Here is a 229,916-nt window from a genome sequence, read left to right as displayed (position 1 = left end):
GTGCTGGATCTGCACGAAGCCTTCGGACAGGAAGCGGTGGCCGAGCGTGGTGTCGTCGGCGTCGATGCCGAGCACGCTGACCGGCACGACCTCTTCGCCGTGCAGCGTGGTCAGTCGATGCACCGGGCGCACGAACTGCACGCTCGAACCGTCCGGGCGCTGATACGTCATCGGCTTTGCGATCGGCAGCTTCGCGAGCGTTTCGTCGAGCGCGCCTTGCAGGCCGTCGGCGAGCGTCGCGCCCGGCGCCGCGTAGCGCAGGAAGAACGCTTCGGCTTTACCGTCCTGGGCGCGTTCGAGATCGTTCACCGTGAAGTCGGGGAAGCCGAGCGCGGCGAGTTTCTTCGCGAGCGGCGCGGTGGGCTGGCCGTCTTTATCGAGCGCGACGGAAACCGGCAGCACTTTTTCGCGCACGTGTTTTTCCGGCGCGAGCGCGCGCACGTTGTGAATCGTCACCGCGAGACGACGCGGCGTGGCAAAGCGTTCGAACGACGGCTCGCCGTCGATCAGGTCGCGCGCCGCGAGGCGCTGCGCAATACCTTCGGCGAAGGCGTCGCCGAGACGGGCGAGCGCCTTCGGCGGCAGTTCTTCGGTCAGCAGCTCGACGAGCAGGGTAGCGTGTTGAGATTGAGTCATTGGTTGAAGTTCTCGTCAGTCCTGGTCGATCTTGCGTTCGACTTTCAGCGGCGGCGCCCACGCGGGCATCGCGGCTTCCTGCTCGTCGGTGGTGAGGCCGGGCACGCCGTGCACCGGATTGCCGAGCATCGGGAAGCCGAGCTTTTCGCGCGAGTCGTAGTAGGCCTGCGCGACCAGACGCGACAGCGCGCGAATCCGGCCGATGTACGCCGCGCGTTCCGTGACCGAAATCGCGCCGCGCGCGTCGAGCAGGTTGAACGTGTGGCCGGCCTTCAGCACGAGCTCATAGGCGGGCAGCGCGATCTGCGCATCGATCATGCGCTTCGCTTCCGCTTCGTAGCTGTTGAAGAAAGTGAACAGCAGATCGACGTTCGCGTGCTCGAAGTTGTAGGTGGACTGCTCGACCTCGTTCTGGTGATACACGTCGCCGTAGGTCAGGCGGCGCAGTTCGGGGCCGTTCGGGCCTTGTTCTTCCCACTCGGTCCAGACGAGGTCGTAGACGTTCTCGACCTTCTGCAGATACATCGCGAGGCGCTCGAGACCGTAGGTGATTTCGCCGAGCACCGGCTTGCAGTCTAGACCGCCGACCTGCTGGAAGTACGTGAACTGCGTCACTTCCATGCCGTTCAGCCACACTTCCCAGCCCAGCCCCCATGCGCCGAGCGTCGGGTTTTCCCAGTCGTCCTCGACGAAACGCACGTCGTTCTGCTTCAGGTCGAAGCCGAGCGCTTCGAGCGAGCCGAGGTACAGGTCGAGAATGTTTTCCGGCGCGGGCTTGAGCACCACCTGATACTGGTAGTAGTGCTGCAGACGGTTCGGGTTCTCGCCGTAGCGGCCATCTTTCGGGCGGCGCGACGGCTGCACGTAGGCGGCGCGCCACGGCTCGGGGCCGATCGCGCGCAGGAACGTATGGACGTGGGACGTGCCCGCGCCGACTTCCATGTCGATCGGCTGGAGCAACGCGCAGCCCTGCTTGTCCCAGTAGGACTGCAAGGTCAGGATGATTTGCTGAAACGTGAGCATGAAGTGCCTTTCGGGCATGGGGCCATGCCGCGCGCGCCTAAGCGCGCGAGGGGGTCGTGGAGCGAAGTGCTAAACCGGAGATTTTAACGGAAAGGAAGGGGGGCGGCCCGTTTTGCGGGGTCGGACGGGCCGCGATGCGGTTTTTGGGCGACAGGCGACGCGGCAAGGGCCGCGCGCACGTTCAGCTCGCCGCCAGCTCCGCCTTCGGCGAGAACGAATCGCTTTGCGCGATCGGCCAGTACGTCTCGAACAGGGTATAGCGATAGTTGCCGTTGAGCAGGTCGTTCGGTTCGAGATATTTGAGCAGATCCGACATCAGCCGCACCTCATGCGAGGACACGCGCCGCACGATGTGATGCGCGCGCAACTCAGCCGGGTGCCGGAGCCCGGCGGCCTGGATGATTTCCTGCAACGCGTGCAGCGTGTTGTGGTGGAAGTTGAACACGCGATCGGCCTTGTCCGGCACCACCAGCGCACGCTGGCGCACCGGGTCCTGGGTCGCGACGCCGGTCGGGCAGCGGCCGGTATGGCAGGTCTGCGCCTGGATGCAGCCGACCGCGAACATGAAGCCGCGCGCCGCGTTGACCCAGTCCGCGCCGATCGCGAGCGTCTTCGCGATATCGAACGCGGTGATCATCTTGCCGCTCGCGCCGATGCGGATGCGTTGCCGCAGACCGATGCCGACCAGCGTGTTGTGCACGAGCAGCAGCCCCTCCTGCAACGGCACGCCGACGTGATCGGTGAATTCGAGCGGTGCCGCGCCGGTGCCGCCTTCCGCGCCGTCCACGACGATGAAGTCCGGCAGAATGCCCGTTTCCAGCATCGCCTTCGCGATACCGAAGAATTCCCACGGATGCCCGATGCACAGCTTGAAGCCGGTCGGCTTGCCGCCCGACAGCGTGCGCAGCCGCTCGACGAATTCGAGCAGCTCGCGCGGCGTCGAGAACTCGGAGTGCGTCGCCGGCGAGATGCAGTCGCGGCCCATCGGCACGCCGCGCGTCTCGGCGATTTCGGGCGTGATCTTCGCGCCCGGCAGCACGCCGCCGTGACCGGGCTTCGCGCCTTGCGACAGCTTCACCTCGATCATCTTCACCTGCGGTTCGGCGGCCTGCTTCGCGAACTTCTCCGCGTTGAAGGTGCCGTCGTCGTTACGGCATCCAAAATAGCCGGACGCGATTTCCCAGATGATGTCGCCGCCATGTTCGCGATGATATTTCGACATCGAACCTTCGCCGGTGTCGTGCGCGAAGTTGCCTTTCTTCGCGCCGAGGTTCAGCGCCATGATCGCATTGGCCGATAGCGAGCCGAAGCTCATCGCCGACACGTTGAAGATCGACATCGAATACGGCTGCCCGCGATCGGGGCCGACGACGATGCGAAAGTCGTGACCGTCGAGCGTGGTCGGTGCGAGCGAGTGGCTGATCCATTCGTGCGCGACCGCCTTCACGTCGATCCGCGTGCCGTATGGGCGGCTGTCGACATCGTTCTTCGAGCGCTGATAGACGATGCTGCGTTGCGCGCGCGAGAACGGCTTCTCGTCGGTATCGTCTTCGACGAAATACTGACGGATCTCCGGGCGGATGGATTCGAAAATGAAACGCAGGTGGCCCCACAGCGGGTAATTGCGCAGGATTGCATGGCGCTGTTGGCTCAGGTCGAACACGCCGAGCGCGACGAGCGCGGCCGGCACGAGGATCCAGAACCATGACAGGTGATGCGTCGCGGCGAGCGCGGCACATACCGCGGTGAGGGCGATTGCGCACCACATGGCCAGATAGCGTTGAGAAAACATGGGGACTCCAGTGCAGTGAAGATCATTGCGGCGGCATCGTCCGCACGGGAGCGCGGGCGGTATCGGTCGCGAAGGAAAACTGGCGGTTGCGGGTCACGGTGCGACGCGGACCGGCGAAGCCCGAAGATAAGGCCTGCGAATGGAAGCCAAGCGTCGCACGCGAAGGTGAAGTGTGTGTGAATGCGCGCCAGGCGGGGCAAACATGGTGAACGGCGCGAACCTGCCGGAATGGTACGACCCGCCGCGCCCGCCGTTATGCATCGCTCAACGCGCGCCGAGCAGAGCCGCTTTTTGCCGCGGGGTTTGCGGCTCGTCCTGCGCCTGGCCTTGCGGCTGCTTTGGCTTGTGCGCCTGCTTGCGACGCTGCGCGCGGGTTTGCTTCGGCGCCTGATCCTGCGGCAGCTCGGCCGGTTGCCCGGTCATCGCGCGTTCGATGATGCCGCCGCCGAGGCACACGTCGCCGTCATACAGCACCGCCGATTGGCCCGGCGTGACGGCCCATTGCGCGGCGTCGAAGGTCAGTTCGAAGAGGCCTTCGCCCGAACCGCCTCCCGCCGAGGCGTTGAACGTGCACGCCGCGTCGGCCTGCCGGTAGCGCGTCTTCGCGCCGCACGCGAAGCCGTCGGCCGGCGGCTCGCCCGCGACCCAGCTCGTGTTGCCCGCCGACAGCGTATGGCACAGCAGCCACGGATGGTCGTGTCCCTGCGCGACGTACAGCGTATTCGTCGGAATATCCTTGCCGGCGGCGAACCAGGGCTCGCCGCTGCCGTCCTTGCTGCCGCCGAGACCGATGCCCTTGCGCTGGCCGAACGTGTAGAACGCGAGGCCGATGTGCTCGCCGACGATCTTGCCGTCGGTGGTCTTCATCGGGCCCGGCCTGGTCGGCAGATAGCGGTTCAGGAAGTCGCGGAAAGGCCGCTCGCCGATGAAGCAGATGCCGGTCGAATCCTTCTTCTTCGCGTTCGGCAGGCCGATCTGCGCGGCGATCTCGCGGACCTTCGTCTTGGGAATTTCGCCGAGCGGGAACAGTGTTTTCGACAGCTGCGCCTGGTTGAGCCGATGCAGGAAGTACGACTGGTCCTTCGTTTGGTCGAGCGCCTTCAGCAACTCGAAGCGGCCATCGTTCTCGCGCACGCGCGCGTAGTGGCCGGTCGCGATCGTTTCCGCGCCGAGCGACATCGCGTGATCGAGGAAGGCCTTGAACTTGATCTCGGCGTTGCACAGCACGTCCGGGTTCGGCGTGCGGCCGGCCGAATACTCGCGCAGGAATTCGGCGAACACGCGGTCCTTGTACTCGGCCGCGAAGTTGACCGCCTCGACGTCGATGCCGATCAGGTCCGCCACCGACACCACGTCGATCCAGTCCTGGCGCGTCGAGCAGTATTCGCTGTCGTCGTCGTCTTCCCAGTTCTTCATGAACAGGCCGACCACGTCGTAGCCCTGTTCCTTTAGCAGCCACGCGGTGACCGACGAATCGACGCCGCCCGACATGCCTACTACGACTTTACGCTTGCTCATAAGGTACTCACTGGGTGCTGCATGACTGCATGGATCTATGGGGCCGCTCGTGACGGCCCTATTGCTTCGGCCCAACCGAATGCGTATGGACGAAGTCGAGCGGGAAACGCCGGCCGGCCAGGTAATCGTCGATGCACCGCATCACGAGCGGCGTGCGATGCCGCTCGGGGCACGCGCGCAACTCATCGGCGCTCATCCACAGCGTGCGGACGATGTCGGGATCGAGCGAACTCGCCGGGTCCGGTTCGCCGCCCGCGCCGCAATAGGTGAAGCGCAGGTACGTGGTGCCCGCGCGGTCCGGCCGCTCGAAGTGGGTCATGTACATGCCGACGAGCGCCTCGGGCGCGAACGGATGCGCGGTTTCCTCGAACGTTTCGCGGATCACCGCTTCCAGCAGCGTTTCGCCCGCCTCGAGGTGGCCGGCGGGCTGGTTCAGGCGCAGGCCGGCGGCAGTGTGTTCCTCGACTAGCAGGAAGCGCCCGTCACGCTCGACGATCGCCGCGACGGTCACGTGCGGCCGCCAGGTTTCCGGTTTCATGGGTGCGCATTTTACCGGTTATGCGCGCCGGCTGCCTGGTGACCGCTGGCAGCCGGTTCGCAGCGTGTTCGAGGTGGCATCGCGACCGATCCGTACCAGTTTGGCGGTCTGCCGCGCATTCGCATCGACCCCGATATTTGTGATGTGGCGGTTTCCGGTTAAAGTGGGGCCTGCGTTAGCCGTTGCATGTGCAAGCCGGCGAGCCTCGTCGGCAGGTCTGTCGTCAAACAGGAAGTCGAGGAGGAACAACGATGCACATCGGAGTGCCAGCCGAGACGCGCGCGCATGAAACCCGCGTTGCCGCGACGCCCGAGACGGTCAAGAAGTACGTGGCGCAAGGCCACCGGGTCACGCTCCAGAGCGGCGCCGGCGCCGGCGCGAGCTTTCCCGATGACGCCTATACGGCCGTGGGCGCGGAAATCGTCGATGCCGCCACTGCATTCGGCGCAGATCTCGTCCTCAAAGTCCAATCCCCCGCCGATTCCGAACTGCCGCTGCTCAAGCGCGGCGCGACGCTGGTCGGCATGCTCGATCCGTTCAACGCCGACAACGCGGGCAAGCTCGCCGCGGCCGGCGTCACCGCGTTCGCGCTCGAAGCCGCGCCTCGCACCACGCGCGCGCAAAGCCTCGACGTGCTGTCGTCGCAGGCGAACATCGCCGGCTACAAGGCGGTGCTGCTCGCGGCGACGCTCTATCCGCGCTTCATGCCGATGCTGATGACCGCGGCCGGCACCGTGAAGGCCGCGCGCGTGCTGATTCTCGGCGCGGGCGTGGCTGGCCTGCAGGCGATCGCCACCGCGAAGCGCCTCGGCGCCGTGCTGGAGGCGTCCGACGTGCGCCCGGCCGTCAAGGAGCAGATCGAGTCGCTCGGCGCGAAGTTCCTCGACGTGCCCTACGAGACCGACGAGGAGCGCGAGGCCGCGCAAGGTGTGGGCGGCTATGCACGGCCGATGCCGCCGTCGTGGCTCACGCGCCAGTCGGCGCTGGTGCACGAGCGCGCAAAGCAGGCCGACATCGTCATTTCGACCGCGCTGATTCCAGGCCGCCCCGCGCCGACGCTGCTGTCGGTCGAAACCGTGCAGGCGATGAAACCGGGCTCGGTGCTCGTCGACCTCGCGGCCGGCCGCGGCCCCGAAGTCGACGGCCGGCGCGGCGGCAATTGTCCGCTGACCGAGGCGGACCAGGTGGTGGTGCGCTATGGCGTGCAGATCGTCGGCTACACGAATCTCGCCGCGATGGTGCCCGCCGACGCGTCGTCGCTGTACGCGCGCAACGTGCTCGACTTCCTGAAGCTGATTATCGCCAAGGAAGGCACGCTGAACATCGATCTCGCGGACGACATCGTCGCGGCCACGCTGCTGGCTCGCGACGGCCAGGTCACGCGCAACGCATAGGGGGAAGCCGAAGATGGAAGTCATCAATCACACGGTGATCAACCTGATCATCTTCGTGCTGGCGATCTACGTCGGCTATCACGTGGTCTGGAACGTCACGCCCGCGCTGCATACGCCGCTGATGGCGGTGACCAATGCGATCTCGGCGATCGTGATCGTCGGCGCGATGCTCGCGGCGGGTCTCACCGTCGGCAGCGCCGGCAAGTTCTTCGGCACGATCGCGGTCGCGCTCGCGGCCGTCAACGTGTTCGGCGGATTCCTCGTCACACGGCGAATGCTCGAGATGTTCAAGAAGAAAGAACCCAGGAAACTACCGGCTGGCGGCAAGGAGGGTACGTAAATGAGCCTGAACGTCGTCACGCTGCTGTATCTGGTCGCGTCGGTCTGCTTCATCCAGGCGCTCAAGGGGCTGTCGAATCCGAAGACCGCGCGCGTCGGCAATACCTTCGGCATGGTCGGCATGGCGATCGCGATTCTGACGACCATCGCGCTGATCTCGCGGCAGGCCGAAGTACTTGGCTCCAATCTCGGTCTCGGGCTCGGCCTGCTGCTGTTCGGGCTCGTGATCGGCGGCGCGATCGGCGCGTTCGTCGCCGCGCGCGTCGAGATGACCAAGATGCCTGAACTGGTCGCGGCGATGCACTCGCTGATCGGTCTCGCGGCCGTGTGCATCGCGTATGGGGTGGTGTCGGAGCCCGCCGCGTTCGGCCTTGTCGATCCCGACGTGCCGATCGAGGGCTTCCTGCCTTACGGCAACCGCATCGAACTGTTCATCGGCACGTTCGTCGGCGCGATTACTTTTAGCGGCTCGGTGATCGCGTTCGGCAAGCTGTCGGGCAAGTACAAGTTCCGGTTGTTTCAGGGTGCGCCGGTCGTCTACGGCGGCCAGCATCTGATCAATCTGATGCTCGCGCTCGCGATGCTCGGCTTCGGCGTCCTCTTCTTCCTCACGCAGTCGTGGCTGCCGTTCATCATCATGACGATCATCGCGTTCGTGCTCGGCGTGCTGATCATCATTCCGATCGGCGGCGCGGACATGCCGGTCGTCGTGTCGATGCTGAACTCGTACTCGGGCTGGGCGGCGGCGGGCATCGGCTTTTCGCTGAACAATCCGATGCTGATCATCGCCGGGTCGCTGGTGGGGTCGTCGGGTGCGATCCTGTCGTACATCATGTGCCGCGCGATGAACCGCTCGTTCTTCAACGTGATCCTCGGTGGCTTCGGCAACGAGCCGGGCGCGGCCGCGGGCGGCGCGGCGGAGCAGCGTCCGGTGAAATCGGGTTCGGCCGATGACGCGTCGTTCATGATGGGCAACGCGGAAACGGTCGTGATCGTGCCGGGCTACGGGCTGGCCGTCGCGCGCGCGCAGCATGCGTTGAAGGAGTTGACCGACAAGCTGGTCGAGAAGGGCATCGAGGTGAAGTACGCCATTCACCCGGTGGCCGGCCGCATGCCGGGTCACATGAACGTGCTGCTCGCCGAGGCCGAAGTGCCGTACGACATGGTGTACGAGATGGAGGACATCAACGGCGAGTTCGGCCAGGTCGACGTGGTGCTCGTGCTCGGCGCGAACGACGTGGTGAATCCGGCCGCGAAGAACGATCCGAAGTCGCCGATCGCGGGCATGCCGATTATCGAGGCGTACAAGGCGCGCACCGTGATCGTCAACAAGCGCTCGATGGCCGCGGGCTACGCCGGGCTCGACAACGACCTGTTCTACATGGATAAGACGATGATGGTGTTCGGCGACGCGAAGAAGGTGATCGAGGATATGGTGAAGGCGGTCGACTAGATCGCTAGCGGTGAACGACGCTTTACACGCTTTTCACTGAGCAAGTGAAGAAATTGGATACGCTCCAGTTCTTGCGACTCGAGCTGGAGGACCACCTTGCGTTGCTCGCTCTCGATAAGGAGAGCGAGCATAAGTGAGCCGCTGTCGGGGGATTTTTCGCGGACGCGAAAAATTTCGCGTCGGGTCAATGCCGGTAACTGGACTTACCGGAATGCGTTTTACCTGCGATAACCGCGTGGATCGCCAGGCCCCCGGCCGTAAGCCTGATGCGGCGGGCTTTCATAGGGAGCTTGACCCAATGACCATCAACGCATCTACATGGACAAGACGATGATGGTGTTCGGCGACGCGAAGAAGGTGATCGAGGATATGGTGAAGTCGGTCGAGTAGCTCGTTAGCGGTAAACAGACCCTGAGATCGCGGTGCGTCGCGCCGCGATCCTTTTCATATTTTCGGCCTCGCGTTTACGTGCCGCAGCAGATCCGCGAGCCGCCTGCCTTCCTGATCCGGATACGTCTCGAGCACTTCGAGATCGCGCATCTTCTCCAGTCCGAAGTTGCGGAAATCAGCACGCAGCTCGCACCATGCGCCGAGCGTCCAGCGCGCGCCCCAGTACGCGAGCGCGAGCGGCCAGACGCGGCGCTCGGTGTCGGCGCCGTTGGCGTCGGTGTACGCGAAGCGCACCACCTGGCGCGCATCGATCGCGCGATGCAGCGAGTCGAGCTGCGTCGAAAAATCCCCCTTGATGTGAAACGACGGCGCGAAGATCGCGAGCCGTTCGAGCGTCGCGCGCTTGTCGGCGGGCATCGCCGATGCGATTTTGGCCAGCGCGCCCCGCGCGCCGCTCGCGAAGCCCGCGCCACCCCATGATTCGAGCATGCGCGCGCCGGCGGCGAGCGCGGCGAGTTCGTCGGCGGTGAAGGTCAGCGGCGGCAGACTTGCCGAGCGCGACAGTCGATAACCGATGCCCGCTTCGCCTTCGATCGGCACCCCTGACAATTGCAGATCGCGCACGTCGCGATAGACCGTGCGCGGCGAGATGTTCAGCCAGTCGGCTAGTTGCTGCGCGGTGGTCAGGCGCCGGCCGCGCAGCAACTCGGCGATCTGGAACAGGCGGTCGGCGCGGCGCGTCATCGTGGGCGTCGGGTAGAGGAGGAAGGGGACGGTCCCGCGATGATAGCGCCGCATGGCGGCCTTCGGTCGGGGCGCGGCGACTTCAGGTGCGCGCTTAGCCGTTGGTGCGCGAATGCAGGCCGAGGCGGTTGCCTTCGGTATCGGTGAAGAACGCGATATAGCCGATGTCCTGCGGCAGCTTGATCACCGGGCCGTCGGTCTTGCCGCCCGCCCGTTCGATGCGCGCAAGCGCCGCGTCGACGGTGGGCAGCGCGTTCAGGTAGACGGTGACGCCGTCGACGCCGGGTGTCATCGACGGATTGTGGACGATCGCGCCGCCGGTCGCGGGCTCCTCGTAGCTGAACACGGCGATCGGCTGGCCGCCGATCTCCTGTCGATTCAACGGGGCGTCGAGCGCGGCTTCGTAAAAGCGCACCGCGCGATCGAAATCGACCGACGGGATTTCGAACCAGGCAACGAGTTTGGGCAATGCGGACATGACACTCTCCTTCGGTTGGCAGTAGGCCGTTCAAGCGCCGGATGGCGTGAGAAGGAGTGTGCGGGGGTGCTGCTGACAGCGTGGTGGCAGTAGGGTGGGGAAAGGCGGCAGCCTCACTCCACCGGCAACTGAAACATCCCCACCACATCGCTCATGCGCGTGGCCTGCTTTTCGAGCGACGCGATGACGACAGGGCGACGACAGCGCGCCGCCCGACCGACGCAGCCTCAGCCCGCCTGCGTATCGCCCTGCGGACGCTGCCGCACGCTGCCCGCGATCAGATCGAAGCGGAACAGCCGGCATTCGAGCGCACCGTTGAACAGCGGCGTCTTCGTCGATTCGCGCAGCCGCAGTTGCCCCGGAAGCTTGCGATCCGATGTCAGGATGAACGCATGCCATCCGGCAAAGCGCTGCTTCAGCGCATTGCCGAGCAACTGGAAAAACTCGCTGTCCGGCGCTTCTTCCTGAATGCGGCGGAAGCCGTCGTCGTCGCGATTGCCGCGGCCTTCGCGAAGCTCGCCGCGCGCATTGCGGCCGCGCACTTCGATCCGCTCGCCATACGGCGGATTCGCGACGAGGATGCCCGGCGCCGAGCCAGGCGGCGTCATGTCGCGCGCATCGAGCTGCTTGAGCGAAATGGGCGGCAAGCCGGCGCGCTCGAAGTTCGCGCGCGCTTTTTCGAGCATGTCGCCGGAGATGTCGCTGCCGAAAATCTCCAGATCCGCGCCGCGCGAGCCGCGCGCCGCATTTTTCGCCTCGAGCGCGGCGCCCTTCAGCGCTTGCCAGCTCCGCGCGTCGAACTGTTTGAGCTTCTCGAAGCCGAAGCGCCGCTCGACGCCCGGCGCGATGTTCAACGCGACCTGCGCCGCTTCCGCGAGGAACGTGCCGCTGCCGCACATCGGATCGTAGAGCGGCGTGTCGGCCTGCCAGCCAGTCAGACGCAAAATGCCAGCCGCGAGGTTTTCGCGCAGCGGCGCCGCGCCCTTGTCGAGACGCCAGCCGCGCTTGAATAGCGGATCGCCGGAAGTGTCGAGGTACAGCGTGCAGTCGGTCGCGCTCAGGAACGCGAACACGCGCACGTCGGGCATCGCGGTGTCGACGCTCGGCCGCGCGCCGCTTTTTTCGCGCAGACGATCGCAGATCGCGTCCTTCACGCGCAGCGTCGTGAACTCGAGACTGCGCAGCGGCGACTTGATCGCGGTGACGTCGACGCGCAGCGTCTCGTGCGCGGAGAACCACTGCTCCCAGCGCTGCTCGAGCGCGAGCGCGTAGATGTCCTGCTCGCCGCGGTAGGGCCGCTCCGCGATTTTCAGCAGCACGCGGCTCGCGAGACGCGAGTGCAGATTGGCGGCCATGCCGGCGGCCCAGCCGCCGCGAAAATGCACGCCGCCCGGTACCTGGGCGCCGGCCGTGAAGGCGGCGCCGTTCAGATGTTTGACGGCAATTTCGGCGAGTTCGGCCGCGAGCGGAGCTTCGAGCCCGCGCGGGCAAGGAAGGAAGAAATCGAAGGACATTGAGGTTGCCGCAAGGCGTTGGATAAGGCGCTATTGTACGCGGTCGAGATCGACGGGCCGGCACGATCGGCGCGCCGGGCCGTCGTCTGTCGTCGCGTCATCTCGCCTCGCGTCCCGCTTTGGCCGGCGACGCCCGCCGGCATGCGGACACCGTTGAGCTCGCCGCGCCAGCCGGGCCTGTCAGGCGCCGGCTCCCGCGGCCGTTCCCGCCGAAGGACAGGGCGGCACGGCCGGCGCCGCGGCGGGTCTGGCCGAAGACGAAGGCCGGCCCGTCGTGTTCGTGGAAGCGACGGCAGTTGCCGCCATCGCGCGCACGCCCATCGCGATCTGTGTCGACACTTCCGCGAGCGCGCGCCGATGTCCATCGACGAGCGCGTCGTACCCGCCGCCAACCGTCTCGCTGACCACGCTGCGACAGGTCATCACCGCATTGCTGCGCACGGCCCGCACGCTCCACACCGCATCGATCAACGCATGCGAGCCGGGCCACGACTCGAAGCGCTGCACGTTCATGGCGATCCGGTACACGGCCGCGTCGTCGGGGTGCGCGGTGCCGAACGTATCGATGGTGCCGAGCTGCTGGGTCAGATTCGTCGACAGCGCGCGGCGGATTTCATCGCCGGGCAGCGACGCCCAACGCTCCTGTTCGAGCAACTGCACCTGAGTCGGCCCGGTCTGCACGACCAGCTGATTTCTCGCCACCTGCGGCGGCACGTTGACCGGCGCGACTTCGATCAGCCAGGCAGGCGCGGCGCTCGTGCGCGCGACGGCCGGCGCGGCGCCGTTCGCGGCGGTGCTTGCGCTATCCGCGCCACCCAGCGTATAGAAACGGCTCGACGGCGACGAGCACGCCGCGATGGCGAGAGCCGCAGCCAGTGCGGTGCCGTACGCGACGCCGCGCACGAGCGCGCGCGGCGGACGGGGGAGCCGGGCAAACATCATGGTTTATCTCCTGATTTACCGCGCAACAGCGATTCGGGATGACGCTCGAGGTAGTCCGACAGCGCGTTCAGCGACTGCAACGTGCGCGTCAGTTCCTGCAACGCCTGATGAACATCGGACTGCATCGGCGAATCCTGCTGCAAGGTTGCCTGGGCCGAACTGAAGGTCTGCTTCGCGGCCGTCAGCGTGTCGCGCGCCTGCGGCACGACTTCCTTGTCGAGACGCGAGAACAGCTGGTCGGCGTTCTTCAGCGCGGTGTTCAGATTCGCGCCGATCTGGTCGAACGGCACCTTGTCGAGCTTCTTCGCGATGTCGGCGACCTGCAGCTGCAATTCGTCGAGCGTGTTCGGAATGGTCGGCAGCTCGAGCGGATCGGTCGTCACGTCGACCTTGGCCGGCGGCGCTTTCGGGAAGATATCGAGCGCCACGTACAGCTGGCTCGTGATCAGGTTGCCGGTGCGCAACTGGCCGCGCAGGCCGTGCCTGACGAGTTCCTGCATCAGGTTCTCGCCGGCGAGCGTGCCCGGCTGCGGCGAGCTCTCGCGGAAGCGCTTGCCGAGGCGGTCCGGGTACACGTTCATCGTGACCGGCATCGTGAAGCTCTGCGTCTTCGGATCGTAGTCAATGCCGATATTGGTCACCTGGCCGAGCACGATGCCGCGGAAATCGACCGGTGCGCCGATCGACAGCCCGCGCAGCGACTGGTTGAAGTTCATCACGACGCGCAAGGGCACGCCGTCTGGTTCGCGCATCGCGTCCGCTTCGTCCGAGCCGAGGCGGAAGGTCTGGTTGTTCGGCGCCTGCGGGCCCATGTTCTGACCGGGCGGCGACTGGAACGACAGACCGCCGACGATCACCGTCGCGAGCGACTGCGTGTTCAGCTTGAAGCCGCTCGAATCGAGCCGCAGATCGACGCCGCTCGCATGCCACCAGCGCGTGTTGGTGCCGACGTACTGGTCGAACGGCGCCGACACGAACACCCGCATCGTCACGCCGGTGCCGTCCCTGTCGAGCGAGAAGCCGACCACCTGACCGACCTGCACGCGCCGGTAGAAGATCGGCGAGCCGATGTCGATCGAGCCGAGCGAATCGCCGTGCAGCGTGTACTGGTGGCCTTTCTGGTCGCCGGTGATGGGCGGCGGCGTTTCGAGGCCGACGAAGTTGCTCTCGCTTTCGGTCGAGCGGCCCGCGTCGGCGCCGATGTACGAGCCCGACAGCAGCGTGGTCAGACCCGACACGCCGCTCGCGCCGATGCGCGGACGCACCACCCAGAAGCGCGAGTCCTTGACCGCGAACTTTCCGCCTTCCTTGGTGAGCTGCACCTGCACGAGCACGTGCGACAGATCCGGCGACAGCGTGATCGTCTTCACCGCGCCCACGTCGACGTCCTTGTACTTGACCTTGGTCTTGCCCGGCTCGAGGCCTTCCGCGCTGATGAAGCTGATCGTGATCACGGGTCCGCGCTCGGTCACCGACCTGATCACGAGCGCGATGCCGATCAGCGCGGCGATCAGCGGAATCACCCAGACGAGCGACGGCAGCCAGCGGCTGCGTGGCTCGATCTCGGGGTCGGGCAGTTGGGGCGGCAGTCTGGGTCCGTTCGAATCGTTGCGCGGCGCGTCATCGGAGGCGGGCGTCGGTCCTTGCGGGCTAGTCATGGTCGAGATCCTGAGGTGTTGGGGTACGGCTTTCCACGGGGTCCCAGATGAGGCGTGGATCGAATTGCATGGAGGCCAGCATCGTCAGGATCACGACCGAGCCGAACGCGATCGCGCCCGGCCCGGCCGTGATCTCGGCCAACGATTTGAAACGCACGAGCGCCACGGTGAGCGTGACGACGAACACGTCGAGCATCGACCAGCGGCCGATCCGCTCGACCATCCGGTACAGCGTCGTGCGCTGTTGCGGACGCCAGCGCGAGCGGCGCTGCGCGGTGGCGGTGAGCAGCACGAGCACCGAGAGCTTCAGCATCGGCACCAGGATGCTGGCGATGAATACGATCATCGCGAGCGGCCAGTCGCCGGAGGTCCAGAAATAGACGACGCCGCTCATGATGGTGTCGTCCTCGGAGCCGAGCAGCGACGACGTGTGCATCACCGGCAGCAGGTTCGCCGGGATATACAGCAGCGCCGCGGCGATCAGCAGTGCCCATGTGCGCATCAGGCTGTCGGGGTTGCGCGAGTGCAGATGCGCGCCGCAGCGGCCGCAGTGCTGCGGCGTGACCGAGCGGATGCACGGTTCGACGCGCCCGCACGAATGGCAGGACAGCAGGCCCGCGCGTTTCGCGGTGACGTATTTCATCGCGGGCTCATCCTTCGCGCGGCGTGGGCGGCAAGCCGGGCGGGGTGCCGTCCGCCGTGCTGTTGGTTGCGCCACCAGCGCTGCCGCTGGTCGAGCCCGCGACGCGCGCGGACGGCGACGGCGGACCGGCGAGCGAGCCGACCGCGACCGCCGCGCTGTCGGCCGACGTGCGCGGCAAACGGCCGCTCGCCGCTCGCGTCGATCTCGTCGGCGACATCCCACAGCACGCGCGGATCGAATGTGACGACGACCGCGAACATCAGCGTCAGCGCGCCGAACGCGAACAGCGCCGCCTCGGGAATCACGCGCGCGAGGCTCACCATCTTCACGATCGTGATCAGCACGCCGAGCATGAACACTTCGATCATGCCCCACGGCCGCACGAACTGGATCGCGCGCAGCACGCGATTGAAGTGCGCGGGCACGTAGCCGGCGCGTAGCGGCACCAGCACGTACAGCAGCGCGACGAGTTCGGTGAACGGAAAGAGGATCGTCGAGCAGAACACCATCACGGCGACGATCTGCATGTTCTCGCCCCACAGCGCGACGAGCGCGCCGAAGAGCGTAGTCTGTGATGTGATGCCGTTGGTTTCGAGTTCGACGATCGGAAAGCCCTGCGCGATCACGAACGTGATCAGCGCGGCGAGCGTCAGTGCGCAGATCGCGTCGAGCTTGCGCGAGACGCCGCGATAGAGCGTCGCGCCGCAGCGCGGACAACGCGCGGCGACGCGCCCGACAAGCCGTGGCTTGCGGAACAGCGTATCGCATTCATGGCACGCGATCAGGTTGTCATGTTCCATGCGGCAGATGGGCTAACGACGTAGTAGCGGCGTGCAAGGCCTGCTCGTTACGAGGGGTCGGGCGGCGGTGAGCAGCAATAGTACCAAACGCGGCCTCGCGACCGACGCGAGCCGCGCGCGGCGCGGGGCGTGGCGCCGTCCCCGCCGCGCGCTGGTCCGGGCCTGAGATGGCGTCGCTTCGGGGCTTTCCGTCCCCGAATCGTTCAACGCAAGGGCGGTGACGCGGCGCCCTGGGGCCATTGCAGCGCAAAATTCGGGCCTGTTCCGCCGACGCGCTCCAGCCAGCTTTTCGCGCTTGGGGTAGCATGGCGCCCGTGGCATGCCCGGCGGCCTTTTGTGGCGATGATGTCCGCCGCATCGGCCGCGCACGCCGCGCCGATGCGCGGCGGCGATCGCGGAATAGCTGGCCGCGGCGCGCCGTTAACTTCTATTAGCCTGCGTTGATCTGTCATGACACTCAATCCATCGTTCGGTACCCGGGAGTCGTACACGCGGACCGCCATCGCGTTTCACTGGCTGATCGCACTGCTGATCGTCTGCGGCTTTGCGCTCGGCTGGGTGATGACCGACATCCCGGGCTTCACGCCCACCAAGCTGCGCTATTTCTCGTGGCACAAATGGATCGGCGTGACCGTGTTCGCGCTCGCGATCGTGCGCATCCTGTGGCGCGCGACCCACGCCTCGCCGCCGATGCCGCGCCGCATGCCCACCTGGCAGCGTGGCGCCGCGCATCTCACACATCTGTTGCTGTACGTGCTGATGATCGTGATTCCCGTGTCCGGCTATCTGTATAGCTCGGCGGCGAACGTGCCGGTCGTCTACCTCGGGCTGATTCCGCTGCCGCGGATCATCGCGCCCGATCCGCACCTGAAGGAAGTGCTGAAGAACCTGCACATCGCGTTGAATTACACGTTGCTCGTGCTGGTCGCGCTACACACCGCGGCGGCGCTCAAGCATCAATGGCTCGATCGCGACGGCCTGCTGTCGCGCATGCTCCCTTTCCTCAAATAAGGACAACCATGAAGGGTTCGTTTTATCGCTACATGCTGGCCGCGTTCGCAGCGGCGTCGCTGAGCGCCGCGGGCGCGGCGCTCGCGCAGGTCGACGTCGCGAAGAGTTCGGTGACGGCTACCTCGAAGCAGATGAACGTGCCGGTCGAAGGCAAGTTCAACAAGTTTACGGCGCAGGTCAGCTTCGATCCGGCCAAACCGACGGCCGGCAGCGCGCAGCTCAACATCGACGTCGCCAGCTACGATCTCGGCGACGAGAGCTACAACGAGCAGGTGCGCGGCAAGGAATGGTTCGACGCGAAGACCTTTCCGAGCGCGACGTTCGTGTCGAGCGCGATCGCGCCGGCCGGCGGCAGCCAGTTCAAGGTGACCGGTAAGCTGACCATCAAGGGCAAGTCGGAGACGGTCGTGGTGCCGGTCACCGTCGGCCAGCAGGGCGCGATGCAGACCTTCGACGGCGCGCTGCCGATCAAGCGCTCGCAGTTCGACATCGGCACCGGCGAATGGAAGGACACATCGGTCGTCGCCGACGAGGTCGTGATCAAGTTTCATATCGTCGCCGCGCGCAAGTAACGCGCACGGCGCTCGCGAGGTCCGCCGCGCCACGTGGGGCGCGGCCGCTTTCCCACCGCAGGTTGCACCGCGATTTTCAACGCAAAACAGGAGCACGAATTGAAAACGTCCATATTGATCGCTATTGGCGCGCTGGCTTCGTCGCTGTCGCTCGGCGCCTTCGCCGCCGATACCTATCTGCTTGATCCGATGCATACGTTTCCGAGCTTCGAGGCCGACCACTTTGGCGGTCTGTCGATCTGGCGCGGCAAATTCACGAAGACCACGGGAACGGTGACGCTCGATCGCGCGGCCAAAACCGGCACCGTCGACGTCACCGTCGATCCCGCTTCGGTTCAGACCGGTAACCCGAAGCTCGACGATCACCTGAGGGCCGCCGAGTTCTTCGACGTCGAGAAGTATCCGACCGTGACCTACAAGGGCACCGAGATCAAGTTCGACGGCGACAAGCCCGTCGAGGTGATCGGCACGCTGACGATTCGCGGCATCACGAAGCCGGTGAATCTGAAGATCGATTCGTTCAAGTGCATGCAGCACCCGGTCCTCAAGCGCGAAGTCTGCGGCGTCGAGGCGAGCACCGAATTCAATCGCGCCGATTACGGCATGGACTTCGGCGCGAAGTACGGCTTCAGCATGCAGACGCGCCTGCATATCCAGTCGGAAGGTATTAAGCAGCAGTAGGCGCGCCGCTGTTGCGATTCGATCCGCGCTGCGCTGCAATACGAAAACCGCTTTGGTCGTTCACCGACGAAGCGGTTTTTTGTCGCCCGTTGCAAACGCCTCGGCCATGGTGGCGCGCCTCGGCCATTTGTCGCTCGCATCGCCTTTATTTTTTCAGTTAAATAGAGCGCAAGCAGTCATGCCGGTGCTGCGCGTTGCCGGGATGGCCTGGGCGGACGTTATGCGTTCGTGTCGATAAATATTTCGCGCAGTACAGGAGATCTGGATGAATGCAACGACAGCAGCAAGCGTCGCGGGAGGCCGGCAGAATTCGTGGCGCGCGGTGGTGGCCGCCTCGATCGGCAACGCGCTCGAATGGTTCGATCTCGTGGTGTACGGCTTTTTCGCCGTGACCATCTCCAAGCTGTTTTTTCCGGTCGGCAACGAGACCGTATCGCTGCTGCTCACGCTCGGCACGTTCGGCGTGTCATTCTTCATGCGGCCGCTCGGCGCGATCGTGATCGGCGCGTACTCGGACCGCGCCGGGCGCAAGGGGGCGCTCACGCTTTCCATCCTGCTGATGATGAGCGGCACGCTGATCATCGCAATTTTGCCGACCTACCAGAGCATCGGTCTCGCCGCGCCGCTGATCCTCGTGCTCGCGCGGCTGATGCAAGGCTTCTCGGCCGGCGGCGAATTCGGCAGCGCGACTGCGTTTCTCGCCGAGCACGTGCCCGGCCGGCGCGGCTTCTACGCGAGCTGGCAGATGGCGAGCCAGGGTCTGACGACGCTGCTCGCGGCCGGTTTCGGCGCGTTGCTGACCGGCCAGCTGTCGCCGCAACAGATGGCATCGTGGGGCTGGCGCGTGCCGTTCTTCTTCGGTCTGCTGATCGGGCCCGTTGCGTTCTACATCCGCACCAGGCTCGACGAGACGCCCGAATTCCTCGCCGCCGAAACGACGCAGACGCCGCTGCGCGATACGTTCGCGACGCAGAAGCTGCGGCTCGTGATCGCGATGGGCGTGGTGATCCTCGGGACCGTGTCCGCGTATCTGATGCTGTTCATGCCGACCTATGGCGTGCGGCAACTGGGGCTCGCGCCGTCGGTCGCGTTCTCGGCGATCGCGGTGACGGGTCTGATCCAGATGGTGTTCTCGCCGGTGGCCGGGCATTGGTCGGACCTGCATGGACGCACACGCATCATGCTGGGCGCGGCCGTGCTGCTGTTCGTGCTCGTCTATCCGGCGTTCGCGTTCCTGATCGCGCATCCGAGCTTCGGCACGCTGATCGTCTGGCAGATCGTGTTCGGTTTTCTCGTCAGCGGCTACTTCGGCGCGACGCCGGGACTGCTGTCGGAGATATTCCCGGTGCAGACGCGCACGACCGGCATGTCGCTCGCGTATAACATCGCGGTGACGATCTTCGGCGGCTTCGGGCCGTTCATCATCGCGTGGCTGATCAGCGCGACCGGTTCGAAGGCAGCGCCGAGCTACTACGTGATGTTTGCCGCGCTGCTGAGCATCGCGGCGCTGATCGGCGCACGGCGCAAGCTGGGGTTCCGCTAGGAACGAGGCGGTAACGACGGCGTCCGCAAACGCAAAAGGCCGGTTCGACAGAACCGGCCTTTTTTATTGTGCGCATCCTCAGCGGTTACGCGCGCATCAAACCTGGGCGCCCGCGTTCGGATCGTCCGGATCGACGCGTTCCTTCTTGTCCTTGATCAGGTCTTCGCGCTTGACGCCGAACCACATGGCAAGAGCCGCGGCGACGAACACCGACGAGTAGATACCGAACAGAATACCGACCGTCAGCGCGAGCGCGAAGTAGTGCAGCGTCGGGCCGCCGAACAGGAACATCGACAGCACCATCATCTGCGTACAGCCGTGCGTGATGACGGTTCGCGACATCGTGCTGGTGATTGCGTGGTTGATCACTTCGATCACGGTCATCTTGCGTTCGCGGCGGAAGGTTTCGCGAATCCGGTCGAAGATAACGACCGACTCGTTGACCGAATAGCCGAGCACCGCGAGCACCGCGGCCAGCACCGACAGCGAGAACTCCCACTGGAAGAACGCGAAGAAGCCGAGAATGATGACGACGTCGTGCAGGTTGGCGATCACGCCGGCGATCGCGTACTTCCATTCGAAGCGGAACGACAGGTAGATCACGATGCCGGCCACCACGCAGGCGAGTGCAAGCAGACCGTCGGTGGCGAGCTCCTTGCCGACCTGCGGACCGACGAACTCGACGCGCTGCAACTGCACTTCCGGCGTGTCGGCCTTCAGCGCGCCCATCACCTGGTCGCTCTGCTGCGCGGACGTGTAGCCCGTCTTCAGCGGCAGACGGATCAGTACGTCGCGCGAGGTGCCGAAGTTCTGCACCTGCGCGTCGGCATAGCCGAGCTTGCCGAGCGTGTTACGCACCGGGTCGAGCGGCACCGCGCCCGGATACTGCACCTCGATCACGGTACCGCCGGTGAATTCCACCGACAGATGCAGCCCGCGATGCACGAGGAAGAACACGGCGGCGAGGAAGGTGATCAGCGAGATCGCGTTGAAGATCAACGCGCGCTGCATGAACGGAATGTCTTTACGGAAACGGAAAAATTCCATGGTCTTGTTCTCCGGGACTCAGCGGGATGAACCCGGTTTTTGCCGCGTCGAGTCATTCGACGTCGGCGTGCCCGGCGCATTGCGGCGACGCACGGTCGGTTTCGAGCGACCCTGCGCGCCGGCCGCGGCCGGTGCCTTCGAGCTTGCCTTCGCTTTCGCCTTCGCCTTCGCCGTGGCGATGGCCTGCGCGGTGTCGGTCGCGGCGTCGCTGCCGCCGAGGGTGTTGCCGGCATACGCGGCCGAGCCTGCCGCCGCCGTTTGCGGACGCCACACCTGGCCGATCGACAGCGACTTCAGCTTCTTCTTGCCGCCGTACCAGAAGTTGACCAGGCCGCGCGAGAAGAACACCGCCGAGAACATCGACGTCAGAATGCCGATACAGTGGACGATCGCGAAGCCGCGCACCGGACCGGAGCCGAACGCGAGCAGCGCGAGGCCGGCGATCAGCGTGGTCACGTTCGAGTCGAGAATCGTCGCCCATGCATGCGCGTAGCCGTTCTGGATGGCCAGTTGCGGCGGCGCGCCGTGGCGCAGTTCCTCGCGCACGCGCTCGTTGATCAGCACGTTCGCGTCGATCGCCATACCGAGCGCGAGCGCGATAGCGGCGATACCCGGCAGCGTGAGCGTGGCCTGCAGCATCGACAGGACCGCGACCAGCAGCAGCAGGTTCACGGAAAGGCCGATCATCGAGATCACGCCGAACAGCATGTAGTACGCGCTCATGAATACGGCGATGGCCGCGAAGCCCCACACGACCGAGTGGAAGCCCTTCTTGATGTTGTCGGCGCCGAGGCTCGGGCCGATCGTGCGTTCCTCGATGATTTCCATCGGCGCGGCGAGCGAACCGGCGCGCAGCAGCAGCGCGAGGTCGGCGGCCGCTTGCGGGGTCGGCTGGCCGGTGATCTGGAAGCGGTCGCCCAGTTCCGACTGAATCGTCGCGACGGTCAGCACTTCGCCCTTGCCGTGCTCGAACAGCACCATCGCCATTGGCTTGCCGATGTTGTCACGCGATACCGCGCGCACCGCGCGGCCGCCGGCCGAGTCGAGACGGATATTGACCGTCGGACGCTGATGCTCGTCGAAGCCCGCCGACGCGTCGATGATGCGGTCGCCGGTGAAGATCACCTGCTTGCGCAGCAGCACCGGCGTCTGGTTGCCTTGCGTGAAGAGTTCATCGCCCGGCGGCACCGGCTCGTTCGGGTTCGGATGCGTGTTGACCGGATCGGCGAGGCGCGCTTCGAGCGTCGCCGTACGGCCGATGATGTCCTTCGCCTTCGCGGTGTCCTGCACGCCCGGCAGCTCGACGACGATGCGGTCCGTGCCCTGTTGCTGGATCACCGGCTCGGCCACGCCGAGTTCGTTCACGCGGTTATGCAGCGTCGTGATGTTCTGCTTGAGCGCGGCCTCCTGCACCTCGCGCTGCACGGCCGGCGTAAAGGTGCCGACGAGCTGCACGCCGCCGTCCGCCCCGGTGTTCGGCTGCGACGCCCACTGAAGTTCGCTGACGCTGCGGCTGAGCAGCTTGAGTGCCGCGTCCGCCGTGGCCTGGTCGGCCAGATTCACCACCACCGACTGGTTCACGCGATTCACGCCGCCGTCGCGCACGTTGTTGTCGCGCAGGAGCGTGCGCACGTCCGAGGCGTCCGAGTCGAGCTTCTTGTTCAGCGCGCCGGCCATGTCGACCTGCAGCAGGAAGTGCACACCGCCGCGCAGGTCGAGACCGAGGTACATCGGCAGCGCGCGCAGCGCGGTCATCCAGGTCGGCGACGCGCTTTGCAGGTTCAGTGCGACGACGTACTGCGGATCGTTCGGGTCGCTATTGAGCGACTTCTGCAGCAGGTCTTTCACGCGCAACTGCGTGTCCGTGTTCGTCAGGCGCACGCGGATGTTCGCGTTGTTCTGCGAGTTGTCGAACGTGATTGCGGTCGGCTTGATGTGATTGGCCGCGAGCGCGGCTTCGATCGACGCTAGCGTGGCGGCGTCGAGTCTGACCGTGGCCTTGCCGCTCGACACCTGCACCGCCGGCGCTTCGCCGTACAGATTGGGCAGCGTGTACACGAGGCCGATGACCAGAGCCACCAGCATCACGGCGTATTTCCAGAGGGGGTAGCGATTCATGAGTGGTCCAACGGGAAGGTTGGCTTGGATGCGATGCGTCCGGCGATGAGCGCGGGCCGTTCAGCGAACTGCCTGAACCGCCGGCGAGGCCGCACCGGACGCGGGGAGTGCAGGCCTTACAGCGACTTGATCGTGCCCTTCGGGAGAATTGTCGTGACCGACGCCTTTTGCACGGTGACTTCCGTGCCTTCCGAGATTTCGATGCCGACGTAGGCTTCGCCCACCTTCGTCACCTTGCCGACGATACCGCCGTTCGTCACGACTTCATCGCCCCTGGCCATCGCTGCGAGCATGTTGCGATGTTCCTTCTGACGCTTCATTTGCGGGCGAATCATGATGAAGTACAGTACGCCGAACATCAGGATCAGCGGCAGGAAGCTCATCAGGTTCGATTCGATACCACCTGCTGCTGCGCCTTGCGCGAAGGCATTGGAAATGAACGACACGTTGGTCTCTCCGTTATCAGTCAAACGATCAAAAAAATCAGCCGATTATTCTACCACCGGCCACACGCGCGCCGGCGCGGCGAATTGGCTTTGCGATCAACCGTTTAAAGGTCCGATTCGGGGCAAATTCAGCGGCCGGCGAAAGTAAATTGTAAGTTGTCCGCGTGCGGCATGCGCAATCCATGTGGCGGGCCGTCAGGACGACGGTTCGACGCCGCGCGCGCGGTCTTCGTGGAAACGCTTGCGGAATGTCTCGAACAGTTTCGCCTCGATCGCATCGCGCATTTCCTGCATCAGTTCCAGGTAGTAATGCAGGTTGTGGATCGTGTTCAGCTGCGCGCCGAGAATTTCGCCGACGCGATGCAGGTGGTGCAGATAGCCGCGCGTGAAGTTGCGGCAGGTGTAGCAGCCGCATTGCTCGTCGAGCGGGCGCAGCGAGTTCCTGTGCGTCGCGTTGCGGATCTTGATGTCGCCGAAACGCGTGAAGAGCCAGCCGTTGCGCGCGTTGCGCGTGGGCATCACGCAGTCGAACATGTCGACGCCGGCCGCGACGCCGGCCACCAGGTCTTCCGGCGTGCCGACGCCCATCAGGTAGTGCGGCTTGTCGGCCGGCAGCTTCGGGCCGATGTGGTTCAGGATCCGCATCATGTCTTCCTTCGGCTCGCCAACCGACAGACCGCCGATCGCGAGGCCGTGGAAGTTCTTCTGCGCGAGGCCGGCGAGCGACTCGTCGCGCAGATCCTCGAACATGCCGCCCTGCACGATGCCGAACAGCGCATTCGGATTGCCGAGGCGCTCGAATTCGTCGATCGAGCGTTGCGCCCAGCGCATCGACATGCGCATCGATTCGGCGGCTTCCTTGTGCGAGGTCGGGATGTTGTTGGTCGCGTACGGCGTGCATTCGTCGAACTGCATCACGATGTCCGAGTTCAGCACCTTCTGGATCTGCATCGACACTTCCGGCGACAGGAACAGCCGGTCGCCGTTGATCGGCGACGCGAACGTGACGCCGTCCTCGGTGATCTTGCGCAGATCGCCGAGCGAGAACACCTGGAAGCCGCCCGAGTCGGTCAGGATCGGCTTCTTCCAGCCCATGAAGCCGTGCAGGCCGCCGTGCGCCTCGATGGTTTCGAGGCCGGGTCGCAGCCACAGGTGAAACGTATTGCCGAGGATGATCTGCGCGTGCATTTCGTCGAGCTCGCGCGGCTGGACCGCCTTCACGGTGCCGTAGGTGCCGACCGGCATGAAGATCGGCGTCTCCACCACGCCGTGATTGAGCGTGACGCGGCCGCGGCGCGCGAGGCCGTCGGTGCCGAGCAGTTCGAATCTGAGGCCGTTCTGCGGGCGCTCATGGGCAGGCTGTTGCAAGGGATGACCAAGGGTCATGGGGATCACTCCTGGGCGACCGGAAAACAGTCCGGCGCAATCAATGAAAACCGCCACGAGGGATCGCGGCGGCTAGAAAAACTGCCAATACGCTGAAGCAGTGCTCGAACCGGCTCATGCATCGCGCCGCGTGAGCAGCATCGCGTCACCGTAGCTGAAAAAACGATAGCGCTCGTCGATCGCATGACGGTACGCGGCGCGAATCGTCTCGACGCCCGCGAACGCCGACACCAGCATCAGCAGCGTAGATTTCGGCAAATGGAAGTTCGTGACCAGCCGGTCGACCACGCGGAACCGGTAGCCCGGCGTGATGAAGATGTCGGTTTCCGCGCTCGCCGCGCCGAGCGGATGGCCGGCGGCTTCGGCGTCGCGCGCGGCGGCTTCGAGCGCGCGCAGCGAGGTCGTGCCGACCGCGATCACCCGGTTGCCGCGCGCTTTGGTCGCGGCGATCTTGTCCGCGAGCGCTTGCGGCAGGTGATACCACTCGCTGTGCATCTTGTGCTCGGCGATGTTTTCGACGCGCACCGGCTGAAACGTGCCCGCGCCGACGTGCAGCGTCAGCGTCGCGCGGTCGATGCCGAGGGCGTCGAGGCGGGCGAGCAGCGTGTCGTCGAAGTGCAGGCCGGCGGTCGGCGCGGCGACCGCGCCCGGGTTCTGCGCGAATACGGTCTGATAGCGGGTTTCGTCGGTCGCGTCGGGGTCGTGCTCGATGTACGGCGGCAGCGGCAGACGGCCGTACTGCTCGATCATCGTCAGACAGTCGTCGGGGAAATGCAGCGTGTAGAACTGATCGACGCGCTCGCCGACGGTGACGTCGAACGCATCCGCGAGACGGATCGTCGTGCCCGCCTGCGGGCTCTTGCTCGCCCGGATCTGCGCGAGCGCGCTGCGCTCGCCGGTCAGGCGCTCGACCAGCACTTCGATCTTGCCGCCGCTCGACTTCTGGCCGAAGAAGCGCGCCTTCAGCACTTTGGTATCGTTGAAGACGAGCAGATCGCCCGGCGCGAGGCACTCGGGCAGTTCGGTGAAGCGGCGGTCGATCAGGCGCGCGGCGCCGTCGGCGGCGCCTGCGGCGTCCACGTCGAGCAGACGGCTTGCGCTGCGCTCGGGCAGCGCGACTTGCGCGATCAGCTCGGGCGGCAGATCGAAATCGAAATCGGAAAGCGTAAACATGCGAACGACTGGAAGCGGGTTGGGACTGATTTGGGACTGAATTGAGCCGAAGCCGGAGCCGGGCGGCTATGATGGCGGGACGCCGAAGCGGCCCGCGCGCTTTGTGCCGCATCCTGCCTACGCAGGACGCGCGAAGGGCGGCACGACTTCTTTTCGACAGCACCCGATATTGTACTTGCGAAGCAGCCTATGCCTTTGTCCGACCGCCGATCGTCCGTTGCCACCCTCGAAGCGGGCGCTGAACCGCGGCGCCGCGGTGCGCGGGCGGAGGCGGGGGAGCGAGATGCGGCGCAAGCGGGCGCACAAGGCGGCATGATGGCCGCTGGCCACGATCTCGGGCGCGACGGCGACAAGCCCGGCGGCCACGCGGGCGACCCGCCGGATCAATTCGCCGCCGACCACGCGAGCGACGACAAACCCGCCGCCAAAACCAAAGGCGCGGCAAAAGCCGCCGCCAAAGCCCCGGTCAAAACCGCCGACAAGCTCGCCAAACTCGGCCTCACACGCGACATCGACCTCGTGCTGCATCTGCCGATGCGCTACGAAGACGAAACCACGCTGACGCCGATCGGTCACTTGCTGCCCGGCGGCATCGCGCAAACCGAAGGCGTCGTGTTCGACAATGAGATCGCCTATCGCCCGCGCCGGCAGCTGCTCGTGAAGCTGCGCGACGCCGACGGCGACGAACTCGTGCTGCGCTTTCTGAATTTCTACGGCTCGCAGGTCAAGCAGATGGCGCCCGGCGCGCGCCTGCGCGTGCGCGGCGACGTGCGGGGCGGCTTCTTCGGCATGGAGATGGTGCATCCGACCGTGCGCGTCGTCGACGAAGACACGCCGCTGCCGCAGGCGCTGACGCCGGTCTATCCGAGCACCGCGGGCGTGTCGCAGGCGTATCTGCGCAAGGCGATCGACAACGCGCTCGCGCGCACGTCGCTGCCGGAGTTGCTGCCCGCGCCGGTCGCGCGCGCGTTTCTCGAACCGCTCGGCGTGCCGGCGCTGATGGACGCGGTGCGCACGCTGCATCATCCGGGCCCGCAGTCGGACGAAACGGCGCTGATCGACGGCACGCATCCGGCCTGGGTGCGCATCAAGTTCGAGGAGCTGCTCGCGCAGCAGATGTCGCTGAAGCGCGCGCACGACGAGCGGCGCACGCGCGCCGCGCCGGCCATGCCGCGCCGCAAGCTCGGCGACGAATCGGCGCTGGTCGCGCGGCTGCTGAAGGCGCTGCCATTTACACTGACGGCCGCGCAGCAGCGCGTCGGCGGCGAGATCGCGCTCGACCTGACGCAGCCGCATCCGATGCAGCGGCTGTTGCAGGGCGACGTCGGCAGCGGCAAGACGATCGTCGCGGCGCTCGCCGCCGCGCAGGCGATCGACGCCGGCTACCAGGCCGCGCTGATGGCGCCGACCGAAATTCTCGCCGAGCAGCACGCGCGCAAATTGCGCGGCTGGCTCGAGCCGCTCGGCGTGAGTGTCGCGTGGCTCGCGGGCAGTCTGAAGACGAAGGAGAAGCGCGCCGCGATCGAAGCGGCCGCGCTCGGCACCGCGCAACTCGTGATCGGCACGCACGCGATCATTCAGGACGCGGTCGAGTTCGCGCGCCTCGGACTCGTGATCGTCGACGAGCAGCATCGCTTCGGCGTCGCGCAACGGCTCGCGTTGCGCGCGAAGGCGCAGGGCGCCGCCGACGGCGCGGCCGACTTCCAGCCGCATCAACTCATGATGTCCGCGACGCCGATTCCGCGCACGCTCGCCATGACCTACTACGCGGACCTCGACGTCTCCACGATCGACGAACTGCCGCCCGGCCGCACCCCGATCCTCACGAAGCTCGTGTCCGACGCGCGCCGCGAAGAGGTGATCGGCCGCGTGCGCGAGGCGGCGTTGACGGGGCGCCAGGTGTACTGGGTGTGTCCGCTGATCGAGGAAAGCGAGACCCTGCAGTTGCAAACCGCGGTCGAGACCTACGAGACACTGGTGGCCGCGCTGCCCGAGCTGAAGGTCGGGCTGGTGCACGGGCGCCTCGCGCCCGCTGAAAAGGCCACGGTGATGGACGCGTTCTCGCGCAACGAGATCCAGCTGCTGGTCGCGACCACGGTGATCGAAGTCGGCGTCGACGTGCCGAACGCATCGTTGATGGTGATCGAGCATGCGGAGCGCTTCGGTCTCGCGCAGCTGCATCAGTTGCGCGGACGCGTGGGGCGCGGCAGCGCCGCGTCGGTCTGCGTGCTGCTCTACACCGGACCGCTGTCGATGACCGCCCGCGCGCGCCTGCAAACGATGCGCGAAACCACCGACGGCTTCGAGATCGCCCGCCGCGACCTCGAAATCCGCGGGCCTGGCGAGTTCCTCGGCGCGCGGCAGTCAGGCGCCGCGATGCTGCGTTTCGCCGACCTGCAGAACGATCAGCACCTCATCGAGCCGGCGCGCGAAGCCGCCGCGACGCTGCTCGACCAATATCCGGACGTGGTCATTCAGCATCTGGCGCGCTGGCTCGGCGCGCGCGAGCAGTATCTGAAGGCCTGAGCGCCGTCCCCGCCGCAAGCACAACGGCTAAAAAGTTGGCGAACCGACCCTATAGGTGTATAACTAGAACCTATCGAATCCATCAGACTGATTGATCCCCGAATGACGCTCACCGAATTGAAATACATCGTGGCGGTGGCCCGCGAGCGGCACTTCGGCCGTGCCGCCGAAGCGTGTTTCGTCAGCCAGCCCACGCTGTCCGTCGCCATCAAGAAGCTCGAAGACGAGCTGAACGTGCAGATTTTCGAGCGCGGAACCAGCGAGGTCAGCGTGACGCCGATCGGCGAACAGATCGTTACGCAGGCGCAACGCGTGCTCGAGCAGACGCTCGCGATCAAGGAAATCGCCAAGCAGGGCAAGGACCCGCTGCTCGGTCCGCTGCGCCTCGGCGTGATCTACACCATCGGACCGTACCTGCTGCCGACGCTCGTCAAGCAGATGATCCGGCGCGTGCCGCAAATGCCGCTGATGCTGCAGGAAAACTACACGCTGAAGCTGATCGAGCTGCTCAAGCAGGGCGAAATCGACGTGGCGATCATGGCGCTGCCGTTTCCCGAAACCGGGCTGATGCTGCGTCCGCTGTACGACGAGCCGTTCGTCGTCGCGCTGCCGTCCGGCCACGCATGGGAAAGCCGCCCGAAGATCGACCCCGACGACCTGAAGCAGGAAACCATGCTGCTGCTCGGCAGCGGGCACTGCTTCCGCGATCACGTGCTCGGCGTGTGTCCCGAGCTGATGCGCTTTTCGCAGAACGCCGACGGCATCCAGAAGACCTTCGAGGGCTCGTCGCTCGAAACGATTCGTCATATGGTCGCCAGCGGCGTCGGCATTACCGTGCTGCCGCGCATGTCGGTGTACGAGGTCAAGCCACATGCGGGCGGTATCGACGCGGGCCTGCTCAGCTATGTCGCGTTCGACGAGCCGGTGCCCGATCGCCGCGTCGTGCTGGCATGGCGCAAGAGCTTCACGCGCATGCCCGCGATCGACGCGATCTGTGACGCAATCGCCGCGTGCGACCTGCCGGGCGTCAAAAAGCTCGATCTGCCCGCCGCCGTCAACTGACTCGCCAGCATCCGCAGCCGCGCCGGACACCGGTGCGGCCTGCCGCAAAAAGGGCGCAAGCCCTATCGAATAGATTAAATTAATCAAATACGAATATTCGATAGGTGTTGCTATAGTTTCCTCCACGGATCGCCCGATCCCTTTATTCGATAAGGCTTAGCGCCCGGACTCCGAGTCGGGGCGCGAGACAAGCCAGGAGGAAAACACCATGCACGCGCTTTCACAGCCCATCCACGCTTTTCCCGCGCAACCGGCCACGTCGCCGTGTCGTTGCTGGCCGACCGGGTGCTGGCCGCCTGACGTGCCTACCCGTGACGGCGTCCGTCGCGCACGGATGCCGCATGCTTTTCCAGGAGTGCCCATGTCCGAACGTAAGCTCACCAATGCCGCCGGCGCGCCCGTCGCCGATAACCAGAACTCGATGACCGCCGGCCTGCGTGGCCCCGTGGTGCTGCAGGACGTCTGGCTGCTCGAAAAGCTCGCGCACTTCGATCGCGAAGTGATTCCCGAGCGGCGCGTTCACGCGAAGGGTTCGGGCGCGTTCGGCACGCTGACGGTGACGCACGACATTTCGCGCTACACGAAGGCGAAGGTATTCGCGCAGGTCGGCCAGGAAACGCCGCTGTTCATGCGCTTTTCGACGGTGGCCGGCGAGCGTGGCGCGGCCGACGCCGAGCGCGACGTGCGCGGCTTCTCGATCAAGTTCTACACCGAAGAAGGCAACTGGGACGTGGTCGGCAACAACACGCCGGTGTTCTTCATTCGCGATCCGCTCAAGGTTCCGGACTTCATTCATACGCAGAAGCGTGATCCGTACACGAATCTGCGCAGCAACGTCGCCGCGTGGGACTTCTGGTCGAGTCATCCGGAGTCGCTGCATCAGGTGACGATTCTGATGAGCGATCGCGGCATTCCGAAGAACTACCGGCAGATGCACGGCTTCGGCTCGCACACGTACTCGTTCATCAACGCGAGCAACGAGCGTTTCTGGGTCAAGTTCCACTTCAAGTCGCTGCAAGGCATCGAGAACTTCACCGACGCCGATGCCGCGCAGGTAGTCGCCAATGACCGCGAAAGCGCGCAGCGCGATCTGGTGAACAGCATCGACGCGGGCAACTTTCCGAAGTGGCGCTTCGCAATTCAGGTGATGCCGGAAGCGGATGCGGCGAACTACCGCTCCAATCCGTTCGACATCACGAAGGTGTGGTCGCAGAAGGACTATCCGTTGATCGACGTCGGCACGCTCGAACTGAATCGCAACGCTGCGAACTATTTCGCGGACGTCGAGCAGGCGGCGTTCACGCCGGCGAACGTGGTGCCGGGCATCGGATTTTCGCCGGACCGTCTGTTGCAGGGGCGGCTGTTCTCGTACGGCGATACGCAGCGTTACCGGCTCGGCATCAATCATCACCAGATCCCGGTGAATGCGCCGCGCGTGCCGAACCCGCATTCGTTTCATCGCGATGGCGCGATGCGCACCGACGGCAATCGCGGCGGCAATGTGAATTACGAGCCGAATCGCTTCGGCGACTTCGTGCAGGACGCGAACGCGTCCGAGCCGCCGCTCGCGGCGGGCGCGGTCGCGCGTTACGAGCATCGCGAGGACGACGACTACTACACGCAGCCGCGCATGTTGTTCGCGCTGTTCGACGACGCGCAACGTGAGCGTCTGTTCGGCAATATCGCGCGACATATCGACGGCGTGCCGCAGGAGATCGTTGCGCGTCAGATCGAGCATTTCCGCCGCGCCGATCCGGCTTACGCGGAGGGTGTGATCGCGGCGCTCGCCGCGTTGCGGGAAGGCAGGAACCGCTAGGCGTCATAGACGCGGCGGATGGTAAAGCAGTGGCAAAGCATTGGCAAAGTCATCGACGGCGCGGCGCATTGCTGCGGTCCGTCACGAGACGAACCCGGAGTACGATCATGATTCGGATGATGATGGCGAGCATTGGCGGTCGGGCCGCCGCGCCGAGCATGCAGGCGCAATGGCAGGCGTTGATGTTTCGCAAGGCGCTGGGCTTTGCGATCGTCGCGAGCGGCTTTGCGGTAATCGCCGCGCAGGCGTTGCAACACGCGCTGGGCGGCTGAGCGCCGTACCGCCAGAATGGCTGCGCAGCAAGGCTCTCGGGCACGCGTTGCGGAAACCTTGCGGCATTCACGCTACACTGTCGAACGTTTTATTCGTGTTTTCGCTGACCGTCATCTGCCGACCGGTTCGTATCACTCTTCAAAGGAGTCATCATGGCCAAGAAAGAAGCCGCCGCAGCAGTACAGCACGTCAACATCGGGATCAGCGACAAAGATCGCAAGAAGATCGCCGAAGGGCTGTCGCGTCTGCTCGCCGACACCTACACGCTGTACCTGAAGACCCACAACTTCCACTGGAACGTCACGGGTCCGATGTTCAATACACTGCACCTGATGTTCGAAACGCAGTACAACGAACTCGCGCTCGCGGTCGACTCGATCGCCGAACGCATCCGTGCATTGGGCGTGCATGCGCCGGGCAGCTACAAGGATTTCGCGAAGCTGTCGTCGATCCCCGAAGCGGACGGCGTGCCGGCCGCGGAAGACATGATCCGTCAGCTGGTCGAAGGTCAGGAAGCCGTGGTGCGCACCGCGCGCGCGATTTTCCCGTCGACGGAAGCCGCCAACGACGAGCCGACCGCCGACCTGCTCACGCAACGCATGCAGACACACGAAAAGACCGCATGGATGCTGCGCTCGCTGCTCGCCTGATTTGGCGCAGCTGAGCCGGTCGAGTCGAGTCCGATGCCGGCGCCGGCATCGCGCGCGCCGTGCTAAAAACGCACAAGCCTCCCTGCACGGGAGGCTTTGTTTTTTGCGCCGCTGCCGCACGACGCACAGATTCGAGCGCGTGGCACTTCGATACGCGGCCGCGCGAATCCTGGGCCGCCGTGCGCTTCCCGTAAAATAGGCGCACCGTGTTCGCACTTCACCGAATTCGTCCCATGTTCGCCCGACTTCCCCTGTATCTGCGCCTCGTGCGCATGGACAAGCCGATCGGCAGCCTGCTGCTGCTGTGGCCGACGCTCAACGCACTGTGGATCGCGTCCGGCGGTCATCCGTCGTGGCAATTGCTGGTGATCTTCACGCTCGGCACGGTGCTGATGCGCTCGGCCGGCTGCGCGATCAACGACTACGCGGACCGCGATTTCGACCGTCACGTGAAGCGCACCGAGAACCGGCCGATCACGTCCGGCAAGATCAATGCGTGGGAAGCGGTCGTGTTGGCAACCGTGCTGTCGCTGGTCGCGTTTCTACTGATTCAGCCGCTCAATGCATTGACCAGGGAGTTGTCGGTGGTCGCGCTGTTCGTCGCGGGCACGTATCCGTTCGTGAAGCGCTTCTTCGCGATTCCGCAGGCGTATCTGGGCATCGCGTTCGGCTTCGGTATTCCGATGGCGTTCGCCGCTGTGCAGGATCACGTGCCGCTGCTCGCGTGGGCGATGCTGGTCGCGAATATCTTCTGGGCCGTTGCGTACGACACCGAATACGCGATGGTCGATCGCGACGACGACATCAAGATCGGCATCCGGACGTCGGCGCTGACGTTCGGCCGTTTCGACGTGGCCGCGGTCATGCTGTGCTATGCGGTGACGCTCGGGATTTACGTCGGCATCGGCGTGACGCTCGGGTTTGGTCCGCTGTACTGGCTCGGCTGGGCGGTCGCGGTGGGTTGCGCGATCTATCACTACACGCTGATCCGCCATCGCGAGCGCATGCCGTGCTTTGCCGCGTTCCGTCACAACAACTGGCTCGGCGGCGCGTTGTTCGCGGGGATCGCCGCGCATTATGTGGTGGCTTCGTTTTAATTCGCGTCCGCGCTTTTCTGGCTTCAGACCGCTGCGTTTCTACACGCCGTAGGCGCCTGCCCTGATGAGAAGAAGGACAGTCGCGCTACGGCGTGTCTGTTTCCGCTGTTTCTTTTCGACGCCGGTTCGCGTTACTGCTTGCCGAACTCGTCGCCCATCTCGCGCGCCCGCGCGTCAGCGGCCAGTGCGCCGCGCACGATCGCGTCCTTGATGCCGCTCGCTTCGAACGAGGCGAGCGCTGCCGCGGTCGTGCCGCCTTTGGATGTCACGCGCTCGCGCAGCACGCTCGGCGGCTCGTCGGAATTGGCCGCGAGTTGCGCGGCGCCCGTGAAGGTCGCGACCGCCAGCGCGCGGCCCTGCGCTTCGTCCATACCGAGCTGGCGCGCGGCTTCCTGCAGCGCTTCGATGAAATAGAACACGTAGGCCGGCCCGCTGCCCGAGATCGCGGTGACCGCGTCGATCTTCGCTTCGTCGTCGAACCAGACGGTTTCGCCGACCGCGCCGAGCACCTGCGAGGCGAGCGCGCGGCCCGCTTCGTCGACGCTGCCGCTGGCGACGAGACCCGTGACGCCCCTGCCGATCAGCGCCGGCGTATTCGGCATCACGCGCACGATGCGGTTGTGGCCAGCGAGCCAGCGCGACATGTCGCCGATCCGAATGCCCGCGACGATGCTGACGACGAGTTGCGACGCGCGCAGATGCGGCGCCAGCGTCCCGGCGACGCTCTTCAGGATCTGCGGCTTCACCGCGAGCACGACCGCGTCGTAGTCGGCGAGCGTGACGTCGGCGGCCGCGCCGGTGCGGATGCCGAATTGCTGCTCGTTGCGCTGGCGCGCGTCTTCGTTCGGATCGACCGCGTACAGGTCCGCGGGCGCGACGCCCCGCTTGATGAGGCCGCCGATCAACGCCGCGGCCATGTTGCCGCCGCCGATAAACGCAATTTTCATGATGGTCCGGGTAGGTTCAGATGAGATGCGGTGAGGGCTTCGCGCAGCCAGGTTCGCGCAAGGCCCGTGGAAATGCTCAGCGCGAATAATTGCGTGCGCCGAAGATCGCGGTGCCGACGCGCACGATCGTCGCGCCTTCGAGCACGGCTGCTTCGAGATCGGCCGACATGCCCATCGACAGCGTATCGAGCGCGAGCCGGTCGTTACGCAAGCGCTCGAATAGCTCGCGCAATTGGCGATGCGGCGCGCGTTGTTCTGCGAGATCGCCGCCCGGTTCGGGAATCGACATCAGTCCGCGCAGCTTCAGCTTCGGCAGCGCGGCGATCTGCTGCGCGATAGCGGCCGCCTCGGCGATGGCGACGCCACTCTTCGACGCTTCACCGCTGACGTTGACCTGCAGGCACACGTTGAGCGGCGGCAGGTGGTCCGGGCGCTGCTCCGACAGCCGTTGCGCGATCTTCAGCCGATCGACCGAATGTACCCAGTCGAAATGCTCGGCGACGGGCCGCGTCTTGTTCGATTGCAGCGGCCCGATGAAATGCCATTCGAGCGACGCGCGCAGATCGGCAAGTGCCTGGATCTTGTCGATCGCTTCCTGCACGTAGTTCTCGCCGAATGCGCGCTGACCGGCCGCATGAGCGGCGCGCACGGCATCGGCGGGAAACGTTTTGGAGACCGCGAGCAGCGTCACGGACTGCGCGACGCGGTGGGCCGCTTGCGCGGCCCTGGCGATGCGCTCGTGCACGTCGGCGAGATTGTGAGGCAGATCGGACATGGAACGAACCAGTGTTCAGCGAAGACGATGCCCCGATTATACGGACAGCATGTGCTCGACCAGCTCGATCCAGTGCGCGACCGGCGTCGACGTGCCGCTTTGCAGATGCGCGATGCAACCGACGTTCGCCGACACGATCACCTGCGGCTCCTGCGCCTGCAAACGCTCGAGCTTCTGGTCGCGCAGCGCGTACGACATGCGCGGCTGCAGCAGCGAGTAGGTGCCGGCCGAGCCGCAGCACAGATGGCTGTCGGCGGGCAGGCGCACTTCGACGCCGAGCGCGCCGAGCAGTTGCTCGACCTTGCCGCGGATCTGCTGGCCATGCTGCAGCGTGCAGGGTGGATGAAACGCGACCGTGTGTACCGAGCGGCGGCGCGTGATGGCGACGAGCTGTTCCTCGAACTCGGGCAGGATCTCGGAGACGTCGCGCGTCAATTCGACGATGCGGCGCGCCTTCTCGGCATAGTTCGGATCGAGGCGCAGCAGGTGCGCGTATTCCTTGACCGTCGCGCCGCAGCCCGACGCGTTCATCACGATCGCTTCAACGCCCTGTTCGACGTAGGGCCACCATGCGTCGATGTTCGCGCGCAGGTCGTCGAGCGCTTCGTCGTGGTAGCCGAGGTGCAGGCGGATCGCGCCGCAGCAGCCGGCGTCGGGCGCGATCAGCGTTTCGATGCCGAGCGCGTCGAACACGCGCGCGGTCGCGATGTTGACGTTCGGCATCATCGACGGTTGCACGCAGCCCGCCAGCATCAGCACCTTGCGTTCGTGTTTTGCGCTCGGCCATTCGAGCGGGTGCTGGCGCGCGGGCACCTTGTCGCGCAGCTTCTTCGGCAGCAGGCCGCGCACGTGCTGACCCAGCCGCATCGCCGGCGTGAAGATCGCGCTGTTCGGCAGCACGCTCGCGAGCAGGCGCCGCATCAGCCGCTGATTGAGCGGACGCGTGACTTTCTCTTCGGTGAGCTTGCGGCCGATTTCGACGAGCCGCCCATATTGCACGCCCGACGGGCAGGTCGATTCGCAATTGCGGCAGGTCAGGCAGCGATCGAGGTGAACCTGCGTGCTGCGCGTGACCGGCGCGCCTTCGACCATCTGCTTGATCAGATAGATGCGCCCGCGCGGGCCGTCGAGCTCGTCGCCAAGCAGTTGGTAGGTTGGGCAGGTGGCGGTGCAAAAACCGCAATGCACGCATTTGCGCAGGATGGCGTCCGCTTCGTTGCCATCGGGCGTATTACGAATGAAGTCCGCGAGGTTGGTTTGCATCGCGTCGCTCAGAAGTCGGAGTAGAGACGGCCGCGGTTGAAGATGCGGGCCGGGTCGAATGCATGTTTGAGGCCGCGATGGATTTTCATCAGCGGCGCGGGCAGCGGTGTGAATACGCCGGCGCCACGGTCGTAGCCGTGGCCGCTGCGGAAGATGGTCGCGTGGCCGCCGGCCTGTTTCGCGCTGATGCGCACGGTTTGCGCGTCGGTGTCGGTGATCCACCAGCGCTGGCCGCCGCCCCATTCCATCAGTTGCGCGCCGGGCAGCTGCAGCGGCTCGGTGATCGACGGTAGCGCGAGACGCCACAGCGCGGCCTTCGGTGGAATGCCCGCGAAAAACGAATCGGTCTGTTCGCGCAGGCCGGCCCAGAAGCGTTCAGCTTCGACCGCATCGACGACTTCGCCGCCGAGCCCGGTGCGCGCTGCCTTGACCGCGGCTTCCGCGCCGCCCAGGCGCACCGCGAGCGTGCCGTTGCGCCATGCGCTCGCGGTGATCGGCAGGGGCCGGCCGCCCCATTCGTTGAGCTTGCGTACCGCGTCGGTGCCGTTCATGTCGAACTTCAGCGTGGCTTCGACCTGCGGCCGCGGCAGCACTTTGACCGACAGCTCGAGGATCAGCCCGAGCGTGCCGAGCGAGCCCGCGAGCAGCCGCGACACGTCGTAACCCGCGACGTTCTTGACGACCTGGCCGCCGAAGTGCAGCACCTGCCCCTGGCCGTTCATCACGACGGCGCCGAGCACGAAGTCGCGCGCGGCGCCGACGGCCGGCCTGCGCGGCCCCGAAATGCCAGCGGCGATGCAGCCGCCGAAGGTGGCCTGCGGCCCGAAGTGCGGCGGCTCGAACGGTAGCATCTGGTTGTGCTCGGCGAGCGCGGCTTCGATTTCCAGCAGCGGTGTCCCCGCGCGCGCGGTGATCACGAGCTCGGCCGGATCGTACGCGATGATGCCGCGATAAGCGCGCGTGTCGAGGATCTCACCTTCCAGTGTCTGGCCATACCAGTCTTTGGTGCCGCCGCCGCGGATGCGCAGCGCGCGTCCCTCGGCGCTGGCCGAACGCACGCGTTCGGACCATACGGCGACGATGTCGTCCTCTTCCATGGTGGCCTGCTCGTTGTGTTTCGTTTGATTGTACCGGGCGGCGGCTCGCTGGCAAGCCGGAGCGCACCCGCATGACGGGGCGCGGCATCGGTCTGGAGGGGAGGGCGCAAAGCGCCGCGCAGGCCGCGCCAGCATCAGCGCGGGCGGGGCCAACGGTGGATGCGCGCTGCAAACGCCAGCCGCTAGAAGCGCGGCAGCTCGGGATGAGGCAGCAGGCCGCCGCGCACGTGCATCTTGCCGTATTCGGCACAGCGCGCCCGCGTCGGGATGCCCTTGTCGGGGTTCAATAGGCCGGGCGCGTCGAATGCTCGCTTGACCGCGTGGAACGTGTCGCGCTCTTCGGGCGAGAACTGCACGCACATCGAATTGATCTTCTCGATGCCGACGCCATGCTCGCCCGTCACCGTGCCGCCCAGCTCGACGCAAGCTTCGAGGATGTCGCAACCGAACAACTCGGCGCGATGCCACTCGTCCTGGTCGTTGCCGTTGAACAGGATCAGCGGGTGCATGTTGCCGTCGCCGGCATGGAATACGTTGATGCAGCGCAACTGGTAGGTCTTCTCCATCTCCTCGATGCGCGCGAGCAGCGGCCCGATACTGCGGCGCGGCACGGTACCGTCCATGCAGTAGTAGTCCGGCGAAATGCGGCCGGCGGCCGGAAACGCGTTCTTGCGCCCGGACCAGAAGCGCAGGCGCTCGGCTTCCGTGCGTGAAATCTGGATACGGGTCGCGCCGTGCTCGCGCAGCACCGCGGTCATGCGCACGATCTCGGCCGCGACTTCCTCGGGCGTGCCGTCCGATTCGCACAGCAGGATCGCCGCCGCGTCGAGGTCGTAGCCGGCGTTGACGAACTCCTCGACCGCGCGCGTGGCGGGCTTGTCCATCATCTCGAGGCCGGCCGGAATGATGCCCGCCGCGATGATGCCCGCAACGGCGTCGCCGCCTTTGACGACGTCGTCGAAGCTGGCCATGATGACCTGCGCGGTTTGCGGCTTCGGGATCAGCTTGACGGTGACCTCGGTGACGATCGCGAACATGCCCTCGCTGCCAATCAGCACCGCGAGCAGATCGAGCCCCGGCGCGTCGGGCGCGAGCGAGCCGAATTCGACGATCTCGCCTTCCATCGTGACCGCGCGCACGCGCAGCACGTTGTGCACGGTGAGGCCGTACTTCAGGCAATGCACGCCGCCCGAATTCTCCGACACGTTGCCGCCGATCGTGCAGGCAATCTGCGACGACGGATCCGGCGCATAGTAAAGACCATACGGCGCCGCGGCTTCGGAGATCGCCAGATTGCGCACGCCCGGCTGCACGGTCGCGATGCGCGCGTACGAGTCGACTTCGACGATCTTGCGAAAGCGCGCGAGCGATACCACCACGCCGTGCCGAATCGGCATCGCGCCGCCGGACAGCCCGGTGCCCGCGCCGCGCGGCACGATGGGCACCTCGAGGCGATGGCAGATCTGCACGATGCGCTGCACCTGCGATTCGGTTTCCGGCAACACGACCGCGAGCGGCAGACGCCGGTACGCGGCGAGCCCGTCGCATTCGTACGCGACGGTGTCTTCTTCGCGATACAGCAGACAGTGGGTCGGCAACACGGCCATCAGCGCCTGCACGACTTCGCGCTGACGCTGCGCGAGGACTTCGGCCGACAGTTCAGCGGGTGCGTTCATGTGAGTTGTCTCCTCGTGGCTTGCGCCGGTCCGGCTTGCTGGTTCGAGCCGGCTGTTTCGTGCTGCCTGCTTCGAATCACTTGCGTGTTCAGCTTGGCGCGGTTGCCGCCGGGCGCGTCAGCGGTTTGTCGCGGCCGGCATGCGCAATGTCGATCAGGCCGCCGCCCAGGCGAAAATCTTGCCCGGGTTCATCAGATTGCGAGGGTCTAGCGCGTGCTTGATGGAGCGCATCGTGTCGACCGCGACGTCGCCGTGCTCCTCGAGCAGAAAGCCCATCTTGTGCAGGCCGATGCCATGCTCGCCGGTGCAGGTGCCGTCCATCCGCAGCGCGCGCTGCACGATGCGGTGGTTCAGGCGCTCGGCTTCCTCGAGCTCTTCGGGCTTGTCGGGATCGATCAGGATCGCGACGTGGAAGTTTCCGTCGCCGACATGGCCGACGATCGGGCAGGGCAGCGGCGAGGCCAATAGGTCCTGCTCCGTTTCGACCACACACTCCGCGAGACGCGAGATCGGCACGCAGACGTCGGTGGTGACCGCGCGCGAGCCGGGCTTCAGTTGCAGCATCGCGAAATAGGCGTTGTGACGCGCGTTCCACAGACGGCTGCGGTCTTCGGGGCGCGTCGCCCATTCGAAGCCTTCACCGGCATTCTGTGCGGCGATTTCCTGCACGAGTTCGGCCTGTTCCTTGACGCCGGCCTCGGTGCCGTGAAATTCGAAGAACAATGTGGGCGCTTCGCGCAGTGTCAGATTCGAATGGCGATTGATCGAGCGGATCGCAAGTGCATCGACGAACTCGACACGCGCGATCGGCACGCCGATCTGAATCGTCTCGATGACCGCGCGCACCGCATCGCCCATCGACGGGAACGTGCATACCGCGGCCGACACCGCCTCCGGCTGCGGATAGAGGCGCAGCGTGATTTCCGTTATCACGCCGAGCGTGCCTTCCGAGCCGACGAACAGGCGCGTGAGGTCGTACCCCGCCGACGATTTGCGCGCGCGCGAGCCGGTCTTGATCACGCGGCCATCGGCGAGCACGACCGTCAGGCCGAGCACGTTCTCGCGCATCGTGCCGTAGCGCACGGCGTTAGTACCCGACGCGCGGGTTGCCGACATGCCGCCGATGCTCGCGTCCGCGCCGGGGTCGATCGGGAAGAACAGGCCGGTGTCGCGCAGCGCTTCGTTCAGTTGCTTGCGCGAGATGCCGGGCTCGACGGTGACGGTCAGGTCTTCGGCGTTGATCGACAACACCCGGTTCATTTCCGACAGATCGATCGACACGCCGCCTTGCACGGCAAGCAGATGTCCTTCGAGCGACGAGCCATTGCCGTACGGAATGATCGGCACGTCGTACTGGCCGCACAGCTTGACGGCGGTTTGCACGTCTTCGCTTGTACGCGCGAACACGACGGCGTCAGGCAGTTGCGGATCGAACGGTGATTCGTCGCGGCCGTGGTGCGCACGCACGGCTTCGGCAACGGAAACGCGATTGCCGAAAGCGGCTTTTAGCTGGTTCAGCAATTCGGCTGGAAACGGCCGGCGTAGCGGCGCCGGCGGCACGGGATGGTTCACGCATGTCTCCTGTGTCGACCGGAGTTAGCGCTACAGCGCTTACTCCGGTCCCATGCTTTAGCTCGATCGGAGTTGGCGCTTCAACGCTTGCTCCGGTCCCATGAAAGTTTCTTTAAATAACGGTCTGTTTGCAGCAAGTGTTTCATTTTACGCCGTTCGCCCGCCAGGCAGCGCTGGGTCGGCTTCCGCTCATATAATGGCGGCGATTTCGCGATGCGTGCAATATGGACAAACCAGCTGGCAGCATCGTCACTAATACATGGGAGACGTCATGGGCAATCGCCTCAGCAAGATCGCCACTCGCACCGGCGACGACGGCACCACCGGTCTCGGCGACGGTCGCCGCGTGCGCAAGGACAGCGCGCGTATCGCCGCGATTGGCGACGTCGACGAACTCAATTCGAATCTCGGCGTGCTGTTGTGCGAGAACCTGCCCGAGAACGTACGCGCGGCGCTGGTCGCAATCCAGCACGACCTGTTCGATCTGGGCGGCGAGCTGTGCATTCCCGGTCACACGATGATTACCGAACAGCATCTCGCGCAGCTCGACGGCTGGCTCGCCGACTACAACGCCACGCTGCCGCCGCTGAAGGAATTCATTCTGCCGGGCGGTTCGCGCGCGGCCGCGCTCGCGCATGTGTGCCGTACCGTTTGCCGCCGCGCGGAGCGGGCGATCGTCGCGCTTGGCGAACACGAGGCGCTGAACGCGGCGCCACGTCAGTACGTGAACCGGCTGTCCGATCTGCTGTTCGTGCTGGCGCGCGTGCTCAATCGCGCGGACGGCGGCACCGACGTGCTGTGGCAGCACGATCGCGGCGCGCCTTGAATGGCGACGCACATGTGCGCATGGACACGCACGGTGCTTCGCACGAGCCGACGCTCAACCGACGGCGAGCGTGACCGGCTTGCCGATGCGGCTCAGCATTTCCACGAGCGTGTCGATCGTGAACTTGGTGGTTTTCTTGTTGACGACGTCGGACACGCGCGGGCGCGACACCATCAGGATTTCGGCCGCCTCGGCCTGCTTCAGATGATGCTGTTCGATCCACGTGGACAGCTCGGTCATCAGCTGTTCCTTGAGCAGCCGCGTGTCGTTGATCTGCTTTTGCGACGCCGCGTGAAGGCGCTTCGCTTCATCGGCGGAAAAACCGAGTTCGAGCAACACGTTCGCGCCGGCTCGCGTTACGTGACGAATGTTGGTGTCGATCGTCATGGCTGGGTGGTCCTGTAATGGGTGATGGCGCGGTAGCGCGTTTCGGCAATTCTTCTGTCGTGCGGTCCGAGCCTCTGCGTTTTCTTCTGAAAGCAATGCAGCACGTACAGCGCTTCGGCGTATTTGGCGACGTACATCACGCGCAAAATGCCGTCCTCGTCTCTGATGCGAATTTCGCGCGTTCCGGCGCCGATAGACTCGAACGGTTTCCAGTCGTCAGGGTCGAGTCCTGACTGAATCTTGTGAAGCTGAAACCCTGCGAGACGACGCGCTTCGTTGGGAAAAGCGAGCAAATCACGGTAGCTGGAGCCTAACCAGCGAATTTCTTTTTCCTGCTCCATCGCCACCTCATGTATAAAATCTTATACGCATTCTCCGGCCTGGTCAAGCGTGTAAGCGACCAGGCAACGAGCTATGACGATATCGAGGCAGCAGGCTGAGTACCATTCGTCCGAATGGCCAATAAAAAAACCCGGTTCGATATTGAACCGGGTTTCTTCTACGGACTGCCGACAAGCCCCCGCAGTGGCGGCGGGGCAGGTGTTCAGTTGCCGCTGCCGCGCGCGACGCGGCGCTGCCTGACCGCTTCGGCAAGGCCTTCGAGCACCGCGACGCTTTCGTCCCAGCCGATACACGCATCGGTAATGCTCTGGCCGTACGTGAGCTCGCAGCCTTCCTGCAGATCCTGGCGACCCGCGACGAGGTGCGACTCCACCATCACGCCGACGATCCGCTCGTCACCCGCGGCGATCTGACGGCCGATGTCCGCGCACACCGGAATCTGGTTCTCGTGCTTCTTCGAACTGTTCGCGTGGCTCGCATCGATCATCAGACGCGCGGCGAGACCCGCCTTGCCGATGTCCGCGCAGGCCGCGTTGACGTTGTCGGCGTCGTAGTTCGGCGTTTTGCCGCCGCGCAGAATCACGTGGCAGTCCTCGTTGCCCGCGGTCGATACGATCGCCGAGTGGCCGCCCTTGGTGACCGACAGGAAATGGTGCGGCTGCGAGGCGGCCTTGATCGCGTCGACGGCGATCTTCACGTTGCCGTCCGTGCCGTTCTTGAAGCCGACCGGGCACGACAGTCCCGAAGCCAGCTCCCGGTGCACCTGCGATTCGGTCGTGCGCGCGCCGATGGCACCCCAGGAGATCAGATCCGCGATGTACTGCGGGCTGATCATGTCGAGGTACTCGGTGCCGGCCGGCAGGCCGAGTTCGTTGATGCGCAGAAGCAGTTCGCGCGCGGTGCGCAGACCTTCGTTGATCTTGAAGCTGTTGTCCATATGCGGGTCGTTGATGAGACCCTTCCAGCCCACCGTCGTACGCGGCTTTTCGAAGTACACGCGCATCACGACTTCGAGTTCGCCGGCAAAGCGCTTGCGCTGCTCGATCAGACGCCCCGCGTATTCGATCGCGGCCTTCGGATCGTGAATCGAGCACGGGCCGATCACGACGATCAGACGATCGTCCATGCCGTGCAGAATGCGATGCATCGCGGTGCGCGAGTCGTAGATCACGTTGGAAACCGTCTCGTCGCAGGCAAATTCGCGGATCAGGTGAGCGGGCGGCGTGAGTTCCTTCAATTCGCGAATGCGGACATCATCGGTATTGTGCGGGGGCATGTTGTTCTCCTGAATCGGTTCGTAGCGTGTTCGCGCGGGCAACGGGGGCGATCAGTCAGTGATCAAACAGCGAGGCCAGAGCGGACGACGATCAAAAAATGGTCAACGACAAAATGTCAGTCAGGTATCGAAAAGCGTGCGACGAAAAAAAACCGCCAGGCTAGCTGGCGGTTTTTCGGGAATTCTCGGTGTCCTGCGTGCACTAACACCCCTCTCGATCCGCCAGCGGTCTGAGATACCAAAAAAAGTAAAAATAAAACTTGGCGGACATGGCGAAGTGAATGCGTCGCTGGTCAAAAAGGGTGAGTGAGTTTATAACCCGGTACAGGCTCGGCTGACAAGCTGGGGCGTCGAAAAATGCGGAAAACCCGCACGCTTCGCGCCGTGCGTGCGCGAAGCGTGCATCCGTGACGAAATCAGGCCGTGCCGCCGACCGTCATCCGCTCGATGCGCAGCGTCGGTTGACCGACGCCCACCGGCACGCTCTGGCCTTCCTTGCCGCACACGCCCACGCCCGAATCGAGCTTCATGTCGTTGCCGATCATCGTGACGTACTTCAGCGATTCCGGTCCGCTGCCGATCAGCGTCGCGCCCTTGACCGGATACGTGATCTTGCCGTTCTCGATCATGTACGCCTCGGAGGCCGAGAACACGAATTTGCCGTTCGTGATGTCGACCTGACCGCCACCGAAGTTCACCGCATACAGGCCGTTCTTCACGGACGCGAGGATTTCTTGCGGGTCCTTGTCGCCGTTCAGCATGTACGTGTTGGTCATGCGCGGCATCGGCAGCGCCGCGTACGATTCGCGCCGTGCGTTGCCGGTGACCGGCATCTTCATCAGACGCGCGTTCAGGGTGTCCTGGATGTAGCCCTTCAGGATGCCGTCCTCGATCAGCGTCGTGCACTGGGTCGGATTACCTTCGTCGTCGATATTGAGCGAGCCGCGACGATTCGGCAGCGTGCCGTCGTCGACCACGGTGACGCCCTTCGCGGCGACCTGCTCGCCGATGCGTCCCGCGAATGCCGACGACCCTTTGCGGTTGAAGTCGCCCTCGAGCCCATGGCCGATCGCCTCGTGCAGCAGCACGCCGGGCCAGCCCGGCCCGAGCACGACGGTCATCGCGCCGGCCGGCGCCGGACGCGCGTCGAGATTGACGAGAGCGGCGTGCACCGCGTCGTCGACATAGCGCGACAGCACTTCATCGGTGAAATAGCCGTAGTCGAAACGCCCGCCGCCGCCGCCGCTGCCGATTTCGCGGCGGCCGTTCTGCTCGGCGATCACCGTCACCGAGACACGCACGAGCGGCCGGATGTCGGCCGCGAAGCCGCCGTCGCTGCGCGCGACCAGCACCACGTCGTATTCACCGGCGAGGCCCGCCATCACCTGCTGGATGCGCGGGTCGCGGCCGCGCGCCATCTGCTCGATGCGCTCGAGCAGTTTGACCTTGGCGGTGGCGTCGAGCGAATGCAGCGGGTCGGACGGCAGGTACAGATCGCGCCCGGCGATGCCGGTCAGCGACGACGCCACCTGGATCTTCTGTTTGCCGCCGCCTGCCTTGGCGATCGCGCGCGTGGCGATGGCCGCCTGGCGGATCGCTTCGGGCGACAGATCGTCCGAGTAGGCGAATGCGGTGCGCTCGCCCGACACGGCGCGCACGCCGACACCCTGATCGATGCTGAAGCTGCCCGACTTCACGATGCCTTCCTCGAGACTCCACGCTTCGCTGCGGGTGGTCTGGAAGTACAGGTCCGCGTAGTCGACGCGGTGCGTGAAGATTTCGGCGAGCGTGCGCGTGAGCAGCGATTCGTCGAGACCATAGGGCGTGAGGAGGATGTCCTTGGCGGCGGCGAGATTACGGATACCGGGTTCGATGATGTTCATGCGAAGTATGTTCTGCTCGATACGAAGGGGTCGGGGAGCGCCTGCGTCGCTATATGCGTGGCAGGCGCCGCAGTTTCAATGTCGGTTTCAGGTCAGCACGCGATGACGCCATGCCGGCAGGCTCTGCCGCACTTCGTCGATGCGCGCGCGTTCGAGGTTGCCCGCGACCACGCCGGCGCCCTCGTCGCGCACCGCGACGATCTCGCCCCACGGGTCGATCAGCATGCTGTGGCCCCAGGTGCGGCGGCCGTTTTCATGTTTGCCGCCTTGCGCCGCGGCGAGCACATAGCACTGGTTTTCGATCGCGCGAGTGCGCAGCAGCAGCTCCCAATGCGCGCGGCCGGTCGTGTAGGTAAACGCCGACGGCACCACGATCAGCGCGCAGTCGCCCATGCGCCGGTACAGCTCGGGAAAGCGCAGATCGTAGCAGACCGACAGGCCGACCCGGCCGAATGGCGCCTCGAAGCTTTGCACCGAGGTGCCGGGTCGAATCGTGCGCGCTTCGTCGAACGATTCTTCGCCCTTTTCGAAGTTGAACAGGTGGATCTTGTCGTAGCGCGCGGCCTCGTTGCCGTTCGGGTCGAACACCAGCGTCGTGTTCAGTACGCGCGACGGCTCCGGTGCGTTCAGCGGCAGGGTGCCGCCGATCACCCAGATCTGGTGGCGGCGCGCGGCGTCGGCGAGAAAGCGTTGGATCGGGCCGTCCTGATGTGGCTCGCGCACGGCGAGCTTGTCGGTGTCCTTGAAGCCCATGAAACAGAAATACTCGGGGAGCAGCACGAGTTGCGCGCCGTCGGCGGCGGCTTCGGCGATCAGGCGCTCTGCGTCGGCGAGATTGCGATCGCGATCCGGCGAACTGACCATCTGCAGCGCGGCGACCCGGAAGGGGCTGGCTACAAGGCCGCTGGAGGTTGCGGCGGATGCGGATGAAGTGACGTGTGTTTCGCTCATGAGCGTGTCGAAAGACTCCCGGCGGGCGGCGGTGTGAAGCGCGGGCGCCGCATGCATGGTTCTGGGCTGGCTCGGCCCCGTTGGCGCATTGAGTCGATAGAGCGGCACGAGCGGCCGCGTGGTTCGAGACGGCGGCGCCAGGGAAACCGGAGCTCAGTGCGCTTGCACGGTCGAAGCCGGAGCGTCAATCTTACCCCGTTCGCCCGTCACCCGCTCGACGTGCGGTTTCGACCACGAGCCGGTGATCGCGTAGTCGCGCGCGAATACGTGCGACACCCCATGCGTGAACGCGATATCGGCGATCAGTGCGCCGAGGCCGATCAGCGGATTGATGACCGTCGCGGCGATCACCGCGGAGCCGGCGCTGACGGTCGGCACTACGTGCAGGTGCAGGTCCTGGCTCTTCTGCGCGATGTCGACCGAGCCCACCATCTCGGCGCGGGCCGGCGCGGTCACCATCCTGAAGTTGTCGGTGCGGGCGATGCCGTCATGAATCTGCGCGGTACCCGTCACGCTCGAGAACGGCAGGCCCTCGCCGATCACATCGTGGAAATTGAGTGTGGCGATGCGCGCGAGGCTTTGCAGGCTCAGCACGCCGAGCAGTGTCGCGACGCCCGGATCGACCTTCAGGATCTGACCGTGGCGTAGATCCAGCGCGAGGTTGCCGTTCAGCGTCGAATAGTCGATCGTGGTCGGGCCGCCCTGCCACACGGCCTTGCCCTGAATCGAGCCGGTGCCGCCCCTGAGCGTCCTCGGCAGACCGAAGCGCTCGAGCATCGCGCCGGCGTCCTTGATGTCGAGCTTGAAATCGAACACGGTGCGGCGCGGCATGGCTTCGTCGGCCGAGATGGGCAGTTCGGTCGAGGTGCGCCAGTTCGCGGTCGCGCTCAGCGTCGCGGTGGGGTTCGTCACGTCGAGCTTGTCGAGCTGCCAGACCGGCACGCCGTTTTCTTCGAAGTTGTGCGCGTCGACCTCGAGCCGGCCGACGTTGCGATCGTGCACGATCAGTTCGTCGACGACCAGATCGATCGACGGCATGTTCAGCGCGGGCGCCGACATCGCTGGACCGAGCAGGTCCTTGTCCGCGACCGACGGAATCACGACGCGCGCGAAGCGCGCCTGCAGTTCGCCCGGCGATTCGCGGGTCGCTCCCGGCAGCCACGACACGTGCCCTGACACCTGATTCGACGCGATGTTCGCCTGCCACGTACGGTCCGCGTGCGACGCGCCGACGATCACGTTGTCCCAGTGACGCTTGAGCAGCGTAAGCATGTCGATGTGCAGCGCGAAGCGGTTCGGCAGGAACTGCGTGAGCATGGGATTCGGCACGGCCGCGAGTGTGGCCGCGCTGCTGGCGGTATTGCCGCCGTTCGCAGCGCCGTTCACGCCATTCGCCCCGCCCGCGCGCAGCTGCGCGGCGAGCGCGCGCCAGGCGTCGGCATCGATCTCCTTGATGTCCGCCGCGGCGACCACGCCCTCGGACGGCAGGTCGACCGGCCGGTTCACGCCGATCGCGCCGCGCACGACGGTCGGTGACGTACGCGGCTGCGCGTTCGGCCGATAGCGCAGCAGATACGCGGCGGCGACCGGCCCCAACGTCAGGTCGGCGCGTTCGAGGCCGGCTTCGCCCGGCAGCGTCGACGGATTGACCGAGAAGTGCAGCGGCATCGGCGTGCCGGCAGTCTTTTTGAACGGCGCTGGAAAATCGAGCCCGAGGCCGCTCAGATCAGAGTTGGCGCTGACCTCCGGCAGGCGGCCCTTCGCGCCGGTGACGCGCAATGCATAAGGCGCGCTGCCGCTCATATGCGTGAGCACCTGTGCGGCCGGGCCATGCAGATGCAGTTCGCGCGCGGCATCGACGGCGATGTGGCCGTTGAGCGCGAGCGCGTACGTGCCGTCTTGCCGCAAGCCGCCGTTCGCATGCACGTCACCGCCGAGGAACTGGCCGGAGAGCCGCTCGACCTCGGCCGTTCGTTCGGTGAAGCGCACCCGGCCGTTCAGCTGCGACAGCGACGGCGCATTGCTCACGCTCAGGCGATTGTTCTGGAAGCCGAGCGCACCTTCCACGCCGATATGCGGCTTCGGCGTACGCGGGATCGTCAGCTTCAGCGCGAGCGACGCGGGCCCTTCCGCGCGAATCTTTTCGGTCTGGTGCCGCGCCATGATGCCGAGCGAGCTGCCGTTCACGTAGTCGAGCATATCGGCGAGCGGGCCGCGGCCGTTGCCCTCTATGGTGAGGTTCGAGCCTTTGGTGCCGAGGTCGTCGATGCGGCCGTTCACGCCGGTCAGCGCGACGCGCTTGTAACGGCCGCGGTCGATGTCGAAGCGCAGCACGTTCTGCTTGAGCTCGAACACGCCGTCGATGCCGTCGAGCGGCGGCCAAACGTTTGGCGTGCCGTTGCGCATGTTGCGCGGCGGGAACGGTGTCGGATCGAACTTGCCGCCGGTGAACGGCGCGACGATGTGGAAGATGCCGGCGTCGGGGTCGCGCGCGTAGGGGAACTTGGTCAGGTCGCCGTGCACTTCGATCGTGCCGCCACGCGACACGCCAGCCTGCAAGCCGTGGCCGAGGTAAATGCGCAGCTTTTCGCTGACCGCGGTCGGCAGATAGCGGGCGATGTGCGTCACCTGCGCGCGCTGGAAGTCGGCTTTCAGGTCGAGCGAGCCGCGGCCGTGGCCGGGATTGCTGTAGCTCGCAGTCGCGCTCGCCTCGACGTCAGGGTTCGATACGCTGAAATCGTTGAGCTTGACCGCGAACGCGGGACGCGTGTCGCCCGGTGCCTTCGTGCCCATCGTCCAGTCGGCGCGGCCGTGCAGACGCGCAAGCGTGAGACGCGGATCGTCGAACACGCCCGGCAGCGTGATCGCCACGTTGGTCGTATCGAAGTTCGCGTGGCCGCCTTTTTCATCGGCGTCGACGTTGCCCCACAGGTTTTCGATGCCGGGAACGCCGGCGCGCGGGTGGCCGCGCGGCGTCAGGCCCGGCCCCGGCTCCTGGGCGGCAAAGCTGATGCCCTGCAAATCGCCCTTGAAGCGATAACGCTCGATCGGTTCAACACCCGTCGGCCGACGGTCGCTGCCCACTTCTCCGGATTCCGGCTTGCCGCGCTCGAGGTCGATCACGTAGTTCGCGACGAGCCCGCGCGGATTGATGCGCACGAGTTCATTGAGAAAATGCCGCGGCAGCGGCAGCGCGCGGCTGAATTCGGCGAGGATGCCGAGATCGACGCGATCGCCGCTGACGCTCAAAAGCTGCCCATGCTGCTGCGACGCCATCCGGTAGCGGCTGTCGAGGGTCCGGAAGCGCAGGATGCGCGTGAGCGGCGTGCCGTCTTCGAGCGGCGGCTGGCCGAGCTCGGCACGCAGGTCCGACAGCTGCAGCCGGTACTCGCCTTCGTTTGCCTCGACGCGCCACAGAAAGTGGGTGATCGGCACGAGCAGCCTTGGCTGGGTCGGGCGCACGCGCATCGCGACGTCGTAACCGCTCAACTGGCCGGTCGCCTGGGTCATGCGGCCTTCGCTGAAGTCGATCCAGATTGCATTGTCGATGCGGCCGGCGAACGTCTCGATCGGGAACTGGATGTAGCGCGCGAGCGTCGGCAGATCGACCGGGCCCGTCGACATGTACACCTGCCCGCTCCAGTTGATCGGCTTGCCGAGCGCCGAGAGCGGCGCGTGGCGGAAGTGCGTGCGGAAGTCGAGCGGGCCTTTCAGCACCTGGCCGTCGGGTGGCGCCTGCAGCGCCATGCGGTGGTCGCGGCCGTCATTGAGGATCGCGATGCGGATGTCGCGCAGCGCCAGTTCGGGTTCGTTGCGCGTCGCGTCGCGCCAGCGCAGCACGCCGCCGCGCACGACGATCGCCTGCTGACGCAACAACCAGGTGGACAGCGCGTCGTTGCCGCTGTGGCGCGTCGGCACCGGCACGCCTGCGACCGACAGCACGCCGTCCTCGCTGCGCGACACCAGCACGTCCGGCTGATCGACGATCAGGCTCGACAGCGCCAGATGAAACTCCCACAGCGAGCGCCAGGACACCGACGCGGTGGCGTGCGGAATCGTCAGCGCGGGTTGGCCGTCGTGATCGCGGATGACGAGATTCGTGACATCGAGCCCTGGCTGGAAGCCGCTCCAGTGCGGCGCGAGCCGGCCGATCGTGAATTGGGTGCGCAGCTTGTCGGAGACCGCGGCTTCGATGCGCGGCCGGAACATGTCGGCGCGCGGCAGCACCACGTAGCGCAAACCCAGAAACAGTCCGCCCGCGATGAAATAGAGGACGAGCGCGAGCGCGGCGAGCACGCGCAACGTCCGACGCAGCACGATGTGGTCGCTTCCGCTCACATGCCGGACCTGCGGTGGGGTTTGCGGGTCGGCGGATTCGTTTCGCTCGGACATGCTGCGGCGGCTGGGCGTATGGTAGTTTTGCGTGTTAACGACGAAATGTATCACACGGGAAAGCGTCGGCGGACCTCCTGCAAACCCTGTCCGACGGCCCGTGACGGCGATTGGCGAGGCCGTCCGGCACGGGGGCCGGCACGCTTGTCGCCGCATGCCGATGGCACGACGGAACGACACGACAACGACCCCGGAACGACACCCGGACACCGTCAGAATACCGCCGGACAAATCCGATCAAGCAACGAGCGAGCCAGATTTTTGATGACTGACGCCACCCTCCTGAGTTCCAGCTATTCGCACTATGCCGCGCGCGCCGCCGCGGCCCGCCCGCAACTGGTCGCGCATGTCGGCGCGCTGGCCGACGAACCGCTGACGCGCGAGCGCATCGACGCGCGTCTCGACGAACTGTGCGCCGAGGCGGCGGGCCCAGCCGGTGCGCCGGTCGACGAAGATGCGCTGAAGCGCGCGCTGCGCCAGCTGCGCACCGAAGTATTCTGCGCGGTGATGGAGCGCGACCTGGCCGGCGAGGCCGATATCGCCGAAGTCACCGGCGCGATGACCGATCTCGCGGAAACGACGATCCAGCGCGCGCTGACGGTGCTGAGCGCCGAGCTCGAAGCGCTGTATGGCGAGCCGCGCGACCAGCAGGGCGAACGGCTCACGCTTGGCGTGGTCGGTATGGGCAAGCTCGGCGGGCGCGAGCTGAACGTGTCGTCGGATATCGACCTGATCTTCGTCTATGAGGACGACGGCGAGACCGCCGGCGGCCAGCGCTCGCCGCTCGCGACCCAGGAGTTCTTCACGCGGCTCGGCAAGCGGCTGATCGGCGCGCTCGCCGAAGTCACCGCCGACGGCTACGTGTTTCGCGTCGATATGCGTCTGCGGCCGAACGGCGATTCGGGGCCGCTCGTATGCAGCCTCGGCATGCTCGAAGAGTATTTCTATGTGCAGGGCCGCGAGTGGGAGCGCTACGCGTGGATCAAGGGCCGGCTCGTGTCCGAGGGCGCGAGCGCCTCGGCGCAGCGGCTGCAGAAGCAGCTCGGGGCGATCGTCACGCCGTTCGTCTATCGACGCTATCTGGATTTCGGCGTGATCAGCGCGATTCGCGCGCTGCATCTGCAGATCCGCCAGGAGGCGCAGCGCCGCGCGTCGATGCGCCCCGACAAGGCCGACGACATCAAGCTCGGCCGTGGCGGCATCCGTGAAATCGAATTCAGCGCGCAGGTGTTCCAGCTGATCCGCGGCGGCCAGGACGCCGGCTTTCGCGTGCGGCCGACGCTCGCCGTGCTGCGCCACGCGGCCACGAATGGTTTGATGGATCCGTCGGTGTGCGTGAAGCTGTCGCAGGCGTATCGCTTTCTGCGGGAGCTCGAGCATCGTTTGCAATATCGCAACGACGCGCAGACCCACGCGATGCCCGTCGATGCCGAAGACCGCATGGCGCTCGCGCGCGTGATGGGCTGCGACGAATACCCGCAATTGATGATGAAGCTCGACGCGCATCGCGAGTTCGTCGAACAGCAGTTCGACCAGATTTTCGCCGACAAGGTGGGCGGCCGCGACGGTTGCGGCGCGCCCGAGGACGGCGCGGCCGCGTGGGTGTGGAGCAGCGCGCTCGCCGACGATAGCGCCGACGACGCACTGCGCGCGCGCCTCGTCGAACTGGGGGTGGCCGAGCCCGGTGAGCTGCTCGCCCGGCTGCAGGCGGTGTGGCGCTCGTCGCGCTACACGGGCCTGAACGAGCGCAGCCGGCAGCGTTTCGACATCGTCGCGCAGCGCGCGCTCGAAGCCGCGCGCACGCTGGAGCCGGCCGGGCGGCGCGGCGATACGGTCGCGCGCCTGTTTGATCTGCTCGAAGCGGTGAGCCGGCGCGGCGCGTATCTGGCGCTTCTGACCGAGTATCCGCAGGCGCTGCACCAGGTGCTGTCGGTGCTGGGCGGCTCGCGCTGGGCGGCCGGCTATCTGATCCGCCATCCGCAGCTGCTCGACGAGCTGCTCGACGTCGAGGCGATCAACAGTCCGTTCGACTGGGCTGAATTCAAGCGTACGTTGCGTTTGCGGCTCGCCGCCGCCGATGGCGTCGAGCAGCAGATGGATCTGCTGCGTCACGCGCATCAGGCCGAGGTGTTCCGCATTCTGCTGATCGATCTTGCCGGCAAGCTGTCCGTCGAGCACGTCAGCGACCGGCTGTCCGAGCTCGCCGACGCAGTGCTCGACGTGACGATCGAAGCCGTGTGGAAGCAGTTGGCCAAACGTCATCGCGACGTGCCGCGCTTCGCGGTGATCGCCTACGGCAAGCTCGGCGGCAAGGAGCTCGGCTACGCGTCGGACCTCGACGTGATCTTCCTGTACGACGATCCCGGCGATGCCGCCGCCGACGTCTACGCAACCTACACACGGCGTCTGATCACATGGCTGACCACCGCGACCGGCGCCGGCACATTGTTCGACATCGACCTGCGGCTGCGGCCCAACGGCGAGTCGGGCCTGCTCGTCACCGACCTCGATGCGTTCCGTCGCTACCAGCTGCGCGAGGGCGACGCGGCGAATACCGCGTGGGTGTGGGAGCATCAGGCGCTGACGCGTGCGCGCTACTGCGCGGGCGATCCGGAGATCGGCGCGAAGTTCGAGGCGATCCGCGAACAGGTGCTGACGACGCCGCGCGAAGCGGCGCCGCTCGCGAAAGAGATCGTCGAGATGCGCGTGCGTGTCGAGGCGGGACACCCGAACCATACGCCGGCGCTGTTCGACCTGAAGCACGACCGCGGCGGCATGGTCGATATCGAGTTCACCGTGCAGTACTGGGTGCTGCTGCATGCGGCGCGCGATCCCGAGCTGATCCGCAATACCGGCAATATCGCGCTGCTGCGTGAGGTGTCGCGTTTCGGGCTGATGAGCGAAGCGGAAGCGGAGACGGTCGGCGCCGCCTATCGGCGCTATCGCAAGCTGCAGCACACGCTGCGGCTCGATGGGATGGAGAAGGCGCGGGTCGATCCGGCGCTGGTCGCGGCCGAGCGCGAGGCGGTGCTGGCGTTGTGGAAGAGGGTGTTTGGGTAAGGGCGCTCACGCACTTCGCGTAGCGCATCATGCGCGGCCGGGATCGGTGTGACGTCCCGGCCAAGCCGACTCAGCCGTGTGCGGCCGCCTATGCGCGGCGCAATTTCAGGCGGCCAGCATTTCCTTCGCGTGCTTGCGCGTGGTCGCCGTGATTTCGAGGCCGCCGAGCATGCGCGCGACTTCCTCGATGCGGCTCGCCTTGTCGAGCGAGCTCACGCTGCTGAGCGTGCCGCCGGTGCCGTTGCTCATCTTTGCGACCTGGAAATGATGATCGCCGCGCGCGGCGACCTGCGGCAAATGGGTCACGCACAGCACCTGGCGCGCCTCGCCGAGCTGATGCAATAGCCGTCCGACCACTTCGGCCACGCCGCCGCCGATGCCCGTATCCACTTCGTCGAAGATCAGGGTCGGTGTCGGGCTGGCCGCGCTCGCGATCACTGCGAGCGCGAGACTGATACGCGCGAGTTCGCCGCCTGACGCAACCTTCGCGAGCGGCCGCAGCGGCACGCCGGCATGACCGGCGACGCGGAACTCGATCTGCTCGAGCCCGTGCGCGCCACCTTCGGGCAGCGGCACCAGCGCGACCTCGAAGCTGCCGCCTTTCATCGACAGTTCCTGCATGCCGGTCGTGACCGCCTCGCCGAGCGCCTTGCCTGCTTTCGCGCGTGCCTTCGACAGCTTTTTCGCCTCGGCGACGAACACTTCCTTCGCTTGCGCCTCGGCGGCGCGCAGACCGTCGAGGTCGGCGGCGGCGTCGAGCGCGGCCAGTTGCTTGCGCCGCTCTGCGTGTTCTTCCGGCAGCGTCTCGGGCCGCAGGCGGAACTTGCGCGCGGCCGAGTGCAGCGCGTCGAGGCGCTTTTCGACCTGCGCGAGCCGCTCCGGATCGAGCTCGAGCTTCTGCGCGTAGTGGCTCAGCGAATACGCGGCTTCCTGCAACTGGATTTCGGCCGGTTCGAGCGCGGCGAGCACGTCGTTCAGCGCGGGGTCGATCTCCGCGAGGTCGCGCACCTTCGACACGATCGAGCCGAGATGCGTGATCATCGCGTCGTCCGATTCGGACAGCGCGCCGAGCGCTCCCTGCACGCCGTCGATCAGATTCGCGGAATGCGACAGCCGCCGATGCTCGGTGTTGACTTCTTCCCATTCGCCCGGCTGTGGCGCGAGCTTGTCGAGTTCGGTGAGTTGCCACGCGAGTCGCTCGCGTTCGAGTTGCAGCTCGCGATCGCGCGTTTGCGCGTGCTCGACGGCCTGCGCCTTGTCGCGCCACGTGCGCCACGCGCGCGTGACGGCGGCGGCCAGGTCGGACAGGCCCGCGTGCGTGTCGAACAGCTCGCGCTGCGCGTCGGGGCGCATCAGCAACTGGTGCGCGTGCTGGCCGTGAATATCGACGAGCATCTCGCCGACCTCGCGCAGCTGCGCGAGCGTGGCGGCCGTACCGTTGATGAACGCGCGCGAGCGGCCGTTCGCGTCGACCACCCGCCGCAGCATCACGGTGCCGCCGTGCTGGCCGTCGTCGGCCGCGCCGAGCGCCTGCGTGTCGAGCCATTGATCGACCTGTGCGTGCGTCTCGAACTCCGCGGTGATGTCGGCGCGGCTCTCGCCGGTGCGCACGACGCTCGCCTCGGCGCGCGCGCCTAGTGCCAGCGCGAGCGCGTCGATCAGGATCGATTTGCCGGCGCCGGTCTCGCCCGAGAAAACGGTAAAGCCGCTGTCGAATTCGAGGTCGAGCGCGGCGACGATGACGAAGTCGCGTATCGAGAGGTGGCGAAGCATGGAGGTGGTCGGGTGAGCTTGGGATTCGGGTGGCGGCCGCGGCGGCGTGCGAAATCAAAGTGCCGCTTACGGCCTCGGGTCTTCTTCGTGCGACGGGTACTCGTGCCAGTGCAGCTTCTGGCGTAACGTCGCATAGTAGCTGTAGCCGACCGGATGCAGCATCGGCACCGTGTGGCGCGAACGGCGCACCTCGATCGTGTCGCCGAGCTCCAGCGACGTGAACGACTGCATGTCGAAATTGACGTTCACCTCGCGCCCGGAAACGATCTGGATGCTGACCTTCGATTCGTCCGGCAGCACGATCGGCCGGTTCGACAGCGCGTGCGGCGCGATCGGCACGAGCACGATGCCCTGTAGCTGCGGATGCAGGATCGGCCCCTGCGAGGACAGCGCGTACGCGGTCGAGCCGGTCGGCGTCGCGACGATCAGGCCGTCCGAGCGCTGGTTGTACATGAAGCGTCCGTCGACCGACACGCGCAACTCCGCCATGCCCGAGAAGCCGCTGCGGTTGACCACCACGTCGTTGAACGCGAGCGCGTGGTAGATCGGCGTGCCGTCGCGCACGATGCGCGCTTCGAGCAGCACGCGCTCCTCGCGCTCGAAATTGCCGGACAGCATCTGCGGCACGATCTCGCGCATGTCGGAGATCGGAATGTCCGTGATGAAGCCGAGCCGCCCGTGGTTGATGCCGATCAAGGGCGTGCGATACGGCGCGAGCTGGCGGCCGATGCCGAGCATCGTGCCGTCGCCGCCGAGCACCACGGCGACGTCGGCGCGCGCGCCGATCTCGGCGAGACGCAGCGCCGGATAGTCGGTCACGCCGATTTCGGCGGCGGTGTCTGCTTCGAACACGACTTCCAGGCCGAGCTTCGCGATGCAGGCGGCGAGCGCGGTCAGCGGCTCGCCGATGCCTGGCGTATTGCTGCGCCCGACGAGCGCGACGGTCTTGAACTGGCTGGTCACTTGCATGCCGGCATTACACCATAGGTAGGGCCTGAAAAGAACCGCAGACCAACCCGGTTGTGGGGCGGCGCACGCAGGGCGTCTGCGTATGTCGCGATTATCGTTAGAATGGTGAAGACCCGATGACATGCGAGCCCGCCGACGGCGGTGCATTCGCCGGGAGCGGGCGCCGCGGGCGCTCTCGGCTGCGATGCCAATGAGCTAAAATTTTTCGTCATGCTAGATCCTCGCGCACAAACCCTCCTCAAAACGCTGATTGAGCGCTACATCGCCGAAGGTCAGCCGGTCGGCTCGCGCACGCTGTCACGTTATTCGGGCCTCGAACTGAGTCCGGCCACGATCCGCAACGTGATGTCGGACCTCGAGGATCTGGGGCTCGTGATCAGTCCGCATACGTCGGCAGGGCGCATTCCGACGCCACGCGGCTACCGCCTGTTCGTCGACACGATGCTGACCGTCGAATCCGCCGCCGACGAGGAGGCGGTGACGCGCACCGTCAAGACCACGCTGCAGGTGGGCGAGCCGCAGAAGATTGTCGCCGCGGCGGCGAGCGTGCTGTCAAATCTGTCGCAGTTCGCCGGCGTCGTGCTCACGCCGCGTCGCAGCCACGTGTTCAAGCAGATCGAATTCATGCGCCTGTCCGACCAGCGCATTCTGCTGATTATCGTGACGCCCGAAGGCGACGTGCAAAACCGCATCCTCGCCACCCAGCGCGACTTTTCGCCTTCGCAACTGGTGGAAGCCTCCAATTACATCAACGCGCACTTCGCGGGCCTCTCGTTCGACGAGGTGCGCCGCCGCCTGCGCGAGGAAATCGACGAGCTGCGTGGCGACATGACCTCGCTGATGCACGCGGCCGTCACCGCCAGCACCGACGAATCCGACACCGGCGAGACCGTGTTGATCTCGGGCGAGCGCAATCTGCTCGAAGTCGCCGATCTTTCGTCGGACATGGCGCGCCTGCGCAAGCTGTTCGATGTGTTCGACCAGAAGACCAGCCTCCTTCAGTTGCTCGACGTGTCGAGTCACGCGGCGGGCGTGCAAATATTCATTGGCGGCGAATCGAATCTGGTACCGATCGAGGAAATGAGCGTCGTCACCGCGCCGTACGAGGTGAACGGCAAGATCGTCGGCACGCTCGGTGTGATCGGACCGACCCGCATGGCCTACAACCGCGTGATTCCGATCGTGGACATAACCGCGCGGCTGTTGTCCATGACGCTCAGCCAGCAGTAGTCCTCGGGCTCCGCGGAACTGGCGTCATCGCAGTCCGTGGCGATCATGATGCGCGAACGCGCGGTGTCTGCCAATCGTCCGAATGGCCAGGGGTCTCTGGCGGCGCCGGGCAGAACCCGCGCCGCTATAATGAATCTCCATTGAATCGACTCGCCGCAAAATGCGGTGATTTCTGCTACCTATGCGCTTCGACCTCGAGCGGCCTTCACAGAACGCCACGTCGCATCGCGTCGCCGTGTTGCTGATCAATCTCGGCACGCCCGACGCGCCGACGCCGCGCGCGGTGCGCCGCTACCTCGCGCAGTTCCTGTCCGATCCTCGCGTGGTCGAAATTCCGGCGCTGCTGTGGCAGCTCATTCTGCGTCTGCTGATTCTGCCGTTGCGCGGCCGCAGCTCTGCGAAGAAGTATGCGGCGGTGTGGATGCCCGAGGGCTCACCGCTGCGCGTCCACACCGAAAAGCAGGTCGAGGGCCTGCGCCATCTGCTGCAACTGAACGACTACACGGTGCTGGTCGACTACGCGATGCGCTACGGCACGCCCGGCATTCCGGCAATGCTGAACCAACTGAAGCTCGCGGGCGCCGAGCGCGTGTTGCTGATGCCGATGTATCCGCAGTATTCGGCGTCGACCACTGCGACCGCGTTCGACGAAGCCTTTTCCGCGCTCAAGCGCATGCGCAACCAGCCGGAAGTCCGCACCGTGCGCCAGTACGCCGATCACCCGGCGTACATCGCGGCGCTCGCCGCACAGGTGCACCACTACTGGCATCTGCACGGCCGCCCCGATTTCGCGGCGGGCGACAAGCTCGTGCTCAGTTTCCACGGCGTGCCCAAGCGCACGCTCGACCTCGGCGACCCGTACCACGAGCAATGCCAGCAGACCGGCGCGCTGCTGATGCAGGCGCTCGATTTGACGTCGGTCGAATGCCGCATCACGTTCCAGTCGCGCTTCGGCAAGGCCGAATGGCTGCAGCCCTACACGGCGCCGACGTTGAAGGAGCTCGGCGCGGCAGGCGTGCGGCGTGCAGACGTGTTTTGCCCGGGTTTCACCGCCGACTGCCTCGAAACGATCGAGGAAATCGGCATGGAAGGGCGCGGCGAATTTCTGCAGGCGGGTGGCAAGGAGTTTCACCGGATCGCCTGTCTGAACGCGTCGCAGCCGTGGGTTGCCGCGCTTGGCGAAATCGTTGCGCAGCATCTGCAGGGCTGGCCCGTGCAGGCGGTGCCGGTGCCGCACACGACAGGAGCTTGAATACGCAGATGAACTACCGCATTTCAACCGAACCGGGCGCGAAATTGCGCATCGACAAATGGCTGTGGGCCGCGCGCTTCTTCAAGACGCGTTCGCTGGCCGCGGAGGCGGTCGACAAGGGGCGGGTGCGTATCGGCGGCGTCGCCGTGAAGCCGGCGAAGGACGTGCGTGTCGGCGATCTGGTCGAAATCGAGATCGAGCGCTACGTGTGGCAGGTGGAGGTGCTGGGCGTATGCGACGTACGCGGTCCGGCGAGCGTCGCGCAGACGCTTTATGTGGAAACCGCGCAGAGCAAGGCGAAGCGGCAGGTCGAGCAGGAACGGCGCAAGGTCTACCACGAGCCGGCCGCCGCGCTGCACGGCCGACCGACCAAACGCGACCGGCGCACTATCGACAGATTTTCAGGTGGGGATTGAGAAACTGCTCCACGGTGGCGTGTGCGCCGCCGTACTCGGTGGTGTGGTCGTTGACCGCACCGGACATGCAGATGGTCGTGGTGCCCGCGATCAGTACCAGTGCGACCACGCCGATTGCAAAGGTCAGTTTCACGGTACTCCCCTTGATGGGCTGAAACAGGCTATCGGAACGACTGTCAGGTGTCGGTAACGCTTACGTCAGATTAGGGTTAACGTGGCGTTGCTGCTCCATGACTGGAGAATAGGTCAGTTGCGGGCTGCACTCAATCTCTATCTGATTGCGCCACGGTGAGGCTTGTTACGGCGCATTTCGCCTGCACGTCGGTGGTGCGAAAAAACCCTCGACCCGCTTGAAACGGCTTTTTCAGGCCCCATCTGGGGTCCGGTCTGGCGGATCGGCGCGAAGACGCGTGTCGCGATTTTGCAAAGCATGAATCGTACTGTGTCGGAACGGCTTGCACCGCCTTTGGCTTTTACTTTTTAACGACTTTCAGCGACATGGAAAACACGCAAGAGAACCCGACGAGCCAGAATCCCACGCCCGCCGACGAAGCCGCGCGCCAGGCCGCCGAGGCGGCTGGGGCCGCTGCTCAACAGCCGGACACCGGCGCCCCCGCGGAACCGGCCCAGGGTGCCGCCGAGCAGGCGCTGGCCGACGCTCAGGCGAAGATCGCCGAGTTGCAGGAAAGCTTCCTGCGCGCGAAGGCCGAAACCGAAAACGTGCGCCGTCGCGCTCAGGAAGACGTCGCCAAGGCGCACAAGTTTGCGATCGAGAGCTTCGCCGAGCATCTGCTGCCGGTGGTCGACAGTCTCGAGGCGGCCGTCGCCCATTCGTCCGACGACTTGCAGAAGGTCCGCGAAGGCGTCGAGCTCACGCTGCGGCAGTTGAACGGCGCGCTCGAGAAGGGGCGCGTCGTGGCGATCAATCCGGTCGGCGAAAAGTTCGATCCGCATCGCCATCAGGCCATTTCGATGGTGCCGGCCGACCAGGAGCCGAACACCGTCGTCGCGGTGCTGCAAAAGGGCTTTGTGATCGCGGATCGCGTACTGCGTCCCGCGCTCGTGACCGTCGCGGCGCCGAAGTAATCACGTCGACACTCGCTCCGGGCGTTTGCGCCGGTGGCGTCTGCTGCGTCGCTTCGCATCGCTATGTGCCGCAAAGATCCATCGATTCAGGCACTTCCGGCGAACCACGCCGGGGGCGCCGCGCAGACTGACGGAGCGGGCTCGCAGCGAAGATTCAGGCGCCTCGCCCCGTGATTGAAAAAAATTAAAGACCGCATCGCAAAAGAGGTCTTGAAAACGATGTGGCCGCACTTATTTTGAGTGCAGGTATGAATTGAGAGCGGATCGTCCCGCCGCCAGATGGGTCAACCGGGCGCTTTCCGCAGCGATCAAAGTCAGGAGATTTGTAAAAATGGGCAAAATCATCGGTATCGACCTCGGCACGACCAACTCGTGCGTGGCGATCATGGAAGGCAACTCGGTCAAGGTCATCGAGAACTCGGAAGGCGCGCGCACCACGCCGTCGATCATCGCTTACATGGATGACAGCGAGATCCTGGTCGGCGCGCCGGCCAAGCGTCAGTCGGTCACGAACCCGAAGAACACGCTGTTCGCGGTCAAGCGCCTGATCGGCCGACGCTTCGAAGAGAAGGAAGTGCAGAAGGACATCGGCCTGATGCCCTACAAGATCATCAAGGCCGACAACGGTGACGCGTGGGTCGAAGTGCGCGACCAGAAGCTCGCGCCGCCGCAAATCTCCGCCGAAGTCCTGCGCAAGATGAAGAAGACCGCTGAGGACTACCTTGGCGAGACCGTCACGGAAGCCGTGATCACGGTGCCGGCGTACTTCAACGACAGCCAGCGTCAGGCAACCAAGGACGCCGGCCGCATCGCCGGTCTGGAAGTCAAGCGGATCATCAACGAACCGACCGCCGCGGCTCTCGCGTTCGGTCTGGACAAAGCTGAAAAGGGCGATCGCAAGATCGCGGTGTACGACCTGGGCGGCGGTACGTTCGACGTGTCGATCATCGAAATCGCGGACGTCGACGGTGAAATGCAGTTCGAAGTGCTGTCCACGAACGGCGATACGTTCCTCGGCGGCGAAGACTTCGACCAGCGCATCATCGACTACATCATCGGCGAGTTCAAGAAGGAGCAGGGCGTCGATCTGTCGAAAGACGTGCTCGCGCTGCAGCGCCTGAAGGAATCGGCTGAAAAGGCCAAGATCGAGCTGTCGTCGAGCCAGCAGACCGAAATCAACCTGCCGTACATCACGGCGGACGCATCGGGTCCGAAGCACCTGAACCTGAAGATCACGCGCGCCAAGCTGGAAGCGCTGGTCGAAGACCTGATCGAACGCACCATCGAGCCGTGCCGCGTCGCGATCAAGGACGCGGGCGTGAAGGTCGGCGAAGTCGACGACGTGATCCTGGTCGGCGGTATGACCCGTATGCCGAAGGTGCAGGAAAAGGTGAAGGAGTTCTTCGGCAAGGATCCGCGCCGTGACGTGAACCCGGACGAAGCCGTGGCCGTTGGTGCCGCGATCCAGGGCCAGGTTCTGTCGGGCGACCGCAAGGACGTGCTGCTGCTCGACGTGACCCCGTTGTCGCTCGGCATCGAAACGCTCGGCGGCGTGATGACGAAGATGATCAACAAGAACACGACGATCCCGACCAAGCACGCGCAGGTCTACTCGACGGCTGATGATAATCAAGGCGCCGTGACGATCAAGGTGTTCCAGGGCGAACGCGAAATGGCAGCGGGCAACAAGTTGCTCGGCGAGTTCAACCTCGAAGGCATTCCGCCGGCACCGCGCGGCGTGCCGCAGATCGAAGTGAGCTTCGACATCGACGCGAACGGCATTCTGCACGTCGGCGCGAAGGACAAGGCGACCGGCAAGGAGAACCGCATCACGATCAAGGCGAACTCGGGTCTGTCCGAAGCCGAAATCGAGAAGATGGTGAAGGACGCCGAAGCGAACGCGGAAGAAGATCACAAGCTGCGTGAGCTGGCCGACGCCCGCAACCAGGGTGACGCGCTCGTCCACAGCACGAAGAAGGCGCTGACCGAGTACGGCGACAAGCTCGAAGCTGGCGAGAAGGACAAGATCGAAGCCGCGTTGAAGGACCTCGAAGACACGCTGAAGAGCAACTCGAGCGACAAAGCCGCGATCGAAGCGAAGATCGAAGCGGTGGCCACGGCCTCGCAGAAGATGGGCGAGAAGATGTACGCCGACATGCAGGCTGCGCAAGGTGCCGAAGCGGCGGCGGGCGCGGCGGGCGGCGGTGCCGGTGCATCGGCGGGTGCGAGCCAGCAGGCCGACGATGTGGTCGACGCTGAGTTCAAGGAAGTGAAGAAAGACTAAAGCCAGGTCGGCATCCGACCGTAAAGCCGTGCACAGCGATGTGCACGGCCCGGCTGCACGAGAACGGCGCCCCCGGGGCGCCCAAAGTGCAAGAGCGGTTTTCGCGCCTGGCGAGCCTTTTTGGGGCTCTCCGGGCACGTTCGTTTTATGGAGGGCGTTGTTTTGAACCGTGCCCTGGCGCGGCGCAGACAGCGGCCGGACGAGTCGTGAGACTCCACAGCATTCACAAGGAGCTACCGCGTCGCTTTGCGCGGCGGCGTTGAACCGATATGGCGAAACGGGATTACTACGAGGTTCTGGGCGTCGCAAAGAACGCGAGCGACGACGAAATCAAGAAGGCTTATCGCAAGCTCGCGATGAAGCACCACCCCGACCGCAATCCGGGTCACAAGGATGCGGAAGAGCATTTCAAGGAAGTGAAGGAAGCCTATGAAATGCTGTCGGATTCGCAAAAGCGCGCCGCGTACGATCAGTACGGTCACGCGGGCGTCGATCCGAACATGGGTGGGGCCGGCGCGCAAGGTTTCGGCGGCTTTGCCGATGCATTCGGCGACATCTTCGGCGACATCTTCGGCCAGGCGGCCGGCGGCGGCGCACGCGGAGGCGGCCGCGCGGGCCCGCAGGTGTATCGCGGCGCCGATCTGCGCTACAGCATGGAAATCACGCTCGAGCAGGCCGCGCACGGCTACGACACGCAGATTCGCGTGCCGAGCTGGGTTTCGTGCGAAGTCTGCCATGGCTCGGGCGCGAAACCGGGCACCAAGCCGGAAACCTGCCCGACCTGTAGCGGCTCGGGTTCGGTGCGCATGTCGCAGGGCTTCTTCAGCATCCAGCAGACTTGCCCGAAGTGCCACGGCACCGGCACCTACATCCCCGAGCCGTGCAATCACTGCCACGGCGCGGGTAAGGTGAAGGAAACCAAGACGCTCGAAGTGAAGATCCCGGCCGGTATCGACGACGGCATGCGCATCCGCTCGGCCGGCAACGGCGAGCCGGGCATCAACGGCGGTCCGTCGGGCGATCTGTACGTCGAGATTCATATCAAGCAGCACTCGGTGTTCGAGCGTGACGGCGACGATCTGCATTGCCAGATGCCGATCCCGTTCACTACCGCGGCGCTCGGCGGCGATATCGAGGTGCCGACGCTCGCCGGTCGCGCCAGCTTCACGGTGCCGGAAGGCACGCAGTCCGGCAAGACGTTCCGTTTGCGCGGCAAGGGCATCAAGGGGCTGCGTTCGAGCATCGCCGGCGATCTGTACGTACACGTGCAGGTTGAAACGCCGGTCAAGCTCACCGAAGCGCAGCGCGATCTGCTCAAGCAGTTCGAAAAGGCGCTCGTGGAAGGCGGTTCGCGGCATAGTCCGCAAAGCAAGAGCTGGTTCGATCGCGTAAAGAGCTTTTTCGATTGATTTGATTCGGCGGTCAGTATGACGGTGGTCAGTCGCGGCGCGGCGTTCGCGCTGCTCGACGATTGCGGTGCAACGGCGGCGCTTCCGTCGAGCCGCTTGTACACGGGTTTCGTGCGCGAGCGGGTCTGCACGGAGGCGGCGCGGCTCGAAGCCGTGTGCGACAGCGTCGCGGCGGATACCCGGAGCGGTTTGCACGCCGTCGTGCTCGCCGATTATGAATTTGGCCGCGCGCTGATGGGTTTCGATGCGCGCCGGTCTTCTGAAACGCAGCGTGGCAATGCCACGCTGCGTTTTTTATTGTTCGAACGTTGTGCGAAGCTTTCGCGCGACGAGGTCGACGCGTGGCTGACGGCGCGGGACAACGGCGCTTTCGAGCCGTCGGTCGCGGGCACCGCGAACGTGCGCGAGAGCGTCGATCGCGCCGAGTTCGACGCGGCGATCGACGCGATTCACGCCGCCCTGCGCGCGGGCGATTCCTATCAGGTCAACTACACGTACCGCCTCGGCTTCGACGTGTTCGGCTCGCCGCTCGCGTTCTATCGGCGGTTGCGCGCGCGCCAGCCCGTGTCGTTCGGCGCGCTGATCGCGTTGCCGGACGATGCGTGGGTGCTGTCGTGTTCGCCCGAACTATTCGTCGAAAAGCACGGCCCGACGTTGCGCGCGCGGCCGATGAAGGGCACGGCGCCGCGCTCGCAAGATCCTGCCGTCGACCGGGGTAACGCCGAGTTCCTCGCGACCGATCCGAAGAACCGCGCCGAGAATGTCATGATCGTCGATCTGTTGCGCAACGATCTGTCGCGAGTCGCGCGGATCGGCTCGGTCAGCGTGCCGGCGTTGTTTTCGGTCGAGCCGTATGCGTCGGTGTGGCAGATGACGTCGACTGTCGAGGCGACGTTGCTCGACGGCACCTCGTTCGCGACGATCCTGCGCGCGCTGTTTCCCTGCGGCTCGATTACCGGTGCGCCGAAGCATCGCACGATGCAGTTGATCGACGAACTGGAAAGCACGCCGCGCGGGCTCTATACCGGCGCGATCGGCTGGCTCGATGCGCCGGGCGATGATCACGATTGCGGCGACTTTTGCATGTCGGTCGCGATTCGCACGTTGACGTTGACTGCGTCATCGGCATCAGACGGTGGCACGAACGGTGTGCGCGGCAGCATGGGCATCGGCGCGGGCATCGTGCTCGACAGCGTGGCCGCCGACGAGCACGAGGAGTGTCGATTGAAAGCACGTTTTCTGATGGGCGCCGAGCCGGGTTTCGAACTGTTCGAAACGATGTACGCGACGCGGGAAGACGGCGTGCGGCACGTCGAGCGGCATCTGCGGCGCTTGTCGTCGAGCGCCGCGACGCTTGGCTTCGGGTTCGACGAAGCGCGCATTCGTGGGGAGATTTCAGCGCGGTGCGCCACGCTCCCGGCGCAGATGCCGCATCGAATGCGGCTTGCTTTGAGCAAGAGCGGGGTGACCCAGCTCTCGGCCGCGATACTTGCGCCGTTGGCGGATGCGATCGTTGGTGTTCTGCTCGGCCCCGAAGCGCAGTTCGCGCCGACCCACGCCGCCGATCCGCTGCTGCGCCACAAGACCACGCGCCGGGCAGACTACGACCGCGGCTGGCGCGAAGCCGAAGCGAAGGGCGCCTTCGATACGCTGTTTTTCAACGAACGGGGCGAACTGACCGAAGGCGGCAGGTCGAACGTGTTCGTGAAGCTCGCGGGACAATGGTGGACGCCGCCGCTCGCGTCAGGCGTGCTGCCGGGTGTAATGCGAAGCGTGTTGCTCGACGACGCGTCGGGCTTGCGGGCAGGTGAAAAAGTGCTGACGCGGTCGGATGTGCTGAACGCCGAAGCGCTGCTCGTGTGCAACGCGTTGCGCGGCGCGGTGCCGGCACGGCTTGTTGGTTAGACCACTGAAAAATACGGGAATGCCGCGCGCTCGCGCGGCAATGAAGCCTCAGAACGTGTGCTCGGCGCCGGGAAACGTGCCGTCCTTTACCGCCCGCACATACGCCTCGACGGCCGCCTGAATATTCGGCTGTCCCTGCATGAAATCCTTCACGAAGCGCGGTCGCTTGCCAGGAAAAATCCCGAGCATGTCGTGCAGCACCAGCACCTGACCCGAGCAGCCGAGGCCCGCGCCGATACCAATCGTCGGAATGCGCAGCTGCTGCGTGACCTCGCCCGCGAGTTGCGACGGGATCGCTTCCATCACGATCAATTGCGCGCCGGCTTCCTGCACGGCGAGCGAATCGCGCAGCAGCTGGCTCGCGCCCGCTTCGGTCTTGGCCTGCACCTTGAAGCCGCCGAACGCATGCACCGACTGCGGCGTGAGACCCACATGCGCGCACACCGGAATCGAGCGCTCGACCAGAAACCGCACCGTGTCGGCGAGCCATTCGCCGCCTTCGAGCTTGACCATCTGCGCGCCCGCGCGCATCAGTTCGACCGAGCTCCTGAATGCGTCTTCGCGCGTGCCGTAGGTGCCGAACGGCAGGTCCGCGACGATCAGCGCCGACGGCCGCGCCCGCGCGACGCTCGCCGTGTGATACGCGATGTCGGCAAGCGACACCGGCAGTGTGGTCGCCTGGCCTTGCAGGACGTTGCCGAGCGAGTCGCCGATCAGCAGCACGTCGACGCCCGCGCGATCGAGCAGCGCGGCGAAGCTCGCGTCGTAACAGGTGAGCATGGCGATCTTTTCGCCAGCGTCGCGCATTGCCTGCAGTTTCGGCACGGTGATCGCGCTCCGGCTCGCTTCCTGCAAATAAGTCATGGTCAATCCAGTGAAGAAAATGAACTAGCCGCGCCGCTTACAGCGATGTGGCTTTGACAAAGAATTCCTTGCGGCCGCGCATCGTCTCGATGCGTTCGGCGAGCAGCGCAAGGTCCGCGTCGGAGTCGAGCGGATTCAGGTGTTCGGCGTTGACCGTCAGCACGGGCGTGCGGTCGTAGTGGTAGAAGAATTCGTTGTACGCGTCGCACAGCGCGCGCAGATAGGCATCGGAAATCTGCAGCTCCATCGGCACCGCGCGCTTCTGGATGCGCGCGAACAGCACCTCTGGGCTCGCCTGCAGATAAACGACGAAGTCCGGCTCCGGCGCGCTGACGTCGAGCCGCACGGCAAGCGCGCGGTACAACTGCCACTCGTCTTCCTGCAAGGTCAGACGCGCGAAGATGTCGTTTCGCTGCGTGATGAAGTCGGCGATCAGTGGCGTGCCGCTCGCCTGTGCGGCGCTGACTTCCTGCGCCTGCTGCGCGCGTTGCAGCGCGAAGTGCAACTGCACCGGTAGCGCGTAGCGCGTGGTGTCGCGATAGAAGCGTTCAAGAAACGGATTGTCTTGCGAGCGTTCGAACAGTTCGTGCATCGACCAGCGTTGCGCGAGGCGCCGCGCGAGTGAGGTTTTGCCGACGCCGATCGGCCCTTCGATCGCGATATAGCCGAACGGCGGGCGCAGCTGCGGCGCGGTGACCGTGAGCGGCGGCGAACTCATTCGCAACGGCCTTTCTCGGCGGAATTGCCGGTCAGCGCGTTGAGCATCGGGCACTGGCAGGGCGACTTTACTTTCTCGATGCGCTGATCGCTCACGCTGTCGAGCAACGCGGCGGCCCGGCCATGCAGCGGAATGACGATCGCCGCGTCGATCTCGACGAGCGGCACCAGCGCAAACGCGCGCTCGACGAGGCGTGGGTGCGGCACGATCAGATCGGCTTCGTCGATCGATTGATCGCCATACAGCAGGATGTCGAGATCGAGCGTGCGCGGCGCATTGCGGAACGGCCGCTCACGGCCGAACTGATGCTCGATCTTGTGGCACAGCGCGAGCAGATGCCGCACGGGGAGCGTCGTTTCCAGCTTCACGACGCAGTTGAAATAGTCGTCGCCGCCCGCGTCGATCGGGGCAGTACGATACAGGCTCGATTTGGCGAGCACGGTGATGGTGTGCTGTTGTGCGAGGCACACCACCGCGTCTTTCAGGGTCTGGCGCGCGTCCCCGAGATTCGCGCCGAGGCCGAGATAAGCAACCGTCATGGCATAACTTCCTGCAGCTATCGTTGTGACGGCTTTTCCGCGAACGCCGCGTCAGTCTTCGTGCGAGCCTTCGAGGCCCGCGTCGTTGTCCGTGCGTTCGGCGGACGAGCCGCCCTCCACTCCGTCACCTGATTTGCGGCTTCTGGCGCCACCGCGCCGCCGTCGTTTTCTTGGGCTCCGGTCCTTCCCGCCTTGCGTGAGCAATGTCTCGCGCGCGGCGACGTCTCCTTCGATGAACTCCGTCCACCATGCACCGACCGACTCGTCGAGTTCGCCCGATGCGCAGCGCAACAGGAGGAAATCATACCCCGCTCTAAATCTTTGGTGTTCGAGCAGCTTCAGCGCGCTGCGCCCCGAGCGTTTTTCGAGGCGTAGCTGCAGGCCCCAGATCTCGCGCATGTCGGCCGAGAAGCGCTTGTGGATCGCGAGCTTTTCGGTCTGCATGTCGAGCACTTCGTCCATCGCGCGATGCAACGCGGGCACCGGATACTCGCCTTCGGCCTCGAACTTCTGCCAGCGCTGCTGCACGTCGTGCCACAACAGCGTCGCGAACAGGAAGCCCGGCGACACCGGCTTGCCGGCGAGCACGCGTGCATCTGTGTTAGAGAGTGCCAGAGAAATGAATTTTTCGCCGGTCGGCTGCTCGAGCACGACGTCGAGCAGCGGCAACAGCCCGTGATGCAGGCCTTCCTGACGCAGCCACTTCAGGCACGCGAGCGCGTGACCCGACAGCATCAGCTTCAGCATTTCGTCGAACAGACGCGCGGCGGGCACGTTGTTGATCAAATCGGCCATCTTCTCGATCGGCGCGCGCGTGGCGTCGTCGATGTCGAAGTCGAGCTTGGCGGCGAAGCGCACGACGCGCAGCATGCGCACCGGATCCTCGCGATAGCGCGTGGCCGGGTCGCCGATCATGCGCAACAGGCGCGCGCGCATGTCGGCCATGCCGTTGTGGTAGTCCAGCACGGTTTGCGTGGCCGGATCGTAGTACATCGCGTTGATCGTGAAGTCGCGGCGCGTGGCGTCCTCGTGCTGCTCGCCCCACACGTTGTCGCGCAGCACGCGGCCGCTCGCATCGACCGCGTGGGTGCGGCGGTCGAGCTCGTCGCGCTTCAGACGCTTCGGCGGCGGCGCGTCGGCCGCGGGCGGATCGACCAGCGCGCGGAACGTCGAGGTCTCGATGATTTCCTGGCCGAACTGCACGTGCACGATCTGGAAGCGCCGGCCGATGATGCGCGCGCGGCGGAACAGCTTCTGCACCTGTTCGGGGGTCGCGTCGGTCGCGACGTCGAAGTCTTTCGGCTTGACGCCGAGCAGCAGGTCGCGCACCGCGCCGCCGACGATGAACGCACGGAAGCCCGCCTGTTGCAGGCCCTCGGTCACGCGGATCGCATTGCGCGAGATCAGCGTGGGGTCGATGCCGTGCACGTCGTGCGGAATGATGACGGGTACGTCCGGCTCGCGCGGCGCTTGCGCGGCAGCAGCGGCACCTGCGGACTTGCGGCGCGGCCGCGCGGCCGTGCCGGAAGCGGTCGTGCCGGATACGGACTTGCCGCGCGCCGGCGGCTTGCCATTGGCATTGCCGTCGACGCTGGCGGCGGCGGAGAGCGTGTCGTCAGCGGTCGCCGTGTCCTGGCCGAATAGCTTGCGGATGAGTTTCTTGATCACGAGGGTTGGAAGAGTTCGAGGATGCGCCAGCCTTTGGCCTGCGCATGGGCGCGCAACGTGTCGTCCGGATTGGTCGCGATGGGATCGGTGACTTTTTCGAGCAGCGGGATGTCGTTGTGCGAATCGCTATAGAAATAGCTGTGCTCGAAGTCGCTCCAGCTCTTGCCGAGCGACGCGAGCCACATTTCGGTGCGCACGATCTTGCCTTCCTTGTAGCTCGGCGTGCCGGTGGGGCGACCGGTGTAGGCGCCGTGCGGCTCCCCGCCGACGGTCTCCGCCTCGCACGCGATCAGCGTGTCGACGCCGAACGCCTGCGCGATCGGCCGCGTGATGAACTCGTTGGTCGCGGTGACGACGCAGCACAGGTCGCCCGCTTCACGATGCTGTTTCACGAGTTCGAGCGCCACCGGCTGGATGGCCGGCGAGATGACCTCGTGCATGTACTGCGCGTGAAAGTCAGCGAGCTGCGCGCGTGTGTACTTCGCGAGCGGCGTCAGCATGGCGATCAGATAAGCGTGAATGTCGAGCTTGCCGGCCTTGTAGTCGGCGTAAAAGCGATCGTTTTCACGGGCGAAATTTTCGGCGTCGACCATGCCTTTTTTCACCATGAAGCGGCCCCATTCGTGGTCGCTGTCGGTGGGAATGAGCGTGTGGTCGAGATCGAAGAGTGCAAGGTTAGCCATGGGCGCCTATTTTACTTGAAGCGGGAAGAGCGGCGTGTGAACCCGGCGCGGCGGCGGGGTCGGGCGACGCGAGCATCGTTCGCAACAGCGGCAGCGTGACCGCGCGTTTCTGTTCGAGCGAGAAGCGGTCGAGCGCGTCGAGCAGCGCCATCAGGCTCGGCATGTCGCGGCGAAAGTGCGTGAGCAGGTAGGCCGGTACGTCGTCGGCGAGCATGATGCCGCGCTCGCGCGCCGCGCGTTTCAACACCGCGGCCTTCGCGTCGTCGGGCAACGGCGCAAGGTGAAACACCAGTCCCCAGCCGAGGCGCGTGCGCAAATCTTCGCGCACAGTCATGCCGATCGGCGCCGCGTTGCCCGCGGCGACAAGCGCGCTGGTCGGATGCGCGCGCACTTCGTTGAACAGGTTGAACACGGCGATCTGCTGCGCGGCCGACAGCGCGTCGCAGTCGTCGATCGCATAGAGCGCGACGCGCGGATCGAAGCCGAAGGCGGCGAGGCTGCTTTGCGGCCCGGCGAAGCGCGCATGCCCCGGCGGCGCTTCGTGCACGAGCGCCTGCAGCAGGTGCGTGCGGCCGCTGCCGGCTTCGCCCCAGATGTAGAAGGTGCGATCGGCGACCGGTCCGGAGGCGAGCGCGTCGTCGAGCTCACGCAGGCGCGTGACCAGCTCGGCGTTCGCGCCGGCGAAGAAATTGTCGAATGTCGATGGCGGCGGGGTGCCGAGATCGAGCGTCAGTTGACGAAGCACAGTAGGTTAATGCCGAAAATGAGGCTCAGGCCGCGAGTGGCCCGGACCTCGGGGCCTGGAAGATTGCCAGGCGCTCAGTTGTCGTGAAGCGTGCTCGCCGGGTCGTGAGGCCGCGCGTCGCGAAGCACGGCTGGCGCAATTGCGCGGGTCGGCGGCGCCGGAATCGGGGTGTCGTGTTGCAATGTCGTTTCCAGGATATCGTCGGAACGCGTGAATTCCAGTCAGGCGACCAGCATCGGGTAAAATCGCATTTTACCGACCTTCGAGCTTTTCCCCATGAATCAACCGAAATCCGCCGAGCATTCAACCGATTCGGCCCAAGGTTTGTCGTACCGCGACGCCGGCGTGGACATCGATGCGGGTGACGCCCTCGTCGACGCCATCAAGCCCTTTGCCAAGAAGACCCTGCGCGACGGCGTGCTGGGCGGCATCGGTGGATTCGGCGCGTTGTTCGAAGTGCCGAAGAAGTACAAGGAACCGGTGCTCGTGTCCGGCACCGACGGCGTCGGCACCAAGCTGCGTCTCGCGTTCCAGCTGAACAAGCACGACACGGTCGGCCAGGATCTGGTCGCGATGAGCGTCAACGACATCCTCGTGCAGGGCGCCGAGCCGCTGTTCTTCCTCGACTATTTCGCCTGCGGCAAGCTCGACGTCGGCACGGCGGCGACCGTCGTGAAGGGCATTGCGCACGGCTGCGAGCTGTCGGGTTGCGCGTTGATCGGCGGCGAAACCGCGGAAATGCCGGGCATGTACCCGGACGGCGAATACGACCTGGCTGGTTTCGCGGTCGGCGCGGTGGAAAAGAGCAAGATCATCGACGGCAGCAAGATCGCGTCGGGCGACGTGGTGCTCGGGCTCGCGTCGAGCGGCATCCATTCGAACGGCTTTTCGCTGGTGCGCAAGATCATCGAGCGTGCCAATCCCGATCTGAACGCGGACTTCGACGGCCGCACGCTCGCCGACGCGCTGATGGCGCCGACGCGCATCTACGTGAAGCCGCTGCTCGCGCTGATGCAGCAGATCGAGGTCAAGGGTATGGCGCACATCACGGGCGGCGGCCTCGTCGAGAACATTCCGCGCGTGCTGCGCGAAGGCCTGACGGCCGAGCTCGACCATCGCGCATGGCCGCTGCCGCCGCTGTTCACGTGGCTGCAGAAGCACGGCGGCGTCGCCGATGCGGAAATGCACCGCGTGTTCAACTGCGGTATCGGTATGGCGGTGATCGTGTCGGCCGCGGATGCCGAAGCGGCGATCGGTCTGCTGTCCGCGGCGGGCGAGCAGGTCTGGAAGATCGGCACGGTCCGTGAAAGCGCAGCGGGTGAAGCGCAGACGGTCGTGGTCTAAAGATTGACGAGGGCTCGCGTGGCGTGCCGCAATGGTGCGCCACGCGGGCTTCGAATCCTTTGCTTCACATTTCCCGCTTCAAATTCCCGCTTAACGTCCCTCCGATTCCACCACGCTGATCGGCGCCTCAAACCAGCGTTTCGATCAACTCCACCACCCGCGCCGTCGCGTGCGGATCGCAGCAATCCACCACCTGTCTTTCCGGCATGCTGCGCAGCCACGTGAGTTGCCGCTTGCAGAGTTGCCGCGTCGCGAAGACGCTCTTGTCGCGCATGGTCCGATAGTCGACCGCGCCATCGAGGTATTCCCACACCTGCCGATACCCGACGCAGCGCATCGACGGCATCTCGGGCAGCAGGTCGCCGCGCGCGCGCAGCTTCACCACTTCATCGACGAAACCGTGCGCGAGCATCGAATCGAAGCGCTGCTCGATGCGCGCGTGCAGCTCGCCACGCTCGGACGGCTCCAGCGCGACCGGCACGAAGCGTGCCGATGCGGCGTCGTCGGTGCGCGCGGGCGCGGCGAGCAGCGTCGACATCGGCTGGCCGGTCAGCATGAACACTTCCAGCGCGCGCTGGATGCGCTGCGAATCGTTCGGCGCGAGACGCGCGGCCGTGACCGGATCGAGCGCGGCGAGCCGCGCGTGAAGCGCTGGCCAGCCGTCGCGGGCGGCGTCGGCGTCGAGTCTCGCGCGTACTTCGGCATCGGCGGCGGGCAGGTCGTTGAGCCCCTGCGTGAGCGCCTTGTAGTAAAGCATCGTGCCGCCGACCAGCAGCGGCAGCCGCCCGCGCGCATGAATTTCTCCGACGAGCCGCAGCGTATCGGCGCGAAACTGCGCGGCCGAGTACGAGTCGGCCGGATCGACGATATCGATCAGATGATGCGGCGCGACCGCGCGTTCTTCCGCGGTCGGCTTCGCGGTGCCGATGTCCATCTCGCGATAGACGAGCGCCGAGTCGACGCTGATGATTTCGACCGGCCGCCGCGCGGCGAGCGCGAGCGCGGCGGCGGTCTTGCCGGACGCGGTCGGACCGAGCAGGCACGGGATGGGGGTAGGGTGTGACGTCATGGGCAAGCGGGCGCGCGGCGCAACGGTGTGATCGAAACGCAGCGCCGTTACTGCCCGCGCATGAACAGCCGATCGAGATCGGCCAGCGTCAGCTGATACCAGGTTGGACGCCCGTGGTTGCACTGATCGGCGCGCTCGGTCGCTTCCATCTGGCGCAACAGCGCGTTCATTTCGTCGAGCGTCAGACGCCGGTTCGCGCGCACCGCGTGATGGCACGCGAGCGTGCCGAGCAGTTCGTGCTGACGCTCGGTCAGCACGCGCGAGCCGCCGAATGCATGCAGGTCGGACAGCACCGCTCGCGCCAGCGCTTGCAGGTCGGCGTCTTTCAGAAGCGCGGGGACCGCGCGGATCGCGAGCGTGGTCGGCGACAGCACCGCGAGGTCGAAGCCGAGCGCATCGAGCGTATCGCGCTCTTCCTCGACCGTGCCGATTTCGACCGGATCGGCCTGCATCGTCTGCGGGATCAGCAGCGGCTGCACGGCGATCGCGCGGTCGGCGAGCGCGCTCTTGAACTGCTCGTACAGGATGCGCTCGTGTGCCGCATGCATGTCGACGATTACGAGCCCTTGGCGGTTCTGCGCGAGCACGTAGATGCCGTGGATCTGGCCGAGCGCGAAGCCGAGCGGCTGGTCGTCGGTGGCGTCGAATGCGGGGGAAGCCGGGCGCGGCGCGAACGGCGCTGCGTCGTATGGCGACGTCGTGTCGGTTGCGGAGTCGCGCGCTTCGAACAGCGACGCGCCTTCGACCCGGCCGGCAAGCGGATCCTTGCGGCCGAACAGCGCGTCGTAACCGGCGAGCGGTTGCGCGACCGGCAGCGTGCCTTGCGTCATGCGTGCCTGGCGCATCCACGTGTTGCCAGGCTGCGAGGCGCCCGGGGCGCCGAAGCTGCTGAAGCCGCTGCCGCCGCCAAGGACGCCGCGGTTTCCCGCGCCGAAGCCCGCGCCGCTCGAAAGACCGGCGCCCGCGCCAATGCCGTCGGCTACGCCGCTTGTGACACCCGGCGGCGTCGAACCAGATGAAGCCGGTCCGCCGGCCGACGGTTCCAGGTGCGCCGCATGCCCGCCCGCCGTCGTTTCAGGCGACGCGCCCGCGTGCCGAGCGAGCGCGCGCTGCACCGCATGGAACACGAACTGGTGGATCGAGCGCGAATCGCGGAAACGCACCTCGATTTTCGACGGATGTACGTTCACGTCGACGCCTTCGGGCGGCAAATCGAGGAACAGCACGTACGACGGATAACGCTCACCGTGCAGCACGTCTTCATACGCGGCGCGCACCGCGTGCGTGAGCAGCTTGTCACGCACGAAGCGGCCGTTGACGAAGAAATACTGTTGATCGGCGCGACCGCGGCTCGCGGTCGGCAGACCGGCGCAGCCGTAGATCGCAAGCGGACCGGCGGATTCGCCGAGCGGCAGATGGGCGGTCGCGAACGTCTCGCCGAGAATCTTCGCAACCCGCGCGGGCGGCTCGCTCGCGTTCCAGTGCTCGACAGCCTTGCCGTTGTGCAGCACCGAGATCGCGACGTCCGGCCGCGCGAGCGCAGCGCGGCGGATCTGTTCAAGACAGTGGCCGAGTTCGGTCTGTTCGCTTTTCAGGAATTTGCGGCGTGCCGGGGTGTTGAAGTACAGCTCGCGGACTTCGATCGTCGTGCCCTGGGTGCCGGCGGCGGGACTCAGCACGCCGGTTTCCGCGTCGATGCGCACCGCGTGCGGCACATCTGCGGTGCGGCTCGTGATGCTCATCTGCGCGACCGACGCGATCGACGCCAGCGCTTCGCCGCGGAACCCGAGCGTCGCGACCGCTTCGAGCTCGGCAAGCGAGCGGATCTTGCTGGTCGCATGGCGCGTCAAGGCGAGCACGAGTTCGTTCTCGGGGATGCCGCAGCCGTCGTCGGTGATCGAGATGCGTTTGACGCCGCCTTCGTCGAGCAGGATGCGCAGCGTCTGCGCGCCCGCGTCGAGCGCATTCTCGAGCAGCTCCTTGACTACCGACGCCGGCCGCTCGACCACTTCGCCTGCGGCGATCTGGCTGATCAATTGATCGGGGAGCGGCTGGATGGCGCGCAACGGACGCGGCACGGGCGCCGCGCGGGAGGCGTCGGAAGGTGCGGCCGTGGCCGCGGTGCCCGCAGGCGTTTCGGAGAATTCGGACATGGCGAAATTATAGCGACTCGGCGTACGCCGCCCGAGCAGACGCCGAACCAGCAGATTTTCATTCGACCCGAGGCACTTTCGGTATCATGTCGCGGTCAATTCGCAGCGGTCGGCCCGCCGCTCGCTGCGCCTGTTGCAGGGTCGCGCGGTGGCCGTTTTCCCTCTACGCATACACTGGTTTAAAAGGACGTTCCTTGGATACGCTGCTACATTTCGCCAATCTTGTCCTGCACATCGACAAGTTTCTCGGAGACTTCATTCAGGTGTACGGCGCCTGGGTCTACGCGGTACTGTTCGCGATCGTGTTCGCTGAAACGGGGCTCGTGGTGCTGCCGTTTCTGCCGGGCGATTCGCTGCTGTTCATCGGCGGCGCGTTCTGCGCAACCGGGCAGATGCATCTCGGACTGCTGATCCTGTTGCTGCTGGTGGCGGCGGTCTCGGGCAATACGACCAACTATCTGATCGGCCGCGCGATCGGACCGCGCGTGTTCAATACGCACATTCCGGTGCTCGAGCGCTTTCTCGATCGCGCCGCGCTGCAGAAGACGCACAACTTCTATGAGAAACACGGCGGCAAGACGATCGTGCTCGCGCGTTTCATCCCTGTCGTGCGGACGTTTGCGCCATTCGTCGCGGGCGCGTCGTCGATGACGTGGAGCCGCTTCCAGATGTTCAACGTCGTCGGCGCGCTGTTGTGGGTGCTGCTGCTGACACTGCTCGGCTATTTCTTCGGCAACATCCCGTTCATCCGTCAGTATCTGAACGTGATCGTGCTGGTCGGTATCGGCGCGGCGATCGTACCGATCGTGCTCGGCGCGCTGTGGAAGATGCTGCGCAAGAATGGCGCGAACGCGAGTACGCGTTGATGACGAGTTGTTTGCGGTATTTCGGGCCTTGAAAACACGAAAGGCGTCGCGAATCTCGCGACGCCTTTTTTCATGCCGCCATGCCGACGCCCCGTGTCGGGTGCGCGCGGAGGTTCGATCAGATCAAATCGCGCGTGATCGCGCGCGGTGCGAGTGGCGTTTCCGGCGTCGGATAGCCGGCTTCCTTGAAGGTCTGAACGATCGCGCGATTGGTGTCGAAGTAGACCTGCCAGTAGTTCTGGTTGGACGAGTAAGGGCGCACGCACAGCAGCGGTCCTTCTGGCGTGAAGCTCAAGACCTCGATATCGGGCGCGGGGTTTTCGGCCACGTTCGGAATCTTCGCGACGGCGGCTTTCAAACGCGCGATCGCATCGGTCGGATCGACGCCATTGGCGATCTTCGCGGTCAGCTCGACGCGCCGGAACGGCAGCACGCTGTAGTTCGAGATCGTGTCGGAGAAGATCTTGTTGTTGCCGATGATGGTCGTCACGTTGTCCGGCGTCACGATCGTGGTGCCGAACAGGCCCAACTCCGTGACGGTGCCGGTGACGCCCGCGGCCATGACGAAATCGCCGACCTTGAACGGCCGCAGCACCTGCATGAACACGCCGGCCGCGAAATGCGCGAGCAGGCCGCCCCACGCAGTACCGATCGCGAGGCCGAGGCCGGCGAGCAACGCGGCGAACGACGTCGTCTGCACACCGAAGATTTCCAGGATCGCGAGGACGAGCAGCAGGTTCAGCAACCCGGCGAGAATCGACGCGAGGTAGTGGGCGAGTGTCGGGTCGACCCGGCCGTTGCGTGCGAGCAGCTTGCGCGACAGGTTGGAGATCAGCCCGATGATCCAGCGGCCGACGAGCCACAGCACGATTGCGCCGATGACCTTGGTGCCGATGTCGATGCCACGGGTCATGACGAATGCACGTACGGTTTCGATATCCAAGATGTTTCCTCGTTATAGGTTGCCATCAACGGATTGAACGACGGTGGTGCCATGACCCACAACGCGCGGTCTTCGGGAGTTATAGCCGACGGCGCCCGCATGCGCAAGGACCGTTCCTGCCCTGCTCGCGGCGGCAATACAGAGATGAAACATGGCGGGGCGTACATGAAAAGCCGGTCGGGGCGTGCCGGGCTCACATGCGCAGCCGCGATTCGGAGTACGGTGACGTCTGGATGACAACCGCGTTGTCCGGGTCGCTTTTCACGGCGCGCCGGCGCCTCGACATCCGATGCCACGAGAACGCGATCACGATCGCGAGCGCATACGCGCCAGCACGCTGAAGAAACGACGTCGGCAGGGCGAATTGTCCATAGCGGTTCTGCGCGTCGGCGAACACGACAAACGTCAACAAGCCGTCGAGCACGCATGCGGTCAGCGCGATCACGATGAAAATCGCAGGGCCGCTCAGCGCGGCACCCGACCCAAACCGGTTATACAGTCGACAGGCCATCGATACGATGGCGAACAAGGCGAGGTTCGACAGCAGATCGAACAGAAAGGTGGTCATTATCGGTTCAATGAAAAAGCAATGGGCCGTGGGGTTGCCGGAACGTATGCTGGCGCAAGGTTCAGACATGCTCCGCTGATTCGGCGGCGATCATTGCATATCTTTTCATCTCGATAAATAACCAGAAAAAGCGAAGGTCGTATCGCGCTTTCTTTCGTTTGTTTTTTTATGCAATCGGAATGTGAAAAGTCCTTCGCAAATTTATAGTACTGCGACGGTTTCCGTGCGCTGCGCCTCAGAAGCGATAAGAAATGCCGATCTGCAACGTCGGATACCATCGATAAGGCGAGACCTTATCGCGCAGTTGCTGCAATCCGGTGTCGATGATCTGCTGACTCATCTCCGCTCCCGCGGCCTGCGACAGTGCCGGCGACAGTGTGTACGAGGTCTTCGGAATGCCGTAGGCGACACCGAGATCCACCACGAGCCCCCAGCCTTTGGCTCCCGGGTGCAGGCCATAGCCGATGCCAAGGTAGGGCATCGCGGTCGGGTATCGGGCGGTCGCCGTCGCGTACTCGCCAGGAAAGGCCGGCGAGGCTTTGCCCTCGAATACGTACATGCCGTTGGTCGGAACCGAGTTGCCGCTGACTTCGTTGTCGGTCAGACGCAGGCCTGCTGTCGCGCGAAAGCCGGTGCCGGCCCACGGAAAGAAATCGCCGTAGAGACCGCCCTGACGCAGCCGTATGCCGTCTTCGTAGCGATTGCCGCCAACCTCGAAGTTGTGCGACAAATTGATCGCGTTGAAGTCCGCGTGCACGCCGAACCACGACGTGACGCTCCACGCCGCGCCAACCCCGATGCCCAGCGTGCCGCCTTGCAGATAGACCTCCTGCGCATGCGACGTTTCGATCAGACACGGCAAAGCCACTACCCAGATTACCTTTCCAGCTTTCATGGGTACCCCCGGAGCGGCGGGGCAACCCGATCGTTGCGGGACGCGCTCGCCGTTTTGTCGTCTCTTCTTTATTGCTCTGTTTGTCGCGAACGCTCGAAGGCGTCGTGAAGCGATCATGCGAGCAGAGGGCGTAGACGGTCTGTGAGGTGGCGAACCATACGGTCAATGAATGGGGTTGGAGTGCGCGACGATGTCGCCGCGTCGCCATTCAGTTCGAGCGACGGCAGATGTCAATCGCGGGGCCTTGGCGAGGAGCGCCGCCTCGCTTTGGGTGGGGCCGGTCGGTAAGGAAGCTTAGGGAACTGCGCATCGCCGATGACGCTTGCCCACGCCTTCATCCAGCAGGTGGCGAGTGTCTTTTCAGCTTCCGACTCAGCGCGCATAAGGCGGCTCGTGGCAAGACGCAAACGAGCCAACGCATATTCCTTGCGTGTGGATTCCCGACGCAAAAGCGAATGATTCTTCTGCATGGCCGGCCACCGAAAAATCAGCGAGAAGCGTCGCAAATTAAATCGGGCCGCATTGCATCGTACCCGACGAACGACCGCGCGGCGCAAGCGACGGACTGCTGTCGAGTAAGGATTCGCTGGGGCGTCGCGTCGCAACACCTGCCACTGTGGTGAAAACGTCAAATCAACCTTGTTTAATTTTGACAAGTCGCGCCGTGCGTTTATCCGTGCGACGATGAAATCGTCAATGGTCCTGACATGAAGATCCAGTTACGGGGGCTCTATGAGTAGCATTCCGCTTATCTGGGCAGCGGTGCCGCATAACAGCGACGGTGTTGTCTTTCAGATCCGGCTTGGCCGCGGACTTCAGCGTTTTCATGTGTCGCGGCGCGTGCTCGAGGATGTGTTCGAGCTCCAACGAAAAGCGTCCGACGCGCGCCAACTCGAATTCTTCTATGTGCACGAGCAGCGCATCCTCGCGCGCGCCAGCGCAAAGCGTGCGACGGCCTGCTCGGCCACCGTTTCACTACGGGCCGCCGATTTCGGCGTGTCGAACGACAGCGAGCGCTGGGCGATACCGAGCGGCGTCGCGCACGGCCTCATCTAGGCGAACCGATGTTTGACGCGCCGCCGCGATCAACGGGCGGCCGTGCGTCGATGCCGCGCGTCAGCGTGCCTTGAGCTGCGCCTCGAGCACTTCGAACGTACCGGGGATGACCGTCGCGCGCGGATGAGAATTGGCAGCCGTGGCCGGGTCGGCCGCGCCGAACTTCGACGATACCAGATAGATCCGGTGCTGCTGTTCATCGAGCGCCATCGTTTTCGCGCCTTCCAGCGTTGGCATGTTCTGCGCGACCGTGTAATGGTCCGCATCGTCTTCATGCACGATCGTCAGCGTGCCGTCCGCGCCGTTCGAACTGAACGCGAGCTTCAAGGCCGGATCGAAAGCCGCCGCGTCGGGGTGACCCCCTATCAGCACCTCGGCCACGCGACGGCCCGACGTCGCATCGACGATCATCATGCGGTGATTGGCGCAAACCGAAAACAGGCGCTCGCTCGCCGGATCGATCGCGAGTCCGGTCGGCGACTCGCACCGTGCGAGTGGCCAATGCGCCAGCACCGTCGCGGACCGACCGTCCATCTCGACGATCCCGGCGCGATCTTCCACATTGACGAACACGTGCCCGTGGCTGTCCGCCGCGAGCGCCTCCGGCTTGCCGCCCACGCTCATCGTGGCGACCACCTTGCGCGTCGCGACGTCGATCGCGCTGACGCTGCCGTCGTGGCCATTGCTCACGAAGATGCGCCGCAAGGCCGGCACGTAGAGGATGCCGTCCGGGTCGGGGCCCGCGGCCTTGATGCTGTCGACGACCTTGAGTGTGTCGAGATCGACGACGCTCACCGTATTGGCGCGGCCGTTGGTGACGAAGCCGAGCTTGAGGTCCTCCACGAACGCGAAGCCGTGCACGCCGTCGGTGTTGGCGATCTCGCCGACCGGTTTGCCGGTGCGCGTATCGATCACCTGCACGTGCGTGTCGCGGCTGATGAAGAGGTGCTGGCGAACAGCGTCGTACGCCACGTAATCCCAACGCTCGCCGCCTTCGAGGCCATAGCGTTTCGCGATTTCGAATTGATCGGCGTTGGCGCCCGTCGCCGCATGGACGTTCGACGGCGCGAGCAGGGAAGCGACGCCGCCGGCGATCAAGGCGGACAGGATATTTTTCAGTTTCACGTTGAGTAGATTCTTACTGGTACTGCGGATGGATTGGGAACAGGGACGCCACTCCGGTGGGCGGATGACGTCCCTCGTGCGGTTGGGCGTTAGCGGATCATCATTCGTGGTCGTCGAGTTTGAAGTCGACCCACAATTGCTCCGAGAGCGTTTTGCCCACGAATGCGGACTCGGGTTTCGGATAAGCGGCGTCGCGCACGGCTGCGAGCGCTGCGCGGTCCAGCAGTCCGATACCGCTCGACACCACGACGCTGAGGTCGGACACGACGCCGTCGCGATACCGGAACGCGACGCGTGTGCGGCCCGTCATGCCAGCCATGCGGGCCGACTCGGGATAGCGCAGCGCGGCCTGAATCGCCGCGCGCAGCGCACCCTCGAAGCTTGGCGTAGGCGCGGCAGCAACCGGCGCCGCAGCGGGTGCGGGCGGTTGCCGCGCGGGCTCGGCTGGCGGTTGCGGCGCGGGCGCGGATGGCGGCTCGGTCGGTGTCGCCGCGGGCTGCACCGGCACCGGAGTCGGCACGCGCTTCGGCACCGCGGCCGTCACGGGCTTCGCGGGCGTGTGCGCAGCATGGCGCACGGGTACGACCGGCCGCGCGGGAGGCGGCACGGGCTTCGCAGGCGGCTGCGGCGGTTGCGGCGCGGGAGCCGGTGCCGCCAGCGTCAGCAGTGTTGGGGGCGCTTCATGCGACACGGAAGACACCCGGGTCGTATGCGTGAGCAGCGCAATCGTCGCGCCGAGCACCAGCGCTTCCGCGACGAGCGCGATGGCGGCGGCCGGCAATAGGCGCGTTCGTTCCTGCACGATCCCGCAGGCGGGTACGGTTGCCATATCAGTTCGCCACGGGCTGCGCGGCGAGCGCGATTTGCGATACGCCAGCGGCGCGGCACGCGTCCATCACCGAGACGAGGTGCTGGATCTGCGCCTGCTTCGAGCCGGCAATCGTCACGACCGTATGCGCGACGTCCGTGCGGGCGGCGAGCAGGGTGGTCAATTGCGCAAGGCTCAGCGTGCGGCCGTCGACCGACAGACTGCCGTCGGTCGCGAGCGTTACCGTGACCTGCGGCGGCGGCAGCGCTTGCGCCGTGGCGCTCGACGGCAGCTGCGAGCGCAGCCCCGCGTTCGGGATCATGTGCAGCGTGATCATGATGAAGAACACCAGTAGAAAGAACATGATGTCGATCATCGGGATGATCTCGATGCGCGCCTTTCGCGCCTCGAAATACTTCATCGTCAGACTCCCTGCGAGGCGAATTTGCCGACCACCGGGCGCGGCACTTCATGCACCGGCTTGACCGACTCATGCGCTCTGGCCGCAAGCCGGTTCACGAGCACCGCCTTCACGGTTTCGAGCTGATGGACGACGCCTCTTACGCGGTTGTGCAGGCCGTTGAAGAACACGAGGCCGATCATCGCGACGAACAGACCCGACGCCGTCGCGATGAGTGCCTCGGCCACGCCGCCCGTAACCTGGGTCGGTGCGTTGCCCGGATTCGACAGCACCTGGAACGCGTTGAACATACCGACGATCGTGCCGAACAGACCGAGCAACGGCGCGAGCGTGACGATCGTGTCGAGCACCCACAGGAAGCGGTCGATGTTCGGTGCTTCGCGCATGATCGCTTCGTCGAGACACGCATCGAGCTCATCGCGCGACGTCTGACCGGCAAGCCGGCCGGCGACCTTCAGCAGGCTCGCCATCGGCAGCGCCTGAAACTGTTCGGCGCATGCCGTCAGCGAGGCGGCGTTCAGTTGTTCGAGGCGGTCGACCTGGTCGAGCACCGCGCGGCTGCCGCTCGATGCGCGCTGCAGGAACCACGAGCGCTCGATGATGATCGTCAGGGCAACGAACAGCATGGCGGCAATCACATACAACACGCCACCGGAATTGTTCGCGAGGTGCAGCAGGTTATCGACAGTCATGAAAGAAGCTCCGTTCAGAAATCGGTGGACAGCGTCGCGACGAACGCGCGGCCCGGGATGGTCCAGTAAAGCGGTGTGTTGTCCGCGGCGGTGTAGCCGGCCAGCGCATTGATGCTGGTGCGGTTGAAAAGGTTGTCGATCTGGAAGCCGAGGCGCGTGTCATGCGTCCACGGTGCGAGTCGGGCAAACGTGTACGAACTGGCGAAGTTGGTGATCGCATAGCCGCCGATCGGCTGGGTGTTGCCGGTATCGCCATACTGATGGCCGACGAACTTCATCAGCAACGAACCGTTGAGCGGCCCGCGTTCGTAGAGCACGCCGGCGGCGGCCGTCGATTGCGGCGCGTTGGGCATCCACGTATTGGTGCTCTTCTGTTTTGCCGAATTGAAGGTCAGATTGCCGTACAGGCTGAAGCCGTCGCCGACCGACAAGGTCGCTTCGGTTTCGACGCCCTTGTAGGTCGCACCACCCGCATTCGAGAAGATCACGTTGTTGCCGACCGTGCGGCTCGTCACCGCGTTGCGGAAGTTGATGTAGTACAGATCGGCGGCGACGGTCAGACGCCCCGTTTTGTACGTCGTGCCGATCTGGTAGTTGTCGGTCTGTTCCGGATCGGGTTGTCCCGAAACGGCCGGATCGTTGACATAGAACACATTCAGGTTCGGTGCGAGAAAGCCCTGCGCGTACTGCGCATACGCGCTCCATTGCGGGGTGATCTGCTGGTGCAGCGTCAACGACGGCAGTACCTTGTCCCACGTGTGGCTGAAATCGAGCGGCTCACCGGTCTTCTGGTTCATCGGCGTATCGATGCTGCGGTTGAACGACACGTACTTGAGTCCCGGCGTAATCGTCAAACCGTTCTGCAGTTGCCAGGCGTATTGCAGATACGGCTGAAACGTCAGCATCGTGTCGTTCATCGTGAAGTTCTGCGAGATGAACGCGAAGTTCAGCGACGAATCGACATTGAAGTTGTCGCGGAAGTTGGACTGGTGCGCGATCCACATGCCGGTCTGCAGCTTGCCGGGACCGAGCTGCCGCTCGAGCGCGAGGACGTCGCCAAACGCGCGGTAGTTGTTGTTCATTTCCTGGCCCGGCACGTTGTTCGGGCCGAAGATCGTGCCGTTTGGCGTTTCACCGTTCGGGTCGAGTCCGTTGAAGCCGTTGTGGTAGTAACCGTACGTATAGAGCTTGTTGTCGATCACCCACTCGGCGACCTTCGTTTTCACGCCGATGTATTCGAAGTCCGTGTTGATCTTGTCGAAGTTGTAGCCGGCATAGGCCTGACTCGTCGGGTCGGCGCCAAGACCGAAGTTGGGACCGAACTGCTGGATCTGCGCGGCCGTCGCGCCGAGCGGCACGTTCTGGTGGATGTTGTTGTAAGTCGCGAACAGCGTGAGCAGCGTGTTGTCGCCGATCGGCTTGTCGAGCTTGAAGTAGACGTTCTGACGGCGCTGGTCCGCGTTGGTCAGATAACCGTCGCTGCTGCTCTGCGCATAGCCGACCATTGCGCGCGCATCGCCCCATTGCTGCAGATAGCCGGTATTGAACTCGGCGCCGGCCTGCCATGTGTCGAAGCTGCCGTACGAGCCGAGCACCGAGAATGCCGGCGATGCCGACGGATCCCTCGACTGCAGGCTGATCGTTCCGCCGAAGGTGGCGAAGCCGATCTGCGAAGCGTCGCCGGGACCGCGGTCGACGACGATATTGCCGAGCACCCGGTTCGAGAAAAACGACGTCGAATGATGGGTGAAGTCGTTGGTATCGCCAAACGGGATGCCGTCGAATGTCACGTTGTACTGACCGTCCTGAAAGCCGCGAATGGACAGGCTCTGCGATTCCATCAGGCCGGAGCCGTTCGGAGCAACATTCGACACGCTCGGCGCGATCTGCACGATCTCGCTGTAGTTCGCGGTCGGAGCGGTACTGTTTTCGATGTAGTGCCGGCTGACCACCGACTGCGGTTGGGTTGCGGTGAGCGAGCCTTGCGAAGGCGCCTGTGCCGGTGCCGACTGCACGTTGGTGCTGGTGGCCGTGCCGCTGTTCGATGATGAGACGGCCGTGCTTTGCACGGAGCCGAGATCGCCCGAGGTCTGGGCATGCGAGATCTGCGCGCCGGCCGCGCACAGTGTGGCAAGAACGAATTGCGTCAGCGGCTTCTTTCTAAGGGGAAAACTAACCCGTTGCATGGTGCAGCATCCTTTCGCGAGTGGGGCGATGAACTGGGAGTCGAACGAGGCGGGATGCTATCAACCGTCCGTTAATGCGAAGTGATCGGTATCTTACGAATCTAAAGTTGCTATTACGGATGCCCCACAACAGCGCGATCCGCACTGACGCTACGCGACGCGCTCAGGTTTGTAAGTTTGTGGACACCGCGCATTCATACGGCGAGTTACGCCGCACCGTCCGCGGAGGCGAGCTATCTCGACGCCCGTCAAATTCCGCTTGGCGTGCTGCTCGCGCCACCAAGTCCGTGTTCCGTTTCGCGGATGTGCTCGGACCGGACTTCAACGAAGCTGGTCTGCCGAAAACCGCTGCGCTGTTCGAAGCCGTCGATCACGATGCCGAGCGGGTCGCAAAAGGCGGCAAGCATTTCTTTAGCCGCGCGCGGCCCTTCATCGCGAGCCGCGACGTGCAACCGATCGTGCCGAAGCGGCCCGGCGACGACTACCACTCGTACCCGAGCGGTCATGCGACCTTCGGCTATCTGTGCGCGATCCTGCTCGCGCAAATGGTCCCCGGGAAGCGCGATGCGCTATTCGCGCGTGGGCGCGAATTCGGCATGAACCGCGTCCTCGACGGCGTCCACTATCCGAGCGATGTCGAAGCGGGTCGCATCGACGGAACGCTCGTCGCGGCGGCGCTGATGGCCAATCCGGATTTTCAGCGCGACTTTGCCGATGCGAAGGCGCAAGTGCGCGCGGCACTGAAGCTCGGCTAGTTGCACGTGTGAACGGTTTTCGGCTCCGCGCGGGACGCGTCATGAAGCAGCAACATGGCCATGTCATACTCCGCGCCCGCATAGGCGGCCCCCGCTATTGACGTCGCCGTTCATGCGGCGACGCACGACCACAGGAAACGACGTCCTCTTGGAAAGCAGAGCAGCGATCAACTACCTTGCGGGGCGCAGACCCCGCATTCTCGTCGTCGAAGATGACGAGCGTGTGAGGCTCGAAGTCTCCACCGCGCTCGAGGACTACGAATTCGCCGTGGAAAGCGTGCCGAGCGGCCATGCCGGCCTGCTGCGCGCGCTCAACGGCGATTTCGACGCCGTCGTGCTCGACCGGATGCTGCCCGACGTGGATGGCTTGTCGATTCTGTCCACGTTGCGCAACGTCGGCAAAGAGACGCCGGTGCTGATATTGAGCGCGCTGTCAGCGGTCGACGAACGCGTGCGCGGCCTGCGCACCGGCGGCGATGATTACCTGACCAAACCGTTCGACAGTCTGGAATTGACCGCGCGCCTCAATGCGCTGCTGCGCCGCCGCTCTTCCTCGGAGCAGCCGCTCATGCTGAGCGTCGGCGATCTCGTGCTCGATATTGGCACGCGCCAGGTCAGCCGGGCGGGCGAGTCGATCGAGTTGAAGCCCCGCGAGTACCAGTTGCTCAAATACCTGATGCTGCATACGGAGCAGCCTGTGACGCGCGCGATGCTGTTCGAGTCGGTCTGGAATTACCGCTTCAATGCGCAGACCAACGTGATCGACATGCATATCGGTCACCTGCGCCGCAAGATCAGTCTGAACGGACGGTTTTCGCTGATGATCCACACGGTTCGAAATGTCGGCTATGTCCTCCGTGCCGGCGAATAGGCGCTGGCTGCGCCTGCCGGCGAACAACGTCACATGGCTGCTGATGGTGTTCATCAGTTGCGCGGTCGTGCTGTTCGCGATGCTCTACTGGATGATGCACACGTATCTGCTGCACGAGGTCGATGAACGGCTGCGCGGAGAAGTGGCCGAGTTCAGCTCGATCGGCCGCGCCGAGGCGATCGCCAATATCGCGGCGCTGAGCCGGCGCGACATCGCGAGCAGCCGGCCCTATGGCGTGTTCGACGAAGAAGGCCGCTGGCTCGCCGGCAATATCCACGCGTTGCCGGCCGAGCGCGAGCGCCGGCCGTTCTACTACACGCAAGCAATGGACGACGGGCCGCCGTCGCTGGCCAGTCATTTTCGCGGCATCATCGTGCCGACGCGTAGCGGTCTGCGGGTGGTCGTCGGTCACTCGATCGACGAGATCATTCATTTCGACCATACGCTCGTGAAGATCCTGTGCCTCGGGCTCATGCTGACGATTCTGCTTGCCGTCGGCTGCGGCGCCGCGCTTCACGCGATGTCGAACCGGCGTATCCGCTCGATGAGTCTGACGGCGCGCGAGATCATGGCGGGCCAGTTGAGTCGGCGTCTGTCGAATCGCGGCACGCATCACGATCTCGACCGTCTGGCGGAAATCGTCAACCTGATGCTCGATGAAATCGAGCGGCTGGTGGCCGAAGTGCGCGGCGTGTGCGCGGGCATCGCGCACGATCTGCGCACGCCGATGACGCATCTGCGCGCGGGCCTCGAGCGCGCGCGGCGCCGCTCGCATACCGTCGACGACTACACGAGCGCCGTCGACACCGCGATCGCGCAATCGGACGTCGTGCTGCACCGTTTCACCGCGCTATTGAGGATCGCGGAGGTCGAAGCGGATGTCAGACGCGCGAGCTTCTGCGACGTGTCGCTGGACACCATCCTGCGCGACGTCGCGGAGTTGTACGAGCCGGTCGCGGAGAACCGTCGTTTGTCGGTCGCGGTGCTGGCGTCCGAACCAGTTTTCGCGCGCGGCGACGTGGATCTGCTGTTCGGCGCTATCGAGAATCTGCTCGATAACGCGCTGAAGTTCACGCCCGGTGGCGGCGCGGTGACGCTGCAAGCAACGCTTGAAGCGGGAAGGCCCGTCGTGCAGGTTGCGGATACTGGACCCGGTATCGAGGCAGGTGAGCGCGATGCTGTCCTGCGTCCGTTCTATCGCAGCAGAAACGGGCAGGAGGCGGCGACTTCGGGGCATGGCGTCGGCTTGAGTCTCGTGGCCGCGATCGCGCGGGTGCACGAGGCCGTCGTGGAGATTCACGACAACACGCCAGGCTGCAGGATCGTGTTGCGGTTCAATGCGGGACTGCCGGCGCGTTGAGGCGAGACGGCGATTGCTCGCGACGGATTTTACGTTGGAGCGTGCAAGAAAAAACGACCTGCCGGATGGCAGGTCGTTTCTTTTGAATCCACTAACCCGCTCAGGACTTCGGCACGAGTGCGACGCCGCGCAGCGCCTGGCCATACGGCGCGGTCTGCATCACGGTGAAGCCCTTCGCCGAGCTCACCGTCGAACCGTTGATGCCCACTGTGATCTTGACGAGCTGGTTCGAGTCGGCGCCCGCATCGAACGCGGTGCCGAGGCTGTTGCCGATCGTCGAGGTCACGGCGTAGATCGTGAACGAACCGTCGCTGTTGACCTGGCCCGTGATGTTGCGCAAGCCGTCAGGCGTCGTCGTATAGCTCGCGCCCTTCGTACCGTACGCGCCGGTCGTGTCCGTCACCGTGTAGGCCGTGCCGAGGTTCAGGCCGGTCGTCAGGTTGGCGAGCGGCTTCCACGTGCCGTTCTGGTTCTGATAGACCCACAGGCCGCCGCTGCCGCTCACCTGGTCGCCCGGCGTGCTGTCGCCTTCGTCGGCGACGAACATGATCGACGGATTCGACGCGGGGATCCACATGCCGAACGGATAGACCGTGCCGGTCACCTGGCTAGGTGACGTGAGCGCCGTCAGGTTGGTCGCGAGGGCCGTCGGGAAACCAGGCACGATCGTCATCGCGGCGTTTTGCGGCAACTTGCCGCCGTTGGCGAGCGCAGCGGTCGCGCCGACCTGGTACACGGTGTTCACGCCGTTGCCGCCGCTGCCCTTGGAGACATACATCGTGCCGTCCGGGCCGACGAACAGGCCGCGCAGGTTGGCGTCCTTGCCGGTTTTGTCGGCGGCCGTTGCGGGCGTGGTCGGCAGGCTCGCGATCGAGAATCCGAACTGGTCGCCCGTCGAGCTACCGCCCGTGATCGAACCCATCGACGCCAGCGAGCACGCCGTTCCAGCCGGTGCAACCGCGTACGTGCCGGTGCCCGTGCCGGACTGGAATGCGCCGATTACTTGCGTGAACGCGCATTGGCTGCCCGGAGCGATGCTTTGCACGCCGGTGTTCATCGTCAGCATGTCGAGCTGGGCCGTCGTCGGCTTCGGATTCTTGCCCGAATTGCCGGCATTGCCGACGATGTAGTACATGCCGTTGGCGAGCACGGCCGCGCGGCTGTTGTTGCCGGCGTACGCGTTGGTGTTCGTGAACGACAGGCTGTTATCGGCGAAATTCAGCTGCGCGACGGTACGGTAGGTAGGCGTTGCGACGTCGGTATTCGTCGTGTCGACCACGCCTGGCGTATTCGTGTTTGAGATATCGAGCTGGTCGATCGACGCGTTGTAGCCGGTGAAGGTCAGCGATTTCTGATCCAGCGACACGTTCAGCGCGAGCTCCGACTTCGAGGCGAAGCTGGTGGCGAAATTCACGTTGCTTTTCGCGGCCTGCGCGGTGATGTCCAGCGTTTGCGACGGGCTCGTCGCGTTCGGTGCCCACTGATCCAGATACGCTTCCGACGTCACGCCGAAGTTGGCGTCGTTCGAATCGTTGGTGAACACGTTCGGAAAGCCGCCGGGCGTGACGGCCGTCACGGGCGATGCATTGGTGGTCGTGGGCGTCGCGTTATAAGGCAGCGTGCCGCTCACGACGTACGCCGGATCATAGGCCGTGCGCGAGATCAGCAGGTTGCCAGCCGTGTAGTTGCTGGCGGAAGTCGAGGGCGTCGTCGTCGTGGCCGGGGTGCTGCTCGTGGTGCCTTGCGGCGCGCTCGTGCTCGACGGGTTTTGGGTGCTGCCGCCGCAGCCGTAGATGGCGGAGATCAGAACCGCGATCGGAAGCGCCTTCAGGGTGGTTTGCATTCTGTGTGTTTGAGTAGGGTGGGTGAAATTTTTTGAAAGTTGCAGCCGGTATTGCAAGTCGCGAGGCTACAAACCACCCGTGGCACAAACATGAATCGAAAATTACTAAAAAGATAAGAATGCGCTGGCGCGTTGGCGCGATGTCGTTGCGGGATGCCTGGTGTTCTTTGGCGGCGTTGGAGGGCGGAGGGCAGTGCCTGAACGGAAGGCTACGTTGAGGCGGGCGGGAAGAAGCGGCTCGTTTGCCGCGCGCGTACCTGTTTGCACACGCGGGCAAAGGAAAAAGAAAAGGGCCGACATGCTTTCGCATGTCAGCCCTCGAATCTTTTGGTAGGCCGTACGGGATTCGAACCTGTGACCAACGGATTAAAAGTCCGCTGCTCTACCAGCTGAGCTAACGACCCAAAAGAGAAGCGAAATTATATCGGCGCACCAATGCCCTGTCAACTCAGCAAGACCGTCGCCCAAAATGAAAAGCCCGGGCATTACTACCCGGGCTTTCCAGCGAGAGGCGCGCGTGGCTATCACTTCGGACACTGCGCGTTACTGCCAATTACATCAAAACGTGATCAATCCGACATCACGATCTACTTGATCTGCGACAGCTTGTTCTGGGCCGACTGCGCGACGTCCGAGCCGGCGTATTGCGCGACGATCTGCTCGAGCGTCTTTTTCGCCGCGGCCTTCTGGCCTTGTTCAAGCTGATTGTTCGCGATCGCGAGCAGCGCTTCCGGTGCACGCGGATGCTGCGGATAGTTCTTCACGACACCTTGCCAGACCGCCGTCGAACCCTTGTAGTCGCGCAGTGCATACAGCGCGTTGCCGAGCCAGTATTGCGCGGTCGGCTGATAGGGGCTGTTCGGATATTTGGAGATGAAGCTGCGGAACGATGCCGCCGCGTTCTTGAAGTCGCCGCTGCGGAATTGCTGTGAAGCCGCGTTGAACGCATCGGTTTCACCCGGCTGCACCTCGCCCTGGACGCCGTCCACCGTCTGTTGCTGCGGCTCGAATTTCTTCAGGCGCGTGTCGAGATCGGTGTAGTAGTCCTTCTGCTGCTTTTGCAGCGTCGTGAGCTGGTTCGCCATGTCCTCGTTCTGTCCGCGCAGCGTCGCGACCTGCTGGTTGAGCTGGTCGAGACGGTTGGACTGATCGAGGATCGTGCGTTGCGCCGCCGATAGCTGGCTCGACAGACTATCGGTCTTCGAGCGCAGATCGAGAATGGCCTGGCGGGCCTGATCGTCGTCGAAAATGCCCGCATGGGCGGGCACGGCCGTGAGGGCCGTGCCTGCGACGCAGGCCGCTGCGGCAAACCGCAGCCAGGAGAAACGATGCGTCATTCGGCTCATCACCCGTTGACTTACTGTTGATACGCGAGGTCGGCGCGGCGGTTCTGTGCCCACGACGCTTCGTCATGACCCGTTGCCAGCGGCTTTTCCTTGCCGAGGCTCACGGCCTCCATTTGCGAATCCGACACGCCCATCAGCGACAGCGAACGACGCACGGCTTCAGCACGCTTCTGGCCGAGTGCGAGGTTGTATTCGCTGGTGCCGCGCTCGTCGGTGTTGCCCTGGATCAGCACGTGACGCTGCGGGTGGCTCTTCAGATATTGCGCGTGTTGTTGCAGCAGCGGTTGATAGTCATCCTTCACCGAGTAGCTGTCGAAGTCGAAGTAGATGCTGCGCTTCGCGAGCGGGCTGTTCGGATCGTTCAGCGGGTCGACGTTGACCGTCGCGACGTCGTTCGGGTTCGGTTGGGCCGAGCCTGCGCCCTTGTTGGCGTTTTCGTCGAGCTTGACGCCCGAGTGACATGCGGCCAGTGCACCGACCATCACGACGGCGAATGCGAAACGAAGTTTGGACATCATTTGATTACTCTCCTTGTGTTATTGCATCAACGTTATTGCATAAACGGGCCCCAGGACGGCTCGCGTACGCTGCCCCCCTGAACGGACAGGACCTGCCGAGTGCGACCGTCGGTCGATACTGCGGCCAACACGCCACGGCCGTTCACCTGAGTGGCGTAAAGAATGTACTGACCGTTCGCCGCGAAGCTCGGCGATTCGTCATGTGTCGTGTCCGTCAGGCCCGTGGCGGATCCGCTTTGCAGGTCCTGGATGTACAGCTTGAATGCACCGCCGACGCGCGAGATGTAGGCAAGCTCCTTGCCGTCAGGACTCACACGCGGACTGGTGTTGTAGCTGCCCGTAAACGTGACGCGTTGCGCGCCGCCCGCGCTTTCACCTTGCGCCGGCATCTTGTAGATCTGCGGTGAGCCGCCGCGGTCGCTCGTGAAATAGATCCACTGACCGTCAGGAGAGTAGGTCGGCTCGGTGTCGATCGAGCTGCCTTGCGTCAGACGACGCAGACCGCTGCCGTCCGCGTTGACCGCGAAAATCTGCGTATTGCCGGTACGCGACAGCGCGACGGCGAGCGTGCGGCCATCCGGCGACCACGCCGGCGCACTGTTGTTGCCCTTCTGGTCCGATACGACGATGCGCCGGCCCGTGGGCAGGTCGTGGATATAGACGATCGGCTTCTTCTTCTCGAACGACACGTAAGCGACCTTGGTGCCGTCGGGCGACCAGGCCGGCGAGATGATCGGCTCGGGGCTCGACAGCGCGATGTGCGCGTCCTGACCGTCCGAATCCGAGATCTGCAGCTGGTAGCGGTTGCCCGACTTGACCACATACGACAGGCGCGTGGCGAACACGCCGCGATTGCCCATCAGCTTGGCGTAAATGTAGTCCGCGACCTTGTGCGCGCTCATGCGCAGACCGCTTTCCGGGCTCACCAGCACGAGGCCGCCGAGGCTTTCGCCCTTGACCGTGTCGTACAGCTTGAAGCGCACTTCGTACTGGCCGTTCGGCAGGCGGTTCACGCTGCCCGCGACGAACGCGTTGGCGCCCTTCGCCGTCCATGCGCCGAGGTCGACGGAATCGGTCTCGGACACCGGCGTCGAGCCTGCGTCGATATTCGTGAATTTGCCGCTGCGTTGCAGATCCTGACGCACGATCGTGCTGACCTGCTGCGGGGAGTTCGCTTCATTGGCGAAATTCGCCGTTGCGATCGGAAACTGAGTGGATCCGACGCCCGTCACGAGGACGTTGAGTTGTGCGTTGGCGGCGCCGCCGACGGCGATCAGGCACGTTGCCACGAGTGTTCGCAGGCCTAGCTTGGTCATCAAACTCATGCTGTATGGGTTCCTCAAAACGGTTTTACTTAATACTCGAAGACAGCAGACAGACCGGAAAACGGCTATTTCGTTCCCGCGCAACGCCGCGCCGGGTGGGGCGCGGCATTGGCCGCCGGTCGGCTGTCAGCCTGCACATCAAGCCGCCGGACGCAGCGTGATAGTGAAGTAGTCCGGCGTCTTGCCATTGACGTCCCGAGGCATCGGATCGGAGGCTTTCACCGCCCTCAACGCGGCGGCGTCCCACGCGGCGTTGCCGCTGCTGTGGGTAATGTTTGCGCTCAGCTGATTGCCGTCCGGCGAACAACGCACGGCGACCACGGTCTCGAGACCTTCCGTCTCGCCGCCCCAGTTCACATGCTGAAGCACCAGCCGTCGTACCTTGTCCGCGTAACCCGGCGATGCCGCCGTGCCGCCCGAGCCGCTACCCGTTCCGCTCTTGCCCAGTCCGTTGCTGCTCGAACTGCTGCCGCCCACGCCGCCGGCCAGACCCTGCATCTGCGCAAGCCGCGCGCGACGTTCGTTGTCGAGCTGCTTTTTCGCCTGCGCGGCCGCATCGGCTTGCGCCTTGGCCTTCGCCGCTTTCTCCGCCTCAGCCTTCTTCTGCGCTTCTGCCTGAGCCTGCTTTTGCTGCTGCTCCTGCTGTTCTTTCAGTTGCTGTTGCTTCTGCTGCTCGGCGAGCTGCTGTTGCTTGAGCTTCTCGGCCTGCTGCTGTTGCTGTTGTTGCGCCTGCTGCTGCTGCTTGAGCTTCGCGGCCTTCTGCGCCGCGAGCTGGGCCGCCTGTTCGGCCGCCAGCTGTTGCTGACGCTTCGCTTCCGCTTCCTGCTGCTCTTTCAGCTTCAGCTGGCGCTGCTGTTCGGCCAGTTGGGCCGCGCGAGCCGCTTCCTGCTGCTGACGCTTCTTTTCCTGCAGCGCGATGTCGGCCTGTTCGTCGCGCACGGGCGGAGCAGGGGCGACCGGCGTGGGGGGCGGCGTGACGACGGGACGCGGAATCGCCGAATCCGGCACCTCTGTCCACAGTTCCGCCTGCTCGCCCTCGGGCGTGCTGTTCTGCCATTGGATGCCGCGATACAGGAAGAATCCGAGCAGCGCATGCATCACCAGCGCGAACAGAAAAGCTCGCCCGGTGCCGCGTTCACGCGGCGGCTGAAGCGGGTATTCGGAGTTCTTGCGGATCATTGCGATTTGACGAGCAATCCGACGCGCTTGACGCCCCGAGCCTTCAGCTCGGACATCACGTTCATCACGACTTCGTATTTCACGGTTTTGTCGGCAGCGATCACGACGGGCTGATCGGGGTGCGATTGTGCCCGATCGGCGATGAAACCGTTGAGGCCAGCCTTCGTCATGTCTTCCTGCTGCTGCGCGCCGGAGTCGTCCTTGTACTTGACGCTCATATTGCCGTCCGCGCGGATGTTGACGATGACGGGCGGCGTCTGCTGTTGGGGCGCCGCGCCGCCGACGGTCGGCAGATTGACGATCGACGGCGCGACGAGCGGCGCCGTGACCATGAAGATCACTAGCAGCACGAGCATCACGTCGATGTACGGCACGACGTTGATGTCGGCCATTGCGCGACGCGAGCGCGAGCCGCGCATGCTGGAGGAACGGGAGCCTGCCATCATGGCCTCCTCAGTGTGCCTGGCGCTGCAGGATGTTCGAGAACTCTTCGATGAAGGTTTCGAAACGGATCGCCAGACGGTCGATGTCGTGCGCGTAGCGGTTGTAGGCGACCACGGCCGGAATTGCGGCGAACAGGCCGATCGCGGTGGCGGTCAGGGCCTCGGCGATGCCCGGCGCGACGTTCGCGAGCGTGGCCTGCTGCACGTTGGCGAGGCCGCGGAACGCATTCATGATCCCCCACACCGTGCCGAACAGACCGATATACGGGCTGACCGAACCGACCGACGCGAGGAACGCCAGATTCGCTTCGAGCACGTCCATTTCGCGTTGGAACGCCGCGCGCATCGCGCGCCGGGCGCCGTCGAGAATCGCGCCCGAATCGTTCAGGCGCTTCTCTTTGCCCTTCAGAAATTCCCGCATGCCGGACTCGAAAATCCGCTCGAGCGCGCCGATCCTGTGACGGTTGTTCGCGGCGCTCTGATACAGCGCCTGCAGGTCGCCGCCCGACCAGAAATCACGCTCGAAGCGTTCAGTTTGCGCGCGCGCCCGGCGAATCGCAAACCACTTGCGGAAGATGAAAGTCCAGGAGAGTAGCGACAGCAACAGCAGCAGAGCCATGACGGCCTGGGCCAGCAGGCTCGCGTTGAGTACGAGTGAAACGATCGACAGATCTTGTGTAGTGTTCATAAAGGTTCGTTTTAACGTCCCGGGAAGGGGGCGTCCGGCTGCAAGGCCGCTTCAAGCTTGCCGTGGGCAAAACGGAAGCTTCGGCGGTATCGAAGCCGAACCATGCTTTGTGTTACCTGACCGGTATGAGTTCACTGGCCCCGTAACAACGAGGCTCAGGGATCGTCCGTTGACATGCCGCCGTCGTTCAGTCAGCGCTTTCGCTAGTGCCCGGCCCGTGCCGCAGCGCGGCGAGAACCGACGGCGGGATCGCGGCTGGCCGCAGCGTCGCGCGGTCCACACAGCCAATCCGGACCGAACCGGTAGCAAGCAGCGTGCCTTCGCGCCATGCTTCCTGCACGAAGTCTACCGAAGCTCGGCCAAGACGCTCGATCCGGCTGATAATTTTCACGATGTCGTCGAGTCGGGCCGGAGCCCGGTAATCGACCGCGGTACTGCGCACGATGAAAATCGTGTCGTTTTCGTCCGCAAGCCGGTGCTGGTCGACGCCGCACGCGCGCAGCCATTCGGTGCGAGCGCGTTCGAAAAACTTCAGTTCAGGTAATTGGCGTAAAACACGATGCCGCCGGCGTCGGTATCTTCGTAGTACACGCGGATGGGCCACGTATAGCCGCTTTCCGTGCCTGGCTGGCTGGTCGACATATTCATGCGGCGCATTCTACCGGAACGCACAACCCGGGGTCTGTTTCGAAGTGTGAGTTGCTTGTGGCGGGCGTCGGCGGCGATGGGAGCCGGCTTTGCCGGCCGCCCGCCTTCAAACTCAGCCGCGATGCACGGACAGACCGGCGAACGACTGCGCGACCGGCATCAGCTCGATCGTGTTGATGTTGACGTGGGCTGGGCGCGTGGCGATCCAGTAGATGGAATCGGCGATGTCTTCGGCCGTCAGCGGCTGCACATTTTCGTAGACCTTGGCGGCCTTGTCGTCGTCGCCGCGATAACGCACGTTCGAGAATTCGGTGCCGCCGCACAGACCCGGCTCGATGTCGGTCACGCGCAGCGCGGTGCCGGCGAGGTCGGCGCGCAGGTTCAGGCTGAACTGGCGCACGAACGCCTTGGTCGCGCCGTACACGTTGCCGCCCGCGTACGGCCAGCGGCCCGCCACCGAACCCAGATTGAAGATATGCCCGCGGTTGCGCTCGACCATGCCGGGCAACAGCGCATGCGTGACCTGCGCGAGGCCCGTGCAATTGGTCTCGATCATGGTGTTCCATTCATCGAGACTTGCCTTGTGAACCGGCTCGGTGCCGAGCGCGAGGCCGGCGTTGTTGACGAGCACGTCGATCGCGGCGAAGTCCGCCGGCAGCGAGGCGGGCACGGCTTCGACGGCGGCGCGATCGCGCACGTCGAGCTCGTACGGCAGCAGCGCGTCGCCGAGCTCGTCGGCGAGTGCTTGCAGACGGTCCTTGCGGCGTGCAGTGGCGACGACACGATGGCCGCCCTTGACGAACGAGCGGGCGATGGCGGCGCCGAATCCGGCCGACGCTCCTGTGACAAACACGATCATTGCAGTTCCCTGGTCGGTAAGAGACAAAGGCCCAAAGCCTACTTCCAATGGCACGCTGCGGCAAGGATGCACGAGCCGGATCGGCGGCTGCCGCGGCGGCGCGCAACGGGTGCGCGGCGCGACCGGCGCGCTTTCCTCGGATGGTTGCGCAGCGGGGCCGCCAAACCGTCCGGAGGCCCCGCCAGCGGCCGCCGGAGCACCCGCAAGTCGGTTGCCTATTCGGGCCTCTTCCAATACACTAACGCGCTCGACCCTGCGTGACTGGCGATAGAACCGAGTCGTCCGACTCAGCCGATTCAACCAATCGGGTTCAAGGTGGAACAACCCACCGTGAAGCGCAGGGTGCCGTTTTGCCGTTCGCCTGGGCAGCCGTGAACCGCGCGCATTAATCTGCGCTGACGGTGGCTGGCTCGCCTCGCGTGTGCGGCGACTCTCCACTCGCCACGTCAGGGCAAGCCTCGCCGCCCAAAGCGCTGCGTACCCCGCTGTGTACCCTCTACGCAGGATTCGGCGCACAATCCGGTCAACCTGAAAACACTCAACGGAACCCGTATGTTTGACAGAGCCCAAAGCACCATCGCCAACGTCGATCCTGAACTCTGGAAGGTCATCGAGCAGGAAAACCGCCGTCAGGAAGAGCACATCGAACTGATCGCGTCGGAAAACTACACGAGCCCGGCCGTGATGGCCGCGCAAGGCTCGCAACTCACGAACAAGTACGCCGAAGGGTATCCGGGCAAGCGCTATTACGGCGGCTGTGAATACGTCGACGTTGCCGAGCAGCTGGCGATCGACCGCGTGAAGCAACTGTTCGGCGCCGAAGCCGCGAACGTGCAGCCGAACTCGGGCTCGCAGGCGAACCAGGGCGTGTTCTTCGCGATGCTCAAGCCGGGCGACACGATCATGGGCATGAGCCTCGCGCACGGCGGCCACCTCACGCACGGCTCGCCGGTCAACATGTCGGGCAAGTGGTTCAACGTGGTCAGCTACGGCTTGAACGAAGCCGAAGACATCGACTACGACGCCGCCGAGAAGCTCGCGCAAGAACACAAGCCGAAGCTGATCGTAGCGGGCGCGTCCGCGTTCGCGCTGCGCATCGATTTCGAACGCATGTCGAAGATCGCGAAGTCGGTCGGCGCGTACTTCATGGTCGACATGGCGCACTACGCCGGTCTCGTCGCCGCGGGCGTTTATCCGAACCCGGTGCCGCACGCCGATTTCGTCACCACCACCACGCACAAGAGCCTGCGCGGCCCGCGCGGCGGCGTGATCCTGATGAAGGCCGAGTTCGAGAAGCCGATCAACTCGGCGATTTTCCCGGGCATCCAGGGCGGTCCGTTGATGCACGTGATCGCCGCGAAGGCCGTCGCGTTCAAGGAAGCGCTTTCGCCGGAATTCAAGGCGTATCAGCACCAGGTCGTCGAGAACGCGCGTGTGCTTGCTGAAACGCTGGTCAAGCGCGGTCTGCGCATCGTGTCGGGTCGCACCGAAAGCCACGTGATGCTGGTCGACCTGCGCGCGAAGAAGATCACCGGCAAGGCTGCGGAAGCGGCACTCGGCGCGGCACACATCACGGTCAACAAGAACGCGATCCCGAACGATCCGGAAAAGCCGTTCGTGACCTCGGGTATCCGCCTCGGTTCTCCGGCCATGACCACGCGCGGCTTCGGCGTGAAGGAAGCCGAGCAGGTCGGCAACCTGATCGCCGACGTTCTGGACAACCCGGAAGATGCCGCGACGATCGAGCGCGTGAAGGTTCAGGTCGCCGATCTGACCAAGCGCTTTCCGGTTTACGGCTAAATCATGCATTGCCCCTTCTGCCGCCATGCCGATACGCAAGTCGTCGACTCGCGCGTATCCGAAGACGGCGCGACGATCCGCCGGCGCCGCCGCTGCCCGGCCTGCGACAAGCGTTTCACGACGTATGAGCGGGTCGAGCTGGCGTTGCCGTCGGTCGTCAAGAAGGACGGCACGCGCACGGAATTCGATCGCCGCAAGATCGTCGCGAGCATGCAACTGGCGCTGCGCAAGCGCCCGGTTGCGGTGGACGCGATCGAAGCGGCTGTCGCCCGTATCGAGTATCAGCTGCTCGGCAGCGGCGAGCGCGAGGTGCGTAGCGAGCGCCTCGGCGAACTCGTGATGAACGAGTTGCGCGCGCTCGACACGATCGCTTACGTCCGTTTCGCTTCCGTGTACCGGCGCTTCGAAGACGTCTCCGAATTCGAGGACGTGATCGAGGAATTCCGCCGCGCCTCTTCCCCGCCCAAGCCTTCCCGCAAGCGCTGAGCGCACGCGTGTCGCAGCTGAGCTGCGGTCATTCGCGTCCATCGCCTCGCGCATTTCGCGCTTTTTTTCACGCATCGCTTCTCCCGCCTCCGTGATCGATCGTCACGTGCATTGTTGCGCGCGCTAACGTCTGAATGCCACCTGGCCATTCGGACGATGGTCGGCGCGCTCGCAAATCGCTAGATTGGCTGCATCCGTTCGTAACGCTCAGGGATGCAGATGAAATTCAAGGGGATTTACCGGCCATCGCGCGGCGGTTTCACACTCGTCGAAACGCTGGCGGTGATAGCGCTCGTGATGCTGATGGCCGTGATGGCGGTGCCGTCGTTCGCCGCATGGCATATGCGCGATCAGGTCGACGCGCGCTCGAAGGCGCTGCTGTCCACGTTCGCCTACGCGCGCAGCGAGGCGCTGCGGCGCGGTGCGCGCATCACGGTGTGCCGCATCGATGCAGCGCGCGTCTGTCTCGCGTCGGGCCAAGCCTGCGCCGGCGGCATCGCCGACTGGGCCTGCGGCTGGGCCGTATTCGCCGAACGTGGCGGCAAGCCGTCGTTGTTGCGCGCGCAGCCGGCGCTCGCGGCGGTGAGCATCGCCGGCGTGCAGACGGATATGACGTTCACGCCGCCGGCTGGGCAACTGATCGGCGCGTTTCGAAGTTTTGATGTTGCGCCGCGAAGCCCATCGAAATCGATGCAGGGGAACCCGTGGCGGCGCTGCATCAGCGTCGCGGCAGGAGGTCGCGCACGGATCTCGGAGGGCGCGTGCGGAGCGACGTCATGAGACAGCCCGCATTCAACACCGGTTTGCGTGTGCACGCATCGACATGTAATGGCAGCTCGTTGATCGAGGTGATGCTGGCGGTCGCGTTGGTCGCGGTGAGCGCGCTGGGTTTGATCGCGGTTCAGGTGTGGACCGCACGCGAAGCGCGCGCGATGACGCTGCGCGAGAGCGCCGCGTGGATAGCCGACTCGATTGCCGAAGCGACGCGCACGCCTTCCACGGGCGATGTCGCGCTCAATCAATGGCGCACCTGGGCGAGCGTTCTGCTGCCGCACGGCGACGCATCGATTGGCGAGAGCGGCGCGGTCGCGGCGGCGCGCGTGACGTGGGCGTCCGTGCGGGACCGGCCCGCTTTGGGCGATGCGAGCGCCCAGCCGGCGGAGCCTTGTGGCGACGTCGATGCACCGGCTGGATCGTCGTGTGTCGCGTTGGCGTTCGCGAAATGAAGCGGCCGCATTGCCCACTCGGTCATACGCTAATCGAATTCCTGATCGCGATGGCGCTCGGGTTGCTCGTGATCGCGGGCGCCGTGTCCCTTTACACGGCGCAGCGCAACGCGTTCGTGCAGGCGAGCAACGCGACCCGGATTCGCGAAGCGGGCTTGACCGCGCTGATGCTGATCGGCCAGCAATTGCAGATGGCCGGCTTCGTCCCTGCCGATGTCATTGGCTACAACGCGGCGCCTGCGCTATTCGGCTGCTCGGGCGGTCGTCCGACCGGCGCCGACGACAGCCTCGCTTGCACCACCTTGAGCACCGGCTCGGATGGCGTCGCGATCCGTTACGTCGCAGACGTCGTATCGACATGGCCATCGTCGAGCGGTCAGGTCACCGACTGTGTCGGACAGGCCGTCAAAAGCAGCGACGCGGTCCTTGGCGATGAGGGTGCGCCGGTGGTCAATCGCTACTTCGCCAACGTCAGCGGCTCGACCGGCGAGCCGGAGCTTTACTGCGTGGGCAGCGGCAACGCGGGGTCCGCGCAGCCGCTGATCGAAGGCGTCGAGCGCGTGCGGTTGCGCTACTGGCTGGACGGCGCGGCGGATGCGGTGAATGCGTCGGCCGTGGCGGCGGATCAATGGGCGAACGTCGTTGCGGTCGATGTCTGCGTGCTGGTGCGCGGCGCGCCGCAAGGACAGCGTTCGAAGTACATCGACTGCGATGGCGTGAGTACACTCGGTACCGACCTGCGGCCTCGACAGGTGTTTTCCCGCCGCGTTGCGCTGCGGAATCGCGCGGAGGCGTCGTCGTGATGGATCGCGGCACAGCAGCGCAACGCGGCCGCGCGTACGACATATGCGGCGGGCCAGGCGGAACAGCGAAACACTTAGGTAAGCGAAATTGTCAGGGCGGTGCCCGACGGGCACATCAACGCGGCGTCGTGCTAGCCATCGTGCTGTTGATCTCGGCCATGATGCTCGCCACGTCCGCGATATGGTTCGAAACATCGCTCGCGGCCGCTCGCGCGGCGACCAATGTGCGCGACTATCTGCAGGCTTTCCACGCGGCGGATTCGGCGCTGAGCTGGTGCGAGCGCAACGTGCTATCGGCAAGTGGCGACGCGCGCGATGCACCGCTCACATCCGGCGAGCCGACTCAATGGAGGCTTGAAACCGCGTTCGACGCAGGCGCCATCGCGCCCGTGGCGCAATGGCCGGGATCATCGCGCGCGCCGCAATGCCTGATCGAGCCTTGGCGTCTCGCGAGTCGACCCAACGCCAGCGCTTATCTGCTGACCGCGCGCGGCTTCGGGCGGAGCAGCGAGTCGCAGATCTGGTTGCAGATGGAGGTCGTGACCGAAGATGGCGCGATCGAACGTCATTGGCGGCGCGTTGCAGCAAGACCATTCTGAGGAACGCACCGACTGGACACGTATGAAAAGGCCGAACACATCCGCATTCACGCTGCTCGAACTCGTGATCGCGCTCGCGATTGCCGCCACGCTCGCCGCGTTTGCGATCCCTTCGTATCGCAGCCACATTGCGCGCACGCATCGCATCGATGCGGCGTCGGCGTTATATCGGGCTGCGCAATTCGTCGAGGCCGCGGCGAGCGATGGCGTGCCGGCCTTGCCACCGGGTATCGATCAGGCGCCGCAGTTCGGCGCTCCGGTGTATCGAGTGCGCGTGCTGCCCGCGGACGACACGAACGGCGGCTATTCGATCGAAGCGGCGCCCGCGGAAGCGGGCCCGATGCGCGACGACTCGTGCGGCACGTTCACGCTAGATGCGACGGGTCAGCGAGGCAATAGAAACGATGCGAGCGGCGCGACGCCCACGAGCAGCGAATGCTGGAATACCAGTTAGCGGGTGATTGAAGTCCGACACACGCAACCTTGCGAGCGGGAGGGCCGATAGATCGCTGCCACTCGCAGCGGCCACGACCTTAATAGCCGCTTCGCAACGAATCGTCCTGCGCCGCCGGCGACTGCGCCGTAGCGGAAGCCGCCGCGGCCGCCCGCGCCGCCGCCGACTCGTTCTTCATCTGCTGCCAGATCCGGAACGCTTCCCACGCGCCGAGCGCAAGGCTGCCCCACTTCAGCGCGGGCTTCGCGCTCGCGACGACCCTCGCGCGCAGCGGTTTGGCGAGCAACAGCGAAGCGATCGAGCTGATGAACGGGTACTGCTTGAGCAACGCGCCGATCGTGCCCGCGTTGAGCACGCTCGCCTTTGGCCCTTTACCGACGCGCACGCCGCCAAAGCCGGGGATCACGAACCTGAGCCAGCTGAAATGCGTGACGGCCTGGCGCAGTTCGAAGCTGGCCCGTGCAAGCTCGACGCGCTCGACGTCCGCGCGCACGAGCAGCAATTCCTTGCGCAGCGCCCGCAGATGCGGCGCGCTCAGATCCTTCGACGGATGGCGCTTGTTACGAAAGGCGGTATCAGGACGGGAGGGGCTCATGGCGTGTCGGCGGCAGTGAGGGTGAGGCGACGGATCGGATGCAGACGAACTTTCCCATCAGTCGCGGCTGCGAAACGCTTCGCGATCCTTTTCGAACTCCGCGATGGTCGTTTCGAATACCATCGGCGCGTTGCGCAAACCGCTGCGCGCCTTCAGCGCACAGGCGAGCCCGGCAATCGCGTAGACCGCGGTGATGCCGGCAAGCGCCTGCCATCGGTAGGTGTCCCAGAAGGCAATGGCGACGAGTGCGGTCAACGCGATCAAGGCCATCGTGGCGAGCATCGTCGCGGCAAGACCGAGAAACAGCACGCCCAGCAGGCGGTCTTTTTCCTCGGCGAGTTCGATGCCCACCAGTTCGAGCCGCGTCTGCAGGATCGCAAACACGGAACTGAGAATACGGCGCAACGGGCTGCGTTCTGCGCGCTGCGAGTGTGTTTCGGTCGTCATGGCTGTGGGCGTTGCGCGTGAGGGCCTGGCCGGCGCGTGCGCGCCAGCAGAAGGGGACCGGCGAGGCTCGCGCCGGTCCGCCCGTGTCGCCGGTGCGCCGGACATGCCTGCTCCGGCGGCCTCACCGGCCTTTACTTGCGATTGATCAGCAGACCGACCACCACGCCGATGCCCGCGGCGATGCCGATCGACGCCCACGGATGCTCGTGCACGTAGTCGTCGGTGGCGCGGGCGGCCTTCTTGCCTTTTTCGACGACCACGACCTGAACGTCGGCTGCCTTTTCTTTCGCCTGCTTCAGGCGCGTCAGCGCGGTTTCGCGCAGTTCCGACGCGCGTTCGCCGGTAGCGCTCGCGGCCTGTTTCAGCAGGTCTTCAGCGTCCGCGAGGACGGTTTTGATATCCGACATCAATCTCTCCTTGTTGACTTCCGACATTGACAGCTCCCTTTGTCTCACGCTACGCGTAAATCGTAACCAAAGAAACGGTCGCTGGCGAGCATAGTGCCGGTTGCATGCCGCCGCTGCACGATTCGTTCCCGCCAGCGCGTGGCGTCAAGACACCCGTTTGAGGGCACTCTGCTCCAAGGCGGTATCTGGATTGAGTTGATCTGTCCCGCAAAGTTTCCGTCAAACGGGAGAAAATTACAAAAACACATAAAGTACTGACGCGATGTTGGTTCGCCATGTACCACCGCGGCCTTATGCTTTATCGTGACTGGCCGCGGCGGGCACACGCCCGCGACCTTATCCGGATACCTTCCGAATACCTACAGGAGATGCACTATGAGTCTACGTCTTGGCGACATTGCGCCGGATTTCGAACAGGAGTCGAGCATTGGCCGCATCAGGTTTCACGAGTGGCTCGGCAATAGCTGGGGCGTGCTGTTCTCGCATCCGGCCGACTTCACGCCGGTCTGCACGACCGAGCTGGGCCTGACCGCGAAGCTCGCGGGCGAGTTCGAAAAGCGCAACGTGAAGACGATCGCGTTGTCGGTCGACAGCGCGGAGTCGCACAAGGAGTGGATCAAGGACATCAACGAGACGCAGGCCGCCAACGTCGGTTTTCCGATTCTCGCGGACGGCGATCGCAAGGTCTCCGGGCTGTACGACATGATTCACCCGAACGCGAACGAAACGTTCACGGTGCGCTCGCTGTTCGTCATCGATCCGAACCGGAAGGTGCGTCTGATCATCACGTACCCGGCGAGCACCGGCCGCAACTTCGACGAAGTGCTGCGCGTGATCGATTCGCTGCAACTGACCGACAGTCACTCGGTCGCGACGCCGGGCAACTGGAAGCAGGGCGATGACGTCGTGATCGTGCCGTCGCTGAAGGACGAGGAAGTCATCAAGCAGAAATTCCCGAAGGGCTACAAGGCGTTGCGTCCGTACCTGCGCCTGACGCCCCAGCCGAACCGGTAAGCGGCGCGGCATGAACCAAAAAGCCGGTTCGAAGGAACCGGCTTTTTTGCATTATCGATACACCAGCATCGGAATCAGAAGAACGCCTGAATACCGGTCTGCGCACGGCCGAGGATCAGTGCGTGGACGTCGTGGGTGCCTTCGTAGGTGTTGACGACCTCGAGGTTCACCAGATGACGCGCGACGCCGAACTCGTCCGAAATGCCGTTGCCGCCGAGCATGTCGCGCGCGAGGCGGGCGATGTCGAGCGCTTTGCCGCACGAATTGCGCTTCATGATCGAGGTGATTTCGACCGCGGCCGTGCCTTCGTCCTTCATGCGGCCGAGGCGCAGTACGCCTTGCAGCCCGAGCGTGATCTCGGTCTGCATGTCGGCGAGCTTCTTCTGGATCAGCTGGTTCGCGGCGAGCGGCCGGCCAAATTGCTTGCGATCGAGCACGTACTGACGCGCGATGTGCCAGCACGCTTCAGCCGCGCCGAGCGCGCCCCAGGCGATGCCGTAGCGCGCCGAGTTCAGACAGGTGAACGGACCGCGCAGGCCGCTGACACCCGGCATGATGTTCTCTTCCGGCACGAACGCTTCGTCGAGCACGATTTCGCCGGTGATCGACGCGCGCAGACCCACCTTGCCGTGGATCGCCGGTGCCGACAGACCCTTCCAGCCCTTCTCGAGAATGAAGCCGCGGATGTTGTCCTGGCCGTCTTCCTCGAGCTTCGCCCATACGACGAAGACGTCGGCGATCGGCGAATTGGTGATCCACATCTTCGAGCCCGACAACGAGTAGCCGCCATCGACCTTCTTCGCGCGCGTGACCATGCCGCCTGGATCGGAGCCGTGGTTCGGCTCGGTCAGGCCGAAGCAGCCGATCCACTCGCCGCGCGCGAGCTTCGGCAGATATTTTTCCTTCTGCGCGTCCGAGCCGAATTCGTAGATCGGCACCATCACCAGTGATGACTGCACCGACATCATCGAGCGATAGCCGGAGTCGACGCGTTCCACTTCACGCGCGATCAGCCCGTACGCGACATAGTTCAGACCGGGGCCGCCGTACTGTTCGGGAATCGTCGGACCGAGCAGGCCAAGCTCGCCCATTTCGCGAAAGATCCCGATATCGGTCTTTTCGTGGCGGAACGCCTCCAGCACGCGCGGCAGCAGCTTGTCCTGCGAGTAAGCCGCAGCGGCATCGCGCACCATACGTTCGTCTTCGGTGAGCTGCTGATCCAGCAGCAACGGGTCTTCCCAGTGAAACTGCGCGGCTACGGCCATGACGTATCTCCTGATTTCTCGCTCAGAACCCGCTTGACTAGAGTTCCGCTTTGCGAAACAATGTTTTGCAAATGACGCCCGAGTGTATCACCCTATGACGCCGCCATCCACTTTCTCCGCTTCGCTCGACGAACGCAAATTCGTCGTCGCCCTTGCTCGCGGGCTGGACCTGTTGCGCGCGTTCCGGCCAGGCGAGACGATGCTCGGCAATCGAGATTTCGTCGAACGCACGGGTCTGCCGAAGGCAACCGTGAACCGGCTCGCCTACACGCTGACCGTGCTTGGCTATCTGCGGCTGGACGAAAGACACGGCAAATATGCGCTCGACGCGGGCGTGCTGTCGCTCGGTTTCGCGCTGCTGTCGGGCACCGACATGCTCGAACTGGCACGCCCGCACCTGCGCAGCCTGGCGCGCGAGGTCGGCGCGGCGGTCTCGCTCGGGTGCCGGGACGGGCTCGACATGGTGTATCTGGAGACGATTCGCAGCGAAACCGCATTGACGCTCGGCCTGGCATCCGGCTCGAAACTGTCGATGCTGACGAGCTCGATGGGTCGCGCCTATCTCGCGGTGCAGCCGCCCGACGCGCGTACCGCGTTACTCGCGGAACTGAAAAAAGCGGCTGGCAGAATGGGGGCGATGCTCGTCGCCGAAGCCGAACAGGAGATCGCCGCGTTCGCGACCGAGCGATGCTGCTACTCGTTTCGTGCATGGCATGACGACGTGAACGCAGTCGCGGTGCCGTTTCGCGAGCCGCGCGAAAAGCGCTGGCTCGTGCTCAGCTGCAGCGGGCCGGCGTCGTCGATGGGGGAGGAAGTGTTTCGCGAGAATGTCGCGCCGCGCCTGAAGGCGCTCGCGGCGCGGCTGGGGGAGCCGGGCTGAGGTAATGCCGGGGCGCCCCGGCTAACCGGGCCCACACCGTGTCACGCCGCCCGGTCGTGATAATGCGCGTTGAATAATGGCCCTTGCACGAACCGCACGTCGTACTGCTGTAGCGCGGAGAATTGCGCCTCATCCATCACGCGATTGAAAATCAGCGGCACCCGCAGCCGGCCCGCGTAGCCGACGAGCGGCTTCACGGTCGCGTCGCGCAATGCGGCCGCCGCATCCATCTTGATGAAGTCGAGCCGCGCGGTTTCGGATACCGACAGGATCTGCCCCGCGTTCGACAGATTGCCCGCCACCTTGAACCCGTAGTGCTGATAGCTGCGCGTCAGATAGCCCAGGAACGTCTTGTGTGCGACCGCCGCCGCCGGCAACTCGATCACGATGCGCGTCGGACTCAAATTGAACGAGGTCAGCACGCTCGAAAAATGCCGGCCGTGGTCGTACTTCACGCTCTTCAACAGCCTCTCGTGCACCCGCAGAAACAGCAACCCATGCCGCTGCGGGCCGAAGAAGTTGATTGCGTGCAGCGCGCGCGACATGCGGTCTAGCGCGACCAGCTGCTGATCGTCGGCGATGTTGTCGAACGGATCGAACACCTCGAATGGCGGCGCGTCGAGCCGGTGCGTGACCGCCTGAAAGCCGAGTTCATCACCGAAGCGGTCGACCCCTTCCGCGCCGCATGACAGCGACTGCGCAAGCCCGTGCACGCTGATGTCGAAGATCGGCTCGTAGGCACTCGTGAGCTCGATGCCATCGAAATGCGCGAGCGCGATGCCGGCGCGCCCGCCTTGTCCCATTGCCAGATGCTCGCCGAGAAACGGGTGATGAGCGGCGCGGGCGATCAGATCGGGGATGGTCGGCGAAATCATGAAGGCAAATGAAAGGCGACGATGAACGCGCACCGGGCGCGTGGCAGCGCGACGCGATGGCCGCATTCATTGATGGTAGCAGTACGCGCCCTGCGCAGATTAACAAAATGCTCATATCGTTATTGGCCTCACGCTTATCGGCCGGGGCTGAGCGCGGAATGACGAGGTTCGCGGGCGTATTTCCAAGGGTATACGTTAGTTTCACTATTCGTAATTCGTTTTACTATTCGTAAAATACAATTTTAGCCAGCCAGAGGGGACGACCCAATGCTGATCGCGTTGAACCGGTCGAATGCCGCGCTGTTTCATGCGGCGGCGCTGCCGGTGCTGTGCTCGGCGCTGCTGGTGGTCGTGCTCGCCGGTGCGACGCGGCAACCCAGCCGCGCGTCCGAAGCGGAGCCGGCCTGAGCCTGACTGCAAAGATCACCTATCAACCGGGAAAGAATCGGGCAACTCGCGGAGAACCTTGTATGGATACCTCAACACGTACGCCGGCCGACGAACGCCTGCGTCCTGAAATCGAGCCCGGCTATCAGTCGGGTTTCGCGAATGAATTCGCGACCGAGGCATTGCCGGGCGCGCTGCCGACCGGCCGCAATTCGCCGCAACGCGCGGCCTATGGTTTGTATGCCGAACAGATTTCGGGCACGGCGTTTACGGCGCCACGCGGTCACAACCGTCGCTCGTGGCTGTACCGGATTCGTCCGGCGGCCATGCACAAGCCGTTCACGTCGATGCCGCCGGAGCGGCTCATCGCGAACTTCGCCGAGGTGCCGCCGACGCCGCCGAACCAGCTGCGCTGGGACCCCCTGCCGATGCCCAGCGAACCGACCGATTTCATCGACGGCTGGGTCACGATGGCGGGCAACGGCTCGGCCGAAGCGATGAGCGGTTGCGCGATCCATCTGTACGCGGCGAACCGCTCGATGCACGATCGCTTCTTCTACAGCGCCGACGGCGAACTGCTGATCGTGCCGCAACAGGGGCGCCTGCATATCGCGACCGAAATGGGCCGCGTCGATGTCGAGCCGTTCGAGATCGCGGTGATTCCGCGCGGCGTGCGCTTCGCGGTCAGCCTGCCGGACGGCAGCGCGCGCGGCTACATCTGCGAGAACTTCGGTGCGCTGCTGCGTCTGCCGGAACTGGGGCCGATCGGCTCCAACGGTCTCGCGAATCCGCGCGATTTCCTGACGCCGCACGCCGCGTACGAAGACCGCGAAGGCGCGTTCGAACTCGTCGCGAAGATGAACGGCAAGCTGTGGCGCGCGGACATCGGCCATTCGCCGCTCGACGTGGTCGCATGGCACGGCAACTATGCGCCATACAAATACGACCTGCGCCGCTTCAACACGATCGGCTCGATCAGCTTCGACCATCCGGATCCGTCGATCTTCCTCGTGCTGCAATCGCAAAGCGACACGCCGGGCGTCGATACGATCGACTTCGTGATCTTCCCGCCGCGCTGGCTCGCCGCCGAAGATACGTTCCGGCCGCCCTGGTTCCATCGCAACGTCGCGAGCGAGTTCATGGGCCTCGTGCATGGCATATACGACGCGAAGGCCGAGGGCTTTGTGCCCGGCGGCGCGAGCCTGCACAACTGCATGACGGGCCACGGCCCGGACGCGGACACGTTCGAGAAGGCGTCGCATCTCGATACCTCGGTGCCGAAGAAGGTCGACGACACGATGGCCTTCATGTTCGAGACCCGCACGCTGATCAAGCCGACGCGCTTCGCGCTCGAAACCGCGCAACTGCAGGCGCATTACTACGAGTGCTGGCAAGGCCTCAAGAAACACTTCAATCCGGAGCAACGATGAACGCGGTGAACGATCTCCAGGCGACGCTCGATGCGTCGCGCAAGAGCTGGATCGAGTCGGCCAACGACCCGGCTGGCGACTTCCCGATCCAGAACCTGCCGTTCGGCATTTTCAGCGACCGTGGCAACGACGCGCGTCGCGTGGGCGTCGCGATCGGCGATCAGATAGTCGATCTCGCCGCGTTGCAGGCCGCGGGTCTGCTGAACGTGCCGGCGCACAACGTGTTCGCGCGCGATGCGCTGAACGATTTCATCGCGCTTGGCCGCGACGTGTGGCGCAGCGTGCGTATCCAACTGAGCCAACTGCTCGCGCGCGACACCGCGACGCTGCGCGACGATGCCGCGTTGCGCGCGAAGGTGCTCGTGCGCGCGGCTGATGCGCGTCTGCATCTGCCGGTGCAGATTCCGGGCTACACGGATTTCTATTCATCGAAGGAACACGCGACCAATGTCGGCGCGATGTTCCGCGATCCGAAGAATGCGCTGCTGCCGAACTGGTCGGAGATGCCGATCGGCTACAACGGACGGGCGTCGTCGGTGGTCGTGAGCGGGACGCCGGTGCGTCGTCCCAATGGTCAGCTGAAGTTGCCCGACCAGGAGCGTCCGGTGTTCGGCGCGAGCCGCAAGCTCGATATCGAACTGGAGACGGGTTTCATCATCGGCGGCGGCAATGCGCTGGGCGAGCCGATCGCGTGCGAGGACGCGGAGGCGCACATTTTCGGCATGGTGCTGCTGAACGACTGGAGCGCGCGCGACATCCAGCAATGGGAATACGTGCCGCTCGGCCCATTCAATGCGAAGACCTTCGCGACGACGATCTCACCGTGGGTCGTCACGCTCGATGCGCTCGAACCCTTCCGCGTCGCGCAGCCGGTGCAGGAGCCGGAGCCGCTCGCCTATCTGAGGCATCGAGGAAAGCATGCGTTCGACATTCACCTCGAAGTGACATTGCGTGCGCAACCCGCGCGGCAAGCGAGCACGATCGCGCGGACCAACTTCAAATACATGTACTGGACGATGGCGCAGCAGCTCGCGCATCACACGGTGGCGGGCTGCAATACGCGGGTGGGCGACCTGATGGGCTCGGGGACGATCAGCGGGCCGACCGAGGATTCGTACGGCAGCCTGCTGGAGCTGACGTGGAACGGCAAGAAGCCGCTGGCGTTGAAGGAGGGCGGCACGCGCACGTTCATCGAGGACGGCGATGAGTTGACGCTCGTCGGCTCGTGCCAGGGCGACGGGTATCGCGTGGGCTTCGGCGCGTGTGCCGGACAGATTCTGCCGGCGCGAGGGTGAGCGCGCGGCAGTCACGATGAGCGAGGGCCGGCGCGCAATGCCGGCCCTCGTCGTTTGTGCGGGACCTTGGGCGTACCGGGTCTAAATGAATCGGCGCGTCGTCCGCTTCACCCACCCAGCAACCCGAATACGGCCACCCCATTCGTCGTGCCGACATACACCTTGCCGTTTGCGATCAATGGTGTGATGAACTTGTTGCCCGTGCCGAACTGATCGCGCGTGCCCATCTGGTTGCTGTTGTACAGCTCGTTGAGCGTGATCGGGTCGAACGCATGCAAGGCCGCGACGGTGCCGTTTTCGGCGGCCCACACGATGCCGTTCGTGGTGCCGTTCGCCGAGATGCTCGGCGTCGTCCCGGGATAGGCGAACGTCATCGCGCTTTGCGCGGTCGGTGTGATCGACAGCTTCGCGTTGGTCACGGTGAACGCCTTCAGATGATCGCCGACCGAGCCGAAATACACGCGCCCGTTGAAATAGGCGGGCATGCCGAACTCGCCGCCGGCCAGCTGCGCGGGAATCTCCTGATAGATGTTGTCGGCCGCCGGGTTGAACTTGCCCATCGAGTCGCGATTCAGCACGTAGATGGTGCTGTCCTTGCCCGCGCCGAGCGTCAGATGCTGTACGGTGCCGTTCGCGTCGGTCAGGTCCGGCAGCACCAGTGCCCCGCCCGAGCCGAGGTCGATGTCGTCGTGGGACTCCTGCACGACGTTCGTCATCGCGAAGTAGTCCGCCACCGACAGGCCTCCCGCCGTGCCAAGCTTCAGGAACGTATTGCCGAAATCCTTGCTGGCGGGGAAGCCGCTCGACGTCATCGTCGTGTCGAACGTGCCGTTGGCATCGAGCAGATAGATCGACGAGCCGTCCGACGCCGGTCCCGCGCCGCTCATCCAGATCGCGCCGCCGATGCCGTTAGGCGTCAGGTTGAGCACGGTGGTCTGCTGCAACGTGTCGGCGCCGTAGCCCATGATCCAGCCCGTATAGCCGCCGTCGTCGCAGTGCGAGGTCCACGTCGTGTAGACCGTGTTGCCGAGCAATAGCAGCCCCGCGCGCTCCGCGTACAACGACGCGGTGAACGGCACGACGCCGTTCGTATTGCCCGCGCCGCTGCCCGGGTAAGAGGCGGCGACTTCGGTGGGACCGTTCAGCAGTTCGGCGCCGGTCGCGAGGTCGAGCGCGTGAATGCGATGATGGTAGCCGCCGGCCGCGTCCTTCGACATCGCGACGACGTAGATCGTGCCGTGCGTGCCGCGCGAACGGTCGATCACCGGTGTCGAGGTGATGCCGATGGTGTTCACGATCTGGCTGCAGCCGAGGTCGTCGCTCGGGGTTTCGCCGGTGCCGAGTGTGCGCACCTGCCACAGGGTCGCGCCGGTGTCGGCATCGAATGCGTACACACTGTCGTTCTCGGTCGCGACGTACAGCACGTTGTGCGTGCCGCCCGCGATCGCCAGCGCAGCGACGAATAGCGGCTGCGCGTCGACCTTGCCGTCGACGCTAAAGAAGCCGACCTTGCCGAACGTCGAAGCCGCCACGTTGGCGGGCGTCAGAGTGGTTTCGCCGAGGTTCTGGCCGGTGCGCGCGATGTCGTCGTGATAGGTGAGCACGTCGCGCACGGCTGCCGCCGATGTGCCGCCCATCGAGGTGCCCGAGCCGCCGGTGCTACCGGTGGTGGTGCCGCCGCTCGTGGTGCCACCGCTGGTGGTGCTGCCGCCGCTCGCTGCGGCCGGGGCCGATGCGCCGGACGCGCCGCTACCGCCGGCGCCGACGCTCGCGCCCGTCGGGCCACTGCTGTTTCCGCCTCCGCCGCCTCCACAGTTCGCCGCGACGATCGCGGCTACCGCGATCGCCGTGCCCAACAGGCTGGCACGGAGCAACAGGCGCATCGAGACCATGGCGGACTCCCCGTTGCTTGCGGCGGCGCCACGAAATATGGGCCGTTCGTCGAGTGTCCGCGCAACGTGGATTGAGATTAGCACCCTGCGTATAGATCGTAAAAGCCAGCAATTAGCGTCTATTCGTCAACTCGGCGCCCGCAGCGCAATCCGCCGACGCTCCCACCACGCCGCCGCCAGAAACGCGAGCGCCGCGCACAACAGCACGCCGACCACCGCTTCGTGGCCGACCGTTTTCATCAACGCGCCGGCGACGAGCGGACCGCCGAAGCTCGCCGCGCTCCACGACGCGCCGACCAGCGAACTCGCCGACACCAGCGCGACACCGCGAAAGCGCTCGCAGCAGGCCACCAGCGACAGCGTGTAGATCGCGCCCGCGGCCGCGCCGAGCACATACAGCAGCGGCCAGCGCAGCCACGGCGAGCCGACTGCCCACGGCAGCAGCGGCAACAACGCGACGACCACGATGCCGCAGCCGATATGCATGCGTTCGCGGCCGAGCCGGTCGGCGAGCCAGCCGATCGGAAACTGCATCGTCGTATCGCCGAGCAGCAGCGCCGACGCGAACAGCACGGCCACTTCGCTCGACATGCCATGCGACATCGCGAACAGCGGCAGCAGCGATAGCGCGATCGGGTCGAACAGCGCGAAGAAGCCGGTGCCGATCACGAGCGCGGGCATGCGCGGCAGTACGCGGCGCCAGTCGCCGTGCCCGGCGTGTTCGTCGCTCGATGCGTGCGGTGTGGCACGGATCGTCGCGAGCAGCGGCGACGCAAGCAGGAATATCGCGCCCCACAGCACGAACCGTCCCTGCGTGAAGCCCGCGATTTGGCTCACCAGCACCGGGCCCGACATCTGGAACAGCGTGAAGTTGGTCGCGTAGATCGCGATCACGCGGCCGCGCGACGCATCGTCGGCGAGCTGGTTGACCCACGCTTCGCCGATCGTGAACAGCAGCATCAGCGCCGCGCCGCACAGCACGCGCAGCAGCGCCCATAGCCGCAGGTTCGCGGTGAGCTGCATCAATGCGGTCGCGCAAGCAACCACCAGCACCGCGCCGACGATCACCTGGCGGCCACCGAAGCGCGCCGCGATCCGGCCGGCGAGCGGCACCACGGCGAGACCGCCGCCCGCCTGCGCGGCGGTTCAACAGACCGACCGCGTCGGTGCCGTAACCGGCTTGAGCGAGCGCCAGAGCGGTGAGGGGAAGGGCGGCGCCGCTGCCGAGTCCGACGACAGCGACGCTCAGGATCAGCGCGAGGAAATCGCAGGTGAAGATGACTTTCATCGGCGGGGATGCTACTACGCGTGTGGGTCGCGCGTATCTTTGCCGCGAGATTTGCTCGATCTCGTGTGCGATCCTTACTCGATAGGCGCGGATTTGCTGCTCCGCGGCGGTATCGTCAGACCGTGCAGACGAATCTGCGTGAGGCGCTTGTCGTCAGCGACGCCGATCGCGAGCGCTGGCGCGATACCGTACCAGTGAGACACGGGGCCCCACGACAGGTAAAGGGTGCCGTCACGAGGCTCGTAAACGATCACCGGTGGTTCCATGTCGTCCGCATGTCCGTGCTCGTCGAATTCTGTCTCGATGTGCGGAGTTCTGTCGGTCGGGTCTGTGAGTGGTTCAGACATGCGCACCGTCCACCGCTCGGGATTCGTGTAAAAGTCCAACCGGGTCAACCGGCGATGCTGATCGAGAAGCATCGACAACGTGCCCGCCGTCAGGACATAGGAAGGCGTGCCGATGCCGAAGCGCACGTCCAGCAAGTCGCTGAGACTGCTTTGCGGTTCCCGCGGCGAAGGCAAAGGTGAATAATTGACCTCGCAGAACAGCGTGGAGCTTTCTTCATCCCACCGCACCGTGGCGGAAACGCCGGTGGCAGGGGCAGTCGTGTAGACGGTGGGATGCTTCATGGAAGAGGTTTATAGGCAAAGTGCAGAACGGTGTAGTCGCTCTCCCGCACGACGACTTCGAGCATATATGCTGTGCCATTGCGCGTGATTGGATAGGTGTATTGAAACACGCCAGTGTGCCCTGCGGGGTCGGCGGCACGTTTGCCATATTTCAGGGTAAGGCGAAGGATGTGAACGGGTACATAGCGTCCGGGATTTCCCATATGCGCGAGCGGTGCGGCGGCAAAACGCAAAGGCCGCTGCATCACCGCATGGTATCGCGTACGTAAACGAAACAGCGTGGTCCGGTCGATCGCGGAGCCTACTCCTCTTATCCCTGCTCGCGTGATGCCTCGAGTGCCAGCCGTCCAGATGCCTCCGACGAGAAACAGCACATCGAGCGGATCGATCAGCGGGGCTTCCAGCGGCTTTTCGCTCAAGGATTCCCCGCCGTCCAATGTATAGATACGGAATACGCCGGCTACTTCCTTCTTGTATCCAATGATGCAGCCGAGATCTTCGTCGAAAATGGCCTTTGCATCACGTGGAACGGTGGGTGGGCGGGCGTCGAAGAGAGCCCTGACTGTCGGTCTTTTACCATTCCAGGCAAACGACGATTCGGAGACTGTGTAAGGAAACGGCGTGGACATGTGTGGATAAACTGCCTGGCTCGAAATCGATGACAGCGGTCACGATTTGCTGTCACCGTCGGACGCGTTTGTGCGTCGCCGTCGAACTCGCGTGCGTTGAGAATTGGTGAGCCGACAACCTAGCACGATGGTCCGCACGCCGCGCCCGTCACTGCACGTCGCGAAAGCTGTGTTCGCGGAAAAGCGTGAGTGGAAGCGGGTATTGGCCTCGGCGCCCGGCTCAAGATCTGTTGCAGATCGTTTCCACTCGCTGGCTGAAATGCTGTCGAACGAGGCCTTACCCTCAGGGCCGCTCGTCGTTGCTGGCGGACATCGAACACTGGTGCATCGGCACGGAACAGCGGCTGTCGCGCGCCGGAATGGAATACCCCATTTCGCGCATCGTCAAAGTGCCCGGCAAGCTCACCCCGCCACGGCCACCCGCCGCTCGATCGACACCGACCACAACGTCAACAACAGCGCGCCGAGCGCGGTCGCGACGCCGACCCACGGGAGCGTCGTCAGCGGTGCGCCGGCGCCGATCGCCATGCCGCCGAGCCATGCGCCGGTCGCGTTGCCGAGGTTGAACGCCCCCTGATTCAGCGTCGACGCCAGATTCGGCGCGTGGCTCGCCCGATCGACGATCAGCATCTGCAGCGGCGGCACGATCGCGAATGCGAGCACCCCCCATACGAACACGGTCAGCATCGCCGGAGTGCGCGCGTGCATCGTGCCCGCGAACACGCACAGGATCACGACGATCGCCATCAGGAACGCGACCAGCGAGGGCATCAGCCGCCAGTCCGCGAGCTTGCCGCCGAGCGTGCTGCCGACCGTCAGGCCGAGGCCGAACAAGAGCAGCACCAGGGTGACCGCGTGCGGCGTGAAGCCGGTCACGTCTTCGAGAATCGGCGTGATGTAGGTGAAGGTCGAAAACAGGCTCGCCGACGCGAACACGCTGATACCGAGCACCATCAGCACCTGCGGGTTCTTCAGCACGCTGAATTCGCGCACGAGGCTCGCCTTGTGCATCTCGATCTTCGCGGGCAGGCACACCGCGAGCGCGGCCGCCGCCAGCACGCCGATGCCGGTCACGGCCCAGAAAGTAGCGCGCCAGCCGACCGCCTGGCCGAGCGCGGTGCCGAGCGGCACGCCGAGCACGTTGGCGAGCGTGAGGCCGGTGAACATCAGCGCGATTGCCTGCGCGCGGCGATTCGGCGCGACGAGCCCGGCCGCGACCACCGAGCCGATGCCGAAGAACGCGCCGTGGCAGAACGCGGTGACGATGCGCGCGGCCATCAGCACCGCGTAGCCCGGCGCGATCGCGCACAGCAGATTGCCGACGATGAACACGCCGATCAGGCTCATCAGGGCCTTTTTGCGCGGCATGTTGGCGACCGCGATCGCGACAATCGGCGCGCCGATCGTGACGCCGAGCGCATACGCGGACACCAGCATGCCAGCCGCCGGAATCGACACGGACAGATCGCGCGCGACATCGGGCAACAGACCCATGATGACGAACTCGGTGGTACCGATTCCAAACGCGGCAACGGCAAGGGCAAGCAGAGGCAATGGCATGGCGATGATGGGGTGTGACGCGTGAAGCGGCGCGAACAACGGGCGCCGGGCGGGCAATTCCGAAGGCGGAAACGCTGTCGCCGGCTAGGGAAAAACAGTAGGGGATTCTACCTAAGTCAAATCTGGCTTGCCGGCTGTCCGGAAAGCTGTTGTTTTTTGTGGAACGCGGCGGCGGGAGCCCGAGCCGCCAGGGGCGTTCAGCGCCGCGCGAGGTTGCGCCCGAGTGCCGCGCAGCCCGCATCCGTCAGCGCTTCGACCACGTTGCTGCGATCGTCGGGCTTGAAGTCGGCGATCCAGATCACGCGGCAATGTGCGGACGTGTCGGCCACGACCTGCAGCGTCGCATGATGATGCTCGAAGCGCCCGCCGCCCACCGAGTAGGCGAGCCGCATGTGGGCATCGTCGACGGCAATCACGCGTTCCTCGACCACGGTGCCGTCGGCGAAGGTAACCCAGCGCAGGTCGCCTTCCATGCGCGCCGCGATCAGCACGCCCGCGAATACGCGGGCGACCCCGGCGGGATCGCGCAGCACGGCCCATGCATCGGCCGCGGTGGTTGCCACGGCGATTTCCCGGTAGATCGTCGCCATCGCATTTCCTCCTGTGCGTTTCGGGCAACCCAGGTCTCGTGCGCGCGGGGGTGTCGCGACCGGCGATTGCAAACCTGTCACCGATCGCGCGGCGCCGACTTATCCGCGATCCGCGTCGAACGTGTCGCCATGACGGCCCGCGCCGGACGCAAAGCGCGCCGCGCCCGCCACGCCCTCGGCCAAGACCGCCGGGTAGCCGCCCGCGCCTTCGCGCCGCAATGCCTCGGCGAGATCGTCCAGCGTGCTGTTCTCGAGCGCGGAGCGACGATCGGCGAGCAGCGCCGCCTGCGGAAACGCGGCGAGCTCCGCGGCCAGTTGCTCGGCAGCCGCGCGCGCTTCGCCCTTCGGCACCACGCGGTTGGCGAGCCCGAACGAAAGCGCCTCGCGCGCATCGACCGCGCGGCCGGTCAGGATCAGATCGAGTGCACGCGACAGACCGATCAGTCGCGGCAGCCGGATCGTGCCGCCGTCGATCAGCGGAATGCCGACACGCCGGCAGAACACGCCGAGCACCGCATCTTCCTCGACGACGCGCAGGTCGCACATCGCGGCAAGCTCGAGCCCACCCGCCACCGCATAGCCGGCGATCGCGGCGATCACCGGCTTGCTGAAGGATGTGCGTGTCGGTCCCATCGGCCCCGGGCCGCTGCCGTCCGCGTGCAGCTCATTGCGGCGCGTCGCGTCGGCGAGCGCGCCGAGGTCCGCGCCCGCGCAAAATGTGCCGCCCGCGCCGAACAGCACGGCCGCGTGCCACGCCGGCTCGGCCTCGAAGCGGCTGAACGCAGCGCTCAACGCCTCGGCCACCTGCCGATCGACCGCATTGCGCCGCGCGGGCCTCTCCAGCACGATCGTAGCGACGCCGTTGCCGTCATTCGACTCGATTCGCACATGGTTATTAAAATATTGGAAGGCTATCATCGTTATGTATACCTGAAGGGTATCTGAAGCTCCCTGTTTGCCTGTCGATCAGGCAGTGTGGCCATGCGCTCATGCAGCGTAATTAATCCGGTAGGCTGTCATGTTTCCGTCACGTCCGGCTCGTAGCGTTAGCGCTCTATTAATGCTCTGGCGTTCTGCCGCCAGCTTGCCGAGCCTGCCTTTGTCCCTGCCTTTGCCCAATTCATCGCCGGCCCCCGCCCCGGGCTGCGCCGAAGCTGTCTGGATCGTGCCGTTGCACGAGCATGCGTGGTACGACCATGTGCGTCTGAAGCGCGTCTTCGTCGCTGACGGCACACGTCACCAGGTCGTGCTCGTCGATCTGCGCAAGCTGCTCGTGTGCGCGAATCGCGACAACACCGATTACGTGCTGAAGCCGGTCGCCGAATGGCACGCGGGCAAGGTCCGCGGCATTCGCGAGTTTCTCGATCCCGACAGCCCGCGGATTCCGCAGATGCCCTACGTGACGATCTCCACGCGTCGCGCGCCGGGATTGCTCGGCTGGGTCGGCATCGAGCGCGAGGGGGTGGTGGCGTTTCGCAACGGCCAGCATCGCGCGCGCTATCTGGCCGAGGCGGGCGCGCGCTGGTGTCCGGTCGAAGTGCACGAGCGCGAGGCGGGATTGCTGCGTGAGCTGTGCGGCGCGGCCGATGATGCCCGCACCGCGATTCGCGCGACCCAGTCGGGCAGCGACAGCGACGTCTAACTTTCGCGGTCCGCGGCAATTCGCGTACGCCACGGTTATCACGGCTACCCCGCCTGCACGACGTTGCGCGGCGTGCCCGCCTGCCACGCCGCGATGTTCGCGAGCGTGGTCTGCGCGATCTCGGTCATCGCCTCGCGCGTGAAGAACGCCTGGTGCGCGGTGACGATCACGTTCGGAAACATCAACAGACGCGCGAGCACGTCGTCCTGTAGCGGCAGATTCGAATGATCCTCGAAGAAGATGCCGCCTTCTTCCTCGTACACGTCGAGCCCGAGATGGCCGAGCTGGCCGTCCTTCAACGCGCCGATCAGTGCGTTCGCCTCGACGAGCCCGCCGCGCCCGGTGTTGATCAGCATCGCGCCGCGCTTCATCTTCGCCAGCGCGGCGCGGTCGATCAGGTGATAGGTGTCGGGCAACAGCGGGCAATGCAGACTGACGACGTCCGATTCGGCGAGCAAGGTATCGAGCGGCACGTAGCGCGCGCCGAGCGCGAGCAGTTCGTCGGCCGGCGGCTCCGGATCGTAGGCGAGCACCTGCATGCCGAAGCCCGCCATGATGCGCGCGAACACCCGGCCGATGATGCCCGCGCCGATCACGCCGACCGTCTTGCCATGCAGGTCGAAGCCGAGCAGCCCATGCAGCGAGAAGTCGCCTTCGCGCGTGCGCGCGACCGCGCGCGGCAGGCGCCGGTTCAGCGCGAGAATCAGCCCCACCGCATGTTCGGCGACCGCGTACGGCGAGTAGGCCGGTACGCGTGCGACCGGCATGCCGAGCCGCTCGGCCGCCGCGAGGTCGACGTGATTGAAGCCCGCCGAGCGCAGCGCGATCATGCGCGTGCCGCCCGCATGAAGCCGTTCGAGCGTGGCGGCGTCGACGCTGTCGTTGACGAACGGGCAGACCACGTCGTAGCCATGCGCGAGGATCGCGGTCTCGCTGTCGAGAGGGGATTCCTGGAAATGCAGTTCATAGCCATGCGCGGCATTGGCCTCGGTGAATGTATCGACGTCGTATTGATGACTGCTGAACAGGATCGTGCGCATATCGGGCTCCGAAGAAGCTGTTTCTCGATGTTAGGCGACTTCGCGAATGAAAGAGTAGGGTGATGTGGTGAACGCGGGTAACGCTCGCGCATGACGGCTGGCTACCTTGGCCAAAAAACTTGCGCGATCGCGCGGTTCGGTGAATGATCGGACGAACGGCCTCGAGCGGCGTGCCTGCCGCGAGGCCGTTCGTTCCTTTGCGCTTCACATTCATACACCGATCATGCCGACTTCAACCTCCACTACCGTTGCTTCGTCCGTCCCCTGTCCGATTGTCGAATCGCTCGACGCCATCCTTCCCGAAGAACCGCTGCTGATGATGGGCGCCGGCCCCGTGCCGATTCCCGCCGCGGTCGCGAAGGCCAATGCGATCGTGATCAACCATCTGGGCGGCACGATGGCGAAGGTGGTGAACCAGGTGAAAACGATGGCGCGCTACGTGTTCCAGACGCAGTCGAAGTGGGTGCTCGGCGTCGCGGGACCGGGATCGGGCGCGATGGAGATGGCGATCTCCAATCTCGCGTGGGAAGGCACGCGCATGCTGTGCATCAAGAATGGCTTCTTCAGCGACCGCATGGGCGAAATGGGCCGGCGCGTCGGCGCGCGCGTGAGCATGCTCGAAGTCGCGGACCGCACGGTCGCGAGTCTCGACCAGATCGCCGACGCGCTGCGCCGCGAGCGTCCCGAGGTCGTCACGGTCGTGCAGGGCGAGACCTCGAACACCGTGTGGAATCATCATCTGAAAGACATCGCCGCGCTTGCGAAGGAAGCGGGCGCGCTCGTGATCGTCGACGCTGTCTGCACGCTGAGCACGATGCCGCTCGAAATGGATATCTGGGGCATCGACGCGGTGATCACCGGCGGCCAGAAGGGCTTGTCATCGATTCCGGGCGTGTCGCTGATTGCGTTTTCAGACGCGGCCTGGGCGCGCGTCAAAGGCCGCACGGCGCCCAATACGCACTGGTGCCTCGATGCGTCGCTGGCGGAAAACTTCTGGCACAACGCCGGGTATCACTACACGGCGCCGGTGTCGGGCGTGCTCGCGCTGCACGAGGCGCTGCGGCTCGTCTGCGCGGAGACGCTGGAGAAGCGCTTCGCGCGCCATCTGAAATGCTCGCTCGCGTGGCAACAAGGCGTCACCGCGATGGGCCTGCAACTGTATGCGCCGGAGAATTGCCGCCTGAATTCGGTGGTCGGCATCGAAGTGCCGGACGGCCTCAGTCCCACCGACGTCTGCGCGCATATCTCGCGGCAGCATCAGGTGGAAATCTCCGGCTCGTTCGGTCTGCCGATCGTGCGTATCGGCCAGATGGGCGAACAGTGCCGCGAGCACAACCTGTTTCGCACCGTGCATGCGCTGGGCCGCACGATGGTCGATCTCGGCGTCAACGTCGATCTGCCGGCGGGTGTCGCGGCGCTCGAGCGCGGCTTGAGCGAAGGTAAATAAGCATTTTTCCGATGCGCTACGAATAGCATTCGCAGCGCATATCTTTTGTGCGATCCAGCACTTTATAGTCCCATTAGAAAGTTTTTTTCCGCCATTATCGTGTTGCAATAAATTAATGCTTCGCAACGTTTTTACATAACAATGGCGAAATCGTCCAAACCCTTACGGAATAAGGCTCTGCGCCTTTCTAAGGGGTTTTCTTCCTTTCTTACTTTCTATTGTTCTCTGTGCGCCGGCGCACGTATCGAGATCAGGCCGAAACGTAAAGTAGGTCAAGGCAAGAGCAGCGCAATGCTCACGCTGCGGTAAATCGCAAGACCATGATTCGACACACGGCGCGTGCCAGGACGTGCCTGCCGCGCTCATGCATGCATGCCGCCGGAACAAAGCTTTAACGCCAAAGCGCCCCCGCGAGGCGACAAAAAAGGATTTCTATCCGATTCGATAATTCGATCGCGTGGAGTCTCGAAGACTGTCTTCGAGGGTCCACGCACGTACGAAGCAAGGATATCGACACTATGGCGAGCGCATACGACTCAGGTCAATCGGCAGGGGTTATCGTTGGAGCAGAGTTGAACGGACTGGGGGTGGCGCGGTCGCTCGCGCAGGCCCGCGTTCCGGTTGTCGCAGTCGATACGAGGACCCGCGCGGCGACGTGGTGCCGACACGTTCATGCGCATCAGGTAAAGAGTTTTGTCGGGAAAATATTCGTTGATGAAATGATCGAACTCGGCAAGCGGTTCGATCGTCTGCCAGTTCTGATTCTGACCGACGAAGACGCGGTGCATGCGGTGTCGGAAAATCGGGCGGCTTTGTCGCACTGGTATCGGTTCCGCTTGCCGGCCGACGACACCGTCAAGATGTTGTCGAGCAAGGCGCGCTTTCACGAATTCGCGCAGCGGCATGGCTTTCCGGTGCCGCGCTCGGTCGTGCTCGACAAGCTTGCCGACATCGAACGGCTGGCCGAATTGCGCTACCCGTGCGTGCTGAAACCGGACGACAAGCGCAACGTGCTGCGCGGCGAGAAAGAACGCGCGGTGCGCGTCGACATGCTGCAGCATGCACGCGATCGCGCTATCGCGATGCTCGCGACGCCGGGCGGCATCATCGCGCAGGAGTGGATCGAGGGGCCTGACAGCAACATCCACTTCACGCTGTTCTATCGCGGCGCCGACGGCAACATGGTCAGCATGTTCACCGGCCGCAAGGTGTTGAGCTCGCCGCCGGGCGTCGGCAATACCGCGATCTGCGTGGCCGCGCCCGAAGCGCGCGGGACGCTCGAACCGCTGACGCGGCGCTTCGCCGAGCTGGCCGGTTTCGACGGCATGGGCAGCATCGAGTACAAGTGGGACGACAACTACAACGAGTTCGTGATGGTCGAGCCCACGGTCGGCCGCACGGACTGGCAGGAGGAGATCGCGACGCTGTGCGGCGTCAACATTCCGCTTGCCGCGTACCGCCATGAACTCGGCCTGCCATTGCCCGTCGAGCGCCTGAGCCGGCAACCGGTCGCGTGGCGCGCGACGTTTTCCGACCGGCCGCCGCCCGAATTGCTGAGCGAGCGCACGAAAATTTTCGATGGCTATTTCCGCTGGAACGATCCGTTCCCAGCGTTGCAGCACTATGTCGTGATGAATCCGCTGCGACGCATGAAGCGCAGCTGGAAAAAAGCGATCAGGGCGCCCGAGTCGCATCAGGCCAAAGCCTGACGCTGGCAACGAAAGCCGTTCCCCTGGAGACCAGCATGTCTTTGACCGATACCATCATCATTGGCGCGGGGCCCTACGGGTCATCTCTTGCCGCGCATCTGAAGGCCGCCGGCGTGGATCACCAGATCCTCGGGGAACCGATGGGAGCGTGGCGCAACTACATGCCGCCCGGCATGCTGCTGCGCTCCGAGGCTTTCGCGTCGAGCCTGCACGCGCCGCGCAGCGGCTTTACCGTCGAAGACTACTGCCGCCTGACAGGGCTGCCTTACCAACCGCTCGGCATGGCGCTGCCGCTCGAAACCTTCGTCGAGTACGGGCTGTGGTTCCAGTCGAATCTGGTCGGCGAAATCCAGCCGGTCGACGTGCTCGCATTGCGCCGCGTCGGCGATCAGTTCCGGCTGTCGCTCAGCGACGGCCGCTCGCTCGCCGCGCGCAGAGTCGTGATCGCGCTCGGCCTGAAGGGCTTCGCGCAAACCCCGCCGGCGCTGCGGGACTTGCCGGCGCAATATGCGTCGCATTCGGAGCTGTATGGGAACCTCGAGTGGGCGCGCGGCAAGGACATTGCGATCGTCGGCGGCGGGCAGTCGGCGCTCGGGCTGTCCGCGCTGCTCAACGAACTCGGCGCGCGCGCGCACGTGCTGATGCGCGAGAGCGGCGTGGTGTGGCATGAGCGGCCGCAGGGCGGTCGCAACATCCTGTCGCGCATCAAGGGGCCCGACGCGGGACTGGGGCGCGGCTGGCGCTCGCTGTTCCTGTCCGAGTTTCCCGGCGTGTTCCACATGCTCGATCCGCGACGCCGCAAGCAGATCATGGAGCACACGTACGGCGCGTCCGGCGCGTGGTGGCTGCACGATCGCGTGGTCGGCAAGGTGCAGATCTCGCATCGCACCGTGGTGCGCTCCGCGGCGGTCGAAAACGACCGCGTCGTACTGAACGTGCTGAGCGATGGCAAGCAAGCGCGGGTGAGCGCCGATCACGTGATCGCCGCGACTGGTTTCAAGACCGACATGCGGCAGCACGCGTTCCTGTCCAAAGATCTGGCCGACGCGATTTCGAATCAGGGCGGCATGCCCGATCTGACGTCGCACTACGAAACGCGCGTGCGCGGCCTCTATGTGATCGGACCCGCGTGCGCGCACAGCTTCGGGCCCGTGATGCGCTTCGTCTATGGAACCAAGCACGCGTCGCCGACCGTGGCGCGGCACATTATCGGTTCGTTGAAAGCGGGTGCGCGGCAACGCACGTGGCCCGTCGCCGATGCACCCATGCCGGAGCGCTCAGGTGAATAAAACCCAAGCAACGGGCGCGTCTGCGCGGTCGCACCTGTCCGACAGCTACCGCGGGCGCCGCATGAAGCGCTACAAGATGCTCGTGAAGGAGATGCTCGCGGGCTTCGTCCTGATTTCGGGTCTCGCGTGGTTCACGCGCAAGGTGCTGTGGCGCGATCGCGTGGCCGTGCTGCTTTATCACGATCCCGATCCGGACACGCTCGACCGTCACCTGACTTATCTCCGCAAGCTGTGCGAGTTCGTGCCGTTGACCGACGTCAGCGCGCCCGGCCGCGGCCGGCCACGCGTGGCGATCACGCTCGACGACGGCCACGCGGGCAACGCGAAGCTGTTGCCGGTGTTCATCAAGCACAACGTGCGCCCGACGATCTTCCTGTGCAGCCGCATCGTCGGACGGGCGCGCAGTCACTGGTGGCTGCATCCGGGCTCGCTGCGCGTCGGCCATGAACGTCTGAAGCGGATGACGAACGACGAGCGCCTCGCCGCGCTGGCGGCCCAAGGCTACCAGCAGGACGGCGATGACCGGCCGACCGGCCTGTCGATCGAAGCGCTGCAGGCGATGCGCGAGCACATCGACTTCCAGGCGCATACGCGCTTCCATCCGATCCTCACGCATTGCAGCGACGCTGAAAGCGAGGCCGAAATCCGCGACAGCCGCCATGAGATCGCGGCGCTGCTGCAACAACCGTGCGAGCACTTCGCGTATCCGAACGGCAATTACGGCGAACGCGAAGTGGAGTTCGTGCGGGCCGCCGGCTTCAAAACCGCGCGCACCTGCGACATCGGCTGGAACGATCAGCACACCGATCCGTACCGGCTGCGCACGATCATCATCGACGATGCGGCATCGACGCTGCGCTTCGCGGCGCAATTGAGCGGCATTGCGCTGTTTCTGCGCTATCTGCGCGAGGGTGGAGGCTGGCGCGGCAAGTTTCCGCAGTTTTGAACAGAGGGAGCGCCTGGACGAAGCGATTCGTCCGGGCAACGCCGTCCGGGTTTTTCGCGAGACGGCACGAGGGGCATACGACAGGAGGGGACATGCAGCGCTGCAGGGTACTGGTGATCAACGATTACGCGCACATGGGCGGCGCGGAAGTGGTCTATCAACAATCGGCCGAGCTGTTGGGCACGCTGCCCGGCGTCGAGGTCGAGCGTTTCGACGATAGCCAGTTTTCCGCGCGCTCGACGATGCTGTCGCGCTCCTGGAACACGACCGCCGCGCGCGCGCTCGAAAAGGCGCTGCATCGTTTCCGGCCGCATCGGCTGATGGTGCACAACTACCACAACGTGCTGTCGCCTTCGATTCTCAGCGTGATCGCGCGGCACGAGCGTCAGTTCGGTTATCGCGCGTATCACACCTGCCACGACTATCACCTCGTCTACTACAACCCGTCGCTGCAGTACTTCGACAAGGATAAGCGTCCGATCATTCTGCCGCTCGACGTGCTGCGCACACGCGCGGTCTTCACGTTGCGGCCGACGCCGAAGGGCCTCGTGCACGATCTGATGACGAAGGCGTGGTGGCACGCGGTGCGCGCGGCCTATCAGCCCGCGCGCGTGTTCGACAGGATCTTGTGTCCGAGCCTGTTCATGCAGCAGGCGCTGCATCGCGTCGGCATCGAGAATACGGTCATCGTGCACAATCCGTCGGCGGTGCCCAGCGCGATGCCAATCGTCACGGTGCGTGACAAGGAGCGCTTCAACCTCGCGTTCGTCGGACGGATCTCGCCGGAGAAAGGCCTGCTGCAATTTCTGACGCTCTGCGAGGCGACGGGCTTCGAGCGCATCAATTGCATCGGCGTGTACGGCGACGGCCCGGACCGCGCGGCGATCGAGCAGCGCTACGCGTCGCTGATCGCACAGCGCAAGCTGATTCTGTTCGGCACGATGCCGCAGCAGCAGTTGTTTCCCGCCATGCGCGAGTTCGCCGATGCGGTGGTCGTGCCGTCGGTGGGCGCGGAGAACGCGCCGCTTGTCGTGATCGAGGCGGCGATGCTCGGTCTGCCGGTGCTGGTTCGCGATGGCGGCAGCATGGCGGTGACCGCGGAATCGGTCGGCAACAAGATCAAGTTCAAGTTCGAACCGGGCAGCCTGAAACAGGCGCTCGGCGAACTCGCCATTCATCTGGCCGATGAGCACAGAAAGTACGACGTCGAAGAATATCTGCCCGAGCATTACGCGCGGCGTCTGGCTGAAATCATGCACATCGGCGAAAGTTCGACGCACGTCGCGCCGTCGCGCCGTCGCGCGCGCTATGCGGATAATCCGCGTCCGGCGCCCTGAAAATAGTCGGCGCTGATTGTGGCAAACGGCGTGTATATCCGTGCCGTTATCGTCGCTTTAAACACGTGTTTTTTATCGCGTGATTTGTCTGAAGCAATCCTGCAGCAATCGGCTTTTGTGTGCGCTGCCGAACGTTGTAAGGACGGGCTCTCTGAATATTATGATCGCCAAGGAAAGGCATTTTATCGAGCGCTGAAGCGCGTGGCTCGACAGAGTAAACGAGGCCGCGGTGACGGCGCGGAGTTGGCGATGACCGGCTCAATCGGTCGGCGAAAAAGCCAGACTCATCAGAACAAAAGCATGTGCATGTCGTGAGCGTTTGCGTGGAAAAACGGCGGACGAGACGCGGCTAATCGGGGAATCTTCGCGACCGGGCCCGGCAGTCAGTTCAAACCAAACAGGAATGTGGCCGCAAGCGGCCACATCGGCGATACGGGGGGTCCAGACGGTGATGCGCTACAACTCAGCGCACGCTGTACGGATCGGCGGTCTCGGGAGACGCGTAGGTCTGGTCTGAATTCCACAAATCGCTGCCGTAGGGGTCCGCTGAGTTCTTGCCGCGGACAGGCTGTGCAACGCTTGTACGTTTCTGCTTCGGAAGGCTGTTCTTGGTTTGGGTGTACACGTTGGGCGCGACATAGCGGTTCTTTTTAGCGTACGCGAAATCCGACGAGGAGCCGTAGAGCGTGGTGGAACTGGCCGCATGAGGCGTCATCGCGTCGAGTTGCGAGTGTTTGGCGACATAACTCGGCGCATAAGCCGAAGAGGCGGCGGACACGATGCTCTGGGCGTAACCCACCTGGGCGCTCAGGAATACCGGTATTACGGCGGCAAGAAGTTTTTTCATTTCGGGATCCGTAAGAAAGCATGTGGTGCGATGTTAGGGAAAAGAGCCGACCTCGCATAGGCGCTGTTACACACAAAGGTAGCCGATGTGGCGTCAATCAGCTACCCCCGTCCGATCGAGGCGGTCAGCTCGCTGGACACAGGCGTGACTGGATGCGGCGACGTGCCGGTCCCGGCGCCGGGAACAAGTGGCAAACCGTCGAGACTTTGGGAGAACTCGCATGAACCAAAGCAGTGCACCGTTCGATAGCCGCAACAACAACAGCGAACATGCGCCGGCCGGCTTCGCGAATTATCTGGATGCGCTGTACGACAATCGCAAGCTGATTGCCATCACGACGGCCATCGCGGTCGCGCTCGGCATCGCTTATTCGGTGTTCTCCGAACCCGTGTATCGCGCGGACATTCTGGTGCAGGTCGAGGAGAACGCGGGTACCTCGTCCAGGAGCGTGATCGGCGACGTGTCCGCGATGTTCGACGTGAAGACCGCGACGTCAGGCGAGGCACAGGTGATCGGCTCGCGCATGGTGGTGGGCCGAGCGGTCGACAAGCTCAATCTCGACATCGAAGCGGCGCCGCGCTACTTCCCGCTGTTCGGCCGCTGGCTCGGCCGTCATTCCGATCATCTGTCGACGCCGGGACCGCACGGCTACGTGTACGGCAACGAGCGCATCACGGTGTCGAAATTCGACGTCCCCGAAGAGCTATTCGACCGTCCGTTCGTGCTGAAGATGGGCGAGGGATCGAGCTACGAGCTGCAATACGGCAAGCTGAAGCTCGAAGGCACGGTCGGCCAACCGCTGAGCGCGACGACCAACTACGGGCCGCTCACGCTCGTCGTCGACCGGATCGAGGCGAATCCCGGCGCGACCTTCGAAGTGCGGCGCCAGTCCGCGCTGACGACGACCGAAAAGCTGCGCAAGGAACTGACGATCTCGGAAAAAGGCAAGGAATCGGACATCCTCGGCGTGTCGCTCGAAGGCAGCGATCCGAAGAAGATCAGCGCGATTCTCGCGACGATCGCTGGCGAATACGTGAGCCAGAACCTGAAGCGCAAATCCGAGGAAGCGGAGCGTTCGATCCGTTTCCTCGAAATACAGCTTCCGGAAATGCGCCAGCAGCTTTCCGCTTCGGAAACGCGCTTCAACGACTTCCGCGCGAAGCATGGCACCGTCGATCTCGGCGAGGAAGCGACCAACCTGCTGCAGTTGTCGGTTCAGGCGCAGACGCGGCTCGCGGAACTTCAACAGAAGCGCAATGAACTGCTGACGCGCTTCACCGAGCAGCATCCGGCCGTGCAGTCGGTCAACGCGCAGTTGCATGCGGCGCAACAGGAAGCGAAAGATCTCGCGAGCCGGACGCAATCGCTGCCGCCGCTCGAACAGAACGTGCTGCGTCTGCAGCGCGACGTGCAGGTCGGCACCGAGCTCGATACGTCGCTGCGCAATACGCTCGAACAGCTGAAGCTGATCAAGGCGGGTAAGTCCGGCAACGTGCGCATCGTCGACGGCGCCGTCGCGCCCGATACGCCGGTGCGGCCCAAGCCGCTGCTGATCATCATCGGCGCGCTGATGCTGGGCGTGTTCGTCGGCTCGGTGATCGCGCTCGTGCGTCAGCGTCTGTTCGACGCGATCGACGATCCGTACGAAGTCGAGCTGCGCACCGGTTTGCCGGTCTACGCGAGCGTGCCGTTCAGCCGTCAGGAAGAGCGGTTCGCGCACAGCCGTCGCCGTCCGGAATCGAAGGCGCTCGTGCTTGCGGGCGAAGCGGTGATCGATCCGGCCATCGAAAGTCTGCGTGGCTTTCGCACCGCGCTCGAATTCACGATGACCAAGGCGCGCAACCATATCGTGCTGATCACGGGCCCGACGCCGGGCATCGGCAAGTCGTTCGTGTCGCTGAATCTCGCCGCGGTAATCGGCGCGACCGGCAAGCGCGTCCTGCTGATCGACGGCGACCTGCGTCGCGGCTTCCTGCATCGGCATCTCGGCGGCGATCGCGGTCCCGGCCTCACCGATCTGATCCAGGGCGCGTACCGTCCCGAGGAGCTGATTCGCGCGACCCGTTTCCAGGGTGTCGACTTCATCGCGAGCGGCCGCCAGGTGGCGAGCCCGAGCGACGTGCTGTCGAACACACGGCTCGAAGCGGTGCTGCGCCAGGTCGCGACCGGCTACGACGTCGTGCTGCTCGACGGACCGCCGGTGCTGCTCGCCGCGGATGCGGTCCGGCTCGCCTGCGTGGCAGGTACGACGTTCTTCGTCGCGCGTCAGGGTGTCACGGGCATCGGCGAGCTGCGTGAGTCGGTCCGCCAGATGCAGAAGGTCGGCCTGCCGGTGCGCGGCGTGATCATGAACGGACTGCGGATGCGGCCGGGACGCTACAGCTACGGTTACGGACGCTATCGCTACGCGGCCTACATCTACAAACCGTACGACAGATAAGCCCGGGCGCCTGGTTCGCGACGCGCCCGCGGTGCGGGGCGTAGCGCCCGACTGGACCGATCAGAACACCAACATGGCAATGCGAAGGGATCTTACGGCCGCGCCTGCCGAGCGCACACCGTACAGGCAAGGGACTACTCGGATGAAACAGCTATTTGTCACGCCGTTTCTGCCTCAGAAAAACGCGCCGCAAGCTGGCCACCGTTTGGCCTACGACTACCTGATCAAACTGAGCGCGGAATCGGAGCTCGACGTGCTGATCGTGTCGCGCGTGCCGGTCGACGAAAAAGCCATCGAGTTCCGCGCGAACGTGCGCAACGTGTACATCCAGTACGTGAGCCGGTTCGACCTGATTCCGTCGTTCCTCGCGAATCCGCTGACTTTTTCACCGCGCCTGTTCTCGCGCTATAAGCCCGCGATCGGCAAGTTCCTCTGCGAGCTCGTCGACAGGAACCGATACGACACCGTGCGGCTCGAGTTCTCACAATGCTTTGCGTATGCCCAGAATCTGCGCGAGCGTTTCCACGACCGCGTGAAGATCGTGATGTGCGCGCATGACTTGCAGATCCAGGTCATCTTGCGCGTCAAGTCCATCGAAGGATGGCTGTTCACCCGGCAGACCTTCATGCTCGAGCAGCGTCTGCTGAAGCTGGCCGACAAGGTGCTCGTGCTGTCCAGCAAGGACGCGCAGCTGATCAACGGCCTGTACCCCGGGGTCGGCACGTTGCAGGTCGTGCCGATCTCACTGCCGGCGTTTCTGAAGGAAGTGCGGCGCTCGAAAGACACGGTCGAGAAAGGCAACATCCTGTTCTGGGGGGCGATGCAACGCCGTGAAAACGAAGAGGCGCTGCTCAATTTCATCGACACGATTTTTCTGCCGCTGCGCCGGCGCGGCCTGCAACTGAAGCTGTTCGTGGTCGGCTCCGATCCGAGCGACCGCGTAAAGCGCCTGAATGGCGACGATATTTGCGTGACCGGCTTCGTCGAAAATCCGGGCAAGTACTTCGAGTCCGCCGATATCGGCGTGGTGCCGCTGCTGTCGGGCGCCGGCGTCAAGCTCAAGACGCTCGAAATGCTCGCGGCGAAACTGCCGGTCGTCTCGACGCCGCTCGGCGCGGAAGGCGTCGAACACGACGGCACCTTGCTCAACGTCTGCGAAATCGATGAGTTCCAGGACGTGATCGAGCGCATCTACCGCGGTGATCCGGTCAACGTCAACGCCTCCGTGGCGTATCAGGCCTGACACCATGATCGCAACCATCGCCTATCTGCTGGCCGTCGTGCTGTGTGCCTCGCGCGGCGTGCTCGAGTATCTGATCGGCAAGGACGCCGCCTATCTGATCCAGGTCGGCGGCATCGTCGGGCTGCTCGTGTGGTACATCTCGCCGACGGCGATCGCCGCTTACTTCCGCGACGAAGGACGCCTGTCGTTCGGCTTTCTCGTGGGCATGCTGTTCTCGACCGGGCTGTCGATCGTCGCGACGCTCGCGCTCACCGGTGAGTTCGGGCCGTCCTATCTGTTCGTCTTCATCTTCACGCTGTTCATCTACTTCTACGCGATCTCGAACTATCAGAGGCGCTTCGTGCAGCCGCGCGTCGCCTATGCGGGGCTCGTGCTGATCGCGCTGATCGAGGCGGGTGTCGCGCTCGCGCAGCAGCAGAACGTCTTCCCGATCGATCTGCCCGGCGCGACGTACGGCTTCGACAATCTGCGCGCGCCGTCGCTGACCGGCAGCTATCTGCACTACCCGCTGTTCGTCGCGATTGCCGCGTCGCTGTGCGGCGTCGACTATCTGGTGCGCAGGAACGTGCTGTCGGGCCTCGCGTGCGCGGTGCTCAGCTTCGCGATTTTCTCGGCGCTGTCGCGCAGCGGCATGCTGATCATTCTCGGCACGTTCGGGCTCGCGTTCGTGCAGGCGCCGATCCAGTTCATCACGAGAAACGCGAAACTGATCGTTGCCACCGTGTTCGCGACGATGGCAATCATGATCTTCGGCGTCGCGGTGAGCAGTCAGAACGATAGTGTCGTCAACGTCGGCACGGAACGGATGATGGGCGCGACCGATCTGCAATCGGACGGCAACGACGGCCGCACCGAAGCATGGGAAAAGGCCAAGTCGCTCGTATTGCCGGTCAACGTGATCGCCGGCACGTACTTTGGGCTCGTCACGAACTCGGCACCCGAGCCGGTGAAACAGGAGTTCGGCGTCGTCGAATCGAGCGTGCTGCAGCAGATTCTGAATATCGGCCTGATGGGCGCGATCTTCTATTACGGCGTGCTGATATCGGTGACGAAACTCGCGAGCAGCGCGAGCCGGATTTCGTTGTGCATGTGGGCCGCTTTATTTCAAACGCTCTTCTATCAATCGATCGAAGTGATTCCGTTTGTCTTCATCCTGATGACATTGCCAGTGTTCGATTACGTGGGCGGACCGCGTCCAGACAGCACGTAGCGAACCAGAAGGCAGTGCGCTCCAGATCGTCTGCATCGCGCGGACGAGCAGTGGGTAGTCGGTAGTGCGCGCGAACAGCGCGAAGCAAGGTGCAAGAACCAGAAAGCCGTGTTTGGGGGTAATTCCACGAACACCTGATGTAAAGCAGGAGGTGGGGATGAACCTGAAGGGAATGTTTAGCGTGGTGATCGTCAATTACAACACGCCAAAACTGGTCGGAAATTGCGTGCGCTCCGTGCTAGAACTTTCGATTGCGGATAAGGAGGACATCGTCGTGGTGGACAACGCTTCACCCGACAATTCGTTTTCCTATCTGAGGGAGACGCTTCCGACGGGAGTGAGGCTCGTCAAAACGTCGATCAATCGCGGCTTCGGAGCCGGCGTCAATTTCGGCATGGTCGGTTGTCTGCGCGAACTCGTGCTCGTGCTGAACCCGGACACCTATTTCGTCGATACATCGCTCGAAAACGCGGTGCAGTTGTTCAGAACGGAGAAGGATGTCGGCCTCGTCGGTCTCGATCTGGTCTATCCGGATGGCGAGCGGCAGTTTTCCGCGCGGCGCTTTTATTCGGTGCTCGACATACTCGGCCGGCGTTCGCCGCTCGGGCGGCTCGGCGCGTTCAAGCGCCGCATCGACAACCACATGATGCGCGAAGCGTGGGCCGCGGGCACGCCGTTCGAGGCCGACTGGGTGCTGGGCACGGGCTTTATCGTGCGGCGCGCGCTATTCGGCGAACTCGGCGGCATGGACGAGCACTTCTTTCTCTATATGGAGGACGTCGATTTTTGCGCGCGCATCTGGCAGGCGGGCTACCGCGTGCTGTGCGTGCCGGGCGCGCGACTCACGCACGAGCATCAGCGTGCGTCGGCAGCGGGCTTCCTGAGCAAGGCGGGGCGCCGGCATATGAACAGCTTGTGGCGTTTCAGCCGCAAGTATCGTGTGCCGCTGTTCAGACCGCCAGGCGTGCAGGGCCTGAGTCGCAGCGCGAAGGCGCGTGCGGTGCCGGTCCCCGTCCCCGTGACCGTGAGCGCGCGTCCGGCGGCCGCCGAGCAGGGGCAAAGCATCACGGTGGACTGATGCCTGTCGATGTCTCGACGTGAAAAAAGAACGGAGTAACGCAATGGGGGAAGGCTAGATGAAAACCCGGCGACAGGCGCTCAAGACGTTCCTGCTCGGCGGCCTGGCCGGGGCCAGTGCAAGCACAGCCGATTTGGGCATCGCGCGCGCGACGGGGCACGCGCTGCGCGAGCGCGGCGCGTTCGCGAGTATGGGCAACGGCGCCGGCGACGGCGCCGGCGGCATCCTGCGCGTCGCCGCGTCCGTGCCCGAGCGCGCCGCATCGGAACCGGTTGCGCCGAGCTATCTGAAGACGCTCAGCGATATCGTCGCGGGACTCGAGGTCAGCGTCGCGCGCTTCGTCGATCCGCACCGGCTGGCGGCGATCCAGCGCGGCGCGTCCGGTTACGACTGCGGCGCTGAACTCAGGCAAGCGTTCGCGAGCGGTGCGCGCGGGTTGTATCTACCGCGCGGCATCTGGCGTTACACCGGCGACCTGGCCACCGCGAACGGCTCGAGACTGCGGGGCGACGGCGGCGGCGAATACGTGGTGATCACCGACATCGCGATGGGGGCGACCGTGCTGGAGAGACAGGACTCGGGCGGCCCGAGGTCGGCGGCGCTGACGCTGGGCGACGCGGCGTTCGTCGAGCATGTGCAGGTGCGGCCCGCGCATTACGACAAGGTCATCTACTACCTCGCCAACTATCCGGCGCACACCGGCAACACGGCGATCGGCATCCACTTCGGTACGTCGGCCGGGGCGAGTCATTGCACGGCGATCGGTTTTTCGCGCGCGGGCTACGAACTCGGCGTCACCTCGACGCTCGAGCGCTGCTATGCGTACATGTGCGAGCGCGGCTTCTACGCGACCGAGCACACCGACGGCTCGCTGATCAATTGCATCGGCATGTTCTGCCATACGGCCGGCGCCGATATCGTCGACAACTTCTGGCAGGTGATCGGCGGACGCTGGGAATGGAACGCGCGACACGGCGTGATTCTCGGCGCGGAGTCGCTGATCGTCGGCGCGGTGTTCGATCGCAATGGCTTTGCCGGCGTCTATATGAAGAGCGGCAACTGGGGCAAGGTGGTGAACGGCAATTACTTCTCGCGCAACGGTTGCGGCGGCGACGGCAAGATCGGCCGCTGGAAATTCTCGACGCGCGGCCATCCGTCGTACCTCGATGTGCCGCCCGGTCAGAGTTGCCACATCCAGATCGATTACCAGCAGGCGGCGACGATCGTGGGCAATCGCTACCGCCCCGGCCAGGACGACGAGAACGCCGGCTGCGACGGCCCGCAGTTCGTGTACGGCAGCTCGACCGCGCCGGGCAGCACACCGCTCGACGGCATCACGATTCAGGGCAATTTCGGCGATCGCGCGGGCGACACGATAGTCGGTTACGCCAAGGCGTATCCGGGCGGCGGCGCGATCGCGGGCGGCAAGGACGCGAGCCTCGTGCATGCGCTGAATCTCGGCGTCGGCTACGAACGCGGCGGCGTCGCGGCGGCGCTGCATTGCGGAAACCAGACCGTGTCGCAGGAGACGACGCGCATCGCGATCAACGTGCTGCGCTCGACCTCGGGCCGCGTGGTGTTGCGCGTGGCGACACGCGGCCATGCTCTACTCGCCGAAATCCTGTTCGCAACCGACGCAACCGATGCCAACTACAAGACCGTGGTAAGCAATCTGATCGGCAATGCGGTGAAGAGCGCGGTGTTGAACGCAAATGGCGAAGACGATCGCTACAACAAGATCGATATCGCACTAAGTGAACCTGCTTTCGTGTCGTACTCTGTTTTTTCGACGTGAGTTTTAACCGCCTACTGCAAACAGGACGATTGTGTCGACGAGAAACGTCATCATCGCGCTGTATTCGGTGTACGCACTGAACTACGTGCTGCCGCTCGTTACGTTGCCGTATCTGTCGCACGTACTTGGGCCGGCCGGGTTGGGCGTGATCGGTTACGCGCAATCGATTTCGCAGATTCTTCTCGTCATCGTCGACTTCGGCTTCGGCCTGTCGAGCGCGCGCAAGGTGGCGGTGCACATCGATAACCCGGAGGTCGTGAACCGCATCTACTGGTCGACCACGATCGGCCGCGCGATTCTCGCGTTGCTGTGCTCGCTGGTGCTGGTCGGCTGGGCCTTCGCCGCGCACATGTCGCCGCAGGAGCGCGGTGCGACGCTGCTGGGCTCGCTCGTGATCTGGGGCGGCGTGCTGACGCCCGGCTGCTTCTACGAAGGCACGCAGCGCCTGCCGGTGCTCGCGGGCACGCTGCTCGCGACGCGCGTGGGTCTGCTGATTCCGCTGTTCCTGTTCGTGAGGACTCGCGACGACGTGATGCTCGCGGCCGCTTTGCAATATGCGCCGACCTTCGTGTGCGGCGTGATCCTGATGGGCGCGCTGATCTGGAAGCGCGAGATCCTGCTGAGCGTGCGGGTCAGTTGGGCCGACGTGATGGCCGAGGCGAAAGAGGCGTATCACATCTTTCTCGGTTCGGCGCTGACGTCCGTGTACATGTACGCGAACGTGATCATGCTGCGCATGATCAGCGGCCCGGGCGCGGTCGGCTATTACGTGGCGGCCGAGCGACTCACCAACGCGCTACGCGCGTGCACGGCGCCGGCCATCCAGGCGTTCTTTCCGAAGATCTGCGTCGCTTACGAGCGCAACGACATCGCCTATATCCACAAGGTCAACCGCGGCTTCATGGTCGCGTTCGCGGCGTCGGCGGTGCTGATTCTGGTTGGCTTTACGGTGCTCGGCGAATGGTTCGTCGGACGTTTTCTCGGCGAGGCGTTCGGCGAGACGTTCCGCATTTTGCGCATTCTCGTGTTCGTGCCGGCGATCGTCGGCATGACGACGACCCAGGTGATGCTGACGATCATCGCGTCGGGCAATCAGTCGTTGCTGAAGCGGATCTATATCTACGGCGCGCTGTTCCATCTGGTGCAGGCACCGATCAGCATCTACTTCTGGGGCGGTGTCGGCACCGCGTGCTCGGTGGCCGCCACCGAGCTGTTCATGCTGATCGGCGTGTACAACGTGTCGAGCCGAATCAATCACGGCCAGATCGCGGTTCGCGCGCAGACGACGATCAAGCAGGAGATGGCGGCGGAGAGAGATTAGCCGCGAGGATGGACAGCGGGATCGAATGGCCGCGGCGCGCGTCGTGAAGACTTTGCGCGTCGCGGCCTTGTTGCGTCAGCGCCGCGCGTTCGTTGCGCGCGTTCACTGCGAGGGCTTACTGCGCGGTAGACAGACCGGTTACTTTCGCGTTGCGCAGATACAGCACCGTCGACAGCACGACCGCCGCGGCAGCCGCGATCGCGGCAAACAGGAACACCGAGCCGTAACCGAACTCGCCGGCGATATACCCCGCCAGCGGCCCGGTAATGCCGAGCGACAGATCGAGAAACACCGAGTACGCGGACAGCGCTGCGCCGCGGCTCGCCGGCGGCACGAGCCCGACCGCCTCGACGCCGAGCGCCGGAAACACCAGCGCGAAGCCAAAGCCGGTCAGCGCGGCGCCCGCGAGCGCGATATGCGGCTCGGGCGCGAGCCACAGCATCAACAGACCCGCGCATTCGAACGAGAACGACGCGATTGCCACACGAAAGCCGCCGTAGGTCTTGATCGTGTTCGCGAACAGCAGGCGCGCGCCGATGAACAGCGTGCCGAACAGCGTCAGCGACAGCGCCGCATTCGGCCAGTGCTTCGCCGCATAGAACAGCGTGATGAAGGTCGCGATCGAACCGAAGCCGGCCGAGCCGAGCGCGAGACCTATGCCGTGCGGCAGCACGCGCGTCAGCACGCTGCGATACGACATCCGCTCGCCGTGCACGACCGGCACCGGCGCGATCAGACGCGCGAGGTAATAGCCGAGCCCCGCGAGCGCGATCACCAGAATGCCGAGCGCGGTAAAGCCGATCGAGCGCGAGATCATCACGCCGAGCGGTGCGCCGATCGCGAGTGCGCCGTAGGTCGCGATGCCGTTCCACGAAATCACGCGGGCGTTGTTGGAGGTGCCGACCCGGCCGATTCCCCACAGGATCGCGCCGGTGCCGCACAGGCTCTCGCCGAAACCGAGCACGAGCCGGCTGCACACGAGCAGTGCGAGGCTCAGCCCCGGCCAGCGACCGGTCAGCGCGGCGAGCAACAGCAGCACGCCGCTCGCGCCGCAGCCGAGCAGACCGATCGACACCGTGCGCTTCGGCCCGAGCGTATCGGCCGAGCGGCCCGCGAGCGGCCGCGACGCGAGCGTCGCGAGGTACTGCACGCTGATCGCCGCGCCGGCCAGCACCGCGCTGTAGCCGAGGTCGCCGTGCACATAACCGGGCAGCACCGCGAGCGGAATACCGATCGCGAGGTAGCAAAGAAAGGTGAAAAAGACGACCGGGATGATCTGCAGGGTCGTCGCAAATTCGCTGCGGGCGGACGCGGAGTCGGTGGACATCGGGAAAACCAGACTTGAATTCGGCGGGAAGGCGTGATTCTCCCATGGAACCGATTCCCTTGCAGGATTTGCTTAAAAATGGGACGAATCAATGGCGGGTCATATCGCGCGAACAATATGTCCCCCATGCGATTCGAGCTATGGGTTGCGTTTATTGACGGTGATAGCTTTCAAACCATCGACGCGGCGTGTCCGCGCAAACACGGAACAGACGAGAGCACCGAGACATGACCGAGCCGATTCGTTTCTATCACCGCAACGCGATCCGCGAAATCGAGGACGCGCCCGTCACCCGCACGGTGCTGCAGTATCTGCGCGAGGACGCGCATTGCACCGGCACCAAGGAGGGCTGCGCCGAAGGCGACTGCGGCGCCTGCACCGTCGTGATCGGCGAGCGCAATCCGGCGGGCGGCGTCGAGTTCAAGGCGGTCAACGCCTGCATCCAGTTCGTGCCGACCCTCGACGGCCGCGCGCTCTTCACGGTCGAAGACCTGCGCCAGCCGGACGGCTCGCTGCATCCGGTGCAGCAGGCGATGGTGGACTGCCACGGCTCGCAGTGCGGCTTCTGCACGCCGGGCTTCATCATGTCGATGTGGGCGCTCTACGAGAAGCACGGCCACGAGCATGGCTGCGCGAACCGCACGGTGCCGTCGCGCGAGGCGATCGGCAATGCGCTGACCGGCAACCTGTGCCGCTGCACCGGCTACCGGCCGATCGTCGACGCGGCCGAGCGCATGTTCGACGCGCCCGCGCCGCAAGCGCCAGTCGACGTAAAGGCGCTCGCCGACACGCTCGCGACGCTCGAACGCCGCGACACGTTTCAGTACGAGCACGCGGGCCAGCGCTTCGCCGCGCCGCGCACGGTCGCGGCGCTCGCGCGGATCAAACAGCAGGAACCGGCCGCGCGCCTGCTCGCGGGCAGCACCGACATCGGCCTGTGGGTCACCAAGCAGATGCGCGAGCTCGGCGACCTCGTCTACGTCGGACAGATCGCCGAGCTGCAAAAGCTCGAAACCAATGACGACTGGATCGAGATCGGCGCCGGCGTCAGCGTCGAAAAAGCGTATGCCGAGATCGCGAAGCAGTACCCGGAGCTGACCGAAATGTGGCAGCGCTTCGCGTCGCTGCCGATCCGCAACGCCGGCACGCTCGGCGGCAACATCGCGAACGGCTCGCCGATCGGCGATTCGATGCCGGGGCTGATCGCGCTCGGCGCGCGCGTGATCGTGCGGGGCGGCGACATCGAGCGCGAAATGCCGCTCGAAGACCTGTACCTCGCGTATCAGAAGAAGGACATGGCCGGGCACGAGTTCGTCGTCGGCCTGAAGGTGCCCGCGCGCGGCGGGGCGCGCGCTAACCTGCGCTTTCGTACCTACAAGCTGTCGAAGCGCTTCGATTCGGATATCTCGGCCGTCTGCGCGGCGTTCTCGTTCATCGCCGACGGCGACGCGATCCGCGAGCCGCGCATCGCGTTCGGCGGCATGGCCGCGACGCCGAAGCGCGCGCTCAATGCCGAAGCCGTGCTGCGCGACGCCGAATGGCACGAGGCGACCGCGCAGGCCGCGATGCTCGCGCTGGGCACCGACTACGCGCCGCTCACCGACATGCGCGCGAGCAGCGACTACCGCCTCGAAGCGGCGAAGAACACGCTGTACCGCTTCTGGCTCGAAACGCGCGCGCGGCAGCCGCTGCCGAAGAGCGCGCTCGACGTGCGCGCGGTCGCGCCGGCCGGCGCGAGCGCCTGAGCGCCGCGCGTCCCCGAGAATACGGAGAACACAACCATGAACCAGCAAGCCGAACCGTTCCTGAAAGAGGTTCAGGAACTCGACGACTTCACCCAGGTGCACGTGTCGCGTCCGCACGAGTCCGCGCATCTGCACGTAAGCGGCCGCGCGACCTACACCGACGACATTCCCGAGCTGGCCGGCACGCTGCACGCGGCGCTGGGACTGTCGTCGAAGGCGCACGCGAAGATCGTCTCGATCGCGCTCGACAAGGTGCGCGCGACGCCCGGCGTCGTCGCGGTCTTCACCGCCGACGACATCCCCGGCGTCAACGACGTCGGCCCGATCGTTCATGGCGACGATCCGATCCTCGCCGACGGCGTCGTGCAATACGTCGGCCAGCCGATGCTGATCGTGGTCGCGACGTCGCACGAGGTGGCGCGTCTCGGCGCACGGCGCGCCGAGGTGGTCTACGAGGAACTGCCGGCGGTGCTGAGCGCGCAGCAGGCGCGCGCCGCGAACCAGTTCGTGCTGCCGCCGATGAAGCTCGCGCGCGGCGACGCCGGCACGAAGATCGCGCGTGCCGCGCATCGCGCGGCCGGTGAGATGTGGCTCGGCGGCCAGGAGCAGTTCTATCTGGAAGGGCAGATCTCGTACGCGGTGCCGAAGGACGACGACGGCATGCACGTCTACTGCTCGACCCAGCATCCGACCGAAATGCAGCACCTCGTCGCGCACACGTTGGGCGTTGCATCGCATAACGTATTGATCGAATGCCGGCGCATGGGCGGCGGTTTCGGCGGCAAGGAATCGCAGTCGGCGCTGTTCGCGTGCTGCGCCGCGCTCGCCGCGTGGAAGCTGCTGTGCCCGGTCAAGCTGCGCCCGGATCGCGACGACGACATGATGGTGACCGGCAAGCGTCACGATTTCCACTACACGTACGAAGTCGGCTACGACGCAGAGGGCGTGATCGAAGGCGTCGCGGTCGACATGACCTCGCGCTGCGGCTTTTCCGCCGACCTGTCGGGCCCGGTGATGACGCGCGCGCTGTGCCACTTCGACAACGCGTACTGGCTGTCGGACGTCTCGATCGACGGCTTCTGCGGCAAGACCAACACGCAGTCGAACACGGCGTTTCGCGGCTTCGGCGGCCCGCAGGGCGCGTTCGCGATCGAGTACATCCTCGACAACGTCGCGCGCTCGCGCGGCGTCGATGCGCTCGACGTGCGCCGCCGCAATCTCTACGGCAAGACCGAACGCAACCAGACGCCGTACGGCCAGGTGGTCGAAGACAACGTGATTCACGAGCTGATCGACGAGCTCGAAGCGACCAGCGACTATCGCGCGCGCCGCAAGGAGATCGACGCATTCAACGCGAACAACGAGATCCTGAAGAAGGGCCTGGCACTCACGCCGGTCAAGTTCGGCATCGCGTTCAACGTCACGCACTTCAACCAGGCCGGCGCGCTCGTGCATATCTACACCGACGGCTCGGTGCTCGTGAACCACGGCGGCACCGAAATGGGCCAGGGGCTGAACACGAAGGTCGCGCAGGTCGTCGCGCATGAACTCGGCGTCGGCTTCAACCGGATTCGGGTGACCGCGACCGATACCAGCAAGGTCGCCAATACGTCTGCGACGGCCGCGTCGACCGGGTCCGACCTGAACGGCAAAGCCGCGCAGGACGCCGCGCGCCAGTTGCGCGAGCGGCTCGCCGCGTTCGCGGCCGAGCGCTTCGGCGCGGGCAGCGTGAACCCGCGGGGCGTGCGCTTCGCGCATGATCGCGTGATGGTCGGCGAGGTCGCCGTGCGGTTCGAGGAAGTGGTCGCGAAGGCTTATCTCGCGCGCATCCAGTTGTGGTCCGACGGCTTCTACGCGACACCGAAGCTCTACTGGGATCAGTCGAAGCTGCAAGGACGGCCGTTCTACTACTACTCGTACGGCGCGGCGGTATCGGAAGTCGTGATCGACACGCTGACCGGCGAAATGCGCGTGCTGCGCGCCGATGCGCTGCACGACGTCGGCGCCTCGCTAAATCCGGCGCTCGACATCGGCCAGGTGGAAGGCGCGTTCATTCAGGGCATGGGCTGGCTCACCACCGAGGAGCTGTGGTGGGACGCGGGCGGCAAGCTGATGACGCACGCGCCCTCGACGTACAAGATCCCGACCGTCAACGACGTGCCGCCGGTTTTTAATGTCAGGCTGTTCAGGAACCGTAACGCGGAGGACAGCATCCATCGTTCGAAAGCGACCGGCGAGCCGCCGCTGCTGCTGCCGTTCTCGGTGTTTTTCGCGGTACGCGACGCGGTGTCGGCGGTCGGCGGCCATCAGGTCAATCCGCCGCTCAATGCGCCCGCGACCAGCGAGGAAATCCTGAAAGCGGTCGGCGCGGTGCGGGCCGCGACGGCGGCCGCGCGGCAGGCGTGATGGCGACTGGCAAACGAGTTGGGAGCGCAATATGGAAGCACGCCTGAATTGTTCTCCGGGCGGGAGCGGACCCGAGCTTGCACCGCGGCCGGCGCCGATGCACATCGTGCTGTTCGGCGCGGGACACGTCGGCCATGCGCTGGCGCATCTGCTTGGCAGCCTGCCGTGCGTGGTCCAGTGGGTCGACGAACGCGACGAGCTGTTCCCCGACGAAACGCCGCCCAACGTGCAGGTCGAAGCGACCGACACGCCCGAGGCGATCGTAGACGCGGCGCCGCCCGGCGCGTGGTTTCTGGTGATGACGCACAACCATGCGCTCGATTTTTCGCTGGCCTCGCGCATCATGCGACGGCGTGATTTCAGCTACTTCGGCATGATCGGCTCGAACACGAAGCGCGTGAAGTTCGAGCGGCGACTGCTCGAACGAGGCGTGGAGTTGGAGCGGCTCGCGGAGATGACCTGCCCGATCGGCGTCGAAGGGATCGTCGACAAGGCGCCCGCCGCGATCGCGATTGCGGTGTGCGCGCAACTGCTGCGACTGAGGACACGGCAGGCCGCGACGGTTCATGCGTTGGGGCAGGCCGCGAACCACGTCCGCGCAACGAAGCAGATCACGGTTTAGGCCATGCGGCGCAACGGGGGCTTGCGCGCGACCAGCTCACCCGACACCTCGGACATCAACGTCCTCAGCCAGCCGATATCGCTTGGCCGATCCGGCTGCGGATGCCACAACTGATAGCAGCGGATGCGCGGAAACGCGATCGGCACGTCGACGACCGCGAGCGGCAACATGCTCGCGTAGTGCATCGCGAAGCGCCGCGTCGTCGTGAAGATCAGATCCGATTGCAGAAGCGTCTGCGCGACGAGCCCGAAGTAGGGCAGCGTCGCGACGATGCGCCGGCTCGCCTTCGCCCGCGCGAAGCCGGTATCGATCGCGCCGCCGCGCGCGCCGCTGTAGGGTGTCGGCGCGAGATGCGGCGCGGCCAGATAGGCTTCGCGGGTGAGCGGCTCGTGTGTCAGCGGATGGTCCGCGCGCATCATGCACACGACGGTATCGGCGAACAGGTCGCTGCGCTCGAAGCGCGGATCGGGCTTCGGCCAGTTGCCGATCACCAGATCAAGTTCGCCGGCGTCGAGCGCGGCCGAATGATCGAGCAGCGGCCCCAGCGATTCGATTTCGAGCCGCGCATGCGGCGCCGCTTCGCGAAACCGCGCGATCACGGTCGGCATGAAGAAGTCGTTCAGATAGTCGGGCGCGGCGACGCGAAAAGTGCGGCGCGAGCGGCCCGGGTCGAAATCGCCATGCGGCGTCGCGACGAAATCGACATCGCGCAACACGCGCTGCGCGGCCGCGAGCAGCGACTCGCCGTATTCGGTCGGCACCATACCCGACTTGCCGCGCACCAGAATCGGATCGCCGAGCGTGTCGCGCAGCTTGCGCAGCGCGGTGCTGATCGCGGGCTGGGTCTGGTTCAGCCGCAACGCGGTCTGCGTGACGCTGCGCTCGACGAGCAGCGTGCGCAGTACGCGCACGAGCCAGATATCGAGTGAGGCGGCGGTGTCGTCCATGATCGAAGCGTGGTGGCGCGGGCGCTGCCGATGAGCTCGCCGCGCGGCGCGCGCGTGGGGTGCGAAAGCTTAACCTTAGGCGCGTTTGCGCTTCGGCGGCATAGTGGGCACGGTATGGCCGGCATCAGCGCGACGCCTGCCGGCGTCGATTCGTTCGGGCCGAAGCCGCAACGAGGGCGCGGTCCGCAGCGGCCGCCGTGTTATGCCGGTGTTGGTTTGTCCGGCAGCCCCCATGGCAGCGAGCTGATCCGCTTCACCTCGCGCGATTCGAGCCAGTTCGGCGTGCGCGCACAGTACAGCACCATCGGCAGCGCGTCCTCGCCCCAGAACAGCTGATCGTTCAGACGAAACGTCGGCACGCCATAGACGCCGAGTTCGACCGCATCGGCGGTATTGCGCTGCAATTGCGCCTGCACGGCTTCGTCCTGGATCAGTTCCGGGCCGTCCGGCTTGCCGACGCGCTCGCACAGCTCGGCGAACGCTTCGTCGCTCGACGGATCGCGCCCCTCGCGCCAGATGAAGCGGAAAATCTCGCGCACGAATTGCACGTCGCCGTTCGCGGCGGTCGCGAGCAGCAGCGGCTTCATCGAATCGAACGGATGGGCGGGCGGCATTTTGTACGGAATGCCGAGCTGCTCCGCGCGAAACAGCGCGTGCCGGTACATGAAGGTGCGCTTGGCGGGCACGCTGTACGCGGAGCGCTGGCCCCAGTGGCGATACAGATCGTTCAGCACGACCGGCGTGAACGCGAAGTCGAAGCCGGGCCATTTGTCGTATTGCTCGAGCAACAGGTAGGTGAACGGCGAGACGAAATCGTAAAACCACTGCCGCTGTTGGGCGTCGATGCCAACGGTCATAAATGTCTCCCGGATTGCCTGTGTCGGACGATGCGGACGGTGCGTCCGTTACCTCATCAAAATTGTAGCGATCTTACGCGGTGCGGTCCCGGCTTGCATCGGTCGATATCCCCTGGCGGTGGCCGGTGGGCGTAGGTTCCGGCGGAGTCGTCAGAGGCGCTCAGCCTTTGACTTTATCGGCCGCCAGCTCGTCGACCTCGTCCAGCCCGCCCTGCGTGTCGCGGCTTTCCGTGAGCCGCCGCCGCACGAAGCCGATGTGCTCGCGCAGCACGTAGAACTGGTCCGCGTACGCGAGCGGCATCTTCATGCCGTTGACCGAGTCTTCGATCGCGTCGAGCCGCTCGATCAGCGACGCGCGTTCGGCCGACGCATGTTCGCCGAGCGCGCTGCGCTCGATCGCGATCAGCGCGCCGTACCAGCGATAGATGCGCGATTTGACGCGCCACGCGTACAACCCGGGCACGATGCGCAGCGCCGGCACCAGCAGCACGATCAGCGGCACGATGATCACCAGCAGGCGGTCCGCGAGACTCGCGATCCAGAACGGCAGCGTTCGGTACAGGAAGCTCTTGCCCGACTTGTAGTAGCGCGCGGCGTCGTCCGAAAGCGGGAAGTCGTGCGCGAGCGGGGCGGGGAATTCGCCGGCGCGCTGCAACGTCGTCGCGCCGCCGTGCACCTCGCGCGCGGCTTCGATCAGCAGATCGGACAGCGCCGGATGCAGCGAATCGCGCGCGATCAGCTCGGCGGTCGGCGCGACGATGCTGATCGAGTTCGCCGGCAGGTTCTTGCCGAGGTCGAAGGCGCCCATCGGCACCTTCAGCTGCGTCAGGTACGGAAAGCGGCGCGTGTACGCGTCGGCCTGCGAAAAATCGTAGAAGCGCACGTTCTGCGTGCGGTAGAGCTTGCCCATCACGGCCGGCTGCGCCGAGTCGCCGGCGAGGAAGGTCGCGTCGATCGTGCCGTCGATCAGCGCGTCGGCGGCTGCGTCGCCCGTCAGCGGCAGCAGTTGGGTCGGACCGCCCGGCACGATGCCGTTGGCCTTCAGCAGCGCGAGCGCGAGCTCGCGCGTGCCGCTGCCCTCGGGGCCGATCGCGAGGCGTTCGCCCTTGAACCCGGACAGCCAGTCGACGGGGGCGCCGCGGTAGAAGATCGCGAGCGGCACGTAAGCGACGCTGCCGAGCGACATCAGGCTTTTGTCCTTGTCCACCGCGGCGGGCGCGATGCCGCTCTGCACGAAGCCGACGTCGACGTCCGCGTTCGGGTCCAACAGCCGCTTCAGATTTTCCTGCGAGCCCTGCGAGGCCAGCACGTTCAGCGTAATGCGATTGCGCGCAAGGATCGTCTTGTACTTCTGCGCGGCGATCCAGAAGGTGCTGCCGACGGGACCGGCGCTAATCGTCAGCGTATTCGGCGGGGCGGGTTGGATCAGCCGCACGGCGGCCCAGATTGCGACGATCACGAGCAGCACGAGCGGGCCGAACGAGACCGCCAGGTCGCGCCACGAGATCGCGACAAAACGGGCGACGAGATGGGTAGGGCGGGTGCGGCCGGTGTCAGGCTTCATCGGATCATCTGAAAGCGGCGGTCGATCGGGCTCGAATGCGCGAAGGCGGCGTGGGCGGCGCGCGCCAGCACGCGTCGCGCCGATGGTACCTGAGATTGGCGCGGCCGCGAAACGCGTAGCCGCCCGTCACGCCGACAAACGCGTAACAAATGGTGAGCACCGCGGTGAACGCCGGCATGAGCGCTGGCATGATGCCCGTGCAAATTCTTGCGCGACCACGGAGCGTGTCTGCTTCTATCCGGCACGCATGACGCACCCGCTGTCGGCGCGCCACGCCGCGCGCTAAATCCTTTGCGCTTCTGTGCCGGCTAGATTAAATTGTGCATCGCTACCGCGATCCAACGTTTGCGGCGCGACCCCGGCAAGACGGACAAGAACCGGGTGCGTCGGCGGACGTCGCGGTTTGCCGGTTGCCGGTAATCAGCCTCTCTCGCCTCTTGCACATCGTGTCACAGCCGTTGATGGCCGTCGCTCACGCGCGCGTTCGCGCGATGACGGCCGCCCGTAGTCGTAACGATGCCGCTTGTTCATGCGGTCCAATGTGAAACCAAGGAGAAGAGAGCTATGAAGACGGTCGGTTTTCTGAAAGCACTGGGTCCGGTGGTGGCGATGGCGGTGGCGTGCAACGTCTACGCCCAAAACGCTCCGGCAACCGATACGGCGTCGGCGGCAGCCGCCGTCAAGGCCGGCAAGGCAGCGAATCACGAACTTGGCCGTAAGGTGCGCCACGCGCTGACGAAGACCCAGGGTCTCGACGTGTCGCACATCGCCGTGCGCGCGCGCGGCGGCGCAGTGACGCTGACCGGCTCGGTGCCGACCCAGGGACAGATCGATGCGGCCGGCGAAGCCGCCAAGGGTGTCGACGGCGTAATGTCAGTGTCGAACAAGCTCAAAGTGGTGCAGCAGTAAGCGGTACGCGTGCGCGCGGCGCCGCAAGGCCCGCGTCGCGCGGTGGTCAACCTGGAGGCTCTGGCATGATCGCCGGAGCTTTTTTTTTCGCCGCCGGTTTTATGGCGTGGCACTCGCGAGGTTTGCGGGACCGCAGCAATGCGGCTTGCCGCACGCACAGGTCCTGATGGAGGCGCGGCCGTCGCGGATTCGTGCGCTGCGACACATTACCGCCGCATCGCAAGGCGTACTGTGACCAAGAGGGAAGGGGGAGCCAAGGTCATGGAAACCACGCTGTTTCGCTATATCGATCTGCCGATCGGCGATCGCGCGGCATTCGAACTGGTGTGCGCGCGACACGGTTTCGCGCCCGCGCATTTCGACATCAGCGGGAGTGTGGCACCCGGTGAGCCGGCGCACGAGCGGGTCGTCACCGTGCGGCGCGGCAACTGGTCACAGTCGTATTACGACCGCCACGGTCAGTGGGTCAGGCAGTTCGAGGCGGATCTGACCTGCCGGTTTTTCAAATAGACACGGGTTGCGGCGTGCGCGCTTGACGCGTCTTCAGCGCCTCACGACAACACCAGCCGCACGCCGACCAGCGTTAGCGTCGCGGCGAGCAGATTGCGCAGCAGCGCGTCCGGCGCGCGCGAGGCCAGATAGCTGCCGATCGCGATGCCGGGCAGCGATCCCACCAGCAGCGACAGCAGCATCGACCAGTCGATCGAGCCGAGCAGCCAATGTCCGGCGCCCGCGAGCAAGGTCAGCGGCACCGCGTGCGCGATGTCGGAGCCGACGATGCGCGTCGTCGGCAGCATCGGATACAGCAGCATCAACACCGTCACGCCAATCGCACCCGCGCCCACCGACGTCAACGACACCAGCACGCCGAGGGTCGCTCCGGTCAGCATGGTCAGCGCGAGCGTGCGTGCCTGGCTCGGCGCGCGTTGCTTGCGCGCGCCGAGCGCCGCGAGCTGCGGACGGAACACCAGCGCGATCGCGGTAATCAGCAGCGCCGCGCCGAGCACGACCTGGATCAGCCGGCCCGCGCCAGGCGTATCCATTCCATAGCGATGCAGCAGGATCAGCGTGACGGTCGCCGCGGGCACGCTGCCGGCCGCGAGGCGCAGCGTGACCTGCCAGTCGACCGAGCCCTTCAGTCCGTGCACCAGCGTGCCGGTCGCCTTGGTTGCGGCCGCGTACAGCAGGTCGGTGCCGACCGCGGTGGCAGGGTGCACCTTGAACAGCAGGACGAGGATCGGCGTCATCAGCGAGCCGCCGCCGACGCCCGTCAGCCCGACCAGAAAGCCGACGAACAGGCCGGAGACGGAGTACAGCAGATCGATGTGGGGTAGAGCCATTGAACGGACAGCTGACGCAGCGCGGGTGAAAGGATGGGCGGCAAGGCCGGCGTACGCGCCGGGGCGGGTGGGTGCGGCGGCGTGCGGTGCGCTGCACGGCCGCGTCGGCCGGCGCCTCAGCGGCGAAAGGCGCTATTGTCGCAAAACTGCCGCGCCAGCGTGCGGCACTTGTTCAGGGGGAGCGCGTCGCGGCTGGCAGCGGGCTGCGTTCGGCGTGTACGGCGCTGATGTGCCGCATGGCGTGTGAGGTGCCGCTCAGAGCGCGCGGCGGATTTCGACGACGCCGAACGCCGCGAGCGTGAAGCCGACCACGCGATCGATCGCGACGCGTAGCCTGCTGCCGATCGCATGACGCGCGAGCGACACCATGGTCACCAGACAGCACCACCACGCGATCGAGCCGGCGAACACACCGCCGACCGTCGTCAGCGCGATGGCCGGCGAGAACGCGCCGCGCGGTGCGAGCGTCGTGAATAGCGCCGCGAACATGATGACGGTCTGCGGATTGGTCAGCGTCAACAGCAGCGCGCTCGCGTACGCACGCAGCGCGCCGGCGCGGCCGATCTGCGCGAGCTTGCCGTTGCCGTTGCCGTTGCCATTGCCGTCGGCGGTTTCAGCGGGCTGCTTCTGCAGCAGCGCGCGCACGCCGAGATACAGCAGGAACAGGCCCGCGAGCAGATGCAGCGGGCGGTCGTACGCGAGCATGAACTGAGAAATGCCGACGAGGCCGAGCGCCGCGATCAGCCCGTAGGCCGCGTCGCCGCTGGCGATGCCGAAGCCGATCGCGAGTCCCGCGCGCGGACCGCCGCTCAGCGTTCGGCGGATGCACAGCATGCCCATCGGGCCGACCGGCGCGGCGATCGCGAGGCCGACGCCGGCGGCCGTGAAAAACAGACTGGTGGTGGACATGGCCAGGTTATCGAGCGTTGTTCTGGTTGGGGCGGTCGCCTGCGGGCAGCCGGCGCACCCGCCAGCATAGCCAGACCGGAAATCGCGGGCAAGGGCGGGGATGGGTGAGACTCGACGCGCGATGACTCGCTTCAGCGCATCGGCCAGCATGGCGATGAAAGCTAACATCGCCGCGCTCGCTTACAACGGCTCTTTTGTCAGAAAAACAAAAATGCCGCTCAGTTGCTTAACTGAACGGCATTGCGGCTCAATGCCGCTTTTTTTGTTTGGTCGTGATATCGGGAAAAAATCGCCTAAAAATGAGATGGCCAGAGCAATCGTTAATATCTGTCAATGAAGTTTTGTCTCAAATTAAAATCATTGACCGTGCCACCGTTTAGATGCTTAATTCGCCGGGTGTTTTCTGGAAAATCAAAAGAGGTCGAATGGGACAACAGAAACAGGCAGGTGCCGCGGGCGAGGAAGAGTGCCAAGTTTGTCGTGTCACCTATTCAATATACTCAAACTTCCCGCCAATGCCGTCTGCAATGGCGATGAACGTCGAAACTGGCGAATGGTTTCCGCAGGATAGGCTTCGGTTGTATTCGAACGGTTACGAAATGCCGACGCCCTGGGTTATGCATGGGCGTGCGATTGCCGCGGTCGCACGGCGGCCTCAGCGCTGTTTATATTGCCTCTAGCGACGGTAGGCGAATAGTCGGCGAGCGGTCTGCCGATGATACGGGCGGTGGCATTCGCGGCGCACATATCGACCACTTCAGTGGTCCCGGAAGCGCGGCGACGCGCGCATGGCAAGCATCGGGAGGGGATCTCCAAAACGCCCGTGTCAAATTCCTGGGTTATTAAATGAAAAAAGCTTTTCCTCTCGTGTTGTTTTTTCCATTTGTCTCTTTCGCGCTAGATGGGACGGGATCGGTCGATTTTGATTCGGCAATCATTCCGCTATTGAATAAAAACTCCGTTTTGAAAGGGCTCGTGCTTTGTAACTTCGATATCGTTGGCGATCCGATGGGGACGCGAATCGGCGACATTCAATCGAAGGCTCTAGGAGGAGATAGAATCGGGCCTTACTCAATGTGGGCAAATTGGCACGGGAATTCAGGTGTAAAGCCGGTGATTCTCACTATAAATACGCACACTGATTTTATCGACGCGCGCGGGAAGAAGGTGGGAGGCGATTTGAAAAAGGCGATTCGCATTCAAGAATACATCGAGAGTGTAACGATAGAGCCGCCGGAAAAAGACCAGCCGGAATCTGTCCCCGGTGGACTAAAGCACAGTATCGAGCCACAGACGTGCTCGGAAAAAAATGGCCAACGCGGCAGATAGCGCGATGCTGCCTCGTTCAGGCGGGGCTTCACGCAGCCGGGTCACGCAGACAAGCGGCACCACGCGACTGAGCATAGGGTCGACATCCTGAACGGTGCCGGCGCCGAGAGCGAATTATTCAGGCCTGACTCGCTATCGTGTCACGACAAGCGCACGGGAGGGAGTACATGGGGATTGACTGACCATCAAGGTCACAGCATCGCCGCGCCCCGTGTAAACCGGTTTTGCCAGAAAACGAAAATGCCGCTCAGTCGCTTAACTGAACAGCATTACGGCTTAATGCCGATTTTTTTTTGTTTGACCGTTATATCGGAAAAATTCGCCTAAAAATGAGATAGCCCGGGCAATCGTTAATATCTGTCAAAAAAGTTTTATCTCAAATTAATGTCGTTGACCGTGACCACGTTTAGGTGGTTAATTCTCCGAGTGTTCTCTGGAAAATCAGAAAAGGTCAAATGGAACGACAGAAACAAGATGGTACCGTGGGCAAGGAAGAGTGCGAGCTTTGCCGTATCCCCTATTCAATATACTCAAACTTCCCACCAATGCCGTCCGCAATGGCGCTGAACGCAGAAACCGGCGAATGGTTTCCGTTCGATAGGCTGAAGTCGTATTCAAACGGTTACGACATGGCTGAAGCCCTGGGTTACGCATGGGCGTGCGATTGTCGGGGGCGTAAAGCAACGCCAGCGCTGACTTCGAAGGTTCGCACTGGCGTGTTGGCAGTACAGTCCGAAGCTGCACGGCACGACGAACAGTTCACACTTCACGATGCGAACGGCAGGCCGCTCGCCAGTACCTATTACACCGTGCGTCTTTTGTCAGGCGCTTTGCATCGCGGCACCACTGATTCTCAGGGACGCACCGAGCGATACGAAACAGAAGGTGCTCAATCCATGCATATCTATCTTGGTCATAGAGAGGTGGCGTAATGCCTGATGCGCTTGGAACGGCAGTAACAAACACGGTCCCGAATTCATGCGTAGTTGTCCAATCGGATAGGCTTTGCAAACCTTGGGTTGCGTCAAGCCAGATTTCAACCTTCTTGGCGGTATGGGAGAGCGGCAGATTGAACGGCATAACACGAATTTTTCATTCGGATCGCTCACACATCGACGTGCCTGTTTCAGAGGGCTTTATTCTGGTTGTTTATCCCGATGATCGCGGAAATCCTACGGTGGGTTGCGGCCATCTTGTCTTGCCGGAAGACAATCTGCCCCTCGGGCAGACAGTATCAGTTCAACGCGCCAGAGAGTTTTTGAAGAAAGATTTGAGGCGAACAGAACGGGCCATAAATGCAAAAGTGCATGTACCGTTGTTTCAATACGAGTATGATGCATTGGTGAGCATTTCTTTTAATGCTGGAGCAGGCCATGCTGCGGACGAATTGACGCATCGCGTAAATCAGGGGGACTACCGAAATATTCCGAATTACATAAAAGGATTTCGCTGTTCCTCGAGCTTGCACCAACGCCGGGAAACGGAGGCTAGAGTATTCTCTGAAGGTGTATATGATGCATCCCATTAGAATAATAGCTGTGCCGCTTGTCCTGATTTCGACATTGCCTTTTCTTGACTCAATTGTGCTGGGTAAAACAATTTACTCGGTGCGGTTTGACTACAAAAAAGCAACGCCATCATCGGTTTATTTTACTGGGAAATCGCGCGAAGAAATTGACCGCCTTTGCAAGACCGGTGAGCACGCGTCAACTGCCGATATCGCTGCATGCAGCCAAAGGAATTTCGAACAAATTTCCGCGCAATTGAATTCTACGATTAAACCGTTGGAAACTGAGTTGAGGAAAGGCGATGTTGATTTGAAAGCCGATAACAATCCTGTTGCATTGCCTTATTTTGAGAAAGGACAAAGGGCATGGGTCCAGTATCGCGACAACCAGTGTTACGCTGAGACCTATTCATTAGGCGAAGCGTCGATGCGTTATATGACGTTTTGGGATTGCATGGCGCGCATAACGAAAGGGCGGATAAGCGATCTGAAGAGCGCGGAAAACTAACGAAAGGCACCCTCCCCTCAAATACGTCGCCCTGCTTTGCGGGACTTTCCATTCGAGCGTCAAGTGTGCTTGTTTCTGCGTCGCTTCGGCATCATCGAGTGCCACGCCTTGGCGATCACACGCATTGCTGAAAATCTGTGAAGCCGCAGTGTGGCGCTGGTACGTGAAGCAGTTCGAGCCGTGGAGGATCAGCCGGAAGCGTGAGCCCCCGCAGATGCGCTTCGTCGATGCGTGGCGGCGCACGGCGGCGACAAATGTGCGATAGAGACCGAAGCCTGGCGCCATTCAACACGTTCGAGCCGTTCCGCAAGCGCCAGAAATCCCTCCACAGTTTTCAACGATCAACCATAATTTCCCCCACCCCCAACCCACGAATCCGCTGCCCCGATGTGGCAAATCGATCAGGTGACGCTGCGCTTGTTCATCGCCGTGTGCGAGGAAGGCACGATCGCGCGCGCGGCCGAGCGTGAGTTCATCGCGCCGTCGGCGGTCAGCAAGCGGCTCGCCGATCTCGAAGCGCTCGTCGATGTCGCGTTGCTGTCGCGCAGCCAGCGCGGCGTGCGCGCCACCGCCGCCGGCGAAGCGCTGTTGCGCCACGCGCGGCTCATCATGCGCGGCCACGAACGCCTGCAGGCCGAGCTCAGCGAGTACGCGGCCGGCGCGCGTGGGCATGTGCGCGTGCTCGCCAACGTGTCGTCGATGGTGGAGTTTTTGCCCGAGGCGTTGTCGGCGTTTCTGCAGGCGAATCCGGCGATTCGCGTCGACGTCGAGGAGCGCGTCAGCGCGGACATCGTGCGCGGACTCGAAGAGGGTGTGGCCGATCTGGGCATCTGCCGCGACACGGTGCCGCTCGGCAGTCTCGACATGCTGCCGTATCGCGCCGACCATCTCGCGCTGATCGTGCCGCGCGCGCATCCGCTCGCGGGCGAGGCGCAGATCGGCTTCGAGCAGACGCTCGGGTTCGATCATCTGGGGCTCGCATCGAATGCGTCGGTCAATGCGCTGATGCAGCGCATCGCGCTGGAGAAGGGCAGCGAGTTGAATTACCGCACCTATGTATCGACGTTCGACGCCGCCTATCGCTTCATCCAGGCGGGTCTCGCGGTCGCGATCCTGCCGCGCGAGGCGCTGCCGCGCCATGCGGCCGACGAGTACGGCATCGTCGCCGTGCCGTTGCGCGAGGCTTGGGCCGCGCGGCGCTTCGTGATCTGCATGCGGGATCGCGCGGCGTTGACGCTGGCGGCCGCGCGATTGCTCGAGCATCTGCTGAGCGCCAGATAAGACGGGCGACACGCCTCGTCACCCGCGCCTTCGCCACCTCCCCAGACAAACCCCTAAGCATTTCACCCAGGCGAGCGCCAAAGCCCGCCCCATCGGCCTGAGCGGCCATCGCGAGCGGCGATGGTGTGCTTCGCCAAAGCAGACTTTGCCGCGCGTCGTCACGCGGGCACGCTGTGATCCAGTCAGCGCATCACTTCCATCCAAGGGGCCTCTGAAGCCCGCGTCCACGACCAGGATTCCAACCAATGAATGAAACCCGCGAGCGCGTCGTCGTGACCGAGGTCGGTCTGCGCGACGGTCTGCAAAGCATTGCCCGCATCATGTCCACCGACGACAAGCGGCGCTGGATCGACGCCGCCTACGCGGCCGGCGTGCGCCACATGGAAGTCGCGTCGTTCGTGCCGGCGAAGCTGCTGCCGCAAATGGCGGACGCCGTCGACGTAGTCGCCCACGCCCGTAGTTACGACGATCTCAGCGTGAGCGCGCTCGTGCCGAACCTGAAGGGCGCGCAGCACGCGCTCGAGGCTGGCGTAGAGCGCATCGTCGCGCCGATTTCGGTGAGCGCCGCGCATAGCGTCGCGAACGTGCGCAAGACCCCCGCCGAGATGATCGACGCGTTCGCCGCGATGCGCGAGCTGATCGATGGCGCGCCCCCGGCAGGTGGGCGCCGCGTCGAGTTGATCGCCGGTTTGTCGACGGTGTTCGGCTGCACGCTGCAGGGCGCCGTGCCGTACGCGGATATCGCCGCGATCGCGCGCGCCGCGGTGCAGGCCGGCGCCGACGTGATCGCGCTCGGCGATACGACCGGCGAAGCGACGCCGCGTCAGGTCGGCGAGGTCATCGAGCTGGTGCGCGACGTCGCGGGCGACAGGCTGCGCTCGCTGCATTTCCACGACACGCGCGGCCTCGGGCTTGCCAACACGCTGGTCGCGCTGCAGCACGGGATCCGCGAGTTCGATGCGTCGCTGGCTGGTCTCGGCGGCTGTCCGCATGCGCCGGGCGCAACCGGCAACGTCAATACCGAAGACCTCGTGTTCATGCTCCACAGCATGGGCTACGACACCGGTATCGACATCGCGCGGCTACTCGCATCGCGCGCGGTGCTGGCGCAAGCGCTGCCGGGCGAGCCGCTGTACGGCTATCTCGCGCGAGCGGGACTACCGAAACAGTTCGCGCACGCGCAAGCGGTCACGCGCGACTCCGCCAGCTACGCCGAATCTTTGCGTTGTCCCCATTCTTCCGTTCCGCAGGTGCCGCAATGACTCCGCTTTCCTCCGCTACTTCAGCTTCGTCGTCGACGTCCTCGCCGCAGCCGGGTACCTTGCCGCTCGCGGGCATCCGCGTGATCGAGTTGTCGCATATGGTGATGGGTCCGACCTGCGGCATGATTCTCGGCGACCTCGGCGCCGAAGTGATCAAGGTCGAGCCGCCGCGCGGCGACAGCACGCGCCGGCTGCTCGGCACCGGCGCGGGCTTTTTCCGCACCTTCAATCGCAACAAGAAGAGCCTCGCGCTCGATCTCGACAGTGAAGCCGGTCTCGCCGCGCTGAAGCAACTCGTCGATAGCGCCGACGTCTTCGTCGAAAACTTCAAGCCCGGCCGCATGGCGAGTCTCGGCCTCGATTACGCGACGCTGCGCGAGCGCAATCCCAGGCTGATTTACGTGTCCCACAAGGGCTTTCTCAATGGTCCGTACGACCATCGTCTGGCGCTCGACGAAGTCGTGCAGATGATGGCGGGCCTCGCGTACATGACCGGTCCGGTGGGCCGTCCGCTACGCGCGGGCAGCTCGGTCAACGACATCATGGGCGGCATGTTCGGCGCGATCGGCGTGCTGGCGGCGCTGCACGAACGGCACGCGAGCGGCCGCGGCAAGGAGGTGCAGAGCGCGCTGTTCGAGAACTGCGTGCTGCTCTCGGCGCAGCACATGCAGCAGTTCGCGGCGACCGGCGTGGCCGCCGCGCCGATGCCCGAGCGCATCAGCGCCTGGGCCGTCTACGACGTGTTTACGCTCGCGCACGGCGAGCAGATGTTCATCGCCGCGACCGGCGACGCGCAGTGGCGCGCGCTGTGCGCGATTCTCGAACGCGATGATCTGCTCGCCGATGCGCGCCTCGCGACCAACAACGACCGCGTGCTCGCGCGCGGCTGGCTGCTGCAGACGCTCGGCGAAAGCCTGAGCCGTTTCGACGGCGCGACGCTCGTGCCGCTGTTCGAGCGCAATCACATTCCGTTCGCGTCGATCACGAAGCCCGAGGAGTTGTTCGACGATCCGCACCTGAACGCGAGCGGCGGCCTCGTGCCGCTGACGCTCGACGACGGCAGCGAAACCGCGATGCCGTTGCTGCCGATTTCGCTCGACGGTGCGCGTCTCGGGCCGCGTCGGCCGATCGCGAAGATCGGCGAGCACACCGTCGAGGTGCTGCGCGAACTCGGGTTCGACGACGCGCGGATCGCGGAGCTCGGCGGTGGCGTGCAATCGCGGGCGCCGCGCGCGGCTGCGTGAGCGTCGTGCCGCGCTTGACCCGCTGCAGCGGGCAATAGACCAATAATTCTGGAGACAGACGATGAAATCGTCGAATCAGGCGATGTACTCAACGGCGCTCGGCGATGCCGGCGCGCTCGACGGCTCACCCACGGACGCGGGCGCGGATGCGGCAGGCTCGGACCGCGCCGGCGCGATCGCGCTCGACGGCGCGCGCATTTCCGCGCGGCTCGACCGGCTACCCGCGACCCGCACGATCTGGCAGCTCGTGATGCTGCTGAGCTTTGGCATGTTCTTCGAACTCTACGACCTGATGTACTCCGGCTATATCGCGCCGGGACTCGTGCACAGCGGCCTGCTGACGGCCACGACGCGCGGCCTGTTCGGCACGAGCGGCGTCGCGAGTTTCATCGCCGCGCTGTTCGCGGGCCTGTTCATCGGCACGGCGGCGTGCGGCTTTCTCGCCGACCGCTTCGGCCGGCGCGCGATCTTCACCTGGTCGCTGCTGTGGTACACGGCGGCCAACGTCGTGATGGCGTTCCAGCACACGGCGCTCGGATTGAACTGCTGGCGCTTTATCGCGGGAGTCGGCATCGGCGTCGAGATCGTCACGATCGGCACGTATATTTCCGAACTCGTGCCGAAGCACATTCGCGGGCGCGCTTCGGCGTGCTCGCAGGCGGTCGGCTTCTGCGCGGTGCCGATCGTCGCGTTCCTGTCGTATCTGCTGGTGCCGCAACGCCTGTTCGGTCTCGACGGCTGGCGTGTGGTCGTGCTGATCGGCGCGATTGGCGCGATCGTGGTGTGGTGGATTCGCCGTGGCTTGCCGGAGAGCCCGCGCTGGCTCGCGCAAAAAGGCCGCCTCGACGAAGCCGACGCGGTGATGACGCGTCTCGAAGCACGCGTCGCGCGCGAGTATCGGCGCCAATGCGGCCTGCCGTTGCCCGAGCCCGCGCTGCCCGAACCGGTGCGCGCGCGGGCCGCGTTTCGTGATCTGCTGGTGCCGCCGTATCGTAAGCGCACGCTGATGCTGATCATCTTTCACGTGTTCCAGACGATGGGCTACTACGGCTTCGCGAACTGGATTCCGACGCTGCTGATGAAGCAGGGCATCACGGTGACGACGAGTCTGATGTACGCGAGCATCATCGCGATCGCGGCGCCGCTCGGGCCGTTGCTGGGGCTGCTGATCGCCGATCGCTTCGAGCGCAAGACCGTCATCGTCTGCATGGCGGCGGTCAACGTCGTGTGCGGACTCGCGTTCAGCCAGGCGCGCGAGACGGTGCTGCTCGTGAGTCTCGGCGTGTGCCTTGTGCTCGCGGGCAACATCATTTCATACAGCTATCACGCGTACCAGGCCGAACTGTTTCCGACCGGCATCCGCGCGCGCGCGGTCGGCTTCGTTTACTCGTGGAGCCGGATTTCGGCGATGTTCTCGGCGTTCGTGATCGCCGCCTGCCTCGGTCGCTTCGGCGTGAACGGCGTGTTCGTGTTCATCTCGGGGGCAATGGCGATCGTCATGGTCGCGATCGGTACGCTGGGACCGAAGACGCGCGATGTCGCGCTCGAGGATCTTTCGAAGTAGCTAGGGCCTGTTCACGCTAATAACGGGCCAGCCCCTTGAAGGTTTTTTTAAAACAGGGGAACGTGCCTTTCCGCCCGTATTGCGGCGTCGGTCGTCGCTTGTTTGGCTCGGCCAAACGGCGCTCCTCTCTCCTTGCACTACGCGCGGAAAGGCACGTTCGCAAGCCCGTTATTAGCGTGAACAGGCCCTAGGAGTCCTGGCGAGTCTCGTCGTTGCTCGACAGCCGGTCCGATACGTTGCCGAGCAGCAGCGCGAGCAGCACCACGCCGATCATTGCGAACAGGAACCCGCCGATCATCGTGGCAAGTATCAGCGTGATCCATGAAATGCCGTCCATGTATGCGGTTCCAGCGCGTTTGTCGGGGGCATCGTAACCCGTTCAGAACCACTTTTATGTGCGCTTGCCCGCCGTAAACCTGTCAGGCGACGCCGAACTATCGTCGCGTCGTGCCATTACGCGGCGCGTTCTCGACGGGTGTCACAGTCGTTGCATAGGGATGGCGGACTTCGTTCGCTGTCCCCAACCCCCTTTGCGGAAACCTCGTAGTCCATTTCCGCAATCGATTGGCGGAAATGCACCCGCTCGCACCCGACTTATTCCGCCATTGGCCCATCTATTGCGGGGACGCTAAAGTCGTCCGATATCCGTGTTTCAGGTTTGAAACGTTAATTGCCACGTTAATATTCCCGCCATCAATAAAAATAGATTAAATAATCTGTTCTGGCGCGTTGAGTGCTTGCATTGGACGGCCGAAGGGTCGGTTGCGCGGCGCTTGCGCGGATCGTCAGGGGAAGTTGTCGATGCAGCCGGACCCGCTGGGTAGGGCCGGGGGTGTTTCACTCATCGATAGCCCATTCCGGCAAAAAATCTCTTTTAAAATGCCGCCCGGTGGGTACATAAGGCGGGACACGCCGCTTTTCGAGTAGCCGCGCAGTGTGCGCTGGCGTACGCATTCATTTTTTAAATTGCATTAAGATTTGCGAGTGCATATTCAACCATATGCGGTTAGACATTAATCCAGTGAAAAGACGGTCGTTTCGGTATTGTGCCGAATTGCACTGGCCGATCACGTATTCATAGTGCCAATATGTCTGCACTTTCGGACATGACGGCAGAGCGCCGGAGGCCGTCGCTATGATGCATTGCGCGGAGTTCGCATCGTGCGTGATCGTAAAAGGTGTAGTAGATCGTTTTCTGTCGAGAGGATGACTATGACCTGCGCGAGTCTCGAGTCTGCAATGCTGCGCTGGGTGCATGCTCCGAACAAGGGCGTGCGTCGTGTCGCGATTCTGTTGTTCAACGACTGCTCGCTGCAAGGGGCGGGCGTGATCGCCGAGGTGTTCCAGGCTGCCAACGAACTCGCCACTTCCGGTTCGGGCGCGTGGCTGTACGACGTGTCGTTCTTGTCCGCCGGCGGCGGCATGGTGACTTCGTCGTCGGGTTTGCGCGTCTGGACCGACGGACTCGACGCGCGCCATTACGGCGGCTTCGACGCGCTCTATGTGGCGGGCGGCAAGGGCGCGGCGTCGGCGGCGCGCGATGAGCGTCTGCTTGGTTGGCTGCGGCGCGTGCGTCGCAACACCGCGATGATCCGGCCGATCGCCGAAGGGCGCGCGGTGCTCGACGCGGCGGCCCTGCCCGAGGACAAGGACGGGAGCGACCCGCGCCAGCCGGCCTTGGCCAGAAATGGCGCGGGCTCGGCGGAGCAGGGCGTCGTCGACCTTAACGACCGGCTGGAATCGATGCGCAGCGCGCTCGCGATGATCAAGCGCGATCTGGGCAACGCGACCGCGCGCTCGGCTGCCGAGCGGCTGCTGTCCGACTCGTGCACGAACCTCGCGCCGCTGCTCGGCGAGGACGGCGGCATGAGTCCCGGCGACAAGGTTCGCGCGGCGGCGCGCTGGCTGCAGGAAAACTGCCAGCAGGCGATTTCGATTGCGGATGCGGCGCAGTTCGCGGCGATGAGCGAGCGCAACTTTCTGCGCCGCTTCAAGATGGAAATGGGTATCACGCCGTCGAGTTTCCTGTTGCACGAGCGCCTCGCGGTGACGTGCAGCCTGTTGACCGAATCGGAATTGCCGGTCGACAAGATCGCCCGGCGCACCGGGATGGGCAACGGCGACCGGCTCGCGAAAGTGTTTCGCAAGCGGATGAGGATTTCGCCGACCGAGTTCAGGATTCAAAGCCGCCGCATGGCAGGCGCGTAGCACCGACGGAGCCAGCCCGGTAACCGCGCGTGACAGGCGGGGACTGGTCCGTTGTTCGTCGTACCTTGCAGATCGAAAAGGATTCCCGATATGTTGACGCAGGCAGGTGTGAGCGCCCGATCCGTCGAGCCGAACGGCGCAAGCGCCGGGGTTGCTGGCGCGCGCTGCGCGCACATCGTCCCGGTCATTCTCGCGGGCGGCTCGGGCACGCGGCTTTGGCCGGTGTCGCGCGAAAACTTTCCGAAGCAACTGATCGACGTGGTCGGCTCCGACTCGCTGCTGCAGGCGACCGCGCGGCGGCTCGAGAGCTTCCCGGCGGGCTGGAGCGTCGACGCTTCGCCGATCGTCGTGTGCGGCGAGGAGCATCGCTTCGTGATCGCCGAACAGTTGCATGAAAACGGCGTCGACGCGCGTCTGATCGTCGAGCCCGCGCGCCGCGACACGGCGCCCGCGCTGACGCTCGCGGCATCGCTCGCGTGCGCGGCCGGCGACGACGCGATCCTGATCGTGATGCCGGCCGACCACGCGATCGCGGACGTGCCTGCCCTGCAGCGCGCGCTAGCGTGCGCGGCGCACCACGCGAGCGAGGGCGCGATTGCGACGCTCGGTGTGCCGCCGACGCGTCCCGACACCGGCTTCGGCTATATCCGGATCGGCGCGGCATTGGCCGCTGGCGGCCACACGATCGACGGTTTCGTCGAGAAGCCCGCCGAGGAAATCGCGAGGCAATACCTGGCGGCCGGCACCTACTGGTGGAACAGCGGCATCTTCATCGTGCGTGCGCGCGTGTGGCTCGATACGCTCGCGGCGCTGCGGCCCGACATGCATGCGCCGTGCGCAACCGCGTTCGCGAGCGGCAAGCAGGACGGCGACGTATTCCGGCCATCGCACGACGCGTTCCTCGACGTGCCCGCCGATTCGATCGACTATGCGGTGATGGAGCGTTTGACCGAACCGGCGCCGGCGCAAGACGACAGCGCGAGCAACGTCGAAGCGCAAGGCGCGGCACAGAACGATATGCAAGCTCAAAGTCGAGCCGCGGTCATTCCCCCCGGCGTCGTGGTCCCGCTCGAAGCCGGCTGGTCCGACCTCGGCTCATGGGACGCGGTATGGGCCGCGATGGAGAAGGACCCGAACGGCAACGCCGGGCGCGGCCGCGTGGCGTTCGAAGGCGCGGTGTCCTGCTATGCGCATTCGGAAGGGCGGCTCGTCGCGTGCGTCGGCACCGCGAACGTCGTCGTGGTCGAGACCGCCGACGCGGTGCTCGTGGTGGATCGCTCGCATGTGCAGGACGTCAAGGGGCTCGTGTCGCGCATCAAGGCGCAGCATGCGCCGGAGGCCGACGCGCATCGCAAGGTGCGGCGCCCGTGGGGCTTCTACGACTCGATCGATCGCGGCGAGCGCTTCCAGGTCAAGCGCATCGTCGTGACGCCCGGCGCAAAGCTGTCCCTGCAACTCCATCATCATCGCGCTGAGCATTGGGTGGTCGTGCGCGGCACCGCGCTCGTCACGCGCGGCGAAGAGCAGTTCCTGCTCAGCGAAAACGAATCGACCTACATTCCGCTCGGCACGCGTCACCGGCTCGAAAACCCCGGCAGGGTGCCGCTCGAAATCATCGAAATCCAGTCGGGTACCTATCTCGGCGAAGACGACATCGTGAGGTTTGACGACAACTACGGCCGCTGCCCGTAGGCAGCCCATGCACGCCCCTTTTTGCATACAGGAACGGCAGAACGAGGTAAGTAAAATGCGCAAGTTTCAGGATCTGCTCGCGCGGATTTTCGATGTCGCTCTGGTATTGGCGGGTGCGACCGTGGCGTCGCGGATCCGCTTTGATTATCTCGGCCAGTCGGGTTTCTACTGGGCGCTGGTGATGTTTTCGGCTGCGTTCGCGCTCGCGATCTTCCCCGCGTTCGGCCTCTACGAATCATGGCGCGGCCGCTCGAAGCTCGGGCTCGCCGGTCAGGTGTCGCTCGCGTGGCTGATCGTGCAGGCCTGCGCGCTCGTGCTGATGTACTCGTTGCATCGCATCGATATCGTGTCGCGGCTGTGGTTCTCGTACTGGACCGCGGCGACGGGTGGCCTGCTGATCGCGAATCGGGTGATCGCGCACGCGGTGCTCGCGCGGGCGCGCGGCGCGGGTATGAACCTGCATCAGGTGGCGATCGTCGGCAGCGGTTCGCAGTGCGATGCGCTCCTGCGCCGCATCGAGTCGGCGCCGACCGCGGGCTTTCGCGCGACCGCCGTCTACAACACGCGCCCGGACGACTCCGGCGTGACGAATCCGCGCGTGCCGGTGTTCGATCGCGTCGATCTGCTGGCCGACTACATCCGCACCAACGACGTGCACGAGCTATGGCTGATGCTGTCGCTGTCCGAGGAGCCGCTGATCTGCGCGCTGATCGACGAGTTCCGCGACGACCTCGTGAATATCCGCTTCATGCCGGACGTGCGCAGCCATGCGCTGTTCGAAGGCAGTGGCGTGGTCGATCTGCTCGGCGTGCCGGCGATCAATCTGGTCGCCTCGCCGCTGTCGGCCAACGCGATGCTGAAAAAGGAAGTCTTCGACCGGCTGTTCGCCGCGGCCGCGATCATTGCCCTCGCGCCGCTGCTGCTTGGCATTGCGATCGCGGTCAAGCTGTCCTCGCGCGGACCGGTGCTGTTCAAACAGAAGCGCAAGGGCGCGGACGGCCGTGTGTTTACGATCTACAAGTTCCGCTCGATGCGCGTGCATACCGAAGCGAAGGGCACCTTGAGCCAGGCGACGCGCAACGACAAGCGCGTGACGAAAGTGGGCGCGTTTCTGCGCCGCACGAGCCTCGACGAGTTGCCGCAATTTTTCAACGTGTTGCGTGGCGACATGTCGGTCGTAGGACCGCGTCCCCATGCGCTCGAGCACGACGACCTCTATCAGAAGGTGGTCGCGGGCTATATCAATCGCTACCGGATCAAACCGGGAATCACGGGCTGGGCGCAAATCAACGGCTTCCGTGGCGAAACCGACCGCATCGAGAAGATGGAGCGTCGCGTCGAACATGACCTGTACTACCTGGGTCACTGGTCGTTCGCACTCGACATGCGGATCATCGGCGCGACGATTGTCGCCGGACTGGTGCATCGAAACGCTTACTAGAAAGTCGATAACAACGCCTCGGGGCGAAGGAGTAAAGATCATGAGCTCACTTGGTTTTCGCACAGGAAGTCTTGTGGTTTTCGCAAGCGCAGCATTGCTTTCCGGATGTCAGGTCGTACCGGGACAACGGATGGTCACGCCGGCCGCGATTCAGGAGACGGGTGGCGAATTCAGTACCGAAGGCTCGCAGCAGAAGCAGATTCCGATCACCGATATCAATCTGGAACTGGTGAAGAAGATGAATGCCGACCAGACTGCCTCGGTGTTGCCGCCGACGACGACGGGTCTGTTCGGCAAGCCGGCCATGTACAGGGTCGGCCCCGGCGACGTGCTGCAGATCGTCGTGTGGGATCACCCGGAACTCGCGGCCGCGCTGGGACAGCCGCCGACGACCTCGCGCCCTTCCGATGCAATGCCGGGCTTCCTGATCGACGAGCACGGCGACATCCAGTTTCCGTACGCGGGCAACCTGCATGTCGCCGGCAAGGACGTCGCGACGATCCAGCGCGAGCTGTATTCGCGGCTGAGCAAGGTCTATCAGAAGCCCGAGGTGACGGTGCGCGTCGCGTCGTTCCGTAACGCGACGGTGTATATCGATGGCGAAGTGCGCACACCGGGCACGCAATCGATCAACGACATTCCGCTGTCGCTGACGAACGCGATCGGCCTGAGCGGCGGCTTCAACGCGACCGCGGATCGCAGCCGGGTCGATCTGATCCGCGACGGCAAGACCTATAGGCTGAACATCGACGAGCTCATCAAGCGCGGCCTCAATCCGTCGGATATCTATCTGCAGCCGGGCGATACCGTGCGCGTGAACGGGCGCGAAGACAGCGGCGTCTACGTGATGGGCGAAGTCAACAAGCCGGCCACGGTGCTGCCGTTGCGCAACGGCTCGCTGACGCTGTCGCAGGCGATCTCCGACGGCGGCAGCTTCGACTCGAATACGGCTTCGGGGCAGCAGCTGTTCGTGATCCGCAATTCGACCAGCGACTCGCCGCAGATCTATCACCTCGATGCGACCTCGCCGGTGGCGATGCTGCTCGCGAACCAGTTCGAGCTGCAGCCGAAGGACATCGTGTACGTCGGTCAGGGCGGTCTGGTCCGCTTCAACCGTGTGTTGAACCTGCTGTTGCCCGCGATCAACGCGGCGGTGACGGGAGTCGTCGTGTCGAAGTGACGCTTGCGTGACGCGATATCTGAACCGGCAGGCCTTGTTGGGTGAAAACATGGCAATCAATTACGAAAACCGTTACGCCGGCGTGTATGAACCGGGGCAGTTGCATCTGTCGGACTACGTGCGCACGATCGTGCGCGGTTGGCGCACGATCCTCACCGTGGCGCTGATCGCGCTCGCGCTCGGTTGCGCGTACGCGTTCCTCACGCCGCCGGTCTATCGTTCGGACGTGCTGTTTCACGTCCAGGACAGGACGGCGAACGCGGTCAACGTCAATGCGAACGGCCGGGACGCGGCGGCGCCGCTTCCCGGCGCGTACGATTCGAAGCCGTCGACCGCGGCGCAGATCGAGCTTTTGAAGTCGCGTCTCGTCACCGAGGAGGCGGTCCGCGCGCTGCACCTCGACATTACGGCGAAGCCGCGTTATCTGCCGGTGATCGGCAGCAGGATCGCCGGACTCGTGAACGGGCACTGGTGGTTCCGGCTGCCGTCGTTCGTCAACCTGCGCGGGTTCGCGTGGGGTAACGAGAGCATCGCGGTGTCGCGCTTCGACACGTCGAAGGACTTGTATGGCGAGACCTTCACGCTAGTCGCGGGCGCCGGCAACACCTTCATGCTGCGCGATCCTCACGGCAGCGCGATCCTGTCGGGGCGCGTCGGCGAGACCGTGCAAACCGATACCGCGGTCGGCCCGGTCACGCTGCACGTCGACACACTGGTCGGCGCGCCCGGCTCGCGTTTCGAGCTGACGCGCGCGTCGACGCTCGGCACGGTGGAGCGTCTGGCGAAGACGATGGTCGTGCAGGAAACGGCGGAGGACTCCGGCGTGATCCGCGTGAGTCTCGAAGGCGCCGATCCGGCGCTGACCGCGGCGATCGTCAACAACGTGGCGCGCCAGTTCGTGCGGCAGGATCTCGCGAGCCGTTCGACCGAATCCGACCACACGCTCGCGTATCTCGAACAGCAACTGCCCGACGCGCGCAAGGCGCTCGACGACGCGGAAGAGCGCTACGGCAAGTTCCGCAATACACATGGCGCCGTCGATCTCGGTGAAGAAAGCAAGCTGCTGCTGCAGCAGATCGTCGACAACAAGACGAAGCTGCTCGATCTGCAGCAGCAGCGCGCGGAGCTGTTGCAGCGTTTTACGCCGAATCATCCGATGGTCGCCGCGCTCGATGCGCAGATCGCCGCGTTGCAGGGCGCGCAGAGCACGATGAACCACAGCGTCTCGACGATGCCCGACACCGAGCAGACCGCGCTGCGTCTGCAGCGCGACGTGCACGTGAACACCGATCTGTACATGAACCTGCTCAACAGCGTGCAGCGACTGCGGGTCGCGCAGGCGGGGCAGGTGAGCGGCGTGCGCGTGGTGGACTTCGCCGAAACGCCCGACGATCCGGTGTGGCCGAAGCGCATGCTGGTGATCCTGATCTCGCTCGGCGGCGGCCTCGCGCTCGGCTTGCTGCTGGTCTTCTTGCGGCGCGCGATGCGCGGCGGCGTGGAGCGCCCGGACGAACTCGAGGGGATGCTCGGCGTGCCGGTATTCGCGGTGGTGCCGCGCAGCCAGACGCAATTGCGCCTGCAGGAAAAGGTGTCGCTGCGCCAGCGCGGGCAGCATGTGCTGGCGCAACAGGCGCCCGAAGATATCGCGGTGGAAGGGGTGCGCAATCTGCGCACCTCGCTGCAACTGTCGCTCGATCATGCGGCCAACAACGTCGTGATGATCACCGGCTCGCGGCCCGATGCGGGCAAGTCGTTCCTGTCGGTGAATCTGGCGACGCTGGTCGCGTCGGCGAACAAGCGCGTGCTGATCATCGACGGCGACATGCGACGCGGCGACGTGCATTCGCATTTCGGCGTCAGCCATCGGCCGGGACTGTCCGACGTGCTGTGCGGCGGCGATCTCAACGCGATGATCCAGCGCGACGTGCTGCCCAACCTCGACGTGCTCGCGAAAGGCACGCTGCCCTCGCACCCGGCCGAACTGCTGATGAGCAAACGCTTCGAAGCGATGCTCGAGGTGTTGAAGCCGCAATACGACGTCGTGATCATCGACACGCCGCCGGTGCTCGCCGTGACCGACTCGACGCTGATCGGCAAATACGCGGCGACGACGCTGCTCGTCGTGCGGCATGGGCGTCAACCGCTGCATGAGATCGTCGAAACCACCAAACGCCTGCGTAACGGTGGCGTCGGTCTGCGCGGCGTGCTGCTCACCGACGTGCCGCAGGAAGCGGCGTTTCTCGGCTCAGGGTATCAGGGCGGCTATTACGGCTACGACAGCATCGCCGGCTGACACTGCTGCCCGCGCGCGCGTCTTTCGGGGCGCCGCGCGGGCGGGCGTGGTCGACTGCACGCCCGTGCCGCCGTCCCGCGAGATACCTCGCAATCCTTAGTGGTGACGCAGCAGATCGCGCAATGCGCGCGACTCTTCCGGCGTCGGCTGCATGGTTTGCCACGCCGACTCGTGCGACGCGAGCGCGACGAGCCGTAGCGCGGCCTTGCTGCTCGAATCGATCCGCAACGCTTCGTTGGCGTTGTGCGACGCGCACTCCCACTGTCCCACGTTGCTGCAGCCGCGCGCGAGGCTCAGCAACGCGTCGCGTTGCTGCTCTAGCGTGCTCACCTGGGCGCGCATGCTGCGCGCGTCGCGATTGTCGGGCTGCGCGGTGATTACGGCGGCGAGGCGTGCTCTGGTCGCCGCCAGATTGCCTCGTCGCAGATAGCCGTGCGCGGCTTTCAGATTGCGCTCGGCGTCGGCGCGCTGTTTGTCGGCTTGCGTGAGCGGGGCGGCCATCGTGTCGGTGTTGCTGTTGGTGCTGGTCGACGCGAGCGCCGTGCCACGCGGCGTGGGCGCGGAGATGGCCGCGCTCGATGTCTTCGTTGACGCTACGGCGCGCGCGGTCGTGACAACGGGCGTTGACGGTCGCGCTGCGGTCGGCGTGGTCACAACGACGGGCGTTGACGGTCGCGCTGGGACGGGCGCGGTCGCCACGACGGGTGGAGCCGATCGCGCTACGGCAGGCGCGGTCGCAACGACCGGCGGTGACGATGGCGCAACGGTCGGTGCGGTCGCCACGATGGGCGGGCTCGATCGCGCTACGGCAGGCGCGGTCGCAACGACGGGCGGTGACGATGGCGCAACGGTCGGTGCGGTCGCCACAATGGGCGGGCTCGATCGCGCTACGGCAGGCGCGGTCGCAACGACGGGCGGTGACGATGGCGCAACGGTCGGCGCGGTCGCCACGATGGGCGGGCTCGATCGCGCTACGGCAGGCGCGGTCGCAACGACCGGCGGTGACGATGGCGCGACGGTCGGTGCGGTCGCCACGATGGGCGGTGCCGGTGGCGCGACGGGGGCCGCGTGCACGTTCGCCGGTTGCTGCCGCGCGACGACAACGGGACGCGGCCGTTGGGCGACGATCGACGCCGGCTTCGGCGCCGCGGCAACCGACGGCGCCGCATTCTGCGCAACGTTCTGTGCAGGGGCTTGGCCAGGGTTGTCCGGGCGCACCGTGCCGAAGACCGTGACCGGCGTGTCGACGCTCGCATCGTCGTCGTTGAATAGAACGAAGCCGACGTACACGATGCCGAGCGTCGCGAGCGCGGCTGCGGCAAGCGCGAGCGGATGCCGCCGTCGACGCCCGCCCGGCTCGAACGTCGCTTCGTCGATCAGATCGTAGGGGCTCATCTTCGTTTGTGCGGAGCGTCGCGACGAACGGTCCGCGGGCAAGCTCGCGGCCGCTGGCAGCGGTTCGAGTTGCGTGCGCGATGCGCTCAGCGCCCGGGATCGCGCGGAGCGCTCGCCGGGCTTGTCGTCCGTATCGAACGAATCGATCGGCAGCGCATGGCATGCGGGACACGGCGAAAAGCGGCCCGACAGCGGCACGCCGCAGTATGCGCAGTGATGGAAAAATGGCTGGTCGGAGGTCGTGTCGCCCGGCATGGCCGTGTCGCTCCACTGGCGCCGAAGGGCGGCGCCATCAAAAAGAATGTATGCAACGACGCCCGCAAGCGGCGTCGGCCGGACTACTGGACGACGTAACCGCGCGCCTGCATGCACGCGCCGTAGGCGGCCCAATAGCGGGTCATCGGCGGCTCGGGCGCGGGCAGCGGCGGCAGCTTGACGTTCGACGCCAGCGAAGCGGCCGCACCATCCGACGCGCCGGGTGCCGCGTTCGCACTGGGGCCCGTTGCCGCTGCCGATGCGTTCGGCGGTGCATTCGCCGCCTCGGTGGCTGGCGCGCCTGGCGCGCTGGCGCCGGCCGCGGCTTCGTTCACCGGTTTCGCCGACGATGCACCGCCAGGCGCTTGCGCGCCAGCCAACGGCGCGCTCGCGGCTTCGGGCGCGCTCGCGCTCCACGGCAGCGGCGTGGCTGAGAAGGAACTAGGTGGAAGCGGCGGTTTCGACGGTACGCCGGTCGACGCACCTTTGGCCGCGGGCGGCTGACGCGGCGGAATCTGCGACTCGTGGGCCATGTTGACCCCGGTCACGCGGTTCGCCTCGGCGTAGCACATCGCGTTGTCGATGCTGCGCTCGTAAGGGCTCTGACTTCGGATCGGATAGGTGACAGGCCGCCACGCGAACGCGGCAGTGCTCGTCACCAACAGCGTCAGTACGGTATATGTTCTAAATGCCATCGCAGTCACTCCCGCAGCGATGTCTCGCCTTTTTGTGTTTGATTTCGTGTCGTGCTTTCGTTCTGTGCTCGTTGCGCGTCGTGTTCGAGCTCGTTCTCATGCCTGGCGCTCGTGCTTCTGTCGCGGCCTGCCGATCGGCCGTGGCGTTGCGGTGCTTGCGCCACCGCTCCCCGGAACGGGCACGTCGCGAATGCCGCTTTAACGAGCGTAGCACCGCAGTTTGGCCACGCGATGCATCGGATAGCGCGCGAAAACGCCATCGTGCAGTGCAATCAGGACACAATCGGCGAGGCGGCGTTGAAGATCGGGACAATCCCTGGTCGCCACGAAGGATCGTCAGGAGTCGAAGATGAAAAACCTATCGTATCGCTATCGGCCGCTTTGCGCAGCGTTCTGTCTGTCGGTGCTGTCGCTCGCCGCGCCGCTCGCGAGCGGCGCGAGCGACGCCAACATGAGCGCGGAGACGGCGGGCGAGCGCGCAAGCTTCGCGCGGGCGTTTTGCGACGTGTCGCCCGAGCGGATCGACGCCTATAAGGAGCGGCTCCGAAAGGTCCTGACCGGTGCGACCGATTTCGATCAGCACTGGGACACGGGCTGGCACCGCGCCGACATCACCAATAGCCAGATGAACGCACTGCGCGAGCGAGATCCGAAGGAATTCGCGGCGCGCATCAAGGTCAATTGCGAACGGCTCAAGTGGATGGCGGGTAATGCGTTGCACCGGCCTGCGCAGAAGTGAAGTGAAACGAGCGTGCTGTCGGGCGAGCGAAACTGGCGGATCGTGGCCTGATGCAGAAGGCTTCGCCGGGCTGAATCTCGCGCGGCTGTAGTCGACGACACGCGAACCGACTGGAACCGGAAGCTTTTTGCATCAATCGACGGTTTCGGGCATAAATACACAATATTATGACTTTCGCTTAATGTTCGGCCAACCGTCGAGTAGTCTGCAGATGTAACTCTCAACGACTTTTCGAGCATGTAACTAATTCGCGAATATCGTTTGGTCCGTACTGCGGCACATTTGCGGCGGTAATGAGGCCTGCTATATGTGAATATTAGCTAACGTAATGCCGGACCGGACCGACCGTCTGCTCGGCAAGCTTCCAGATCAAACACTGTTTGACCTTTTGCCGTTATCGTTTCGAAGTGAGGAGCGGTTATGTTGAACCCGAAGACGTTCGGACACTTCCTTTGGCTCGTCCGCAAGACGTGGATAACACGCGGGCCGCGTTTGTACTACTCGCAGTTTGGAGAGGACGCGGTGTTGCGCGAGATAATCAGTCCCCGGTGCAATAAGGGTGTTTATGTCGACGTTGGTGCATACCACCCTGTCAAGTTCTCGAACACACATGCGCTTTACAAGCGTGGTTGGCGCGGCATCAACATAGACATGGATCCGGTGAAAATTGAAGCGTTTTCTCTTGCGCGGTTTGGTGATGTCAATGTACGTGCGGCCGTCTCGAACGAGAAACAGCTCAAGGAAGTCTATAATTTTTCGAACTATGGGTTGACTTCGACCATAGATCCCATAGTGGCTGCGGCCGAAGTCCAGAAGCCTATCTCCGTCCGGACCGTTGAAACCACCACATTGAACGACGTTCTCGAGCACACCCCGTACGCCGATCAGGAAATCGATCTGCTTTCCATTGACGTGGAAGGTCACGATTACGAAGTCTTGCGATCGATTGATATCAGCAGGTATAAACCAAAAATCATTATTGTGGAGTCTACGCTGACTTCGATAAGGGAAGTCTGGGGTGTCCATTTAACCGGAGTTGAGCGTAGACTGGGACAATGGAACGTCCCCATGCCAGCACCCACTATCCCAAGTCCCTTGGGGAGTTTCAGGCATGGTTCCCGACTGATGCAGACTGCCTGGACTATCTGGAATGGCTGCGATGGCCTTGCGGCTTCGTCTGCCCGTCCTGTGGTCATCCGGGAGGATGGCGGCTTGGGGACGGCAGGTTCATGTGTACTGCATGCGGGAGCCGCACGTCAGTGATGGCAGGCACCGTCTTTGACCGGACCCGTACTCCCCTTACGGTGTGGTTTTCGGTCTGTTGGCATTTTGCTACCGGCAAAGACGGGATCTCGGCGCTGAGTTTGAAGCGGACCCTCGAGATCGGCTCCTACCAGACAGTGTGGGCTATCCTTCATCGCCTGCGGTCTGTGCTCATTCGCCCCGATCGGGAGCGCCTTTGCGGGACGGTGGAGGTGGACGAAACCTACATCGGAGGCAAAGAATCCGGACTTTCGGGAGGCCGTGCCAAAGGGAAGAAGATCCTGACGTGTATCGCGATCGAGATCGCGGAGCCGAAGGGATTCGGGCGCTGTCGGATGGCGCCGGTGGCGGATGCCTCCTCAGAATCGCTTCGCTCCTTCGTGTTGGATAACGTCGAGCCGGGGGCGACGGTCATCACCGATGCCTGGCAGGGTTACCGGTGGCTGGAGAAGAATGGTTACATCCATGACCGCCGTAGCCAGCGGGCCGCGTCGGCGCGGGGCGAGGACCCCGAAGAACTTCTGCCAGGTGTGCATCGAATAGCGTCCCTTGCAAAACGTTGGCTCCTGGGCACCCACCAGGGAGCGGTGGATTCTGCACACTTGCCCAGTTACCTGGACGAGTTCGTGTTCCGTTTCAACCGCCGCCGCTCACGTAGCCGAGGGATGCTGTTCTACCGGATCCTGGAGCTTGCTGTCGCCCATGGACCGGTTCGTTACCAAAACCTTGTTATGAGCCAGAGGCCAAAGGCTGTTCCTCCCAAGCCGCCGAGGCAACGCGGACATCCGCCCAGCCTGGAGCGACCTTCGCCGAGCCGCCCGTGGAGGCAAAACGCTAACTCCGGTTAAATGGACACCCCATGGGGAAGTAATAGCTTCCGCCATATTTCGCTATCTGGAGGAGCGCAATTATCGACTGGTCAGTTGGACATATTTGTCGCTGATCTTCAGAGTGGAAAGATCTCAAATCTTTCGCACTCAGTTATAGCGTTACGGTTCTGCAAGTATCGTCCTTGCAGCTGCTATCAATTTCACAATCCCGCTATCAACGGCCGCTGCAACGGTCCAGATATACTTGGACCGACTGGTGCCTCAGCCGCCAAGCACATTCATGAGCCCCCTCGACTTGCCTGAAGGCTGACTATCGTAACGGCCCGCGCTTATGGGGGATTTCCCTGGGTTTGACGTTTCGAGCGGGCGCTCCGCTCCGAAGTCGCTGCCTCGTCATGGCTCGCCTCTTCCTTCACGAAGGGCCGAATCTCAACGCAACACGTCGGTAAATTATTGTTTTCTTAGAGAAAATGCCGAACGGCAGACGTTCCGCACGGGGCGGGTTCAAGCCCGAGCGAATCACGTTTGAGGCTGAGTGAACTTCGACCGCGTTCCCCGCTTCTTGAATTTGTCACTGCCCGTCCATATAATTAGCACTCGCTGCACGAGAGTGCTAACAACATCTCCGGTTGGCTCGGCCAGCCGGGTTTTTCTCAGCGTTCTTCAGTCTCAATCAGAGAGGAGTATGTATGAACCTTCGTCCTTTGCATGATCGCGTGATCGTCAAACGTCTGGATCAGGAAACCAAGACCGCGTCGGGCATCGTGATCCCCGAAGCCGCAGCGGAAAAGCCGGATCAAGGTGAAATCCTCGCAGTCGGCCCGGGCAAGCGCGACGACAAGGGCGCAGCCATTGCGCTCGACGTGAAGGTCGGCGACCGCGTCCTGTTCGGCAAGTACGCAGGCCAGACCGTCAAGGTCGACGGCAACGAACTGCTCGTGATGCGCGAAGAAGACATCATGGCCGTGGTGCAGAAGTAAGCGCAAGGTCGCTACTTCACCGGTTATATCCTAAGTATTCAAGGAGTTAGAAGATGGCAGCTAAAGACGTCGTATTCGGTGATTCCGCCCGTGCCAAGATGGTCGAAGGCGTGAATATTCTCGCCAACGCCGTGAAGGTCACGCTGGGTCCGAAGGGCCGCAACGTGGTTCTCGAGCGCAGCTTCGGCGGCCCGACGGTCACCAAGGACGGTGTGTCGGTCGCGAAAGAGATCGAACTGAAAGACAAGCTCCAGAACATGGGCGCGCAAATGGTCAAGGAAGTCGCTTCCAAGACCAGCGACAACGCAGGCGACGGCACGACGACCGCTACGGTTCTCGCGCAATCGATCGTCCGCGAAGGTATGAAGTACGTCGCATCGGGCATGAACCCGATGGACCTGAAGCGCGGTATCGACAAGGCCGTTACAGCCGCAATCGAAGAACTGCGCAAGATCAGCAAGCCGTGCACGACCAACAAGGAAATCGCCCAGGTTGGCGCGATCTCGGCGAACAGCGATTCGTCGATCGGCGAGCGCATCGCTGAAGCAATGGACAAGGTCGGCAAGGAAGGCGTGATCACCGTCGAAGACGGCAAGTCGCTGCAAGACGAGCTGGACGTCGTCGAAGGTATGCAATTCGACCGCGGCTACCTGTCGCCGTATTTCATCAACAACCCGGACAAGCAAGTCGCCGTGCTCGAGAACCCGTTCGTGCTGCTGCACGACAAGAAGGTGTCGAACATCCGTGACCTGCTGCCGGTGCTCGAGCAAGTCGCGAAGGCTGGCCGTCCGCTGCTGATCATAGCTGAAGACGTCGAAGGCGAAGCGCTCGCAACGCTGGTCGTCAACAACATCCGCGGCATCCTGAAGACCGTTGCCGTCAAGGCTCCGGGCTTCGGCGATCGTCGTAAGGCGATGCTGGAAGACATCGCGATCCTGACCGGCGGTCAGGTCATCGCTGAAGAAACCGGCCTCACGCTCGAGAAGGCAACGCTGGCTGAACTGGGCCAGGCGAAGCGCATCGAAGTGGGCAAGGAAAACACCACGATCATCGACGGCGCTGGCGAAGCAGCGAACATCGAAGCTCGCGTCAAGCAAGTGCGCACGCAGATCGAAGAAGCGACCTCGGACTACGACCGTGAAAAGCTGCAAGAACGCGTCGCCAAGCTGGCAGGCGGCGTTGCAGTGATCAAGGTCGGTGCTGCGACCGAAGTCGAAATGAAGGAAAAGAAGGCACGTGTCGAAGACGCACTGCACGCAACGCGCGCGGCTGTGGAAGAAGGCATCGTGGCGGGTGGCGGCGTCGCGCTGATCCGTGCACGTACGGCAATCGCTGGCCTGAAGGGCGCTAACGCCGATCAGGACGCAGGTATCAAGATCGTTCTGCGCGCCATGGAAGAGCCGCTGCGCCAGATCGTCGCCAACGGTGGCGAAGAAGCGAGCGTCGTCGTGGCAGCGGTTGCTGCTGGCAAGGGCAACTACGGCTACAACGCAGCGACCGGCGAGTACGTCGACCTGGTCGACGCAGGTGTCGTGGATCCGACGAAGGTGACGCGCACGGCGCTGCAAAACGCCGCTTCGGTTGCTGGCCTGCTGCTGACGACCGACGCAGCTGTCTGCGAACTGCCGAAGGAAGATGCTCCGATGCCTGGCGGCATGCCCGGCGGCATGGGCGGCATGGGCATGGACATGTAATTCCGCTCGGGCCTCGTGGTCCGGCCGCGTGGTTGAACTGCCGCGCGTCTGGATCACGGCCGAGGCCCGGCTGGAAGTCCATGTGGGGAGTGCGCCGCGAGGCGTTTCCCCAAACGAAAAAACCCGCTTATGCGGGTTTTTTTTCGTTTGGGGCCGGCGTTGATGTGCTTGCTGGCGAGCGCTTCCGGACGCCCTTTTGTCCGGATCAGGCGCCCGCGGCGTGAGCCGTGCGATGAGAGGACCTTCCGAGGCACTTTTCGCGCAGGTAGTGGAAGATCTGCGCGACGCTTTGCGCGGGGCTCAGCGTTCCCGTGTCGACGTGCAGGTCGGGATCGATCGGCGCTTCATAGGGCGCTGATACGCCGGTGAACGAGCTGATCTCGCCAGACCTCGCTTTCGCGTAAAGACCTTTGGGATCGCGGCTCGCGCAGGTGGCGAGCGAGGCGGACACATAGGTTTCGACGAACTTGTCGGCTCCGATGATCGCGCGCGCCATTGCCCGATCTTCGCGTAGCGGCGAAATCAGCGCGGAAATCACGATCAGACCCGCGTCGTTCATCAATTGGGCGACGTGCGCGACCCGGCGGATGTTTTCGCGCCGGTCGTCGGGCTCGAATCCAAGGTCGCTCGCCAGACCGTGCCGGATGTTGTCGCCGTCGAGCACATAGCAGGCGTGACCGAGCGCGATCAGTTGCTCTTCGAGCGCAAACGCGAGCGTCGATTTGCCGGCGCCGGACAGGCCGGTCAGCCAGATCGTGGCGGGCATCTGATCGAACATGCGTATGCGGTCCTGCACCGCGATCTTGCCGTGGAAGCGTTGCACGAACTGGGGCGGCTCTTTCATGGATAGGTTCTCTTGGCTCTTCTGGCTCATTCGCAGTGCCAGCCTTGCCGCCACGTGCCGGCGTTGTGCAGGCTTTCCGTGGAATTGGCAATGGTAACGCGAAAGCCTTGCGGAATATCGTTCGGCAGTGGAATTGAAAATCCGCTGTATGCGCTCGGATAGCCGGCGCTCGCCACATCGGGCCGCGGCTCGCCGCTGCAGCCGGTCGCGACGATCTGCGTGCCGACCCGTACCTCGAGCGGCACCTGCCGCTGCGGCTCGCTCAGGTTGACGGCCCAGCCGCACACTACGCCGTCGCGCACCGTGTCGACAAAACCGTCGAACAGGTCGACCGGCGGACGCTGCCGGCTTCGCGCGAACTCCAGATAGGTGTCGATCGGCGCGAGATCGAAGCGGCGGATCACCTCATGCACGCGCGACAGGAATGAGGCGTCGAAGCCGAAAACGGTCGAACTATAGACGTGCGGATTGTCGAGCTGATCGATTTCGGACTGAATCACGCGGACCAATTCGAGCGCATTCGAAAAGACGCTGCCCGTTTCTTTCGCATAAGCTTCCACGATCTGACTTGCGTCGCGGAACAGTTCGTAATCGAGGCTATTGTCCTCGATAAATTTTTGTCTTGTTGCGTCGCTTAAGTGAGCCTTGCCCTTCGCCGTGCCATTGGTGCGATTCGCTTCGAAATAGAACGGCAATTTCATCCCAGTCGAACCGCAAAGCCGCAGTAAGAATTCGCTCATGTCCTCGCAGACGCCGACGGTGCCGATCTGTTCGCGCAAATGGATTCGCGCAACGGCGAGGCTCGTGTTGGTTAGCCACTGGCTCGCCGCTCAACATGTGCACGAACAGGTTCTTGCCGCCGAGCGATTCGCTGACCCACTCGTCGAGCGACAGCACACCTTGCTGCGCCAGAGCTTCCGGCGTGGACACACTGACGCCGCGTGTGACCTCGCCGTTCTTGCCGTTCGCCGCATACCAGTAGTGCGAGATCTGGCGCGCGAGCGGATCGCGCAGGATCGTGCAGTAGTTGACCGGATGTTTGATCATCCGATGAATGCCATACGGGAGATGACCGCCGCCTACCTGCGTCTCGAGCAGCTTCGCGCGACAGTTTCCCCAGCCATCCTGATCCCAGACAAAGCTAATGAATTGGTCATTACCTTTATTCAAATCAAAAAACGAAATAACGGTCGAACCGCCGCATTTCGGTGGATGGATGAAGAAGGCGGGAAATGACATGTGGGGACATATGACTTATCGTGATGCGTAAAGTCTAGACAAAAGATGTCATCGGCGTTGTAACGTTTGATTACGCGGTAAAACGTCCGGTTGCATCGCCGACAGCAAGATTCATGCGGCTATGCAAAATAAATTGACTAGGATGCCCGCGAGACGAACTGGGCGCGGCAGTATCGATAGCTACGCGCTAATTACATTGTTCAATTTGGTTAAATCGAATGGAAAGTCGCACCAATCGCGAAAGTCACATTAATGAAAAAACCGGCTGACAGCGGGTTTTTAGTCGATGCCGACGAATGGCGAGGTCAGTGCCGCGCTTCCCCCGGCGCCGCGCCCTTGCCTTGCGCGGGCGGCGTTTCGTCTTCATCGCTGCTGCGCGCCCAGAAGAAGCGATCGGGCATGTACGCCCCCATGCCGGGCCGGAACGCATTGCGCACTGCCTGATACAGATACTCCTGGCTTTCGCGCACCGCTTCCGCGGGCTCCTGGCCGTTGGCGAGAAGCGCGGCGATCGCCGCGCCGAGCGTATCGGTGAGGCCCGTCAACCGATGCGGCGCGCGGTCCCACATGTCCTGACGCAACTGGCCGTCCTCGCTGAAGAGTGTGTTGACGAGCCGATGCGTGCCGGTTTCGGTCGACAGAATGTACTCGCAGCCCTGCGACAGCAGATGCGAGATCGCCGCGTCGAGGCTCGGCGCCTCCGCGTCGCCGTCGGGCTGCGCGAGCGCGAGCAGCGTCGCCGAGTCGGCGACCAGCAGCGTGGTTTGCGGCGCGAGCAGATCGGCGATCGCTTCGCGCAGTTCGTCGGCGGCGAGCACGTGCTCGTCGTCGAGCGTGAAGTCCGGGGCGAGGATCAGCGGGACGTCGTCGTAGTCGGCGACAACTTCCGCGATCGCGCTGACCACTTCGGCGCGCGTGCACCCGCCGACCTTGAATGCGGCGATCGGCATGTCCTCGAGCAGCATGCGCGCCTGCGTCGCGACGATGTCCGGGTCGAGCCCGGTGACTTCGTCGCAGTTCGCCGAGTCGCGCACGGTATAGCCCGTGAGCACGGAAACGCCGTGGCAGCCCATGCTGGCAAGTGTCAACAGGTCCGCCTGCAGGCCGGAGCCGCCGGTGGGGTCGGAGAGACCGAAGGTGAGGACGATCGGAGGCGTGTCGCTGGGCATGAAAATGGATAAGGAAAGCAGGATTTCGGCGCGCAATGCGCAATCGGCTCAATTATGCGGCCTAAACCGTGGAGAGGGCGTTTTTTCGCGCGGCGGGGATCGCCAGAGGCTGGCTCGCGGCTCGCTGACGCGCGGCCGGCGGGGATTGCTTTGAGGTTGCCACGCTAGCGCCGCGAGCTTGCCGAGGGCGCCCTCTATCGCGCTGCCGGGTGTCCCCACCGCCATGCGGCATGGCGCCGCGAGCGTCGTCCGCACGGCGCGCGGGCGCACCGCCGAAGCCCGCTCCACGCTACGATTGCGAGTTTTCGATTGCTAGGCATGGGGGCGGCAACACGGTACCATCATGGCTCCCGCTTCCACGGACTCAACGACGCGACAAAAGAATGGAATATCAAAGCTGGATGTGCCTGATTTGCGGCTGGATTTACGACGAAGAGGCCGGCTTGCCGGACGAAGGCATTGCGCCGGGCACGCGCTGGGAAGACGTGCCCATCAACTGGACGTGTCCGGAGTGCGGAGCGCGCAAGGAAGACTTCGAAATGGTCCAGATCTGAAGTTCGGCAAGCCGCCGGCGTCAGCCGGCCGGTCGTTCGCGTCGCTTGATCATTGTTCCGGCGGCGCGGTTTGATGGGCTCGTGCGACTCGCCGGAAGTTTCGGCCCCCAAACCGGGTCCCGAGATCCGGTCCCGAACCTGAACCCTGAGCTTCGATCCCGAAAAGTCAGCGGCGTCATCCGCCGCGCAATTGCTGCAATCGCTTGATGCGTCCGGCACGCCCGGCGCCTGTCTGAGCGCGCCGGCGCGGAACATCGCCGGTCGCGTCGTGTCGCAACGGTAGTCTGTCATTGTCCTGTCGCCGGTTCGCGCGGTGGCCGCTCACTCAGCATGCGGCGCGAAGCGACGGCCCCGTCAGCTTCGTGTCGCCTGCCCATGACTCTTCGATCCGCAGCACCCGTTTCCATCGATGCACTGCCGAACCCGCGCGGTGGCGCGGTGCGCCCTGCGGAACTCGCGCTCGCCGAGGCGTCGCTCGCGTTCGAGCAGCGCGACGAGAGCGGTGCCGCGCTGCTGCGCGCGTCGCATGCGTTGCGCACGGCGGGCTGGCTCAGCGCGCAGCGTTTCACCGACGCCCTCGTGCGGCTCTCGCCGCTCGCGAGCGGCGAGCCAGCCGAAGCGGAAAGCGCGCGGCCAGTGTTCGGCGCGGCGCTGCGCGACTTCCGCGCGGCGCTCGAACGTCACAATCTGCGCGAGCTCAGTTGCTCGCCGACGCTGTTCAACCACTACCGCGAGCTGTGTGCGCAACTCATCGAACCCACGCCGGGTTCCGCCGTTGCGTTCGAAGACCTCGCGCTGTGCGCGCGGCCAGTGCCGCCGGCTTCGCTGCACGCGCAATCGGCCGATCAGCTTGCCCATCTGCGGGCGCGCTACGAGCGCGCGTTGCTGCCGGTGCTGCGCTCGCAGGCCGACACAGGCAGCGCGGTGGCGCTTGCGGTCACCAACGCCGCGCTCGACGAACTCGACGCCGTGTTCACCGAACTCGCCGGCCCCGATCCGTATGACTTCTGGCGGCTCGCGCGCGCCTGCGCGAAGGCGCTGCGCGCGCGCGGCCACGCAATCCGCGATATCGAGGCGCGGCGCTTCTACGCGCGCTGCAACCTGGCGCTCGCCGATCACGCGCGCGGCATCGAGCGCGCGCCGCGTTCGCTGGTGCGCGCGACGCTCGCGCTGCTGTGGCGCGACTACGCGCTGTTCGGCGCGGCTGCGCAAGACGCCGACCAGGTCGAGGTGCTGCACGATTATGGCTTGACCGTCGACTGGCACGTCGCCGGCACGCAGTCGTCGGAAGCGCTGTGGGAGGCGGGCGCGCTCGAGGCGCAGTCGCTGCCGCACACGCGCGATCTCGGCGTGCTGAGCGTCAACGCGAACGCGTACGAAGACTTCCTGCAGACCGCCGACGCGTCCATCGAGGCGCTGGCCGCCCATGCGCGCGCGGCCGATCAGCCGGAAAAAGCCGACCCGAGCGAAGCGCTGCAGGCGGGCGATGCCGCCTACCGGCTTGGCTCGGCCGCCTGCGCGCTCGGTCTCGGTCACGTGGCGCTGCTCGCCGACGCGCTGGGTCTCGCCTGGCGGCGTCGTGCGCATGCGGGCGTCGCGACGCCGGCGGTGCGCGCGCACGTGATCGTCGGCGCGCCGCCGGCCGACACACTCGAGCAGGCCGCCGAGGCCTTGCGTGCGTCGCTGCACAAGGTCGCCGCGGGCGTGGGGCCGGCGGGCGGCAGCTTCACGCAGGCGGCGCTCGCCGCGCTCACGCGTGCGATCGAGCAGGGCGGCGCGTGAAGCGCAAGCCGGGTCGAACCAAACGCGCGACGTGGCGCGCGAATTGCGTGCGCAACGCTTCGACCGACGCGCGCCGAACCCGCTGAAACCCATTGTGACAAGTCACAATCCCGCAACTTCGCGACGCGCGCCGAACGTGCCGTTCTACGCGGTGTTTCGGCGCCTGATCGCGGCATGGCGCAAGTCGCGCGCGTGATAGAGTGCAACTTGATCCGGCGTCGATGGCGCGTCGCGTAGCGTGCAACCCAACGCGTTGCAATGCTCAAAGCAGCCCGCCATGACGCATCGTCTTTGCTAAAATCCGAACTATGTCCAAGAGTACCGATCGCATCAATCTGACCAACCAGTTCCTGATCGCCATGCCGAACATGGCCGATCCGACGTTTTCAGGAACGGTGGTCTACCTTTGCGATCACAGTGAGCGCGGCGCGCTCGGCCTCGTGATCAACCGGCCGACCGATATCGACCTGCAGGCGCTCTTCAATCGCATCGATCTGAAGCTCGAGATCGAACCGCTTCTCCATGTCCCCGTATATTTCGGCGGCCCGGTGCAAACCGAGCGCGGCTTCGTGCTGCACGATCCGAAAGGCGGCAGCGCATACACGTCGTCGATGTCGGTGCCGGGCGGGCTCGAAATGACCACGTCGAAAGACGTGCTCGAGGCCGTCGCGAGCGGCAACGGTCCGGAGCGTTTCCTGCTGACGCTCGGCCACGCCGGCTGGGGCGCGGGTCAGCTCGAAGACGAAATCTCCAAGAACGGCTGGCTCACGGTCGAGGCCGATCCGAAAATCGTTTTCGACGTGCCCGCCGAAGATCGTCTCGAAGCGGCGCTCGCGCTGCTCGGCGTGTCGTTGTCGATGCTGTCGGGCGAGGCCGGGCACGCATGAGGGGCCGCGCATGAATCTGCCGGCCGGACGTGAGGCGACGCTGCTTGCGTTCGACTACGGAGAGAAACGCATCGGCGTGGCAGTCGGCAATTCGCTGACGCGCCGCGCGCGGCCGCTCGTCGTCGTGCAAAACCGCAGCAGGGACTACCGCTTCGAAGCGCTCGGCAAGCTGATCGCCGAATGGAAGCCCGATGCGCTGGTGGTCGGCCTGCCGATGCACCCCGACGGCACACCGCACGAGCGCACGCAACTCGCGAAGCGCTTCGGCAACCAGTTGAACGGCCGCTTCAATCTGCCGGTCACCTGGGTCGACGAGCGCTACTCGTCGGTCGAGGCCGAGGCGGAAATCCGCGCCGGCAATGCCCGCGCCGACATGCTCGATGCCGAAGCCGCGAGCATCATCCTCCAGCAATATCTTGACGGACTTTCCGACGATCATGAGTTCCATTGACGCCGAAGCGCTGTATCGCGCGTTGCTCGACCAGATTCGAGCGGCGTATGGCGACCAGCTCGCCGCCACGCACGACGGTGCCGAAGCGGCGGTACTGGCTGGTATCCATAGCGGCGGCGCGTGGCTCGCCGAGCGGCTCGCGCGCGACCTGAAACTGCCGAGCTTCGGCGTGGTGAACGTCGCGCTGCATCGCGACGACTACGCGAAGAAAGGGCTGCACGCGCAAGCAAGCCCGACCTCGCTGCCGTTCGAGGTCGATGGCCGCCGCATCGTGCTGGTCGACGACGTGCTGTACACCGGCCGCACGATTCGCGCGGCGGTCAACGAGCTGTATGACTATGGCCGGCCGGCATCGGTCGAACTCGCGGTGCTCGCCGATCGGGGCGGACGCGAGTTGCCGGTGGCGGCGCGCTTCGTCGGTGGCGTGGTCGACGTACCCGCCGACGCGACGCTCGTGCTGGCCCGTGAAGACGACGGCGCGGGCGGCCAGCGGTTTTCTTTTCACACTGAAGCACGCGTCGATTGAAACGCGCGTGAGCGGCGTGTCGACGCGACCTCGATCACGTTGAAGCCCGTATTTGAAGCAGGTACATCATGAACACCGCCACCCCGGCTCCGCAAGATTCCTCCGCTAGCGCATCCGAGCGCTTCCGCTACGGCTTCCTGAAGGGCAACCCGCAGCTCACGAAGAGCGGCGAGCTCAAACATCTGCTGTCGATCGAGGGGTTGCCGAAGGCCATCGTCAATCACATTCTCGAGACCGCCGACCAGTTCGTCAGCGTGACCGATCGCGAAGTGAAGAAGGTGCCGCTGTTGCGCGGCAAGTCGGTGTTCAACCTGTTCTTCGAAAACTCGACGCGCACGCGTACCACGTTCGAGATCGCGGCCACGCGGCTGTCGGCCGACGTGCTGAATCTGAACATCAACGCGTCGTCGACCAGCAAGGGCGAATCGCTGCTCGACACGATCAACAACCTGTCGGCGATGCACGCGGATCTGTTCGTCGTGCGTCATGCGTCGAGCGGCGCGCCGTTCCTGATCGCGCAGCACTGCGCGCCGCACGTGCACGTGATCAACGCCGGCGACGGCCGTCACGCGCACCCGACGCAGGGTCTGCTCGACATGTACACGATCCGCCACTACAAGAAGGACTTCACGAAGCTGCGCGTGGCGATCGTCGGCGACATCCTGCATTCGCGCGTCGCGCGCTCGGACATTCATGCGCTGACCACGCTCGGCGTGCCCGAAGTGCGCGCGATCGGTCCGCGCACGCTGCTGCCGGGCGGGCTCGAACAGATGGGCGTGCGCGTGTTCCACAACCTCGACGAAGGTCTCAAGGATGTCGACGTGATCATCATGCTGCGCCTGCAGAACGAACGCATGAGCGGCGCGCTGCTGCCGTCGTCGCAGGAGTACTTCAAGAGCTGGGGGCTCACGCCCGAGCGTCTCGCGCTCGCCGCCCCCGATGCGATCGTGATGCACCCCGGCCCGATGAACCGCGGCGTCGAGATCGACTCGCAGGTCGCGGACGGCCCGCAATCGGTGATCCTGAATCAGGTCACGTTCGGTATCGCGGTGCGCATGGCGGTGATGGGGATCGTCGCGGGCAATAACGACTAAGCAACGACTGATCGGGAAGCCGAACGATAGGCTGAACCACAGGTTTAACAAAGGCAGCGCATGAAGATTCATATTCGAGGCGGCACGCTGATCGATCCGGCAGCGGGCACCGAACAGCAGCAGGACATCTTTATCGAGGCGGGCAAGATCGCCGCCTTGGGCAACGCGCCGGCCGGCTTCCAGGCGGAGCGTACGCTCGACGCGCGCGGTCTGTCGATCGCGCCGGGTCTGGTCGACCTGTGCGCGCGTTTGCGCGAGCCGGGCTACGAGCACAAGGCAACGCTCGGCTCGGAAATGGCCGCGGCGCTCGCGGGCGGCGTGACGAGCCTCGTATGTCCGCCGGACACCGATCCGACGCTCGACGAACCGGGCCTCGTCGAAATGCTGAAGTTCCGCGCGCGCAATCAGAACAAGGCGCACGTGTATCCGCTCGGCGCGCTGACGGTCGGTCTCAAGGGGCAGGTCATCACCGAGATGGTCCAGCTGACCGAGGCGGGCTGCGTCGGCTTCTCGCAGGCCGACACGCCGATCGTCGATACCCAGGTGCTGATGCGCGCGCTGCAATACGCGAAGACCTATGATTTCACCGTGTGGCTGCGTCCCGTCGATGCGTATCTGGGCAAGGGCGGCGTCGCCGCGAGCGGCGCGCTGGCGTCGCGGCTCGGGCTGTCGGGCGTGCCGGTGGCGGCTGAGACCATCGCGCTGCATACGATCTTCGAACTCGTGCGCGTGACCGGCGCGCGCGTGCATGTTTCGCATGTGTCGTCGGCGGCGGGCGTGGCGCTCGTGCGCGCGGCGAAGGGCGAGGGCCTGCCGGTGTCGTGCGACGTCACCGTGAACCACGTGCATCTGATCGACCTCGACATCGGTTACTTCGACGCGCAGTTCCGGCTCGATCCGCCGCTGCGCCAGCAGCGCGATCGCGAAGCGATCCGCGCGGGCCTCGTCGACGGTACGATCGATGCGATCTGCTCCGCGCACACGCCGGTCGACGACGACGAAAAGCTGCTGCCGTTCGCCGAAGCGACGCCGGGCGCAACCGGCCTCGAATTGTTCCTGTCGCTGACGGTGAAGTGGGCCGACGAAGCGGGCGTGCCGCTCGCGACCGCGCTCAATCGCATCACCGCGGCGCCGGCGCAGGTGCTCGGCCTCGAAGCGGCTGGCCGCATTGCGGTCGGCGCGGTGGCCGATCTCTGCGTATTCGACCGTCACGCTTACTGGCGCGTCGAGCCGCGTGCGCTGAAGAGCCAGGGGCACAACACGCCGTTCCTCGGCTACGAGCTGCCGGCACAGGTGCGCGCGACCGTCGTGTCCGGTCAGCTCGCCTACGAACAGCGCTGAGCGGTATCGTTTCGGTCCAGTCAAGGAAAGCTCCGGCCATGAAGCTCGCGTTACGCAAGGTCCGTCTCATCACGCATCTGCTGCACGGCATGTGGACCGTCGCGACGCGCTTTCCGAACGCGAGCGCCGAGCGGCGTCACGCGCTCAATCGCGCGTGGTCGCTGAAGATGCTGCGGTTGTGCGGCATGCGCCTCGTCGTGCATAACGACCCGGTGCGGCTCGATCGTGGCGTGCTCGTCGTCGCCAATCACATCTCGTGGATCGACATCTACGTAATCAACGCGTGGCGGCCGACGCCGTTCGTCTCGAAGGCGGAGATCCGGCAATGGCCGGTGGTCGGATGGCTCGCACAGCAGCTCGATACGGTGTTCATCCAGCGCGAGAAGCGCAGCGACGCGAAGCGCATCATGCACGAACTCGCCGCGCGGCTCAGCGCGGGTGAACTGATGTGCGTGTTCCCCGAAGGCACGACGTCGAACGGGCTCGAGTTGCTGCCGTTTCACGCGAACATGTTCCAGGCCGCGGTGTCGGCCGGTGTGCCGGTGCAGCCGCTGTGCATCATGTACGAGGACGCGCAGGGCCGGCAGTCGACGGCACCCGCATATATCGACGACGTGTCGTTGTCCGACTCGCTCGACATGCTGTTGCGTGGCGGTCCGCTGACCGCCCACGTATATGTTGGCGCACCGCTCGCGCCGGACGCGGACCGGCGGGTGCTCGCGGCGCAGGCTCAGCAGGTGGTGGCGAACGCGTTGCGGGACATGCAGGCCGGCAACGCAGTGGCGGGGACGGTCGCGCAAGAGGGCGACGTTGTAGATGCTGCGTCGTCGAGCGACGCCGCTGAGACGGCGGAAACGCTGATCGAGCCCGTCGATCAGCCGCACCGCTCGGTCTAAGCGGGGGCGCTGCCGGGCAGCGTCGCCGTCTTCTGTTTAGTTGCCCCCGCGCGGCACGCCGCGCGAATCGCAATCGACTTGCGTCAACGTCCGCTCAGCCGGGTTTTTCGCGAGCCGTACCGCCGACAGCTTCTGCCCCCACACGCAACCCGAGTCGAGGCCGATCAGGTTGTCGCGCAACATCAGGCCGAGCGCGGCCCAATGACCGAACACGACGGTCACGTCGGCGGTCTGGCGCGACGGCACGTCGAACCACGGCATGCAGCCGCTCGGCGTGGATGCGAGCGTGCCGCTGCTGCTGAAATCCATCACGCCATCGGCGCTGCAAAAGCGCATGCGCGTCAACGCGCTGCACGTGACGCGCAGCCGCTCGATACCCTTCAGGCCCGGCTTCCAGCGGTTCGGTTCATTGCCGTACAAGCCGGCAAGCGTCTCTTTCCAGTTCGGCGCACGCAGCGCGCGTTGCAACTCGTCGGCGAGTTCGAGCGTCAGCGTCGCATCCCATTGCGGCAGCACGCCCGCATGCACCATCAGCATGCCGTTGTCGAAATGCGCGAGCGGGCGGTGGCGTATCCACTCGAGCAGATCGGCGGCATCGGGCGCGGCGAGGATCTCTTCGATCGTGTCGCCTTTCTTCGACTTGCGAATCCCCGCCGACACCGACAGCAGATGCAGATCGTGATTGCCGAGCACCGGCACCGCGCGCTCGCCGAACGCGATCACGTCGCGCAAGGTGTCGAGCGAGTCGGGGCCGCGGTTGATCAGATCGCCGGCGAACCACAGCGGTGTGCCGTCCGGCGGCGCGGCTTTGGCCAGCAGTCGCTGAAACGGTGCGCGGCAGCCTTGCAGATCGCCGAAAGCAAGAGGGACGAGGGGAGCGGAGGTACTGGAAGCGTTGAGGGGTGTCATCGAGGAAATCAAGGCGATTCGATACGCGCGGTGCTGCACGACGCGTGCCACGCTGGGCAGAGCAGCAAGATAGCGTGACATAATAGCCCGTTTGGGGTTCGGGTATCGCGCGATAACGTTGCGGGACGCGGGTGGAACGCCGCCGTAACACGGCACGGCGGCAACCCCGCATGGACCGCGCGCGATTCCAATACAACAACAGGATGACTCTCTCGTGAACGAAGCCAGCATGTCGTCTTCCGCGGCGAAGCAATCATTTCGCACGCTCGTCACCGGCGCGAACGGTTTTACCGGCCGCTATCTGGTCGAGAAGCTGACCGGGCGCGGCCATACCGTGATCGAAGCGGTGTCCGGCCGCGACGAGCCCGACACGCCGGCACGCGTCAAACTCGACATCACCTCACCGGAAGACTGCCGGCGCGTGCTCGACACCGTGCGGCCCGATTTCATCGTGCATCTGGCCGCGATCAGCTTCGTGGGGCACAACGATCCGCTCGACTTTTATCGCGTCAACGTGATCGGCACGCAGAACCTGCTCGAAGCCTGTGTCGCGATCGGCCATGTGCCGCGCAAGCTGCTGATCGCAAGCAGCGCGAACGTGTACGGCAACGTCAGCAGCGCCGCGATCGACGAGAGCTTCCCGCTTATGCCGGTCAATCATTACGCGGCCAGCAAAGCGGCCATGGAAGCGCTGGTGCGGACATGGTTCGACCGCCTGCCGATCCTGATCGTGCGGCCGTTCAACTACACCGGCCGCGGCCAGGCGGTGAACTTCCTCGTGCCGAAGATCGTCAGCCACTTCGCGCGGCGCGCGGCATCGATCGAACTCGGCAATATCGACATTGCGCGCGACTTCTCTGACGTGCGTTATGTGGCGAGCGCGTACGAGGCGTTGCTCGACTCCAATGTCGCCGCCGAAATCGTCAACGTCTGCACCGGCGCGCCGTATTCGTTGCGTGAAATCCTCACGACCGCGAGCGAACTCACCGGTCACGACATCGAAGTCCGGGTCAATCCCGCCTTTGTCCGGCAAACGGACGTCAAGATGCTTGCCGGTTCGCCCGCCAAATTGCACTCGCTGGTGCCGGCGGTCGAGTCGATCCCTTTCATCGATACGCTGCGCTGGATGCTCGCGGCCTGAGCGTGCTCGCGCGAGCAACCGCCTGACGGTCTGCACCGAAGGGCCGCGTTTGCGGCCTTTCATGACGCTTTCGCCGTTCTTCTTCATTTTCCACTCTTTCCGCGCCGCGCCGCACAGTATGTGGTGCACATCATCACAGGCGCCAAAATGCGCGTAACCGCACCGAAAAAGCCCCTTTTCCCAGACCCACGGCAACGAATTCTGTCAAGCTGTTTCAAGTTGTTAGGGTTCTAGTTTTTGCACTCGGCGGCTTTATAATTGGGGGTTCATAAAATTGGCGTCTGAGTGTCCACTCTCCGGGGAACGCGACGGACGACCAGAGAAACGGACACCACGCGGGGTGAACAGGTCGCAAGCTCTTCGCCGCCTGTCACTAACATCGACAAGGGAATTACATGATCCTGGTAACGGGCGGTGCCGGCTTTATCGGCGCTAATTTCGTGCTCGACTGGCTGAATGCGTCGGACGAAGCGGTGCTCAACGTAGACAAACTGACCTACGCCGGCAACCTGGGCACGCTGAAGTCGCTACAGGGCAATCCCAAACACATTTTCGCGCGCGTCGACATTTGCGATCGCGCCGCGCTCGATTCGCTATTGGCCGAGCACAAGCCGCGCGCCGTGCTGCATTTCGCGGCCGAGAGCCATGTGGATCGCTCGATCCACGGTCCGGCCGATTTCGTGCAAACCAACGTCGTCGGCACCTTCACGCTGCTCGAAGCGACGCGCAGCTACTGGAACACGCTGGGCGTTGCGGAGCGCGCCGCGTTTCGCTTCCTGCACGTGTCGACCGACGAAGTGTTCGGCTCGCTGTCGGCAACCGATCCGCAGTTCTCCGAAACTACGCCTTATGCGCCGAATAGCCCCTATTCGGCGACCAAGGCCGGTTCGGATCACCTCGTGCGCGCCTACCACCACACGTACGGCCTGCCGGTGCTGACCACCAACTGCTCCAACAACTACGGCCCGTACCAGTTCCCCGAAAAGCTGATTCCGCTGATGATCGCCAACGCGCTCGGCGGCAAGCCGCTGCCCGTGTATGGCGACGGGCAGAACGTGCGCGACTGGCTGTACGTCGGCGACCACTGCAGCGCGATCCGTGAAGTGCTCGCGCGCGGCACGCCGGGCGAGACGTACAACGTCGGCGGCTGGAACGAGAAGAAGAATCTCGAGGTCGTGCACACGCTGTGCGACCTGCTCGACCAGCAGCGCCCGAAGGCGGCCGGCTCGTATCGCGACCAGATCACCTATGTGAAGGATCGTCCGGGTCACGACCGCCGTTACGCGATCGACGCCCGCAAGCTCGAGCGCGAACTCGGCTGGAAGCCGGCGGAAACGTTCGAGACGGGGCTCGCCAAAACGGTCCAGTGGTATCTCGACAACCAGCAATGGGTCGACGAAGTCGCTTCGGGCGAATACCGGAAGTGGGTCGAGACCAACTACGCGCAGCGCGCGTAAAGGCACGGCAATGGCGCGCAAAGGCATTATTCTCGCGGGCGGCTCGGGCACCCGCCTGTATCCGATCACGCACGTCGTCTCCAAGCAGCTGCTGCCGGTGTACGACAAGCCGATGATCTACTACCCGCTGTCCACGCTGATGGTGGCGGGTATTCGCGACGTGCTGATCATCTCCACGCCGCAGGACACGCCGCGCTTCGAGGCGATGCTCGGTGACGGCAGCCAGTGGGGCATGAACATCCAGTACGCGGTGCAGCCGTCGCCGGATGGACTCGCGCAGGCCTTCATCATCGGCCGCGAGTTCGTGAACAATGATCCGTCGGCGTTGATTCTCGGCGACAACATCTTCTACGGCCACGATCTCGCGAAGCAACTCGAACGCGCCGACGATCAGACCGACGGCGCCACCGTGTTCGCGTATCACGTGCAGGACCCGGAACGCTACGGCGTGGTCGAATTCGACAAGCAGTTCCGCGCGTTGTCGATCGAGGAAAAGCCTGCCAGGCCGCGTTCGAACTACGCGGTCACGGGTCTGTACTTCTACGACAAGCAGGTCTGCGACATCGCCGCGGACATCAAGCCGTCGCCGCGCGGCGAGCTCGAGATCACCGACGTGAACTCGCGCTACCTCGCGAACGCGGCGCTCAACGTCGAGATCATGGGCCGCGGTTATGCGTGGCTCGACACCGGCACGCACGATTCGTTGATCGAAGCCGCGACCTTCATCGCAACGCTGCAAAAGCGCCAGGGTCTGGTGGTCGCGTGTCCGGAAGAGATCGCGTACCGGCGTCAGTGGATCGACGGCGAGCAGTTGCTCGCGCTCGCCAAACCGCTCGCGAAGAATGCCTACGGGCAATACCTGCAAAACATTCTCACGGATCACGTCGCATGGCCATCCAGGTAACCGCAACCTCGCTGCCCGAAGTCAAGATCATCGAGCCGAAGGTGTTCGGCGATGCGCGCGGCTTCTTTTTCGAAAGCTTCAATGCGCTCGAATTCGCCGAGAAGGTCGAGCCGGGCGTCGAGTTCGTGCAGGACAATCATTCGCGTTCGGCGAGAGGCGTGCTGCGCGGTCTGCACTATCAGATCCAGCATGCGCAGGGCAAGCTCGTGCGCGTGGTCGAGGGCGAGGTGTTCGACGTCGCCGTCGACATCCGCAAGAGCTCGCCGAACTTCGGCAAGTGGGTCGGCGTGACGCTGTCGGTCGAGAACCATCGGCAGCTGTGGGTGCCGCCCGGTTTCGCGCACGGCTTCGTCGTGCTGTCGGAGTCAGCGCAGTTCCTCTACAAGACCACGGATTATTGGTTCCCCGAGCACGAGCGCAGCATCGTGTGGAACGATCCGGCGATCGGAATCGAATGGCCGGTCGACTTCGAGCCGCTGCTCGCGGCCAAGGATGCGGCGGGCAAGCGTCTCGCCGACGCCGAAGTCTACGCATAAGGGGATCGCATGAGCGCACACGACGCGAAACGGACGATTCTCGTCACCGGCGTAAATGGCCAGCTCGGCTATGAGCTCGCGCGCACGCTGCAAGGGCTCGGCAACGTGGTCGCGGTCGACCGCTCGCGGCTCGATCTGTCGAACCTCGATCAGATTCGCGCGGTGGTGCGCGACCTGCGTCCCGCGCTGATCGTCAATCCGGCCGCTTATACGGCGGTGGACAAGGCCGAAGAAGAACGCGACCTGGCAATGCGCATCAACGGCGAAGCACCGGGCGTGCTCGCCGAGGAAGCGAAAAAGCTCGGCGCCGCGCTGATCCACTATTCGACCGACTACGTGTTCAACGGCACGAAAGAAGGCGCGTACGTCGAAGACGATCCAACCGATCCGCAGAACGTCTACGGCCGCAGCAAGCTCGCGGGCGAGCAGGCAATCGCGGCGAGCGGCGTGAATCACCTCGTATTGCGCACGAGCTGGGTGTACGGCACGCGCGGCAAGAACTTTCTGCTGACGATGTTGCGACTCGGCGCCGATCGTCCGGAGCTGAAGGTGGTGGCCGACCAGTTCGGCGCGCCCACCTGGTGCAACACGATCGCGACGCTGAGCGCGCATCTGTGCGCGCAGTCCTTCGCCACCGAAGACGGCGCGAAGTGGTGGGACGAGCGTTCGGGCATCTATCACCTGTGCGCGGGCGACTCGACGTCGTGGCACGGTTTCGCGTCGGCGATCTTTGAACTCGCGGATTTGCCGAACAGGCCGAACACGCTGCCGATTCCGGCCGCGGATTACCCGACGCCCGCGAAGCGCCCAGCCAATTCCAGAATGTCGAACGACAAGCTGGCGCGCGTGTTCGGGCTCGCCGCGCCGCATTGGCGCGACGCGTTGAAGCTGTGTCTGACTGACGGTTTTCCGAAGTCGCCGGCGGCGCGCACCTGAGTCGCGGTTTCGACGCAGGGCTCGCGAGCGCCGGTGCGGCGAAGGAAACACTCGCATCGGATGTCCTGCCGCGCACGCCGCTCGCCATGATGCCGTCGTGGTCTGGGACCGATCGAAACGATTGTTCCCTGACAATGGTGAAAGGGTGCGGCGGTAGAATGTCGCTCGACGCGAGGGCGTTCGAGGCGCGGATTTAACGTTCTATGCGCAGTAGATTGCAAACGTCTGCGTCAACCGCGCGCAAGCCAGTATGGCCACGTAAAAAATACGGTATCGAGAGGGAGCTGTGAGTTTGTTACCGATCATTCTGTGCGGCGGAGCGGGGTCGCGGCTCTGGCCGGTCTCGCGGGAATCGCACCCGAAGCCGTTCATCCGTCTCGCGGACGGCGAAAGCCTGCTGCAGAAAGCGTTCCTGCGCGCGGTCGCGTTGCCCGGCGTGAAGGAAGTGCTCACGGTAACCAACCGTGAGCTGTTCTTCAAGACCGAAGACGATTTCCGCGAGGTCAACGGCAAGAACGTCGCGACCTCGTTCATTCTCGAACCGTTCGGCCGCAACACGGCCGCGGCGGTTGCCACGGCGGCCTTGCACACGGCGAAGGCGCATGGCGCAGACACCGTGATGCTGGTGCTCGCCGCGGATCACCTGATCGCGGATCAAACCGCGTTCGCCGCGGCGGTCGCGCGTGCGCAGACGCTTGCGCAGGCCGGCAACGTGGTCACCTTCGGCATGCATCCGGATACGCCCGAAACCGGCTACGGCTATATCGAAGCCGATGGCGAGCGGGTCGTGCGCTTCGTCGAGAAGCCGTCGGTGGAGAAGGCCCGCGAGTATCTGGCGTCGGGCAAGTTCGTGTGGAACTCGGGCATGTTCTGCTTCACCGCGGGCACGATCCTGAAGGAAATGCGCGAGCATTGTCCCGACATTCTCGATGCCGCGGCCGAATGCATGGACAAGTCGACGTCCGCCGAAGGCAAGAGCGGCGCGCAGGTGCGTCTCGAGCCGGGCTGCTTCGGCGCGGTGCCGGAGCTGTCGTTCGACTACGCGGTAATGGAGAAGTGCGAGCACGCGGCGGTCGTGTGCTGCAACCTCGGCTGGACCGACGTCGGCTCGTGGACCGCGCTGTCCGACCTGTCGCCGGCCGATGCGAGCGGCAACCGCGTCGAAGGCGAGGCGCTGCTCGTCGACGTGAAGAACTCGTATCTGCGCAGCGACGGGCGCCTGATCGGCGCGGTCGGCGTCGACAACCTGATCGTGATCGACACGCCCGATGCGCTGCTCGTCGCGCACCGGGATCGCGCGCAGGACGTGAAGCAGATTTTCGCGGAGCTGAAGTCGCGCGGCCATGAGACGTACAAGGTGCATCGCACCGTGCATCGGCCGTGGGGCACGTACTCGGTGCTCGAAGAGGGGCCGCGCTTCAAGATCAAGCGCATCGAGGTGAAGCCGGGCGCGAGCCTGAGCCTGCAGATGCATCATCACCGCAACGAGCATTGGGTCGTGGTGAGCGGCATGGCGAAGGTCGTCAACGGCGAAAAAGAGTTCTTCGTGTCGACCAACGAGTCGACCTATATCCCGGCGGGTCACAAACATCGCCTCGAAAATCCGGGCGTCGTCGAGCTCGTGATGATCGAAGTGCAAAGCGGCGAATATCTGGGCGAAGACGATATCGTTCGCTTCGAAGACATTTACGGACGTACTTGAGATGGATATCAGTTTTACCAACGACTCGGAAGACCTGACACGTCACAACGAGCGCGACGACCTGCTGGTCGGCATGAAAGCGGTGCGGGTCTGGGGCACGCTCGGCTGGCACGACATCCGGCAGCGTTATCGCCGCTCGGTGCTCGGGCCGTTCTGGTTCACGCTCAGCACGATCATCTTGGTGGTCGTGCTCGGCGCGTTGTACTCGACGCTGCTGCACCAGGAACTCTCCGACTATCTGCCGTATCTGGCGGTGGGTCTCGTCGTGTGGGCGTATCTGGCGTCGGTCGCCAACGAGGGCTGCATGGCCTTCATCGGCTCGGCCTATCTGATCAAGCAGATCAGGCTGCCGCTGACGGTCCACGTATGCCGCATCGCGTGGCGCAACTTCGTGATCCTGCTGCATAGCCTGCCGGTCGTCGTCGTGCTGCTGTTCGTGTTCGGTCACTGGCCGGGCTGGGAAATCGTGCTGGTGCCGTTCGCGCTCGTGGTCCTGCTGCTGCACGGCGTGTGGCTCGGCGTCACGCTCGGCGTGCTGTGCGCACGCTTTCGCGACATTCCGCCGATCGTCACGAACCTGATCCAGGTCGTGTTCTTCTTCACGCCGGTCATGTGGTCGCCGGAAATCCTGAAGGACCGCGCGTGGGTCGCCGAATACAACCCGCTCTATCACCTGATCGAAACGGTGCGCGCGCCGCTCACCGGCCGCCCGACCCACTGGGAGTCGTGGGCGTGGTCGATTGGTCTCTTGATCGTCGGCTTTGCGTTCGCGCAGATCCTGATGAAGCGTTTCCGTAATCGCGTTCCTTACTGGCTTTGATATTGTGAGTTCTTCATCGATTGTCGCTCGTAACATCTCCGTCGAATTTCCGATTTACGAGAACTCGCATCGCTCGCTGAAAAAGGCGGTGCTCAATTTGACGACGGGCGGCCGGATCGGCCAGGACGCGGGTCGCCATGCGATCGTCCGCGCGATCGACGACCTGAGCTTCACCTTCAGCGAAGGCGAGCGCATCGGCCTGATCGGCCACAACGGCTCGGGCAAGACGACGCTGTTGCGCACGCTGTCGGGCGTCTATGCGCCGGTGCGCGGCGAGCTGAAGGTGCGGGGCAAGATCGCGTCGCTGCTCGACGTGTCGATGGGCCTCGACCCCGACGCGACCGGCTTCGAAAACATCTATCTGCGCGGCATTCTCGACGGGCTGAAGCCCGCGCGCATCCGCAGCAAGATCGACGAGATCGCCGACTTCAGCGAACTGGGCGATTACCTGAATCTGCCGGTGCGCACCTATTCGAGCGGGATGATGCTGCGCCTCGCGTTCGCGATCTCGACGAGCGTCGAAGCCGACATCCTGATCATGGACGAATGGCTGAGCGTGGGCGACGCCGAGTTCAGCGTGAAGGCGGCCGAGCGTCTGGAAGGCCTCGTCGGCAAGGCGGCGCTGCTGGTGGTGGCGTCGCACGATCCGTCGCTGGTCGCGCGCGTGTGCACCCGCAAGATCTCGATGGAACACGGCAAGATGGTCGCCGACGAACCCGTGCTGCCGTCGGAAAAATCCGACGAGCCGCTCATCAGCCACACCGCGCAGTTGCCGCACTGAGCACGCCGGCGCGCGGCCGGCGCGGCGCATGCCGCGCCTGCCGCATGTGCGCCGACGCGCGAGCTGCGCGGCGCGACGGCAGCAGGCAAATCCATCGGCTCGTCGGCTAAACCGCGCCCCGGCGCAAGCCAGTCCCGCAGTTCAGCAACACCCTCGTGGCCAATCCCGAGGCGTAACAAGGTTCGAATTTGATGCGAGCTAATCACCCGTTTCTGCGCTACTCCGAATCCCTGCTGGTGCGTCAGCCGTTTCGCACGCTGAAGGGTTTCGCGGGCGGCTATATCGCGTATCCGATTGCGGAGAACGCCGAAAAGCGCAACGTGCGCCCGAAAATCCGCGAGCTGCGCGAGCACTATTCGCTGCCGATGCCGCATCGCCGCCGCATCGCGCTCGAACGGCTCGTCGCCACGCTCGAATTCGCCGGCGCGAAGGTGCCTTACTATCGCGACCTGTTCCAGGCGAAGCAGTTCGATCCCGCCAAGGTCAGGAACGACCCGCGCTACCTCGAAGAACTGCCGTATCTGACCAAGGACATCATCCGCGAGCAGGGTCCGCGTCTCCTGTCGGGACCGCTCGAGGCCGGCAAGCACCACGCGTGCAAGACCGGTGGCTCGACCGGCCTCTCCACGACGATTTACTACGACCCGGAAGGCGCCGATTATTCGTCGGCGGTCACCAACTATTGCCGCGAGCGGATCGGCAAGCTGCGCCATCGCTCGGAGTTGCACTTCGCGTGCCGTTTCCCGGATCAGGTCGTGCCCGAGTGGCCGTCGCGCGAAGACTTCAAATGCTTCGCGATGAATCGCAGCAATGTCTTCTTCGACCGCATCGACGATCACGGCCTCGAGGAAATGTGGCGCACGCTGAAGCGCCGCCGCCCATATCTCGCGCACTCGCATCCGTCGACGATGTACGCGCTCGCCTGCTATGTCGAGCGCAAGTACGGCGGCGGCAACGCGTTCCAGGTGTTCGAGTCGAGCGGCGAGCTGCTCGAGCCGCATGCGCGCGAGATGATCGCGAAGGCGTTGCGCTGTCGCGTGATCGACCGCTACGGCCTCGCCGAGCTCGGTGTGATGGCCTATGAGCTCGACGGTCACGAAGGCGGCTTCCAGATCCTCGAATCGGAAGGCTGGCCGGAAAGCCGCGTTGCGCCGGACAACCCCGACGGCGCGCACGAGCTCGTGTTCACCGGGTTCCGCAACCGGCTGATGCCGTTGATCCGCTACACGACCGGCGACCTCGCGCGCGTGCAGGAGACGGAGAAGGGCTTCTTCCTGACCGACGTGGTCGGCCGGATTCACGACGTCGTGCCGATCAACGGCGTCGCGCATCCGACGCACCACATCCAGGACATGCTCGATCACCGCGTCGGCGGCATCCAGGAATTCCAGATCGATCTGCGCACGACGCCGCCCACTTTGCGCATCGTGCTCGAACCGCACGCGAACGCGGAGGACACCACCGCGAAGCTGCGCCACTTCTGGCAGGACGCGTTCACGATCGCCTACGTCGGTCACGACGATTTCGTGCGCGTGGGCAGTCGCGCCAAGTTCCGTCACGTGGTGAGCCCATGATCGGCGTCGCGTATCCCGATGCGAGCGCCGACGCTGGCCAATACGTGCTGGCGGCGCTGCGGCGCTCGGTCAGCGCGACCCAGGCCCAGGCGATCACGCGCAACATGCTGCACGAGATCGCGCCCGACGTCGTGGTCGCGGTCGACGCGCCCGATGCATGGAGCGCCGACCTGATCGCGTTCGTGCAGGCGCGGCCGCGCAAGCTGATCGTGTTCGGCCATATGCCGATCGCGCTCGCGGACTATCTGCGTTATCGGCCCGCGGCGTTGCCCGCCGACCTCTCGCAAGCGAGCCGCAGTGCAATGGCGCCTTCGGGCGAGTCGCGCGAAAGCGCGGCGGCGGTGCGCTACGGCGCGCTCGCGCAGACACTCGGCGGCGCGCCATGGCATCGCCCGTTCGAGCGCTTCGATTTCGCCGACGAATGGAACAACCTCGGCTACGGCGCGATTCGCGCCGACGGTTCGATCTGGGCGCTCGCGCAGGCGCCCGAAGTTCCGGCCGAAGCGGAGCTGGCCGCGGTCGTCGTGAACGGCGAGCGACAGTTCGCGTACGCGGCGCTGTGGGATGCGGGCGCATCGGCCGTGCTGTGGTTCAACCGGCCGGTCGGCCCGTGCGATTCGTTCGAATGGCGCCTCGTCGAGCAGTTTCTGTCGGGCTACCGGGCCGATGCGCTGCCGTGTCAGCCGGTGCTGAGCGAACTCCCGTGGGGTTACGACGCGGCGATCACGTCGCGGCTCGATTGCGACGAGGACGTCGAATCGGCGCGCCCGTTGTGGCACGCGTACCGGCGTCTCGGCGTGCCGTTCACGCTCGCCGTGCATACGCAGAACCTGCAACGCGGCGGCCAGCACGACATCCTGCGCGAACTGCTTGCCGACCGGCAGCAGGGCGCGGTGCTGTCGCACACGGCGACGCACTCGCCGAACTGGGGCGGCAGCTACGACACCGCGATCGCGGAAGGCGTGCAATCGGCCGAACTGCTCGAACGCGCGACCGGCGTGCCGGTGCGCTACGCGGTGTCGCCGTTTCACCAGTCGCCGCCTTACGCGATGCGCGGCCTGATCGACGCGGGCTACGCGGGCTGCATCGGCGGCATCATCCGCAACGATCCGGAGTTTCTGAGCGCACGCGGCGGCGCGTTGGCCGGTTTGCCGGCGGGCTTCGTCGGTCACAGCCAACAGTGCATGCTGCACGGCGACTGCATGCTGAAAGAGGGCGATCCGCTCGCGATCTTCAAGCAGGCCTTCGACACCGCGTACGCGACCAACACGCTGTTCGGCTATCTCGACCATCCGTTCTCCGAGCGCTACGCGTACGGCTGGACCGACGAGGCGGCGCGCATCGACGCGCACGAGCAGTTGATCGCCTACATGCGCGGCAAGGCCCAACGGCCGCTGTTCCTGCACGAGGAAGCCGCGCTCGATTTCCTGCGCTTGCGCTCGCTCGCGCAGATCGTCGAACACGACGGCGTCTTTCGCGTCGTCACACCCTTCGCCGACACGACGCCGCTCGCGCTCGGCGTCGAGTTCCGGGGCGCTCATACCAAGGTAGAGACGGGGAAAGCACTGCAATGAAAGTCATGGTGGTGATGGGCACGCGGCCCGAGGTCATCAAGCTCGCACCGCTCGTGCGAGCGCTGCGCAGCGAGTTCGACACGATCGTCTGCGCGAGCGGGCAGCATAGGGACATGGCCGCGCAGGCGCTCGAATTCTTCGGCATCGAACCGGACATCACGCTCGAAACGATGCACCCGGGTCAATCGCTGAATGCGCTCGCGTCGCGCCTGATCGCCGCGCTCGATCGCGCGCTCGACGAAACACGTCCCGATTGGGTGATCGTGCAGGGCGACACGACGACCGCGTTCTGCGCGGGCTTCGCGGCATTCCAGCGCGGCATGCGCGTCGGTCACGTCGAGGCGGGGCTGCGCACCGGCGATCTGGCGAGTCCGTTTCCCGAGGAAGCGAACCGCAGCCTGCTCGGCCGCATCGCGACGCTGCATTTCGCGCCGACCTCGCGCGCGCGCGACAGCCTGCTCAGCGAAGGCGTCGCGCCAGAGAAGATCGTCGTGACCGGCAACACGGTCGTCGATGCGATCGGCGAAGTGCGCGCGAGCTGGAGCGTCACGCCGCCGGCGAGTCCGCTGCCCGCATGGCATGGCGCGCAGCAGCACGTGCTCGTCACGTGCCATCGGCGCGAGAATTTCGGCGACGTGCTGCAGGATATCTGCCGCGTGCTGCGCGATCTGTGTCAGCGCTATAGCGATTACCGCTGGGTGTTTCCCGTGCATCTGAACCCGGCCGTGCGCGGGCCCGTGCATCGCGAGCTCGATGGCATCCCGAATCTCGCGCTGATCGAGCCGGTCGACTATCCGACGAGCCTTTATCTGATCAGCGGCAGCGCCGTCGTGGTCAGCGATTCGGGCGGCATCCAGGAAGAAGCGCCAACCTTCGGCGTGCCGGTCGTCGTGATGCGCAATCACACCGAGCGCCGCGAAGGCGTCGACGCGGGTTTCGCGACGCTCGCGGGCCAAAGTGCGGCGAGCATCGAAAGCGCGGTGATCGGCTGGCTCGACGATCCCGCGCGGCGCGCGGCGCTGCGCGATCGCGCGAATCCGTACGGCGACGGACTGGCCTCACGACGCATCGTCGACAGCCTGCGCGGCCGACCGGTCGAGGTGTTCGTTGGCTGACGGCAAGAACCCCGTGCTTGCCCCGCAAGACTGCGTGCTGTTTTCGACCGCCGACTGGGACGAGCCGTACTGGACCAACAAGCAGCACACGGCGAGCATCCTCGCCGCGCGCGGCTGGCGGATTCTGTATGTGGAAAGCGTTGGCTTCCGCTCGCCGAAAGTGGCGAGCGGCCGCGACTGGTCGCGCCTGTGGCGACGTCTGTGGCGCGGCGTGCAGTCGCTCGTGCTCGGCCCGCCGCGCCGCGCCGACAATATCTGGGTGCTGTCGCCGCTGATGGTGCCGGCCGGGCATCATCTGCCGTTCGTGCGCTCGCTGAATCAGGCGATGCTGCGTTTTTCGGTGAACCGCTTCGCGAGGTCGCATCGCTACGTCAAGCCGGTCGTGTGGACGTACCATCCGTACATGCTCGATGCGATCGCGACGCTGCCGCGCGGGACCCTGGTCTACCACTGCGTCGACGATATTGCGGCGATTCCGGGCGTCGACGTCGACGCGTTCCGCAATGCCCAGCAGGACCTGCTCGGGGGCTGCGAGGCGGTATTCACGACTGCGCAGTCGCTGAAGGACGTGTGCCTGCCGTTTAACCCCAATACGCATTTCTTCGGCAACGTCGTCGATGAAGCGCACTTCGGCGCGGCGCGCGCGGACGGCTCGCTGCCCGCCGAGCTCGCCGCGATCGACGAGCCGCGGCTCGTGTATCACGGCGTGCTGTCGGACTTCAAGGTCGATCTGCCGTTGCTGCTGCAAACCGCGCAGGCGCGGCCGCAGTGGCAATGGGTGATCATCGGCGAGGAGCGCGAAGGGCAGCGCAGCGACCTGCTCGCGCAGCTCAAGCGTCTGCCGAACGTGCATCTGCTCGGCTACCGGCCGTATCGCGTGCTGCCACAGTATTTGCGCGGCATGCGGGTCGGTGTGTTGCCGACGCTGATCAACGAATACACGCACTCGATGTTTCCGATGAAGTTCTACGAATATCTCGCGGCCGGTCTGCCGGTCGTATCGACGCCGCTCGATTTCGCGAAGGAACCGCGCGCGGGGCTCGAAGTGGGCAGCGATGCCGACGCGTTCATCGCGGCGATCGAGAAGCAGCTTGCACGCGGCAAGCTGAGCGCGGAGGAAGCCCGCGCGGCGGTTGGCGAGAACACGTGGGAAGCGCGGCTGGACAAGATGCTGGCGATTACCTTCCACTTCCCGCAGGCGGGCGGCGGCAGCGCGCGGCCACACGGCGCTGAGGTGCGCACGTGAGGGTCGTTCATGTGTACCGCACGTACTTCCCGGACCCGCCCGGCGGCCTGCAGGAAGCGATCCGCCAGATTGCGCTAGCGACGCGCGAGCGCGGCGTCGAACCGCGCATTCTGACGCTGTCGCCGAGCCCGACGCCGACCGTCGTCGAACGCCCGGAAGGGCAGGTGATCCGCGAGAAATCGTGGGCGGCGCCGGCATCGTGCGATCTCGGCGGGCCGTGCTCGGTGATCAGGTATCGCGAGCTGGCCAACTGGGCCGACGTCGTGCATTTCCACTTTCCGTGGCCGTTCGCCGACGTATTGCATCTGCTCGGACGCACCAGCAAACCGACGGTGATGACTTACCACTCCGACATCGTGCGGCAGAAGCTGCTCGGCGCCGTCTATGGGCCGCTGATGCGGCGCACGCTGCGCAGCATGTCCGCGGTGGTCGCGACGTCGGCGGCCTATGCGCGGACCAGTGAGACGCTTGCCGCGTGCGTGTCGAAGGAGCGTTTGAAGACGATTCCGCTCGGCATCATCGACTATCGCGACGAGCCGCAGCCGCTCGACGCGCGGCGCAAGCTCGAGAGCCGGCTCGGCCTGGCGCCGGGCGAACCGTATTTTCTGGCGCTCGGCGTGTTGCGCTACTACAAGGGACTGCATACGCTCGTCGAGGCCGCCCGGCATGTGCAGGCGAAAATCGTCATCGCTGGCTCGGGGCCGGAGCGCGAGCGGCTCGCCGCCTTGGCGCGGCAGCATGGCGCGACCAACGTCGTGTTTGCCGGGCAGGTCACGCATGAGGAAAAGGTTGCGCTGCTCCAGGGCTGTCGCGCGATGGTGCTGCCCTCGCATTTGCGCTCTGAAGCGTTCGGGATGGTGCTGGTCGAAGCCGCGATGTTCGGCAAACCGATGGTGTGCTGTGAGGTGGGGTCCGGGACGTCGTTCGTCAACGAGGATGGGGTGACGGGGTTTGTCGTGCCGCCCGAGGCGCCCGAACCGCTGATCGCCGCGATTAACCGGCTGACGCTGGATGAAGCACTGGCGTGCGGCATGGGAGCGGCGGCGCGGCAGCGATATGAGCGGCTATTTTCTGGGGCAGCGTTGGGAAACGCATATAAATCGCTGTATGAACACGTATTGTCTTCCTGAGTCGTTACTTTCTTTCTCTCTATTTCGCCGAAAAGCTTCCGAAAGTGTTTAATTCACCTTTGTTTGCGCAAATTCGGCCTATATGCGAGATGTTGGTATTATCTGCGCGGTCGAGCCCGGTACACTGATTATTCTGCTTCATTACAATTTTGCAGACTCATGGTTGTTAAATCAGTCGGCAATAAGTTGACAAATAAATTGGAAGCGGGTTGTAGGGGAGGGCGCGAGATGGTAGCGTGATGCCGCTTTACGCGGTCCGGATTTTGATTCTCGTGGTTCGACTTGACCCGCTACCGCGCCGGAACGAATTTCTACGGCAGCGCATGTGTCTTCCACACTCTTTTCTGCCCTGCGGCGGTTCACTGAATGAGCAGCAAACCACTCGTCGTCGATCTTGATGGAACTCTGATTCGCTCGGACGTCCTGATTGAATGCGGATTTGCTTTCACCCGATCCGCTCCCCATCGGTTCTACGAGCCGCTTCTGTGGCTCCTGCGCGGGGGCAAAGCCGGCCTCAAAGCCCGCTTGGCCGAAGCGACCGATATCGACGTCACCGTCCTGCCCTACGACGCCACGGTCATCGAGTGGCTGAAGGAAGAACGGGCCGCCGGGCGGTCGCTCGTGCTGGCGACCGCTAGCCATGAACGCTACGCGAAGGCGATTGCCGATCATCTTGGGCTATTCGACAAAACCTTCGCCACGCATAGCGACATCAATCTGTCCGCGCATCGCAAGCGCGACAGGCTCGTGGCCGAGTTCGGCGAGAAAGGCTTCGACTACGCGGGCAATTCGCACGACGATGTCGCAGTCTGGGCCGCGGCCGAGCGTGCTTATGTGATCAATCCGTCGAGTGGCGTAGAGCGCGCGGCCCGCAAGCAGGGCAACGTCGAGCGCGTCATCGACCAACGCTCCGCGTGGCCGAGAACGTGGGCGAAGTCGTTGCGACTGCATCAGTGGCTGAAGAATCTGCTGATTTTCGTTCCGCTGCTCGCGGCGCATCAACTGTCGGACGCTGCGCTGGTCATTGCCGCGCTCCTCGCTTTTTTTGCCTTCGGTGTCTGTGCGTCGAGCGTCTACCTGCTGAACGATCTGCTCGATCTCGAGGACGACCGGCATCATCCGACCAAGCGCAAACGCCCGCTTGCGTCGGGCGCGTTGCCGCTGGTTTGGGGCGCGGCGCTCTGTCCCGTTCTGCTGGTCGTGGGCGGCGCGATCGCGTGGTTCTGCCTGCCTCATCAGTTCGCGCTGGTTTTGCTTGGATATTACGTACTCACGCTGGCCTATTCGTTCCATCTGAAGCGGCGAGTCATGATGGACGTGGTGGTGCTGGCCTTGCTCTATACGACACGGATCATCGCCGGAAGCGCCGCGATCGATGCGCGGCTCACATTCTGGCTGCTCGCGTTTTCGATGTTCATTTTTCTCAGCCTCGCGCTCGTCAAGCGGTATGCGGAACTGCACGCATTGAAGGAGCGCGGCCTCGTGAAGTCACGCGGCCGCGGCTATGTCGCGAGCGATCTGCCGTTGATTTCGTCACTAGGCGCGGCCTCGGGCTATCTGTCCGTGCTGGTTCTCGCGCTTTATATTCAGGACGGCAATACGGCGAGCCTCTATCGGCATCCGCAGTACATCTGGGTGGCCTGTCCTCTGCTGCTTTACTGGGTGAGCCGCACGTGGATCATCGCGCATCGCGGCTCCATGCATGACGACCCGATCATATTCGCGGCAAAAGACCGGAGCAGCTGGCTGATCATGGCCCTATGCGGTGCCGTGTTCTGGATGGCGATCTAGCCATGTCGAAAGTCCAGTCCTGGGGGCGCTATCCGTACGCGCTGCAAGAGGCCCATCCGATCGCCTGGCGTGATACGGCCGCGGCAGTATGGCGAAGTGTCGGCGGCACGCAGCGCACGACCCTTGCCTTCGGCAATGGGCGCAGTTACGGCGACAGTTGCCTCGCGTCGTCGGGGCACGTGGTCCAGACGCTGCCGCTGGACCGGATGATTCTGGCCGACTGGCAAAACGGCGTATTGCGCGCTGAACCGGGCATGACGCTCGAGCAGATTCTCGACGTGGCGATTCCGCGTGGATGGATGTTGCCCGTGACGCCGGGGACGAAGTACGCGACGTTGGGCGGCGCGATCGCCAACGACGTGCACGGCAAGAATCACCATGTACGCGGCACGTTTGGCCGGCATGTGCGGCGTTTCTGCTTGCTGCGAAGCGACGGCACGCAGTTCGAATGTACGCCGGACCTCCACCCCGAGTACTTCACCGCGACGATCGGCGGCCTTGGTATGACGGGGCTGATCGCGTGGGCTGAAATCCAGCTGATGCCGATCAGGTCGAGCATGCTCGACGTGACCAGTATCCGCTTTGCCAACCTCGACGAGTTCTTCGCGCTGTCCGAACGGCTCGACGAACTGCATGAGTACAGCGTGGCGTGGGTGGACTGTCAGAGCCGCGATGCCGCGTTGGGCAGAGGCATTTTCATGGTCGGCGATCACGCCTCCGAGGGGGGGCTCGACGTCGAACGCCGCAAGACGCGTACGGTGCCGTTCACGGCGCCGATCCCCGTTTTCAACCGCCTGACCCTGCGCGCCTTCAACGAGTTGTACTACAGGCGGCAACGCGCGGACGCGGTTCGCTCGACGGTGAGTTACGACTCGTACTTCTATCCGCTCGACAGCCTGCTTGAATGGAATCGCATCTATGGCCGCTCGGGCTTCCAGCAGTATCAATGCGTGATCCCGGCAGCCGTTGCGCACGAGGCAACGCGGGCCATTCTCGACGCGATTGCCCGCAGCGGCACGGGGTCGATACTTGCCGTGCTGAAGCGCTGCGGCGCCATCAAATCGCCGGGCTTGCTGTCTTTTCCGCTCGAAGGCACCTCGCTCGCGCTCGACTTCCCGCAGCGCGAGGAATCGAATCGCAAGCTTTTCGACCGGCTGGATGCGATCGTGCGCGAGAGCGGCGGCCGTTTGTATCCCGCCAAGGACGCGCATATGTCGGGGGAAGATTTTCGCGCTGCCTATCCGCAGTGGGAACAGGTCGAAGCGCTGCGTGATCCGGCTTTGCTGTCACGCTTTTGGGAACGAACCACTCGAGTATGAAAAACATCGTTATCGTAGGCGCCACTTCGGCGATCGCCATTGCCTGTGCACGGCAATGGGCTAAACAGGGCGCGCGGTTCTTTCTCGTCGCGCGCAACATGGAGCGCCTCCAGCAGGTTGCCGACGACCTCAAGGCACGTGGTGCGCAAGACGTGCTGTGTCAGCAGTTGGACATCGATCAGCTCGGTGAACATGCCGCCATGATGCGGCGTTGTTCGGCCGAGTTCGGCGCGCTCGACATCGTGCTGGTGGCGCCGGGTACGCTGCCTGACCAGCAGGACTGTCAGAACGATGCCGACGTCGCGGTCCGCGAGTTCAATACCAATGCCGTATCGATCATCGCGTTGCTGACGCGTTTTGCCACTGTGATCGAGCAGCAGCGGCGCGGCACGATCGCGGTCATTTCGTCGGTGGCCGGCGATCGCGGTCGCCAGTCGAACTATCTGTACGGCAGTGCAAAAGCAGCGCTCTCCGCGTTTTGCGAGGGCCTGAGGGCGCGCCTGTTCAAGGCGGGCGCGCATGTGCTGACGATCAAGCCTGGCTTTGTCGCGACGCCAATGACAGCGGGTCTTCCCTTGCCGGGACCGCTTGTTGCTACCGCGGACAAGGTCGCGGGCGATATCGTGCGCGCGGTGGAAAAGGGTAGGGATGTCATTTATACCCCGTGGTTCTGGTGGGGCATCATGCTGATCATTCGCTCTGTTCCTGGCCGCGTGTTCAAGCGGCTCTCGTTGTGATGCATTGTATGCATCGCCACGGGTCTGCCGTGCTCGACGGCAACCGTCGCCGCCCAGCGAGCGCATCGCGCGGCGAATGTTCGTTCGACCTTCCTGACCTGGTGTGCCTTTCGTGAACTCCTCGGCAACTCCCATGAGCGCGTCGCGCCTCGTGATTTTTTACGCGATATTCGCGGCAGTTTCGATCGCCGCGAATATCGGTCTGCAGAAGCTCTCGCTGATCACCTATTCGGGAGCGTTCAGCGTGCCGCTGTCCGTAGTCGTCGGAACGGGTGGCGGGCTGGTGGTGAAGTTCTTACTCGACAAGCTCTGGATCTTTCGATACCAGCATCGCGATCTGTCGCACGGCATACAGAGTTTTCTGCTGTATACGGTGATGGGGCTCGCAACTACGGCGATTTTCTGGGGCTTCGAATTCGGCGCGGACGCGATCTATCATTCCGAGCCTGCCCGCTTTACGGGCGGCGTGATTGGCCTCGTGATTGGTTATATAGTCAAATATCGGCTCGACAAGAAGTTCGTTTTTGCCTGATTCGGGCAATGCATTGATTTCATAAATTGAACCACCGTCGAACTCGCGTGAACAGAAATTTTTGGCCAATGAACATGCAACGACTTAGACAATATCTTTCGGAGAACGCGCTTCTACTGGCGATCACCATTGCTGTGGGTGGCTACCTCGCATGGCAGACGCGCAACTTTCAGCTCGATGATGCGCTGATTTATCTGCGATATCTGCGCAATCTGTTTGACGGACACGGCCTGACCTACAATGCAGGCGATCGCTTCAACGGTTTGACGTCGCCGTTGTACTCCTACTTGTTGATCTTGGCCAACGTCCTGACGAGAAATTTGCAATATACGACGATCTTTCTGTCGTTCGTGTTCCTATGCGCGGCTGCAATCACGGGAGCACATCTGTTGGCAAGCGGGAAATACGAACAGACGCTGTGCGCACTGATCATTGTTTCCTTCAACTATTTTTACGACACCTTTGGGATGGAGACGTCGCTGTTTCTATTCCTCTCCGCTCTCGCGTTGATACTCTACCGCAGAGAGCAATTCTTCGGCCTCGGTCTGGTTCTGGGCCTGCTGTTCATCACACGCAGTGAAGGCGTGTTCCTTGGCTTGGTTCTGGTCGTCGATTTCTTCGTCAGGAACAGAAAGGTGCCTCATGTTAAGTATTTCGTTGCGCCGGTTATTTTGCTTGCGGCCAATTTCGCATTTAACTACTACTACTATGGCGCGTTTCTTCCAGCTACCGGTAATGCGAAGCTCGGACAAGGCAAGTCGGGGCTGTGGGGCGAGGGCCTGATTTTTCTTCACGTGCAGTATATGAAGGGCGCTTTCTTCGGGGGAGATCTCCGGCTGCTTGCATTCATGCTGCCGGTCGGTCTCGTTGGCGTGCTGACGAGCCTACGCCAAAGGATCGTCTTGCTCGCCATTCTCTACCTGGTATTGCTGGGTTCGTTTTATGTATTTCTGCATATTCCGAATTACCACTGGTACTACGCGCCGTTCTTCTTCTTTGGCTTGTTGTTCGTTGGCGTTGGCGCATGGAAGGTGCTCAGCTTCACGTACGAGCGTTCCCGAGGGAGTGCTGTTGTTCTTACGCTGTTTCTTGCGTTCTTCCTTGCTACGAGCGGGTTCGTTTATCACAGCTTTGGCATATCCAATATCCAGCGCGGCTCGATGGACGTGTATAAGAATATCGGCGAATGGATAAAGGCAAACACGCCGGGCAATGCGGTGGTGGCAAGCGTCGAAATCGGGACCGTGGGTTGGTACTCTGACCGGTACATCATCGACATTCTCGGTCTGACAAATCGCTATAACGCGGACTATATTGCTCATAAGGACCTTTACTCCTGGCTCACGAAATACACCCCAGATTACATCCTCGTACATCAGCCGCTCTGGAGTTTCGAGGCTAGTGCAGATTGCCTGCTCGCGAGCGGGGCCTATGCCCCTGTGGAAGTATTTAATTTCGAGGGGTATCGCCTGCTAAAGCGCAGTGACGCCGTGGGCACGCAGCAGCGGATCCGAACGTGTGCGAAAGGGCCGCGTACCTGATAAGCGCTGCAGCGCTCGCTGCGAAGTCACCCCTCCTAGGGTAAGACCATTATTCCGACTGAAAACGGCCGACTCGAGGGTCCGAGTCGGCCGTAAATTTCTGACTCGTCTGTTTTAACATTCCTTCTCGCGTCCCGTCACCGCACTTCTTGCGCTCGCGCCTTTACTGGTTCCGCAGGACGGGCGAGACCCTGCTAAACGTGACGAATATTCAATGGATACTGCTTCCGACGCTCATCGTTCTGCACGCGATTTCCCGCATCTGAATGGCCTATATGGAGCATTACGCCAAACGACACGGGCTACACCCTTAAGGTTGCGCCGAACTGGACGGTGCAGATTCCAAATAGTCCGTAAAAGTCCTGGTTCGCGGCGAGTGATAGCCGTCGGGACCGTTACCTCATCGCAACGGCCGTCAGAGCCGAGGCAGCCTAGATGCGCAATGGCGGGCGCAGCGGGCGCCCCTCTTTCCACCCAAAATGCTGGTAATGCGCGCCCGGATCAACGGCCGCCGCGGCGACGTCCGGGTTGACGGCGAGATATTCGCGAGGATCGAAATTCGGCGGCAGCCCGAGCGGTTCGTCGGGGTCGAGCTCGCTGCGTTCTCCGGATATGCGCGGTGGGCGCTGGTTCACGTCCTGCCGGTTGCGCAATTCCTCGAGCTTGCGATGGGTACGCCAGAATGGCACGCCCGGTGCCATGCCGCTCGCGGCGTGCTCCACTCGCCGCCAACTCTCCGCAATATAATCGCGATCGCGCGAACGTCTCAATACGACGGAAAACTCGATGTCATTGCGCTGCGTGTCGCAAAAATTCTCACACGCAAAATCGAGCAGTTCCATCTCGCAAAGATCAGCGAGCAGTTTCGAGAACGAGCGCGGCGTGAAAACCCAGCAATGGACGTCGTGATAATTGCCGTTTTCATGTGCGTCGCGAGCGAGATGCAGCGCGCCGTGCGGTGTGTGATGCCGCTTGACCAGATTCGGGTCGAGCCGCTTTTCCCAAGCCTCAACGGCAGAGACATCCGCGGCGGACAGGCAGTGATCCAGTAGTGAATAGGACTGGGGTATGCGCGCCCGCGCCACATAGCTAGCCAGAACCTCTGGCAGGCGGCTTTCACGGCGGAGGTAATCGAAAGTGAAGCGTCTATCCGGAACGACGAGACGCACTTCGCCCGTCGGTTTGAGGACCGTGGCCAGTTCTCTTAGCCAGGTCACCAGATCAGGCACGTGTTCGACAACATGGGATGCCACGACGTAATCCACATAGCGGCCGTTGATCGCTTCGTGCAGCGTATTGCGCCCCCAGATCGCGTTGACATCGACGATTTCATCAACCTTCACATGAGGATCGTCCTTGTACTTCTGACGCAGGTGAGGCGTGTCCGTATGATCGACGTAGATAATCTCGCCGCCGTCGCTGCGTCGCACTAGAGGCCAGCACAGCGGGCCTATCTCGACGCCAACGCTTTCTTTGATGTTCAGTCCTCGAAGTAGACGGCAACGCCGCTTATCGCGAATTTCATCGATGCTGAGAGCATTGTCTTCCTTCGCCATGTTGCCTCCTCGTATTGGACGGCACAGCTTCCAGTTATGACCGATGTTCACTGCATTGCGCGAGACCGCTTACACCATCAGGTATGCATCTGCACCTTGATGGAGTCCGAACTTTTGTCGCTGGCCAGACGAAAGGCCTCGTCGACGTCGTCGAGGCTCAGGTCGTGCGTGATCATGGCGCGCAACGTATCGCCCTTGCGCGCCAGCAGATCGATCGCGAGCGCGAAGTCGTGCTGACCGTCGATATAGCCGTAGCAGTTCGGCAGATGAATCGTCAGTTCCTTGATGTGCGGTTTGATGATTTCTATGTTCCTGAAGCCGTGATCGAAGGCACCGAGCACGCACACGTGGCCGAGCGGGCGCACGAACTGACAGGCGAAGTCGAACGTGTCGGCCGTTCCGCCGACCGCTTCGATCGCGTAGTGCGCGCCCAATCCGCCGGTTGCCTGTTCGACCATGGCGAGCGCTTCGGCGCGATCGGCCGGCAGGATCGCGGTGGCGCCCATCGCCAGCGCCGCGCGCGCCTGAGCCGCGTGTCTTGCGACCACGTAGACATTTTCACTGCCAGCGTCCAGCGCCGCGGCGAGTGCCGCGAGGCCGATCGTGCCCGCGCCGATCACGACGCCGACCGAGCCGCGCGCAATCGGCATCTTGCGGCACCCGTGGATGCCGACCGCCACCGGCTCGACGATGGCGCCGAGCTGATCGTCGACGGCATCGGGCAGCGGGAACACGCCCGATTCCTTGGTGCGCACGTATTCGGCAAAGCCGCCGCCGAACGGAAATTCGCGCGCGCGGCAGTGAATCGGCGCGCCGAGCTTGCAGTACTCGCATTTGCCGCACGCGGTGCCCATCACCATGTCGATCGTCACGCGCTGGCCGACGCGCACGCTCGTCACGCCCTCGCCGATCTCGACCGCGGTGCCGCTCAGTTCGTGGCCGTTCGGAAAGCTTTGATGAACGTCGACGTTCCGGTAAGCGTGCAGATCGCTGCCGCAGATACCGACGCTCGCCACCTTGACGATCACGGTGCCGGGTAGCAACTCAGGTACCGCGATGCGGCCGACCTTCATCGCGCGCACCCCGTCTTGCAAGCCGGCTCGCATGGACGCGCCTTCGGTGCGATGCTCGAGCGCGTTCGTCGAAGTCATCTATCAATCTCCGCAAAATGTGAGACGTTTGCGCCGCGGCGCCTAACGTGTCTTTCGAATCCAGAAGCTCGCGCCGGGATTGCGCATGAAGAGCGGCATCCGCGCGTTCATCAGGTCCGCATGGAAGTGTCCCATGAACGTATTCATCAGGACAACTTCGAACGCGCTGTTGTACTGGAGGAAGGCGCGCAGCAGATAGGCTTCGTTCCACGCGCGGCCTTCGTAGATCCACTGCGGCGGGTATTCGAGCGGCAGGAACACGTCGTGAAAGTGTATGTGCACGCCGGGCGCGAGGATCGGCAGTATCTCGAAGACGATGCGGTTCACGTCGCTGCCGATCTTGCTCACGTGCGACGAATCGACGAACAGTATGTCGTTCGCTTCGAGCTCCGCGAATACGGACAGGTCGACGTCCTGCGCGAGCGACTTGACGATCTTCGAGGTGACCTTGTCTTTCTCGGTCAGCAACGACAGCAAGCGTTCATTGTTCGGTTCGACGAAGGTGCACTGGATCTGGCCGTCGAAGAACAGGTCGTTGGTATCGAGCGAAACGGCGGACGAAAAACCCGAGCCGATCTCGACCATGCGGCGCGGCCGCAGGTGGCGAATCATGCAGTACAGCGACGTCGCGTCGCCATACGAGAACATCACGTTCTCGAAGTAGAAGCGCAGGCCGTCTTTCTTGTGCGGCTCGAACGGCATTTCGCCGTAGTACTTGTCGGCGAACTCGCCGACGAGCCGTACCTGCGCCTCTTCGTTGAACTCGATGCCGGGCAGCGTGCGCGAGACGTTACCGAACAGCCGTGCTTCATTCTGTTTGATGTCGGGGATCGACGGGATCGGCGAATAGTAGTGGCCTGGAGGCACGTCGCCGAGATTCGAAAAGTGCGGAATATTGACCTGAAGCGCGTCGCGATACTTGTCCCGTTCAGCGATCAGTTCTGCAATCTCGGGATGCTGCGCGGCAAGTGAATCGAGAAGCTCGGGCGATGCCGACATCTTGTTGCTCCGCTTGAAAGAATTTGCGAAAAGCCATGACAGAACAGCGAATTCATACCGATATGCCGACTGGCTGGCGAGCCGGCCCTCCCGGCCGGCCAGTCTATCGTACCCTCAGTATTCTGCACGTCCAACATTTCCTGATGTTCCGACATGAGCCCGCATTTACCGTTACTTACAAATTATTCGTCATAGCAATCGGCACAGCCGCGATGCCAAGGGTCATGTGCCGTCCGTTTTCCGTGGATACCGCGCGTGAGTCGCGAGTGCGCGCCAGAAGAGGGCGGGGCGGTCATCGTTTCGTAAGCCACGTAAGCCGACGAAAGCATGCAACAGGGTGCTCTGCGCGTCGCTCGCGGGCGATCGTCTGCGTTACGATTTGGCGTAAAATCGAGCCCCTGCCGATAATAGCCCGCGCCTGTTTCACAGGTCGCGCGAACGCGTGAATTCCGCACCGTCCGGCGGACGGCGCCAGCGCCCACGATTCGGGACGGAGCCCGCAATATGCATTTTAAAATTCTCCTGACCACTCACAGTACCGCGTTCATGACGAGCGGTGGTGGCGAGTCGGAACTCGTGCAGGTCGCCGAACTTCTCAACGATTCGGACGTACAGGCCGACATTTACGGCATTCGCAGCCGGCCGCTACGCTTTTACGACGCGGTGATGCACTTCTCCGTCCATGCGGACGGAGAAGCGATCGTTCGCGAAACGGTGAATCAGGGCAAGAAGCTGTTCCTGTGGCCGAACGTCTGGTGGTTGAGCGCGCCCGACCCGGCGGAAATCAGCCGCATCGAGGCGTTCGTGCAGCGTGCCGAGCGGCTACTGTTCAAGTCCTCCGCCGAACTCGCGCACTTCAACAGGTACATCACGGTCGATCCAGGTCAATGCGTGGTGGTGGGCTCCGGCATATCCGACCGGTTCCTGCTGCCGGCCGACAAGGATTTGCTCCCCACGGTCTGCGACGTCTCGGACTACGTGCTGTGCCTCGGCTTGATCGAGCCGATCAAGAATCAGCTCGAACTGATCCGCGCACTGAACCAGCTCGACATGAACGGCCTGATGGTCGGCGGTTTCAGGGACGAGGAGTATTACCGGCAGTGCGTTCGCGAAGCGCGTCGCGGCATTCATTTCCTGCCGTTCATCCAGCCCTGCAGCGCGCTGTTGCGCTCCGCGCTCGCCAGCGCGATGGCAGTGGCGGAGCCGAGCCTCGATCCGCCCGGCCGCTCGTGCCTCGAAGGCGCGTTCGTGAAGCAGCCCCTCGTCATGGTTGATGGGGATTGGCAGCGCGAGCACTTCGACGACAATGTCTGGTACGCGGCTTCCACCCGCGCGCCGGACATCGTTCCCGCCATTCAGGCTGCCCTGACCGACCCGGACAGGGACGAAAAGATTGAAAGTAACTACGAACGCGTCTATGCACGGCACTCGTCGAGCACGGTAGCAGCAGACCTAATCAGACACCTGATCGATGCCGGCCTCACAAATTACTAAGATTCCCCGACTGCTCGTCGTTCAGCGGCGCTCCATGACCGATGGGCGAATGAATTCGCGCACCATCGGCGCGCGCTTCGCGCCTTTGCTTTCGTACATGCAGCGCCATCGGTTGATCGAGTGGGAGCAGATCTCGGAGGCGGACGTTGGCGTCAGCCATCTGCATCGCTTCGACGTCGTGCTGTTCAACAAGCACGTGTCGAATCTATCGCTGAAGATCATGCGGATGGCCAACGAACTCGGTCTTCATACGATTTACGATCTCGACGACTGGCTGCTCGATCTGCCGTCGTGGAGCGTGCTCGAAATGAACGAGGACGTGCTCTACAACGTGCTCGCGATGATTCGCGAAGCGAGCGCGGCCACGGCGTCGAACCCGCTGTTGCAGGAGCGCATGCGCAAAGTGCGGCGCTCGGACGACGTGCTGATCATCCCGAACGGTTTCGACGATCAGGCGTTCGACCTGTCGCCGGAACTGTGGACTGAAACCCAGCCGCCGAAGATCATCTTCTCCAATCTCGACGGCATCAAGCTCGTGAGCTTTCGCAAGGAGTTTTTCGGCACCTTGCGCAGTTTTCTCGCGCGCCACGAAAACGTGTCGATCGACTTTTGGGGCGATCCGTTTCCGGAGCTCAATACGATTGCCCGCATGACGCATCGCGGCAGCCGCGGCAACCTCGAATACAAGAAGACCATTCGCGACGAAGGCTACACGTTCGCGATCGTGCCGCTCGGCGCCGAAGAGGATCCGGAGACGCTGTTTTTCAACTCGTGCAAGTCGCCGATCAAATACGCGGACTACGGCAGCCTCGGCATCCCGAGCATCTATTCGGATTGCCCGACCTACCGCGAGAACGTCAAACATCGTGAGACGGGATACATTGCGTCGAACACGGCCGAGAGCTGGGCACGAGCGCTGGAGGACATGCTGGGCGACCCGCAGCTTCGCCAGTCGATCCGCCGCAATGCCTACGCCGACGTGTTCGACCGTTTCAGCGTGCGACGCATTTCGTCGATGTTCCTGAAGGCCTTGCCCGACCCCAAGCCTTAAAGCACCTAACACCTATGGATCTTCTTCTGATTCGACACGGCCAATCGCACGCCAACGTGGCTGGCCTGTTGAACTCGACCGAGCAGGACGAGTTGACCGAGCATGGCCTGCAGCAGGCCGCGAAGCTACGCACGCTGATGGAAAGTCACGGTTTCGCGCCCGACCGCGTTTTTTCGAGCCCGTGGCGGCGCGCGTTGCAGACCACTGAAGTGCTGTTCGAGGACAACAGCGACTGGACCGTCGACGCCCGTCTCGGCGAAACCAATGCGGGGCGGTTCGCGACCTGGAAGGCCGAAGATTTTCGTCTGGCGTTTCCCGACTGGGGCAAACATCTGTCGGACCGTTACGAGGGCGGCGAGTCGCATCTCGAACTGGCCGCGCGTTCGGTGAACTGGCTCGAGGAGGAGGTGCTGCGGCACGCTGAGCAGCCTGGCCTGATCGCCGCCGTGTGTCACGCGGGACCGATCTCGGTGATCTCGCAATACCTGCTGAACGTGCCGTTGTCCCGCTTTCCCAACGTGCTGGTGCCGAATGCATCGCTCACGCTGTTCCGGCGCAACGTGCATACCGGAAACTATTATCTGCAGATCGCAGGGCTGTCATGAGTGCATCGATCAAGATCTTCGAGCCGCTTTACGCGCCGGGACAGGTCCTGTCCGAACAGGCTTTTCAACCGCTCGAACTGCGCGATAACGCGCACGCCGCGTGGCGCGAGTTTTATATTCTCGTCGACATGTACCGCAAGGGCATGCATCGGCAGCAGCAGATTACCGGTCTTTTTTCGCCGAAGTTCGCGCTGAAGGCGCGCATGGACGGCAGCCGGTTTCTGGAGTTCGTGCAGGCCAATGCCGACGCCGACGTCTGGATGATCAATCCGTTTCCGCAACTCGCGTATTTCTCGTACACCGCGTGGATGCAGGGCGAGCATGCGCATCCGGGACTCGTCGAGCGCAGCCAGCAACTGCTCGACGCCTGCGGCATCGCGTGGAATCTGCGTGAGGCGCCCCGTCAGTCGCCGCATACGCTGTGCTATTGCAATTTCTGGGTCGGTTCGCAGTCGTTCTGGGAAAGCTACGTCGGCAAGGTGCTTGAGCCGATTGCCACGTTCCTCGAAACGCAGAGCGGCACCGAGGCCGCGCGCGGGGTGCTGGAGCCCACGATCCACTCGGACGACGCACCGTTCCTGCCATTCGTTGCCGAGCGTCTGTTCAGCACGTATCTGTCGCTGCATCCCGAACTGAAGGTGGCGGCCTATCCGATCGAAGGCGATCAGGTGCTGGACTATTGCGTCAGCGATTTCGAAAAAGACATCGTGCGCTACATGCAAAAACCGATCGACGCGGCGGATCGCGCGCCGGTCTTTCCGCCCGAACAGATTGCGTTGATGGACTTGCTGTGCACGCTATCGCAGAAGTACGTGCGCGCGCATTTCTCGTTCACACCGCACCCGCATACGGGGCAACCGATCGACTTCGACAGGAGCGGCAAGCCGCCAGCGAACGAGTGAGGCGGCGCGATCGGGTTGGATCGCGCCGATGGGCGCCGGGATGCGTTGGTGAGCGGCGGCGCTGACTATCGATCTCTTTTCAGCGAAACGGCCGCCGTACCCGCGCGCGCATGCGTCGACGCGGCCGCCATGCCGACCCCGGCGCCGATGAAGATGTTGCGCCATACCTCGTCGCTGGCACGTTGCAGCACACCGTCGGCATGTTTGACGAAGGCCGTGTCGATCGGACAGCGGCCGTGGGTCTGGCCGAGGCGCTGCGTGATCACGGGTATCCAGGCGGCGAGTTCGGCATGGGCGTCGAACACGCAGTCGGGCGGGCAAATCTCCTGAGCGGCCGTGTCGCCACGCACGAATACGGGCTTGCCGTAATGCATCGCTTCGAGCACCGGCACGCAGAAGCCTTCGTGGCGGCTCATCGCGAGCAACGCGTGGGTGGATTCGTAGCACTCGAACAGATCGGCGTCGTCGAGCATGCCCTTGAAGTCGACCTGCTCGAGCACGCCGAGACGCCGCGCGTGATTGATCAGAAATTTCAGGTAATCGTAGTTCGGCGTGCTGCCGACGATGCTCAGCGTCGCGCCGAAATCACGCTGCTTCAGCAGCGACAGAATCTCGATGCCGTCCTCGATGCGTTTATGCGGCACCACGCGGCCCACCATCAGCAGGTTCGGCTCAGGGCGCTTGCGGCCCTTGCGCGGTCCTTCGCGCCGGAACACGTACATGTCGGGAAAGATCGGCGGCACGACCTTGATGGCGTCCGCCGCGACGATGCCGGCGAGGCTCGCCGCCGTGCTGCGCGAATTCGCGACGACGGTGTCGAAGTGCGCGAGCAGCGGCAGTTGCGCGAGTGCCTTCTCGCACAACTGTGCGGTGCGCGGTTCGAGCGCGCGCAGCAACTGCGGGTCCGTCACGCCGTGGATGTAGCAGATCTTCCTGCAATCGAGCGCGAGTGTCCGCTCGAGGTACGGATCGTAGATCGAGTAACTCAGCAGAACCACATCGTCGCGAGTGACCTCTTCGAAAAATGCGTCAAGCGGGCGCACTCCATTCGTTCCCTCCTCGAAACCGCTTGCATACAGCTCGGCCCTCATGCCGAGACGTTCAGCCATGCGTACGAAACCGATGCAGTGGTTACCCACCGCATCGCCCGAGAAAATGTCCGGAGCACATACCCGCAGCGTCATATCGTCTTCGCCTCCGCAATGTCGTTCAACCGTCGCGCATACGCGCGTGCGACTGCCTCAACTGAGTAGTCGCGCTCGATGCGCGCCTTCCCCGCCAGTGCGATGCGCTCACGCAGTGGCGCATCGTCGATCATGCGTTTGAGCTGTTCCGCCGCGATCGATACCTCCGCATCGCACCAGTACTGACCTTCGGCGAACAGGTAGTCGCCGGGGCGCAGCGGCACGAGTTCGCCATCCACGAGGAACGCGGTGTCGGGTTCGCAAAAGTCGACGTTGCCCGAGAAGTTCGTGACCACGACCGGCTGCCCCAACGCCATCGCCTCCGCGATCACGCGGCCGAAGCCTTCGCTACGGTGCAGCGAAATATAGGCGTCGCAGCAGGCCATGAAGTCGGTCGAGTCCTGGCGGCTCAGGCGCTCGGACACGATGTGAATGCGGCTATCGCCCGCGACAAGGTCGAGCACGGCGCGCCACACCGGGTCGTCGTCGCGCACGTTCATCGCCTTGATGACGAGCCCGACGCCCGGGGAGCTGTCGCCGAACGCCTGCTTGAACGCCTGCACGCCGGCGACTGGATTCTTGCGGCTCAGCCACGAGTTGCCGTCGAACATCAGGTAGAACAGGAACTCGTTGGCCGGCAGGCCAAAGCGCTCGCGCTTCGGCTCGAGCGGCGCGGGGACCTCGACCGCCATCGGCATCTGGTAGACCGGCGTGTTGCCGAGCCGGCTGTAGACGCTCTGCACGAAGCGGCTCTGCGCCCAGATTTCGTCGACCATCTGATGCACGTTGCCGAACGCGTTCGGCCAGTGGGGCAGTTCCCATGGCCATGCGCCGATCTTGTGCGTGGGCGCGTCGATCAGGCTGCGGCCGCCTTCCAGCGCGAGCCGCACCATTTCGGGCGCCGGCAGGCAGATCAGGCTGATGTTGTACTTGAGCTCGTCGCTGATCAGATGATCGACCGAGTGTTCGAGGCGCGCGGGTCCCGCCATCGGCGCATTGAGCAGCGTGACCGGCGTCGACGACAGTTGCAGTACGCGGGCGGCCATGCGCGCGTCTTCGCCGAGGCCCAGCACGCCTTGCGGGAAGCCGATGATGTTGACGCCGAAGTCGTAGCCGATGCCTTCGACGCGCGCGTGATAGCGCGCGGGCTCGTGCGCGTCGTCATCGGCTTCGTCGTCGGCGCTGTCGGTCCAGCGCACCTTCAGCGAGCCGACCAGCGGATATTCGGTCGACGCCCATTCGTTCCACCAGCGCACGAGCTGGTCGCGGCCATCCGCGGTGTTCAGGTCGTACACTTCGCGCAGATCCGGGCGGTCATTCGCGATCATCGTCAGGAAGCGCGGCAGCAAGGTGTCGTCCGCCGGCTGTTCGTCGTCGATTCTCGCGAGCTCTTCGGCCAGATGAGTCGGCGTCCATTTGATCGCGTAGTACTCGTCGTGCCCGTGCTTGTCCCACCACGAGATGAAGCCGAGCCGTTCGCTGAAGCTGTTCAGGTTGAACGATGCCTGCAGGTCGGGCCGCTCGTTCCAGATCAGCAGCAGAAAGCGCGGCAGCAGCGGCAGCGCGCCTTGCTCGCCGGCTTGCGCGCCGAACAGGCCGTCGGGCAACGGCGGGATGGCCCAGTGAAGCGCCGGATACTGGTGCTGCCCGTGTTCGATCCACCACGACAGGCACTTCAGACGCCCGGTGAAGGTGTCGAGCGAGCAGAGCTCCTGCAGATCCTGGCGCTCGTCATGCAACAGCCGCAGGAAGCGCGGCACCGGCAGCCAGTCGGCGTGCGTGCCCCATTCGGGCTCGAACATCAATGCGGGTGTGGTGGGCGGCACCCATTCGCCCTCGCGTTCTTCGGCGAGATGCGTCGGCGACCATTCGATCGCGTAGTACTCGCTGTGCCCGTGCTTTTCCCACCACGAAATGAACGCGAGCCTCTCGCGGAAGCTGCTCAGGTTGAACGACGCCTGCAGGTCGGGCCGCTCGTTCCAGATCAGCGGCAGAAAGCGCGGCAGCAGCGGCAGCGCGCCTTGCTCGCCCGCTTCCATCTTGAACAGGGTGTCGGGCAACGGCGGGATGCCCCAGTGAATCGCCGGATACTGGTGCTGCCCGTGCTCGATCCACCACGACAGGCACTTCAGGCGCCCGGTGAAGCTGTCGAGCGAGCAGAGTTCCTGCAGGTCCCGGCGCTCACCGTGCAGCAGCCGCAGGAAGCGCGGCACCGGTAGCCAGTCGGCGTGCGAGCCAAATTCGGGCTCGAACATCACGGCGGAGGGCGTGGGCGGCACCCATTTGATCGCGTGGTACTGATGCTGGCCGTGTTCGATCCACCACGACAGACAGCTGAGCCGCCCGCGGAAGGACTGCAGCGTGAAGGTCGTCTGCAGGTCCGGCCGGTCCTTGTAGATCTCGCACAGGAAGCGCGGCACGTAAGGGCCACCGTCTGCGGGAAGCGCTTCGGGCTCGAGCATGAAGCCGCCGATCGGCGGCTGCGACCACTTGATGCGCGGATACTCGCGCTGGCCGTGGTCTTCCCACCAGCTGAGCGCGTTGAGCCGCGAAGTGAAGCTGTTCAGATTGAACGCGCTGCGCAGATCGGGCCGCTCGGTCGTGATCAGCGCGAGGAAGCGCGGAAACGGCATCGCGCTGGAGTCGGCCGCGTCGATCGGTTCCAGCAGCCCGGGCCACGCGATCGGCGGACGCCACGTTACGCGCGGGCAGGTGAGCTGACCGTACTGCTCCCACCAGTCGAGGCAGTTCAGATAGCCGGTCAGCGTGTTCAGGTTGAATGCCTGAGACAGATCGCCGCGATTGCGCACGACCGTCGTCATCAGCTTCGGCAATTGCAGGCCGGCTTCTTCGAGCACGGTGACGGGCTCGTGCAGCGTCTCGCTCAGATGCTTCGCATCGAGCACGCTCGGTTTGGTCGAGCCGAGCCAGTACGTGACGGCGTCCGGATGCCGCTCGATCAGCGTGTCGTTGTCGAGCTGACGCAAATATTCGAGGTCTTCCTGTCGCAGCACCCAGTTGAAGTCCGGATACGTTTCGCGCGCCGACATTTCCCACCAGAAATACAGCGTGACGCGGTCATCCAGCACTTTGGAATTGAAGCGCGCGAGATCGGCTCTGAACTTCATCAGAAAGTAGATCGCGCTCGGCAGGCAGAACAGTTCCCCCGGCGATGGATGGCGGTACTCCGCCAGCCATCCGGTCTTGTTTTTTTGGGGTCCCAGATTAATCAAGATTTGCAATCCTTGAAGGCCAAGCAAAGGAAAAATCGTCGGCAGTCAGTGTCAGATTGGGTGAATAGCAGGGATCGTTCATCAACAGATGCTCCCAGCGCTGTCTGACCAACTCAGATTCCTGGTTGAAGCGGCTGATTTTTTCCGGTGTGTCTTCGGCGCCGCGGGTTGCCGATTCGTGATGATAAAGCTCCGCGTAGGGCGTCCACACATTGCGGTAGCCCGCTTGCCGCACACGCAGGCAAAAATCGATGTCGTTGTAAGCGACGTGTAACTGTTCGTCGAGGCCGCCGACTTCCTTGTAGATCGACTGGCGGATCAGCAGGCACGCGGCGGTCACCGCGCACATCACGTTGCGCAGGCGTGCGCGCGCGAAGTAGCCGGGGTGCGAATTGGGGAAATGCTTGTGCGCATGGCTCGCGATACCGCCGACGCCGAGCACCACGCCGCCATGCTGGATCGTGTCGTCCGGATACAGCAGTTTTGCGCCGACCGCGCCGACATTCGCCTGCAGCGCGACCGACACCATTTCCTCGAGCCAGTCGGCGTTGATCACTTCGATGTCGTTGTTCATCAGACAGACGAAGTCCGCCGTGCTCGCGAGCGCGACGCGGTTGTTCAGCGCCGAGTAGTTGAACGGCGAATCGTCGCGCACGACCTTGATGCGCTCGTCCTCTTGCAGGCGCGCGAACAGGTCGTGCGTTTCCTGCTTGAGCGAGCCGTTGTCGATGATCGTGATGCGCAAGTTCGGATAGCTCGATTTCTGCCGCACCGATTCCACGCATTGCTCGACGAGTCCGGCGGAATCGCGCGTCGGAATGATGATCTCCACCGACGGCAGCACCTCGGGCAAGTCGTACACGACCTTGTTGAAGGCGTCCGTGCCCGGCGCGTGCTCGGTGTGGGCGTTGATGCCGTTGCGCGCGAGGTGTTCGTCGAGCGCGCGCATCGCCGCGATATGCGCGTACGGCTTGGCTTCATGGCCGGCCGCCGTGCTCTCGGGGATCATGCGCCAGTGGTACAGCGCGCGCGGCACGTGATACACCGTGTGATGACCCGCGCGGTCGATCACGCGCAGCGCGAGGTCGTAGTCCTGCGAGCCTTCGAAGCCGGTTCTGAAGCCGCCGACCTCCTTCATGACCGAAGTCTTGTAGACGCCGAAATGCGAGATCATGTTCTGGCTCAGGAACAGATCGTAGTTGAAGTCGCATTTGAAGTACGGGTCCGAGCGGACCCCGTCGATCGAGATCTTGTCTTCGTCGCTGTAGATCACCGTCGCGTCCGGATGCGCGTTGATCAGCTCGGCGACGCAGTAGAGCGCGAGCGGATGCAATTCGTCGTCGTGGTCGAGCAGGCCGACGAATTCGCCGACGGCAAGCTCGAGCGCCGTGTTGCTGGAGCTGCTGATGTGGCCGTTCGTCGTGCGGTACGCGACCTTGATGCGCGGATCTTTGGCGGCGTAGCTGTCGAGCACCTGCTTGACCTCGGGGTTCGTCGAGCAGTCGTCGGCGATGCACAATTCCCAATTCTCGTAGACCTGGTCGACGACCGAATCGATCGCCATGCGCAGCCACCTGGCCGGCGTGTTGTAGGTCGGCATCACGATGCTGATCAGCGGTTGCAGCGCCCACGCCTTCGAGCGCGCGCGCAGTTCCGGGTAATGCGACGCGGGCGGCTCGTGCCGCTCGATCCATTCCTGATACGTGTGACCCACGGTTGGCGCCGGCGCGGGCTGAGCGCCGCCGCCCCACGACGCCATCCGGCGCGCGCGTTCGAGCAGTTCCGTCGGGCAGTCGGCGTCGGCCACCAGTTCGACGTTGAAGCCGGTGATCGAAAACAGTCCCGCGCGCGCGATCGGATCGAGGCGCAACGGACCGACGAGCGGCGGAAACGCGACGACCTGATCCACCTTGCCGTCAGCGTCGACCACGAGGCCGATCGTCGCGTGCTCCGACATGCCCGCGCCCGCGTCGAAATAGATCATGCACGGCGAGGCCGGCATGTCTTCTTTCGCGAGCTCGAACGAAATATGCGCGGCGCGACCCGACAACTCTTCCCATCCCGTCAGCTCGAACTGCGGATCGCCGTTCGTCGCGTTCCAGGCGAATCCGGAATTCGAGGACGCCTCGACGTTATTCAAGGGACGAAGTTCGAAGTTCTTCATGAGGTTCTTCACGAGGTTCGTCACGGGTTTTGTCATTTCGTCAGCAGGGAATCGTAGAGGTCTTTCAAGGGCGACAGGACGGCCTGCCAGGTCAGATCGCGCGTCCGAGCAGCGGCAGCGCCGCGCGGTTGCGCGAGCGCCGCGCGAATCGATCCGGTGATGCTGTCGACGTCGAACGGATCCAGGTAGGCAACGTGCTGCGCGAAATATTCTTGGGTAGAGCCAACCTTTGTCACCGCGATGCGGGCGCCGGCGGCATGCGCTTCGAGCGCGGCGAGCCCCGGCGTTTCGAGCGTGCTCGGCAGCACGAACGCCTCGCAGGCCGCGTAGGCTGAGCGCAGCAGCGGCGAATCGTGGGGCAGCGTGCCGGCGTAGACGACCTGCGCGCCACCCTCGTCGAAGCATGCCTTCGCATACTCGGGATCGCGCTGATGGCCGATCAGGACAAGCTTCAGGTCGGGGAACGATTTCATCGCCCGGATCAGCGCGAGCTGGTTCTTGCGCGGCTCGATGTTGCCGACGTTCAGGATGAAGCGGCCCTCGATGCCGGATTCGCGGCGGAACGGCTCCGCCGCGACCGGCTCGTAAAAGCTCTGTTCGACGCCGTTCAACACGCTCGCGAACTTCTCGCGCGGCAGATCGAAGATGCGAGCGAGCGTGTCGCATTCGATCTCGGAGTTCGCGACCACGCGGTCCGCGAGAGAAAACTGATGATGGATCTCGCCGATCGGATAGAGATGCCTGGTTTCCTCCGTCACCCACAGACTCGACGACACGACGAGCGGCAAGCCGAGTTGCTTGACGAAGTTGCAGAAGTGCACCGAGCCACCGACGCACGAAAAGAAATGCACCACGTCGTGTTCTAGAAAACGCGGCTTCCACGGATCGAACAGCGTAACGTCGACGCCATGCGCGGGCAGATGCTTGTGATACGCAAGCAATTGGATTTCTCCGCCGCCGGGGGTATGGAAAGCCATCGGGTAGGTGGCGAACAGCACTTTCATAGGTGGGACTCTAGTCGCTCAAACAGTTCTTTTCTTCAGACCAGCACGTCGCGGCACGCCGCTGCGCGTAACGCGCGAACATGGCGGCGAGACCGGCAGGTTTCGGGGCATTCACGTGGATGCTCGCCGCGCGCTTGCGCGGCCTTCAGGCGCGGACTTGCCGGTGCGCGGGCCCGGGGCCTGATCGCACGGCCCGCGAGCAGGCCGGCGTGTGCTGTTGTCGAGCACGTCGGATCGATACCACGAATTCCACATGCGCGAATATGTTTGAGTTGTTACGAAGTGTACGAACGACGCGCCAGCAGGCGCAGGTCCGTTTTATTATCACGGCCCGAATACAATACGTTCCCAGCCAGACTTCCTGAGAAAGCACCGCCGATGCCAGATTGTATCGTGTCTGATCCGCCTTTCCCGCCGTTTGCGGCCGCGTCGAGTCCTGACGGCGATCGTCTGTTTGCGTGGGTCGCGCGGCATGGCGTGGGCGTAATCGTGCGCCGCGAAGTGCATGACGGAGCATTGCGATGAGTCTGCAGATCCTCGTCACCGGCGCCAACGGCTTCGTCGGCCAGGCGGTGTCCCGCGCGTTGCTGCGGCGGGGCGATCGAGTGACTGGCGTGGTGCGCCGGCCGCAGACGGCCGCCGAGGGCGTGCGCGAATGGCTGCTCGATACCGAAGACTTTGCGGGCATCGACCAGCGCTGGCCGGTCGCGCTCACTTGCGATGCGGTGATCCATCTGGCGTCGCGCGTGCACGTGATGCGGGAGACCCTGACCGAGCGCGCTCGCCGCCTATCGCGCGACCAATGTCGAGGGCAGCTTGCGCGTCGCGGCCGCGGCGCGGCGCGCGGGCGCGAGGCGCTTCGTGTTCGTCAGCAGCATCAAGGCGATGGGCGAGGCGAGCAGCGGCCGGCCGATCGCTGAAACGGATCAGCCCGCGCCGTCCGATGCGTATGGCATCTCGAAACTGGAAGCCGAGCGCGCGCTGTTCGACTACGGCCACTCGACGGGTCTCGAAGTCGTCGTGGTGCGGCCGCCGCTGGTCTACGGGCCGCGCGTGCGCGCAAACTTCCTGCAGCTGATGAACGCGGTCGCGAGAGGCATTCCGTTGCCGCTCGGCGCGCTCAGCGCGCTGCGCAGCCTCGTGTTCGTCGATAACCTCGCGGACGCGCTCGTGCATTGCGCGACCGATCCGCGCGCGGCCGGCGAAACCTTCCATGTGACCGACGGCCGCGACCTCAGCGTGCCGGAACTCGCGCGTCTGCTGGCCACGCAGCTTCACGTGCCCGCGCGGCTCGTGCCGGTGCCGGCCAGCCTGCTGCGTCTCGCGGGTCGCCTGACCGGCCGCTCGGCGCAGATCGATCGATTGACCGGCGAGCTGCGCGTCGATAGTTCGCATATCCGCGAATGTCTGAACTGGTCTGCGCCGCATACGGTCGAGCATGGGCTGCTCGAAACCGCGGCGTGGTATCGCTCAACGCATTGACCACGGGTTGGACCCGCCTTGACTCCGACCTGAACCGCTAACGCTATCGATGCCGCTCGCTGCACACTCCGCCTCTTCCGTCGTCTCTCTACTGCCGTGGGGCGTCGCCGCGCTCGCCGCCTGCGCGGCGATCCTGTGGACGCTGCTGCGCACCGGCCTCGCGTGGCGGCTCGCCACCGACATCCCCAACGACCGCTCGCTGCACACGCGCCCGACGCCGCGCGTCGGCGGGTGGGGCATCGTGCCGGTCGCGGTGCTGCTGATCGCGCTGGCGGCGCCGTCGCTGTGGCTGCCCGCGCTTGCCGCGGCGCTGCTCGCGGCGCTATCGCAGTTCGACGATCGACGTGGCCTGCCCGCACGCGTGCGCTTCGGCGGTCATGCGGCGGCGGTGGCGGCACTGATCGCCGTCTATCCGGCCGACGTGCCGTGGTGGGCGCTCGCGTGCATGGCGGTTCTGCTCGTGTGGCTCGTCAATCTCTACAACTTCATGGACGGCTCGGACGGCCTCGCGGGCGGCATGGCGCTGTTCGGCTTCGGCGGCTATGCGGTGGCCGCCTCGCTGTCGTCGCACGCGGACCCGGCGCTCGCGACGGCGAGCCTGATCGTCACAGGCGCGGCCGCGGGCTTTCTGCTGTTCAACTTTCACCCGGCGCGCATCTTTCTCGGTGACGCCGGCTCGATCCCGCTCGGCTTTCTGGCCGGCGCGCTCGGCTATTGGGGGTGGCGCGAGGGTGTATGGCCCGTGTGGTTTCCGGCGCTGTGCTTCGCGCCGTTCATCGGCGATGCGTCGGTCACGCTGCTCAAGCGCCTGCTGCGCGGTGAAAAATTTTGGCAGGCGCATCGTGAACACTACTATCAAAGACTGGTGCAGTCGGGTTTCGGGCACGCATCGACCGCGTGGATTTGGTATCTGTTCATGGCGGCGGGCATAATGCTTGCTATCTGGGCGCTACAATTCGCTCTTCTGTATCAATGGCTGGTTGTCGTCGCATGGGCTGCCGTGCTGGTCGTCGCGGGGCTGTGTATTGATCGCCGCTGGCGGCGCCATGTGTCCCGTTCCGGGCCAATCTGAGGTTCTGCGCAATGAAAAGCTTCAAAGCCAGATGGCTTTCGTTCAGTGCGTTTGCGTTCGACCTGTGCGCGGTGGCAATGGCCTGGCTGCTGGCCTATGTGATCCGGTTCAACGGACCGGTGCCCGCGCCGTTCTGGTCGAGCGGGCTGCATGCGCTCGTGTGGGTGCTGCTGATCTACGCGGTGATGTTTCGCGGCTACGGCCTCTATCGCGGCATGTGGGTGTTCGCGAGCCTGCCCGATCTCGTGCGGATCGCGAAAGCGATAGGCGTCGGCGCGCTCGTCGTCGTGATCGGCTCGGCGCTGTTGCAGCCGGCGCCGGTCGTGCCGCGCTCGGTGCTGATCGTGTCGCCGATGCTGCTGTTCCTGACGATGGGCGGCTCACGCGCGCTGTATCGCGCGGCCAAGGAGTTCTATCGCTACGGCGGACTGGTCGGCCAGGGCAAGCCGGTGCTCGTGCTCGGCGCGGGCAATGCCGGCGCGAACCTCGTGCGCGAGCTGAAGCGCTCGGGTCAATGGCGCCTCGTCGGTCTGCTCGACGACGATCCGATCAAGCAGGGCCGTGAAATCTACGGCTATCGCGTGGTTGGTGCGATCAGCGATCTGCAGAAAATCTGCACGGAGCTGAAGGTCGAGCATGTGATCATCGCGGTGCCGTCGGCGTCGGTGGAGGCGCATCGGCGCATCGCCACGCTGTGCGTGCGCGCCGGCGTACGCGCAATGACGCTGCCCGCGCTCACGCCGCTCACGCAAGGTCAGGCGTTCCTGTCGCGCGTGCGGCAGATCGATCTCGAAGACCTGCTCGGCCGTGACCCGGTGACGATCGACACCGAGCACGTCGCCGCGCTGCTGAAAAACCGCGTCGTGATGGTGACGGGCGCGGGCGGCTCGATCGGCTCGGAGCTATGCCGGCAGATCCTGCGCTTCGGTCCGGTGCAACTGGTCGCGTTCGACATCTCCGAGTTCTCGATCTATCGGCTGAACGAAGAGCTGCGCGACAAGTATCCGGAAGTGTCGGTGGTGCCGATCGTCGGCGACGTGAAGGACTCGCTGCTGCTCGATCAGGTGATGGCGCGCTACTGTCCGCACATCGTGTTTCATGCGGCGGCCTACAAGCATGTGCCGTTGATGGAAGAGGTCAACACGTGGCAGGCGGTGCGCAACAACGTGCTTGGCACGTACCGCGTCGCGCGCGCGGCGATCCGCCACGACGTCGCGCATTTCGTGCTGATCTCGACCGACAAGGCGGTCAACCCGACCAACGTGATGGGCGCGAGCAAGCGGCTCGCGGAGATGGCGTGCTCGGCACTGCAGCAGCAGGGCGCGCGGCGCACGCAGTTCGAGACGGTGCGCTTCGGCAACGTGCTCGGCAGCGCTGGCAGCGTGATTCCGAAGTTCCAGGAGCAGATCGCGCGCGGCGGGCCGGTGACCGTCACGCATCCGGAAATCACGCGTTTCTTCATGACGATTCCGGAGGCGTCGCAACTTGTGTTGCAGGCGTCGAGCATGGGGCGCGGCGGCGAGATTTTCATTCTAGACATGGGCAAGCCGGTGCGAATCGCCGATCTTGCGCACGATCTGATCCGCCTGTACGGTTTCACCGAAGAGCAGATTCGCGTCGTGTTCACGGGTTTGCGTCCGGGCGAGAAGCTTTACGAAGAACTGCTCGCGGACGACGAAACCACCACGCGCACGCCGCATCCGAAGCTGCGCATCGCACGGGCGCGCGAGGTGCCGGACAGCCTGATCGACAATCTGCTGCCGTGGCTGATGCAGCATCGCGTGCCGGCCGACGACGAAGTGCGGCGCGATCTGCGGCGCTGGGTGCCGGAGTATCTGCCGGCGACGGCGACGACACTGCGTAGTGTGGCGCCGGCGACGCGGGTGTCGTAGGCGTTCCGCCGCGAGTCATCGGAGTAGTCGAAGCATTGAATCAGTACCCGCGAAGGCAGGTCATTTGACCCGTTGAAGTTGGCCGCCGGATGTTTATCGATAAGAGCCCCTACAGACATGCTGGGGCTTTTTTTTTGCCTATGAGAGCTGACGACCATCGCGCACGCCCCGGCTTTTCGGAGTCGTCTGAAGCCTGCGCCCGGCACATACACCTAGCATTGAACCGTCGCCTCCCGGTATGTCATTCCCGCTGAGGTGGCGGCTCTGTTGGCTCTTTTTCTGTGATGCAAAGGTATTGCGCGCCCCTGTGGCGCGTTTTTTTTGTCCAGGCGCAAGAGGCGGCAAATCCGGAATCGACCTATAGCGCGCCAGCGGCACGCGCGCTTGCGGTCAAGGCTCACCAATGGGAGGAACCTATGCAGGACGCAATGACCTACAGCCAGCGCAATCAGGAGGCGTGACACATGGCCTACACCGGCAAATTTCTCGTGAATAACGAGCCACTATCACCGCTCACCATTTCTGGCATCGGCACATTCAACGCGTATTCAGGCAACAATCAATATCTCAATCGGGGCGGCTGCACGATGGTGCCTAATGATGGGCCGCTCCCTGCCGGTAAATACTGGATCGTGGACCGCCCCACGGGCGGCATCCGTTCTCAGGTGTTTGCATGGGCAAAAGATGAGTGGAATGCAGCAATGGGTCACCCATCGAATCACGGTGATTGGTTCGCGCTATATCGTGATGATGGGACGATTGATGATCTGACGTGGATTAATGGCGTCAAACGCGGGCAGTTCCGTTTGCATCCGGCAGGCGGACGCGGGATTTCGCTTGGCTGCATCACGCTGCCGAGCCATAGCGATTTCATGAGAATCCGCAACGCGCTGCTGCACACGGTCAAAATTCCCGCGCGCAGTTCGGGCCTTCTCGCCTACGGAACAATTGAGGTCATCACATATGGCAACACTTGCCCGTAGGGTGTTCAAGGTCGCCCTGTTTATCGGCCTGTGCTATCTCTCTCTGCTCTATGTCCGTCCGTACCATTATGAGTGGACAGAAAGCGAGTCGCGCGTATGGTTTGGTGCTTCGCGTTGGCTTGGTGTCCGCGATCCCGAAGATTTGTATTTCGTGGTGTGGGTGACGATTGAACTGATCGCGGCGGCGCTGGCGTATGTGGCGATCATGAAGCTATGGCGGTGGTATCGCACGAAGTAGACGAAAGCCCCGGCGACGGGGCTTTTCTATTGTGCGCCGAGCATGCGCAACAGCTTGGGGGTGTGAGTCCCCTGTCCAACCTGATGGTGGTGAAGGCCTGGCAAAACGGGGGGCGTCCATGTATGTGGGAGGGGTCGGGCCGCGAGGCCTGCCCCTATCCCGATTTTGCCCAGGAGAGTTGACGACCATCGCGCATGCCCCGGCTTTTCGGAGTCGTCTGAAGCCTGCGCCCGGCACATACACCTAGCATTGAACCATCGCCGCCCGGTATGTCGTTCCCGCTGAGGTGGCGCCCCGGTTGGCTCTTTTTCTGTGATGCAAAGGTATTGCGCGCCCCTGTGGCGCTTTTTTTTGTCCAGGCGCAAGAGGCGGCAAATCCGGAATCGACCTGTAGCGCGCCAGCGGCACGCGCGCTTACGGTCCAGGCTCACCAACGGGAGAAACCTATGCAGGACGCAATGACCTACAGCCAGCGCAATCAGGATGCGTGAAACATGGCTTACTTCGGCAAATTTCTCGTGAACAACGCGCCGCTGTCACCGCTCACCATTAATGGCATCGGCACATTCGACGCCTATTCCGGCAACGGCCAATACCGCAATCGGGGCGGCTGCACAATGGTTCCCAATAACGGGCCGATCCCCGCTGGCAAGTACTGGATCGTCCCGCGCCCTACTGGCGGCGTGCGCTCTGCGGTAGAAACGTGGTTAAAAGATGAGTTCAATTACTACTCGTCGTACCCGACCGATCACAGTGAATGGTTTGCACTGTATCGTGATGATGGGCTAATCGACGATTACACATGGATCAACGGCGTGCGGCGTGGAAACTTCAGGTTGCATCCGGCAGGTGGTCGGGGTGTTTCGCTTGGCTGCATTACCCTGCCGAGCCGTACGGATTTCCTGAGAATCCGCAACTCACTCCTTCACACCATGACGATCCCTGCCGGCATTTCGGGGCTTCGCGCCTACGGAACAATTGAGGTCATCACCGATGGCAACACCTGTCCGAAGGGTGCTTAAAGTCCTGCTGTTTATAGGTCTGTACCTTCTGTCATTCCGATTTGTCCGACCGTACGACGATGGGTGGACCGAGTCTGAGATGCGTGCATGGATACACGCTTCGGAGGTGCTAGGTATCGGCGATCCCGAAAACCTGTATATCGGCCTGTGGATGACTATCGAACTGCTCGTGGCGGTGCTGGCGTATGTGGCGATCATGAAGCTATGGCGGTGGCACCGCACGAAGTAGACGAAAGCCCCGGCGACGGGATTTTTCTATTTTT

Annotated in this window: 204 protein-coding genes, 1 tRNA gene, 7 pseudogenes and 1 riboswitch (1 of these 213 running past the window's edge); of the genes and pseudogenes, 119 read left to right on the top strand and 93 right to left on the bottom strand. The window is 64.3% G+C overall.

Annotated elements, in window-relative coordinates; all coding sequences use genetic code 11:
• From glyS to OKW38_RS16685, 5 genes are all read right to left on the bottom strand, one after another.
• Positions 1-636, bottom strand: the 5' end (the start) of a protein-coding gene (gene glyS, locus OKW38_RS16705; protein ID WP_429362369.1) for a glycine--tRNA ligase subunit beta. The gene continues 1,464 nt to the left of window position 1, outside the view; 636 of the gene's 2,100 nt are visible here — the first part of the coding sequence; its start codon is at positions 634-636; its stop codon lies beyond the left edge, outside the window.
• 15 nt (positions 637-651) lie between these two features.
• Positions 652-1,659, bottom strand: a complete 1,008-nt coding sequence (gene glyQ / locus OKW38_RS16700) for a glycine--tRNA ligase subunit alpha (RefSeq protein ID WP_008921090.1) — start codon at positions 1,657-1,659, stop codon at positions 652-654.
• A gap of 181 nt (positions 1,660-1,840) precedes the next feature.
• Positions 1,841-3,451, bottom strand: a complete 1,611-nt coding sequence (locus OKW38_RS16695; RefSeq protein ID WP_187611142.1) for an FMN-binding glutamate synthase family protein — start codon at positions 3,449-3,451, stop codon at positions 1,841-1,843.
• 264 nt (positions 3,452-3,715) lie between these two features.
• On the bottom strand, positions 3,716-4,969 hold the full coding sequence (gene mnmA, locus OKW38_RS16690) for a tRNA 2-thiouridine(34) synthase MnmA (RefSeq protein ID WP_090803052.1): 1,254 nt from the start codon (positions 4,967-4,969) through the stop codon (positions 3,716-3,718).
• Positions 4,970-5,027: 58 nt separating this feature from the next.
• A complete protein-coding gene (locus tag OKW38_RS16685; RefSeq protein WP_090803053.1) occupies positions 5,028-5,507 on the bottom strand; it encodes an NUDIX hydrolase in 480 nt (159 codons plus the stop codon).
• 251 nt (positions 5,508-5,758) lie between these two features.
• Between OKW38_RS16685 and OKW38_RS16680 the strand changes: the two genes are divergently transcribed.
• From OKW38_RS16680 to OKW38_RS16670, 3 genes are read left to right on the top strand one after another with little or no spacing between them, the layout of a single operon-like run.
• The gene (locus tag OKW38_RS16680) at positions 5,759-6,901 is read left to right on the top strand and encodes a Re/Si-specific NAD(P)(+) transhydrogenase subunit alpha (RefSeq protein ID WP_429362367.1); all 1,143 of its coding nucleotides are present in this window, start codon (positions 5,759-5,761) and stop codon (positions 6,899-6,901) included.
• Positions 6,902-6,914: 13 nt separating this feature from the next.
• Entirely contained in the window at positions 6,915-7,241 is a 327-nt protein-coding gene (locus tag OKW38_RS16675) for an NAD(P) transhydrogenase subunit alpha (protein ID WP_018419437.1), read from the top strand.
• Positions 7,242-8,693, top strand: a complete 1,452-nt coding sequence (locus OKW38_RS16670; protein ID WP_090803056.1) for an NAD(P)(+) transhydrogenase (Re/Si-specific) subunit beta — start codon at positions 7,242-7,244, stop codon at positions 8,691-8,693.
• 444 nt (positions 8,694-9,137) lie between these two features.
• Here the strand turns inward: OKW38_RS16670 and OKW38_RS16665 are convergent, their stop codons facing one another.
• The 7 genes and pseudogenes from OKW38_RS16665 to OKW38_RS16635 all read right to left on the bottom strand — a co-directional run bounded on the left by OKW38_RS16665 (position 9,138) and on the right by OKW38_RS16635 (position 15,862).
• Entirely contained in the window at positions 9,138-9,881 is a 744-nt protein-coding gene (locus OKW38_RS16665) for a helix-turn-helix transcriptional regulator (protein ID WP_429294501.1), read from the bottom strand.
• Positions 9,882-9,921: 40 nt separating this feature from the next.
• Positions 9,922-10,305, bottom strand: a complete 384-nt coding sequence (locus tag OKW38_RS16660) for a VOC family protein (RefSeq protein WP_184034560.1) — start codon at positions 10,303-10,305, stop codon at positions 9,922-9,924.
• Positions 10,306-10,532: 227 nt separating this feature from the next.
• Entirely contained in the window at positions 10,533-11,819 is a 1,287-nt protein-coding gene (locus tag OKW38_RS16655; protein WP_429362366.1) for a THUMP domain-containing class I SAM-dependent RNA methyltransferase, read from the bottom strand.
• A 180-nt stretch (positions 11,820-11,999) separates the two neighbouring features.
• Positions 12,000-12,761, bottom strand: coding sequence for a PqiC family protein (locus tag OKW38_RS16650; protein WP_429362364.1), 762 nt, complete (start codon positions 12,759-12,761; stop codon positions 12,000-12,002).
• On the bottom strand, positions 12,758-14,419 hold the full coding sequence (locus tag OKW38_RS16645; protein WP_090803064.1) for an intermembrane transport protein PqiB: 1,662 nt from the start codon (positions 14,417-14,419) through the stop codon (positions 12,758-12,760). Before OKW38_RS16645 ends, OKW38_RS16650 begins: the two co-directional genes overlap by 4 nt.
• On the bottom strand, positions 14,412-15,062 hold the full coding sequence (locus OKW38_RS16640) for a paraquat-inducible protein A (protein WP_090803066.1): 651 nt from the start codon (positions 15,060-15,062) through the stop codon (positions 14,412-14,414). Before OKW38_RS16640 ends, OKW38_RS16645 begins: the two co-directional genes overlap by 8 nt.
• Before the next feature lie 7 nt (positions 15,063-15,069).
• A pseudogene (locus OKW38_RS16635) lies at positions 15,070-15,862 on the bottom strand (paraquat-inducible protein A).
• Positions 15,863-16,312: 450 nt separating this feature from the next.
• Here OKW38_RS16635 and OKW38_RS16630 point away from each other — a divergent pair.
• From OKW38_RS16630 to OKW38_RS16615, 4 genes are all read left to right on the top strand, one after another.
• The gene (locus OKW38_RS16630; protein WP_184034542.1) at positions 16,313-16,873 is read left to right on the top strand and encodes a cytochrome b; all 561 of its coding nucleotides are present in this window, start codon (positions 16,313-16,315) and stop codon (positions 16,871-16,873) included.
• Positions 16,874-16,881: 8 nt separating this feature from the next.
• Positions 16,882-17,445: a YceI family protein gene (locus tag OKW38_RS16625; RefSeq protein ID WP_187618936.1), complete on the top strand. Its 564-nt coding sequence runs from the start codon at positions 16,882-16,884 to the stop codon at positions 17,443-17,445.
• 111 nt (positions 17,446-17,556) lie between these two features.
• On the top strand, positions 17,557-18,126 hold the full coding sequence (locus OKW38_RS16620) for a YceI family protein (RefSeq protein ID WP_429336610.1): 570 nt from the start codon (positions 17,557-17,559) through the stop codon (positions 18,124-18,126).
• 265 nt (positions 18,127-18,391) lie between these two features.
• Positions 18,392-19,669 (top strand): MFS transporter, encoded by a 1,278-nt coding sequence (locus tag OKW38_RS16615; RefSeq protein WP_429362362.1) that lies wholly within the window; start codon positions 18,392-18,394, stop codon positions 19,667-19,669.
• Positions 19,670-19,765: 96 nt separating this feature from the next.
• On the opposite strand, the gene secF is transcribed toward OKW38_RS16615, so the two are convergent.
• The 5 genes from secF to queA form a co-directional block, all read right to left on the bottom strand.
• On the bottom strand, positions 19,766-20,716 hold the full coding sequence (secF, locus tag OKW38_RS16610) for a protein translocase subunit SecF (RefSeq protein ID WP_090803074.1): 951 nt from the start codon (positions 20,714-20,716) through the stop codon (positions 19,766-19,768).
• An 18-nt stretch (positions 20,717-20,734) separates the two neighbouring features.
• Positions 20,735-22,834, bottom strand: coding sequence for a protein translocase subunit SecD (secD, locus tag OKW38_RS16605; protein ID WP_090803076.1), 2,100 nt, complete (start codon positions 22,832-22,834; stop codon positions 20,735-20,737).
• A gap of 116 nt (positions 22,835-22,950) precedes the next feature.
• The gene (yajC, locus tag OKW38_RS16600; protein WP_184034524.1) at positions 22,951-23,280 is read right to left on the bottom strand and encodes a preprotein translocase subunit YajC; all 330 of its coding nucleotides are present in this window, start codon (positions 23,278-23,280) and stop codon (positions 22,951-22,953) included.
• 195 nt (positions 23,281-23,475) lie between these two features.
• Positions 23,476-24,666 (bottom strand): tRNA guanosine(34) transglycosylase Tgt, encoded by a 1,191-nt coding sequence (gene tgt / locus OKW38_RS16595; protein ID WP_429362361.1) that lies wholly within the window; start codon positions 24,664-24,666, stop codon positions 23,476-23,478.
• A gap of 114 nt (positions 24,667-24,780) precedes the next feature.
• Positions 24,781-25,839: a tRNA preQ1(34) S-adenosylmethionine ribosyltransferase-isomerase QueA gene (gene queA / locus OKW38_RS16590; RefSeq protein WP_429362359.1), complete on the bottom strand. Its 1,059-nt coding sequence runs from the start codon at positions 25,837-25,839 to the stop codon at positions 24,781-24,783.
• A 189-nt stretch (positions 25,840-26,028) separates the two neighbouring features.
• Here queA and recG point away from each other — a divergent pair, with 189 nt between their 5' ends.
• The 6 genes from recG to ubiA all read left to right on the top strand — a co-directional run bounded on the left by recG (position 26,029) and on the right by ubiA (position 33,263).
• Positions 26,029-28,365: an ATP-dependent DNA helicase RecG gene (gene recG / locus OKW38_RS16585; protein WP_429362357.1), complete on the top strand. Its 2,337-nt coding sequence runs from the start codon at positions 26,029-26,031 to the stop codon at positions 28,363-28,365.
• A gap of 102 nt (positions 28,366-28,467) precedes the next feature.
• Positions 28,468-29,427, top strand: coding sequence for a LysR substrate-binding domain-containing protein (locus tag OKW38_RS16580; protein WP_090803085.1), 960 nt, complete (start codon positions 28,468-28,470; stop codon positions 29,425-29,427).
• 361 nt (positions 29,428-29,788) lie between these two features.
• On the top strand, positions 29,789-31,243 hold the full coding sequence (locus OKW38_RS16575) for a catalase (protein ID WP_429362355.1): 1,455 nt from the start codon (positions 29,789-29,791) through the stop codon (positions 31,241-31,243).
• Between the two features lie 107 nt (positions 31,244-31,350).
• A complete protein-coding gene (locus tag OKW38_RS16570) occupies positions 31,351-31,515 on the top strand; it encodes a hypothetical protein (RefSeq protein ID WP_184034506.1) in 165 nt (54 codons plus the stop codon).
• Between the two features lie 153 nt (positions 31,516-31,668).
• The gene (locus OKW38_RS16565) at positions 31,669-32,166 is read left to right on the top strand and encodes a Dps family protein (protein ID WP_184034504.1); all 498 of its coding nucleotides are present in this window, start codon (positions 31,669-31,671) and stop codon (positions 32,164-32,166) included.
• 233 nt (positions 32,167-32,399) lie between these two features.
• Positions 32,400-33,263 carry a 4-hydroxybenzoate octaprenyltransferase gene (gene ubiA / locus OKW38_RS16560; RefSeq protein ID WP_429362353.1) on the top strand — a complete coding sequence of 288 codons (864 nt, stop codon included), beginning with the start codon at positions 32,400-32,402 and terminating at the stop codon, positions 33,261-33,263.
• Positions 33,264-33,394: 131 nt separating this feature from the next.
• On the opposite strand, the gene proC is transcribed toward ubiA, so the two are convergent.
• From proC to OKW38_RS16530, 6 genes are all read right to left on the bottom strand, one after another.
• Entirely contained in the window at positions 33,395-34,210 is an 816-nt protein-coding gene (proC, locus tag OKW38_RS16555; RefSeq protein ID WP_184055565.1) for a pyrroline-5-carboxylate reductase, read from the bottom strand.
• 76 nt (positions 34,211-34,286) lie between these two features.
• Positions 34,287-34,985 (bottom strand): YggS family pyridoxal phosphate-dependent enzyme, encoded by a 699-nt coding sequence (locus OKW38_RS16550; protein ID WP_429362351.1) that lies wholly within the window; start codon positions 34,983-34,985, stop codon positions 34,287-34,289.
• Between the two features lie 36 nt (positions 34,986-35,021).
• Positions 35,022-36,248, bottom strand: a complete 1,227-nt coding sequence (gene glcF / locus OKW38_RS16545; protein WP_187611123.1) for a glycolate oxidase subunit GlcF — start codon at positions 36,246-36,248, stop codon at positions 35,022-35,024.
• Positions 36,249-36,256: 8 nt separating this feature from the next.
• The gene (gene glcE / locus OKW38_RS16540; protein ID WP_090803095.1) at positions 36,257-37,345 is read right to left on the bottom strand and encodes a glycolate oxidase subunit GlcE; all 1,089 of its coding nucleotides are present in this window, start codon (positions 37,343-37,345) and stop codon (positions 36,257-36,259) included.
• Positions 37,346-37,527: 182 nt separating this feature from the next.
• A complete protein-coding gene (locus OKW38_RS16535) occupies positions 37,528-39,021 on the bottom strand; it encodes an FAD-linked oxidase C-terminal domain-containing protein (RefSeq protein WP_090803097.1) in 1,494 nt (497 codons plus the stop codon).
• 153 nt (positions 39,022-39,174) lie between these two features.
• Positions 39,175-40,593 carry an FAD-linked oxidase C-terminal domain-containing protein gene (locus OKW38_RS16530; protein ID WP_429362349.1) on the bottom strand — a complete coding sequence of 473 codons (1,419 nt, stop codon included), beginning with the start codon at positions 40,591-40,593 and terminating at the stop codon, positions 39,175-39,177.
• A 271-nt stretch (positions 40,594-40,864) separates the two neighbouring features.
• On the opposite strand from OKW38_RS16530, the gene OKW38_RS16525 reads away from it, so the two are divergent.
• The gene (locus OKW38_RS16525) at positions 40,865-41,419 is read left to right on the top strand and encodes a cob(I)yrinic acid a,c-diamide adenosyltransferase (RefSeq protein WP_090803100.1); all 555 of its coding nucleotides are present in this window, start codon (positions 40,865-40,867) and stop codon (positions 41,417-41,419) included.
• A 54-nt stretch (positions 41,420-41,473) separates the two neighbouring features.
• On the opposite strand, the gene OKW38_RS16520 is transcribed toward OKW38_RS16525, so the two are convergent.
• The 3 genes from OKW38_RS16520 to aroG form a co-directional block, all read right to left on the bottom strand.
• Entirely contained in the window at positions 41,474-41,806 is a 333-nt protein-coding gene (locus OKW38_RS16520) for a helix-turn-helix domain-containing protein (protein WP_429362347.1), read from the bottom strand.
• Complete coding sequence (locus OKW38_RS16515; protein ID WP_429362345.1) at positions 41,803-42,147, bottom strand: type II toxin-antitoxin system RelE/ParE family toxin; 345 nt, start codon at positions 42,145-42,147, stop codon at positions 41,803-41,805. Before OKW38_RS16515 ends, OKW38_RS16520 begins: the two co-directional genes overlap by 4 nt.
• Before the next feature lie 203 nt (positions 42,148-42,350).
• Positions 42,351-43,424 carry a 3-deoxy-7-phosphoheptulonate synthase AroG gene (gene aroG, locus OKW38_RS16510; protein ID WP_090805593.1) on the bottom strand — a complete coding sequence of 358 codons (1,074 nt, stop codon included), beginning with the start codon at positions 43,422-43,424 and terminating at the stop codon, positions 42,351-42,353.
• 58 nt (positions 43,425-43,482) lie between these two features.
• Here aroG and OKW38_RS16505 point away from each other — a divergent pair, with 58 nt between their 5' ends.
• Complete coding sequence (locus tag OKW38_RS16505) at positions 43,483-43,734, top strand: hypothetical protein (RefSeq protein WP_221311849.1); 252 nt, start codon at positions 43,483-43,485, stop codon at positions 43,732-43,734.
• A gap of 106 nt (positions 43,735-43,840) precedes the next feature.
• Here the strand turns inward: OKW38_RS16505 and tldD are convergent, their stop codons facing one another.
• From tldD to OKW38_RS16490, 3 genes are all read right to left on the bottom strand, one after another.
• The gene (gene tldD / locus OKW38_RS16500; RefSeq protein ID WP_090803105.1) at positions 43,841-45,307 is read right to left on the bottom strand and encodes a metalloprotease TldD; all 1,467 of its coding nucleotides are present in this window, start codon (positions 45,305-45,307) and stop codon (positions 43,841-43,843) included.
• 87 nt (positions 45,308-45,394) lie between these two features.
• Positions 45,395-46,258, bottom strand: a complete 864-nt coding sequence (locus OKW38_RS16495) for a carbon-nitrogen hydrolase family protein (protein WP_184062298.1) — start codon at positions 46,256-46,258, stop codon at positions 45,395-45,397.
• Between the two features lie 153 nt (positions 46,259-46,411).
• Positions 46,412-50,650 (bottom strand): YhdP family protein, encoded by a 4,239-nt coding sequence (locus OKW38_RS16490; protein WP_429362343.1) that lies wholly within the window; start codon positions 50,648-50,650, stop codon positions 46,412-46,414.
• Between the two features lie 264 nt (positions 50,651-50,914).
• Between OKW38_RS16490 and glnE the strand changes: the two genes are divergently transcribed.
• Positions 50,915-53,710 (top strand): bifunctional [glutamate--ammonia ligase]-adenylyl-L-tyrosine phosphorylase/[glutamate--ammonia-ligase] adenylyltransferase, encoded by a 2,796-nt coding sequence (glnE, locus tag OKW38_RS16485; protein WP_429362341.1) that lies wholly within the window; start codon positions 50,915-50,917, stop codon positions 53,708-53,710.
• A 105-nt stretch (positions 53,711-53,815) separates the two neighbouring features.
• Here the strand turns inward: glnE and recN are convergent, their stop codons facing one another.
• Both recN and OKW38_RS16475 read right to left on the bottom strand, forming a co-directional pair.
• Positions 53,816-55,483, bottom strand: a complete 1,668-nt coding sequence (gene recN / locus OKW38_RS16480; protein ID WP_429362340.1) for a DNA repair protein RecN — start codon at positions 55,481-55,483, stop codon at positions 53,816-53,818.
• A gap of 66 nt (positions 55,484-55,549) precedes the next feature.
• On the bottom strand, positions 55,550-56,452 hold the full coding sequence (locus OKW38_RS16475) for an NAD kinase (protein WP_429362338.1): 903 nt from the start codon (positions 56,450-56,452) through the stop codon (positions 55,550-55,552).
• Between the two features lie 210 nt (positions 56,453-56,662).
• Here OKW38_RS16475 and hrcA point away from each other — a divergent pair, with 210 nt between their 5' ends.
• From hrcA to OKW38_RS16460, 3 genes are all read left to right on the top strand, one after another.
• The gene (gene hrcA, locus OKW38_RS16470) at positions 56,663-57,682 is read left to right on the top strand and encodes a heat-inducible transcriptional repressor HrcA (protein WP_090803113.1); all 1,020 of its coding nucleotides are present in this window, start codon (positions 56,663-56,665) and stop codon (positions 57,680-57,682) included.
• A 181-nt stretch (positions 57,683-57,863) separates the two neighbouring features.
• Positions 57,864-58,934: a ferrochelatase gene (gene hemH, locus OKW38_RS16465; RefSeq protein WP_429356621.1), complete on the top strand. Its 1,071-nt coding sequence runs from the start codon at positions 57,864-57,866 to the stop codon at positions 58,932-58,934.
• 8 nt (positions 58,935-58,942) lie between these two features.
• Complete coding sequence (locus OKW38_RS16460) at positions 58,943-59,350, top strand: RNA-binding S4 domain-containing protein (protein ID WP_018419480.1); 408 nt, start codon at positions 58,943-58,945, stop codon at positions 59,348-59,350.
• Here the strand turns inward: OKW38_RS16460 and OKW38_RS16455 are convergent.
• Positions 59,322-59,483 (bottom strand): hypothetical protein, encoded by a 162-nt coding sequence (locus OKW38_RS16455; RefSeq protein WP_167368620.1) that lies wholly within the window; start codon positions 59,481-59,483, stop codon positions 59,322-59,324. The two genes, OKW38_RS16460 and OKW38_RS16455, sit on opposite strands and share 29 nt — an antisense overlap.
• A gap of 365 nt (positions 59,484-59,848) precedes the next feature.
• Here OKW38_RS16455 and grpE point away from each other — a divergent pair, with 365 nt between their 5' ends.
• The 4 genes from grpE to pabB all read left to right on the top strand — a co-directional run bounded on the left by grpE (position 59,849) and on the right by pabB (position 66,034).
• Positions 59,849-60,436, top strand: a complete 588-nt coding sequence (gene grpE, locus OKW38_RS16450; protein WP_429335774.1) for a nucleotide exchange factor GrpE — start codon at positions 59,849-59,851, stop codon at positions 60,434-60,436.
• A 331-nt stretch (positions 60,437-60,767) separates the two neighbouring features.
• Positions 60,768-62,720 (top strand): molecular chaperone DnaK, encoded by a 1,953-nt coding sequence (gene dnaK, locus OKW38_RS16445; protein ID WP_090803118.1) that lies wholly within the window; start codon positions 60,768-60,770, stop codon positions 62,718-62,720.
• Between the two features lie 269 nt (positions 62,721-62,989).
• Positions 62,990-64,129, top strand: coding sequence for a molecular chaperone DnaJ (gene dnaJ, locus OKW38_RS16440; RefSeq protein WP_018419484.1), 1,140 nt, complete (start codon positions 62,990-62,992; stop codon positions 64,127-64,129).
• Between the two features lie 18 nt (positions 64,130-64,147).
• Complete coding sequence (gene pabB / locus OKW38_RS16435) at positions 64,148-66,034, top strand: aminodeoxychorismate synthase component I (RefSeq protein ID WP_429362336.1); 1,887 nt, start codon at positions 64,148-64,150, stop codon at positions 66,032-66,034.
• Positions 66,035-66,082: 48 nt separating this feature from the next.
• On the opposite strand, the gene panB is transcribed toward pabB, so the two are convergent.
• The 6 genes from panB to hda are packed head-to-tail and all read right to left on the bottom strand — an operon-like array spanning position 66,083 to position 71,251.
• Entirely contained in the window at positions 66,083-66,898 is an 816-nt protein-coding gene (panB, locus tag OKW38_RS16430) for a 3-methyl-2-oxobutanoate hydroxymethyltransferase (RefSeq protein ID WP_184034424.1), read from the bottom strand.
• A 37-nt stretch (positions 66,899-66,935) separates the two neighbouring features.
• On the bottom strand, positions 66,936-67,616 hold the full coding sequence (locus tag OKW38_RS16425) for a deoxynucleoside kinase (RefSeq protein WP_090803123.1): 681 nt from the start codon (positions 67,614-67,616) through the stop codon (positions 66,936-66,938).
• The gene (gene folK, locus OKW38_RS16420; RefSeq protein WP_090803125.1) at positions 67,613-68,155 is read right to left on the bottom strand and encodes a 2-amino-4-hydroxy-6-hydroxymethyldihydropteridine diphosphokinase; all 543 of its coding nucleotides are present in this window, start codon (positions 68,153-68,155) and stop codon (positions 67,613-67,615) included. The genes OKW38_RS16425 and folK overlap by 4 nt, the downstream gene beginning before the upstream one ends.
• A gap of 51 nt (positions 68,156-68,206) precedes the next feature.
• Entirely contained in the window at positions 68,207-69,823 is a 1,617-nt protein-coding gene (pcnB, locus tag OKW38_RS16415) for a polynucleotide adenylyltransferase PcnB (RefSeq protein ID WP_090803126.1), read from the bottom strand.
• Positions 69,820-70,506 carry an HAD family hydrolase gene (locus OKW38_RS16410; RefSeq protein ID WP_090803128.1) on the bottom strand — a complete coding sequence of 229 codons (687 nt, stop codon included), beginning with the start codon at positions 70,504-70,506 and terminating at the stop codon, positions 69,820-69,822. The genes pcnB and OKW38_RS16410 overlap by 4 nt, the downstream gene beginning before the upstream one ends.
• Positions 70,499-71,251 carry a DnaA regulatory inactivator Hda gene (hda, locus tag OKW38_RS16405; protein ID WP_090803130.1) on the bottom strand — a complete coding sequence of 251 codons (753 nt, stop codon included), beginning with the start codon at positions 71,249-71,251 and terminating at the stop codon, positions 70,499-70,501. The genes OKW38_RS16410 and hda overlap by 8 nt, the downstream gene beginning before the upstream one ends.
• Positions 71,252-71,527: 276 nt before the next feature.
• Here hda and purM point away from each other — a divergent pair, with 276 nt between their 5' ends.
• Complete coding sequence (gene purM / locus OKW38_RS16400; RefSeq protein ID WP_429362335.1) at positions 71,528-72,595, top strand: phosphoribosylformylglycinamidine cyclo-ligase; 1,068 nt, start codon at positions 71,528-71,530, stop codon at positions 72,593-72,595.
• A gap of 127 nt (positions 72,596-72,722) precedes the next feature.
• Here purM and miaA read toward each other — a convergent pair whose 3' ends face one another.
• Both miaA and mutL read right to left on the bottom strand, forming a co-directional pair.
• Complete coding sequence (gene miaA / locus OKW38_RS16395; protein ID WP_090803133.1) at positions 72,723-73,664, bottom strand: tRNA (adenosine(37)-N6)-dimethylallyltransferase MiaA; 942 nt, start codon at positions 73,662-73,664, stop codon at positions 72,723-72,725.
• 47 nt (positions 73,665-73,711) lie between these two features.
• Complete coding sequence (gene mutL / locus OKW38_RS16390) at positions 73,712-75,817, bottom strand: DNA mismatch repair endonuclease MutL (protein WP_429362333.1); 2,106 nt, start codon at positions 75,815-75,817, stop codon at positions 73,712-73,714.
• A 194-nt stretch (positions 75,818-76,011) separates the two neighbouring features.
• Between mutL and OKW38_RS16385 the strand changes: the two genes are divergently transcribed.
• The gene (locus OKW38_RS16385) at positions 76,012-76,683 is read left to right on the top strand and encodes a VTT domain-containing protein (RefSeq protein ID WP_176078921.1); all 672 of its coding nucleotides are present in this window, start codon (positions 76,012-76,014) and stop codon (positions 76,681-76,683) included.
• Between the two features lie 118 nt (positions 76,684-76,801).
• On the opposite strand, the gene OKW38_RS16380 is transcribed toward OKW38_RS16385, so the two are convergent.
• The 3 genes from OKW38_RS16380 to OKW38_RS16370 form a co-directional block, all read right to left on the bottom strand.
• Entirely contained in the window at positions 76,802-77,626 is an 825-nt protein-coding gene (locus OKW38_RS16380) for a mechanosensitive ion channel family protein (RefSeq protein WP_090803136.1), read from the bottom strand.
• Between the two features lie 193 nt (positions 77,627-77,819).
• On the bottom strand, positions 77,820-78,194 hold the full coding sequence (locus tag OKW38_RS16375) for a hypothetical protein (RefSeq protein ID WP_429362332.1): 375 nt from the start codon (positions 78,192-78,194) through the stop codon (positions 77,820-77,822).
• A 235-nt stretch (positions 78,195-78,429) separates the two neighbouring features.
• Entirely contained in the window at positions 78,430-79,089 is a 660-nt protein-coding gene (locus OKW38_RS16370) for a hypothetical protein (protein ID WP_429362330.1), read from the bottom strand.
• Between the two features lie 732 nt (positions 79,090-79,821).
• Here OKW38_RS16370 and OKW38_RS16365 point away from each other — a divergent pair.
• A complete protein-coding gene (locus OKW38_RS16365; protein ID WP_429362328.1) occupies positions 79,822-80,145 on the top strand; it encodes a hypothetical protein in 324 nt (107 codons plus the stop codon).
• A 60-nt stretch (positions 80,146-80,205) separates the two neighbouring features.
• Here OKW38_RS16365 and OKW38_RS16360 read toward each other — a convergent pair whose 3' ends face one another.
• From OKW38_RS16360 to OKW38_RS16340, 5 genes are all read right to left on the bottom strand, one after another.
• Entirely contained in the window at positions 80,206-81,270 is a 1,065-nt protein-coding gene (locus tag OKW38_RS16360) for a hypothetical protein (protein WP_429362326.1), read from the bottom strand.
• Between the two features lie 100 nt (positions 81,271-81,370).
• Complete coding sequence (locus tag OKW38_RS16355; protein WP_429362325.1) at positions 81,371-82,099, bottom strand: TonB family protein; 729 nt, start codon at positions 82,097-82,099, stop codon at positions 81,371-81,373.
• A 1-nt stretch (position 82,100) separates the two neighbouring features.
• A complete protein-coding gene (locus OKW38_RS16350) occupies positions 82,101-82,499 on the bottom strand; it encodes an ExbD/TolR family protein (RefSeq protein WP_090803146.1) in 399 nt (132 codons plus the stop codon).
• Between the two features lie 2 nt (positions 82,500-82,501).
• Positions 82,502-83,191: a MotA/TolQ/ExbB proton channel family protein gene (locus OKW38_RS16345; protein ID WP_429335783.1), complete on the bottom strand. Its 690-nt coding sequence runs from the start codon at positions 83,189-83,191 to the stop codon at positions 82,502-82,504.
• A gap of 14 nt (positions 83,192-83,205) precedes the next feature.
• Positions 83,206-85,377, bottom strand: coding sequence for a TonB-dependent receptor (locus tag OKW38_RS16340; protein ID WP_429362324.1), 2,172 nt, complete (start codon positions 85,375-85,377; stop codon positions 83,206-83,208).
• Positions 85,378-85,664: 287 nt separating this feature from the next.
• On the opposite strand from OKW38_RS16340, the gene OKW38_RS16335 reads away from it, so the two are divergent.
• From OKW38_RS16335 to OKW38_RS16325, 3 genes are all read left to right on the top strand, one after another.
• Complete coding sequence (locus OKW38_RS16335; RefSeq protein ID WP_429362322.1) at positions 85,665-86,132, top strand: acid phosphatase; 468 nt, start codon at positions 85,665-85,667, stop codon at positions 86,130-86,132.
• A 148-nt stretch (positions 86,133-86,280) separates the two neighbouring features.
• Positions 86,281-87,003 (top strand): response regulator transcription factor, encoded by a 723-nt coding sequence (locus tag OKW38_RS16330; protein ID WP_429362320.1) that lies wholly within the window; start codon positions 86,281-86,283, stop codon positions 87,001-87,003.
• Complete coding sequence (locus OKW38_RS16325; protein ID WP_187611098.1) at positions 86,981-88,363, top strand: sensor histidine kinase; 1,383 nt, start codon at positions 86,981-86,983, stop codon at positions 88,361-88,363. Before OKW38_RS16330 ends, OKW38_RS16325 begins: the two co-directional genes overlap by 23 nt.
• A gap of 100 nt (positions 88,364-88,463) precedes the next feature.
• Here OKW38_RS16325 and OKW38_RS16320 read toward each other — a convergent pair whose 3' ends face one another.
• From OKW38_RS16320 to ydfG, 10 genes and pseudogenes are all read right to left on the bottom strand, one after another.
• Positions 88,464-90,206 carry a hypothetical protein gene (locus OKW38_RS16320; RefSeq protein ID WP_429362318.1) on the bottom strand — a complete coding sequence of 581 codons (1,743 nt, stop codon included), beginning with the start codon at positions 90,204-90,206 and terminating at the stop codon, positions 88,464-88,466.
• 328 nt (positions 90,207-90,534) lie between these two features.
• Positions 90,535-90,610 (bottom strand) — tRNA-Lys (locus OKW38_RS16315).
• Positions 90,611-90,793: 183 nt separating this feature from the next.
• Positions 90,794-91,543 (bottom strand): tol-pal system protein YbgF, encoded by a 750-nt coding sequence (ybgF, locus tag OKW38_RS16310; protein ID WP_090803165.1) that lies wholly within the window; start codon positions 91,541-91,543, stop codon positions 90,794-90,796.
• Between the two features lie 20 nt (positions 91,544-91,563).
• Positions 91,564-92,070 carry a peptidoglycan-associated lipoprotein Pal gene (gene pal / locus OKW38_RS16305; RefSeq protein ID WP_018419502.1) on the bottom strand — a complete coding sequence of 169 codons (507 nt, stop codon included), beginning with the start codon at positions 92,068-92,070 and terminating at the stop codon, positions 91,564-91,566.
• Positions 92,071-92,102: 32 nt separating this feature from the next.
• Positions 92,103-93,395, bottom strand: a complete 1,293-nt coding sequence (gene tolB, locus OKW38_RS16300) for a Tol-Pal system beta propeller repeat protein TolB (protein ID WP_429362316.1) — start codon at positions 93,393-93,395, stop codon at positions 92,103-92,105.
• A gap of 138 nt (positions 93,396-93,533) precedes the next feature.
• Positions 93,534-94,574 (bottom strand): cell envelope integrity protein TolA, encoded by a 1,041-nt coding sequence (tolA, locus tag OKW38_RS16295; protein WP_429362314.1) that lies wholly within the window; start codon positions 94,572-94,574, stop codon positions 93,534-93,536.
• On the bottom strand, positions 94,571-95,017 hold the full coding sequence (gene tolR / locus OKW38_RS16290; RefSeq protein ID WP_090803169.1) for a protein TolR: 447 nt from the start codon (positions 95,015-95,017) through the stop codon (positions 94,571-94,573). Before tolR ends, tolA begins: the two co-directional genes overlap by 4 nt.
• 10 nt (positions 95,018-95,027) lie before the next feature.
• A complete protein-coding gene (gene tolQ, locus OKW38_RS16285) occupies positions 95,028-95,705 on the bottom strand; it encodes a protein TolQ (protein WP_090803171.1) in 678 nt (225 codons plus the stop codon).
• Positions 95,706-95,892: 187 nt separating this feature from the next.
• Positions 95,893-96,362: pseudogene (ybgC, locus tag OKW38_RS16280) on the bottom strand (tol-pal system-associated acyl-CoA thioesterase).
• A gap of 103 nt (positions 96,363-96,465) precedes the next feature.
• The gene (ydfG, locus tag OKW38_RS16275) at positions 96,466-97,212 is read right to left on the bottom strand and encodes a bifunctional NADP-dependent 3-hydroxy acid dehydrogenase/3-hydroxypropionate dehydrogenase YdfG (protein ID WP_429362312.1); all 747 of its coding nucleotides are present in this window, start codon (positions 97,210-97,212) and stop codon (positions 96,466-96,468) included.
• A 247-nt stretch (positions 97,213-97,459) separates the two neighbouring features.
• Positions 97,460-97,586, top strand: a riboswitch (ZMP/ZTP riboswitch).
• 178 nt (positions 97,587-97,764) lie between these two features.
• Between ydfG and glyA the strand changes: the two genes are divergently transcribed.
• The 7 genes from glyA (at position 97,765) to OKW38_RS16240 (ending at position 102,580) form a co-directional block, all read left to right on the top strand.
• On the top strand, positions 97,765-99,012 hold the full coding sequence (gene glyA, locus OKW38_RS16270) for a serine hydroxymethyltransferase (RefSeq protein WP_429362310.1): 1,248 nt from the start codon (positions 97,765-97,767) through the stop codon (positions 99,010-99,012).
• Between the two features lie 3 nt (positions 99,013-99,015).
• Complete coding sequence (gene nrdR, locus OKW38_RS16265; protein ID WP_008919734.1) at positions 99,016-99,498, top strand: transcriptional regulator NrdR; 483 nt, start codon at positions 99,016-99,018, stop codon at positions 99,496-99,498.
• Positions 99,499-99,711: 213 nt separating this feature from the next.
• Positions 99,712-100,278: a GspH/FimT family pseudopilin gene (locus OKW38_RS16260; protein WP_429335793.1), complete on the top strand. Its 567-nt coding sequence runs from the start codon at positions 99,712-99,714 to the stop codon at positions 100,276-100,278.
• Complete coding sequence (locus tag OKW38_RS16255) at positions 100,275-100,724, top strand: type IV pilus modification PilV family protein (protein ID WP_184067388.1); 450 nt, start codon at positions 100,275-100,277, stop codon at positions 100,722-100,724. The genes OKW38_RS16260 and OKW38_RS16255 overlap by 4 nt, the downstream gene beginning before the upstream one ends.
• Positions 100,721-101,527: a PilW family protein gene (locus OKW38_RS16250; protein ID WP_429362308.1), complete on the top strand. Its 807-nt coding sequence runs from the start codon at positions 100,721-100,723 to the stop codon at positions 101,525-101,527. The genes OKW38_RS16255 and OKW38_RS16250 overlap by 4 nt, the downstream gene beginning before the upstream one ends.
• A 128-nt stretch (positions 101,528-101,655) precedes the next feature.
• Positions 101,656-102,126: a pilus assembly PilX family protein gene (locus OKW38_RS16245; protein ID WP_429362306.1), complete on the top strand. Its 471-nt coding sequence runs from the start codon at positions 101,656-101,658 to the stop codon at positions 102,124-102,126.
• A 22-nt stretch (positions 102,127-102,148) separates the two neighbouring features.
• The gene (locus OKW38_RS16240; protein WP_090803183.1) at positions 102,149-102,580 is read left to right on the top strand and encodes a type IV pilin protein; all 432 of its coding nucleotides are present in this window, start codon (positions 102,149-102,151) and stop codon (positions 102,578-102,580) included.
• A gap of 79 nt (positions 102,581-102,659) precedes the next feature.
• On the opposite strand, the gene OKW38_RS16235 is transcribed toward OKW38_RS16240, so the two are convergent.
• From OKW38_RS16235 to OKW38_RS16225, 3 genes are all read right to left on the bottom strand, one after another.
• A complete protein-coding gene (locus OKW38_RS16235) occupies positions 102,660-103,175 on the bottom strand; it encodes a DUF3318 domain-containing protein (RefSeq protein WP_429335796.1) in 516 nt (171 codons plus the stop codon).
• A gap of 57 nt (positions 103,176-103,232) precedes the next feature.
• Positions 103,233-103,622 carry a phage holin family protein gene (locus OKW38_RS16230; protein WP_090803186.1) on the bottom strand — a complete coding sequence of 130 codons (390 nt, stop codon included), beginning with the start codon at positions 103,620-103,622 and terminating at the stop codon, positions 103,233-103,235.
• 131 nt (positions 103,623-103,753) lie between these two features.
• A complete protein-coding gene (locus tag OKW38_RS16225; protein WP_026225611.1) occupies positions 103,754-104,056 on the bottom strand; it encodes a DUF883 family protein in 303 nt (100 codons plus the stop codon).
• Between the two features lie 348 nt (positions 104,057-104,404).
• Here OKW38_RS16225 and OKW38_RS16220 point away from each other — a divergent pair, with 348 nt between their 5' ends.
• Positions 104,405-105,043, top strand: coding sequence for a peroxiredoxin (locus OKW38_RS16220; RefSeq protein WP_184055435.1), 639 nt, complete (start codon positions 104,405-104,407; stop codon positions 105,041-105,043).
• Between the two features lie 74 nt (positions 105,044-105,117).
• Here the strand turns inward: OKW38_RS16220 and OKW38_RS16215 are convergent, their stop codons facing one another.
• Positions 105,118-106,308: an acyl-CoA dehydrogenase gene (locus OKW38_RS16215; protein WP_429335797.1), complete on the bottom strand. Its 1,191-nt coding sequence runs from the start codon at positions 106,306-106,308 to the stop codon at positions 105,118-105,120.
• Positions 106,309-106,402: 94 nt separating this feature from the next.
• Between OKW38_RS16215 and OKW38_RS16210 the strand changes: the two genes are divergently transcribed.
• Entirely contained in the window at positions 106,403-107,188 is a 786-nt protein-coding gene (locus OKW38_RS16210; protein WP_090803191.1) for an IclR family transcriptional regulator, read from the top strand.
• 41 nt (positions 107,189-107,229) lie between these two features.
• On the opposite strand, the gene OKW38_RS16205 is transcribed toward OKW38_RS16210, so the two are convergent.
• Positions 107,230-108,063: an EAL domain-containing protein gene (locus OKW38_RS16205; protein WP_090803193.1), complete on the bottom strand. Its 834-nt coding sequence runs from the start codon at positions 108,061-108,063 to the stop codon at positions 107,230-107,232.
• Positions 108,064-108,330: 267 nt separating this feature from the next.
• Here OKW38_RS16205 and OKW38_RS16200 point away from each other — a divergent pair, with 267 nt between their 5' ends.
• From OKW38_RS16200 to fahA, 3 genes are all read left to right on the top strand, one after another.
• Positions 108,331-108,471, top strand: coding sequence for a hypothetical protein (locus tag OKW38_RS16200; protein WP_167368588.1), 141 nt, complete (start codon positions 108,331-108,333; stop codon positions 108,469-108,471).
• A gap of 62 nt (positions 108,472-108,533) precedes the next feature.
• Positions 108,534-109,880, top strand: coding sequence for a homogentisate 1,2-dioxygenase (hmgA, locus tag OKW38_RS16195; protein WP_429362304.1), 1,347 nt, complete (start codon positions 108,534-108,536; stop codon positions 109,878-109,880).
• Positions 109,877-111,175, top strand: coding sequence for a fumarylacetoacetase (fahA, locus tag OKW38_RS16190; protein WP_429362303.1), 1,299 nt, complete (start codon positions 109,877-109,879; stop codon positions 111,173-111,175). The genes hmgA and fahA overlap by 4 nt, the downstream gene beginning before the upstream one ends.
• A 107-nt stretch (positions 111,176-111,282) precedes the next feature.
• Here the strand turns inward: fahA and OKW38_RS16185 are convergent, their stop codons facing one another.
• From OKW38_RS16185 to OKW38_RS16155, 7 genes and pseudogenes are all read right to left on the bottom strand, one after another.
• Positions 111,283-113,067, bottom strand: a complete 1,785-nt coding sequence (locus OKW38_RS16185; protein ID WP_429362301.1) for a PQQ-binding-like beta-propeller repeat protein — start codon at positions 113,065-113,067, stop codon at positions 111,283-111,285.
• 126 nt (positions 113,068-113,193) lie between these two features.
• Positions 113,194-114,355: pseudogene (locus tag OKW38_RS16180) on the bottom strand (MFS transporter).
• A gap of 74 nt (positions 114,356-114,429) precedes the next feature.
• Positions 114,430-114,984, bottom strand: a complete 555-nt coding sequence (locus OKW38_RS16175; protein ID WP_090803198.1) for a hypothetical protein — start codon at positions 114,982-114,984, stop codon at positions 114,430-114,432.
• A complete protein-coding gene (locus OKW38_RS16170) occupies positions 114,981-115,613 on the bottom strand; it encodes a hypothetical protein (RefSeq protein ID WP_429362299.1) in 633 nt (210 codons plus the stop codon). The genes OKW38_RS16175 and OKW38_RS16170 overlap by 4 nt, the downstream gene beginning before the upstream one ends.
• Positions 115,614-116,015: 402 nt before the next feature.
• Positions 116,016-117,173, bottom strand: a complete 1,158-nt coding sequence (locus tag OKW38_RS16165) for an MFS transporter (RefSeq protein ID WP_090805596.1) — start codon at positions 117,171-117,173, stop codon at positions 116,016-116,018.
• Between the two features lie 197 nt (positions 117,174-117,370).
• Positions 117,371-117,763: an SRPBCC family protein gene (locus tag OKW38_RS16160; protein WP_429335803.1), complete on the bottom strand. Its 393-nt coding sequence runs from the start codon at positions 117,761-117,763 to the stop codon at positions 117,371-117,373.
• Positions 117,764-117,862: 99 nt separating this feature from the next.
• Positions 117,863-118,681: a crotonase/enoyl-CoA hydratase family protein gene (locus tag OKW38_RS16155; protein WP_429362298.1), complete on the bottom strand. Its 819-nt coding sequence runs from the start codon at positions 118,679-118,681 to the stop codon at positions 117,863-117,865.
• 142 nt (positions 118,682-118,823) lie between these two features.
• On the opposite strand from OKW38_RS16155, the gene OKW38_RS16150 reads away from it, so the two are divergent.
• The gene (locus tag OKW38_RS16150) at positions 118,824-119,405 is read left to right on the top strand and encodes a plasmid fertility inhibition factor family protein (protein WP_425199387.1); all 582 of its coding nucleotides are present in this window, start codon (positions 118,824-118,826) and stop codon (positions 119,403-119,405) included.
• 44 nt (positions 119,406-119,449) lie between these two features.
• On the opposite strand, the gene OKW38_RS16145 is transcribed toward OKW38_RS16150, so the two are convergent.
• Positions 119,450-120,445 (bottom strand): 2-hydroxyacid dehydrogenase, encoded by a 996-nt coding sequence (locus OKW38_RS16145; protein ID WP_429362296.1) that lies wholly within the window; start codon positions 120,443-120,445, stop codon positions 119,450-119,452.
• 223 nt (positions 120,446-120,668) lie between these two features.
• Here OKW38_RS16145 and OKW38_RS16140 point away from each other — a divergent pair, with 223 nt between their 5' ends.
• The 5 genes from OKW38_RS16140 (at position 120,669) to OKW38_RS16120 (ending at position 127,173) form a co-directional block, all read left to right on the top strand.
• Positions 120,669-121,892 carry a pyridoxal-phosphate-dependent aminotransferase family protein gene (locus tag OKW38_RS16140; RefSeq protein ID WP_429362294.1) on the top strand — a complete coding sequence of 408 codons (1,224 nt, stop codon included), beginning with the start codon at positions 120,669-120,671 and terminating at the stop codon, positions 121,890-121,892.
• A 719-nt stretch (positions 121,893-122,611) separates the two neighbouring features.
• Positions 122,612-123,601 carry a carboxylate--amine ligase gene (locus OKW38_RS16135; protein ID WP_429362292.1) on the top strand — a complete coding sequence of 330 codons (990 nt, stop codon included), beginning with the start codon at positions 122,612-122,614 and terminating at the stop codon, positions 123,599-123,601.
• A 35-nt stretch (positions 123,602-123,636) separates the two neighbouring features.
• Positions 123,637-124,890, top strand: coding sequence for an NAD(P)-binding domain-containing protein (locus OKW38_RS16130; RefSeq protein ID WP_429362291.1), 1,254 nt, complete (start codon positions 123,637-123,639; stop codon positions 124,888-124,890).
• Positions 124,891-124,951: 61 nt separating this feature from the next.
• Entirely contained in the window at positions 124,952-125,836 is an 885-nt protein-coding gene (locus OKW38_RS16125; protein WP_429363779.1) for a polysaccharide deacetylase family protein, read from the top strand.
• A 92-nt stretch (positions 125,837-125,928) separates the two neighbouring features.
• Positions 125,929-127,173, top strand: a complete 1,245-nt coding sequence (locus OKW38_RS16120) for a glycosyltransferase (protein ID WP_429335807.1) — start codon at positions 125,929-125,931, stop codon at positions 127,171-127,173.
• 463 nt (positions 127,174-127,636) lie between these two features.
• On the opposite strand, the gene OKW38_RS16115 is transcribed toward OKW38_RS16120, so the two are convergent.
• Positions 127,637-128,020 carry a hypothetical protein gene (locus OKW38_RS16115; RefSeq protein ID WP_429335808.1) on the bottom strand — a complete coding sequence of 128 codons (384 nt, stop codon included), beginning with the start codon at positions 128,018-128,020 and terminating at the stop codon, positions 127,637-127,639.
• 220 nt (positions 128,021-128,240) lie between these two features.
• Here OKW38_RS16115 and OKW38_RS16110 point away from each other — a divergent pair, with 220 nt between their 5' ends.
• The 6 genes from OKW38_RS16110 to OKW38_RS16085 all read left to right on the top strand — a co-directional run bounded on the left by OKW38_RS16110 (position 128,241) and on the right by OKW38_RS16085 (position 137,107).
• Positions 128,241-130,460: a GNVR domain-containing protein gene (locus OKW38_RS16110; RefSeq protein WP_090803215.1), complete on the top strand. Its 2,220-nt coding sequence runs from the start codon at positions 128,241-128,243 to the stop codon at positions 130,458-130,460.
• A gap of 142 nt (positions 130,461-130,602) precedes the next feature.
• Positions 130,603-131,703, top strand: a complete 1,101-nt coding sequence (locus tag OKW38_RS16105; RefSeq protein ID WP_429362289.1) for a glycosyltransferase — start codon at positions 130,603-130,605, stop codon at positions 131,701-131,703.
• A gap of 4 nt (positions 131,704-131,707) precedes the next feature.
• Complete coding sequence (locus tag OKW38_RS16100) at positions 131,708-132,913, top strand: hypothetical protein (RefSeq protein ID WP_090803218.1); 1,206 nt, start codon at positions 131,708-131,710, stop codon at positions 132,911-132,913.
• Between the two features lie 157 nt (positions 132,914-133,070).
• The gene (locus tag OKW38_RS16095; RefSeq protein ID WP_429362287.1) at positions 133,071-133,991 is read left to right on the top strand and encodes a glycosyltransferase family 2 protein; all 921 of its coding nucleotides are present in this window, start codon (positions 133,071-133,073) and stop codon (positions 133,989-133,991) included.
• 58 nt (positions 133,992-134,049) lie between these two features.
• Positions 134,050-135,786: a hypothetical protein gene (locus OKW38_RS16090; protein WP_429362285.1), complete on the top strand. Its 1,737-nt coding sequence runs from the start codon at positions 134,050-134,052 to the stop codon at positions 135,784-135,786.
• 31 nt (positions 135,787-135,817) lie between these two features.
• The gene (locus OKW38_RS16085) at positions 135,818-137,107 is read left to right on the top strand and encodes an oligosaccharide flippase family protein (RefSeq protein WP_090803222.1); all 1,290 of its coding nucleotides are present in this window, start codon (positions 135,818-135,820) and stop codon (positions 137,105-137,107) included.
• A 115-nt stretch (positions 137,108-137,222) separates the two neighbouring features.
• On the opposite strand, the gene OKW38_RS16080 is transcribed toward OKW38_RS16085, so the two are convergent.
• Positions 137,223-138,434 carry an MFS transporter gene (locus tag OKW38_RS16080; protein ID WP_429362284.1) on the bottom strand — a complete coding sequence of 404 codons (1,212 nt, stop codon included), beginning with the start codon at positions 138,432-138,434 and terminating at the stop codon, positions 137,223-137,225.
• A gap of 227 nt (positions 138,435-138,661) precedes the next feature.
• Here OKW38_RS16080 and xdhA point away from each other — a divergent pair, with 227 nt between their 5' ends.
• The 3 genes from xdhA to xdhC are packed head-to-tail and all read left to right on the top strand — an operon-like array spanning position 138,662 to position 143,207.
• Complete coding sequence (gene xdhA / locus OKW38_RS16075; protein ID WP_429335812.1) at positions 138,662-140,179, top strand: xanthine dehydrogenase small subunit; 1,518 nt, start codon at positions 138,662-138,664, stop codon at positions 140,177-140,179.
• A 36-nt stretch (positions 140,180-140,215) separates the two neighbouring features.
• Positions 140,216-142,585, top strand: a complete 2,370-nt coding sequence (gene xdhB, locus OKW38_RS16070; RefSeq protein ID WP_429362282.1) for a xanthine dehydrogenase molybdopterin binding subunit — start codon at positions 140,216-140,218, stop codon at positions 142,583-142,585.
• A 31-nt stretch (positions 142,586-142,616) separates the two neighbouring features.
• Positions 142,617-143,207 (top strand): xanthine dehydrogenase accessory protein XdhC, encoded by a 591-nt coding sequence (gene xdhC / locus OKW38_RS16065; protein ID WP_429362280.1) that lies wholly within the window; start codon positions 142,617-142,619, stop codon positions 143,205-143,207.
• Here the strand turns inward: xdhC and OKW38_RS16060 are convergent.
• From OKW38_RS16060 to OKW38_RS16050, 3 genes are all read right to left on the bottom strand, one after another.
• Positions 143,204-144,154 (bottom strand): LysR substrate-binding domain-containing protein, encoded by a 951-nt coding sequence (locus OKW38_RS16060; RefSeq protein ID WP_090803229.1) that lies wholly within the window; start codon positions 144,152-144,154, stop codon positions 143,204-143,206. The genes xdhC and OKW38_RS16060 overlap by 4 nt on opposite strands.
• Before the next feature lie 200 nt (positions 144,155-144,354).
• On the bottom strand, positions 144,355-145,011 hold the full coding sequence (locus OKW38_RS16055) for a 2-hydroxychromene-2-carboxylate isomerase (protein WP_187617873.1): 657 nt from the start codon (positions 145,009-145,011) through the stop codon (positions 144,355-144,357).
• 160 nt (positions 145,012-145,171) lie between these two features.
• A complete protein-coding gene (locus OKW38_RS16050) occupies positions 145,172-146,575 on the bottom strand; it encodes a TAXI family TRAP transporter solute-binding subunit (RefSeq protein ID WP_090803232.1) in 1,404 nt (467 codons plus the stop codon).
• Positions 146,576-147,139: 564 nt separating this feature from the next.
• Here OKW38_RS16050 and OKW38_RS16045 point away from each other — a divergent pair.
• Together OKW38_RS16045 and OKW38_RS16040 are read left to right on the top strand one after the other, a co-directional pair.
• Complete coding sequence (locus tag OKW38_RS16045; RefSeq protein ID WP_090803235.1) at positions 147,140-147,484, top strand: BON domain-containing protein; 345 nt, start codon at positions 147,140-147,142, stop codon at positions 147,482-147,484.
• Between the two features lie 261 nt (positions 147,485-147,745).
• A complete protein-coding gene (locus tag OKW38_RS16040; protein WP_429362279.1) occupies positions 147,746-147,994 on the top strand; it encodes a hypothetical protein in 249 nt (82 codons plus the stop codon).
• 41 nt (positions 147,995-148,035) lie between these two features.
• Here OKW38_RS16040 and OKW38_RS16035 read toward each other — a convergent pair whose 3' ends face one another.
• On the bottom strand, positions 148,036-148,824 hold the full coding sequence (locus tag OKW38_RS16035) for a sulfite exporter TauE/SafE family protein (RefSeq protein ID WP_090803240.1): 789 nt from the start codon (positions 148,822-148,824) through the stop codon (positions 148,036-148,038).
• A gap of 255 nt (positions 148,825-149,079) precedes the next feature.
• The gene (locus OKW38_RS16030; RefSeq protein WP_429362277.1) at positions 149,080-149,733 is read right to left on the bottom strand and encodes a LysE family translocator; all 654 of its coding nucleotides are present in this window, start codon (positions 149,731-149,733) and stop codon (positions 149,080-149,082) included.
• Between the two features lie 121 nt (positions 149,734-149,854).
• Here OKW38_RS16030 and OKW38_RS16025 point away from each other — a divergent pair, with 121 nt between their 5' ends.
• The 11 genes and pseudogenes from OKW38_RS16025 to OKW38_RS15975 all read left to right on the top strand — a co-directional run bounded on the left by OKW38_RS16025 (position 149,855) and on the right by OKW38_RS15975 (position 158,428).
• On the top strand, positions 149,855-150,070 hold the full coding sequence (locus OKW38_RS16025; protein WP_429335817.1) for a hypothetical protein: 216 nt from the start codon (positions 149,855-149,857) through the stop codon (positions 150,068-150,070).
• Between the two features lie 88 nt (positions 150,071-150,158).
• A pseudogene (locus tag OKW38_RS16020) lies at positions 150,159-150,382 on the top strand (hypothetical protein); the annotation flags it as partial.
• On the top strand, positions 150,355-150,579 hold the full coding sequence (locus OKW38_RS16015; RefSeq protein WP_429335818.1) for a 3D domain-containing protein: 225 nt from the start codon (positions 150,355-150,357) through the stop codon (positions 150,577-150,579). The pseudogene OKW38_RS16020 and the gene OKW38_RS16015, both read left to right, overlap by 28 nt.
• Positions 150,580-151,062, top strand: a complete 483-nt coding sequence (locus OKW38_RS16010) for a hypothetical protein (protein WP_429335819.1) — start codon at positions 150,580-150,582, stop codon at positions 151,060-151,062.
• 455 nt (positions 151,063-151,517) lie between these two features.
• The gene (locus OKW38_RS16005) at positions 151,518-151,994 is read left to right on the top strand and encodes a hypothetical protein (RefSeq protein WP_429362275.1); all 477 of its coding nucleotides are present in this window, start codon (positions 151,518-151,520) and stop codon (positions 151,992-151,994) included.
• A gap of 137 nt (positions 151,995-152,131) precedes the next feature.
• Positions 152,132-152,590, top strand: coding sequence for a lysozyme (locus OKW38_RS16000; protein ID WP_429362273.1), 459 nt, complete (start codon positions 152,132-152,134; stop codon positions 152,588-152,590).
• On the top strand, positions 152,574-153,077 hold the full coding sequence (locus OKW38_RS15995) for a lysozyme inhibitor LprI family protein (protein ID WP_429362271.1): 504 nt from the start codon (positions 152,574-152,576) through the stop codon (positions 153,075-153,077). The genes OKW38_RS16000 and OKW38_RS15995 overlap by 17 nt, the downstream gene beginning before the upstream one ends.
• Before the next feature lie 387 nt (positions 153,078-153,464).
• Positions 153,465-154,358, top strand: coding sequence for a LysR family transcriptional regulator (locus OKW38_RS15990; RefSeq protein ID WP_429362269.1), 894 nt, complete (start codon positions 153,465-153,467; stop codon positions 154,356-154,358).
• A gap of 245 nt (positions 154,359-154,603) precedes the next feature.
• On the top strand, positions 154,604-155,620 hold the full coding sequence (locus OKW38_RS15985) for a hydroxymethylglutaryl-CoA lyase (RefSeq protein ID WP_429362267.1): 1,017 nt from the start codon (positions 154,604-154,606) through the stop codon (positions 155,618-155,620).
• Complete coding sequence (locus OKW38_RS15980; RefSeq protein WP_429362265.1) at positions 155,617-156,864, top strand: CaiB/BaiF CoA transferase family protein; 1,248 nt, start codon at positions 155,617-155,619, stop codon at positions 156,862-156,864. Before OKW38_RS15985 ends, OKW38_RS15980 begins: the two co-directional genes overlap by 4 nt.
• 61 nt (positions 156,865-156,925) lie before the next feature.
• On the top strand, positions 156,926-158,428 hold the full coding sequence (locus OKW38_RS15975) for an MFS transporter (protein ID WP_090803252.1): 1,503 nt from the start codon (positions 156,926-156,928) through the stop codon (positions 158,426-158,428).
• 187 nt (positions 158,429-158,615) lie between these two features.
• Here OKW38_RS15975 and OKW38_RS15970 read toward each other — a convergent pair whose 3' ends face one another.
• The gene (locus OKW38_RS15970; RefSeq protein ID WP_167368625.1) at positions 158,616-158,765 is read right to left on the bottom strand and encodes a hypothetical protein; all 150 of its coding nucleotides are present in this window, start codon (positions 158,763-158,765) and stop codon (positions 158,616-158,618) included.
• Positions 158,766-159,640: 875 nt separating this feature from the next.
• On the opposite strand from OKW38_RS15970, the gene OKW38_RS15965 reads away from it, so the two are divergent.
• From OKW38_RS15965 to OKW38_RS15945, 5 genes are all read left to right on the top strand, one after another.
• The gene (locus OKW38_RS15965; protein ID WP_429336612.1) at positions 159,641-160,636 is read left to right on the top strand and encodes a helix-turn-helix domain-containing protein; all 996 of its coding nucleotides are present in this window, start codon (positions 159,641-159,643) and stop codon (positions 160,634-160,636) included.
• Between the two features lie 90 nt (positions 160,637-160,726).
• A complete protein-coding gene (locus OKW38_RS15960; RefSeq protein WP_429335828.1) occupies positions 160,727-162,328 on the top strand; it encodes a sugar phosphate nucleotidyltransferase in 1,602 nt (533 codons plus the stop codon).
• A 55-nt stretch (positions 162,329-162,383) separates the two neighbouring features.
• Positions 162,384-163,769, top strand: coding sequence for an undecaprenyl-phosphate glucose phosphotransferase (locus OKW38_RS15955; protein WP_090803256.1), 1,386 nt, complete (start codon positions 162,384-162,386; stop codon positions 163,767-163,769).
• Positions 163,770-163,809: 40 nt separating this feature from the next.
• Positions 163,810-164,949, top strand: a complete 1,140-nt coding sequence (locus OKW38_RS15950) for a polysaccharide biosynthesis/export family protein (protein WP_167368626.1) — start codon at positions 163,810-163,812, stop codon at positions 164,947-164,949.
• Positions 164,950-164,998: 49 nt separating this feature from the next.
• A complete protein-coding gene (locus OKW38_RS15945; RefSeq protein WP_429362263.1) occupies positions 164,999-167,242 on the top strand; it encodes a polysaccharide biosynthesis tyrosine autokinase in 2,244 nt (747 codons plus the stop codon).
• 96 nt (positions 167,243-167,338) lie between these two features.
• On the opposite strand, the gene OKW38_RS15940 is transcribed toward OKW38_RS15945, so the two are convergent.
• Entirely contained in the window at positions 167,339-167,743 is a 405-nt protein-coding gene (locus OKW38_RS15940) for a hypothetical protein (RefSeq protein ID WP_429362261.1), read from the bottom strand.
• A gap of 1 nt (position 167,744) precedes the next feature.
• Here OKW38_RS15940 and OKW38_RS15935 point away from each other — a divergent pair, with 1 nt between their 5' ends.
• Both OKW38_RS15935 and OKW38_RS15930 read left to right on the top strand, forming a co-directional pair.
• Entirely contained in the window at positions 167,745-168,629 is an 885-nt protein-coding gene (locus OKW38_RS15935; RefSeq protein WP_429362259.1) for a hypothetical protein, read from the top strand.
• An 81-nt stretch (positions 168,630-168,710) separates the two neighbouring features.
• Positions 168,711-168,854, top strand: a complete 144-nt coding sequence (locus OKW38_RS15930) for a hypothetical protein (protein WP_429362257.1) — start codon at positions 168,711-168,713, stop codon at positions 168,852-168,854.
• Between the two features lie 121 nt (positions 168,855-168,975).
• On the opposite strand, the gene OKW38_RS15925 is transcribed toward OKW38_RS15930, so the two are convergent.
• Entirely contained in the window at positions 168,976-169,587 is a 612-nt protein-coding gene (locus OKW38_RS15925; RefSeq protein WP_429335831.1) for a hypothetical protein, read from the bottom strand.
• Between the two features lie 349 nt (positions 169,588-169,936).
• Here OKW38_RS15925 and OKW38_RS15920 point away from each other — a divergent pair, with 349 nt between their 5' ends.
• The 5 genes and pseudogenes from OKW38_RS15920 to groL all read left to right on the top strand — a co-directional run bounded on the left by OKW38_RS15920 (position 169,937) and on the right by groL (position 175,093).
• On the top strand, positions 169,937-170,326 hold the full coding sequence (locus tag OKW38_RS15920; RefSeq protein WP_090803262.1) for a hypothetical protein: 390 nt from the start codon (positions 169,937-169,939) through the stop codon (positions 170,324-170,326).
• A gap of 420 nt (positions 170,327-170,746) precedes the next feature.
• Positions 170,747-171,316, top strand: a pseudogene (locus OKW38_RS15915) (FkbM family methyltransferase); the annotation flags it as partial.
• 65 nt (positions 171,317-171,381) lie between these two features.
• Positions 171,382-172,320 (top strand): annotated as a pseudogene (locus OKW38_RS15910) (IS1595 family transposase); the annotation flags it as partial.
• Positions 172,321-173,108: 788 nt separating this feature from the next.
• A complete protein-coding gene (gene groES / locus OKW38_RS15905; RefSeq protein WP_008923887.1) occupies positions 173,109-173,399 on the top strand; it encodes a co-chaperone GroES in 291 nt (96 codons plus the stop codon).
• 53 nt (positions 173,400-173,452) lie between these two features.
• Positions 173,453-175,093, top strand: coding sequence for a chaperonin GroEL (groL, locus tag OKW38_RS15900; protein WP_184062186.1), 1,641 nt, complete (start codon positions 173,453-173,455; stop codon positions 175,091-175,093).
• A gap of 205 nt (positions 175,094-175,298) precedes the next feature.
• Here the strand turns inward: groL and cysC are convergent, their stop codons facing one another.
• The 4 genes from cysC to OKW38_RS15880 all read right to left on the bottom strand — a co-directional run bounded on the left by cysC (position 175,299) and on the right by OKW38_RS15880 (position 178,345).
• Positions 175,299-175,937, bottom strand: coding sequence for an adenylyl-sulfate kinase (gene cysC, locus OKW38_RS15895; protein WP_090803263.1), 639 nt, complete (start codon positions 175,935-175,937; stop codon positions 175,299-175,301).
• 26 nt (positions 175,938-175,963) lie between these two features.
• The gene (locus tag OKW38_RS15890) at positions 175,964-176,497 is read right to left on the bottom strand and encodes a hypothetical protein (protein ID WP_429362255.1); all 534 of its coding nucleotides are present in this window, start codon (positions 176,495-176,497) and stop codon (positions 175,964-175,966) included.
• A 37-nt stretch (positions 176,498-176,534) separates the two neighbouring features.
• On the bottom strand, positions 176,535-177,176 hold the full coding sequence (locus OKW38_RS15885) for a hypothetical protein (protein WP_429362253.1): 642 nt from the start codon (positions 177,174-177,176) through the stop codon (positions 176,535-176,537).
• 305 nt (positions 177,177-177,481) lie between these two features.
• Positions 177,482-178,345 (bottom strand): hydroxymethylpyrimidine/phosphomethylpyrimidine kinase, encoded by an 864-nt coding sequence (locus OKW38_RS15880; protein ID WP_429362251.1) that lies wholly within the window; start codon positions 178,343-178,345, stop codon positions 177,482-177,484.
• A 383-nt stretch (positions 178,346-178,728) separates the two neighbouring features.
• Here OKW38_RS15880 and OKW38_RS15875 point away from each other — a divergent pair, with 383 nt between their 5' ends.
• From OKW38_RS15875 to OKW38_RS15840, 8 genes are all read left to right on the top strand, one after another.
• Positions 178,729-178,899: a rubredoxin gene (locus tag OKW38_RS15875; RefSeq protein ID WP_006047743.1), complete on the top strand. Its 171-nt coding sequence runs from the start codon at positions 178,729-178,731 to the stop codon at positions 178,897-178,899.
• Positions 178,900-179,274: 375 nt separating this feature from the next.
• The gene (locus OKW38_RS15870; RefSeq protein WP_429294600.1) at positions 179,275-180,681 is read left to right on the top strand and encodes a hypothetical protein; all 1,407 of its coding nucleotides are present in this window, start codon (positions 179,275-179,277) and stop codon (positions 180,679-180,681) included.
• Between the two features lie 308 nt (positions 180,682-180,989).
• Entirely contained in the window at positions 180,990-181,568 is a 579-nt protein-coding gene (locus OKW38_RS15865; protein WP_090803272.1) for a YqgE/AlgH family protein, read from the top strand.
• 10 nt (positions 181,569-181,578) lie between these two features.
• Positions 181,579-182,019: a Holliday junction resolvase RuvX gene (gene ruvX / locus OKW38_RS15860; RefSeq protein ID WP_429335836.1), complete on the top strand. Its 441-nt coding sequence runs from the start codon at positions 181,579-181,581 to the stop codon at positions 182,017-182,019.
• The gene (gene pyrR, locus OKW38_RS15855) at positions 182,006-182,545 is read left to right on the top strand and encodes a bifunctional pyr operon transcriptional regulator/uracil phosphoribosyltransferase PyrR (protein WP_429362249.1); all 540 of its coding nucleotides are present in this window, start codon (positions 182,006-182,008) and stop codon (positions 182,543-182,545) included. Before ruvX ends, pyrR begins: the two co-directional genes overlap by 14 nt.
• A 68-nt stretch (positions 182,546-182,613) precedes the next feature.
• A complete protein-coding gene (locus OKW38_RS15850) occupies positions 182,614-183,639 on the top strand; it encodes an aspartate carbamoyltransferase catalytic subunit (protein ID WP_090803276.1) in 1,026 nt (341 codons plus the stop codon).
• A gap of 60 nt (positions 183,640-183,699) precedes the next feature.
• Positions 183,700-184,980, top strand: a complete 1,281-nt coding sequence (locus OKW38_RS15845) for a dihydroorotase (RefSeq protein ID WP_429362247.1) — start codon at positions 183,700-183,702, stop codon at positions 184,978-184,980.
• A 38-nt stretch (positions 184,981-185,018) separates the two neighbouring features.
• Positions 185,019-185,876, top strand: coding sequence for a lysophospholipid acyltransferase family protein (locus OKW38_RS15840; RefSeq protein ID WP_429362245.1), 858 nt, complete (start codon positions 185,019-185,021; stop codon positions 185,874-185,876).
• Between the two features lie 36 nt (positions 185,877-185,912).
• Here the strand turns inward: OKW38_RS15840 and OKW38_RS15835 are convergent, their stop codons facing one another.
• Entirely contained in the window at positions 185,913-186,785 is an 873-nt protein-coding gene (locus tag OKW38_RS15835) for a symmetrical bis(5'-nucleosyl)-tetraphosphatase (RefSeq protein WP_429362243.1), read from the bottom strand.
• Between the two features lie 229 nt (positions 186,786-187,014).
• Between OKW38_RS15835 and OKW38_RS15830 the strand changes: the two genes are divergently transcribed.
• The 18 genes from OKW38_RS15830 (at position 187,015) to OKW38_RS15745 (ending at position 207,621) form a co-directional block, all read left to right on the top strand.
• A complete protein-coding gene (locus tag OKW38_RS15830; RefSeq protein ID WP_090805602.1) occupies positions 187,015-187,926 on the top strand; it encodes a GDP-mannose 4,6-dehydratase in 912 nt (303 codons plus the stop codon).
• A 395-nt stretch (positions 187,927-188,321) separates the two neighbouring features.
• Positions 188,322-189,383, top strand: a complete 1,062-nt coding sequence (gene rfbB / locus OKW38_RS15825; protein ID WP_090803281.1) for a dTDP-glucose 4,6-dehydratase — start codon at positions 188,322-188,324, stop codon at positions 189,381-189,383.
• A gap of 10 nt (positions 189,384-189,393) precedes the next feature.
• Complete coding sequence (gene rfbA, locus OKW38_RS15820) at positions 189,394-190,287, top strand: glucose-1-phosphate thymidylyltransferase RfbA (protein ID WP_184065112.1); 894 nt, start codon at positions 189,394-189,396, stop codon at positions 190,285-190,287.
• Complete coding sequence (gene rfbC / locus OKW38_RS15815) at positions 190,272-190,823, top strand: dTDP-4-dehydrorhamnose 3,5-epimerase (RefSeq protein WP_429335841.1); 552 nt, start codon at positions 190,272-190,274, stop codon at positions 190,821-190,823. The genes rfbA and rfbC overlap by 16 nt, the downstream gene beginning before the upstream one ends.
• Positions 190,824-190,832: 9 nt before the next feature.
• Positions 190,833-191,759, top strand: a complete 927-nt coding sequence (gene rfbD, locus OKW38_RS15810) for a dTDP-4-dehydrorhamnose reductase (protein WP_090803286.1) — start codon at positions 190,833-190,835, stop codon at positions 191,757-191,759.
• A gap of 286 nt (positions 191,760-192,045) precedes the next feature.
• Complete coding sequence (locus tag OKW38_RS15805) at positions 192,046-193,461, top strand: mannose-1-phosphate guanylyltransferase/mannose-6-phosphate isomerase (RefSeq protein ID WP_429362241.1); 1,416 nt, start codon at positions 192,046-192,048, stop codon at positions 193,459-193,461.
• 1 nt (position 193,462) lies between these two features.
• Positions 193,463-194,281 (top strand): ABC transporter permease, encoded by an 819-nt coding sequence (locus OKW38_RS15800; RefSeq protein WP_090803289.1) that lies wholly within the window; start codon positions 193,463-193,465, stop codon positions 194,279-194,281.
• A 4-nt stretch (positions 194,282-194,285) separates the two neighbouring features.
• A complete protein-coding gene (locus tag OKW38_RS15795) occupies positions 194,286-195,062 on the top strand; it encodes an ABC transporter ATP-binding protein (protein ID WP_429362240.1) in 777 nt (258 codons plus the stop codon).
• A gap of 191 nt (positions 195,063-195,253) precedes the next feature.
• Positions 195,254-196,636 (top strand): phenylacetate--CoA ligase family protein, encoded by a 1,383-nt coding sequence (locus OKW38_RS15790; protein ID WP_429362238.1) that lies wholly within the window; start codon positions 195,254-195,256, stop codon positions 196,634-196,636.
• A complete protein-coding gene (locus tag OKW38_RS15785; protein ID WP_429362236.1) occupies positions 196,633-198,210 on the top strand; it encodes a polysaccharide deacetylase in 1,578 nt (525 codons plus the stop codon). The genes OKW38_RS15790 and OKW38_RS15785 overlap by 4 nt, the downstream gene beginning before the upstream one ends.
• On the top strand, positions 198,207-199,325 hold the full coding sequence (gene wecB / locus OKW38_RS15780; RefSeq protein WP_429362234.1) for a non-hydrolyzing UDP-N-acetylglucosamine 2-epimerase: 1,119 nt from the start codon (positions 198,207-198,209) through the stop codon (positions 199,323-199,325). Before OKW38_RS15785 ends, wecB begins: the two co-directional genes overlap by 4 nt.
• Entirely contained in the window at positions 199,318-200,571 is a 1,254-nt protein-coding gene (locus OKW38_RS15775) for a glycosyltransferase (protein WP_429362232.1), read from the top strand. The genes wecB and OKW38_RS15775 overlap by 8 nt, the downstream gene beginning before the upstream one ends.
• Positions 200,568-201,701 carry a glycosyltransferase gene (locus OKW38_RS15770; RefSeq protein ID WP_429362230.1) on the top strand — a complete coding sequence of 378 codons (1,134 nt, stop codon included), beginning with the start codon at positions 200,568-200,570 and terminating at the stop codon, positions 201,699-201,701. Before OKW38_RS15775 ends, OKW38_RS15770 begins: the two co-directional genes overlap by 4 nt.
• A gap of 366 nt (positions 201,702-202,067) precedes the next feature.
• On the top strand, positions 202,068-203,492 hold the full coding sequence (locus OKW38_RS15765) for a UbiA family prenyltransferase (RefSeq protein ID WP_187611844.1): 1,425 nt from the start codon (positions 202,068-202,070) through the stop codon (positions 203,490-203,492).
• Between the two features lie 2 nt (positions 203,493-203,494).
• Positions 203,495-204,811 (top strand): FAD-binding oxidoreductase, encoded by a 1,317-nt coding sequence (locus tag OKW38_RS15760; protein WP_429362228.1) that lies wholly within the window; start codon positions 203,495-203,497, stop codon positions 204,809-204,811.
• The gene (locus OKW38_RS15755; protein ID WP_429362226.1) at positions 204,808-205,548 is read left to right on the top strand and encodes an SDR family oxidoreductase; all 741 of its coding nucleotides are present in this window, start codon (positions 204,808-204,810) and stop codon (positions 205,546-205,548) included. The genes OKW38_RS15760 and OKW38_RS15755 overlap by 4 nt, the downstream gene beginning before the upstream one ends.
• Before the next feature lie 133 nt (positions 205,549-205,681).
• On the top strand, positions 205,682-206,080 hold the full coding sequence (locus OKW38_RS15750; RefSeq protein WP_184038521.1) for a GtrA family protein: 399 nt from the start codon (positions 205,682-205,684) through the stop codon (positions 206,078-206,080).
• A gap of 74 nt (positions 206,081-206,154) precedes the next feature.
• Complete coding sequence (locus tag OKW38_RS15745; protein WP_429335850.1) at positions 206,155-207,621, top strand: hypothetical protein; 1,467 nt, start codon at positions 206,155-206,157, stop codon at positions 207,619-207,621.
• 431 nt (positions 207,622-208,052) lie between these two features.
• Here OKW38_RS15745 and OKW38_RS15740 read toward each other — a convergent pair whose 3' ends face one another.
• From OKW38_RS15740 to OKW38_RS15730, 3 genes are all read right to left on the bottom strand, one after another.
• Positions 208,053-209,177 carry a methyltransferase domain-containing protein gene (locus OKW38_RS15740; protein ID WP_429335852.1) on the bottom strand — a complete coding sequence of 375 codons (1,125 nt, stop codon included), beginning with the start codon at positions 209,175-209,177 and terminating at the stop codon, positions 208,053-208,055.
• 77 nt (positions 209,178-209,254) lie between these two features.
• Complete coding sequence (locus tag OKW38_RS15735) at positions 209,255-210,328, bottom strand: zinc-dependent alcohol dehydrogenase (RefSeq protein ID WP_429362225.1); 1,074 nt, start codon at positions 210,326-210,328, stop codon at positions 209,255-209,257.
• A 42-nt stretch (positions 210,329-210,370) separates the two neighbouring features.
• Positions 210,371-211,327, bottom strand: a complete 957-nt coding sequence (locus OKW38_RS15730; RefSeq protein ID WP_090803314.1) for a class I SAM-dependent methyltransferase — start codon at positions 211,325-211,327, stop codon at positions 210,371-210,373.
• Positions 211,328-211,831: 504 nt separating this feature from the next.
• Here OKW38_RS15730 and OKW38_RS15725 point away from each other — a divergent pair.
• Genes OKW38_RS15725 through OKW38_RS15710 form a run of 4 tightly spaced genes read left to right on the top strand, consistent with a single transcriptional unit; the run spans position 211,832 to position 215,379 of the window.
• Positions 211,832-212,821, top strand: coding sequence for a glycosyl transferase family 1 (locus OKW38_RS15725; protein WP_429362223.1), 990 nt, complete (start codon positions 211,832-211,834; stop codon positions 212,819-212,821).
• Positions 212,822-212,870: 49 nt separating this feature from the next.
• The gene (locus OKW38_RS15720; RefSeq protein WP_262413473.1) at positions 212,871-213,872 is read left to right on the top strand and encodes a glycosyltransferase; all 1,002 of its coding nucleotides are present in this window, start codon (positions 212,871-212,873) and stop codon (positions 213,870-213,872) included.
• A 14-nt stretch (positions 213,873-213,886) separates the two neighbouring features.
• Positions 213,887-214,477, top strand: a complete 591-nt coding sequence (locus OKW38_RS15715) for a histidine phosphatase family protein (RefSeq protein WP_090803319.1) — start codon at positions 213,887-213,889, stop codon at positions 214,475-214,477.
• On the top strand, positions 214,474-215,379 hold the full coding sequence (locus OKW38_RS15710) for a hypothetical protein (RefSeq protein WP_429362221.1): 906 nt from the start codon (positions 214,474-214,476) through the stop codon (positions 215,377-215,379). Before OKW38_RS15715 ends, OKW38_RS15710 begins: the two co-directional genes overlap by 4 nt.
• Before the next feature lie 65 nt (positions 215,380-215,444).
• Here the strand turns inward: OKW38_RS15710 and OKW38_RS15705 are convergent, their stop codons facing one another.
• Genes OKW38_RS15705 through OKW38_RS15690 form a run of 4 tightly spaced genes read right to left on the bottom strand, consistent with a single transcriptional unit; the run spans position 215,445 to position 222,964 of the window.
• On the bottom strand, positions 215,445-216,563 hold the full coding sequence (locus tag OKW38_RS15705) for a glycosyltransferase (RefSeq protein WP_429362219.1): 1,119 nt from the start codon (positions 216,561-216,563) through the stop codon (positions 215,445-215,447).
• A complete protein-coding gene (locus tag OKW38_RS15700; protein WP_429362217.1) occupies positions 216,560-219,796 on the bottom strand; it encodes a glycosyltransferase family 4 protein in 3,237 nt (1,078 codons plus the stop codon). The genes OKW38_RS15705 and OKW38_RS15700 overlap by 4 nt, the downstream gene beginning before the upstream one ends.
• Positions 219,789-221,996, bottom strand: a complete 2,208-nt coding sequence (locus OKW38_RS15695) for a glycosyltransferase (protein WP_429362216.1) — start codon at positions 221,994-221,996, stop codon at positions 219,789-219,791. Before OKW38_RS15695 ends, OKW38_RS15700 begins: the two co-directional genes overlap by 8 nt.
• Positions 221,993-222,964 carry a glycosyltransferase gene (locus OKW38_RS15690; RefSeq protein ID WP_429362214.1) on the bottom strand — a complete coding sequence of 324 codons (972 nt, stop codon included), beginning with the start codon at positions 222,962-222,964 and terminating at the stop codon, positions 221,993-221,995. The genes OKW38_RS15695 and OKW38_RS15690 overlap by 4 nt, the downstream gene beginning before the upstream one ends.
• Positions 222,965-223,357: 393 nt before the next feature.
• On the opposite strand from OKW38_RS15690, the gene OKW38_RS15685 reads away from it, so the two are divergent.
• The 8 genes and pseudogenes from OKW38_RS15685 (at position 223,358) to OKW38_RS15650 (ending at position 229,882) form a co-directional block, all read left to right on the top strand.
• Positions 223,358-223,489 (top strand): hypothetical protein, encoded by a 132-nt coding sequence (locus OKW38_RS15685; RefSeq protein WP_429362212.1) that lies wholly within the window; start codon positions 223,358-223,360, stop codon positions 223,487-223,489.
• A pseudogene (locus tag OKW38_RS15680) lies at positions 223,486-224,446 on the top strand (NAD-dependent epimerase/dehydratase family protein). Before OKW38_RS15685 ends, OKW38_RS15680 begins: the two are co-directional and overlap by 4 nt.
• Before the next feature lie 49 nt (positions 224,447-224,495).
• Entirely contained in the window at positions 224,496-225,518 is a 1,023-nt protein-coding gene (locus OKW38_RS15675) for an MraY family glycosyltransferase (RefSeq protein WP_429335861.1), read from the top strand.
• 11 nt (positions 225,519-225,529) lie between these two features.
• Positions 225,530-227,410 (top strand): polysaccharide biosynthesis protein, encoded by a 1,881-nt coding sequence (locus tag OKW38_RS15670; RefSeq protein WP_429362210.1) that lies wholly within the window; start codon positions 225,530-225,532, stop codon positions 227,408-227,410.
• 464 nt (positions 227,411-227,874) lie between these two features.
• Positions 227,875-228,393, top strand: coding sequence for a DUF2778 domain-containing protein (locus OKW38_RS15665; RefSeq protein WP_429362208.1), 519 nt, complete (start codon positions 227,875-227,877; stop codon positions 228,391-228,393).
• The gene (locus tag OKW38_RS15660) at positions 228,374-228,631 is read left to right on the top strand and encodes a hypothetical protein (protein WP_429362206.1); all 258 of its coding nucleotides are present in this window, start codon (positions 228,374-228,376) and stop codon (positions 228,629-228,631) included. Before OKW38_RS15665 ends, OKW38_RS15660 begins: the two co-directional genes overlap by 20 nt.
• Before the next feature lie 494 nt (positions 228,632-229,125).
• Positions 229,126-229,653, top strand: a complete 528-nt coding sequence (locus tag OKW38_RS15655) for a DUF2778 domain-containing protein (protein WP_429362204.1) — start codon at positions 229,126-229,128, stop codon at positions 229,651-229,653.
• Positions 229,654-229,732: 79 nt separating this feature from the next.
• Complete coding sequence (locus OKW38_RS15650; protein ID WP_429335865.1) at positions 229,733-229,882, top strand: hypothetical protein; 150 nt, start codon at positions 229,733-229,735, stop codon at positions 229,880-229,882.
• The last annotated feature ends 34 nt before the right edge of the window (positions 229,883-229,916 follow it).

The sequence above is a fragment of the Paraburkholderia sp. MM5496-R1 genome, assembly GCF_050436205.1.
Taxonomy (GTDB): domain Bacteria; phylum Pseudomonadota; class Gammaproteobacteria; order Burkholderiales; family Burkholderiaceae; genus Paraburkholderia; species Paraburkholderia tuberum.
The sequence above is the reverse complement of the archived record's forward strand: the minus strand, read 5'-3'. Positions and strand labels throughout refer to the sequence as shown.

Bases quoted from the DNA above. Each gene is read 5' to 3' on its own strand.
- rfbA (WP_184065112.1), top strand. From the start codon at position 189,394: ATGGCGCGCAAAGGCATTATTCTCGCGGGCGGCTCGGGCACCCGCCTG.
- panB (WP_184034424.1), bottom strand. From the start codon at position 66,898: ATGACTTATTTGCAGGAAGCGAGCCGGAGCGCGATCACCGTGCCGAAA.
- OKW38_RS15785 (WP_429362236.1), top strand. From the start codon at position 196,633: ATGATCGGCGTCGCGTATCCCGATGCGAGCGCCGACGCTGGCCAATAC.
- OKW38_RS15830 (WP_090805602.1), top strand. From the start codon at position 187,015: ATGTCGTCTTCCGCGGCGAAGCAATCATTTCGCACGCTCGTCACCGGC.
- OKW38_RS16495 (WP_184062298.1), bottom strand. From the start codon at position 46,258: ATGAGCGAAACACACGTCACTTCATCCGCATCCGCCGCAACCTCCAGC.
- OKW38_RS15925 (WP_429335831.1), bottom strand. From the start codon at position 169,587: ATGGCATTTAGAACATATACCGTACTGACGCTGTTGGTGACGAGCACT.
- OKW38_RS15975 (WP_090803252.1), top strand. From the start codon at position 156,926: ATGAAATCGTCGAATCAGGCGATGTACTCAACGGCGCTCGGCGATGCC.
- OKW38_RS16685 (WP_090803053.1), bottom strand. From the start codon at position 5,507: ATGAAACCGGAAACCTGGCGGCCGCACGTGACCGTCGCGGCGATCGTC.
- OKW38_RS16520 (WP_429362347.1), bottom strand. From the start codon at position 41,806: ATGACGATCGACACCAACATTCGTCACGTAACGCGAGCCGGCGCGAAC.
- OKW38_RS16060 (WP_090803229.1), bottom strand. From the start codon at position 144,154: ATGGACGACACCGCCGCCTCACTCGATATCTGGCTCGTGCGCGTACTG.
- OKW38_RS15845 (WP_429362247.1), top strand. From the start codon at position 183,700: ATGAAGATTCATATTCGAGGCGGCACGCTGATCGATCCGGCAGCGGGC.
- OKW38_RS16210 (WP_090803191.1), top strand. From the start codon at position 106,403: ATGACGCCGCCATCCACTTTCTCCGCTTCGCTCGACGAACGCAAATTC.
- OKW38_RS16670 (WP_090803056.1), top strand. From the start codon at position 7,242: ATGAGCCTGAACGTCGTCACGCTGCTGTATCTGGTCGCGTCGGTCTGC.
- OKW38_RS16675 (WP_018419437.1), top strand. From the start codon at position 6,915: ATGGAAGTCATCAATCACACGGTGATCAACCTGATCATCTTCGTGCTG.
- recG (WP_429362357.1), top strand. From the start codon at position 26,029: ATGCCTTTGTCCGACCGCCGATCGTCCGTTGCCACCCTCGAAGCGGGC.
- OKW38_RS16165 (WP_090805596.1), bottom strand. From the start codon at position 117,173: ATGCCATTGCCTCTGCTTGCCCTTGCCGTTGCCGCGTTTGGAATCGGT.
- OKW38_RS16615 (WP_429362362.1), top strand. From the start codon at position 18,392: ATGAATGCAACGACAGCAGCAAGCGTCGCGGGAGGCCGGCAGAATTCG.
- OKW38_RS15665 (WP_429362208.1), top strand. From the start codon at position 227,875: ATGGCCTACACCGGCAAATTTCTCGTGAATAACGAGCCACTATCACCG.
- groL (WP_184062186.1), top strand. From the start codon at position 173,453: ATGGCAGCTAAAGACGTCGTATTCGGTGATTCCGCCCGTGCCAAGATG.
- OKW38_RS16015 (WP_429335818.1), top strand. From the start codon at position 150,355: ATGGGCGTGCGATTGCCGCGGTCGCACGGCGGCCTCAGCGCTGTTTAT.
- OKW38_RS16570 (WP_184034506.1), top strand. From the start codon at position 31,351: ATGATTCGGATGATGATGGCGAGCATTGGCGGTCGGGCCGCCGCGCCG.
- OKW38_RS16365 (WP_429362328.1), top strand. From the start codon at position 79,822: ATGAGTAGCATTCCGCTTATCTGGGCAGCGGTGCCGCATAACAGCGAC.
- OKW38_RS15735 (WP_429362225.1), bottom strand. From the start codon at position 210,328: ATGACTTCGACGAACGCGCTCGAGCATCGCACCGAAGGCGCGTCCATG.
- OKW38_RS15710 (WP_429362221.1), top strand. From the start codon at position 214,474: ATGAGTGCATCGATCAAGATCTTCGAGCCGCTTTACGCGCCGGGACAG.
- OKW38_RS16140 (WP_429362294.1), top strand. From the start codon at position 120,669: ATGCCGACTTCAACCTCCACTACCGTTGCTTCGTCCGTCCCCTGTCCG.
- OKW38_RS15760 (WP_429362228.1), top strand. From the start codon at position 203,495: ATGTCGAAAGTCCAGTCCTGGGGGCGCTATCCGTACGCGCTGCAAGAG.
- OKW38_RS15840 (WP_429362245.1), top strand. From the start codon at position 185,019: ATGAAGCTCGCGTTACGCAAGGTCCGTCTCATCACGCATCTGCTGCAC.
- OKW38_RS15715 (WP_090803319.1), top strand. From the start codon at position 213,887: ATGGATCTTCTTCTGATTCGACACGGCCAATCGCACGCCAACGTGGCT.
- OKW38_RS16105 (WP_429362289.1), top strand. From the start codon at position 130,603: ATGAAACAGCTATTTGTCACGCCGTTTCTGCCTCAGAAAAACGCGCCG.
- OKW38_RS16045 (WP_090803235.1), top strand. From the start codon at position 147,140: ATGAAGACGGTCGGTTTTCTGAAAGCACTGGGTCCGGTGGTGGCGATG.
- OKW38_RS16080 (WP_429362284.1), bottom strand. From the start codon at position 138,434: ATGTCCACCGACTCCGCGTCCGCCCGCAGCGAATTTGCGACGACCCTG.
- ydfG (WP_429362312.1), bottom strand. From the start codon at position 97,212: ATGATCGTGTTTGTCACAGGAGCGTCGGCCGGATTCGGCGCCGCCATC.
- mutL (WP_429362333.1), bottom strand. From the start codon at position 75,817: ATGTCCGAATTCTCCGAAACGCCTGCGGGCACCGCGGCCACGGCCGCA.
- hrcA (WP_090803113.1), top strand. From the start codon at position 56,663: ATGCTAGATCCTCGCGCACAAACCCTCCTCAAAACGCTGATTGAGCGC.
- OKW38_RS16145 (WP_429362296.1), bottom strand. From the start codon at position 120,445: ATGCGCACGATCCTGTTCAGCAGTCATCAATACGACGTCGATACATTC.
- OKW38_RS15745 (WP_429335850.1), top strand. From the start codon at position 206,155: ATGCAACGACTTAGACAATATCTTTCGGAGAACGCGCTTCTACTGGCG.
- aroG (WP_090805593.1), bottom strand. From the start codon at position 43,424: ATGCCCCCGCACAATACCGATGATGTCCGCATTCGCGAATTGAAGGAA.
- ubiA (WP_429362353.1), top strand. From the start codon at position 32,400: ATGTTCGCCCGACTTCCCCTGTATCTGCGCCTCGTGCGCATGGACAAG.
- glnE (WP_429362341.1), top strand. From the start codon at position 50,915: ATGACTGACGCCACCCTCCTGAGTTCCAGCTATTCGCACTATGCCGCG.
- OKW38_RS16050 (WP_090803232.1), bottom strand. From the start codon at position 146,575: ATGAAGCCTGACACCGGCCGCACCCGCCCTACCCATCTCGTCGCCCGT.
- dnaJ (WP_018419484.1), top strand. From the start codon at position 62,990: ATGGCGAAACGGGATTACTACGAGGTTCTGGGCGTCGCAAAGAACGCG.
- OKW38_RS15720 (WP_262413473.1), top strand. From the start codon at position 212,871: ATGAATTCGCGCACCATCGGCGCGCGCTTCGCGCCTTTGCTTTCGTAC.
- OKW38_RS16130 (WP_429362291.1), top strand. From the start codon at position 123,637: ATGTCTTTGACCGATACCATCATCATTGGCGCGGGGCCCTACGGGTCA.
- OKW38_RS15880 (WP_429362251.1), bottom strand. From the start codon at position 178,345: ATGCCCAGCGACACGCCTCCGATCGTCCTCACCTTCGGTCTCTCCGAC.
- glcF (WP_187611123.1), bottom strand. From the start codon at position 36,248: ATGCAAACCAACCTCGCGGACTTCATTCGTAATACGCCCGATGGCAAC.
- OKW38_RS16090 (WP_429362285.1), top strand. From the start codon at position 134,050: ATGAAAACCCGGCGACAGGCGCTCAAGACGTTCCTGCTCGGCGGCCTG.
- OKW38_RS16625 (WP_187618936.1), top strand. From the start codon at position 16,882: ATGAAGGGTTCGTTTTATCGCTACATGCTGGCCGCGTTCGCAGCGGCG.
- OKW38_RS15990 (WP_429362269.1), top strand. From the start codon at position 153,465: ATGTGGCAAATCGATCAGGTGACGCTGCGCTTGTTCATCGCCGTGTGC.
- OKW38_RS16575 (WP_429362355.1), top strand. From the start codon at position 29,789: ATGTCCGAACGTAAGCTCACCAATGCCGCCGGCGCGCCCGTCGCCGAT.
- OKW38_RS16345 (WP_429335783.1), bottom strand. From the start codon at position 83,191: ATGACTGTCGATAACCTGCTGCACCTCGCGAACAATTCCGGTGGCGTG.
- wecB (WP_429362234.1), top strand. From the start codon at position 198,207: ATGAAAGTCATGGTGGTGATGGGCACGCGGCCCGAGGTCATCAAGCTC.
- OKW38_RS15655 (WP_429362204.1), top strand. From the start codon at position 229,126: ATGGCTTACTTCGGCAAATTTCTCGTGAACAACGCGCCGCTGTCACCG.
- xdhB (WP_429362282.1), top strand. From the start codon at position 140,216: ATGAACCAGCAAGCCGAACCGTTCCTGAAAGAGGTTCAGGAACTCGAC.
- OKW38_RS16640 (WP_090803066.1), bottom strand. From the start codon at position 15,062: ATGAAATACGTCACCGCGAAACGCGCGGGCCTGCTGTCCTGCCATTCG.
- secD (WP_090803076.1), bottom strand. From the start codon at position 22,834: ATGAATCGCTACCCCCTCTGGAAATACGCCGTGATGCTGGTGGCTCTG.
- OKW38_RS15730 (WP_090803314.1), bottom strand. From the start codon at position 211,327: ATGTCGGCATCGCCCGAGCTTCTCGATTCACTTGCCGCGCAGCATCCC.
- OKW38_RS15750 (WP_184038521.1), top strand. From the start codon at position 205,682: ATGAGCGCGTCGCGCCTCGTGATTTTTTACGCGATATTCGCGGCAGTT.
- hemH (WP_429356621.1), top strand. From the start codon at position 57,864: ATGCGCTTCGACCTCGAGCGGCCTTCACAGAACGCCACGTCGCATCGC.
- OKW38_RS16695 (WP_187611142.1), bottom strand. From the start codon at position 3,451: ATGTTTTCTCAACGCTATCTGGCCATGTGGTGCGCAATCGCCCTCACC.
- OKW38_RS16030 (WP_429362277.1), bottom strand. From the start codon at position 149,733: ATGTCCACCACCAGTCTGTTTTTCACGGCCGCCGGCGTCGGCCTCGCG.
- OKW38_RS16425 (WP_090803123.1), bottom strand. From the start codon at position 67,616: ATGAGTTCGCCGCCGCTCACGGTCACCGCGCCGCAGCTGCGCCCGCCG.
- miaA (WP_090803133.1), bottom strand. From the start codon at position 73,664: ATGACGTCACACCCTACCCCCATCCCGTGCCTGCTCGGTCCGACCGCG.
- dnaK (WP_090803118.1), top strand. From the start codon at position 60,768: ATGGGCAAAATCATCGGTATCGACCTCGGCACGACCAACTCGTGCGTG.
- nrdR (WP_008919734.1), top strand. From the start codon at position 99,016: ATGCATTGCCCCTTCTGCCGCCATGCCGATACGCAAGTCGTCGACTCG.
- OKW38_RS16185 (WP_429362301.1), bottom strand. From the start codon at position 113,067: ATGGTCTCGATGCGCCTGTTGCTCCGTGCCAGCCTGTTGGGCACGGCG.
- rfbC (WP_429335841.1), top strand. From the start codon at position 190,272: ATGGCCATCCAGGTAACCGCAACCTCGCTGCCCGAAGTCAAGATCATC.
- OKW38_RS15920 (WP_090803262.1), top strand. From the start codon at position 169,937: ATGAAAAACCTATCGTATCGCTATCGGCCGCTTTGCGCAGCGTTCTGT.
- OKW38_RS15940 (WP_429362261.1), bottom strand. From the start codon at position 167,743: ATGGCCGCCCCGCTCACGCAAGCCGACAAACAGCGCGCCGACGCCGAG.
- OKW38_RS15725 (WP_429362223.1), top strand. From the start codon at position 211,832: ATGCATTTTAAAATTCTCCTGACCACTCACAGTACCGCGTTCATGACG.
- OKW38_RS16100 (WP_090803218.1), top strand. From the start codon at position 131,708: ATGATCGCAACCATCGCCTATCTGCTGGCCGTCGTGCTGTGTGCCTCG.
- secF (WP_090803074.1), bottom strand. From the start codon at position 20,716: ATGGAATTTTTCCGTTTCCGTAAAGACATTCCGTTCATGCAGCGCGCG.
- OKW38_RS15950 (WP_167368626.1), top strand. From the start codon at position 163,810: ATGAGCTCACTTGGTTTTCGCACAGGAAGTCTTGTGGTTTTCGCAAGC.
- OKW38_RS16150 (WP_425199387.1), top strand. From the start codon at position 118,824: ATGCTCTGGCGTTCTGCCGCCAGCTTGCCGAGCCTGCCTTTGTCCCTG.
- OKW38_RS15985 (WP_429362267.1), top strand. From the start codon at position 154,604: ATGAATGAAACCCGCGAGCGCGTCGTCGTGACCGAGGTCGGTCTGCGC.
- OKW38_RS16665 (WP_429294501.1), bottom strand. From the start codon at position 9,881: ATGCGGCGCTATCATCGCGGGACCGTCCCCTTCCTCCTCTACCCGACG.
- OKW38_RS16680 (WP_429362367.1), top strand. From the start codon at position 5,759: ATGCACATCGGAGTGCCAGCCGAGACGCGCGCGCATGAAACCCGCGTT.
- OKW38_RS16645 (WP_090803064.1), bottom strand. From the start codon at position 14,419: ATGACTAGCCCGCAAGGACCGACGCCCGCCTCCGATGACGCGCCGCGC.
- OKW38_RS16240 (WP_090803183.1), top strand. From the start codon at position 102,149: ATGAAAAGGCCGAACACATCCGCATTCACGCTGCTCGAACTCGTGATC.
- OKW38_RS16225 (WP_026225611.1), bottom strand. From the start codon at position 104,056: ATGTCGGAAGTCAACAAGGAGAGATTGATGTCGGATATCAAAACCGTC.
- grpE (WP_429335774.1), top strand. From the start codon at position 59,849: ATGGAAAACACGCAAGAGAACCCGACGAGCCAGAATCCCACGCCCGCC.
- OKW38_RS16120 (WP_429335807.1), top strand. From the start codon at position 125,929: ATGCAGCGCTGCAGGGTACTGGTGATCAACGATTACGCGCACATGGGC.
- tolQ (WP_090803171.1), bottom strand. From the start codon at position 95,705: ATGAACACTACACAAGATCTGTCGATCGTTTCACTCGTACTCAACGCG.
- OKW38_RS15690 (WP_429362214.1), bottom strand. From the start codon at position 222,964: ATGAAAGTGCTGTTCGCCACCTACCCGATGGCTTTCCATACCCCCGGC.
- OKW38_RS16655 (WP_429362366.1), bottom strand. From the start codon at position 11,819: ATGTCCTTCGATTTCTTCCTTCCTTGCCCGCGCGGGCTCGAAGCTCCG.
- OKW38_RS16010 (WP_429335819.1), top strand. From the start codon at position 150,580: ATGAAAAAAGCTTTTCCTCTCGTGTTGTTTTTTCCATTTGTCTCTTTC.
- OKW38_RS16370 (WP_429362330.1), bottom strand. From the start codon at position 79,089: ATGAAAGCTGGAAAGGTAATCTGGGTAGTGGCTTTGCCGTGTCTGATC.
- OKW38_RS16005 (WP_429362275.1), top strand. From the start codon at position 151,518: ATGGAACGACAGAAACAAGATGGTACCGTGGGCAAGGAAGAGTGCGAG.
- OKW38_RS15790 (WP_429362238.1), top strand. From the start codon at position 195,254: ATGCGAGCTAATCACCCGTTTCTGCGCTACTCCGAATCCCTGCTGGTG.
- recN (WP_429362340.1), bottom strand. From the start codon at position 55,483: ATGCTTCGCCACCTCTCGATACGCGACTTCGTCATCGTCGCCGCGCTC.
- OKW38_RS16580 (WP_090803085.1), top strand. From the start codon at position 28,468: ATGACGCTCACCGAATTGAAATACATCGTGGCGGTGGCCCGCGAGCGG.
- xdhC (WP_429362280.1), top strand. From the start codon at position 142,617: ATGGAAGCACGCCTGAATTGTTCTCCGGGCGGGAGCGGACCCGAGCTT.
- OKW38_RS15755 (WP_429362226.1), top strand. From the start codon at position 204,808: ATGAAAAACATCGTTATCGTAGGCGCCACTTCGGCGATCGCCATTGCC.
- OKW38_RS16200 (WP_167368588.1), top strand. From the start codon at position 108,331: ATGCTGATCGCGTTGAACCGGTCGAATGCCGCGCTGTTTCATGCGGCG.
- cysC (WP_090803263.1), bottom strand. From the start codon at position 175,937: ATGAAAGAGCCGCCCCAGTTCGTGCAACGCTTCCACGGCAAGATCGCG.
- OKW38_RS15865 (WP_090803272.1), top strand. From the start codon at position 180,990: ATGTCCAAGAGTACCGATCGCATCAATCTGACCAACCAGTTCCTGATC.
- OKW38_RS16220 (WP_184055435.1), top strand. From the start codon at position 104,405: ATGAGTCTACGTCTTGGCGACATTGCGCCGGATTTCGAACAGGAGTCG.
- tolA (WP_429362314.1), bottom strand. From the start codon at position 94,574: ATGATCCGCAAGAACTCCGAATACCCGCTTCAGCCGCCGCGTGAACGC.
- OKW38_RS16025 (WP_429335817.1), top strand. From the start codon at position 149,855: ATGACTCGCTTCAGCGCATCGGCCAGCATGGCGATGAAAGCTAACATC.
- OKW38_RS16410 (WP_090803128.1), bottom strand. From the start codon at position 70,506: ATGGCTAACCTTGCACTCTTCGATCTCGACCACACGCTCATTCCCACC.
- OKW38_RS16095 (WP_429362287.1), top strand. From the start codon at position 133,071: ATGAACCTGAAGGGAATGTTTAGCGTGGTGATCGTCAATTACAACACG.
- OKW38_RS16255 (WP_184067388.1), top strand. From the start codon at position 100,275: ATGAGACAGCCCGCATTCAACACCGGTTTGCGTGTGCACGCATCGACA.
- glyQ (WP_008921090.1), bottom strand. From the start codon at position 1,659: ATGCTCACGTTTCAGCAAATCATCCTGACCTTGCAGTCCTACTGGGAC.
- OKW38_RS16160 (WP_429335803.1), bottom strand. From the start codon at position 117,763: ATGGCGACGATCTACCGGGAAATCGCCGTGGCAACCACCGCGGCCGAT.
- groES (WP_008923887.1), top strand. From the start codon at position 173,109: ATGAACCTTCGTCCTTTGCATGATCGCGTGATCGTCAAACGTCTGGAT.
- OKW38_RS15955 (WP_090803256.1), top strand. From the start codon at position 162,384: ATGCGCAAGTTTCAGGATCTGCTCGCGCGGATTTTCGATGTCGCTCTG.
- OKW38_RS16155 (WP_429362298.1), bottom strand. From the start codon at position 118,681: ATGATAGCCTTCCAATATTTTAATAACCATGTGCGAATCGAGTCGAAT.
- OKW38_RS16260 (WP_429335793.1), top strand. From the start codon at position 99,712: ATGCAGATGAAATTCAAGGGGATTTACCGGCCATCGCGCGGCGGTTTC.
- OKW38_RS16350 (WP_090803146.1), bottom strand. From the start codon at position 82,499: ATGAAGTATTTCGAGGCGCGAAAGGCGCGCATCGAGATCATCCCGATG.
- OKW38_RS16135 (WP_429362292.1), top strand. From the start codon at position 122,612: ATGATCGAACTCGGCAAGCGGTTCGATCGTCTGCCAGTTCTGATTCTG.
- OKW38_RS16055 (WP_187617873.1), bottom strand. From the start codon at position 145,011: ATGACCGTTGGCATCGACGCCCAACAGCGGCAGTGGTTTTACGATTTC.
- pyrR (WP_429362249.1), top strand. From the start codon at position 182,006: ATGAGTTCCATTGACGCCGAAGCGCTGTATCGCGCGTTGCTCGACCAG.
- OKW38_RS15995 (WP_429362271.1), top strand. From the start codon at position 152,574: ATGATGCATCCCATTAGAATAATAGCTGTGCCGCTTGTCCTGATTTCG.
- OKW38_RS16460 (WP_018419480.1), top strand. From the start codon at position 58,943: ATGAACTACCGCATTTCAACCGAACCGGGCGCGAAATTGCGCATCGAC.
- pal (WP_018419502.1), bottom strand. From the start codon at position 92,070: ATGATGTCCAAACTTCGTTTCGCATTCGCCGTCGTGATGGTCGGTGCA.
- OKW38_RS16525 (WP_090803100.1), top strand. From the start codon at position 40,865: ATGGGCAATCGCCTCAGCAAGATCGCCACTCGCACCGGCGACGACGGC.
- OKW38_RS15650 (WP_429335865.1), top strand. From the start codon at position 229,733: ATGCGTGCATGGATACACGCTTCGGAGGTGCTAGGTATCGGCGATCCC.
- OKW38_RS15705 (WP_429362219.1), bottom strand. From the start codon at position 216,563: ATGACGCTGCGGGTATGTGCTCCGGACATTTTCTCGGGCGATGCGGTG.
- OKW38_RS16325 (WP_187611098.1), top strand. From the start codon at position 86,981: ATGTCCTCCGTGCCGGCGAATAGGCGCTGGCTGCGCCTGCCGGCGAAC.
- tldD (WP_090803105.1), bottom strand. From the start codon at position 45,307: ATGAACATCATCGAACCCGGTATCCGTAATCTCGCCGCCGCCAAGGAC.
- OKW38_RS16205 (WP_090803193.1), bottom strand. From the start codon at position 108,063: ATGATTTCGCCGACCATCCCCGATCTGATCGCCCGCGCCGCTCATCAC.
- mnmA (WP_090803052.1), bottom strand. From the start codon at position 4,969: ATGAGCAAGCGTAAAGTCGTAGTAGGCATGTCGGGCGGCGTCGATTCG.
- OKW38_RS15670 (WP_429362210.1), top strand. From the start codon at position 225,530: ATGAAAAGCTTCAAAGCCAGATGGCTTTCGTTCAGTGCGTTTGCGTTC.
- xdhA (WP_429335812.1), top strand. From the start codon at position 138,662: ATGACCGAGCCGATTCGTTTCTATCACCGCAACGCGATCCGCGAAATC.
- proC (WP_184055565.1), bottom strand. From the start codon at position 34,210: ATGAAAATTGCGTTTATCGGCGGCGGCAACATGGCCGCGGCGTTGATC.
- OKW38_RS16490 (WP_429362343.1), bottom strand. From the start codon at position 50,650: ATGTCCGAGCGAAACGAATCCGCCGACCCGCAAACCCCACCGCAGGTC.
- OKW38_RS16355 (WP_429362325.1), bottom strand. From the start codon at position 82,099: ATGGCAACCGTACCCGCCTGCGGGATCGTGCAGGAACGAACGCGCCTA.
- glcE (WP_090803095.1), bottom strand. From the start codon at position 37,345: ATGGAAGAGGACGACATCGTCGCCGTATGGTCCGAACGCGTGCGTTCG.
- OKW38_RS16110 (WP_090803215.1), top strand. From the start codon at position 128,241: ATGAACCAAAGCAGTGCACCGTTCGATAGCCGCAACAACAACAGCGAA.
- folK (WP_090803125.1), bottom strand. From the start codon at position 68,155: ATGACGGTTGCTTATCTCGGCCTCGGCGCGAATCTCGGGGACGCGCGC.
- OKW38_RS16660 (WP_184034560.1), bottom strand. From the start codon at position 10,305: ATGTCCGCATTGCCCAAACTCGTTGCCTGGTTCGAAATCCCGTCGGTC.
- OKW38_RS15765 (WP_187611844.1), top strand. From the start codon at position 202,068: ATGAGCAGCAAACCACTCGTCGTCGATCTTGATGGAACTCTGATTCGC.
- OKW38_RS15980 (WP_429362265.1), top strand. From the start codon at position 155,617: ATGACTCCGCTTTCCTCCGCTACTTCAGCTTCGTCGTCGACGTCCTCG.
- OKW38_RS15850 (WP_090803276.1), top strand. From the start codon at position 182,614: ATGAACACCGCCACCCCGGCTCCGCAAGATTCCTCCGCTAGCGCATCC.
- tgt (WP_429362361.1), bottom strand. From the start codon at position 24,666: ATGACCCTTGGTCATCCCTTGCAACAGCCTGCCCATGAGCGCCCGCAG.
- tolR (WP_090803169.1), bottom strand. From the start codon at position 95,017: ATGGCAGGCTCCCGTTCCTCCAGCATGCGCGGCTCGCGCTCGCGTCGC.
- OKW38_RS16515 (WP_429362345.1), bottom strand. From the start codon at position 42,147: ATGGAGCAGGAAAAAGAAATTCGCTGGTTAGGCTCCAGCTACCGTGAT.
- OKW38_RS15960 (WP_429335828.1), top strand. From the start codon at position 160,727: ATGTTGACGCAGGCAGGTGTGAGCGCCCGATCCGTCGAGCCGAACGGC.
- ruvX (WP_429335836.1), top strand. From the start codon at position 181,579: ATGAATCTGCCGGCCGGACGTGAGGCGACGCTGCTTGCGTTCGACTAC.
- OKW38_RS16630 (WP_184034542.1), top strand. From the start codon at position 16,313: ATGACACTCAATCCATCGTTCGGTACCCGGGAGTCGTACACGCGGACC.
- pabB (WP_429362336.1), top strand. From the start codon at position 64,148: ATGACGGTGGTCAGTCGCGGCGCGGCGTTCGCGCTGCTCGACGATTGC.
- OKW38_RS16035 (WP_090803240.1), bottom strand. From the start codon at position 148,824: ATGGCTCTACCCCACATCGATCTGCTGTACTCCGTCTCCGGCCTGTTC.
- OKW38_RS16235 (WP_429335796.1), bottom strand. From the start codon at position 103,175: ATGAGCCCCTCCCGTCCTGATACCGCCTTTCGTAACAAGCGCCATCCG.
- purM (WP_429362335.1), top strand. From the start codon at position 71,528: ATGAATCAACCGAAATCCGCCGAGCATTCAACCGATTCGGCCCAAGGT.
- OKW38_RS15970 (WP_167368625.1), bottom strand. From the start codon at position 158,765: ATGGACGGCATTTCATGGATCACGCTGATACTTGCCACGATGATCGGC.
- ybgF (WP_090803165.1), bottom strand. From the start codon at position 91,543: ATGACGCATCGTTTCTCCTGGCTGCGGTTTGCCGCAGCGGCCTGCGTC.
- OKW38_RS15675 (WP_429335861.1), top strand. From the start codon at position 224,496: ATGCCGCTCGCTGCACACTCCGCCTCTTCCGTCGTCTCTCTACTGCCG.
- OKW38_RS15835 (WP_429362243.1), bottom strand. From the start codon at position 186,785: ATGACACCCCTCAACGCTTCCAGTACCTCCGCTCCCCTCGTCCCTCTT.
- glyA (WP_429362310.1), top strand. From the start codon at position 97,765: ATGTTTGACAGAGCCCAAAGCACCATCGCCAACGTCGATCCTGAACTC.
- OKW38_RS15660 (WP_429362206.1), top strand. From the start codon at position 228,374: ATGGCAACACTTGCCCGTAGGGTGTTCAAGGTCGCCCTGTTTATCGGC.
- OKW38_RS16340 (WP_429362324.1), bottom strand. From the start codon at position 85,377: ATGCAACGGGTTAGTTTTCCCCTTAGAAAGAAGCCGCTGACGCAATTC.
- OKW38_RS15695 (WP_429362216.1), bottom strand. From the start codon at position 221,996: ATGACAAAACCCGTGACGAACCTCGTGAAGAACCTCATGAAGAACTTC.
- OKW38_RS16125 (WP_429363779.1), top strand. From the start codon at position 124,952: ATGAAGCGCTACAAGATGCTCGTGAAGGAGATGCTCGCGGGCTTCGTC.
- OKW38_RS16650 (WP_429362364.1), bottom strand. From the start codon at position 12,761: ATGATGTTTGCCCGGCTCCCCCGTCCGCCGCGCGCGCTCGTGCGCGGC.
- tolB (WP_429362316.1), bottom strand. From the start codon at position 93,395: ATGAGTTTGATGACCAAGCTAGGCCTGCGAACACTCGTGGCAACGTGC.
- OKW38_RS15875 (WP_006047743.1), top strand. From the start codon at position 178,729: ATGGAATATCAAAGCTGGATGTGCCTGATTTGCGGCTGGATTTACGAC.
- OKW38_RS16115 (WP_429335808.1), bottom strand. From the start codon at position 128,020: ATGAAAAAACTTCTTGCCGCCGTAATACCGGTATTCCTGAGCGCCCAG.
- OKW38_RS16550 (WP_429362351.1), bottom strand. From the start codon at position 34,985: ATGTCCGATCTGCCTCACAATCTCGCCGACGTGCACGAGCGCATCGCC.
- OKW38_RS16475 (WP_429362338.1), bottom strand. From the start codon at position 56,452: ATGCAAGTGACCAGCCAGTTCAAGACCGTCGCGCTCGTCGGGCGCAGC.
- rfbD (WP_090803286.1), top strand. From the start codon at position 190,833: ATGAGCGCACACGACGCGAAACGGACGATTCTCGTCACCGGCGTAAAT.
- OKW38_RS15870 (WP_429294600.1), top strand. From the start codon at position 179,275: ATGACTCTTCGATCCGCAGCACCCGTTTCCATCGATGCACTGCCGAAC.
- OKW38_RS16375 (WP_429362332.1), bottom strand. From the start codon at position 78,194: ATGACCACCTTTCTGTTCGATCTGCTGTCGAACCTCGCCTTGTTCGCC.
- OKW38_RS16175 (WP_090803198.1), bottom strand. From the start codon at position 114,984: ATGAAGCATCCCACCGTCTACACGACTGCCCCTGCCACCGGCGTTTCC.
- OKW38_RS15740 (WP_429335852.1), bottom strand. From the start codon at position 209,177: ATGGCGAAGGAAGACAATGCTCTCAGCATCGATGAAATTCGCGATAAG.
- rfbB (WP_090803281.1), top strand. From the start codon at position 188,322: ATGATCCTGGTAACGGGCGGTGCCGGCTTTATCGGCGCTAATTTCGTG.
- OKW38_RS16535 (WP_090803097.1), bottom strand. From the start codon at position 39,021: ATGAACGCACCCGCTGAACTGTCGGCCGAAGTCCTCGCGCAGCGTCAG.
- OKW38_RS16565 (WP_184034504.1), top strand. From the start codon at position 31,669: ATGGCCAAGAAAGAAGCCGCCGCAGCAGTACAGCACGTCAACATCGGG.
- OKW38_RS15945 (WP_429362263.1), top strand. From the start codon at position 164,999: ATGGCAATCAATTACGAAAACCGTTACGCCGGCGTGTATGAACCGGGG.
- OKW38_RS16320 (WP_429362318.1), bottom strand. From the start codon at position 90,206: ATGCAAACCACCCTGAAGGCGCTTCCGATCGCGGTTCTGATCTCCGCC.
- queA (WP_429362359.1), bottom strand. From the start codon at position 25,839: ATGTTTACGCTTTCCGATTTCGATTTCGATCTGCCGCCCGAGCTGATC.
- OKW38_RS16215 (WP_429335797.1), bottom strand. From the start codon at position 106,308: ATGGCCGTAGCCGCGCAGTTTCACTGGGAAGACCCGTTGCTGCTGGAT.
- OKW38_RS16230 (WP_090803186.1), bottom strand. From the start codon at position 103,622: ATGACGACCGAAACACACTCGCAGCGCGCAGAACGCAGCCCGTTGCGC.
- OKW38_RS16250 (WP_429362308.1), top strand. From the start codon at position 100,721: ATGAAGCGGCCGCATTGCCCACTCGGTCATACGCTAATCGAATTCCTG.
- hmgA (WP_429362304.1), top strand. From the start codon at position 108,534: ATGGATACCTCAACACGTACGCCGGCCGACGAACGCCTGCGTCCTGAA.
- OKW38_RS15965 (WP_429336612.1), top strand. From the start codon at position 159,641: ATGACCTGCGCGAGTCTCGAGTCTGCAATGCTGCGCTGGGTGCATGCT.
- fahA (WP_429362303.1), top strand. From the start codon at position 109,877: ATGAACGCGGTGAACGATCTCCAGGCGACGCTCGATGCGTCGCGCAAG.
- OKW38_RS15800 (WP_090803289.1), top strand. From the start codon at position 193,463: ATGGATATCAGTTTTACCAACGACTCGGAAGACCTGACACGTCACAAC.
- OKW38_RS16170 (WP_429362299.1), bottom strand. From the start codon at position 115,613: ATGTCCACGCCGTTTCCTTACACAGTCTCCGAATCGTCGTTTGCCTGG.
- OKW38_RS16040 (WP_429362279.1), top strand. From the start codon at position 147,746: ATGGAAACCACGCTGTTTCGCTATATCGATCTGCCGATCGGCGATCGC.
- OKW38_RS15885 (WP_429362253.1), bottom strand. From the start codon at position 177,176: ATGTCATTTCCCGCCTTCTTCATCCATCCACCGAAATGCGGCGGTTCG.